This is a genomic window from Vreelandella sp. EE27, assembly GCF_968206495.1.
On record NZ_OZ309109.1, the window covers coordinates 901,618 to 1,122,655 of the forward strand.

The following is a 221,038-nucleotide window of genomic DNA, read 5'->3' on the forward strand; positions in this document are numbered from 1 at the left end:
AGAGCGCGCGAGATACTCAAAAACACAAGCTTTGTTGCTAAAACAAAGCATACCTTAACCAGCGCGCAGCAGGTTCTTGATGAGCTGCCTGCTATTCGCCAGGAAGGAATTGCCGAAGATCGCGAGGAAGCCGAGCTTGGAGTACGCTGCTTGTCCGTGCCGGTATTCGATCGATTTGGCCAAGCGGCGGCGGCTATGAGCCTGTCGTTCCCCGTGGTGCGCTATGATGAGCACAAACGCGAAGAGTATCTAAAGCTACTCTTCAAGGCGGGACAGCGTGTTTCATCTGGATTGGGATTCCATGATTACCCATTTAACTCGGCTTGATATGACCATTATCAAGCACAATCAGTAACAAAAAAGGCGCCAATCTTCAAAATTGGTGCCTTTTAAAAGAGATGAACAATAGCGTTTCTTAGCGAGCTAGCCAGCCCCCATCCACTGCCAGGGTGTGCCCCTGTACGTAATTAGACGCGTCTGAAGCGAGAAATATCGCCGCCCCAGCGAGGTCTTCGGGTTTACCCCATTGCCCTGTGGGGATTCGACCAAGAATCTCCTGGCTGCGCTCCGGGTCATTACGCAGAGCTTCGGTATTGTTGGTAGCCATATAACCCGGCGCGATGGCATTGACATTGATGCCCTGAGCAGCCCACTCATTCGCCATTAGCCGTGTCAGACCCAGAACACCGCTTTTAGAGGCGGTATAGGAAGGGACCCGGATGCCGCCCTGAAAGGAAAGCATGGAGGCAATATTGATAATTTTGCCGCGGCGCTGCTGATCGATGCATGAGCGTGCAAAAGCCTGAGATAAAAAGAACACGCTCTTGAGGTTAACGTCGAGGACTTCGTCCCAGTCTTTTTCGGTAAACTCTAATGCATTAGCCCGTCGAATAGTGCCGGCGTTGTTGATAAGGATGTCGGCTTTGCCGAAACGCTGCTCTGTCTGCTGGATTATATTCGCTATAGGGTCGGTGCTGTCCAGCTCTGCCTGGATCGACAAGAACTCTACGCCCAGCGCTTCGACTTGTTGCTGTGTTTCATCCGGCGATCGCCGATTAACGCCAACAATATTACAACCCGCGCTCGCTAGTCCTAAAGCCATACCCTGACCCAGGCCGGTATTGCAGCCGGTTATAATGGCTGTTTTACCATTTAAATCGAATAAGGTGTCGCCCATGATACCTCCCAACTTTTAGCGTAAATCATCCATCGCGATATGATCCATATCGGAAAAAGTTTGATTTTCACCCGCCATTGCCCAGATAAAGGTATAGCTGCCAGTGCCTACGCCTGAGTGCAATGACCAGCTAGGAGAAAGAGCGACTTGACGGTTGCGTACAATGAGGTGACGTGTTTCCTGGGGTTCGCCCATCATATGAAATACAACGCTGTCATCCGCCATATCGAAATAAAAGTACGCTTCCATGCGGCGTTCATGCGTATGACACGGCATGGTGTTCCACAGGCTGCCTTCCTCAAGGCGTGTCATGCCCATTAATAGCTGGCAAGTAGGGAGCACGTCAGGTACAAAATATTTGTAAATGGTGCGCTCGTTGCTGTTGGCCGGGTTGCCTAGCGTTTGTGGAGAGGCGTCTGCCAAAGTGACTTTGCGAGTAGGGTACTGCTGGTGGGCGGGTGTACAGCAAATATAAAAAGCTGCCGGATTAGATGTATCGTCACTCTCAAATTGTACGTCACGGCTCTCTTTGCCGATATAAAGCCCTTCGTGTGTATTGATACTATGTTGGGTACCGTCAACAGTAATTGTACCGGGTCCCCCGACATTGATAGTGCCTAACTCACGACGCTCGAGAAAGTAATCCGTTCCAGTATGTTGGCACATGGATGCAGTAATCGGTACGGCTTTGTCGGTGGGCAGTGCGCCACCAACAATTAACCTGTCTAAATGGCTATATACTAAAGTAAGCTCGTTTTTATTGAATAGCTCTTCTATCAAAAATTGGTCACGGAGCCCTTGAGTGTCTAACTGCTTGGCATGTTCACTATGGATAGCTTGACGAGATTCCATGTTATCTCCGGATCGATGTTGTTAGAAAATAGAAACGCTGGTTCAATATATCAGGTATGGTGTTTTTTTCAACGCTGATGGCCGAGATCACCATGGCCTGGCTCAAGGGCCGCGGCATCGTCACCATTCCGTCCTCCACCAAGGCGCGTAATATCGAAAGCAACATCAAGGCCTTCGAGCTCACCTTGACCGAGGCCGAAATGGCGGATATCGCGACCCTCGACCGCGGCGAACGCATTGCCAACCCGGACATGGCGCCGGCCTGGGATGAGTAAACGCTCGCTTGGGGCATTCAGTGGGGTGGGCCACAAGGCCTCCCCCGCAATGCAGGAGCGCCACTTTTAGACGCTCACTGGTAGCCCGCCGCCTGTAACTGGAAAAGCTGTGCGTAGCGGCCTTCGAGCTCCATGAGCGATTCGTGGCTACCTTGCTCGATAATACACCCCTGGTCGATCACAAGAATCAATCCGGCGCTTCGCACGGTAGAGAAACGGTGCGAGATCAAAATCGTCATCTTGTCGCGGCTGTGTTGGCGAAAGCGCGCGAATACATCGGCTTCGGCGGCGGCGTCCATGGCGGCGGTGGGCTCGTCGAGCACTAGAATATCCGCGTCCTTGCGCATGTAGGCCCGCGAAAGCGCGATTTTTTGCCACTGGCCGCCGGAAAGCTCCTGGCCATCCTTGAACCAGCGGCCAAGCTGGGTGTGATACCCCTTGGGCATGCGCTCGATGAAGTGGTCGGCGAGGCCGAAGTGCGCCGCCTGCTGCCAGCGCGCCTGATCCTCGAAGGCGTGGATATCGCCCACGCCGAGGTTCTCGCCTACCGGGAGCTGGTAGCGCACGAAGTCCTGAAAAATGACGCCCACGCGTTTGCGCAGCGTATCCGCGTCCCAATCCCGCAGGTCGCTGCCATCCAGCAAAATGCGCCCTTCGCTGGGTTGGTAAAGCCGGGTCAGCAGTTTGATGAGCGTCGTCTTGCCCGAACCGTTTTCGCCTACCAGCGCCAGGCTCTGCCCGGGTAGCAAATGCAACGAGATATCCACGAGCGCCTGGCCACCGCCTGGGTAGGCGAAGCTCACGTTCTCGAAGCGAAGCCCGTCGCCGGGTGTTGCGCCCACGGTCAGCGTGCCGCCTTCCTGTTCGGTGGGGTGCTCCAGGTAGTCGTAAAGATTGGAGAGATACAGGTTATCTTCATACATGCCGCTAATCGCGGTCAAAATGGCGGAAAGCGACGACTGGCCTTGCTTGAAGACCATTAGATACATGGTCATCTGGCCCAGAGTGATCGCGCCGACGATCGTCTCGAGCACCACCCAGCCGTAGGCGATATAAAACGTGAGCGTGCCCAGTAGGCCGAGCACGAACCCCCAGCCCTCGCGCTTAAGTGTCAGCAGGCGATCCTCGGCGAAGAGACGATCGAAAATGGCCCGGTAGCGACGTAAAAAGAGCGGCTCGAGACCAAAGAGTTTGACCTCCTTGATGCTGTCTTCGCGCGCCAGCACGGTTTCCAGGTAGCTCTGCATACGCGTTTGTGGCGAGCGGCGGCGGAAAAGCCGAAAGGCGTCGCCGGAAAACTTCGCCTCGGAGATGAACACCGGCACCGCCCCGACGGCCAAAATCAACAGCGCCCAGGGGGAGAACTGAATGAGCAGTACGCTGAAGCTACCCAGCGAAATCGCGTTTTGAATGAACCCAAAGGTTTTGGTGACCAGCGCCAGCGGCCGGGTAGAGGCCTCGCGCCGGGCGCGGGTCAGCTTGTCGTAAAGCTCGGAGTCCTCGAATTGGCCCAGCGAAAGCGTGCCGGCTTTCTCGAGAATCAACACGTTGACCTTTTGGCCCAGCATCGCGCGTAAAAGCGACTGTTGGGCGGCCAGCCCGCGCTGGGCCAGCGCAATCAGCGCGATGATCAGCGCCTCGAGCGCCACCAACTGCAGCACCGGCGCGATGATGATCAAAAGCACCGGCTCTTCGGCGGCCTCGAAGGTATTCATGGCGCTGACCACGCCATCGACGATCAGTTGACCCACCCAGGCCGCCAGCGCGGGCAAAACACCAGCCACCAGCGTGCAAAGGGCAAGGCCCAGCATCATCCAGCGGGAGGTGCCCCAAACCAGCGCCAGCGCGCGCCGGCTGTAGCGGAACACGCTGAAAAAGCCGGTAATCGAAGAGGAGGGGCTCAACAAGGCCATAAAGCGCAGGGCACCTTTATTAACGTATCAAAAACGCCATGATGCAACGCTTTGGCCGTTACTACCAGGTGAACGCTCGTAATCAGTGTCGGGCGCAAGCGCCCGGGCCACGATAAGGTCATCAGCCGAGCAGCGTGGCCCCGTAAATGAGCGCGCCAATGACCACGAAGGCCGGGTGTATCTTCCACCACACCAGCGCCGCGGTGGCGAAAGCGCCAATGATCAATGTATGGATGAGGCCGGCGCTTTCCATGCCTTCCAGCAAAAAGCCGAGCGTTAGCCACGCCATCATGACCGCAATAACCGGGCGTACCCACTGACTCATGCGCTTGACCTGAGGGGATTCGCGGTGGCGATAGAGAAGGCCCAGCGCGCAGAGCATGAGTAAAAGCGAGGGAACGACGGTAGCCAACACGGCGATAGTCGCACCGGCAATGCCGGCAACCTCGTAGCCGATGTAGCCGGCCATTTTGGTGGCGATCGGGCTTGGCAGGGCATTACCCAGCGCCAGCGTTTCCGCAAACCCTTGAGAGGTCATCCAGCCGTAGCGGCCAACGACCTCTGCTTCGAGCAGCGGAATGATCGCCGGGCCGCCGCCATAGCCGATGATATTGGGAATGAAAAAGGCCAGAAACAGCTCCCAGTAAATCATGGCGAGGTCTCCACGGGCTTTTTAGGTTTGGGCTTCAAGAGGGCGGCCGCCAGAATGGCGCCGATGATGATGCCCGGGTGAACGCCGAGCCAGTAGATCAGCGCACCGGCCGCCAGCGCGATCACGCTACTAACGAGCCAGCCAAGCGACGCTTTGGATTTCTCCAGAAAGTCCCAGGTCAGTTGCCCCATCATCACCATGACCACCGGAATGACCGCCTGGCCCATGCCACTGATCCAGGCGACATCGCGATAGCGGCTGAATACACCCAGCATGATGATCATGGCGACGATCATGGGGCCGGTAACGGCCAAAACCGCCGTGATGCAACCGAGAGTGCCACCGACCCGATAGCCGATATACCCCGGCATTTTGGTGGCAATGGGCCCGGGCAGGGTGTTGCCAATGGCCAGAATGTCGGCAAACTCTTCATCGGTAAGCCACGCGTAGCGTTTGACCACTTCGGCGTGTACCAACGGGATCATCGAAGGCCCGCCGCCAAAACCGAAGATGCCGACCCGAAAGAAAGCCCAGAACAGTGCGGTATGTTTCATTGGAGTATTGCTCGCTAAGATGGCTTCATCGCGATTACCGCGGCGTGGTAAAGTCGTCGGTAAAATCGTTTATTTTTTTAAAATCGATTATTAATGACGCTGAATATAATGTAGCGGCTTGTGCAGCGTCAACAGCGCACCTTCAACCATTACGTGTGACGGGCAGTTTGCTGCTCTACGCCACAAGGAAGCCATGATGAATACGCCATGCCCGCCGGCCAATGCTACGGCCTCCAGCCGGATCTACGAAATTCTTCGCAGGGACCTCGTCGATGGCCGCTTTGCCGCGGGTGAGAAGTTGGCCATCAATGCCTTGAAAGAGCGCTATCAGGTGGGGTTGAGCCCGCTACGCGAGGCCTTGAACAAGCTGGCGGCCTATGGCCTGTTGATTCAGGAGAATCAGCGCGGGTTTCGCGTGCCAACCCTGACACGTACCGAGCTGGACGATATTGCCAAAACGCGCCTGGCGCTGGAGGGGATGGCGTTCGAACAAGCCATTGCCCATGGTGATGCCGCCTGGGAGGCAGAGCTGCTGGCCGCCGAGCATCGCTTGAAGTGCGCGGATATGACCCCCGAGAAGGAGGATGAGTGGGAGCGCCTGCACACCCGGTTTCATCGCACCCTGGTCGCTCCCTGCGGCTCTGTCTGGCTACTGCGCTTCATCGAGCAACTTCATGACCAGTTCGACCGCTACCGCCGTCAGGGCCCCGAAATGCCGGCGGTTCGCCAGCAACTCGATCAGGAACACCACCAGCTCGTGGTGCTGGCGCTTGAGCGTAACGCCCAGGCGGCACGCAAGCTGCTCGATGAGCACATCACCAGGTCCTACGACGCGGCGCTACAGTGTTTCCAGGCTCAGAACGCCAACACCGTCTGGGCGGACGCATAATTGTTGCGCGCACTGGTGTAAACTGGCGCGCACCGACATGCGAAGATGGGCGTAAAGCGTAATGCAATATTCAGACGAGGTAGTCGCCGGGCAAACGTTGAGCTGGGTGCGCAATTTTATCGTGGCACAGAATATATGCCCTTTTGCCCAGCGTGAGCTGGAGCGCGCGGCCATCCGCGTCGCCGTGGTGCGCTCGAAGAAAGTCGAAGTAGCGCTGGAAGAGCTGATGAACGAAGTCGCGTGGCTGGATGAGCATCCGGACACCGAGACCACGTTGCTGGTCTTCCCGACGCTGTTCAAGCATTTCGAACACTATCTGGACTACGTCGAACTGGCCGAAAGCATTCTTGTTGATCAGGGCTACGAAGGGGTTTACCAGTTAGCGACCTTCCACCCGGACTACTGCTTCGATGGTGTGGCACCCGACGAGGCCTCGAATTACACCAACCGTTCACCCTACGCCATGGTGCACCTGCTGCGCGAGGCAAGCGTCGAGAAAGCCATTGCGTTTTATGGCGATACCCAGGCCATTCCCGAACGCAACATCGAACACCTCACCGCCATGGGGAGCGGCCAGGCCGAACGCTATTTGCAGGATGCCCTGGCCGAGCAGACCCCCGGCTAATCCTTCGGCGCGCGAATGACGAGCGGATTTTGACTGAGGCGTTTTAAGCGCCGTGGGCAGAACCCGCGGTCTTTGAAGAGTGGCGCTCAACGCGTGTTCGACCGCCGTGAAGAAAGGACCGGGCAGCCAAGGCTGCCCGGTGACTTATCGCAGGATTAAAACGCCTCCCATTCGGGTTCTGCGCTAGGGGATTTGGCGGGGGCGGGCTTGCGTGAAGGGAGTGAAGGGGCCGGCTTTTGCGCAGGCGCCAGGGTGCGCGTTGCTGCTTGGCCACCGCTTGGCAGTTTAAAGGTCTCCACGATCGATGCCAGGCGCGTGGCTTCATCTTCAAGCGAAGCGGACGCCGTACTGGTCGCTTCTACCAACGAGACGTTTTCCTGGGTGGCGGAGTCCATCTGCGCAATGGCCGTACTGATCTGCGCGATGCCCGACTCCTGCTCCTTGGCCGCCAGGGCCAGCTCCTGCATCATGTCGGTCACGTGGCGAACGGCCTTGTTGACCTCGCCCATGCTCTGGCCGTTGTGGATCGCCTGATTGGCGCCCTCGGCGATACGCTGGGCGATATCCTCGATCATCGTGCGGATCTCTTTCGATGAGTTCGACGTCTTGGTCGCCAGCGAGCGTACTTCGCTCGCCACCACCGCAAAGCCACGACCGTGCTCGCCGGCGCGGGCGGCTTCCACCGAGGCGTTAAGCGCAAGAATGTTGGTCTGGAAGGCGATCGAGTCGATGACCTGAACGATGTCGTGAACCTTCTGGGAGTCCTTCTCGAGATCGCGCATCCATTCGCCGGAGCGCTCGGCCTCGGTTTGCCCCTGTTGGGCTTTTTGCGCGGCGCTGACCGTTAGTTTTTCGGCCTGACCCGCCGTGTCGGCGTTTTGGCGAACGATCGAGGAGATCTCGTCCATGCTGGCCGCCGTTTGCTGAATGGCCGCGGCCTGCTGCTCGGTACGCGAGGCAAGGTCCTGGCTGCCGCCGGCGATCTCGCGGGAGTTGGCGGCCACGATACGGCTGCTTTTCCCAAGCGTCGTCATCATTTGCTGTAGCTGCGTTTGCATATCGCCCATGGCGCTGTAAAGCCGCCCGATCTCGTTGCGCCCGCGCGCCTCGACGCTCTGGGTTAGATCCCCCTGGGCGATACGTTCGCAAAGTTTGACGGCGCCTTGTAACGGTGTCACGACCAGTCGGTTGATACCTACCTGCACCACGACATACGCGATTAACGCAAGCGCAATCAAGACCCCAAAAATAAAGGTGTCGCGGTTACGCGACGCCACGGCGTCGGCGGTGGTGGTTTGAGCAAAGTTGCGCGTGTATTCGTTAAAGTCGCGTACGCTTTGGGTGAACGTATCGAACTGCTCGTTGAGCCGGCTACGTTGGACCATCAGGGCGTCATAGTCCCCCTGGGTCATGGCGCTGAGCAGTGCCGGGCTTACCAGCCGTGCGTACTCACTGGTCAACGCGTCGATCAGTGACGCGCGGGGCGAGTCCGCCGGCACCTGGATGGCGCTGAATTCGGCGAAGCGTTCCTCGGCCCGAGTAAGGGCGGCTTGGGCACGCTCCAGTGCCAAGTCGGCCAACGCGGTATTACCGCCCTCGGCATACTCCTGGTAACGCTCCAGGCGTACTCTAAGTTCCATCAGGTTGACTTCGGCGCGGTTGATATACGCCGTTTGACGGGCAGCGACTTCATCGAGGGCAGCAAGGTTATTGACGGCGCTATTCTCGGCGCGTATTCCCAGCGCGGCCACGATCAATAACATGACCACCAGCAATCCCAATGCCCCGGCCAAGGCATATTTTACGGATAGATTCTTCATGTACTTTAGGATCTCACTCAAGCAGAGCAATAGCAGGAAAAGCCAGCGTCGCGATCCGATGAGGCGTTACGCTGGTAGCAGAGAAAGCCAACGCAGCAATCCATTGGGTTCACTGCGTTAGTATCGTTATCGGCACAAGGGGCGGGAAATTTAGCGGTAAATGCGCGTTATAGAAATTTATGCATGACGTAGGTATCCACCAGCCCTTGGGCGGGGTGGCGAAACGCGCCGGGCACGGTGCCGGCAATGCTGAACCCAAGCTTTTGCCAGAGCGCCACGGCGATTTCGTTGGTGCTGACCACGGCGTTGAACTGCATGGCGAGAAAGCCGTGCTCTTTGGCAAGCGTCTGCGAGTGCTCGCACAGGCTGCGTGCAAGCCCGCGGCCACGCGCAGCGGGCGCCACCATGTAGCCGCAGTTGCACACGTGTTGGCCGGGACCCGCCGCGTTGGCTTTTAGATAGTACGAACCCAACACCGCGCCCTGGCGATCCTTGGCCACCAGCGTGGCCGCGGGCGCCTCGCACCAGAGCGCGTAGGCGGCGTCAAACGAGATATCCGGCGCGATGGCGTAGGTCTCCTGGGCCGCTACAATGGCGCTAAAGGTTGGCCAAAAAGCCCGGAAGTCGTCCTTCGTCATCGGCGCGATCGTCATATCGGTCATGGGCTATCCGCTAAACGTTAAAAGGTAAAACACGGTGTCTCGAGGGCGTTAGCGCGCGACCTCGGCGACGATCTCGTAACTTTTCAGCCGGTCTTCCTGATTGAAGAAGTCGCTATTGATCATCAGCTCGTCGGCGCCGGTTTGCGCCTGGAACGCCTCGAGTCCTTCCTTGACCGTCTGTGGGCCGCCAATGATCGCGGCGCCCAAAAACTGGCTGACCTGGGCCTGCTCCATGGGCGTCCAGTCGAGCTGCTCGACCGGCGGCCTTGACTGGGTGGGCTTGCCGCGGATCAGGTTGAGAAACTTCTGCTGTGCGGTGGTGGCCAGGTAACGCGCCATTTCGTCGCTTTCGGCGGCCATCACGGGAAGCCCTACCATGGCGTGCGGTTTGGAAAGCACCTCGGAGGGGCGGAAATTATCGCGATAGAGCCGTAGCGCCTCGAACAGGTACCCCGGGGCGAACTGGGCGGCAAACGCGAACGGCAGGCCAAGGCGCGCGGCAAGCTGCGCGCTGTAGCCGCTGGAGCCCAAAAGCCAGGTAGGTACGTGAGTTCCCTGGCCGGGAACGGCCTTGACCTGCTGGCCCGGCGCTTCATCGCTTAAGTAGCGGGTCAGCTCGTCGAGCTGGGCGGGGAAGTCGTCGACGCCAGCCTGGGCGCTTCGCCGCATGGCGCGCATGGTCGCGCCGTCCGAGCCCGGCGCCCGGCCGAGCCCCAGGTCGATACGCCCAGGATAGAGCGTTTCCAGCGTGCCGAACTGCTCGGCGATCACCAGCGGCGCATGATTGGGCAACATGATGCCACCGCTACCCACGCGTATGCGTGAGGTATGCCCGGCGACATGGCCGATCAAGACGGACGTGGCGGCGCTGGCGATACCCGCAATATTGTGGTGCTCGGCCAGCCAAAAACGGGTGTAGCCCAGCTGCTCGGCGCGCTGGGCGAGCTCTACACTGTTGGCGAAGGTTTCAGCGGCGCTGCCGCCCTCGCGGATGGGGGCTAGATCCAGCACCGATAAGGCGGTTTCGGCGAGTTGGCTCATGGTTCACCTGCGCATTGGGAGTGTGGCGGCCAATGACGATTCCGAGGAAGTCATTAGCACGCTTGTTAATACTATGTAATGCGGGCGGGATGGCGATAAAACAAGGCCACGCCCTGATGCTCACGGTTCAAAAGCATCAGGGCCGAAGCGGGGGAGGGCTAAAGGCGCTATTCACGGGGCGGCGTGGGCCGAATCAGTATCTCGTTGACGTCGACGTGAGGAGGCTGATTCAGCGCGTAGATCACCGCATTGGCGATATCCTTGTCTTCCAGCGCATGCTCCGGGGGTTCATCGAAAAAGGGCGTATCGACCATGCCAGGCTCGATCAAGGTGACGCGAACGCCAGTACCGCGAAGCTCTTCGCGCAGATTATAGCCCATGCCGGTCACCGCCCATTTAGTGGCGCTGTACATCGAGCCGGGGATGGTTGCCCGGCCCGCCGCAGAGCCTGTGAGCAGCACGTGGCCGGCGCTGCGCTTGAGCGCTGGCAGGCAGGCCTGCAGCGTCAGCCCCACGCCGTACACGTTGGTGAGAATCATCTCGCGCCAGGTCTCGTGGTCGGCGCCGCTAAACCCGCCTGGTGAGCCGCCCCGTCCGGCGTTGGCAAAAACGCCGTCAATGCGGCCAAAGGTTTCCATTGCCTGCTCTACCATGGCGTGCTGTTGTGCCATATCGGTCACATCCAGCTCGACGGTGAGCAGGTTTTCCTGGCCAAGCTCTTGGGCGAGGGCTTCGAGCTTGTCCGTCGAGCGTGCGGCAAGTACCAGTTTATAGCCCTCACGCGCGGCGGCCCGGGCAGTAGCCGCGCCGATGCCGCTCGAGGCGCCGGTGATGAGTAATACACGGTCTTGCATGGGATGCGCTCCTTGCCATTATTAATAGGGGAACCCTCAGAATGGCTAATGGGGCGGGATGTTGCAAACCTCCCGTAGCGGCAAAGAGCGCCGTTCAGAGCGCTTTACGTTCCAAGTGGCCCCCTCTTTTAGACGGGCGCTCACTCATGTAGACGGGTCACTCATTCATGTAGACGGTGTCGATGTCCAGGGTCGAGCGCTCGCCCAGCGCCTCGAAGTTCTCCTGAAGCCAGCGTTCGGCGGCGGCGCGGCCCAGCTCGAACAGGTGACACAAAAACGGCCATTCGGCGTTCATTTTGCTCGATACCGACAGGCTCTCCAGCGCGTGTTCGCCGCTGATGCGGTGAAAGAGCGTCTGCTGGTAGCAGTTCTCGATCCCCTGTTCGTCAAGCGCGTGCTTGAGCAGGGCGATCATTCGGATCTCCTTGATCAACGCGGCATTGAAGGTGATTTCGTTTAGGCGGTTCATGATCGCCGAGGCGCTGGTGGGCAGGGTGTCGCGGCTGATGGGGTTGATTTGCACCAGCAATATGTCCCGGGCGCTGCACTCCTCCATAAGCGGGAAGAGCGCCGGGTTGCCCATATAGCCGCCGTCCCAGTAGGCTTCGCCGTCGATCTCCACGGCCTGAAACACGAAAGGTAAGCAGGCCGAGGCCATGACCGCATCCAGGCTCATTTCTTCGCGGCGGAACACCCGCTGCTTACCGGTGCGCACGTTGGTGGCGGCGACGAATAGCTTTAGCCGGTCACAGCGGCGCACCCGCTCGAAATCGATGTGCTCGTCCACGATGCTGCGCAGCGGGTTGATGTTCAAAGGGTTGAGCTGGTAAGGGGAGACGAGCCGGCTCATCAGGTCCATGGCGATGTAGCCGGGCGACTGATCGAGGCTCCAGTTGCCGGTGAGCACGTCAAGCGGCGAGCGGCGAATGGGGCTTGCCATACCGGCTCGGCTAACCGCCTGCCAGAAGCCACGCAGTGCCTCGCGGGCGGTCTCTTTATCGCCGCGGGTCAACGCGTCGGCCATCACGACCCCGTTCATGGCGCCGGCGCTGGTCCCGCTGATGCCTTCGATTTCGATGCGCTCATCTTCGAGCAGGCGGTCGATCACGCCCCAGGTGTAGCCGCCGTGGGCACCACCGCCCTGCAGGGCCAGGTCCAGCGTTTTTACCTTTGCCATGCCAACTTCCTCACTTCAAGTAGGAAAGCCTAAGCATGGCATAAAACCCGGGTCGCGAAAGCAAGGGCTTCAACGAAGCTTGCCTGTTAGAGAGGCGGCGGTGGTGTCGCTTTAGTAGGCGGCGGCCGCGAGTTGGTAAATACCGCCTTCGGAGCAGCGCAAAAACGCCGAATTCGCCATCCACTCCGCATCCGGGTAGTAGGCGAAAACGTACTGGCTCTCTTTCAAGCTGTCGATCAAGGGATAAGTGATCTCTTCGCGAACCGCCGGGCAGCCGTGGCTGCGACCCAGCCGGCCAGTCTGGGTGATAAAGTCGTCGCTGACGTAATGGGCGCCGTGAATGACGATCGCGCGATCGAAGGCCTGGTCGTTGACGTTCGCCTCCAGCCCGTCGAGGCGCAGCGAGTAGCCGTTTCGCCCGTAGTAGCTGTTCATGGTGCGAAAAAGTCCGATGCTCGACTGATAGCTTTCCGGGGTGTTGGAGAACACCTCGGCGTTGGCGTCCCCGGAGCCGCGCCCGTGGGAGACCAGCTCTTTGAACAGCAGCCGGTTTTGGTGAAGATCGAACACCCACAGGCGCTGCTCGGTCGACGGCAGCGAGTAGTCGATCACCGCAAGACGCTCGGCGCCGGGGTCGGCGCAGCTAAGCGCCAGGGCGGCGAGCTGTAGCGCTTTAGGGGTCGCGGAAGGGGCGAGCAACTGAAGCTGCTGGTGAAGCGGTGAGACGCCGGCTGGCGGCGAGGCCGCCATCTGGGAAAAAAAGGGTGCGGGTGGGGCGGCCTGAAGGGGGGCGCTTGCCAGCAGTGTCGGGAGAAAGAAAAATTTGCTAAAAAAGCTTAATCCGAGCCGCATAGTGTAAGACCTACTATAATTAGTGGTACGCAAAGCGATAACGTCATGACAAGCGTGCGCATGTTTTATCTTTATTGGGTTGGCATGCGACACCGCATAGTAACCCATGGAGGGGTTATGAACGAGAAACCGCCAATTCAGAAATGGGCCTTGGGTGCCGTGTTGACCGCCGCCCTGCTACCCCTTCCGTATGCTATCCATCATGCCCATGCCGACGCCCCGGCTCAACCGGCATTGGCTCAGCAGTTAAACGCCTACGCAAGCGATCTACCCGTGGCCGCGTTCTACCAGGCCCGCGAAGATCAGCTGGTCTGGCAAGACGCCGAGCGTGTCGAGTCGCTGGCCGACGCTTTAGCGCGTCTCGACCAGGATGGCTTAACCCCCAGTGACTATCAGGGAAGCCGGCTGCTCGATGATTTCCGCATGAGCCAACAGGGCGATGCAAGCGCTCAGGCGCGTTTCGACCTCAAGGCCACGCAAACCCTGCTGCTGGCGCTGGATCACCTCTCGCGGGGCAAGGTGGACCCCAAAGCGCTGAATACACAGTGGAGCGGCGAGCGCCCGGCGCGGGGATACAGCATGGTTCAGGTGCGTCAGGCCCTCGCCCAGGGCGACGTCGAGGCGGCTTTCGAGGTCGCCAGGCCCCAGTCGAATGCCTACCGCGAACTTCGTCAGATGCTGAGCGATTACCGTGCCCTCGAGCGCCGAGGCAGTGCCAGCGTGGCGTACTTGAACGGGCGGGATGAGGCGCTGCGCCTTGGCGATACCGACGATGACGTTATCACGCTGCGTAAGCGGCTGGCGCTTTGGGGCGAAAGTGGCCTGGTGGCGGCCGACGATGGCGCCTACCCGATGATCGGGGCCGTTACCCGCGACGACGACCAGCGCCGCTTCGACACCACCGTTGAGCGCGCCGTCCAGCGTTTCCAGCGCCGCCACCAGCTCCAGGCGGACGGCGTGGTCGGCGACAAAACGCGGCGGGCACTCAATACGCCGCTGTCCCGTCGGATCGATCAGCTGCGCATCAACCTCGAGCGGGCACGCTGGCTCGAACACTTCGAAAGCGAGCCTTCCCGCGTATGGGTCGATGTGGCCGGTTACAAGCTTCACTACGTACGCCCCAATGGCGAGCAGTGGGATGCCCGGGTCGTGGTCGGTTCGCCCCAGCGGGCCACGCCGATGATCCATTCGGCGATCAGCCACCTCACCATCAACCCGAGCTGGACGATTCCCCCCACCATCATGCGCGAAGACGTGCTGCCCAGGGTGCGTAGTAATACAGGCTATCTCTCCGCGCGTAATATCCAGGTGCTAAGCCCCGCCGGCGAGCAGCTGGATCCGGAAAGCGTCGACTGGCAACGCCCCGGTGGCGTCATGCTTCGACAAACGGCGGGCAGCGGCAACCCGCTAGGGCGAATCGTGGTTCGTTTTCCCAACGACGACATGATTTATCTGCACGACACACCCGCCCAGGGCGCGTTCGGTCGTACACAGCGCGCGCTCAGCTCCGGCTGTATCCGCGTGGAAGGCATTAGCGAACTTGCCCAGATGCTTCTGCGCGACAGCGGCAGCCAGCACCGGGTCAATACGCTTATTGGCCGAGGCAGCAGCGATCAAAACGTGAATTTGCCGCAGCGCATTCCGGTTATGTTGCACTACCTGACCGCCTGGCCCAACGCCGAGGGCGAGATCGAGTTCCGCGACGATATCTACCGTCACGACGATGCGCTGCTCGATGCGCTAAGCCGCCCGGTTTGATGGGGCGTGTGGTCTAAAGACGCAAAAAAGCCGCCCGATTGGGCGGCTTTTTTTAGCGCAAGTGAGCAGGCTCTTTATTCGTCGCGCTGGTAGTTGGCTACATTGATCGTACCGGTCTCGCCGCTGTTGAGGGCAGCAAGCATCGGTTCGGCCTGGTTCTTGAACGCGATCAACGTATCGCCGGTCAGGCTCGAGGACTCGGGAAGCTCTACGGTCATGGCGTTAACCGGTGAGTTATTGACGATGACTTCGTAATGCAGGTGCGGGCCAGTGCTGCGCCCGGTATTGCCGGAAAGCGCGATGCGATCACCCATGGTCACGCGATCGCCGGCGCTGACCAGCGGTTTGGACAGGTGCAGATAGCGCGTGCGGTAGCCGTTATCGTGGCGAATCACGATGTAGCGGCCGGCCGCTGCGTGATTGGTCACCCGCTCGACCCGGCCGTCTGCTGGCGCGGTAACGGGGGTGCCGATCGGCATGGCAAAGTCGGTGCCGTTATGCGGGCTGATACGGCCGGTTACCGGGTGCTTGCGGTTCGGATTGAAGTTAGAGCTCAAGCGATAGCTGCCTTCGAAGGGATGACGCGCAAAGCCCGGCTCCAGGCCACTGCCTTCCGGCGTATAGAAGTTGTCATCCGCCGCGTTACGCACCATCGTCAAATCCATGCGCTCGCCGTCGTACTCGACCGCCAGTACGCGCGAATCCAGTGTCTCGCCGTCGATCATGTCGGACTCGACCAGCACGTTGAAACTATCGCCGCGACGGCTATCCCGCCTAAAGTCGAGCTTTTTCTCGAGCAGGCGTGTCAGCTCGGTCACCGAGCTGCTTGAAAGCCCCGTTGCCTGGGCCGAGCGCGCAAAACTACCGCTAACGGTCCCGGCGAACAGACGCTGAACCGGCTCGCCCTGACGTTCGATGACGGTTGCCGCGAACGAGGTGTCTTCATTGCGCTCGAGCAGCACGCCGTCGCGGATGTCTTTCATCATGCGCAGCGCGAGCAAGTTGCCGTTTTCGTCCAGCTGGTAATCGAAGCTGTTACCGGCGCGCCAGTTGGTAAAAATGCGCGGGTTGGGCATGTCGTCCAAAAGGGCCAGCACTTCGCTGTAGCCAAGACCCAGCTCGTTTTGCGCCAGCACGGCAAAGGTTTCACCCGGCTCTACGATATGGGTGGCCCACTCGGGAACGAAGGGCTCTTCAGCGGCCAGTTCGAGCTCGAGAAAGGAGATATCGTCGAATAGCTCGATGCCGTAATCCTCGTAAGAGGTAGCGCTATCCACGGAAGTAGCATCGGCAATCTCGACCGGCCCCGGAGTGCCCGGTTCGTCGATATTGAGCATGCCACTGGTTAGGGTGCCAAACACCACCGCCATGTGAATGGCGCCGTCATCCAGTACGGGCTTTGCATCTATTTCGCTGGCGATTGATGCCTCGGCGGTGGCGATGACATCGAGATCGATGATCTCGGTCGCGGCGAGATCACTTAGCGGGATCTGCTCGCGGGTGGCGTCGATGGCGCGGGAGGCGCGGTCGATCGCTTTGGCGACCGGGCGGCGCTCCTGGTGCAAGGAGGGCACGGTGGTAAAAGAGTCGCTGGGCAGCGGTACGAGCACGCTCTCCAGTGAAGTATGGGGTTTATTGAGATCCTGATACGTCGTTATAAGCTTTTGTGTGCCCAGCACGGTGACCATTGTAGCCACGGGTAAAAGTAATAATTTATGTGCGCGGGGCAGCGAATGAAGGATTCGCAACATGGGTAAATTGACCGCCGAGTTCGAAGTGAAAATGAACGTAAAAGTGAACAAGCACGGGAACAATACCCCATGGGGGTAGGGGTGAATAGACTGTATTTACATACAGAGAGGCGGGTTTCGCGTTAACGAAAAAACCGGACAGCAAGCGACTTATTAAGAAACAGTGTTTGCTAATGGCGTTGGCTATACGAAACCTAAACTTTCAAACCTGCCAATAGCTTGTACACCTAAATGTAGTTGTATCGGTTAAGGCGTATCAATATAGCCAATAGTGGTTCTTTGTAAAGCCTTCCCGATAGCAAGGATCAATGGTTTATCGCGCTGAGTACCGCTGATCATCAAGAAACGTTTCCCAAAACGCTTTTTCCACGCTGTTTTGAGCGGCTATTAGCGTCATGCTTTTGTACAAGGATTGGTTTGGCCCGAAGAAGGCGCCTTTGAAAAAAACCGGCGTTTCAGTGAATTGTTAGTCCGCTAGTTATTTCAGTGATTGTAAAGAGTACTTTAGTGTCTGCGTCTTTGTGTTTTTTTGTAACTAAAGAGCGATGACTCAATTGTCTTATAGCAAAGTAGAAGCAGAGCCGATGTTATACAATATTTTCAAAAAGTTCCCTGTTTTTTAGTGTTTTCGTTGAAACAGCATGAGTCGCCGCACAAGTTAGCTATTCGTCGTCGCCAGCATTCTGTTAAAGTTTTTTCGAAGACCAAGCGCACTAATACGCTTTTAGCGTCGAGGAAATCGAAATGTCTCGGGTAACACTTGCTCAGTGGCACATGCTCGCCGCCGTTGTAGATTACGGTGGCTTTGCACGCGCCGCGCAGGCTATTCATAAAAGCCCTTCTACGCTCAATCATGCGGTGCACAAGCTGGAGGAGCAGCTTGGCGTTCAGGTGCTCGAGCCGGTCGGTCGTCAGGTCCGCCTGACCGAGGCCGGTGAGCTATTGCTGCGCCGGGCGCGTCAGCTCATCGAGAGCGCCGCCTCGATAGAGGACATTGCTACACGCCTTGCCGAAGGGCTCGAAACGGAAGTGGCGGTCGCCATCGATCAGGTGTTTCCCGCGGATGCCCAGGCCAAAGCGCTCGAGCGCTTCTCCGAGGCCTACCCGCAGGTTCGGGTCCAGCTTTATGAAAGCGTACTCAACGGCGGTGTAGAGATGCTGTTCGATGGGCGGGCGGATCTGGTGATTTCCGGCATGGAAGTGCCTGGTTTTCTGGGCGAGCCGTTAGCCAACGTGCGCTTTATCGCGGTGGCGCATCCCGACCACCCGCTTCACGGCCTGGGGCGTGAACTCGATTTGCGCGACCTGGCGCAATATCGCCAGCTGGTCGTGCGTGACTCGGCCAATCGTCAGTCTGCCAATGCGGGGTGGCTCAAGGCCGAGCAGCGCTGGACGGTCAGCCACCTCAATACATCGCTTGATATGATAAAGCGCGGCCTGGGCTTTGCCTGGATGCCGGTCACCCGGATCGCCGACGAGCTCGAGCGTGGTGACCTGAAGCCGCTGCCCCTGACTGCCGGGGGGATTCGCGAAGCGCCTTTTCAACTGATTTTCAAGGATCGCGACCATGCAGGCCCGGCCACCCACGCCATGGCCCAGGTGCTGCGCGAGGCGGTGATCGAGCAATGCCCGGAAGATTCAATTTACTCGAATGAAACAGGGTAAAACATCCGCTTGAGTGCATCGTAAAGCGCGCTATGCTCTAAAAACATAAGCAGAGACGCAAATTACAGGAGGCGCCCGATGGGACTATTAGTAGAAGGCGAGTGGGTCGATCAGTGGTATGACACCAAAAAGCATGGCGGTGAGTTCGTACGCGAGTCGGCCCAGTTACGCGACTGGGTAGAAGGAAGTGGTCAGCAGCAGGGGCAAAGTTTTCCCGCCGAAAAGGACCGTTATCACCTTTACGTATCCCTGGCCTGTCCCTGGGCGCATCGGGCGCTGATCATGCGCAAGCTCAAGGGGTTGGAGCCGTTGATTGGCGTCTCCCACGTTAGTCCCTTGATGCTCGATAAGGGCTGGACCTATAACGAAGAGGAAGGCTCGAGTGGCGACCCCATCAACCGGGTGAATTACCATTACGAGCTCTATACCATGACCGACCCGGCCTATACCGGGCGCGTCACGGTGCCGGTACTTTGGGACAAAACGCGCAGCGCCATCGTCAATAACGAGTCCGCCGATCTGCTGCGCATGCTCAACGGTGCCTTCGATGAGCTGACCGGCAACGATCTCGACTTCTACCCTGAGGATCTGCGTGAAACCATCGATGAAGTGAACGACGATGTGTACGACAACGTGAACAACGGTGTCTACAAGTCGGGCTTTGCCACCGAACAGGATGTTTACGAGAAGCACGTCAAGGCGCTATTCGACGCGCTCGACCGGCTGGAAGCGCGTTTGGCAGAAAACCGCTACCTGGCAGGGGGGTGGCTGACCGAAGCCGATATTCGCTTGTTTACCACCCTGGTGCGTTTCGACGCGGTCTATTTCGGCCACTTCAAGTGCAACTATAAGCGTATCGAGGATTACCCCAACCTCTCGAACTATCTGCGTGAGCTGTACCAGTGGCCAGGTGTTGCCGAGACGGTGAATATGGATCACATCAAACGCCACTACTATTACAGCCACGAAACGATCAATCCGACCCGGATCGTCCCGGCCGGTCCGCTACTCGATTTCGAGCGCCCCCATGATCGTGAGCGGTTAGAGGGCAAAGGCATTCGTAGGCGTCAAAAGTAACGAAAAAGTAACGGCAAAAAGTAACCGCAAACCGTCGAGGCCCTCTTTTAAAAGGCACCTGAAAAAAGGGCACTTGAAAAAAAGCCACCTGACAAAACGAAAGGCCGCCCGATGGGCGGCCTTTTTTTACGCGCGATTAAACGAGCCGTTTACTGCTGGGGCTGGTTCTCGTCGTCATTGAACGCTTCGCGGGTCGATTGCCAGGCGCTCTGGGCGCCGTCGCGAGTGGTCTGCCAGGCGTTACGCGCGTTGTTTTGAGTCTGCTCCCACCAGTCGCGGTTGTAGGCGGGGAAGCTTTCCACTTCTTCGGGAGTAGCGGTCAACATAATGCGGTGTTCGGTGTCGCCATCGCCTTCGGTGCTGGTTTCAAGCGTGAAGTAGTCGGTGCCGACCACGATTTCACGGCCACCAAGGCCCAAAACGGCGCCGCTTTCGATCACCAGGCCAGTGATGCGCATGTCATCGTCGAACAAAATGTCATCGACATCGCCGACTTCTTCCCCGGAGCCGTTGGAGAAATAAACCTCGGCATCCAGTATGTCTTCGGCGGAGTAGACGCCTTGAGGCTCCTGGGACGCCTGCGCGTTGAAAGCCATACCGGCCAGCAGGGTGGTGCTCATTGCAGCCAATAGCAGTGATTTACGCATCGCGTTACTCCTTTAACTTCCTGTGGCGTTACGCGCGGCTTTCTAAAAGCCGCGCGTAACGCCGTTGACGTGTCCACTACGTTTTAACTGTTGGCTTTTTTACAGGCTGTCCGCCCAGTCATCGGCGCGCTTTTCGGCTTCTTCGCGCTCCAGACCGTATTTCTGCTGAAGCTTACCGACGAGCTGATCCTTTTTGCCGCCGATCTGGTCGAGTTCATCATCGGTGAACTCACCCCAGCTCGAACGCGCCTTGCCTTTGACTTCGGTCCATTTGCCTTCGATTTGATCCCAATTCATCGTCTCTCTCCTTGACTGCCTAAAGCGTTATTGCGATTAAAATTTTAGACCATATGTCGACAAGCGCAAGGACGCCTGTTCAAGTAGGGTAAAGCAAAAAAGCTAGCCAGATAATTTTTAAAGTGCTAGTATTCGCGCTCCTCGCATGTGTTGACCCCTCCATCACGACGGTAAGCGTTAGACTGCGTAGCACTCATTACGTAGTGGCGCTTGCGGGAACATCCCTTTGAGATGTTCATTGCTGTGAAGATGGCGCGTCTTTAGCATTTCACCAACCGGGTGAAATCGACGCAGAAGGTCGCCACAACGGTTGGCGCGTTATTCATGTTTCTGCCAACTGGATGCCAGGTGCGACCGGCGTCTTTGACTCCTTTATCAAGCGATCCGCCAAGCGGCGTTTGTGTTCAGCGCGAGTACGCTGACCAACGTGTCGAAGACGCTTACGATGTTTTTTGCCGGCCACGCCGGTCTACCAAGGTGTGATTAATGACCTCGACTTCTGTCGCCTCGCCGAGCTTCGGCGATCTTGCTCTGTTGCCTGCCGTTCTTTCTGCTGTTGAAGCACAGGGCTACCAGACCCCTTCGCCCATTCAGGCGAAAACCATTCCCGCGCTGCTGGAAGGCCGTGACATGTTGGGCCAGGCCCAAACAGGTACCGGTAAAACCGCGGCGTTTGCACTACCGTTACTCTCGCGTATCGATCTCGACCGCCATGCGCCTCAGGTGCTGGTGATGGCGCCGACGCGCGAACTGGCCCAACAGGTAGCGGTTTCGTTTACCAAGTACGGTCAGAATCTTAAAGGCCTGGAAGTGGCCACGCTGTGCGGCGGTCAGGAGTATCGCGAGCAGCTGGGCGCGCTCAAGCGCGGCGCTCAGGTCGTCGTCGGTACCCCGGGTCGTATTATCGACCACCTGGACCGCGGCAGCTTGAAGCTCGGCGACCTTCAGGCGCTGGTGCTGGACGAAGCCGACGAAATGCTGCGCATGGGCTTTATCGACGACGTAAAACGCGTGGTCGCCGATACCCCGAAAGATGCTCAGCGTGTCTTCTTCTCCGCGACCCTGCCTGCCGAAATCGAGCGTATCGTCAATCGCTACCTCGTCGACCCGGTGAAAGTGGCGATCGAATCGAAAACCACTACCGGCGAAAACATCGAGCAGCGCATCGTGCGCGTCGATGGTGGCGCCAAGCTCGAAGCGCTGTCGCGTATTCTCGAAGTCGAGCCCGTCGATGCGGCTATCGTGTTCGTGCGCACCCGTGCCGCGTGCACCACCCTGGTCGAGCAACTGACCGCCCGCGGTGTCAACGCTGCTGGCCTGTCGGGCGATCTCGATCAGAGTCTGCGTGAGCGCACCATCACGCGCTTGAAGCGCAGCAAGGTCGATGTGCTGATCGCCACCGACGTCGCCGCACGCGGTCTGGACGTTTCGCGTATCACCCACGTCATCAACTATGACCTGCCCCAGGACGCCGAAGCCTATACTCACCGTATCGGCCGTACCGGCCGTGCCGGGCGTAGCGGTATCGCGATCACCTTCGCCGGTTTCCGCGAAGGTCGTAAAGTGGGCTGGATGGAACAGGCAACCGGTCAGAAAATGACCGAGATGCCGCTGCCCGACGAAAGCGCCATCCGCACTCACCGGGACGAGGTGTTCCATCACCGCGTCGTGGCTGCGCTGACCAAGGGCGCTGAAGAGCAGCGTGCGCTGGTCGAGCGTCTGGTCGAAGAGGGTCACGACCCGGTCGAGCTGGCCTGCGCCTTTGCCGCCATGGCCCGCGCCGACGAAGCACCCATCGGCCGCTTGCAGGCCCCGCGCAAAGAGCGTGCCCCGCGCGAAGGCGGCAAGGACAGCGGCAAGCCCGCTAACCGCCGTGAGCGTTCGAGCGCACCCAGCGAAGGCATGACTCGCTACCGCGTTTCCGTGGGTCACAAGGATGGCGTCAAGCCTGGCCAGCTGGTCGGCGCATTGGCCAATGAAGGCGGTATCGAAGGCGCGCGTATCGGGCGTATCGATATTCGCAACGCCTTCTCGGTGGTCGAGCTGCCCAGCAACCTGCCGTCTACCATTCTGACCAAGATGGCGCGCGCCCGTGTGGCCGGTCGGCCGCTTGAGATCAGCGAAGACAGCAGCACCCCGGAACGCGCCCCGCGTCGCCGTCGTGACGAAGGCGGCGATGCGCCGGTCCGTCGCCGCGAACGCGCTTAATCGCGAGCCAGGCCAAGCAAAACCCCGCTTTCGAGCGGGGTTTTTTATTGGCTGCTCGATGCTCTACGCTTAACGTTTCAAAAGGAGAAAACTGCCATGGATGCGCCGTTACACGATTGGAATCTCGAGCCCAAAGACGCGATTGCGCTGCAAACCGAGCTTGCCGGGCGGCTGGAGCTTAGTGATCGCCTCGACGAGGTGAAGCTCATCGCCGGGGTGGATATCGGTTTCGAAGACGAGGGCGAAACCACCCGCGCCGCGGTCGTGCTATTGAAGTGGGACCCGCAGAAGGCGCCTTATCTCGAGCAGGTCGAACAGGTCGTTCACCGTGAGCCAACGCGTATGCCCTACGTGCCGGGGCTTTTATCGTTTCGTGAGATACCCGCCGCGCTCGGTGCCTTTGCCAGGCTCTCCCAAATGCCTCAGTTGGTGATGGTCGACGGCCAGGGCATTGCCCACCCGCGCAAGCTGGGGGTGGCGGCGCATCTGGGGCTCTGGCTCGACCTGCCGACGATCGGGATTGCCAAATCGCGCCTTTATGGGCGCTTTGAAGAGGTCGGCGGTGAGCGCGGCGACTGGAGCCCGCTCACCGCCAAAGGGGAAACCCTGGGCGCGGTGCTGCGTTCGCGAGTGAACGTGAAACCCGTGTTCGTATCCCCGGGCCACCGTATATCGCTGGCAACGTCGCTTCAGTGGGTCATGCAGTGCCTTGGGCGTACCAAGCTGCCCGAGCCGACGCGGCTGGCCGACCGGCTCGCCTCCCGGCGCGTCGAAAAGCGCGCCGCCAAAGCCGCGGCCAAAAAGGCTACAAAAGGCGAATGAAGCGCTCGAGCAGGCTGGTCGCCTGGGGCGTTTCCTTGATGCGGTTGATCAGCGTGCCGACGTCTTCGCCCTGTTCGATCAGCGCAGGTTCCACGCGTTCGATATAGGCGCGCAGGATGTCGGCGTTGAACTCCGGGTGAAACTGTACGCTCCACTGGCGGGTGCCGTAGCGAACCGCCTGGTGGCTGTCGTGGTCGTTGAACGCGAGGATGAGCGCATCGTCTGGCGCTTCGAGCACCGTCTGGCCGTGGGTCAGGTGCGCCATGAAACGCGTGGGCAGCTGGCTAAAGAGCGGGTCGCTATGGGAGGCGTCGGTGCGTTCGATCTCGAAGGTACCCGCCTCGCGGCCGTTTGGGTGATTGCCTGCCTGGCCGCCAAAGGCTTCGGCCATCAGCTGGTGCCCGTAGCAGACGCCCAGCATGGCAATGTCGCGCTCACGCGCCGCGTTGAGCCAGGGCTTCAATGCCTCGCTCCAGGGCTCGGCGTCGCTCACCATGCTGTTGGAGCCGGTAATCACGATCGCATCCAGCGCGTCCAGTGAGGGGGCAGCGGGCTCTGCGCGCGGATCCCATACGTTAATCGTCGTGTTGGGGACCACCCGCTTCATGGGCTCCTCGAACAGCGCATCGAAATCGCCGTGCTGGTCGGTCACTTCGGGAAAAGCGTCGCCGGTTTTTACGATCAGTACTAAGGGCATGGCATACTCGTGGCGGTGCATACGGGGCGCTGTCGCCGACAGGCCTCGAGGTGTATTCAAACGGCGCGGTTTGGAGTTAGGGTAGGTCTCGGCGAATGCCGGATTTGCCTAATCACTGCGCGTCTACCTATAACATGGGACTACTATTCTATGCAGCAAATTACCCGAGGCGGTACCCCGATGGACGTTGACGGCGTCATACCGAAAGTGGGCGAGAAAGCCCCCGGCCTTACGCTGACCAACCGGGAGCTAAGCGACGTCACTCTCGACGACTACGCCGGTAAGCGCAAGGTGCTCAATATCATTCCCAGTGTCGATACGCCGACCTGCGCCACGTCGACCCGGCGCTTCAATGAGCTGGCTTCCAACTTGCCGGATACGGTGGTGATGGTGGTGTCGGCGGATTTGCCGTTCGCGGCGGTGCGCTTTTGCGGTGCCGAGGGCTTGGATAACGTCGAAACGCTCTCTACCTTTCGCCATCAGGCGTTTCTCAAGGAGTGGGGCGTGGCGCTGACCAATAGCGCCATGGAAGGCCTCTGCGCCCGTGCGGTGGTCGTGCTCGATCGTGACGACACCGTGCTACACAGCGAACTGGTCAGCGAGCTTAAAGACGAGCCCGACTACGACGCCGCGCTGGCCGTACTGGGCGCTTAACGCTCGGAAGACTCGGCGCTACGGCGCTTTTTCGCCGCCTTCACCAGCGCGCTAATCAAACGCTGCTGAGGGCGGTTGAAAATCAGCCACTCCGGGTGCCACTGAACGCCGATCACGAAGTCGTGATGTTGCGACTCGATACCCTGCACCAGCCCATCCCGGTCGCGGGCGACGATCTTGATACCGTTGCCGGCCTCGTGCACCGCTTGGTGGTGCAGGCTATTCACACGACACCAGCTCACGTCGAGCAGGCTGTGGAGTTTACTCCCGGTGACGATATCCACGGTTTTGCGCGGCAGTACCGTGCGGCGGCGTTTCAAGCCTTCGTGGGTGGTATAGATGTCCGGGTCCAGGGTGCCGCCCAGATGTACGTTGATCAGCTGGGCGCCGCGGCAAATACCCAGCACCGGCGTGTGGCCGGGAATGAAGCGTCCCAGTAATTCGAGTTCGAGCTCGTCCCGGGCCGGGTCGAGACGCACGTCGAGCTGCACTTCGCCACCGTACAGGTGCGCCTGAATATCGTCGCCGCCGCCGACGATCAAGCCGTCCAGGGTGTCGGGCAGCGGGCGCGAGGGCGAAAGGCGCAGCGGCTTTCCGCCATGGCGCCAAACGGCGAACCAGTCGAACCACCAGGCCAGGTGGCTCTTGTAATCGGACGTCGTGATACCGATGAGCGGGCGGGTCATAAAACGAAGTCTCTCAAAAATTTCAGCGACGCTTGAACGAACGCAGCAGTTTGTTTTTCAAGCGGGTCGTCCAGGCCTGGGTGTTGTAGGCGATGTACTCATCGCACCGGGCATTCAAGGCCTCATGGTTAGCGGCGAGTTTTTCGACCTCGACCCAGCGGTTCCACTCCACCGCCGAGCCCCAACCCGGCTGGGAGAGCTGCGCGTTGGGCAGCCGGTAGTGAAAAGTAGGGCGCGGCTTGGTGAGCTGGCTGTGCAAAAGCGCGTGGGGATGATCCGGGCGCAGATGGGCAAACAGCGGTAAAAGGTCCAGCTCGCGGTTACGCGTCGGGTTATAATGAAGGTAGTCGTCGATCAATTGATCGAGCGACGGGGCGTAGCGCCGGTCCAGTACCTTCAGCGCGTACTCCTTGGGAAATGGATTGGCGTGGGGGAGCACTTCGCGAGTGATATCGACCTTGATTTCATCGCGCAGCCACTGGGCCAAGAGCATGTAAGCGCGCAGCATCGCCAAAAGGGACTCGGCATCCATCGCCCCGGCTTCCGGGTTGAGGTGCAGGCCGAACCCATAGAGCAGGCTGGCATCGGTGCCTTTGGCGCCTTTTTCGCGCAGCGCCTTGAACAGCGTGTCCAGTTCGTCCAGTTCCTCCCAGGGCACCGGCGGACAGACGATTTCGGTGGGCACCAGGCCGGTGACCATATCGCCGATCAGTTCTCGGGTTTTACGGTGAAACTCCACGCGGCGAAGATGCTGCTGGCGCGCCCATTCGCTGTCGTCGTCGCGCTGGTCGTCCAGCAGCGTCTGGTCCGGGTGGGCATACTGAGTATCGAGCTCGATACCAAAGGTACCCCAGCGGGTATGATGTACCAGTAGCCTGTGTGGGCTTACCACGTTAAGCTCGCCCCCGAAGAGTTCGCTCACCAGTTGGGCGGTGTCGTGGGGGGGAAGCCCTGCAAATTCGATCTCCACGCCGACGCGTCGCGTTTGGCCGTGATGGTTCAAACGATGGGGGGGCGCCTGGAGCGTCATCTCTAGATCCTTGAGGTGAACGTTTAGGCCTTCACCCTATCATAGTCAGGCGGTAGGCTAAGCGATATTCGTCGTGGCCTGGTTATTTTGCCTCGTTACCCACCACCGTTATTGGGTCGTTCATCAATGAGACCGATACGCATCGGTCGAGCCTGGAGGAGCATGTGCGACAGCACTGGTTGATCACTGTCTTTTTGAGTGTCGCGCTATGGGCAATGGTGGGCGCGGCGTCTTTGGCGCAGGCACAAAGCGTGGGGCTGCCCAGCCTTACCAGCAGCGACGATACGGCCGAAGAGGAGTCGGTGAGTAGCAGTGAGTTTCAAAGCTCGCTGTCCGACGTCATTACATTGTTGGAAAACGATGAGCAGCGCCGGGCCCTTCTCAACTCGCTGCGCGAGCTGCAGACCACCAGCGAAGCCGCAGAAGAGGAGGGCGTGGCCCGCCAGGGGCTTCTGGGCGCGCTTGCCGATACGCTGAGCGACCTGGGGGACCAGGCGCAGTCGGGTAATTCCCCGGTCGACGAGTGGTCCCGTCAGCTTTTGCAAGGCGCCCAGGATCTGCGCGCGCTCAATGAAGACACCAACCAGGGCGAGGCGATCCGCGAGGTCGTGGACGGCGCCATTCTGGCCGCGATATGGGTGTCGCTATTGATCGCGCTGATCGCCTTTGGGCGGCTGATTGCTACCCGGCGCGAGTGGCCGCTCGATCTGCCGCGGGATCCCAAGGCCTGGCTTTTGGTCGCCCACTTCTTCCGCCGCATGCTGCCCTGGACGCTCTCGTTTGCGGTCATTTTAGGGATTGGCCAGCTTCTGCCCTACAGCGCCGGGCGCACGCTGATACTGGTGATTGCCTACGTTTGCCTGTGTGGGCGGGCGCTGTCGGTGGTGTTCGAGACGGTCATTGCGTTTTTCAGCCGCGGCCACCGCTTTACCGCGGTACAGTTGATGCAAAACCAGGCGCTGCGCGGGCTGTTCGTGATCGGCGCGTTGATCGCCCTGGGCGATGCGGTGAACTCCACCCGGCTGGTCGATCTGCTGGGCGCCGAGCTTGCAAGCCTTACCTCGGTGCTGGCCAATATGCTGGCGGCGGTGCTGGCGGCGCGGTTTATCTTCAAGTTCAAGCGCCCGGTGCGCCACCTGATCTGCAACCGGCCTTATAAACAGCGCCGGGATGCCAGCGCGGCGGTCGAAATGGTGCGTACGCTGGGCGGTCTTTGGCACATTCCAGCGCTTTTAATGGTGGGCGGCTCGCTACTGGCGATCTTCATTACCGTGGGCGACGTGGCCACCGCACTTGCCCGTTCGATCATCTCCGCAAGCCTTTTGGTGCTGACGCTGGTGGTCACAGGGCTTCTGCGCCGCCAGGCCGAGCGGCTCACCAAGCGCCGTCACCGCCGCCGCCATAGCCAGTACCGCAAGCGGCTGGAGCGCTTTGGTTTCGTGCTGGCGCACCTGTGCGCCTGGATGGTGTTTGCCGAGCTCTCCATGCAGGTATGGGGCGGCTCGTTGTTCGGTTTGGGCCAGCAGGCCGTGGCAAGCGCGCGGATTGGCCAGGCGCTGGTGAGCCTGGGCGCGACTGTCTTGCTGGCCTGGCTTGTGTGGATCTTTGCCGATACCGCCATCCAGCGGGCGCTGACCTCGTCGGCACGCTCGCGCGGGCGCCGGGTCAACCAGGCCCGGGCGCAAACCATCACGCCCATGATCCGCAACGTGATTTTCGTCGCTATTTTGATCATCGCGGTGATCGTCGGGCTTGCCAATATCGGGGTCAACGTGACACCGCTGCTGGCCGGTGCCGGTGTCATCGGTCTGGCGATCGGTTTTGGTGCGCAAACCCTGGTGCAGGATTTGATCACCGGTATTTTCATTTTGATCGAAGACTCGCTGGCCGTGGACGACTTCGTCCAGATCAACAGCCATATGGGCACCGTCGAGGGGCTGACCCTGCGCACGGTGAAGCTGCGCGATTTGGACGGCGTGGTACACATCATCACCTTCAGCCGCATCGAGTCGATTCATAACATGTCGCGCCAATTCGGTATCGCCCTGATGCGTATTCGAATTCCGTTTGATATGCACATCGACGACGCTATCACGCTGATGCAGGAGACCGCCCAGGAGCTGCGTAAGGACCCGATGATGCGCCACTACATCTGGTCGCCTCTCGAGATGCAGGGGGTTCAGGGCTTCGAAGATGGCTGCCCGGTGCTGCGGATGCGCTTTCGTACCGCCCCGGAGATGCAGTGGGACGTCTCCCGGGCGTTCAACCTGCTGCTCAAGCAGCGCATGGAAGCGCAAAACATCGACCTGGGCGTGCCGCGGCTTAGCGTCAGCATGGAGCCTCGGTCCCAGTCAGAGGTGGAGGAGAGCGCGGGAACCGATTTCTTTATCGAAACCAGCGGTGACGACCCCGAGGGGCCGCGTCAGCGGCCTGCACCGCCCAAACCCGCGCCGCGGCCTACGAACGCCGAAACGCGCAAGGACGAGCGCGAGCGTCAGTCAGACCGCCCCCACCCCAAACCGAACGAGCAGGGCGAGCCCCAAAGCGAGGCCTACGCTAGCACCAACGGCGAACACGGCGACGAGTAGCCAGCCGCCGCGAAAGCGCTTCCAGCGGTCGTAAAACGTCACCGCTTCGCCAAGGCGCTGGGAAAGTTCATCCAGCCGGGGCGCGGTGTTGTCCGGCGGCATCGAGAAGTCGTTGGCGGCATCGCCTTGCCAGTGCGGGGCGTGACTTAACCCAAGCCCGGCGCGCAGGCGGCCGATATCGCTCAGCGTATGGTGCATCGCATCGTACTGGGCGCGGTGGCGAGCCTCGGCCAGGGTTGCCTCGGCGTCCTCGCGCAGTGCGCTGTTGGCGCACTTTTCCAGCGCGGTATTGAGCGCCTGCTCGTCCACCTCGGGGGGCAGTGCCAGCCGTTTGTAGAGATCGCGCATGTCAGAACCCTTCGTTAAAGCGTCGCTTTGATCAGATAGTCGTAGGCATTTTTTATACGCTGGAACCGTTGAGAGGCCAGCGCTATGTGGTGCTCGCTTTTGGTATAGAAGCGGTCCGGGTGGTGCAACTGCGCCATGCGCCGGTAAGCGCGGCGAATCTCCGCGCGACTGGCCCCGGGGGAGAGCTCCAGCACCGCCAGTGCCCGGCGGGTCTGGTACCCCCCGGCGGGCTCGACGCGGGTATGCTGCTCGCGGCGCTGTTCGTGCTGGGCGTTTTCGCGCCGTGCCCGTTCGCGGCGATCACTTTCCTGGCGCGCCCGCTCCCGGCGCGTTTTTTCTTCGCGGGCGCGCTGTTGTTCGGCGCGGGCGCGTTCGGCCTGTTCCTGGCGCGCCTTTTCCCGTTCGGCGTGTTCGCGGCGTGCCTTTTCACGCTCGGCCTGTTCGCGTTCGGCTTGCGCCTGGGCTTCCTGGGCCTGGCGGGCTTTCTCTTCGCGGTAGGCAGCGTCGTGGTGCAGCCAATAGCCGCGGCGGCTGATATCCTCGGGTAGCTCTAGCGCGCTGCCGGTGAGTTCTTGAAAAAGCGTGACCAGGGTCGCCGGCGCGATGGTGAGCACGTCGGCCAGAAAGCGCAGCACGTAATGGTTGGCGGGGGAGAGCTTACCGTCGTCGGTGGCAAGCGCAATGGCCTGGTGCATGATGGCCAGGCGGCGCGGCTCGTCGCACTCGCTGCGCACTACCTCGGCGGCCAGCTGTAGTGCCTTGACGTCCTGCTGGCGGGCAATATCGAACATCACGCCCTGCGCGTGGCCGTGACGAAACTGCGCGGTGACCTGCGCCAAGCGGCGGCGGCGCTGGCCTTCGGAAATATGCTGGCGCTTGGTCAGTACCCAGGCCAGCAAAAGAAGCACCGCCGTATCCACTTGGCTGCGGCTTTTAACAAGCACACGCTCAAAGGTAGAAAAATGGGCGGTGGGCATCCCCTGGCTCCAAAAGCGATGAAAGATTAGCGGGCAATACTCGCCCGCGTACTGCACGATAGCAAGCCCATCCTGGGCTACGCTTGGGGAGAGTCTTCGAAACCGGCGTGTTCGAGCAGGGCCCAAAGGCACATGATGAAACATTTTACCTTAAGGAGATAGCAGGCAGGTGATTAACGTCGAGCGTAAAAACAGCTTTCAGCTAAGGCTTACCCGGCGGCTGAAAGAGGAGACGTCGCACACGCTGGATGTTTACTTGTTTGTTCCCGGTGAGCTGGGGCTTAGCACGCAGCTGGTCACCGAAGAGGCCTTCTTCCATAGCGCCGTTCAGGTATCGCGCACCTACTACAGTGACCAGTACCACCTGCCGTTGGTGCATAGCCGCCTGGCGAGCCGCAACCGGCTGGGCAGCGAGTCCTACCGGCTTGGCTTGAGCCTTTACGCCTACCAATACGTTATTGCTTTGGAACAGGCTACTCAGTCGGTACTCACCGATGCCCGAGCGCTGCGCGTCGAGAAAAAAGAGGAGCTTTCCGAGGCCGAGCGCGAAAGCCAGCAGGCGCTGCTGGATAAGGTCGATGAAATGAATGACCTGAGCGAGGGCATCCTTAGACGCCTGCGGCGTAACGAGCCAAGCGACGAGGCGCTTTACAAGTATTTCGCCAATATCGACAACTATCTTTCCTGGTTCACCGAGCAGCAGCGCCTGACGCTAGTGGCGCACCTGCCGCGGGGCGGGGTGTTCAACCCGGTGCGTAAACAGCTGATCGACCTGTGCGAGGTGGAAAACGGCTACCGTCGGGAGCGGCAGTACAACGCCGAACGGGTCATGGCCGACCCCACCCGCATGTCCAATAAAATGCGCCTTATGCGCCGCTTGATCGAGCACCCGATTACCCTCAAACAGGCTTCGCTCGAGCTGGGTCATGGCGAGCAGCGGGCGGTGAAGGCGCTGGCAACGGCGGTGGTCATGTCGTTTGTGACGCTGGGGGTTTTGCAGGCGCGTGATGTAGTCGGGGACATTACCGCGCTGTTCGTGCTGGTGATGGCGATCCTGTACGCCATGCGCGAGGTGTTCAAGGATGACCTGCGCAATACGCTGTGGCGGCTTCTGCGCAAGGGGCGGCCCAAGTGGCGCCGCCGGTATCTGGACCCGACGCGCAACGTGCTGGTCGGCAAGCAGCTCGAATGGTTCAACTACAAGCGCTTTTCATCACTGAACGAAGAGATACAAAAACTTCGCCACCGAAGCGTTGCCCAGCGCGAGGAGATGGTGCTGCATTATCGCTCGCGTTCGCGGATGTCCCCCACGCGCTTTTTGAGTGGCTATGAGCACACCCGGGAAACGCTGACGCTGGATATTTCGCTCCTCACCCGGCTAATGAACAAGGGCAAGCACCATATCTACCGGCTGAAAGAGGGCCAGGCGGTGCGCGAAAGCGTCGAGCGCCGCCACCTGTTCAACCTGGTGATTCGCGAAACCGGCAGTGAAGACACGCCGCAGCTGGTGCGATGGAAGGTCGTGGTCAGCCGCTCAGGGATCGTCGATGTCGAGCGGGTCGAGCAGAAAAGCGCATCCCGGTAACGTAAAGCGCCCCAAAGGGCGCTTTGACGATTGACCGCTTATCTCTCACCCACTCTACTTACCGATTCACGATTCACGATTCACGATTCACGATTCACGATTCACGATTCACGATTCACGATTCACCGCTTCGATCGCCTTTTCCAGCTGATCGACGCTGCGCTGGGTATGGTGAAGCTTGTCCAGCCCGAAAAGGCCGATACGAAAGGTCTGGAAGTGATCGCCTTCGTCACACATCAACGGCACACCACCGGCGACCTGCACCCCCGCCTGGCCTAGCTTGCCGACCAGTGCGGCATCGCTTGTGTAGCTCACGACCACGCCCGGCGCCTCGAAGCCCTCGGCGGCCACGCTTTTGAAGCCCTGGCGTGTCAGCATATCGCGCACCGCGCGGCCCAGTTCGATCTGCTCTTGCTTCACCTTGGCGAAGCCGTACTCGCGGGTCTCCTGCATGATGGCACAAAGCGCGCGCAGGGCGTCGGTGGGCATGGTGGCGTGGTAGGCGTGACCACCGTTTTCATACGCCTGCATGACGGCATGCCACTTGCCCAAATCGCAGGCGAAGCTGTTGCTCTGGGTGTTTTCCAGGCGCTTGACGGCGCGGCTGGACAGCATGACCATGGCGCAGCAGGGCTGGCCGCTCCAGCCTTTTTGCGGCGCGCTGACCACCACGTCGATACCCAGGTCCTGCATATCCACCCAGAGCGTACCCGCGGCGATCGCGTCGAGTACGAACAGCGCGTCCACTTCCCGGGCCGCTGCGGCCACTTCGCGAATATAGTCGTCCGGCAGCAAAATACCCGCCGAGGTTTCCACCTGAGGGGCAAAAACGACCGCCGGCTTTTCGGCGCGAATGCGGTCGGCGACCTCGCTTGCGGGCATCGGCGCGAAAGGCGCCTGGGGGTCGTTTTCATCCACCCGACGCGCCTTGAGCGCGGTGTGATCCTCGGTCAAACGGCCCATCTCGATGATCTGGGTCCAGCGGTAGCTGAACCAGCCGTTGCGAATCACCAGCACCTTCTCGTCCTTCGCGAACTGGCGGGCCACGGCCTCCATGCCAAAGGTGCCGCTACCCGGCACGATAACGCTGGCCTGGGCGTTATAGACCTCCTTGAGCGTGGCGGAAATGTCGCGCATCACGTGCTGGAAACGCGCGGACATGTGGTTGAGCGAACGGTCGGTGTAGACCACCGAATATTCGAGCAAACCGTTCGGGTCGACGTCGGGCAAAAGGGCCGCCATGGGCTTCTCCTGGAGTTAAGGACGCGCGGGCAACTGCTCGGGGCCGAAGGCATCGGGCAGCAGCGTCTCGATGGTGTAGGTCTTGAGCCGTTCGCCGGCGCGAGAGACCACGTGGATCTCGGTGCCGGGGGCGGCGAACTCGCGAATGCGCTGGCGGCAGTCACCGCAGGGCGTACACAGGTGCTCGCCCGGGCCCATCACGTACACTTTCGAAAGCGTATGGTGACCGGCGGTGACCATGGCCGAAATCGCCGAGCCCTCGGCGCAGATGCCCTTGTAATGGGCCACCTCGACGTTGCAGCCAACGAACTGCTGGCCCTCCGGCGTCTCCATGATGGCGGCGACCGGGTGGGCGGAGTAGGGCACGTAGGCGTTAGCCAGGGCGCCGGTAAGGCGCTCTACCAGCGCAGGATCTACCTGATTCATCGCAATCTCCGGTTCAGGCGGTGACGCCCTTGTCGCGCAGTACGGCGTCGAGGGCGATGGTCATCATGTCGTTGAAGGTGGTTTGGCGCTCGGCACTCGAGAGCGAATCGCCTTTCAGGATATGGTCCGACACGGTGCAGATCGTCAGCGCCCGGGCGCCGAACTCGGCGGCCACGCCGTAAAGCCCGGCCGCTTCCATCTCGACGCCGACGATGTTGAAGCGCTTCATCAACTCCGCCATCTGCTCCTGAGGGTTGTAGAACAGGTCTGCGGAGAAGATGTTGCCCACTTTCACCGGCACGCTGTGCGCCCTGGCGGCGGCCACGGCGTGGCTCGCCCACTCGAAATCCGCAATGGCGGCGAAATCGTGGTCGTTGAAACGCATGCGATTGACCTTGGAGTCGGTGCTCGCGCCCAGGCCGATGACCACATCGCGCAGGTTGACGTCGTCGCGCACCGCCCCACAGGAGCCCACGCGAATGATCGACTTCACCCCAAACTCGGTGATCAGCTCCTTGGCATAGATGGAAACCGAGGGGATCCCCATGCCGTGGCCCATCACCGAGACCTCGACACCCTGGTAGGTGCCGGTAAAGCCGAGCATGCCGCGCACGTCGTTTACCTGGCGCACGTTCTCGAGGAAGGTGTCGGCAATGTACTGAGCGCGCAGCGGGTCGCCGGGCATTAAAACGGTATCGGCGAAGTCGCCAGATTCTGCGTTGATGTGGGGCGTTGCCATAAATGCTCCTTAAACGATCAAACCTTGAGCGGTCAAAAACGAATCAGACGAAGGCGGGCAGAAAGCTTTCGCCGTCGTCCATTGCGCGTAGCACGAAGAAGTCGGCAAGCGTCTGGCCGATATCGGCGAAGGTGTCGCGTTTGCCAAGCGGCCCTGGGGTAAAGCTTGCGCCGCTCACCAGAATCGGCACGTACTCGCGGGTGTGCTCGGTGCCTTCCCAGCTCGGGTCGCAGCCGTGGTCCGCGGTCAGTATCACCAGGTCGTCCTTGTCGAGCGCGCCCATCAGCTCCGGCAGGCGGGCGTCGAAATCCTCAAGCGCACTGGCGTAGCCGGGCACGTCGCGACGGTGGCCGTAAAGCGAGTCGAAATCGACGAAGTTGGCCATGATGAACGTCGGCTTCTCGCGGGCCTCGGTGCGCGCGATTTCCCCCAGGGTGGCGTCCATGAGCGCGTCGTGGCCGCTGGCTTTCACCTTATGGGTAATGCCGCAGTGGGCGTAGATGTCGGCGATCTTGCCAATCGAGACCACGTCGCCACCGGCTTCCGCGAGCTTTTGTAGCACCGTGGGCGTCGGCGGCTCGATGCTGTAGTCGCGGCGGTTGCCGGTACGCGTGAAGCTTGCGGCGTCATCGCCGACGAACGGGCGGGCGATGACCCGGCCGATGTTATAGGGCTCGAGCAGCTCGCGCACGGTTTCGCACAGCGCGTAGAGGCGCTCGAGGCCGAAATGCTCTTCGTGGGCAGCGATCTGAAAAACCGAGTCCGCCGAGGTGTAAACGATCGGCTTGCCGGTTTCGACGTGCTCCTCGCCCAGCCGCGCGATGATCTCGGTGCCCGAGGCGTGGCAGTCGCCAAGCGTCCCGGGAAGCCCGGCCTGCTCGACGATCTTGTCCAAAAGGGCCGGCGGAAAGCTGCCCTCTTTATCCGAGAAGTAGCCCCAGTCGAAACGCACCGGAACCCCGGCGATTTCCCAGTGGCCGGACGGCGTGTCCTTGCCGCTGGAAATTTCCTGGGCGTGGGCGTAGGCGCCCTTGAGTTCTTCGGGGAGCTCGACGCCTTCGGCCACTTGGCCGGTGGCATCCCGGTGGGCGTGAAAAAGCCCGAGCTTGGCCATATTGGGCAGCTTCAAGGGCCCACTGCGAAATTCGGTGTCGGCCTCGCCGCGGGCGCAGGCGGCGGCGATATGGCCCAGGGTGTCGGCGCCTTCATCGCCGAAGGCCGCGGCGTCCGGCGCCGAGCCAATACCAAACGAATCCAGTACTACTACGATCGCGCGGCGCATTAGGCTTCTCCTCTAAAGGTGTCCTGTATCAGCGTATCGGCGTTGACGGCGGCTTGGCCCAGGGTGATGGCGGCCTTGAGCTGCTCGGCGGCGCGGTTGGCGGCCTCTTCGCTCTGGGCGTGAACCATGGCCAGCGGCTTTTCGCCATCGACCCGGTCACCGATTTCGGCGATCTCGCTAAAGCCAACGCTGTGGTCGACGGCGGCGTCGTTGCGCAGGCGCCCGCCGCCAAGCTCGACTACGCTCATGCCGACCGCCCGGGTGTCGATACGGCTGACGATACCGGACTCGGACGCGTAGACCGGCTTCACTACCGCCGCCTTGGGCAGGTAGCTGTCCGATTTCTCCATGAAGTCGCTCGGCCCGCCAAGCTCCGACACCATACGGGCGAAGACTTCGGCGGCCGCGCCGGACGTCAGCGCTTTGTCGAGCTTCGCAAGGGCCTCCTCGCGATTAGCGGCCAGCTTGCCGGCCATCAGCATCTCGACGGCCAGCTCCCGGGTGACCTGCATCACGCGGCTTTGCGGGCGCTCGCCGCGCAGCAGGGCCAGGGTGTCGACGATTTCGACCGCGTTACCGGCACTGGGGGCCAGCGGCTGGCTCATGTCGGTCAATAGCGCGGTGGTCGGGGTGCCTGCCTGGGTTGCCACGTTGGCAATGCTTTCGGCAAGCTCCCGGGATTTTTCCGGCGTGGGCATGAAGGCGCCGCTGCCGACTTTGACATCCATGACCAGCGCGTCGAGCCCGGAGGCGAGCTTCTTGCCAAGGATAGAGGCGGTAATCAGCGGGATCGACTCCACGGTGGCGGTAATGTCGCGCACGCCGTAGATGCGCTTGTCCGCCGGCGCCAGGTTGCCGGTCTGGCCGATGATCGCCACGCCCGAGGATTTCACCACCTGGCCGAAGCGTTCCGGGGCGGGGTAGGGGTCGTAGCCGGGGATCGACTCGAGCTTATCCAGCGTGCCGCCGGTATGGCCAAGCCCGCGCCCGGAAATCATCGGCACGTATGCGCCGCAGGCGGCGACCCAGGGACCGAGCACCAGCGACACCAGATCACCCACGCCGCCGGTGGAATGCTTGTCGACGATGGGGCCGGGCAGGTTCATCGAGCCCCACTCCATGACGTGGCCGGAGTCACGGGTGGCGGTGGTCAGCGCCACGACTTCTTCGCGGCTCATGCCGTTCAAATAGACCGCCATGGTGAAAGCACCGATCTGGGCATCGCTGATGCGGTCATCGGCCACGCCTTGAACGAAGTGCTTGATCTCCTCGAGCGGCAGCGCCTGGCCGTCGCGCTTGAGGCGGATGAATTCCTGGGGGAGCAGGGCGTGCTGGGAAGACATTAGTATTCTCCTTCTTCCGGCGCGGTGTCGGTGGCGTTCAAGGTCATGAGGACGTTACCCAAAAGGCTCGAGGCGCCAAAACGAAAATGCTGGGGCGTGACCCAGTGTGGGCCCATGATGCTGGCGGCGAGTTTCATGTACTCGATCGCCTCTTCGACGGTGCGTACGCCGCCGGAGGCTTTGAAGCCCACCTCCTGGCCGCTTGCCTTGATCGCGTTGAGCATCACTTCGGCAGCTTCTAAGGTGGCGTTGGTTTCGACCTTGCCCGTCGAGGTTTTGATGAAGTCGGCGCCGCCTTCGATGGCAAGCTCGCTCGCCCGCTTGATCAGGGCGGGGGTTTTCAGCTCGCCGGTCTCCAGGATCACTTTCAAAAGTGCTTGGCCACCGCAGGCGGCCTTACACATTTCGACCAGTTCCCGGCCGGTTTCTTCATCGCCGGCCATCAGCGCGCGATAGGGGAAGACCACGTCGACTTCGTCGGCGCCGGAGGCAACGGCTTCGCGGGTGGCCCGGGCCGCGCCCATGATGTCCTCGCCCCCTTCGGGGAAGTTGGTCACCGAGGCGATTTTCACCTGGCCTGCCAGGTTGTGGGCGCTCAGGGCGCGCTGAGCGGTCACGATGAACTGCGGATAGATGCAGACTGCGGCGGGCGTGCCGACCGGGGTTTTGACCATCTGGCATAGCGACTCGATGCGCGCGTCGGTGTCGTCGTCGTTGAGGCTGGTGACGTCCATCAGGGCGAGCGCTTGTTTAGCGGCTTGAATGAGGTCGGGTGAGGCAGTCATGGCATTCTCGCGTTGGTATCGATATTTTCAGTGTAAAAAACAAACGGGCATCGCGCGTGGCGTGCCCGTTTTTTGGCGCATTTAAAAAAAGGGCTACGCCGCGACGCTTCCCAACGCGATGAAAAAGCCTGCGATCGAGGCCGACATCAAGTTGGACAGCGTGCCGGCCAGTACGGCTTTGACCCCGTACCGGGCGATTTCATTGCGCCGAGTCGGCGCGATACTGCCAAGCCCGCCCAGCAAGATCGCAATGGAGGACAGGTTGGCAAAGCCACACAGTGCAAAGGACAGAATCGCTGCGGTATGCGGCGTCATCATCTGACCCGTCGCGGCCACGACCTGTTCCCCATCGATGTAAGGGGCGAGGTTGATGAAGGCGACGAACTCGTTGACAACGATCTTTTGGCCGATGAACGAACCGGCCAGGGTCGCTTCCGACCAGGGCACACCGAGCAAAAACGCCAGCGGCGCGAAGAGCCAGCCAAGGATCATTTCCAGGCTCAACGTCTCGAAGCCGAACCAGCCGCCGACGCCGCCCAAAATGCCGTTGATCAGCGCGATCAAGCCGATGAACGCCAGCAGCATGGCGCCCACGTTGGCGGCCAGCATCATCCCGGAGGTCGCGCCGGAGGCCGCGGCGTCCAGCACGTTGACCGGCTTGTCGTCCTGCTCCTTGAGCTCTTCGTCCACTTTGGAAATGCTATCGCTATCCGCGTTGTCCTGGGTTTCCGGCATGATCAGCTTGGCGAACAGCAGCCCGCCCGGGGCGGCCATGAACGAGGCGGCCACCAGATACTCCATGGGAATACCCAGCTGCGCGTAGCCGGCCAGCACCGAGCCCGCCACCGAGGCCAGGCCGCCACACATTACGGCGAAAAGCTGCGACGGGGTCATGCGTGCGATGAACGGACGCACCACCAGCGGCGCCTCGGTTTGACCCACGAAAATGTTCGCCGTGGCCGAAAGCGATTCGGTGCGCGAGGTGCCTAGCGCCTTTTGAAGCGCGCCACCCAAAATGCGGATGACCCACTGCATGATGCCCAGGTAGTAAAGCACGGCAATCAAGGAGGAGAAGAAGATGATGACCGGTAGAACCCGAACCGCAAAAACGAAGCCGATGCTTTCGACATCCGCCAGGCCACCAAACAGGAATTCGATACCGTCGTTGGCAAACACCAGTACTTGGCTCACACCGGCCGAAATCGTGCCCAGAAAGACCTGACCGAAGGGGATGTAAAGCACGAACGCGCCGATACCCGCCTGAATGGCGAAGGCGCCCAGTACGGTGCGCAGGCGTATGGCCTTACGGTCGTAGGAGAACAGCAGCGCAATGGCGACTAGCGTCGCCATGCCGACCAGGCTCATAAGGAGTGTCATAGGGAGATCCTTTGAGTTCGCGAGGCTCGCCTCGGTTTATAAGAAGTTGAGCTTGACCGAGTAGATCATCGCGTTTTGGTACTGATTCGGTGCGCCTAGCTTGTTATCCGAGTAGCGATACTGAACGCCGGTGGTGATCAAATCCGCCGGGTGCCACCAAAGACCGATCGCCCCGTTGGTGCCGGTACGGCTAGCCGTGCCACCCACGTAGTTCTGTTCGATGTAGTCGCTGTCGCGATCAAAGGTTTGCTCGTGCCAGTTGGTCACGCTAAAGCCCTGATTGAAGGCCGTGAATTCGTAACCCGCGACCCAGCCGGCCATATAGCCGTTCATGCCCGTGTAGCCGTCACTCTGTACCCGCGCCGGACCGATGAAGGGCTTGAACCACAGGCCGTTATCGAAGGTGGTGCGGTAGCCAAGGCCCAGGATCTGATCCTGTTCGCGGCCGTCGAAGCCGTAGTCGCGAAAATCATAGACGTGGGCGTAGAGCGAGAAAGGCGTATCGCCCAGATAGATGTGCGAGGTGACCTTGCCCGCGGTACGAAAGTTATCCTGGCCGTTGCTAGATTCGTCGAACTGATCGTTGGTCGGGTTTTCGAAGTCGAAGAAGCCGTAGAACTCGCCCCAGCTAAAGCCAACGCCGCCTTCGAGCTCCACGTAGGTGAAGTCGCTTTTGGCTGCGTTGTTGGCGGTGCGGCGTTCGGTACCGCTGGACCAGTCCAGGTAGTTGACCGAGACATTGGCAAATGACCAGAGCCGGTCGAGGGTTTGCGGCTCGGGTTCGTTGGCCAATGCCTGGGGCGTGAGTAGCGCGCCTACCAGCAAGGCGCCCGCCCCGCAGAAAATGGATGCGTGCGGAAGTCGGTTAATAGGTAGAACAGTCATAAGGCCTCAAGGTTAACGTGGCACGGCCGCCATCTGGTATTGTTAGTAGGGCGGTTCAAGTAGTGCGCCGGGGTACGTGGACGCGGGCTGGCATGGCTTTAGATTATAACATTTAGTTTTATTTGTTTAATACCGCTTTGCCCGCCCTCTTCGAGGCGTTCAAAAAAGCGCCGCGTGGGTTTGATCGGGCGAAAAGCGAACTTTACCGGTCAATGTGCGCAAATGGGTGTTGCTCGACCAGCCTATTTTGCTACTCTTGGCAGCCTCGATGCGGTGGTCTCCGATGACGGGCAGATTTCAAAGCGATTTGAGAGACGCTCGAACCGTGAGCCGAGCATCGCAGTGACTTGGCCGAAAGGCGGTATTCATGGGTTTTGAACGGGCAGGGTGCGGCAATGCGTCGCTTTCTGCGCGCGCGTAATCAATAGAAAATACCTCCGCCTTTATTCGTGCGTTAAACGCACGCCAGGTTCGCTACCAACCCCATGCGGTAGCGCATATTTTTCCCGGTGTTATGAGGCCCGCGCCTGGTGCGCCAGGAAAAGTATGGGGTGCTAGTTGGTCTGCTATATGGCATATCGTTTGGCTTGCTGTCTGGCGGCTAGTTTTGAAACGCAACTCTGACGAGATCGCACCATGCAACAACCCTCCAAATGGCGCAGGCGTGGCACTTTCTTCGTGCTCCTCGCGCTGTGCTTGCTCCTTGCAGGCTGTAGCTCGGCCCTGATGGACCCCAAGGGCGATATTGGTGAAGCACAGCGTTCGCTGATTCTCAGTGCCTTTGGCTTGATGATGATCGTGGTGATCCCGGTCATCGTGCTTACGATCGCTTTCGGTTGGCACTATCGGCGCAACAACACCGTCGCGCAGTACCTGCCGGACTGGGCGCACTCCAACGTGATCGAAGGTATCGTGTGGCTGGTGCCCGTTGTCATCGTCGGTATTCTGGCGGTGATTACCTGGCGCTCTTCTCACGAGCTCGACCCGCACCGCCCCCTTGAGAGCGACGAGCCGACGCTTGAAATCCAGGCGGTCTCGCTGGACTGGAAATGGCTGTTCATTTATCCCGAACAGGGCATCGCCACGATCAACGAAGTCGCCATGCCGGTCAATACACCGGTGCGCTTTCGGGTGAGCTCCGGCTCGGTCATGAACTCGCTGTTCATTCCGCGTCTGGGCACACAGATCTACGCAATGGCGGGCATGGACAACGACGTCCATCTCATGGGTAACGAAATCGGTACCTACTGGGGGCGCTCCACCAACTATAGCGGTGCAGGCTTCGCCGGTATGGTCTTCGACGCTCACGTGACATCGCAAGAGAACTTCGATGAGTGGGTCGCAGAAGTCGCCGCGTCGCCCAACACCCTGACTTACCCGGAAGGTTACTCCGAACTTGCCGAGCGTTCTTCGTTCGTCCCGGTCGAGTACTTCTCTGACGTAACGCCGGAACTCTACGAGCGGCTAGTAAGCAGTTTCCATTCGGGAACAGACCCTGAGACGGAAACGCAGGACGCAGACCGTGCACCGGCCGTTGATACGAATGAAGCCTATCAAACGACCGAAAACCAAGAGGGTGAGGGGTCTGACGACGACCAGCTCATCAGCAACGAGGCGGGAGGGTAAGCCGTGTTCGGTAAACTAAGCTTAGAAGCAATCCCCTTACACGATCCGATTATCGTGATCGTGGGTATTGGGATGATTGTCGGTGCCATCGCCCTGTTGGGCGCGATTACTTACTTCCGTAAGTGGGGCTGGCTATGGAATGAGTGGTTCACTTCGGTCGACCACAAAAAACTCGGTATCATGTACTTCGCGGTGGCGCTTGTCATGCTGCTGCGCGGTTTCGCCGACGCCATCATGATGCGTAGTCAGCAGGCCCTGGCCGCTGGCGGCTCGATGGGCTTTTTGCCACCGGATCACTACGACCAGATCTTTACCGCCCACGGCGTTATCATGATCTTCTTCGTAGCGATGCCGATGGTTATCGGCCTGATGAACCTGGTGGTGCCGCTACAGATCGGTGCGCGCGACGTCGCCTTCCCGTTCTTGAACAACCTGAGCTTTTGGCTGTTCGCAGTTTCCGCTGTGCTGATCAACGTATCGCTGGTACTGGGTGAGTTCGCCAAGACCGGCTGGCTCGCTTATGCGCCACTGTCGGGGATAGAGTACAGTCCCGGGGTCGGGGTGGATTACTGGATATGGGCGCTGCAAATATCCGGTATCGGTACGACGCTAACGGGTATCAACTTCTTCGTCACTATTTTGAAGATGCGTACCAAAGGCATGACGATGTTCCGCATGCCGATCTTCACCTGGACGTCCTTGTGCGCCAACGTGCTGATCATCGCCTCGTTCCCGATTCTGACGGCGACCGTTGCACTGCTTACGCTTGACCGCTACTTCGGTATGAACTTCTTTACCAACGAGCTTGGCGGCAACGTAATGATGTACGTCAACTTGATCTGGGCCTGGGGCCATCCGGAGGTGTATATCCTGGTGCTGCCGGCGTTCGGTGTCTTCTCGGAAGTCATTGCAACGTTCGCTCGCAAGCGTTTGTTCGGTTACCACACCATGGTATGGGCAACCGTTGCCATCACCGTGCTTTCGTTCATCGTTTGGCTGCACCACTTCTTCACCATGGGGGCCGGTGCCAACGTCAACGCCTTCTTCGGCATCATGACGATGATCATCGCTATCCCGACCGGGGTTAAGGTCTTCAACTGGATCTTCACCATCTTCCGTGGTCGCCTGGAAATGACCTCGCCGGTACTGTGGACCCTTGGCTTCATCATCACCTTTACGATCGGTGGTATGACCGGTGTCATGCTGGCGCTGCCGGCGGCGAACTTCGTGCTGCACAACAGCCTGTTCGTTATCGCGCACTTCCATAACGTCATCATTGGCGGCGTCGTATTCGCCATGCTGGCGGGTCTGACCTACTGGTTCCCGAAAGCGTTCGGCTTCACGCTAAGCGAGAAGTGGGGCAAGCGTTCGTTCTGGTTCTGGATCACCGGTTTCTACACCGCGTTCATGCCGCTTTACGTGCTGAGCTTCTACGGTGCGGCGCGCCGCATGCAGTCCTACCCCAACGCTGAATGGCAGCCCTGGATGATCGTTGCCTGGGTAGGCTCGGTACTGATCGCGTTGGGTATCGCCTGTACGCTGATCCAGTTCTACGTGAGTATCCGCGATCGTAAGCAGAATCAGGACGTCACCGGCGACCCGTGGGATGCCCGTACGCTCGAGTGGTCCACTTCTTCGCCCGCGCCGTTCTATAACTTCGCGCACGAGCCGGAAGTCGGCGATATCGATAGCTTCTGGACTCAGAAACAGCGCGGTATCGAGCAGGCGGAAGAGAAGACCTACCAGGATATTCACATGCCCAGAAACACCGCGGCGGGCCCGATTATCAGCTTGTTTGCGATGATCTTTGGCTTCGCGATGATCTGGCATATCTGGTGGCTGGCGATCGTTGGCGCAGTGGGTACGCTGGTGAGCTTTTTGGCGCGCGTCTTTAACGACGACATCGACTACTATGTCCCGGCCGCCGAGGTTGAGCGGATCGAGCGGGCTCATCAAAAGCGTTTGGAGGCACAAGGGTAATGGCGACAGATACAACGCACCACGGCGCCCATGCTGACGAGCATCACGACCACGATCACCACGATGTAGAAGGCACCAAAGTCTTCGGCTTCTGGGTCTACCTGATGAGTGACCTGGTGATCTTCGGTACGCTGTTTGCCACCTACGCCGTGCTCATGAGGGGCACGGCGGGCGGCCCAACCGGCGCCGATATTTTCGAACTGCCGCTGATTCTTTTTGGCACCTTTGCCCTTTTGATCAGTAGTTTCACCTTCGGCATGGGCGTGTTGGCAATGAACGCCAACCGCGTCGGCCAGGTGAAAATGTGGCTCGGCGTGACTTTCGTTCTGGGTCTGATGTTTTTGGGGATGGAAGTTTACGAATTCCAACACCTGATTCACGAAGGGTTCGGGCCTGATCGTAGCGCGTTCCTGTCATCGTTCTTTACGCTGGTAGGTACCCACGGTCTGCACGTCACCTTCGGTATGATCTGGATTCTGGTCATGCTGGTTCAGCTGTCCACCAAGGGGATCAACGCCCAAACGCGTCCGCGCATGCTGTGCCTTAGCTTGTTCTGGCACTTCCTGGATATCGTCTGGATCTGCGTGTTCTCCTTCGTTTACCTGATGGGAGTGCTTTGAGATGAGTCATTCTTCTAGCCAACCGTCCGCCCACGGCTCGACGAAATCCTACGTACTGGGGCTGGTACTCTCGCTGGTACTGACGATCATTCCATTTGGCGCGGTCATGATGGGCTTGTTCAGCACGCCCGTGACGGTCTGGATTATCGTGATTACCGCGGTGCTGCAGATGCTTGTTCAGCTTGTGATGTTCATGCACCTGAATACCAAGGCCGACGAAGGTTGGAACATGATGTCCTTCGTGTTCACCGTCTCGATTCTCGCCCTCGTGGTAGGAGGCTCTTTGTGGATCATGCATCATCTGCACCTCAACATGATGATCGGCTAACCACGATGCCCAGCCGGCGGCAGGACCTTCTCGAACTGACTAAACCCGGTATCATCGGCGGCAATCTGATTGCCGCCATCGGCGGCTATTTTTTGGCCGCCCAGGGGCAGTTCGATGGCATCACCTTCGCCGCCGTCTTACTGGGCATTGCGCTGATTATCGGTTCAGCCTGTGCCTGCAATAACGTCATCGACCGCGATATCGATGCATTGATGGCGCGCACGCGCCATCGCCCGCTGGTACGCGGTAGCGTCTCGATCACCATGGCGCTGGGCCTTTCAGCGCTGCTGGGGGTTTGCGGCGTGGTATGCCTGGCGCTGGGCACCAACGGCTTGACCGTGGCGCTCGCGGTGATCGGCTGGGGCGTTTATGTGGGCATCTATAGCCTTTACATGAAGCGCAGCTCCGAATACGGCACGCTGGTAGGCAGCCTTTCCGGTGCGATGCCGCCGGTCGTTGGCTACTGCGCGGTCACCGGCACGTTCGACAGCGGTGCGATCGCGCTGCTGGTGATTTTCTGCCTGTGGCAGATGCCGCACTCTTATGCCATCGCGATCTTTCGCTACGCGGACTATCAGCGCGCCTCCATTCCGGTTCTACCGGTGGTGCGTGGCATCAAGACTGCCAAGCATCACATTCTGGGCTATATCGTGGCGTTCATTCCCGCCTCGCTTGCGCTGGTATTGGCGAGCAAAGCCGGGATTGGCTATTTGTGCGTGGCACTGGTGATGGGCTTTTACTGGCTCTACCTGGCGCTGCGCGGCTATCGCCTGGAAGACGACGTGCGCTGGGCGCGGCAGGTATTCGGTGTATCGATTCTCACCATTACCGCGCTGAGTATCATCATGGTGCTGGAAGCCGTGGTACCGCTCGCCTAAAGAGGTGATCGCGGTAAGTAAATGAAAACGCCCCGAGGGTCACCTCGGGGCGTTTTTCGTTTATGGCCACGTACCAAAAAAAACAACGCTAGCGCTGGCTGGCCTGAATCGCCGTGAGCGCGATGGTGTAGACGATGTCGTCGACCAGCGCCCCGCGGGAAAGGTCGTTCACCGGTTTGTTCAAACCCTGCAGCATTGGGCCCACGCTGACCACCCGAGCGCTACGCTGTACTGCCTTGTAGGTCGTGTTGCCGGTATTCAAATCCGGGAAAACGAACACCGTGGCTTTGCCGGCCACGGGGGAGTCCGGTGCTTTCTGCTTGCCGACACTTTCGATGGCCGCGGCGTCGTACTGAAGCGGGCCGTCGATCGCCAGGTGGGGGGCGCGCTCTTTAGCGATACGCGTAGCTTCGCGCACCTTGTCGACATCCACGCCGGTGCCGGAGTCGCCGGTAGAGTAGCTGATCATGGCGACCCGCGGTTCGATCCCGAAGGCCTCGGCGGAGCGGGCGCTTTGCAGCGCGATCTCGGCCAGGGTTTCGGCGTCCGGGTCCGGGTTCACCGCGCAGTCACCGTAGACGACGACCTGCTCCGGCAGCAGCATGAAAAAGATCGACGATACCTGACTGTACGCCGGTGCCGTCTTGATCAACTGAAATGCCGGGCGCACGGTATTGGCAGTGGTATGAATAGCGCCGGAGACCAGGCCGTCCACTTCATCGAGGGCGAGCATCATGGTGCCGAGCACGACGTTGTCCTGAAGCTGGGCTTCGGCGGTCAATTCGTTGAGCTTGCCACGGCGGCGCTCGACCATCGGAGCGATGTAGTGAGCGCGAGTGCTCTCCGGGTCGATGATGGTCAGCGCCTCGGGCACGGTCAGCCCGCGGTGGCGGGCCACGCTTTCGATCTCCTCGCGCTGGCCCAAAAGCACGCAGTCGGCAATGCCGCGGCGCTGGCAAATAATGGCCGCCTCCACGGTGCGGGGTTCGTTGCCCTCCGGCAACACGATACGCTTTTTGACCGATTGGGCCTGTTTGACCAGCTGGTAGCGAAACGCCGAGGGCGACAAGCGCCGGGTATAGCCACGGCTCAGGTTGGCTTTTAGCCATTCCAGGTCCATGTGCGCGGCCACGTAGCGGGCCACCTGCTCGGCACGCTCGAAGTCGTCCATGGGGATTTCGCGGCTGACCATGGTCAGGTTCTGGGCGGTGGTCAGGCTGTCGGTTTCGACCGCCAGTACCGGCAGGCCTGTTTTCAGCGCCGGGCGGCACATTTCGATCATGTTGTCGTTGGGCATGAAGCCGTTGGTGAGCAACACCCCGGCAAGCTGGGTACCGTTCATGGTGGCCAGCGCCGAGGCGAGCACCACGTCGTCCCGGTCGCCGGAGGCCACGACCAGGCTGCCCGGTGTAAATATGTGCAGAGCGTTGGCGGCGCTTCGCGCGCACAGGCTGGTAGAGAGCACCCGGCGCGAGGCGGCGTCGCCTTCGTTGAGCACGGTGGCGTTCAGCGCCCGGGCGACATCCAGCGTACGGGGGGCGTTGAGTGTTTTACTTTGCGGCACGATGCCGATCAGGTGGAAGCTTTCGGTGGCCAAAAAGGGCGAGTAGCGACGCAGCTCCGCCAGGACCGGTTCTTCCAGCTGAGGTTTGACCGTACCCGGTGCGGCGGAGAGCTCATCTTCGTGACCGCCGTAGGGCAGGTTCTTCATGCGCATCAAAATGCCGCCTAGGGTGCGCTTGGACCCTACGCCGCCGAAGCTTCGCGCGTGCATGTCGAGCTCTTCGGCCAGCCGCTGGGGCTCGTTCAAATCGCCGGTGCCGACCAAAATGATCCGCGCGTTCAGCGCATGGGCAAGCTGGGCGTTGGTCTGCGTGGCGTAGGTGGTGTACTGAGTGGGGACGACGCCTTCGACGACCACTAAATCCAGCGCCGTGTCGTCGCGCTTGGCTTGCTGGAGCACCTGATCGAAGAGCTCGACGGCATCTTCCATCAACTCATCGGTATGATCATCGCGCAAGAGCCGCTCCAGCCGCGCCTGGGAGATGGGCGAGGGTGGGCGCAGGTTCAGCGTACGCGAGACAAGCGCTGTCGAGCGGTCGAGGCCCGGGCCGTTGAGCTCGTTTTGCATGAACGGCTTCAAAAAGCCCGCTTTTAGGCCGATGGTATCCAGCGCCTGAATAAGACCCAAACAGGCCGAGGTCAGGCCCGCACCCGCGCTGGTAGGCACCAGCAAAATGGCCTGGGGTTGGTCGTCCGGTGTGCTCATATCAAGGTCTCCAGGCACTGGCGAGTTTCCAGGGCGATACGCCCCTCTTCATCGGTGGGGATGACCCAGACTTCCGGGCCGTGGTCGGGTTGACTGATAAGGCCCTCCTGGCCACGGATAGTGGCCTCGTTCACCGTATCGCTGAGCGTAAAACCGAAGTGGGGCATCAGGGCGAGCACCCGCGCGCGTACGATCGGCGAGTTTTCACCGATACCGCCGGTGAAAATGACGCCGTCCAAAGAGGGCAGTGCGCAGGAGAGCGCGGCCAGAGACTTGGCGATTCGGTAGCAAAAAACTTCCAGCGCAAGCGATGCCTTGGGGTGGCCGGCAAGCGCTTGCTCTTCGATTTCGCGCATATCGTTAGTCAAGCCGGAAAGCCCTAAAAGCCCGCTTTGCTTGTTGAGCACCTCGTCGATTTTATCCAGTGACCAGCCCAACTGGCGGTGCAGGTGGGCGTGAAGGCCCGGGTCGACATCCCCGCTGCGCGACCCCATGACCAGCCCTTCGAGCGGCGTCAACCCCATGCTGGTATCCACGCTTTGGCCGTGCCACACCGCCGCGGTGGAGCAGCCATTGCCCAGGTGCGCGGTCAGCCAGCCACCTTCGCCTCGGGCGCTGAGTTCGGCGGCGCGGCGGCTTACGAAGGCGTGACTGGTGCCGTGAAAACCATAGCGGCGGATGCCGTGCTGGGTGTAAAGCGCCTCGGGCAGCGCGTAGCGGTAGGCGCGCTCGGGCAGGGTCTGGTGAAAGGCAGTATCGAACACCGCGACCTGGGGCAGCGCCGCGAACACGCTGCGGGTAGCGGTGATGCCGGCCAGGTTCGCCGGGTTATGAAGCGGCGCCAAAGCGGCGGTGGTTTCAATGGCGGCAATGACGTCATCGGTAATCAGCGCGGCCTGGGTGAAGTGCTCGCCGCCATGAACGATGCGGTGACCGACCGCTACGGGCAGGCGGCCCTCCAGGCGATCCAGTATGGCGTTGAGCGCCTGAGCGTGGTCGGCGTGGGGAAGCGCCTGGGTAAAACGTTCCCCCGCGCTGGTTTTCCCCTTCAAGCAGGCCTCGGCGCTGCCCAGCCGCTCGGCAAGCCCTGAAAGACGTGGTGTATCCGGGGTCGAATCGATCAGCGCGTACTTGATGGAGGAGGAGCCACAGTTGATCACCAGCACCGGTGCATTCATACAAGCCTTCTCTTGGGTGGGGTTAAGTTAAAGCGGGGAATAGACTTTAGTGTAGCATGACGGCTCTGACGCAATCAGCGCTGAAGCGCGCGGGCCATCCATGTAATATGGCTAGTTCTTGCCCCTTATTTATCCAATATGAGCCGATCTGTCGCTATGTCAGCTTTATCCACTTCGCCGCTTCCGCGCCATTTAGCCATCATGTTGCTGGTAACGGTGGCCAGTATGTTCGCGGCCAATCACGTCTCGGCACGGCTGGCCTTCGATAATGGGACCGGCTTACTGCTGGCTATCTTAACCCGCTCCGGCGTTGCCTGTTTGATCCTGATCACGCTGGTGTGGGTACAAAGGAAAAGCCTTTGGCTGCCCAGGGGCACCTGGCCTTGGCAACTGGCGGTGGGGCTTTTGATCACCGTTCAAAGCCTAAGCCTCTACTCCGCGGTGGCGCGGCTTCCCGTCGTCGTGGCGCTTTTATTGGTCAACACCTTTCCCATTCAGCTGGCACTGCTGAGCTGGGCGCTTGGTGGGCCGCGGCCGACACTTCGCCAGTGCCTGATAATGGGCACTATTTTGATCGGCCTGCTGGTCGTGCTGGATATTCCCTCCTGGCTTGCAACGCCGCAAAGCATGGGCCCCGAATGGATGGCGGGTATCGGCTTTGGTTTGCTCGCCGGGTTCGTCTTTGCCAACGCGCTATGGATTACCGAACACCGCCTGGCCAGTGTAGGCAGTACCTTGCGCACCCTCTTGACCATGCAAACCGTCTTTTTTGCCATGGTAATAGGGGCGGTTACCGGCGCGGTGCCCGGCGGCATGGACCTGCCCGACAACGGCGCCGGCTGGACCGGGCTTGTGCTGCTGGCACTGTTATACGGTACCGGGTTTTCGACGCTGTTTATTTTTGTGCCGCGCCTGGATATGACACGCAATGCCCCGGTCATGAATCTCGAGCCCGTGGCCTCGTTGGTATTTGGATATTTCGTTTTAGGTCAGATGCTTGGCCCGGTTCAACTGCTGGGCGGGGCGGTCGTGGTCGGCGGGATCGTGGTGCTGAGTCTTTCGAAGGTACGCTGAGGAGTTGCGTTGAGCGCCATTCTGGGGCAAACTTAAAAAACGTAAGGAAACACTGTTTTTTAACTGAGGTACCTCCTATGAAGATGACCGTATTATCACTCACCTCTGCCGCTGTCGTTCTCGGCGCAAGTGCTTTCGCGGCATCGGCCCAGGCGCAGCAATCCTTTGGCTACCCGGAAGGTTATATCGGTGGCGATGCCATGTTCTGGAGCCTGGACCCGGACCGCGGCTCCTCGCGCGATGACGTAGGCCTGCGCCTGCGCGGCGGCGCTCAGTTCAACGACTACTTCGCCGTGGAAGGCCACCTGGGTACCGGCGGCTCCGACGGTGGCGCCAAGCTGGATTACCTGGCCGGTGTCTACGCCAAGGGTATCGCCCCGATCGCCCCCAACGTTCGCCTTTACGGCCTGGCGGGTATGACGGAAGTTGATTTCGATCTCGACCGTGAAAGCGGCTTCTCCTACGGCGGCGGCGCCGAGTTCGATATCGCCCCGAACATTGCGATCAACGCCGACTACATGCGCTACCTCGATAAATCGGCCTACGATTTCGACGCGGCCAGTGTCGGTCTACGCTACCGCTTCTAAAGCGAGCTCGTAGCAGCGTTTCAAAACCCCACCCCCGCGGTGGGGTTTTTTGTGGGTATGTGGTGTCTTAAAAGGGGTTATATTGTTAGCTTGCTAATTATTTGATAGACTAACGTATTAATTTGAATCGACCTGGGCCCCTGCCAGGGTTTGAAAGAGTAAATACGATGTCCCCCGATCAGCGCTTTACCCGATGGGTAAGGGTGGCTTTGGCTGCCTTTGCCCTTTTGTTTGTCTACTTTCTGATAGCCGACAGCTTCATGCCGCTTACCCCCGAGGCGCGCATCATGCGCCCGGTCACTCGTATAGCGCCGCAGTTGAGTGCGCCGGTCAGTGAGGTGGTGGTACGCGATCATCAGCAAGTGGCCAAGGGCGATGTACTGTTTCGCCTTGACCCCGAGCCTTACGAGATCGCGCTTGCCAAGGCGGAATTGGATGTCGAGCAGGCCGCCCAGGAGAACGAGCGCTTGCAGGCCGACTTGGCCGCGGCGCGCGCCTCGTTGAGCGCCGCCCGGGCGACCGCAACCGAGCTCAGCGGCGAACGCCAGCGGGCGGAGTCGCTGGTGGGGCGTCAGAGCATCTCCCGCCAGCAGTACGAACAGCGGGTCGCGGCGGCGAATACCGCCAATTCCGACGTGCGCGCGGCCGAGGCGCAAATCAAAAGCCTCGAGGCGCAGTTGGGTGAAGAAGGCGATACCAATCTTCGGCTGCGCCAGGCCCGCAATGCGCTGGCCAATGCGCAGCTCGATCTGGACCGTACCGAGGTGCGCGCCAAAGAAGCGGGGCAGGTGACCAACCTGCAACTTCAACCCGGCGATTACGTGCAGGCGGGCCAGCCGGTGCTGGCGCTGGTAGCCAGCGGCGTGGATATCGTGGCGGACTTTCGCGAGAAGAGCCTGCGCCACGTGCACGTCGGCGACGAAGCGAAAGTGATACTGGATGCGCTGCCCGGGCATATCTTCGAAGGCCGCGTGACGGCACTGGACGCCGGCGTGAGCGAAGGCCAGATCAGCGCCAACGGCCAACTGGCCGATATTCCCACTTCGAACCGGTGGGTGCGCGATGCCCAGCGCCTGCGCTTGCACGTTACATTAGAAAACCCGCTCGCGGCGATGCCGCCCAGCGGCGCCCGGGCGAGCGTTCAACTGCTGCCCGGCGAGCATGCGCTGGCGCACCCGTTCGCGTGGCTACAGGCGCATTTGATCAGCTGGCTACATTATGTCTACTAAGATCCGGTCTACTAACACAGGGTCGATTCAACACCGGTTGACTCACGCCAGACCCATCAAGGCGTTCATGACCTACGTGTTTGGCGGCCCGGCGCGCGAGAAGATACTGGACGAAAACGGCCTGCGCCAGTGCCTGCGCGTGGCCGGGGGCGCGACGATCGGGTTCGTCATCAGCAAGATAATGGGCTGGAACTACGGTGTATTCTTCACTGTATTTCCCATGTTTTTGTTGGGCATGGTGCCTTTACTGAATGCCAGCATCGTTCGCCAGTTTCTGGGCAACGCCACCTTCAACGTGGTGGAGGTCAGCCTGATCATCGGCCTGTTACAGCATATGCCGGTGGTAATGACGCTGGTGGTGCTCGGCATTTTTCTTTTCCGCTTCAATCTGATGGCGAAAGGTCCGCTTTTTTTATACGCCGCCAACGGCGTGGTGACCCTGAGTGTTTTGCTGCACTTCGCAAGCTACCCCGGGGTGGACCTGGGCGAGCTTTTAACCGCCAACATGCTGGCGAGTTTCCTGGCGGTGCTGATTGCCATGCTCATGCACACGCTGTTCCCCGATGTCACGCCCCGCCAGCCGCCCCCGCGGGCAGAGAAGCCGGCCGCGCAAATCCGCCACGAGACGTTGATCGGCGGAATTACCGCCACCCTCTCTTTCGTGGTGTTTCAAACCTTTGATTTGCGCGATTCGCTCTCGGCTCAGATGGCGACGGTGCTGGTGCTGTTCGCCATGGGCTACGCCGGCGCCCAGGCTTCGTCCATCCGGCGGATCATCGGTACGCTTTTAGGGTGCAACATGGCGCTGGTGATGCAGATGCTGCTTTATACCCAGAGCAATCACTTCTTGCTGGCGATCATGATTTACTGGCTGGGTTTGATGCTTTTTGCCCGCGAACACGTTCGCGAGGCGGGGGGCTCCGGCGTCGGGTTTGGCGGTATGACCACGCTAGGCATTCTGTTTGGCCAGTCGCTTGGGCCAAGCCAGGACCTTGTTTACAGTGCGCTTTACCGGTTTTCATCGATGTTCGTGGCGCTGTCGATCACGCTGATGGTCATGGCCTGCCTGCACTGGCTGCTCAATAAGTGGAAGGCCACAGCATTGCCCGAAAGAAATTAACGCAACTTTTTCAGCACCGGCTACTCTAATAGATACCTGTAAAGCGAAAGACAGTGATTGTCTCCTTGCAGGATGCACGTTCCCTACTAACGGATTAGAGGTATATGACTATGTCTGGTGCAAAAGAAGATAAAGCAAACGGTAACGCCAACAAAGCTGCGGGCAAAGTGAAAGAAGCCGCTGGCAAAGTAACCGGTAGCGACAAGACCGAAGCCAAGGGCAAAGCCCAGCAAGCCAAAGGCGAAGTGCAAAAAGGTAAGGGCGATCTAAAAGACGCCGCCAAAAAGTAATTCAGTTTTAGAATAGTGAGCAGGGGCCTTCGGGCCCCTGTTTTGTTTTTGAGAGCAGATCGTTTGTTTTTGAGAGCAGATTGTCGTTCAGCGTAGCGCCCGGACGACGCTACGCTGACGCGTGGTCATGCCTACTCTTCGGCCATCTCGACCGAGAAGCCCATCTCCAGGCCCGCGTCGCCAACCGTGACCCACCACTCCATCTGATCGTAGATGTCCCCGTAGTGGCGGAACACCTCGATATCGGCCTTGGAGAAGTCGTCACCGGGGGACTGCGCGGCGACGTTTGCCATCGCATGAAAGAAGTCGCCGGCCATGAACCCGTGCATCAGCAGGTTCTCATCGGCGGACGAGGCCTTAAGTTCATCCTGCAGTGACGAGGGGTCGTCGCTGCCAAGGCCCAGTGCCAGAGCGGACTCGGACATGGCGGCGTAAAGCTCGGGCGCGTTCGGGGGCAGCAGAATACTCTCGACGCGCTGGGCGTCGCCGCCCGGCGTCAGCCTTAGCTCTCCAAACCCCGGCAGGAAGTTGCTGGCGCTCTGGAGCAGTGTCATGGGGTTGGGGGAGGCCAGTGTCAAAAGCCCGGTGCCCGCAGGCATGCCGTTTTCGACGTAGAAACTGTCGACTCGGGTGTACAGACCCGAAAGCGATGGCCCAACCATCATCATGAGCGGATGGCTCAACGTTTTGTTGGCATCGTCCCAGACGCTGTTCAGCTCCTGAAGCTCGGCGCAGCCGAAGGGGTTCTCGCGTAGTTGGCGCGAGTAGGTCTGCACGGTTTCAAGTAGCACCGGCAGGCTCAGGCCCATGCCAAAGCTTGTCAGCCCTTCTTTACTTCCCAGGCCCGGCACATCGGTAACGAGGCGGCGCAGGTCGCTGACGATCGCGTCGTCGGTTTCCACGATCAGGTTCATCTCCGAGCGGCCGTTCAGGTCCTGCTCCCGCGAGCCCATCGCGATGCCGGGGAAGCGGTCCGTGATACGGTCGAGATCCGCCTGGCAGGCGGAAAAGTCCAGCGGCTCTTCGCCGGCCGAAGCCAACAGGGCTTCGGTGCCTGCGTGGTCGGGCGAGCTCAACTCATCCAGTACGCGGGCGGTGCGAATCTGGCCCGCCCCGTAGGGGGTGAAGCCGTAGCGGCTTTCGAGATCGGCGAGGGCGCCGGTGTCATCGAGGCTCTCTTCCGGCAGATTCTTGCCCAGCACCTCGGCCAGCAAGGAATCGCTGGCATCATCGGGCACCAGCGACAGCAGCGCCTGTCCGTCGACGAGGGCCAGGGTGATCTCGACATCGTCTTCCGGGGTCAGCACCCAGTAGTCGGTGCCGTCCGTAGTGCCCGTGCGCGGCGTTATATCGGCATTGGCCAGCACGCGCTCGAGGGTTTCACGGAACGCCGCGCTATCTTCCAGCTCAAAGCGCAGCACCGGCAGGATGCCCAAGCCGTAAAAAGCGGCCTGGGGCGCGGCCTTGATACCTCGCTCATGCAGGTCGTCCAGGGTCTCTACGCTTTTGACCTCTTCTCCGAGAGCGAGGATCAGCGAGATGAACGCCTGGGATTGCGCATCGGTTTCATGGCGCTGGAGCTCGCGCAGCTCCTCCATGTCCTGTTCGAGGCCTTCATCGAAGAGCATCGTGCGTTTGTAGAAATCGAATACCTCCTGCTCCGGCATCGTCTCCCGGGTGGCCATGAAGTACGGGGAGTCCGCCGGGATGTAGCGCAGCATCGACGTATCGGCGGTCGAGTCGCTGTCGTCGCCGCAGCCGCTGAGTACGCTACCGCCCAACAGAGCAAGGGAGGCCGCCAGGTAGGTTTTTTTATTCATCGTCGGGTCGCTCTCTGAAAGGAAACCCAAAGAATACATAACTGGGGTTAACAACTCTATTGTCCCCTGACGCTGAATCGGGTTTTTTCGATCGACATCGCGCACCTTCGAAAAAACGGCCTCGATGGCCCGCTCATATCAAGCGCGGGCCATCGAGGCCATGGCAGCGAAGCGACAACGTATTGGCGCGTTACACCTTCTGGTAAAGCTCGCCGCCTTCCTCGCGGAATTTATCCGCCTGTTCCTGCATGCCCCGCGCCGCGTCACTTCCCGAGGCGGTGTCGCGGTAGGTATCGCGCACTTCCTGGCTTATTTTCATCGAGCAGAACTTCGGCCCGCACATGGAGCAAAAATGCGCCACCTTGGCGGAGTCCTTGGGCAGGGTTTCGTCGTGATAGCTGCGCGCGGTATCCGGGTCCAGCCCCAGGTTGAACTGGTCTTCCCAGCGGAACTCGAAGCGCGCTTTGGAGAGCGCGTTGTCGCGACGTTGGGAGGCCGGGTGGCCCTTGGCCAGGTCCGCTGCGTGGGCGGCAATCTTGTAGGTGATGATGCCGGTTTTGACATCCTCCTTGTTGGGCAGCCCCAGGTGCTCCTTGGGCGTCACGTAGCAGAGCATCGCGCAGCCGAACCAGCCGATCATGGCAGCGCCGATGCCGGAGGTAATGTGGTCGTACCCTGGCGCGATATCCGTCACCAACGGGCCCAGGGTATAAAAGGGCGCCTCGTCGCAGTACTCGAGTTGCTTGTCCATGTTCTCCTTCACCAGGTGCATGGGCACGTGGCCGGGGCCCTCGATCATCACCTGCACGTCGTGCTGCCAGGCAATGTGGGTCAGCTCGCCCAGGGTTTTCAGCTCCGCCATTTGGGCGTCGTCGTTGGCATCGGCAATCGAGCCCGGGCGCAGGCCGTCGCCGAGAGAGAACGCCACGTCGTACTGCTTGCAGATCTCGCAGATCTCCTCGAAGTGGGTATACAGGAAGCTCTCCTGATGGTGATACAAACACCACTTCGCCATGATGGAGCCGCCCCGGGAGACGATCCCGGTGACGCGGTTGGCGGTCAGCGGCACGTAGCGCAGTAATACGCCTGCGTGAATGGTGAAGTAGTCCACGCCCTGTTCCGCCTGCTCAATCAGCGTGTCGCGAAACACCTCCCAGGTGAGGTTCTCCGCTACGCCGTTCACCTTTTCCAGCGCCTGGTAGATCGGCACCGTGCCGATGGGCACCGGCGAGTTGCGCAGTATCCACTCGCGGGTCTCGTGAATGTTCTGCCCGGTGGAGAGATCCATGATGGTATCCGCGCCCCAGCGGATGCCCCAGGTCATCTTGTCGACTTCCTCCTCGATGGACGAGGTCACCGCCGAGTTGCCCAGGTTGCCGTTGATCTTCACCAGGAAGTTGCGCCCGATGATCATCGGCTCGCTTTCCGGGTGGTTGATGTTGTTGGGAATGATCGCCCGGCCGCGGGCCACCTCAGAACGCACGAATTCCGGGGTGACCTCCTCGGGGATGCTGGCGCCGAAGTTTTGGCCACGGTGCTGGTGGCCTAAAATACGCTCGACCTCGGCATCGCCCAACGCTTGGCGGCGCTGGTTTTCGCGGATGGCGATAAACTCCATCTCCGGGGTGACGATGCCAAGGCGGGCGTAGTGCAGTTGGGTCACGTTTTTGCCGGCTTTCGCCCGGCGCGGCGTGCGCTTTAAATCAAACCGAAGCTGGGCAAGGGTGGGGTCGTTGGCGCGGCGGTTGCCGTACTCCGAGGTCAATCCTTCCAGAAACTCGGTGTCGTCGCGCTCCTCGATCCACGCCCGGCGCAATTCTGGCAGGCCTTGGCGTAAATCGATTTGGGCTTCGGGGTCGGTGTAAGGGCCGGAGGTGTCGTAGACCAGCAGTGGCGGGTTTTGCTCATCTACCCCGCTGGTGGTAGTCGGCGACAGGGTAATTTCGCGAAACGGCACGCGAATGTCCGGCCGCGAGCCTTCTATATAGCGCTTGGTGGAGGCGGGCAGCGGCGCGATGGCGGCGGCATCGACTTGGGCGGTTTCGGCCAGGAAGTGTTGGGTGCGGCTCATGGTCGTGGTCTCTTTTTTGTGGTTGTAGTGGCGGTTAGTCGGTCAGGTCCAGCCCCATCTGCCAAAAGTCGATCTCCAGGCGCGTGGCATCGCGGAAGATTTTAGACAGTTCTTCAAAGCGCGCGGGCGTGACCTCGGCCAATCGGGCGTTCAGCCATTCAAGCTCCGCGTGCATCGCGGTTTGAAACTCCTCGCCTTCGTACATGGCGATCCAGGCGTCATACGCGTTATCGCCACCGCGCACCGTAGTGCCCTGGGCGTTCAGCCAGTTGGCGATCTCGCCGTAACCGACCAGGCACGGCGCGAGGGCCACGTGCAGATCCAAAAGATCGCCGCGGCTGCCGGTATCCAGCACGTAGCGGGTGTAGGCCATGGTTGCGCGGGCTTCGGGTAGCTCGGCCAAGTCGGCCTCGGAAATATCCCACTCACGGCAAAAGCCGATATGCAGGTCGAGCTCTACATCGACGATAGCCTTCATGCCCTCATGGGCCTGACGCAGGTCGGCAAGCGTGGGGCTCTTGTAGGCGGCCAGCGCGTAGGCGCGGGCGAAGTGGATCAAAAACAGGTAATCCTGCTTCAGGTAGTGGCGAAAGGATGCTTCAGGGAGCTTGGCGTTGCCCAATTGGCGCACGAAGTCGTGCTCGATGTAAGCGCGCCAGTCGTTTTGGCAGGCGGTGGTGAGATCGTTAAAGCAGTAGCCCATGTTTCCTCCGGGGGTAGAGATCCGAAGGGCAGGCGAGAAGATCGAGGAAATGGCGGGGAAGGGGAGAGAGAAATTGCACCGGCGCCATCGCTTGATCCCTACGCCGGTACCCGCGCTTTTCCAAGAAAGCGCATTAGCCGGATCAGGTTCAGCGGGACCAGCGCTTGGAAGCTTTAAGCTCGCCCTGCGCCATCTCAGCCGGATATCACCGGCACCCCGTCAAGCAGTTGTCTTGGCGAGTCTAGGGCTGGGCGGGGGGAGATGCAAGTGAGGCTATGGTCGAATTTCTTTGCCCCATCGAGAATCACTGGGGTAAATTTACTTGAGTAGCGGCATCAACTTTAGTGAACCTGCCAAGCTGTTCATCGAAATTGAAAAGACGGCCGTATAAACAATTTTAAGCACCCATTAAGCCAAGGAATCGCTTTGGATATACGCATTGATGATTTAAAGAGCCCGGAAGTGATCAGCTTGATAAGCGAACACCTTGCCTCAATGGCACCGACGGCGCCCCCCGAGAGCCGCCATGCACTCGATCTTGATGGGTTGCGAAGCCCCAACATTACATTCTGGACGATATGGGACGGCTCGCAACTTGCAGGTATCGGCGCACTAAAACGCCTTTCTCAAGAGCATGGAGAGATTAAATCCATGCGGACGGCCCAACGCTACCTGGGCCAAGGCGTTGCGTCCCGGTTGCTTTCGCACATTGTCGATGAAGCCAAAAAGAACGGGTACGTTCGGCTGAGCCTGGAAACCGGTTCGATGGATTATTTTGAGCCAGCGAGGAAGCTATACGCCTCGTTTGACTTCACGCCATGCCCACCTTTCGAAGATTACGTAGACGATCCGAACAGTGTATTTATGACCAAATATATCGCCTGAATCAGGTTCAACGGGAATAACGCTTGGTATCCTAAAAGACATGCTCTGCGTCATCTCTGGCGGATATCCTCGACACCTCGACAAGTAGTTTAGGGCGGTGGAGGAAGGCCCAAGAGGGTAGTCAACGGTGCTACGGGTTAATTTAATCGATGGGGGTATCAACACTCATCATCACAGCATGTTGCGATCTGGAAGCATCGATATTGGACTACGATAACAAAACAGGCTGGGAAACCTTCTACCGCGCCAATCAAACGCGAGCCGCGTCACCGCTGTTAAGGCGCGGCTTGGGTAATGAATGTTTACCCAAAGGCAACGATCATGCTATCGATTTAGGCTGCGGAGGCGGCATTGAAACCGCGCTACTTCTTAAGGCGAGTTGGAAGGTGTTGGCGATCGACAAGGAGCCCAACGCCATTGCGCGAATCGAAGCACTGAAAGCTGAATTACCCGGTATTGATCTGGAAGTTGTGGCTTCGCGTTTCGAGGAATTGAAAGGCCTGCCATCGTCAGCACTGATCCATGCCGGACTAAGCTTGCCGTTCTGCGAGCCAACGTACTTTTCTACATTGTGGGGCGTGATCTTTTCAGCATTAGAGCCGGGCGGCTTGTTTGTCGGGCATCTCTTCGGTGACAGGCATGATTGGGCCAGCTATTCAGAAATGAGCTTTCATTCGAAGCCAGAAGTAGAAGCCCTTTGCAACGGTTTGGAGGTTGAGCTTTTTCGTGAATGTGAAGGTGAGGGCGGACTGGTAACGCATCAATGGCACCGGTTTGATCTGATTTTGTGCAAGCCAATGGTTTGATTGAATCGCCTTGTTGAACGTAGCGACTGGCAAGTGCCATGAGCGCTTGATACTTCAAGCATTACCTCGCTTCAGCGCTTGTCCTCGAGGCAGGGAGACCCGTTCCATGAAAACGAATGAAGAAGCGAATCCAGTAGCAATACGTTTTTTCAGTGCGAAGGCTATAGCGCTTCACCCGCAAGGTAGCCCGGACTCTATCCATTAGTTTCATGGGGTATCTTTTTAGTTTAATTTTATATGTATTTATATACAGTGTTGTTGAGAATGGCAAATCATGGCAGCACGCAAATTTTGGATAGGCAGCCAAAATTTTCTTTGCTAGCAATAGAATCAATAAGGTAGGTTGGATCAGAGCGGCTAGATAACCCCAATGAACGCGCCGGCACGTTTATTGAGTTTATGTAGCCGGCTATATAATTACTGTTAACTACCTACAGAGGGAATAGATGAACTGGAGTCCTTTATCAGATTGTACCGAGCAAAGATTTGGAAGAGGAACAGTCTTCAAATTTCCTGCAAAATACCCTTTTGAAGATAGCGTTGAGTTCATGGTGATTGAGGATTTGGATGCACCAATCAGATTCAAACTGATCTGTTCCACAGGCTATCATGCTGGGCAAACCGAGCTAGTTTTTCCCAAGGAGTCTGGGCATGAGACGGGAGGATTGTCTGTTTATTGGGTACAAACGAACTGGAAAAGTGGATTTATGCTGAGTGCAATATGAATGAAGTTCAGTTTATCGAAAACTACCACTCAATACCGAGTAGTTAACAAGCAAATTAGAATGTGTGCGCTAGGGGCGCACACTGGGACAAAAATACTGTACTGCTAAAATATTAGCACAGTATTTTTGCCCTTTATTTGGAAGTTATAAGTTCAAGGAGTATGGAAGCAATGATTGATAAATTTACGGTAAATCAGGATGTGGAAGCTATTGATATCCAAACTATGGAAAGCCTTTCTATAGATCAATATCGTGAGTATATTCAAAGTGAAGGACTATTTATGGTCGACCATCATGATATTTTAAGATCTTCGGGTGCAGGCTACCCTATAGCTTTATCAAAGGAGCAGCTAGAGGTTTATATCGCTGAGCTACAAGCAATAAAAAACAAACTTCGGTAAAGTGAAGTTATAAAGAGTTGCTTAAAAGGACAAAAAACAGCTGGCTTTTGCTCGTACCTCGCTAATTTTGGTCAGCTATTTTATTGCCGCTTAGCAAAGCATTAGCTGAACGAGGATCAACTGTGCAACTTGGAAAACTTGATCAGTGGCTTAATGGTCTTCTAAAAGAAGATGACCTCCTTGTTGGCGAGTTGAAAGTGCCCTTCTTGCGACAGAAAGAGCCAATTGAGATCTGCTTTGTTGGCCAAGAGCGAATGGTTACGGAGAGTCAGCTGGATACGTTGCGAGGCTATCTTGAACGGCTCGATGCGGTTCATCAGCAAACTCTTGAGCGTATCTTTACCGACTACCAAGCGGGCGCAGATTCCTATCGAAAAGCATTTCAAGAGTGGGGTGAAGACCCTGACGAAAATGTCCCGCTCGTCCGATCAGTCGAAGGCTTGGCTCCTTTGCTACTGTATCAGAGCCTATTTATCCCCTCTTGGAGGGAAATCGGTACCTTCGGTATGGGCTTTTGGGCAAAGTGGGAGGTCGAACATGGTGTCGGGATCAAGTTTGAGAGATGGCAACTATACGAAGCGGGAGAAAACGCTATTCATTTTCAGTTCGAGTGAACCAGCAGCTAACAATCGCAGGCACAGGGACAAAGCTTCCGCTGCGCTCCAACTTTGCCCGTGCTGCGGGCGTTGAGGCTGTAGAAAAACCCCGCTGATGGCCAGGTTTTGGTAGGATCGAGGAAACAGACGAGGAGTGGTCAGCATGCCGCGCTTCAAGGCTTATAACTACGATCAGAACGCCATGGTGGTGATCAACTACCAGGATCAGCTCCAGCCAGGTACTTTTGAACACGCCGTGCACTACCTGATCGAGCACAAGCTCGACCTATCCGTTTTCCATCCCAGGTACCGCAACGATGCGACCGGTCGGCTGGCCTATGATCCGGCTATCCTGCTCAAGATTATCCTGTTTGCTTACTCAAAAGGCATCACCTCCAGTCGTGAAATGCAATGGTGCTGCGAGACCAACATCATTTTCAAAGCCCTTTCCTGCGATACCGTTCCCCACTTCACCACATTGGCCAGCTTCGTCAGCCGCCATGCTGATGAGATTGAAGCGCTGTTCGAACAAGTGCTGCTGGTGTGCCACGAACAAGGCTTGTTGGGTAACGAACTCTTTGCCATTGACGGCTGCAAGATGTCCTTCTATGCCTCTAAGGAGTGGTCGGGCACGTTTAAAGAATTGGGCGAGAAGCGTGAGAAACTGAGAGGCCTGATTCGACATCACCTACTGGAGCACTACGCGCGCGATGAGGCCGAGACGGAAGCCGATCTGGACCGGGATATCCGACGGGCCAGGACGATTCTCTCGCTAGATGCCGCCATGAACAAAGTGGATCGTTTCCTAAAGACGAGCAGCCCAAGGATGGGCCGGGGGAAGCGAATCAAGGAAGTGAAGAGCAATCTGACCGATAACGAAAGTGCCAAAATGACCACCAGCACGGGCACGATTCAGGGCTATAACGGCGACGCCACGGTGGATAAAAAGCACCAGATCGTCATTGACGCTCAGGCCTTTGACGAAGGCCAGGAACATCACACCTTGCAGCCCGTACTGGAAACGGTCGCAGCCCGTTTTAAGAAGCTCGGGATTGCGGACAACATCTACCAGAAAGGCACCGTCGTTACCGCGGATACAGGCTTTGCCAACGAAGCCAATATGAAGTATCTGCACGAACAGCAGATCAACGGCTACATCCCCGATAACCAGTTCCGCAGCCGAGGCCCGAAGTTCGCCGACCAGAAAGACAAATACGGCAAGCGCCACCAGAACCTGCCGGACCAAGGCTGGCGAGAGACGACGCCCGCCAGCGCGTTTCAGTTTGATCCAGTAGCGCTAACGTGTTTCTGCCCAACCGGCGCAAAGCTGTCCTATCGCGGGCAACGAGAAACGGACACTGGCAAGATCCGGGTACACTTTGAAGGGCGTTTGTTGCAATGTCGGCACTGCCCCAGGAAAGTCCGATGCATGCAGAACCCGAGCTCTGCCGACCATCGCAACGGCGCAGGGCGACAAGTGTCTTTTATTGTAGAGAACAACCGCTTACCCAATTACACTGACTGGATGAAGCACCGAGTTGATAGCCCGAAGGGCAAAGAGATTTACAGCCATCGCATGTCAGTTGTAGAGCCGGTGTTCGGCAATATTGGCACAACGAAAAGACTGAACCGCTTCAGCCTTCGAGGTAAGAAAAAGGTGCAAGGCCAGTGGCAGCTCTACTGCCTGGTGCACAATATTGAGAAGTTAGCGAATTATGGCCACTTGATTGCGTAATGAAGGGCTATGAGCAGTATAAGTTGCGTTTAAGAGCAAAAGGCCGTCTTCAGCAAGCTTTAGCTGGCCGCTCAAGTGGTTAAATGCCGATATTAAGATTACTCAGCCATATACCCGGCTGGGTAAATGAATAAGGATAAAAGGCGGTAGAGACGGCTCAAAATCGGGTTTTTCTACAGCCTCGTTAAGAACACTAGAGTATTGGGAGAATGCATGAGTGACGAAAAGGCGGAAAGCGTAGTTCAAGATAACTTGCAAAGTAACGTATCTGCTTTTGAAGCCATCTATGAAAAGTCGTGGGACAAGAGAGAAGACCTGGCTAAGTTACTCATAACACTATCATCAACATTCATTGTTGCTGTTGCTTCAATTATGAAGCTGTTCTATCCGGGTAATGTGATTCCTGGCCAATTTATGTTGTTTCTCGTTCTCCTGATAATTCCAGCGTTCCTTGGGTGCTTATCCCTCTGGTATCTTGCTGAGCTTAGGGCTTTGAAAGTGTCAGCGTTTGAGAAGCGGCATAAATTGAAGGAAGTTTTTGATGCTTGTTTTGTCGGCGAGGAGCCCACTATCAAGCCATTTACCGAATTGGTCTTCGAGGTTCTTGAGCCAGCGCGGGATATGCATCGACATCTAGGGAGGATCCTTGCTTCTGGCTACCTGACGTTTTTCGTGACTTTGTCAACTCTCGGAATAGGCTTACTTCTGGACGCATTCTGTTCCTAACAATCGACTGCACAGCGACCGTTTTTCCGCCGCTTCGCGGCTCCAAACCGGCGCGTGAGCCGGGCGTTATACGGAGCGTTCGTCTTGACGTACGTACTTTAAAGCGTACACTTTCCAAGAGGTAACATATAAGAGGTGCGTCATGACCGCCATTACCGCCACTGAGGCGCGCAGTAATCTCTATCGGTTGATCGACGAGACCGCCGAGTCCCACCAGCCCATCGCGATTACGGGTAAGCGAAACAATGCCGTGCTGGTATCGGAAGAGGATTGGTCGGCCATTCAGGAAACACTGTACCTGCTCTCCGTGCCGGGTATGCGGGAGTCGATTCGTGAGGGGATGGACACTCCGGTGGATGAATGCGATGAGGAACTGAACTGGTGACATGGAGGTTGGTTTACACCAAGCAGGCGCAGAAGGATGCCAAAAAGCTGGCTTCTAGCGGCCTCAAGCCTAAAGCCCAGGAACTTCTAGCATTGATAGCGGAAGATCCCTACCGCAAACCGCCCCCATTCGAGAAACTCATTGGTGATCTTGCTGGGGCATATTCACGCCGCATCAACATTCAGCATCGTTTGGTCTACCAGGTTCTCGAGGACGAGCGAGTGGTAAAAGTGCTCAGGCTTTGGAGTCACTATGAATAATCAGCTGATGTTGCCGAATATTTTCTCCAACGCTTCGCGGCTTTTACAGATTATATCCTGCTCCAGGCGCTTGATTAACAAACGCCTGGAGTAGGGTTTACCCTTCGTGCTGGCGCTGCCCCAACCGCCCCAACGCCATTAGAACGGCAAATTGCACCACCAGCCCCACGACCAGTAATACCCATACTGACTCCACTACCATCGAGGCCACATAAAGCAGCCCGCTAATACTGGCAGGCACCAGCGCGTAGGGAATTTGCGTGCGCACGTGGGCGATATGATCAGAGCCGGCAAAAATCGAGGCCATCACTGTGGTGTCGGAGATAGGCGAGCAGTGGTCGCCGAAGATCGATCCAGAGAAGATTGCGCCGATAGCCATGCTGACCAGCGCCATATCGCCGCCGGAAAGCTCGAATGCCAGGGGCACGGCAATCGGCGTGAGAATCGCCATGGCGCCCCAGGAGCTACCGGTCGCGAACGAGATCACCATGGCGATCAAGAAAATCAATAGCGGCAGCAGCGCGGGGGAAAGCCAGTCGCGAGTGGCATTAATAACGTGCTCGCCGGTACCCAGCGCACCCGTCACGGTGCCGATGCTCCAGGCCAGTACCATGATCACCAGCGCCGGCAGCATGGTACGAAACCCGGCCAGCAGCGTCTCTTCGCAATCTTTCAACGTCTGGCGCTGAAGAAGCGCCATGACCATGCCGGTGCCCACCATGGCGAACGCCGCCCAGGAGAGCGCCACGCTCACGTCGGTCTCCTCCAGCGCGTCCATGATCGTCGCCCCTTCGGCGCCGCCGCCGGTGTACCAGAGCCCCCAGCAAGCCACGCTAATCAGCACCACCAGCGGCAGCAGAAAGTGCCAGAGTCGCCCGCGGCCTTCGGGCACCTCGCCCAGGTCCGCATCCACGTTGGAAAGCGGCGTATCGCCGGGGGCGACCAGCTCACCGGTCTCCTCGGCGCGGCGCTGGGCTTTCGCCATGGGGCCGAAATCCCCGGCCAGCAGAATCATCGGCACGGAGGCCAGGCAGAGCAGGGCGTAGAAATTCCAGGGAATCGACAGCAGAAAGAGGCGGTAGGGCTCCGCCGAAGCGAAGCTTAGCCCCACCAAGGCGCCGGCAATCAGCGAGACCTGGTAGCCGATCCAGTCCGACACCGGGCCCAGGGTCGCCATGGGCGCAGAGGTCGCGTCCATCACCCAGGCGAGCTTCTCGCGGGACTGGCGCTGGCGCGCGGTCAGATCCCGGGTGGCGTTACCCACGATCACCGAGTTCACGTAATCATTGAAAAAGATCACCACGCCCAGCGCCCAGGTCAGCAGCAGGGAGGCGCGGCCGGAGTGAATGCGCTTGGCCAGCGCCCGAGCCAGCGCCTGGGAGCCGCCGGTGCGGTGCATGAAAGCAGCACCGGCACCCAGCAGGGCGACCAGCACCAAAAAGCGGGCGTTCCATTCGTCGGTCATCACCGCGGCGAACCAGTCGAAGGTCTGGCCCACGGCGGCGATAGGGTTGCCCGCCACCAGCCAGCCGCCCAGCCAGATACTGACGAACAGCGAAACGTTGACCCTGCGGGTGGCGAGTGCCAAGGCCACGGCGGCGATGGGCGGGAGTAGCGAAATGAGGGCGTCCATGCGATAGCGTCCTGTCGTTGTACTTCTTTTTATTGTTAGCACGCAAAGCATGATGTTTGCAAAGCTGAAGGTGGCCGCACAAAAGCGGGAATCTCGATCGCTATTTATTGGTTGAGTGTCGAGTGCAGTTTGGTCGGTATGCCAGAAGCTTTGCTTCGCACCGGTTTTGCCTCCAGTGTTAACATACTTAATAGAAATAAGCATGACGGAAAAATGGTGCAACTTGGGCCGATCATGAGGAAAATAACTGCTTCAGAAAAGCTGGTATTGCGACACTTTGGCCCCGAAGATATCGCTTCGATTTTCGCAAGCTATACGGGTGATCTCGGATCAGCAAAATATCTTGCGAGGCTCCCCCATGCTAGTCTCGAGCAAACCGAACAAATGCTGCAGCGGCTTTCAACCCCGCAGAGCCTGACGTTGACAGGTAAATGTATTTGGGTGATCAAAGCGGTCGAAGAAGAAAAGCCGATAGGGTTGTTAACGGCCATACAGCGTGGTGAGAGTATGGAGCTTCACTTCGGTATCGGCACCCCGTTCAGAGGCAAGGGATATGCAACAGAGACGCTGTCACTCGCCGCTCGCTACTTTCTCATGACCGGGCAGGCAAAAAGCATTACTTCTTTTACGGACGTGGAAAATGCTGCCGCACAACGCGCTTTGGTCAACGCCGGGTTCGTGTTTACTGAAAGCGCCGAGAACGTTTATAAGGCGCCGCAGTTGGCTGGGGAATACAGGGATGTTTACCGTTACCGATTCATGATTGGGCAGAGACAATAAAGCTAACGTGTGCACCCAACGGCGGCTGTCGGCTTCAACGACAAGCTCGATGAGGTGCCGCGCCACGCTCCCTGCATCTCTTCATGGCTTGCCCCAGGCTATTGAAGCGTCCGCCGAGGAATTCAGGCAAGCCACCGCCGGTCCAAGCACTCTTTAGTAGCGTTGCGCCTGAAACACGAGATTCTCGGCATTACTTGAAATAAAAATCACCCGGCACGCGAGCACAGAATAGGCTGCCAATGTTTTCTTTGCGCGCTGATGAATTCCTGGGGTAGGTTTATTTTAGGTGGCTTTATAACCTCGATGGTAAAGCTTGTACGTTCATTAGGGGGTGTGTCCATAATCATCACCCTGGCTTTCGTTATGCGTCGCTCAGTATAGAAATGCGCTTGTGTAGTATGGTTTTGGAGGGAGTGTGGAAGTACAGGCAGAAATACTCAAGCTATCGGACGCCCGTGAGTTGCTGGAATTCGAGCTGGAGAATAGAGCGTGGTTTGAGCAGTTCATCGCACCCCGAGAAAACGAGTTCTATTCATTATCGGGGGTGCAGTCTCAAATAAAAGAGTTTTTGATCAAGTATCAAAGTGACACCATGGTTCCCATGTTGCTCAAAACACCCGACGGTCGAATATGTGGCCGCGTGAATCTGCGTATTGATGATGATGAACCCGAAACAGGGTTTATTGGGTATAGGGTAGGAAAAGCGTTTACTCGTCGGGTTGTGGCGACCCAGGCTATCAAAATAATGGAGCAGTACGTGTCCTCGAATAAAGCTATAACGTCATTAAAAGCAATCGTTTTAATGGTCAACCCAGGTTCGGCGAAAGCGCTCGAAAATAATTCATTTCGTCCTGTTTTATATCTCGATAATTATACTGTTCTCAATGGCAAACAGGAGGATGCGCGAGAGTATCGTTGGGAAAATGAATGAAAAGGAATATCGTTTTTAATTTTGTATTCGTTTAAAAATACCCACTATTGTACCGGAGTTTGCAGGCGATGAGCCATAACGATGGTTTACCAAGTGGCGATATTGTTGGAACGCAGTAGAGAAGGTAGAGCCTGGGCTACGAAATACGTGACCCGCATGCTGAACGGCGTTATACAGGCGAATAACGCATACGAGAATGCATTGACGCATCAAAACACCGCCGCATTAAAGAATCACTACCGCTGAAGTGAGCGGCCCAGGCCCCGCCGACGATTATCCCAAAATCTGCGGATTCAACTGCCAGGTACTCCAGGTCAAGGCGCAGGCGAGCCCCACCCAAGCCAGATAAGGCACCAGCAACACCCCGGCCAGTGGCTGAAGGCGCCAGAACATCACCAGCGTGATCAAAATCAGTAACCACAGCGCCACGACGCCAATAAACGCGACCATGCCCAACTGCCACACGAAGTAGAGCCAGGTCCAAAGGGCGTTGAGCGCCAGTTGTACCAGGAACATCGTTAGGGCCGGACGGTGGCGGGGTTCGCGCCAGGCAAGCCACGCGGCGATGCCCATCAGGCCGTAAAGCGTCGTCCACATCGGCCCGAATAGCCAGGCCGGCGGCGCCCAGGCGGGTTGTTGGAGCGACTCGTAAAAGTCGGCCGCATTGATAGAAGCCGCAGCGGCGATGCCGGCGGCGAGGTACGCCAATAGCAGCCAGCCGATGAAGCCCTTGATCTGTTGGCTGCGGGAAAGTGCGCGCATGTAAGCTCCTGCCAAGTGTCGCGAAAATTGCCTCAATGGTAATGTAGAGTGAAAGGTTCGGCCATCGCTGTCGATGCCGCGTCAGGAGGTACCCGTTTGGACGACGCAGAATCACTGAGCCGCGCGATTCACGAGCCCATTACGCTCTGCGCCTATAAAGCGAGCTGGCCTTCGATGTTCGAAGAAGAGCGAAGCCGCCTCTTTCGCGTGTTCCCTGATGATTTTCTGGCGATCGAGCACATTGGCAGTACTGCGGTGCCCGGTCTTTCGGCCAAGCCGGTTATCGATATTCTGGCGGGCGTCGATTCGATGGTCTGCGCGGATATTCTGATGGAGCCGCTATGCCATGCAGGGTACGCAACTTCGATGGCGTACAACGCGTCCTTGTCTGACCGTCGCTGGCTTATGCGGTATGCGCAAGGGCGCCGGACCCATCACTTACACCTGGTGGTGTTCGAAAGCACCCTCTGGCAACAGCGTTTGGCGTTTCGAGACATACTGCGTGCCAATGGTGAATTAGCGACGCGCTACGCTCACGATAAGCTTAAGTGGTCGAAAGAATTCAGAGCGGATAGAGAAGCCTATACGGCAGCGAAAAGTAATTTTATTGGGCGCGTTTTGAGCGGTACCTGGTAGTCCTTCAAGGTACGCAAGTGCTTTGAGGGCGTTAATCCATTCGAGTTAGAGAATGTGCCGGTCGATGATGGCATTCACCATGAATTGGATCGTTAACGTCGACACTTGAAACAACGTGCCCTGATGTCTAATACGTAATACTGCCATACTCACCCTGTGGCTCATTCCATGGACGAAAGGAAAAGCATCATGACACCAGGCCCTATTTTTACTCGCACATTATTGGCAAGCGCTATTGGCGCCGCGCTGGCCATCGCCACGATAGGCAGCGCCGCCGCCGAGGACGCACCGACATTCGACGGCGAGCTCTCCGGTTTCGAATACGCCTACCCGGTCGAGCGGTTCGAGTTCGAATCCCAGGGCCAGGCGTTGCAAATGGCCTACCTCGATGTTCAGCCTGAAGAGGGCACCGCCAACGGTCGCACCATGGTACTCATGCACGGCAAGAACTTCTGCGCGGGCACTTGGGAGGCCACCATCGAAGCGCTGGTGGACGAAGGGTATCGGGTCATCGCCCCGGACCAGGTCGGCTTTTGCAAATCGACCAAGCCCGAACACTACCAGTTCAGCTTTCATCAGCTAGCGGCCAATACCCATGCACTGCTTGAAGAGCTGGGCGTAGAAAAAGCCACCGCCATGGGGCACTCCATGGGCGGCATGCTGGCGACGCGCTTTGCGCTGATGTATCCGGATCAAACCGAGCAGCTGGTGCTGGTCAACCCGATTGGCCTGGAAGACTGGAAAGCCCTCGGCGTGCCGTATCAAAGCATCGATGACGGGTATGAAAGCGAGCTCGAAACCACTGCGGTGGGTATTCGTGAGTATCAGCAAAGCACCTACTACGTGGATACCTGGGAGCCGGAATACGACCGCTGGGTCGAGATGCTGGCGGGCATGTACGAAGGCGAAGACGGCGAATTGGTCGCCTGGAACCAGGCACTGACCTCGGACATGGTCTTCACCCAGCCGGTCGTGCACGAATTTGGCGAACTCGAGGTGCCCACGCTTTTGCTGATCGGCGAGCAGGACAACACCGCTATCGGAAAAGGCCGCGCTACTGAAGAAGTTCAGGAAACACTGGGCCACTACGACGTACTGGGCGAGCAGGCGCGCGATGTGATCCCGCAGGCAACCCTGGTCGAATTCCCCGAGCTTGGCCACTCGCCACAGATTCAGGCCCCCGAGCGTTTTCATGAAGCGTTGCTCGAAGGGTTGAATAACGAGTAATACAAAAAAGGCACGGCCCTGTGGCCGTGCCTTTTTTATGGGGCGAGTATTAGTTGCTGGCGTCTTCAGCCTCGAGCTCCATGGCATTACGCAGCGTGAAGAACAGATCGGTTTGATCCGTTAGTCCGGTCACGTTGGCAGCTTGCGGGCCGAAGGCAGCAATACGCAGCTGCGCGCCGGTGTGGCCCTGGGAGTCGAGTTCGGAGTTGCCGTAGCTGACGGCCATTACCGCGTCATCTGCGGTCATCATCGCTTGGGTGAGGCCGGGGGCTTCGGCGTCCGGGTAGACGATCTGGCTGGAGTGGGCGTGGTCGGCAGTGACCACGACTAGGGTGTTGCCGTCTTCGCGGGCAAAGGCCAGCGCTTGTTGCACGGCTTCGTCGAGATCCACGGTTTCACCGATCTGGCCGCAAGGGTTGGCCGCATGCGCCTCTTTGTCGATCGACGCGCCTTCCACCTGCAGGAAAAAGCCTTCGTCGTTCTCCTTGAGCAGATCAATGGCCGTGGCGGTCATGTTCGCAAGTGTCGGGATCGTGTCGTTACGCTCCGGGTTGACCTCGCAGGTCACCGCCGGGTTGTCGAGGTTGCCGTGGTAGCTCGCTTGGGGGCCATTCCAGCGCACAGGCATATTGCCCGGGGCGAACAGGCCCAGCAGCGGCTGATCCTGGTTGGCGGCGCTGACGGCGGAAAGCTCCTCCATGTTACTGACCATTTGGTAGCCGCGGGCCTGGGCCTGCTCGCGCAGGGTTTGTCCTTCCCACTCGCCGGCGCCGGCCACTTCGTCGAAGGTTTCCGCACCGCCGCCCAGGGTTACGTCCGGGCGGGTGTCGAGTAGCTGCTCGGTGATCGACCCCGAGCCGCCATTTTCCAGGGCGTTATCGGGGCACTCTTCCAGGGTGCGGACCGGGCCATAGCATTTGCGCGCGCTCACATGGGCGAAGAGTACCGCCGGCGTGGCATCCTGTATTTCGGCGCTCGAGACATCGCCGGTGGCCTTGCCCGCACGTTTGGCAAGTTCCAGCAGCGTGGTCTGCGGGTTGCCGTCGATATCGACACTGATCGCGCCGTTATAGGTTTTGGTGCCGGTCGCCCAAGCGCTGCCGGAGGCCGCCGAGTCGGTTACGTAGTCCGGCTTGCCGGTGTCTCTATCCAGCGCGTAGTGGGTGTACTGGCCGGTGAAGGGCAGGGCGTCGATGCCCTCGAAAAAGCCGCCGGCGCCGAGCGCGTAGTTACGCGCGACGGTGATTTCGGAATCGCCCATGCCGTCGCCAATTAGCAGAATGACATTCTTGGCCGTACCGCCAGCAATCGCGTCGCGCAGCTCGTCGGTGATATCGCCGCTTAGGCGGCGAGCGCCGCCGTGCTGGTTCAGCTCACCCTGCGCCTGACGCTGCATCAGCGCGGAAGCCTCCGCTGGTGAATCCGAAACCTGGGCGAAACCCGCGTTGGAAAGGAGAAGCGTGGCACTGGCGACAGCAAGGCGTAAAGGAGTCGTGGACATGGCAAGGGCCTCTATATGTAAGGGTTTTATGATATAAGGTTCAATAAGAGTGCCCCGCCAATGTGACGATTGAATGACGAGCGAGTTTGGGGTGTGTGGGTTGTCGCCATGGAAGGGCAAAGAGCAAAACAGGAGAAAAAGCGAACGCATAGAAGGCGGGTTATCGTTAGATGGCCCACTGGCTTGGGTCGTTGAAATCGAGGCGCTGGGCACTGTTGTATTACCGCCGCGCGTTGCCGACGAAGTTATCAGCCTCCCACGCCTTACTGGGAGCGACTTTTACTCATGCTCTACTTCTGGATACCGACCCCTTTATCTTGCTGAAATAACATCATGTAAAGGGTCGGAACTAAAAGGTCACAAGGGTAATAGATCTATGAACGTGCCCTCATGAATTGGATTTTTCAGCTAAAAGGTATACGTTTGCAGCGTGGTAACGGCTTGTTTTAATTCATTGTCGATGATTTTCTTTAGTTTGTAATAAACAAGTCAAAGTGGAGTCGTCTGGTAAATCGAGAGGTAATCAAAATGACAGCAACGTTTCAAAGTGACCTGTTAAAAGGCCGCGTCGCCGTGGTGACCGGTGCCACCACCAACGAAGGACTGGGCGCCGCATCCGCCTTCTACCTGGCGAACCTGGGCGCGAAGGTGTACGCGCTGGGACTGGAGGCCGACAAGCTCGAGGTGCCCGCCGGGCTGGATGTTTCCGCCTTTGAAATGGATGTGACCGATGAAGAGAAAGTAGAAAGCTTCTTCGCCGGGCTGGATCAGCTGGATATCCTGTTCAATGCGGCGGGTATTTGCCCGCCCGAGCAGTACGACTATTCGCTGTACAAGAAGATCATGGATATCAACGTCAACTCGGCGTTTCATCTCAGCACGCTGGCCCACCCGCTTTTGAAGGCCTCTGATCTGGGGTGCATCGTCAATACCTCCTCCATGTATGCGATTTTCGGCTCGGATGCGTTCCCTGCCTACAGCGCCAGTAAAGGCGCCGTGGATCAGGTCACCAAGTCGCTGGCGGCGAAATACGCTCAGGACGGCATTCGCGTCAACGCGGTTGCGCCGGGGTGGGTGGCAACCTCGCTAATGAACGCGCTACCCGAAGAAGCGCAGAAATCGACGAAAGCACGTACGCCGATGCATCGCTTTGGTGAGCCCGAAGAGATTGCGCAAGTGGTAGCCTTTTTGTGCTCGCCCGCCGCCTCTTTTGTATCAGGCGCCATCATTCCGGTCGATGGCGGTTATTCGATTGTATAATTTCTGAGCATGACCCATTCAAGCCACCTTGATGGGCTGCAGTAACGCTCACAAATCCGTAAACGCAAAAGCCCTCTTGATGGACAAAGAGGGCTTTTGTCTTCCTGAAACGCCTTGTTCATCCGGGGGCACTCCATGATCACACCGCTTTATCTCGATACTCGGGACGGCCGCCACTTCGATGAGGCGGCGCGGGATGCGATCGAACAAACCTGTGCTGACGTGGAGCCGCAGGTGCGTGAGCACTTACCCATGCTGCCCGGTGACATGGAGCTTACCTGCCAAACCGGCAAGATGGTGATCCCCGAAACCGGCGAGATGGGCCTGGCGGTCTCCGCCACTCGCGTGGGCTGGACGGTGGATGCCTCGCAAGGACAAAGCGTTGCCCATATCGCCCGCGAGCAGCTTCGCTATACGCTGTTTCATGAGCTTCATCACCTGGCCCGGGGCTGGGTGATCCATCGTGACGAGCCGCGCACGACGTTCATGGAGGGCGTGGTCAGCGAAGGGCTGGCCACCGTGTTCGAGCGTGACGTAGGCGGGCGGCGCACGCCCTGGGGCGATTACCCGGCTAACGTCGACGTGTGGGTCGAGGAACTGCTGGCACTGCCCGTGACCGCGCCCTATTTCCAGTGGATGATTCAACACGATGACGGCCGGCGCTGGATAGGCTATCGCGCGGGCACCTGGATTGCCGAACGTGCCATTCGCGCCAGCGGTAGATCCGCGGCTGCACTGGTGAACGTACCCACCAGTGAGATTTTAGCGATGGCCGACGTCGGGCGGTAACCTCTCCAAGCCCCTATTCATTCGCTCATTACTGGAGTGCCAAGCCGACGTGTAGCGTATTCTTGGACAGTATCCTATTGATCTGGATATTTATTTATAGGAGTTCTGGTTTTTAAGGTGCTTGATCGTTAAGGTTTAATTCGACTGCCCAAATGATTACCAGGAGAGATCGATGTATCGGTTACTGATCGTGCTATGTATTTTTTTAGCGGGTTGCACCACAAAGCTATGGGAAGAAAAGCCCGAGAGGCTCGTCAGCATTAATGGCTTTTACGTGAACACAGAAACAAACGATTTAGTCGTCACGACGCGTCGAGAAGCCTATTTATTCCGCAGTCAGCAACAACTTGGTCAAGCGCTGATACTCAGCCGAGAGGTGGAATTCCAGCCCGAGTTCAAACATTTCTCGCTCTCCAGTTCGAATGTGGTGACCGGCGTTATAACGCTTAAACTACGTGAAGAGACTCCCTCTGCTGAACTTACCAATCGATTAGCTGCGCTTGGCTTTATACAAAACACCACCACTGACCGCTACCAATTGATACGCGAGGTGAGAGGCGAGCGATATACCATCGAAGGTGATCTACCGCTTCAAAAGCTCGAAAACGAGTATCAAGTGCTTATGAGCATGCCCAGGGGGCCTCTTGATACCGCAGGTCGGGTTATTGCAACACCTGTGACCGTTACATTCGATGCGGCTACGGCAGCGGTTTTCGTGCCTCTTTACGCTCTCTTAATGTTAAGTCAGGGCATATTCGGTCCATAAACGCGTCAGCATTCAAAAAGGGGCGGCAAGCCCTTCTGGCACTGGGTTGTGTTCAAGCGTGAAGAGGGTCAAGCCGTGGTGCTGGATTCCGCCAGCTATCTGCCCGCCAATGTACGCACCGACTTCGAGGCCATGCACCCGGCATGGTTTATCGAGGTAACGCCGCCGCAAGCAACAAGCCGTTAATCGAGAAAACCGATGAAGATAGAAAAAGCCGATAAAGCCCACTACTCGGCGCTGATTGCCGTGTGGGAAGCCTCCGTGCGCGCCACCCACGATTTTCTCGCCGAAGACGATCTGTTGATGCTCAAGCCGCTCATTTTCGAGCAATTTTTCGATGCGGTAACGCTGCGAATGACACGTGCGCCCGGCGGCGAGATCCTGGGATTCAGCGGTGTAAGCGATGGCAAGCTCGAAATGCTGTTCATCGCCCCCGACGCGCGAGGCCAGGGCATCGGCAAAGCGCTGGTCGAGCACGCCGTTCAAGAGCAGGGCGTCGGCAAGGTCGATGTGAACGAGCAGAACGTGCAGGCGCTGGGGTTTTACCAGCGGCTGGGCTTCAAGGTGGTGGGGCGCTCACCGGTGGATGGGCTGGGCAAACCTTACCCGCTACTACACATGGTGCTTGGCTAGCGGGCGGTGGGGCATCCTGTCTTCGAGCGTTATCTTAAGAGAGCTTGATTATGCGATTTTTCGAGAGGATCAGAAAAAAGAGGGCCATTGAATCCTATATTCAGCGATTACCGACGACCCTGGCCAATGATTATGGGCGTCAGCCGTACTATACCCATCTCCAGGTACAGCGCAGTATCGAGCGGTCAGGGCTTAATAATCATTACCAGCAGTATGCCATGGCGATGTATACCCGCGAGCCAGAGTTTATGGCTTTTCGAGACCACGACCGGGGGGACGCAAGTTACGAAACCCTGCGGGCGGAGGTAGGGAACGATTACTTATCCGGTAGCACGGATTTCAACTGCTTGAGCATTATTGCTGCCAGCGCAAGCTTTAGCGGTGGCGCGATGGGCGACGTCGGTTCATTCGGCAGTGGCGACGGAGGAGGCGGTGGTGCGGACGGCGGCAGCGGCAATTAAGCCTGGCGCAAGCCGCCAGTCCAACGCTCGGCGGGCTTAATCAGCGCTGGGTCCATCGTGTCGGGTTTATCGACAAAGGGATGGACGGGGTAATGGAATTGGGAAGCGCAGCCCGGCCAGTGGGCCAGTGCGTTCTAATGTGGTCCTCACGGCAGCAACTTGGCCTAGCGCTGGAGCGCATTGAAGGAGACGCTACGAATGAGTGCCGTCACCGTCATGCCTTTTTTCAAATCGAGCGCCTCGAAGGCGTGGCGGGTGAGCCGGGCGCGCAGGCCAAAGCGGCCAACCCGCAAGAGAAGTTCGACCGAGTGGGGCGTCTCGGGTAGCGTCGCGGTGTCCTCGATGATGGCTGGCAGCTGGTTGCGAAAGCTGGTGTCGGCCGGCGGCGTCAGGGCCAGGGCGATGTCGCGGGCGGGTATACGTACCCGCAAGCGGCTACCCACCGGGGCGGCGTCGCCGGGCAGCATCAAGCGGTGCTGCTCGTCCAGCGCCAGGCAGGTCAAACCGTAAGCATGATCGACGGATTCGACGCTACCTTCCAGCAGCGAGGCCGCATCGAAGCCGCCGAGTAGTGAGGTCAAATCGAAGCGCTGCAGCAGCGTGTCCAGCGTGTCGCTTGCCACCACGCGCCCGGCGTTCATGACCACCAGGTGGTCGGCAATGGCGGCGATCTCATCGGCGTCGTGGCTCACGTACACCACCGGAATGTCGACCTGGCGGGTGAGCCTGGCGATATAGCGAAGAAGCTCGTCCTTGCGCGCGCCGTCGAGCCCGGTCAGCGGCTCGTCCATCAACAGAAGCTGCGGCTCGCTCAGAAGCGCCCGGCCGATGGCAACCCGGCGGGCCTCGCCGCCGGAGAGCGTGCCGGGCATGCGCTCCAACAGCGCCTCGATGCCCAGAAGCTCGACGACTTCATCGAAGCGCTCTGGCGCCGAGCGGGGCATGGCGTAGGTGAGGTTGCCCCGCACCCGGTAGTGGGGGAAAAGCCGCGCTTCCTGAAACACCACGCCGATACGCCGGCGGTGAACGGGCGTACAGCGGCGTTGCCGGGTATCCAGCAGTGTCTGCTCGCCCAGGGTGATCGTTCCCGACCTGGGGCGGTCCAGCCCCGCAATCAGGCGTAGCAGGCTGGTTTTGCCGCTGCCCGAGGGGCCAAAAATGCCGCTCACCCCGTTGGCGGGTAAGTCCAGGGTGGCGTCGAGCTCGAATTCGCCCAGCGTCTTGGCGACGCTGAGCCTTAGCCGCTTGGCGGGGTTCGTGGACATCGGATTAGCCATCACGTTGTTGCAAGCGTTGTCGGGTGCGCCGGGCCAGCCACTCCGAGGCGATCAATGAGGCCAGGGCGATCACGATCGAGATCAGGCAGAGCCGCGCCGCGGCCCCCTCCTGGCCGGCGGATTGAATCAGCGTATAGAGCGCCAGCGGCAAGGTGCGCGTTTCGCCGGGAATGTTCGAGGCGAAGGTGATCGTGGCGCCGAACTCGGAAAGCGCCCGAGCGAAGGCCAGCACCGTACCGGTCAGAAGCCCGGGCACGGCCAGCGGCAGCGTAATGGTGCTGAAAACCCGCAGGCGGCTGGCGCCCAGCGTGCTGGCGGCGGCCTCGAGCTTGGGGTCTACCGCCTCGAGGGAGAGCCTGAGCGCACGGACCAGCAGGGGAAACGCCATGACGCCGCTGGCCACGGCGGCTCCTTGCCAGGTGAACGGCAGCGACACCCCCAGCGTGGCATATAACCACGCGCCGACCACCCCCTGGCGGCCCAGCGTGACCAGCAGCAGGTAACCCACTACCACGGGGGGCAGCACCAGGGGGAGGTGAATGAGGCCATCCACTAACGCCTTGCCGCGGAACTCGAAGCGGGCCAGCCACCAGGCCACGGCGATACCCGGCGGCAAAATCCACGCCACCGCCGCCCCGCCGATCAAAAGGCTAAGCCGTATCGCTTCCCACTCGGCGGGCGTCAGGCTCATGGCGTGTCGGTGTCGGTCGCGAAACCGTATTCGCCAAAGATGGCCAGCGCCTCGTCGCTTTCGAGCCAGGTCCGTAGCGTTTGCGCGGCGGTCGCGTCTTTCGAGGCATCGTCGGCGCCGATGAGCGCGACGGGGTAGGTGATGGGCTCATGGGTATCGGCGGGAAACAGTCCCAGGGTATGTACCCGGGGGCTTGCCAGCGCATCCGTCTGGTACACCACGCCCACCGGCGCCTCCTGGCGCTCCACCAGAGCAAGCGCGGCGCGTACGTCGCTTCCCCGCGCCAGCCGGGGCGCCAGCGCTTCCCATTCGCCCAGCGCTTCGAGGGCCTGCCGGGTATAGATGCCCGCGGGTACGTGATCCGGGTCGCCGACGGATAACCGCTCGTTGTCCGCCAGCAGGGTATCGATGGTGCCATCCTCGCCGGGCGTGAAGGCAGCCTGGTTCTCGTTGCCGGTCACCAGCGCCAAACGGTTGTGCAGCAGGTCCCGGCGCTCGGTGAGGCCGACGCCTTGCTCCTCCAGCCAGTCCATCCAGTCGACGTTGGCGGAGAGAAACACCTGGGCGGGGCTGCCGTTGGCGATCTGGCGCGCTAGCGTCGACGATGAAGCGTAGACCGGGGTGACGGTGATGTCGTGGTCGGCCTCGAAGGCGGCGATGGCCTCATCCATGGCATCGGTGAGCGAAGCCGCGGCAGCCACATGAACGTTTTCCGCCGCCTCGGCCGACAGCGCAAACAAGAGAAGCAGCGGTGCGGCCAGCGGCGGGCGTGCAAGAAGAGGTTTCATCGTGATCGGTTCCCGCTATTTCCATTTGGATATAGCGGAGAGTAGCGGCAATAACGGTCAGGATCAAGCCAGTCCGTTCGATCGAGAGCACGCTCTATAGGTTAGCCCTCCTCACCGGTAGGGGCTAGAAGTGCCAGCAATGCCTGGGCATCTTCGCAGTGCTCGGTGGCCCGCTCCAGTGCGCGGTAGTGGCGAATCACCAGCGCGCCGAGCTCGGTGAGTTGGGCACCCCCACGCTCGCTACCGCCGGCGTGGGTGGCCACCAAAGGGCCGGTAAAATGCGCGTTCATGGTATCGATCAACTGCCACGCTTTTTTATAGCTCATATCGAGTTCGCGCCCGGCGGCGGAGATCGACCCCGTTTGGTCGACGGCCTCCAGAAGGCTCACCTTGCCGGGCCCGATGATGACATCGCGGTGCAGCGCCAGGCGCAGTTGAAAGGTGGGGGCGGGGTGGTGGGTACGGGTCACAGTCGGCTCCGGAAAAACGCAACCTCGCCAGTGTAGCAGCCGCCCGGGCCGGGGTAGAGTGGGCTTGCCAACAAGGCGGCCTAGTGGCGCGGCTGCCTATAAAGCCACCAGGTGTCGTACCCGAAGGAGTAGGCGGAGGCGATCAACGCGCTGAGCGCCAGAAGGCTCGCCGTCACGTGGGAGGTGAGCGGCGTAAGCGCGAGTAACAGCGCCAGGACCTGCCAAACGCATACCGCTTTACGCCGAAAGCTCGCAAAAAGCGGCGCCTTGAGCCACTCGAATCCCCGGCCTGCCAGCACGAACAGATAGCGTATACCGCCAATGAGCAGCACCCAAGCGCCGAGGGATTCGAGCTGCAAAAGGCCGATGCACAGCAGCAAAATCATAAGCGCATCGAGCTCCATGTCAAAGCGGGCGCCAAAGTGCGAGTGGCTGTCGGTTTTGCGGGCCACGAACCCATCGACACCGTCGAGCATCAACGAGGCCACGGCCACCGCAAGCCACAGCCAGATAGCCTCGATAAAGGCGTCACCCGCCAGCGCGCCGGCAATGATCGCCACTAAAACACCCCGCACCAGCGTGACCCGATTGGCCCAGCCAAGCGGCCCGCAGCGCCAGAAATACAGGGTCAAACCGGTGATTACGCTATATATCGCCGCGGTCAGCCCCCAGGTCGCTAGCGACGGCAACAAAAGGGGGAAGCACGTACCGATCACGACGAGAAGTAATGCCCCCAGGGCCAGTTCGAACGCGCTGTAAAGGCGTTTGAATAGCCCTGCTGCGAGGGTATCGGTCAAAAGTGGCATGGCAACTCACAAAGCGGGCAAGGCCGCATCTATGTTCTATGTTCTATGTTCTATGTTGTGTTCTGGGTCGTGTTCTATGTTGTATGTTTATATTTTGAAAATATGATCTTTGTATAAGTTTTTGGCTTTGTCTATACCTGTATAAAGGGTATGTTGATGAAAGACCGGCTGGGTTTATCCGGCTTATCGTCATCTAAACTAAGCCAGGCTAAGGTTAATGAAAAGAACTCATGACGTTGAAAACGGATGAAAACCTGGCAATGCTTAAGCGTTGGACGATAAAACGCATTATTCACAGGGAATCGAATCTATGGCGCTGATGGAAACGGCGGATGCCTTTTGGATCAAGCGCCCCGGCGTGGGCGAAATTCAGTCTGAACACCTCGCCCCCTTGAGCGAAGACCAGGTTCAGGTGCGCACGCTTTATAGCGGCGTAAGCCGGGGAACGGAGTCGTTGGTCTTCAACGCGCGGGTGCCCGAGAGCGAGTACGCCCGGATGCGCGCGCCCTTTCAATCCGGGGATTTTCCAACGCCGGTCAAGTATGGCTATTGCAACATCGGCGTGGTCGAAAAGGGCCCCGAGTCGTTGCTGGACCAAACCGTCTTTTGCCTTTACCCGCACCAAACCCGTTTTGTCGTGCCTTCAAAGGCGGTCCTGCCCCTGCCCGACGCCATCCCGCCCTCGCGCGCGGTCCTCACCTCCAATATGGAAACCGCCATCAACGGGGTGTGGGATGCCAACCCCCGGCTGGGCGAGAAACTTTGCGTCGTGGGCGCAGGGGTAGTGGGGGCGTTGGTGGCTTATCTGTGCGCGCAGATCCCGGGTGTGACGGTGCACCTTATCGACATCAACCCGGAGCGCCGCGTACTTGCAAAGGCGCTAGGGGTCGATTTTTGCACCCCGGAAAGCGCGCCGACCGACCAGGACTGCGTGATTCATGCCAGCGGGCACGGCGAAGGGTTGCGCCTGGGGCTTGGCCTTTTGGGTAGCGAAGGGCGCTTGATCGAAATGAGTTGGTTTGGCGAAGGCGAGACATCGCTTGCCCTCGGCGGCGCCTTTCACTCCCAGCGGCTTTCCATCAAGGCAAGCCAGGTAGGTCAGCTACCCGCCGCGCTCAAACCGCGCTGGGATTATCGCCGGCGGCTAACGCTTGCGCTTTCCCTGCTCGCGGACGCCCGGCTTGACCACCTGATCAGCGGTGAATGCTCGTTCAACGAGTTTCCCGCTTTGGCGCCCACACTTTTCGGGCCCGAAAGCCGAGCGCTTTGCCACCGTATTAACTATACCTAATCGGTTGATCGCCTTACGCGTTCAATCCCTGGCCCGCACATTTTAGAAAAGGAACTTTCATGTACCGTTTATGCGTTCGCGACCATTTCATGATTGCCCATAGCTTCAAGGGCGAGATTTTCGGCCCGGCCCAGCGCACCCACGGGGCTACCTACGTGGTCGATGTCGCCTTCAAGCGCCCGGAGCTTGATAGCGACGGGTTGGTGATCGATATCGGCCTGGCAAGCGACACCGTGAAAGAGGTGCTGGCCGCTTACAACATGCAAAACCTCGATGAAGTCCCCGAGTTCAAGGGCAAAAATACCACCACCGAATTCATGGCCGGGGTGATTTTCAATGCGCTGGCCAAAAGCATCAAAGAGGGCAAGATGGGCACTACCGCCCAAGGTATTACCCATATGGAGGTGACGCTTCACGAATCCCATGTGGCCTGGGCAAGCTACGAAGGCGCCTTATGAGCAAGCGCTTTACCCTGGTCGTGGCGGGCTCGCTCGATCAGCGTACCGGGGGCTATGTGTACGATGCCCGCATGGTAGCTGCGCTTCGCGAGCAGGGCTTCGAGGTAAACGTGGCCGAGCTTGCCGGGCGCTTCCCGGACGCCTGCGACGAGGCCGCGGGCGAACTCGCCCAAACGCTGAGTGCATTGGGCGATGGCGAGCGGGTGATTATCGACGGCCTGGCGATGGGTAGCCTTCCAGATATCGTGGCAAGCCACGGTGCGCGGTTGGATATCACCGCCCTTGTGCACCACCCGCTGGGCGATGAGCAGGGCCTGGACGACGCGGCGCAAAGGCGGCTACACGCGAGCGAGCTTCAGGGCCTGCAAAGCGTGGCCCGTATTATCGTCACCAGCCGCTTTACAAAGCGCCGTCTCGAAACGCTGGCGGATGAATACGATGTGCCCTTGCGCGCCCCCGTTACCGCCGTCGAGCCCGGGGTGGAGCCCGCTCCCGTTAGCCCGGCGCCTGCAAGCGGCGAGCCGCTACGCCTTTTATGCGTGGCCACTCTGACCCCACGCAAAGGCCAGGACGTACTGGTCAAGGCGCTGGCCGGGGTCAGCGCTACCCAATGGCAGTGCGACCTTTATGGCGGCAAGCGCGACTCGGCTTTCACCGCCGAGGTCGAGGCGCTGATCGAGCGCCACGGATTGAATCAGATCACCCTGCACGGCGAGTGCGACGCCGCCACCCTCGAGGCCGCCTACCAGCACGCCCATGCCCTGGTGCTGCCCTCCTGGTACGAAGGCTACGGCATGGTGGTCACCGAGGCCCTGGCCCACGGCCTGCCCGTGCTGACCACGACCGGCGGGGCGCTGGCCGACACCTTGCCCGCCAATGCGGGTATGAGCGTAGAACCTGGCAATGTCGCAGCGCTTAATGAAGCGCTCGAGGGCTTTTTAAGCGATGAAGAGCTGCGCGCGCGCCTGCGCGAAGGGGCACTCGCCGCGCGGGATGCGCTTGGCGACTGGCAAGCGGCGGGGCAGGCCTTTGCAAACGCGCTTGGCCGCCCGGCTGCGCTTTCGGCGGGCAGCGAATTTGGTGCCGATTGGCTCACGCTTCGGGAAAGCGCGGATTTCAAGGCGCGCAGCGCCGAGCTTGCCAACAAGGCGGGTCGGTGGCTTCAAAAGCAGCCCGGCGAGCCGGTGATTGCCGATCTGGGGTGTGGGCGCGGCAGCAGCATGCAGTTTCTGGCGCCACGGCTTCCCGGGGCGCAAAGCTGGCAATTACTGGATCACGACGAGCGCCTGTTAAGAGAGGCCCAACGTCGGGCCGAGGCGCTAACGAGCGCTAGCGGCGAAGCCGTCAAAGCGCGTATTCACTGTGCCTCGCTCAGTGACCTGGACCACGAAGCGCTGGCGGCGGCAAAACTCGTCACCGCCTCGGCGCTTTTGGATTTGGTCTCCAAAGAGTGGATCGAGGCGCTGACCAAGCAGTGCGCGGCGCAAAAGCAGGCGCTTTTAGTGGCGCTTAGTGTCACCGGTCAGTGGTGTTTCGTCGACCCGGCCGGCGAGATGCTCGAAAACGATGAGGATCGCTGGGCGCTGGCGCTGTTCAACGCTCATCAGCTTCGCGACAAGGGCCTTGGCAGCGCGCTGGGCGGCGCCGCCCAAGCCGAACTCGTCGAGGCCTTGAACGCCCATGGCTTCCACGTAGAGCAGGCCGCTACCCCTTGGCAGCTTAGGGCCGGGGACCCTGAATTCGTTCCCATGATGTGTTCGCTGCTCGAGGGCTGGGCCGAGGCGATGACCGAGCAGGCCCCCGTAGAAGCAAGCCGTATCGCGCAGTGGCGCGACGCGCGCCTGGCCATGGTCAGAGCCGGTGAGCTGGGCATCTGGGTCGGGCACCAGGATGTGCTCGCCTTACCGCCCGTAAAGGCGTAACGCATGGGCGTAGTGGCGTGGCTTAAAACCCCTTGGGTGCAGCGCGGGCTCATCAGCGCGGCACTACTGGGCGCGGTAGCGCTTTGGGTAAACCCGGGCGAGGTAGCCCGGGAGGTCCAGCGGTTATCACCGATGTGGATGGCGCTGGCGCTGGCGATTAGCGTTTTGCAGGTCATGCTAAGCGCCTGGCGCTGGAAGTTCACCGCGGATCTGGTGGGAGTACCGCTGCGCTATGGTTACGCGCTGCGTGAGTACTACCTGGCGCTTTTGGTCAATCAGCTGCTGCCGGGGGGCGTGCTGGGCGACGCCGGGCGTGCCCACCGCCACGCGACCCAGTCTGCCTCCAAAGGCGGCGCCTGGCGCGCGGTGCTGCTCGAGCGCGCCTCGGGCCAGGGCGCCGTGGCGCTTTTGGTCATACTGGCGCTGTGTGCTTCGCCGCTTTGGCATCGCGCGCTAGGGCCCACCGGGTTTTTGCTGTTGGCGGGGGGCGTGATCACGATGACGCTTGGTGGAGGGGCGTTCGCGTTTTGGCTGAGCCAAACCCGCACCTTCGAGCTGCCCGCCTGGTGCGCTACCTTCGGGCGCGATATTCGCCGCAGTTTGCTCAAACGAGGCGTTTGGTACTGGCAGCTGGCGTCATCCCTTGCCATTGTTATGAGCTACGGTTTGGTCATGGTGTGCGCTGCACGCGCGATCGGTATCGAGCAGAGCACCTGGAGCATTTTGGCCCTGACGCCGCCGCTGCTACTTGCCATGCTGGTGCCGCTCTCCATCGCCGGCTGGGGGCTTCGCGAGGGAACGGCGGCGGCGGTGTGGCTTTGGGTCGGGCTGCCTTCGGCCCAGGGCGTGGCTATTTCGCTGGCCTACGGGGTGCTGGTCATGCTTGCGAGCCTGCCAGGCATTTGGGTGGCCCTTGGTCAGCGCGGCCAGGCGACGCCGTCAGGTGGCGCTGTTGGCCAGGCAGATGTCAAAGAGCGTGTCGTCCCCGCAGGGGAAGGTGCGCATACGCGGGCGCAGCGCGCTCTCCAGCGTGTCGATCGGCGTCATTTGAAGACCCGGCCGGCCCGAGCCAATCAGCAGGGGAGCCACCAAAAGATGCAAATAGCCAATCGTGCCGGCTTCGATGAACCTGGAAATCGTGATGCCACCGCCTTCGACCAGAATGCGACGATAGCCCAGCCCCTGCAGCAGTGCCACGACATCCGAGGGATCGAACTGGCCGTTCGCGTTCAAGGGCAGCTCGCACTGGGTAGCACGGCTTGGGCGCCGCTCGCCCCCGGCGCCGATGATGTGCAGTGTGGGAGGCGCTTCGCTTTGCAGAAGACCCAGCGTCGCGGGCACGCGTCCGCGCGGGTCGATGATCACGCGTACCGGGTGCGCGCCGCTCACGTGGCGCACGGTGAGCTGGGGGTTATCGGCGGTGGCGGTGCCCGCGCCCACGACCACGGCGTCCGCCAGCGCCCGAAGCCGGTGCAGGTGAACCAGGCTTTCGAAGCCATTGATATAGTGCGAATGACCGCTTTCGGTGGCGATGCGCCCATCCAGGCTTTGTCCCAGCTGGGCCAGCGTCCATGTCTTTTGCCCGGCCAGCGGCGTCAGGCAGGTCAGAAGCGTTTCGGCCTCGGCGGTGACGCGAACGCCGTCCGGGCAGTGCCACCCGCCTTCGCCGGAAAGCATGATGGGGATGTCACTAGCGGCGTCGTTACGCGTGGCGAGCAGCCACTGCCAGGCGTTATCGACGTCGATAACGGGGCCAGCCGGCGCAAGGCCTATCAAACCATCGGAGTCGGGCATGACGCCTCCCAGGGAAAATCAACATTGAATCATGCCGGGGCCACGCGCCCAACGCAAGCGTACCTTGCTCGCATTACCAGGCTACCAGGAGGCCTACATGTATCACATTGAACGCGCTATTTTCGACATTCGCCGCGGCTTGCCCGTGGTGTTGAAGACCGGTGGTCAACGCTTGCTGGTGCAGGCACTGGAGGGCAGCGTTTCAGTCGATACGTTATCCACGCTTTCCGGCTCGCGGCCGGCCATGATATTGACGCGCCACCGCCTCGAAGCCATGGGCATGTCGCTCAAGGCCGAGGCGGCGTGTCTGCCGCTTGCCGAGCAGGTGAGCGAAAGGGATCTCCATCGCCTTGCCGTGGCCAAGGGCGAGGAGAGCGCTTCAAGTCTGTTGACCGGATTAAAGCCGGCCGGGGTGGGCGAGCGCGCCGCGGTCAACCTGATGCGCCGGGCGCTGCTCATCCCCGCCGCGCTCTGCGCCGAGGTGAGCGACGCTCAGGCCAGCGCCATCGACGAGCAGCTCGTGCAAGGCAAGCTTTTGGAGGTCGACGCCGAGGAAGCCGAACAGTGCCTGGCCGGCGCCCCGGGCATGCTCAAGCGGATAAGTGAAGCGCGCATTCCTCTGGAGGACGCGGTGGAGACCCGTTTCGTGCTGTTTCGCGAGCCGGACGGTCTGCGCGAGCACGTAGCTGTCGTGATTGGTGATCTCGAAAAAATCGAAGGCGCGGTGCCACTTCGCCTGCACTCAGCCTGCCTGACCGGCGACCTGTTCGGCAGCCTGCGCTGCGATTGCGGCGAGCAGCTCAGAAATGCCGTGGCGGGTATCGAGGCGATGGGCGGCGGAGTGCTCTTGTACCTGGCCCAAGAAGGGCGTGGTATCGGCCTTGCCAACAAACTGCGCGCCTACACCTTGCAGGATGGCGGGCTCGACACCGTCGATGCCGACCAGGTGCTCGGCTTTGGCGATGACGAGCGCCAATACGCCGTGGCGGTGGATATGCTCCGCGCGCTCTCGATCGACAAGGTACAGCTTCTGACCAACAACCCGCTTAAAATCCAGGCGTTGACGGACGGCGGGGTCGAAGTCGTCTCGCGCCAGGCCCTTTACGGCAGCGTGACGGATCAAAACCACCGCTACCTGAGCGCCAAGGCCAACCGCGCGGGGCATTTGCTCGACGACGTGCTCGAAGGCCGCGGCCGCTAACGAAAGTAAGCGCTTGCACCGGCCGCCAGTAAGTGCCGCTGGCGGCTTTTTAATGCGCCTTTTGAAAAGCGGGAAGCGTGGCGGTTTCTTCGACTACCTGGGCGAGTTGGGCCGCGTAGTGCTCCACCAGGCGCTGACCCAGTGCCGCCTCGGCGCCGGTAGCATCGCCGGCTACGCCGTGCTCGCTCAAATCCTCCCCCAGCCAGGCAAACGCCGCTGCCCCCTCGGGGCCGAGCAAATGCTCGGGCTCTTTAGGCTGCGCTGGCGGGGCGGGCGCGTAGTCTTCTAGATGTACGAGCGACGGCGCCAGGTAAAGCATCATGGCCGTCTCCAGCAGGCCGCCGTGCAAGCCGTAGCGCAGCTCGTCAGGGTCGATGGCGGCCTCCAGCGGCGGAAGGCGCGTATAGGTGGCTTTCACCACGCGCATCGCAAAGCGCTTGCGCAGCGTCAGCGCCGCCAGGTCCATGACCGCCTTGTTACCGCCGTGGCTATTGATCCAGACCATTTTCTTGATCCCCGCGCGTGCGACGCTTTCCCCGTAGGCTTCCAGGGTGGCGATTGCCGTCGTGTGGGGCAGGCTCAGCGTGCCGGCAAAGTGGCTATGCTCGTCGCTGGCGCCCACGGCGATCGGCGGCAGGCAAATGACGTCTACGGCCGAATCCAGCACGTCCAGCATGGCGCTTTGAAGTCCCTCGCCAATGATCAGGTCGGTAGCCAGCGGCAGGTGCGTGCCGTGCTGCTCGATAGCGCCCAGGGTCAAAACCGCCACCGGATCACGGGCGGCGATCTCTTTGAGCTTTGGCGCGGTAAGCGCCTGCCAGTGAACAATCATGCCGCTCCTTGTGCGTTGTTAGACGTTTGAGGTCATCAATGGGTGGTCCGCTCGGCAGGCGTATAGATCGCCAGAGGCGAGCCCGTCGGCGCCTTCGTCGAGCCATTGGCGCAGCGCCGCGGCGGTTTGCCACTCGTCAAAGCGAAAATCGCGCTGCTCGCCGGCCACTGCGTTGAAGCGGTAGTCACCCAGGCGCTCGATCTCCCCGACGCAGGCGAGGCTGACCTTAAGTACACCGGCCACGAATTCCACCGAAAGCGCCGCCACCGGGTGGTTGAGCCCCTTGAGTACCTCGGCTTCGAAGCCTTCGACATCGATCTTGATAAAGCAGGGCAGCCCAAAACGCGCGATGAGCTGGTCCATCGTGGTCACCTCGACGCGCAGCGTCTGCTCCCAGGCGATGCGCTGAAAGCCCGGGTTATGCGTGCCTATTTGGCTGCGCCACTCATGGGCCAGGGTAGAGAGCGTGGGGTTAGCGGCGCTGATCGCGATATCCGCGTGGCCCGCCTCGGGGCCGGCGGCCAGCGACAGCAAGGTGATATCGTCATGTTTGAGTACGCGTCGAAACCACTTGGCCAGTGCTGGCTGAGGCTCGAGGGCCACGACCCTGGCGCCCAGCGCCCGAAACGCCGCGCTGCGATCTCCCAGGTGCGCGCCGATATCAAACGCCACCTCGCCTGGCGTTATGAACGGGCGATAGAGGCGCCTTAGCCCTTTTTGACGGCCAGGGCGCCAGTAGACGATTAGTGAACGCGCCACGCCGCCGGTGCTTTTGAGCCTTTGCAGCAGCGAGTGCGCCATCAATGGGGCTCTTTGGCCGAGGCGTCGACGATTGGCTGCTTGTCGAATCGGCGAAACGACTGGCGGGGCATATCCCCCAAAAGCTCGCCAGGCAGGGGGTACGTGGCGCCCTCGAGCGGCGCCTCTTGGGCGTACTCATCGCCGCTTCGCGCGCCCAGGGCGGCGAAGTCGTTCAAAAGCGCGGGCTTGAAGGTAATGCTGGGGGTTTTCAAAAGGCCCAAGCGGTGGCTGATGACCCCGCCCCAGGTACCGCTGCTTGAATACTTGACGATCGGCGCGGCGGCGATCAAGCCAAACCAGGCCGGGGCCAGCCAGGCAAACGCATGAGGCGAGAAGAGATACATCACTCCGGCCCAGGCGACACCGCATACCGTCATCCAACCGGTATGCCACCAGGCTTCGCCCCAGGCAAGTGAGCGCTCACCCCGATGCTGGGTTTGCCAGTCGACGGAGCGGCCCAGCAGTACATTGAAGATGAAAAGACTGTGCCAGGCCATCATCAGCGGTGCGATGAGGGCGGCGAAGAGCAGTTCGACCAGCACGCTGACGACGAGCTTGAAGCGCCCACCAAAGGCCCTGGGAGACTGCACGAGGGTTAGCAGCAACCCCAAAAGCTTGGGAGCGAGCAGCATGAAAAGCGTGACCGATAAAAGCCCGAGCGAGAGGGGTGTGGGCAGGGCATGGCCCGGGGTGGCGGTCATGGCCTGAACGCATACCAAAAGACTGGTGCACACCAAAAGCCCCAACCACACCACCGAGGAGAGATAGGCGAAGGCGCCGAATAGAAAATGCAGGCGGCTGATCGGGTGAAAGCCGGCGCCGGTCAACAGGCGAAGGTGCTGCAAATTGCCCTGGAGCCAACGTCGGTCGCGTTTGGCAAAGTCTAAAAGGTTACTGGGCATCGCCTCGAAGCTGTTGTGATTGGCACCAGTAGGCGGCGCCTGGGACGAGACGGCGGTGGTCGCGCCGGTATCCAGCAGTACTTTCCAGCCGCCGCGCTTCAAAAGCGCGGCTTCCACGAAATCGTGGCTCAATAGCTCGCCCCCCAGGGGCGCCTTGCCCGGCAGGGCCGGCAGCCCCGCATGCGCCATGAAGGCGCGGGTGCGAATGATGGCGTTATGCCCCCAGTAGTTGGCCGCGTCTCCTTGCCAAAAGCTTTGTCCGGCGGCCAGCATCGGGCTGTAAAGGGCCGAGGCCAGCTGTAAACATCGGCCAAACAGCGTGTGCTGGCCAACGGGAATGGGAACCGTCTGAATGAGCCCGACATTGGGCTCACGCTGCATGCGGTGCACCATGTGCAAAAGCGTGGCGCCACTCATCAGGCTGTCGGCATCGAGCACCACCATGAAGTCATAGCGTCGCCCCCAGCGCCGGCAGAACTCGGCGATGTTGCCCGCCTTGCGCCCTTCATTGTTTTCGCGGCGGCGGTAGTAGACGTTGATTTGACCGGCCAGGCGTTGCTGTAACGCCGCAACGTGGGCCGCTTCTTCCTCGGCCTGGGACGCATCTCGCGTATCGCTTAAAATGAAGACGTCGAAGTGTGGATGAAGCTTGTTTTCGCCGCTTTCATCAGGTGTTGCGTCCTGGGCGTTGGCTTGACCCAAAAGCGAGCGACAGGTGGCCTCGAGACCGGCAATGGTCGGAATCGGCGGCTCGGCGTAGATCGGCATCACCAGGGCGGTTTTACTGACCAGACGATAGGCGTTCGGCGGGGCCGGGCGCTGGCGTCGAAGTGTCAACGGGTCCAGGCGAAGCGCGCAGATGACGAAGCCACACACCGCTCCCCAAAAGGCCATGGCGATCCAGCCAAAGGTAAGCACGAACAGGGTCAGCAGCGCGATTTGCCAGCCCAGGGCTAAATCGGCGACGACTCGTGCCATCGCTAAAAAACCTAGCGCACTAGAAGCAAGCACCGCGAAGGCGTAAAAGGCGCGGCGGCTTCCAAGCCAGGGGATACGAACATCGGTATTGAGTTGTTCAGACATCGGGGTACCACACGTAATTCCAGGTTTCGCTAATCGGTTCGCCGTTCAATTCAAGCCGTAAACGGATGTCGGTGGCGGCATCGGTCGGGATACGGAAGCTGGCGCGCCACCGGTTAGCGGGCAGTGCCAATACGTGCGATTCGCGCACATCACCAGTGCTGGTCTCGATAAACAGTTCGATATCCGCGTCTTGGCTTAAGCCATCGAGCTCGCCGCCTTCGAAATCCACGATGAACTGGCGCTCCTCGCGCACGGCGCTCGCTTTCGTAATACCCACCTGCCCCTGGCGGGTGCGAAAAACCCGGGCCTGGGTGTTGGCTTCAAGCGCCTCGTCGAGGGTGTAGGTGCGGTAGTGCAGCGTGCGCGACTCACCGGCGTTCAATGGCGCGTCTGCCACCCAGTACGCGACGATATTGTCGTGGGTTTCGTCCGGGGTCGAGATTTCGATCAGTTCCACATGGCCCGAGCCCCAGGCTTGCAGCGGCTCCACCCATTGGCTCGGCCGGCGATGATATTGCGCTTCCATATCCAGGTAGCGGTCGAAGTCGCGTTCGCGCTGCATCAGACCAAACCCCGCCGGACCCTCGTCACTGAACTGGGAAAGGCGTAGCGTGTCCGGATTGCTGAGCGGGCGCCATATCCACTCGTCGCCGCCGGTATGCAGTAAAAGGCCGTCGGAGTCGTGGACCTGGGGGCGAAAGTCGTCGGGCGGGTTCGATGTGACGTCGCCGAAGGCGAACATGCTGGTGAGCGGTGCGACGCCGAGTTTATCGATATCGTCGCGGGCGAAAAGCTCGGCCTCGACTTCCAGGCCGGTTTGCTCGCCCGGGGTGAGCGTAAAGCGATAGGCGCCGCTTAGCGAAGGGCTATCCATCAGCGCTAAAAAGGTCAGAGTGGTGTCGCCTTCATCGGGTTTGAAGAACCAGAATTCGCGAAACTCGGGAAACTCCTCCTGCTCACCGGCGGCGGTATCGATGGCAAGCCCCCGCGCCGAGAGCCCGTAGGCCTGGTCGCGTCCTGCCAGGCGAAAATAGCTGGCGCCCAAAAAGACCGCGACCTCGTCGTGATACGCTTCGCTATTGAGCGGGTAATGCAGGCGAAACCCCGCGTGGTCGCTACCGGACAGGTCGTCCTTTAACAGGGCCTGAGCCTCACCTTCGTAGATATAATCGTCGCTGGTAAAGCGCAGCCGCTCGACGTTGTCACCGTCGATGACGTTGAGTTTCACCGGGTGTAAAAACAAAAATCCGCTATGAAAAAGCTGCAGTGAAAACGAGTCGTTTCCGCGCCAGTAGGCGCGCTCGGGATCGAAGCGAATCTGGCGGTAGGCGTCGTAGCTTAAGTTCTGCAAGGCACTGGAGAGGCGCGGCTTCGGCGGCTCGTAAGGCGCTGCGGCCAGGGTTTCAGCGCGTGCGATCACGTCGTCGAACGGGGCGTCGTTTGCTTGAACAAGCGGGGCGTTAGCCACGCCCAACGCCACGATCCATTTCGCGCCAAGGCGACCTTTCATGAATGAGTTCCCTTCTTATAAAGGCCATGATTAATCGAAAACCAGGCTTTAAATGTATTTTATTGCTGCAGGAGGGCCTGGTGTTTTGACTATCGCTATTTTGCCAGGCGCAGTTCCGTTATCCTTGAATTTCAGACCACTATATTAGGTTGGCGATTAAAGTCCGTCCGGTCAACGCAGCGTTAACTATACGGTGTTGCGGCCTTTCTCGCCTAAAAGGTTTTTTCAGGGTGTCGACCTATTCATGCTCCGCTTTTTAATCGCAGCGCTAGCGCTTAATTTTCTGCTCGTCGCACCCCTGTGGTGGCGTTTCGAGGCTCCCGGCGTAATGCTCATTGCCCTGGAAGCGTGGGTTCTGGCCCCGCTACTGATGCTGATGCCGGTAGGGCGCGTGCGCCGCTTGCTCATGGTGCTCATCGTCGCGTGGGCGGGGCTTGTCAGCGCTGCCAACCTGGGCGGCGTCGCTACCCATACGGCGTTTGGCCGCTCGCTCAACCTGTATCTCGATGTTCCGCTGCTGCGCTCTATTTATCATCTGCTAGTAGGTAATGTAGGCCAGTTGGCCGGAGTTTTCATAATGTTGCTGGGCGGGTTCGTCTTTTTGGGCGTGCTCGTTTTGGTGGGCTGGCTGCTCTCACCCAGGCGTTCGCTTGCGTCACGGCGCCTGCCGAGGCTTCTCGCAATGGGGATTGCGGCAGGCGCGCTCGTGCTCGGCGTATTGGCGTATAACGGTCACCGGGTGCTGGCGAATTCAGCGCTGCCGATGGTCGATGTCACGCGTTTTCAGGCCGAGCAGATAGCCGCCACGCATCGGGCGCGGCAGGCCTTCGAAGACCAGCTCGAGCAGACGCCGCTCGAGGCGCAGCCACTGCCGGGTCTTTCCGGGCGTAACGTGCTGCTAACGTTCATCGAATCCTACGGGGTGACGGCGCTCGACGACCCGCGCTATGGCGTGCTCATTCAAGCAACGCTCGAGGAAATGGAGGAGCGCTTGCAGGCGCGCGATATCGGCGTGGTCTCCGGTCTTTTAGAGGCGCCGATCCGTGGCGGCCAGTCCTGGCTTGCTCACGCCAGCGTATTGAGCGGGCGGTGGATCGATAACCAGCTCTGGTACCGGCTCATGCTGGATAGCGGCCACTCCACCCTGGTGGATGATTTCCACGCGACCGGCCAGCGCTCGCTCACCGTCATGCCGGCCATTACGCTTGCCTGGCCCGAGGGCGTCGCCTACGGGTTCGAAGAGATCAAAACCGCGCGCAATATTCCCTACGCCGGGCCGATGCTCAACTGGGTGACCATGCCCGATCAGTTCACCCTGGATTACGTCGCCCGCACCCAGCTCGACGATGTCCCGCTTTTCGCCCAAATCACGCTCATTTCGAGCCATGCCCCTTGGACACCGATACTGCCCGTGCTTGAGAACTGGTCGATGATTGGTGACGGTGGAATTTTCACCCCTTGGGAAAACGCCGCCGACCCGCCCGAGGTGCTCTGGCAGGATCTGGAGCGTATTCGCGACCACTACGGCTGGTCGGTGGATTATTCGGTCAAAACCACCGGGCGCTTTGCCGAGCGCGTGGTGGACGACGACACGCTCTTGATCGTTCTCGGTGACCACCAGCCGGCGCCGCTGATCACTGGCGAAGAGGCAAGTGCGGCGGTGCCGGTGCACGTTTTCAGCAAGGATCCGGCGCTGCTGGACGCCTTCCGTGCCCGCGGCTTTATCGATGGCACGCTTCCGCCACTTGACGATCCCTATAACGCACCGCGAATGAGCGAGCTGCGTCACTGGTTGCAGGAAGATTTCGGCGCGCCGGCGCCTTGAGCAGGGTTAGCGGGTGTGGCGGGTATCAGTAAAGACGATATTGCTTGACGTTTTTAAGGCCCTGGGCCTCTTCGACGACCTTGCGATAGCGCTTGTACTCCCACTGATACTGCTCCGGGGCGAGCGCAATCGAGGCTTCGACACTTGCGTTGACGCCGGTGGCCGACGTGACGTCCTCTTCACTGTAGACGCGCTCGTCGGCATCCAAAAAATGGATCACGAAGCCCTTGCCCGGCACGCGAAGCGCCACGCCGGTGACGACGCGCGCCTGGGTGCGGGCAACGAGCTTGGGTAGCAGGGTCGCGGTGTAGGCCGGCCGCCCGAAAAACGGCGCGAAAACGCCGCTGCCCCAGTTGGGTTCCTGGTCGGGCAGGATACCGATCGCCTCGCTGCGTTTGAGCGCCTTCAAAAGGGCCGCCACGCCGCGCGGGTTAGTGGGTACCAGGCTTGCGCCCATGCGCTCGCGGCCGGGGCGAATGATCGGCTCCAGATCGGTGATCTTGGGGGGCTCGTACATGGCGGTGAAGGGAAAGTTGCTGGAGAGCCAGAAGTTGAGCACTTCCCAGTTGCCAAAGTGGGGGGCGAGTACGATTACGCCACGCCCCTCGGCTCGGGCGCTGTCCAGCTTGTCGCGGCCGTGCACCGCGACGATCGACGCGGCGACTCTTTCCGGCGCGGCCATCCACGCGAAGCCAAGCTCCAGCATGGTGGCCGTGGAGTGCTTGAGACTCTGCTTGGCGAGGTGCTTTTGCTCGTTGGCCGTAGCCGAAGGGTAGACCTCGTTGAGGTTGAGCTCGGTAACGCGGCGCTCACGCTTGCTGAAACGGTAAACCTGAGGGCCGAGCAGCGACGCCACGCGCCAGAGCGTCGTCAAGCGCCGCCGGGAAAGAGTCTTCCATAGCCAAGCGATGACGCGCGCCTGTAGCGCCCCGCGCCGCGTACCGCGATCCTCGTCCTGCATGGATCAGATGAGCCAGGTATCGACATTGGAAGGCGCGCGTCCTTCCTGCAGCGCCTTGAAACCGACGACAATGCGGACGATCATCCAGACCGCGAGTAGTACTAACATGAGTATGCCGATGACAAACAAGAACAAGAATAATGAGATGACACTGTAAACCATGCCGATCCAGAAGGTACGGATTTGATAGCGGTAGTGTTCATCGAGCCATTCGGGGCCTTTGCCGCGATAGACATAAGCGATGATCAGCCCTACCAGCATCGTAAAACCACCGGTGACGTAACCGGCGAGATAAAGGGCATAGTTCACCATGACAAAGGTGGTGTCGGGCTTCTTGGCGACGCTGCCTGTCTGTGCTTCGCTGCCTACGACATCGCCGTTCAGTGGGGTGTTGTCATCTTGCATGGGTACTCCTGTTGTTACAAATGTCGTTACAAACAATGGTGTCCAGCATCTCGGCGATGCGGGTGAAGGCGCTATAATAGCGCGGATGACAACCGGTATCATCGGTGGAGAGTAACTTTTTCTTAGCCTCCCCGGTTCAACGTCCCAGCGGGCGGCAGATTTCCAGCAGGTTGCCGTCCGGGTCGCGCAGGTACACCGACTCGATCGTGCTACTCGCTCCCTGGCGCTGTACCGGGCCAAGTTCTATCTCGACGGAAAGCGCCTCGAGGTGGTCGATGAACTCCTCCAGCGGCAGTTGGCAGCGCAGGCACAAGTCCAGGCTGCCCGGCGTGGGCGTAGCGGAAATCGGCGCGATATCCGTATCGGTTTGATGCAGGCGCAGCGCGGTATCGCCCAGCATCAGGTCCACCCGCTGGGCGTCGCGATAGCGCACGTCGAGCCCGAGCACGCGGGAGTAGAAATCCACGGCGCGGCCCATGTCGGTTACGGTTACTACTAAATGGTCCAGGCCTGTGAGCATGTCACCTTCCTTAATACGTTCCTGAAAAGATTATCGTGATCCGGGGCTTTCTTGATCAGTACCAGGATGATACGCCAGCCCGGTCGTTGAGTGTCAGTTAATCATTGGCCGGCAAGCCAGGTAGTACTTGCACCCTGGTAATATTACCGTAAACGCCGCGTCGGGTTGGATAAAGGACGGGCTCTCTCAGCCGATAGTTAACATACGATATAAAAAGCGTTGACTTTAAAGCGCCGAGCGCAATAATTGCGCGCCCGTTTTCTTGCCCTGTGTGTGTACCGGCAAAGAAGCGGCCGGTACGGTACTCAATACCATTATGGCAAGGCAAGGTGAGGTGGGCATGTCGCGGCAACTGTTGGCTATGGCGCTTGCGCCGTTATTGGGGCTTTTCATTCTGGGGATCGGCAACGGCTTTTTGGCCACGCTGATCACCCTTCGCCTGGACGCGGCGGGCGAATCCGCGACGCTGATCGGTGTCGTGTCGTCGGCCTACTTCATCGGCCTGGCGTTTGGCGCCATGTTCAACGACCGGCTGCTGGTGCGTATTGGCCATATTCGCGCTTATGGCAGCTTCGCCTCGCTGGTCGCCGTGACCGTTTTGCTGCAAGGGCTTTTCTTCGACCCCTGGGCGTGGTTCGTGCTGCGTTTGATCGGCGGCTGGGCCACGGTGGGCGTCTACCTGGTCATCGAAAGCTGGCTTTTGACCGCTGGCGATCAAAAGGTGCGCGGCCGGCTGCTCGCCCTTTACATGATTTCGCTCTACGCCGCCGGGGTGGTGGGCCAGCTTCTGTTAGGCGTGACCAACGCCATGGGCGTGACCGCGCCCTTCATGGTGATCGGTATGCTGGCGTCGCTTTCGGTGTTGCCCATGGCGATGATTCCCCGCGTCTCCCCCTTGATCGAACACGCTGAACCGCTGCCGCCGCACCGGCTGATCACCATGACCCCCACGGGCGTGATGGGCAGCCTTGGCTCGGGCATGGTAGTGGCCGCCGCCTACTCGCTTTTACCGCTTTATCTGCAACGCATCGGCATGAGTGTGGGCCAGGTCGGCCAAATGATGGCCGTGTTGATCCTCGGGGCGATGCTGCTTCAATATCCCATTGGCCGCTGGTCCGACCGCCACGACCGGCAAATGGTGCTGATCGGTATCAGCGCGTTCTGTATCGTGATTTCCGGTGCGATGCTCTGGCTGACGCTTTCGACCCCTGTGCTGGCCGTATTGTTGTTTTTGCTCGGTGGTGGTGTGTTCGCCTTCTACCCGGTGGCCGTGAGCCACGCCGCCGACCGGGCGCCCGCCGGCGCTTTGGTGCGTATGAGCCAAGGGCTTTTGCTGATCAACTCCATCGGCGCAACCTTGAGCCCGCTACTGATTTCCCCGGTGATGACGTCTGTTGGCGACGCCGGGCTTTTCTGGGCGTTCGGCGCCATGAGCCTGTTCTTTTTGCTGTTCTTTGGCTGGCGGCGCAGCGTGCGCCCGGCACCGCTACCGGTGGCGCCGTTTACCGCAACAGCGCCGATGTCCAGCGCCGGCGCCGAACTGATCGTCACCGAGGAGCTGGTTCAAGGGGCGCTGGAGCACGAACACCTGGAGGATCTCTCCCAGGTCGTTCCCGAGGTGGACGTGGCGGAGCCGATGGTGGGCCCGCCGGCCGAGGACGAAGTGCACATTACCTACTACGACGATGTCGAGGGCGTTCATCGCCCCCAGGCGCCGACCCTTTAAGCCAGTAAAGGCCCCCGGTGAATCCAAAGGGTGTGATACCTTGGGTGAATAGTGTGCAAACGCTCGTTTGACTACCATGCTGTAGTTAACGATTACGCGTTTTCAAACGTCACTTCACCTGGGTTGAGGGGTTGCCATGAAGGATTATGTCGCGCCGGTTCGCGATCTGCGCTTTGTACTCGAAGAGATGCTGGCGCATCGTTCGCTGGCGCTGCCCGGCTTTGAGGAGGCCACGCCGGATCTGGTCGAAGCCGTGCTCGAAGAGGCCGCTAAACTGGCCGGCGATGTTTGGGGCCCACTGAATCGCGTGGGTGACCAGCAGGGCGCCACGCGCCACCCGGACGGCAGTGTCACCACACCAGAAGGCTTTGCCAGCGCCTACCAGGCTTTTGTGGAAGGCGGCTGGAACGGTATTGGCGTGCGTGAAGCGCTGGGCGGTCAGAACCTGCCCGAAGTCGTGGCCAGTGCGGTGCAGGAGATGCTTCACGGCGCCAATATGGCGCTGGGTCTGTGCCCCATGCTCACCGCCGGCGCGATCGAGGCACTGGCCCATCATGGAAGCGACGCGCTCAAAGCGACTTACCTGCCCCAACTGGTCGAAGGGCGCTGGACCGGCACGATGAACCTGACCGAGTCTCAGGCCGGGTCGGATCTTTCCAAGGTGCGCACCAAAGCCGTTCCCGAAGGCGATCACTACCGCATCAGCGGCCAGAAAATCTACATCACCTGGGGCGAGCACGACGCCGCGGAAAACATCATTCACCTGGTGCTGGCCCGCAAACCCGATGCGCCGGAAGGCAACAAGGGCATTTCACTGTTTTTGGTGCCCAAATTTCTCGTCAATGACGATGGCTCGCTCGGTGAGCGTAATGACGTCACCTGCGCCTCCATCGAACACAAGCTCGGCATTCACGGCTCGCCGACCTGCACGCTCAGCTTCGGCGAGCAGGGCGGGGCGATTGGCTACCTGGTGGGTGAAGAGGGACGCGGGCTCAATCACATGTTCACCATGATGAACGAAGCGCGCCACAAGGTCGGCATTCAGGGCATTGGCGTGGCCGAGCGTGCCTGCCAGCACGCTGCGGATTACGCCCAGGAACGCGTTCAGGGGCGTCTTTCCAGCGCCCGCGGCGGTAAGGAGTCCACGATTAGCGAGCACCTGGACGTCAAGCGCATGCTGCTCTCCATGCGCGCGCGTACCGATGCGCTCCGGGCGTTGGCTCTTTACTGCGCCGGCCAGCTCGATATTGCACGCCGCAGCGATACGCCCGCCGAGCGCGAGGCCGCCCAGGCGCTGATCGACGTTTTGATTCCCATCGTCAAAAGCTTCTCGACCGACCAGGCGGTGGATATCGCCTCCCTGGGCATTCAGGTGCACGGCGGCATGGGCTACGTGGAGGAAACCGGGGCGGCCCAGCTTCTGCGCGACGTGCGCATCGCGCCCATTTACGAAGGCACCAACGGTATTCAGGCGCTGGACCTGGCCGGGCGCAAGCTCCAGCGCGATGACGGCGCAGCGCTTACGCGCCTGATCGAGCGCGTCGAGCAAACCGCCAGCGCCCTGGGCGATGACGCGGGCCTGGCGCATCTGGGGGAAGCGCTCGGCCAGGGCGCCCAGGATCTGCGCGCGGCGATGGCCATCGTGCTCGAGCAGGGCAAGGATTTGGATCGCGGTGTCGATGCGGTTCAGGCCTACGCCACGCCGTTTCTGAACCTGGCCGGGCACGTCTTCTGCGCCTGGCAGATGGGCGAGGCGGCGCTTGCTGCTACCCGTGCGCAAAGTAGCGATGCGTTCTACAAGGCCAAGCTTGCCAGCGCGCATTTCGTCATTACCCAATGGCTGCCGGTCGGTCGGGCCCAGCGCGCGGTGATCGAAGCGGGCTATGAGTGCCTGATGGATGTCGATGGCGACCCATCCTGATCCCTAATAAAAAAGGAGCCAACATGAGCGAACAGGTAATCGAGAAAAACGACAACGACGGCGTCGTAACGCTGACGATCAACCGGCCCAAGGCGCTGAACGCGCTCAATGGCGAGGTGCTCGAAGCGCTTGCAACGCACCTTGACGCCCTCGAGCGCCAGACCAACCTTCGCCTGGTGCTGTTCACCGGGGCCGGGGAGAAGTCCTTCGTAGCCGGGGCGGATATTACCGAGATGCGCGACAAGGACCCTGAGCAGGCGCGCGCGTTCGCCAAACAGGCGCTGGGGACCATCAAGCGCCTTGAAACGCTGCCGGTACCGGTCGTGGCGCTGGTCAACGGGTTCTGTCTGGGCGGCGGCTGTGAACTGGCGCTGGCCTGCGACTGGGCGGTGGCAAGCGATAACGCCGTGTTCGGCCAGCCCGAGGTATTACTGGGCGTGATTCCAGGCTTTGGCGGCACCCAGCGCCTGCCGCGTCGGGTCGGCCCCGCCCTGGCGATGGACCTGGTCACCACCGGGCGCAAGATCGACGCCCAGGAAGCGCTGCGTATCGGCCTGGTCAATCGCGTCATGCCCCAGGCGGAGCTTGCAAACTACGTCGAAGAGCTCACCCAACAGCTCAAGGGCAACGGCCGCCAGGCGGTGCGCGCCGCCAAACAGGCGGTGCACGACGGCATGGACCAGGACCTGGACAGCGCCCTGGCGCTGGAAACCAGCCTGTTCGCCCTCTGCTTTGCCGGGGCCGAGCAACAAGAAGGCATGAGCGCCTTCGTCGAAAAACGCTCCGCGAAGTTCTAATGACATTGTTCTAATCTCACTGCTTTCATTTCATTAACGCTCGCACCGTTATTAAGGGGTGGCCCAAGGGTCACCCCTCTTTTATGCTCGAAGGCTCTCTCATTAAATGCGTGGTGCTGCGATGTACGATCTTCATATCGCCAATAAAAACTACTCCTCCTGGTCGCTTCGTCCTTGGGTGTTAATGACGGCCCTGAACATCCCCTTTAACGAACACGTTACGCCGTTTGAAGGCGGTGCGGGGGAGAGCCACGACAGTTTCATTCGCTTCTCGCCCTCGGCAATGGTGCCTTGCCTGGTGGCCGCTGATGACGAGGCGGGCCCGGTGTGGGACTCGCTGGCGATTATCGAGTATTTGGCCGAGGTTCATCCTGGCGTGTGGCCGGAAAACCGCGCCGCCCGCGCCTGGGCACGCTCGGCAAGCGCTGAAATGCACAGCGGCTTTGGTGCGCTGCGCGGCGAGTGCCCGATGAACTGTGGGGTGCGCGTTAAGCCAAACGCTTTTTCAGCGGCGCTGGAAAAGGATCTGACGCGCCTGGATGCGCTGTGGCAAGAGGGACTCGAGCGTTTTGGTGGCCCCTTTTTAGCCAGTGAGCAGTTTAGCGGTGTCGATGCTTTCTTCGCCCCGGTCGCGTTTCGCGTACAGACATTCGGATTACCGCTAAGCGAGCGCTCGCGCGGATACGTCGATCGCTTGCTGGCGCTTCCCGCCATGCGGGCCTGGTATGAAGGGGCGTTAGCGGAAGCTTGGCGCGAGCCTAATCATGAGAAAGACACACTTGCGAACGCCACTTTATTAAACGATGAGCGTAGCAAGGCATAATGAAGAGGCGGGCAGCGGCCCGCCTCTGGTAGGCAAACGGTTTTAAAACAACAGGAAAATCAGGTAGGCGAGAATAAAGCCGACCAGCGATTCAAGCGCTTGCTGGACTGTCCAGGTCTTGAGCGTGGTTTTGACATCCATGCCCAGCAGTCGACCGACCAGCCAGAAGCCCGAGTCGTTGACGTGGCCGGCAAATACCGAGCCCGCCGCGGTGGCGATGGTGATGGCGACGACCTGCATATCCGTGAAGCCTCCTCCGATGACGGCGGGGGCCATCAGACCCGCCGCGGTGACCAGTGCGACCGTGGCCGAGCCCTGCGCCAAGCGCATGATGACGGCGATCACGTAGGCCGCCACGATCACCGGCAGCCCCAGGTCACTGAGCGAGCCGGAGAGCGCATCGCCAATGCCCGAGGCGCGCAGAACGCCGCCGAACATGCCGCCAGCCCCGGTGATGAGCACCACCGAGCAGATCGGCCCCAGCGACGAATCCAGCACTTTTTCGAGCGCATTGCCCTCCACGCCGCGGCGGTGCCCCAGTACCAGCATGGCGACCAGCGTCGAGATCAAAAGCGCCACCGGCGTGCTGCCCAGGGCGCGTAACAGCTGAAACCACGCCTGGCCGCTGTCGACCGCGCCGAGTGAGCGCAGGAAGTCGAGGCCGGTATTCATGAAGATCAGCACTAACGGCAGCAGCAGCATGAAGAGGATCGTGCCTACCGCCGGCGGGTTGGTGATCTCTTCATCCTTGACGTCCCCAAACAGCGCCTTGCCTAGCGGGAAAGGATGCCTTTTGGCAACGATTTTGCCCCACATATAGCCGGACACCCACCAAAGCGGCAAGGCGATGACCACCCCGGTAAGCATCAAAAGCCCCAGATTGGCGTCGTAGTACTCGGCGGCGCTGACCGGGCCCGGGTGCGGGGGAAGGAACACGTGCATGACCGAAAACGCCGCGGCGGCGGGCATGGCGTAAAGTAGAATTGGACCACCCAGTTTACGCGCTACGGCGAAGATGATCGGCAGCATGACGATCAAGCCGGCATCGAAGAAAATCGGAAAACCCATCAGCAGCGATGCGACGCCCAGCGCCAGGGGAGCGCGCTGCTCGCCGAACAGCTCGATCATCTTGTCGGCCAGCACGCGCGCCCCGCCAGAGTGCTCCACCAGCTTGCCAAGCATGGCGCCAAGGCCCACCAGCAGCGCCACGGCGCCAAGCGTTCCCCCGAAGCTGTCGACCAGGGTGGGCACGATGGCATCAAAAGGGATGTTGGTCGCAAGCGCGGTGAGAAAGCTGATCACGATCAAGGCCAAAAAGGCGTGTACCTTGAATCTGATGATCAGCAGCAGAAGCAGCAAAACGGCTACTGCGGCAATTCCCAGCAAGGGGCCCGCCGACATCGTTTGCGTCCATCCATCCATGAGCGTGCTCCAGGGTCAGTAGTGTTGGGTCATCGGCAGCTAAATGTTATCGGTAACATCGTGGTGTTTGCATGGTAGAGCATGACCCCGGACGTTAAACACTCGACCTTGGTTTAATACTGCTTCGTACAAAGTGAGCCATCGTTCGGGCGCGCCGCGCCTGGAAGCGGCGCGAGGGCAGCGCAAATCCGTTACACTAACGGCCACATTAAATCGGACGACCTCAATGGCTTTAAGCGCGACCCCCTATAAAGTGGATCTGAACCTGACCGACCTGGACCGCAACGTATTCGAAACGCTGCGTTTCACCGTGGCCCGGCATCCTTCCGAAACCGAAGAGCGCCTGTGCGCGCGCCTTTTGGCCTTTGTTCTCTGGTATAGCGAAGCGCTCGGTTTTGGCCGTGGGCTTTCCGACGTAGACGAACCGGCGCTTTGGGAGAAAAGCCTGGATGGCCGCGTGCTTCACTGGATCGAGGTAGGCCAGCCCGACGCCGAGCGCCTGACCTGGTGCTCGCGCCGCGCCGAGCGCGTTTCGCTGCTCGCCTACGGGCGAACGGACCAGTGGGAGGCAAAGGTCCTGCCAGGCGTTGCCTCGCTCAAGAATCTACACGTGGCGACCCTGCCCGAGTCGGCCCTTTCGGCCGTGGCCGCCGACCTGCCCCGGGCGATCAACTGGGCTATAATGATCAGTGATGGCTCACTATTTGTGACCAACGATGCCGGGCAGCACGAAGTCACCCCGAACTGGCTGATTCGCGAGCGCTAAGACGCCGCTTGTATCGCTATCATGCTCAATGGATTGACGCGGGCCTGGAAACATCGAAGGGAAAAGTACGCCCACTAAATAAATTTTTAGTAGCATACAGCCAAAAATGTATATAAGCGTCTACGCTTACCGGGTCCCCGAACGCCTCAAGGAACGAAACATGAACGTATCTTCTGCCAAACGGCGGAACGCCTTTGCTATTGCCGCTTCTTTTTTGCTGTTATCACCGCTCGCCGCAGCCAGCGACAGCGCCTTAACGCTCAAGATCGAAAACGACGGCCTCGCCAGTAGCGACGACAACCATTTTACCAGCGGTTTCGAGCTCAACTACGGTTACGCCCCGGGCAACGAAAGCTGGACTCAGCGCATGGCCACCGCCTTGCCCGATGCCGTCATCGGCCAGGCCGACCAGGTGGCGTTTCGGCTGGTGCATCAGATTTACACCCCGGAACTGATCGAGGTGCCTACGCTGATCGAGGAGGACCGGCCGTATGCCGGTCTGGTGTTTGCCGGCATGTCGTTTTACGAAGACACGCCCATTACCCAGAACATTACTCGGGCTACGGACCTGCACCTGGACGTAGGCCTGGTCGGGCCGTCCTCCCAGGCCGATAGCATTCAGCGCGAAGTGCACCGCATCACCGATAGCGACCGGCCGCGGGGTTGGGACAACCAGCTAAGCGATGAGCCGATCGCCAACGCGACCCTGCGCCGCCAGTGGTGGATCGACATGCCGCTGGCCGGCAAGCAGTTCGCCCACGGCCCGAGCCTGGGCGCGGCGCTGGGTAACCTTTATACCTACGCAAGTGCGGGCTACGGCGTGCGCTGGGGCGATGACGCCAGCGGCGTGCCCACGATTACGCCCAACCCCGGCAATCGCGGGCAGTTTGAAAGCACCCACGGCTGGCAGTGGTATCTGTTCGCCAACGTGGACGGCTACTACATGGCGCATAATCTGACCCTAGACGGCAACGTTTTCTCGTCGAGCCACTCGGTCGACAGCAAGGAGTGGGTAGCCGACGCCTCCGCCGGACTGGCGCTGGCCTACGACGACTGGCAGGTCAACTACACCGCGCTCAAGCGTACCAAGGAGTTCGACGGTCAGGAGAGCCACGACACCATTGGTTCGATCACGCTGACCAAGCGTTTCTAGGTCGTTGAAGCGTCGCCAACGCCGTATCTGACGAGGGCCGTTGTATGCCAAAAGCGCCGTTTCCTCATACCCCGGATGGCCGCTACTTCGTGGCCAAAAACCGGCTTTGGCGCTGTACCGACCCGCGCCTGGACGAGGACGAAGAGCAAAAGCACGTCAACGCCTTGATGAAGGCGCGTCGCGCGGTCAAAACCGCCAAGGACCAGGACGACGAGCAGGCGTTGAAAAAAGCCCGGGCCGACGTGCAAAGCGCCAAAGAGGCGCTGGGCGAACGCGGCCCGGTCTGGTGGGACGACGGTGCGCCGGACGAGAACGAGTGCGCCCCTAAAAACAGCTCCTACGCCGAGTGGTGGAGTGAGTACCAAAAGCGCCAGGCCGACCCACAATGAGTCCGAAGTAATCCCCACTGACGGTCCTGGATCGAGTGACTACACTCAACGTCCATGAATCGAAAACGGCGGCGTATTACGTATGGACATGATGTTTTTTAGCGGTTGGGAAAGCCTGGTGCGCACGCTGGTGGTCGGTGTACTGGCTTACTTCGTGCTGATCGTCTTTTTGCGGATTTCGGGTAATCGTACGCTCTCCAAGATGAACGCCTTCGACATGATCGTGACGGTCGCGCTGGGTTCGACCCTTGCCACGGTGCTGCTCTCCAAGGACGTGGCACTGGCCGAAGGCACGCTGGCCCTGGCCTTGCTGATTGCGCTTCAGTATCTGATTACCTGGCTCAGCGTGCGGGTGGGCTGGGTCAAGCGAGCGGTGACCGGCGAGCCGCTGATGCTGCTCTATCAAGGCGAGCTTTTGGTAGACGCGCTCTACAAGGCCCGGGTGACCGCCGACGAAGTACGCTCGGCGGTGCGCGCAAGCGGGCTTGCCCACATGAACGAGGCCGCGGCGGTCGTGCTGGAAACCGATGGTTCGCTCTCGGTGGTGACTAGCCAAAGCCCCGGCGAGCGCACGAGCCTTCAAGACGTTCGCGGTCCGCACTAAAGGCGCTAACATTTTGGTGGGTTATCAACGCAAAACGGCCCTCTCGAGGGCCGTTTTGCTGTGCGATGGGTAAGCGGTCGACCCTTACACTTTATCCTGGGTCTTGTACTCGAAGTCGCTGGCGTCGTGGCGCTCGTGAAGCTGCTCGCTCTCATCGCCCCAGGTCTTGTTGACCATGCGGCCACGCTTGACCGCCGGGCGCTCGTCGAGCTCCTCGGCCCAGCGAACCACGTTTTTGTAAGTGTGCGCCTGGAGGAATTCCGCCGCTTCGTAGACCCGGTTTTTCACCAGTGCCCCGTACCAGGGGTAAATCGCCATGTCGGCGATGGTGTACTCGTCACCGGCCATGTAGCGGTTGTCCGCCAGGTGGCGGTCGAGTACGTCGAGCTGGCGCTTCACTTCCATGGTGTAGCGGTCGATCGGGTACTGATAGCTTTCCGGCGCGTAGGCGTAGAAGTGGCCGAAGCCCCCGCCTAGAAGCGGCGCGCTGCCCATCTGCCAGAAAAGCCAGGAGAGTGTTTCGGTACGCTTGGCCGGGTCAGTCGGCAAAAAGGCGTCGAATTTCTCGGCCAGGTACAGCAAAATCGAGCCCGACTCGAATACCCGCTGGGGCGGGGTAACGCTGTGATCCATCATCGCCGGAATCTTGGAGTTCGGATTCACCTCCACGAAACCGCTGCCGAACTGATCGCCCTCGCCAATCTGAATGAGGTGGGCGTCATAATCGGCTTCCTTGATGCCCTTTTCTAGAAGCTCCTCGAGAAGAATGGTCACCTTGACGCCGTTGGGCGTGGCCAACGAATAAAGCTGAAGCGCATGCTTGCCAACCGGCAGCGGTTTTTCCTCCCGAGCGCCCGCCGTCGGGCGGTTGATATTCGCGAATTTGCCCCCGTTACCGGGTTCCCACTCCCAAACACGTGGCGGTGTGTAGCTATCGCTCATCAAAACGGCTCCTGGTCTTAACAATCGTCTTTAGCGCCACCGCTTCAATCAATGGCGCTCTCGAATATTAACATGCTCTAAACGTAGTCTCTCACCCCTCATCAAGCTAGTGAAAACCCGCTATAGGACGTATATGCTTAATTAATTTGCAGCCAAACGATCCAATTCAACAGGTTCAATTCAACAGGTTCAATTCAACAGGTTCATTTCAACAGCGGGAGAGGCGATATGCGAACGATCGGTGTGCTGGGCGGCATGAGCTGGGAATCCACCCAAAGCTATTACAAAGCGCTGAATGAGGGGGTCAACGAGGCGCTCGGGGGCTTACACTCCGCCTCGATCGCCATGGTGAGCGTCGACTTTGCCGAGATCGAGGCGCTTCAGTGCGCAGGCGATTGGGACGGTGCCGGCCAGCACCTGGCCGAGGCGGCCAAACGGGTAGAGGGGGCCGGTGCAGGCTGTTTGCTGCTGGCTACCAACACAATGCACAAAGTCGCGCCGGCTATCGAACAGGCGATTCGAATTCCGCTTCTACACATAGCGGACGCCACCGGCGAGCGGTGTCAAAAGGACGGCATCAGCCGCGTCGGGCTTTTGGGCACGCGCTTTACCATGGAGCAGGATTTTTATAAAGCGCGCCTCAAACAGCGCTACGGTATCGACGTGGTGATTCCCGATGAAGCTCAGCGCGAAAGCGTCCACCGGGTGATTTTCGAAGAGCTTTGTCGGGGCAAAATCTTTGATGCGTCCCGCCAGCGCTATCTCGAAATCATCGATGCTTTAAAGGCGCAGGGTGCCGAGGCCGTGGTGCTGGGCTGTACCGAGATTGCGCTGCTGGTCGACCAGACGCATAGCCCCGTGCCGCTGTTGGATACGACCGCCCTGCACGCGCAAAAAGCGGTGGCCTGGGCGCTCGAAGCGTAAATCGCGGCAACTAAACAAGTCCTGGACGTTAGTCGCAAGCGGCCTTTATTGCTTTGACACCGCGGAACCGGGCCGATAGCCTTTCCGAAAACCGATGTTACCGGTAACAGTTATTGCTAACAGTCGTTATCGCTACACCGAACCCGCGATTCATTAATCCGCTATTCCTCCGGCTTTTAAGCGGCAGGGCTTTAAAGCACGGGGTGCGCCTCTGGAGAGAAACCAATGCCCGCTACTTCGTATCGTATCCTGGTCATGGGGGCCTCCGGGTGTGGCAAGTCCCTGGTCGGCCAGCAGGTAGCCGCCTCGTTAGGCGCGCCGTTCATCGACGGCGACGACTATCATCCGCCCGCCAATGTGGCCAAGATGTCCAGCGGCACGCCCCTCGATGACAGCGACCGCCAGGGGTGGCTGACAACGCTTTCAAAGCTATTCGCCCAGTATCGCCAGCAAGATGAAAGCGTGGTCATCGCCTGCTCCGGTCTCAAAAAGCGCTACCGGGATCTTTTACGCGAGGGCGACCCGGGGCTCAATATTCTGTTTTTGGAAGGCAGCCAGGCGCTTTTGCGCGAGCGTCTGGAAACCCGCGAGGGCCACTTCTTCAAGGGCGACAACATGCTGGCAAGCCAGCTGGCCGATTTGGAAGCGCCGGGGGAGGATGAAGCCGTCACCCTGTCGATTGCGCTGGCGCCGGGGGCGATCGTCGAGGGGTTCATCAGCCGTTTGGCCGAACCGGCCTGATATTGGCGGTTTTCACACGCGGGGTGGCGTCGTATGCTGGATCGATGAACGCGCCAGACCAACGCTTACAAGGCCCGCCAGTGTGAAGAAAAAACGCCCTACGTTACAGGACATCGCCGAGCGCGTTGGCGCCACGAAAATGACCGTCAGCCGCTGCCTGCGCAATCCGCAAACCGTGTCCGAGGGGCTTCGCGAACGTATTTTTCATGCCGCGGAGCAGGTGGGCTATATACCCAACCGCGCCCCGGAGCTTTTATCCCGCGCCAGGAGCCACTCGATCGGCGTACTGGTGCCTTCGCTTACCAACCAGGTGTTTGCCGACGTCATCGTGGGGATCGAGGCGTGCGCCGAGCCGGCGGGTTTTCACCTGATGCTGTCGCACTACGGCTACAGCCCGGCGCTCGAGGAGCAAAGCCTGGCGTCGCTGCTCTCCTATAACGTGGACGGCGTGATTCTTTCCGACCACGAGCACACCCCCAGAAGCCTGCGTATGCTGGAAACCGCGGGCATCCCCATCGTCGAAATCATGGATACCTACCGCACTCCTTTGGAGCTGGCGGTAGGCTACGACAACGTGCAGGCCGCCGATGATATGGTCAGCGAGATGATTCGTCGGGGCCGGCGTCGGGTCATCTACCTGGCGGTTCGCCTCGATGAGCGCACTCGCCAGCGCGAGCAGGGCTATACCAACGCCATGACCCGCCACGGCCTGGCGCCGGTGACGCTGCAAAGTACCACGCGCTCCTCTTACAGCGTGGGCGCCGAGCTAATGCGCGATATCATCGCGCAACACCCCGACGCCGACGGCATTTTTTGCACCAACGACGATGTAGCGGTAGGCGCTTACTTCGAGTGTCTGCGCCAGGGGCTTCGCGTGCCCGAGGCGCTGGCGATCGCGGGCTTTCACGGTCACGATGTCGGCCAAGCGATGACGCCCCGGCTCGCCAGCGTAATCACACCGCGCCAGGCGATTGGCGAGACGGCGGCGAAGGCGCTGATCGCGCGTATTCAGGGGCAAGAAGAGTCCGCCGCCAGCGTTATCGACCTGGGATACACCATCGAGACGGGGCAAACGCTTTAAAGCGTGGTGGTAAACTCTTGAGTTCGCTAAAGTAGACAGCCACCATTCAGGAAAAAGCGGGGCTCTTTTTGAAGATTACAAAATTAACCGTCTACCCGGTAAAGTCGTTCAAAGGCATCGACCTGGAGCAGGCAACGCTCACCCGCCAGGGGCTGGCCTGGGACCGGCACTGGATGCTGGTCAATGAGCAGCAATCATTTGTCACCCAGCGCGAGATCCCGGCGCTTGCCTTGATTTCGGTGGCGTTGACCGAGCACGCGCTGGTGCTTTCCCATCCCGAAGCGGGCTCGATCGAAATTTCGCTCGAAAGGCCCCAAACCCCGCTGCGTGTGGTCACGGTGTGGGGAGACGCCTGCAAGGCCTTGCCCGAAAGTGAAGACGTGACGCGCTGGCTGGTACGCGCGGTAGGGGAACAGGCGGCCGGGGTTCGGCTGGTGCGCTTTGCGACCGAGTTCGAGCGCCCGGCTCGCTCCATCGACGGTGCAACGGCGCCCACGTACTTTGCGGATGGCTATCCGCTGACCATTGGGACCACCGGCTCGCTTGACGCGCTTAACGAGGCGCTGCGTGAGAACCAGCAGACGCCGGTGCCCATGGAGCGCTTTCGGCCCAATATCGTGATCGACTGCCCCACGCCCTGGGCGGAAAATGCCTGGCGCAGGATCAGTACCGCTAATGATGCGATTCATCTTTCGCCGTGCAAGCCCTGCCAGCGGTGTAAAATCGTCACCACCGACCAGCAAACGGGGCAAATCCCTGAGCCTGGCGAGCCGTTGGCGACGCTGGTCAAGCTTAAAACGCAACCTGCGCTCAAGGGGGCCTATTTTTGCCAAAACGTCACGATTGCCAGGGGGCTCGGGGCGACACTGGCCGTGGGCGATGAGGTTCGGGTCATCGATGAGCACTAGCGGGGCGTTAAGGCGCTCGGCACGGTTTTAAAAATGAGCTACGCTTGTGGGTGTGGCATCGGGAGGTCTCTTCCGAGCCCTTTGAGTAACCAGGCAAATGATTGCAACAGGAGTATTCCATGGATAGTAAAGCGAATGCACATTGGGAAGGCGGCTTAAAAGACGGCAAGGGCAAAATCGCCACGGAAAGCGGTGTGCTGGACGCCGGCTACTCCTTCAAGCAGCGTTTTGAAGGCGAGAAGGGCACCAACCCGGAAGAGCTGATCGGCGCCGCTCACGCCAGCTGTTTTTCAATGGCGCTTTCAATGGTCCTGGGCGATAAAGGCTATACCGCCGATGCGATCGACACTCAGGCAACGGTAACGCTTTCGCAAGGCAGCGGTGGATTCGATATCTCCAAAATCCATCTTGAAGTCGAAGCAACCGTTAGCGGTGCCGACGAAGCGACTTTCAAAGAAGCTGCAGAAACCGCCAAGGCCAACTGCCCGGTATCCAAGGTATTGAAAGCCGAAATCACCATGTCGGCGAAGCTCAAGGGCTAGTTCTTTTACCCGGCCTCAACGGTCGGTCTGATCGAATAGTTTGATTAAAGCGCTGTCTTCGACAGCGCTTTTTTATTGGGATCCATTAAAGTAGCAGCGGCCATCGATGTTAATTGGTAGATGTCGCTTGGTAAAGACAGAGGAGTAGGAGTAGGAGTAGGAGTAGGAGTAGGAGTAGGAGTAGGAGTAAGAGGAAAGCGTTAACAAGAAGGTATTAGGAAAAGCGATAGTGAAACAAGAGGGGAGGAGGTGACTAACACTACCTGTTTGAACTGCGTGCCCGTTTGAATAAATTAGATGCCATGGAGTTTAAACGCTCAAACGATAGCCAAAAAAAAGCCCTGGTAAAAACCAGGGCCCTTGATCACACTAATACCTAACTATTAGGTGTCCAGATCGTTATCCGTATCGGTGTCACGATCCATATCGCCGTTCGTGTTGGTATCGTTATTCATACCATCGTTGTTCATATCGTCGTTACGGTTAGCGTCGCGGTCATACTCTTCGGCTTCTTCGAGCGCTTCTTGAGTAGCGTTTACGCGAATCACGTAATCTTCGCCGTCGTCTTCACGCGTCAGGTCAAGAGAGTCCCACTCGATGGCGACGTCTTTCTCGCCCATACCCAGGAAACCGCCAACACCTACTACGACCGCTTGGATCTGTCCGTCCTGATCAATGATCAGATCGTTGATGGTGCCGATTTCATCGTCGTCCTCAACGGTGCTGTGTACCGAATTGCCGGTCAGCGAGTCAGCATGAAAGGTACCCTGCGGTGCGGCTGTCATGTAAGTAGCGTCCAAGTCGTTCGACTGCGCGTTAGCGCTGGCTGCGAACATGAAAGCCGGTACCATCAGCGTGCCTAGAAAAGCGGGTTTGATCATTTTCATTGCTATTGCTCCTTGCGTTCGTAGTAAGGTATCGAGCATTAATGCTTGTACCTAAACTTTGAATAGTTAACGTTAAATAAAGATGCTAACTATTTTCCTGGTGGCCAAAGCCACGTCTTGCTCGTTTCTTTTCGCATCTGCCAAAAGGCATGAGCGAACTTTTACTGCGTCAGGCTAAAACTACGGGGGTAGTAAGTTAACCTTGCCTTGCGCTAAATGCGCCGGACACTTCTTAAGGTAGACGCTGTGAGTAGCTTTGCAACATTTGTAAGCAATCGATTTTTAAAAAAAGCGTTCATCAAGGTTAAATGCACCGAAATAAAGCATTTTAATTAACACAGGTTATCTTTCAGGGTCGAGCACTCCGCCCATGGATGCGTTTCGACGAAACCAGCCCGCAATGCTGCTTCGGGAACGGTGGGTGGTCAGCACCTCGTGGGGGATCGTGTCGGAGAGAAAGCAGGCAAAGGTGCCGGCCTGGGGAGTGACCCTGGCCACCTCGCGCTCTGGATCCTCGGGGGCGTAAATGACCATTTCACCACCACCGTCGATGGGCCAGTCCGGGCTTAGGTAGCCTACCGTTGAAATGACCCGATTGGCACGGCCGCGAAAGCTGTCCAGGTGGCGCTTATAAAAAGCGCCCGCCGGGTAGTACGCGAAGTGCGCCTCGTACTCGAAAAGCCCCAAAAAAAGCGTTTGGTTGAGCGCTACCTGCAAGCGCTGCATGGCTTGAAGGTAGTGGCGCTGCGCTTCGCTTTCCTGGTTGAGCCAGTGAATGGCATCGCCGCGTATGTCCTTGCGCAGTAGGTGCTGCTGACCGCGACCTATACCGGCCTCTTCGAGCGCCTCCGCGTCTCTCAGGCGGGCCAGTTCGGCGGCCAGGGCCTCGCAAAGCGATGGGTCGATCACGTCCTTGCCCACGTACCAGCCCTGTTCGACCAGTGCATCGATTAGCTCGGCCTGGGCGCTTTGCGCAAACGCCTCGCCCCAGGACGTGCTGGAAACACTCATCGCTTACTCCGTTTCGCGGCGGGGGCGGCGCTGATATCGCCTTTTTTGGCCGCCCGATTGCTACGCTCGGGGTGGTGTTTGAGCGAGCCTGACGGACGCTTATAAAGGTCGATCGGCATGCCAAAGCCCTTGGCCAAAAGCTCGACGAGCATCATCGCGGAAAGCCCCCAAATCACGTGGCCATCGACATGGTAGCTCGGCACGTAGTGGGCCACGCCGTCTACGGTAATCACATCGGTGTAGGTCCGCTTGTCGTTTAGAAAGTGGCTCAAGGGCACCTCGAAAATGGTGTCGATCTCGCCGGGGTCGGCTTTCAAGGCCAAGCGGGGCGCGATGATGCCCACCCAGGGCGTCACGCAAAGCCCGTGTAGTGAGACCACGTCGGAAAGCTGGCCGATGCACTCGACCTCACCCGGGGGCAGGGCGATCTCTTCCTCGGCTTCGCGCAGGGCGGTGTGGTAAAGGTCGCGGTCGTCGGGTTCGCGCTTGCCACCCGGAAAGGCTACCTGGCCGCTATGGGTCGATAGATGACTGGCCCGCCGGGTAAAGAGCAGCGTGGGCTCGGGATGCGCGACGATGGGCAACAACACCGCCGCCTGTAAAAGTTTGGCGCGGCCCAACTCTTTTGGCCGATAGTGTTGCAGCTCTTTGCGCAGTTTCTCTAACATGGAGGTTCCATCAGGTTTACTCCCTTTTACAAAGCGTGACAACCGGCGTCAAGCCAAGCGCCCCACCTTATCAGCTGTTGAGATACCATCATGAATTTTTGTAGCCAGTGCGGTGAAAAAGTCCGCTTTGCCGTTCCCGAAGGCGACGACCGCCCGCGCTACCTGTGCGACGGCTGCGGGGCGATTCATTACCAGAATCCGCGCATCGTGGCCGGTACGCTGCCGGTTCTTGATGACAAGATCTTGCTGTGTAAACGCGCGATTTCTCCGCGCAAGGGGTACTGGACGCTGCCCGCCGGCTACATGGAAAACGGCGAAACCACCCGTGATGCCGGGCTTCGTGAAACCCGCGAAGAGGCCATGGCGAGCGTCGAGATTCAAAGCCTTTATACGCTGATCGACCTGCCGCATATCAACCAGGTCTACATGATCTTTTTGGCGGATCTCAACGGCGGGTTCGCCGCGGGCCCGGAAAGCCTCGAGGTCGCGCTATTCGCGGAAGACGATATCCCCTGGGACACCCTCGCTTTTCCCACTATCGAGCGCACCCTCAAGCACTTTTTCGAGGACCGCAAAAGTGACCGCTTCCCGCTGCACATGAGCACCGTCACGTTAGAAGACCGCGAACGCTATTTCGGCAGCGCTTAGGACCGGCGAAGAGGTCGGCGGGTAGCGTTCAGGCAAAGCCCGGGGGCGCCGGCGCTTTAAGGTCGGCAAGCTCCCATACCGCATAGGCGACCTCCTCGTAAGGGTGGGCCAACTGAAGCGCCGCCACGGCGGCGTGAATACACTCTTCGTCGCACACCATCTCCACCTTGTACTCCTCTACGGTGGTGAGTTCGCCCACCTCGCCGATATGCGGGTGGGCGCCTTCCATGGGGCGGAACTGGCCGGTACCCGGCGTCTGAAAGCAGCACGCCTCGTAATGGCCAATGCGGCCGGCGCCGGTTTCGAACACCGCTTCCTTGACGCTCTCGGCGTCCTCGATGGGTACATAAAACGTCAGTTTGTACATGATGTTGCCTCTTTCAAGCAGGGTGTCATAGTCATCTTAGCGGATAGGCGGCTATGGGGCGCGGGCCAGGCTTTGTATGATGGTATTTCACGACCAGCAATCCCTAGGGTCTGTCTGAAAAGTCGACGAGCGAAGACAAGACAAGGCAAAAATTGGCGAAAAAACGGAGTTTACATGTGTAAATGAGTATTTTGAGCCAATTTTTAACGCCGTATTGTCGAGCGCAGGCACTTTTCAGACAGAGCCTAACGTCTCATTCATAAGGATCAACGAGCCGGACCATGGATAAATTCGAGGTAAAACTGGACCAGGCGGCCCGGGCGGCGTGGCTCTCCTACGTGGGAGGGCTCACCCAGGATGAAATCGCAAGCCAGTTGGGCGTTTCGCGCCCAGGCGTGCAGCGCCTTTTGGCCCTGGCCCGGCAGGCGGGGCTGATCAAGGTGCACATCGACCATCCGATCTCGTCGTGCATGACGCTGGGGCGTGAGCTTGCCGAGCGTTTTGGCCTGAACTACTGCGATGTAGTGCCGGCGGATATGAATGCGCCGGACAGCGCCGCCTACTACCTGGCCGTGGCGGGCGCCAAACGGATGGCGCACTTGGTGGAGCACAGCGAGCCGCTGACGCTGTCGCTGGGGGCCGGGCGCTCGGTGCGTGCGGCGGTCGAGGCGCTGGATCGCATCGAACGCCCCCAGCACCGTTTCGTCTCGTTGATCGGTAACGTTGCCCGGGACGGCTCGGCCAACCGCTTCGATGCGGTGATGGCGCTGGCGGATAAAACCGGCGGCGAGCGCTTTTTGCTGCCCGCGCCGGTGGTCGCGGAGTCCATCGAGGAAAAAGAGGCCATGCTAAACCAGCGGCTGTTCCAGGCGATTGCCGAGGTGGCGGCGGCCTCGAAGGCGGCATTCATTGGGGTCGGGCGCATCGACCGGCAGGCGACGCTCTATCAGGATCACTTCATCAGCCAAGCCGAGCTCGATGAGCTGCTCCGGTTAGAGGCTGTCGGCGAGCTTTTGGGCTGGCCGCTCAATCAGCAGGGTGAGCTGATCGAGTGCTCGATTACCCAGCGGGTCACGAGTCTTGCGCTCGATCAGTTCGGCCAGCAGACCATGGTGGCCATCGCCGGTGGCCAGGACAAGGCGCCGGCCATTTTGGCGGCGCTGCGAAGCGGCTGGCTCAAGGGGCTGATTACCGATGAAGTGGCCGCGCGCCACATTTTGAGCGCGCTATAAAGCCTGTAAAAACGCGGTGGCAGGCCCGCAACCGCGTCAGCCAATGGGGGTGTTAGCGTAAAGTAGTAGCGCCAGGGCTTTGCTTTTTTTTGTCTCGCGTACGATCATTTGTTCGATTGATGATCAAAATAATCAGCGCCATAACAAGTCCAAATTCGCTCAAAGGAGTGCCGTATGCGTTTTGCACATCACTTGCCGCTCAGCGCGCTGGCCGCCGGTATCGCGCTGGCGGGCCATGCTCAGGCCCAGACCCAAATCACCGTGGCCACCGTCAATAACAACGACATGGTCATCATGCAGAGCTTGACCGACGAGTTCGAAAGCGCTCACCCGGAGATCTCGCTCGACTGGGTGGTGCTCGAAGAGAACGTGTTGCGCCAGCGCATGACCACGGATATCGCCACCGGCGGCGGCCAGTTCGATGTCATGACCATCGGCGCTTACGAGGCCCCCATCTGGGCCGAGCGCGAGTGGCTCACCCCGCTCGATGACCTGGCCGACGACTACGATGTCGACGACCTGCTGACCTCGGTGCGCGACGGCTTGAGCCTGGACGGCACGCCTTACGCGCTACCGTTTTACGCAGAAAGCTCGATGATGTACTTCCGCAAGGACCTGTTCGAGCAGGCGGGTATCGAGATGCCCGACCAACCCACCTGGGACCAGGTGCGCGACTGGGCCGAGCAGCTTCACGGCAGCGAAGAGGGACTGGCGGGGATTTGTTTGCGCGGCAAGCCCGGCTGGGGCGAGAACATGGCCTTCGTCACGACCCTTGTAAACACCTACGGTGGCCGCTGGTTCGACGAAGAGTGGAACCCGGAGCTCGACTCCGACGCTTGGCAAAACGCGATCAGCTTCTACGTCGACCTGCTGGGTAACTATGGCCCGCCCGGGGCGAGCTCCAACGGCTTCAACGAGAACCTGGCGCTTTTTGCCCGCGGCAACTGCGCCATGTGGGTAGACGCCACCTCCGCCGCCGGCACGCTTTATGATGGTGATGAATCGAGCGTGGCCGATAACCTCGGTTTTGCCCCGGCGCCGGTCGCCGAAACGCCCAAGGGCTCGCACTGGCTCTGGACCTGGGCGCTGGCGATCCCCGCCTCCTCGGAAAACAAGGACGCCGCCAAGGAGTTCATCAGCTGGGCCACGTCGAAAGAGTACATCGAGCTGGTCGGCGAGACCCAGGGCTGGACCAACGTGCCGCCGGGTACACGCGAATCCACCTACGCCAACGAGCAATACCAGCAAGCCGCGCCGTTTGCCGAGTTCGTGTTAAACGCCATTCAGGAGGCCGACCCCACCGACTCGACCCTGGAGCCCAACCCCTATACCGGCGTGCAGATCGTCAATATCCCTGAGTTCCAGGCGATCGGTACCCAGGTAGGCCAGACCATTGCCGCGGCCCTGACCGGCGACAGCACGGTGGAACAAGCCCTGGATAGCGCCCAGCGCGCTACCGAGCGCACCATGCAGCGAGCCGGTTACAACGACTGACCCGGCAGGCGCCCGCCGACGGCGGGCGCCTTCGCTGTCATTGCACGCCTTTAGCCAAGACTGCTTTCGCGGGTATTTTCATGACTAGAACACGCGCATCCGGCCGTACGGTCGGTGGGTTAAGAGCGCTTTCGCTACAGGCGCCCGCCGTTACGCTACTGCTTTTATGGATGCTGATACCGCTGGGGATGACCGTCTGGTTCTCCTTCCAGCGCTACAACCTGCTGATGCCCGGCATGACCGGGTTTGCCGGGGTTGAGAACTACGAGTACCTGCTGACCGACCCCGCGCTTTGGTCCGCCATGGGCACGACGCTGCTACTGGTGGGCTGGGTGCTGGCCATTACCGTGGTGGGCGGCACGCTCCTGGCCGTGCTGTTCCAGCAGGAGTTTTTTGGCCGGGGTATCGCGCGGGTGCTGGCCATTTCGCCTTTTTTCGTCATGCCCACGGTCAGCGCGCTGATCTGGAAAAACATGATGATGCACCCCTCCAGCGGGGTGCTGGCCTGGCTTGCCCAGTCGCTTGGCTTGCCCGCCGTCGACTGGTTTTCGTCGCTGCCGCTGACCTCGATCATCATCATCGTCTCCTGGCAGTGGCTGCCCTTTGCGCTGTTGATTTTGCTCACCGCGATGCAGTCGCTGGACGAAGACCAGGTCGAAGCCGCGCGGATGGACGGCGCGGGGCCGCTCGCGATCTTCTTTTTCATTACGCTGCCGCACCTAAAACGGGCAATCAGCGTGGTGATCATGATCGAGATGATCTTTCTGCTGACGATTTTCGCCGAAATCTTCGTCACCACCTCCGGCGGCCCCGGGCTTGCTACCACTAACCTGGCGTACTTGATCTACATTCGGGCGCTGTTGGATTTCGATGTGGGCGTGGCCTCGGCGGGCGGCGTGATCGCCATCATTCTGGCCAATATCGTAGCGATCTTTCTGGTCCGTATGGTCGCCAAAAACCTGGAAGATTAGGCCTGTTAACCCCAAAAGCGTGATCCCGGGCGTTTGAGGAGCACGACACACATGAGTACGCCGCTATGACTACGCCACGTCAACACGCAGCGCCGGCGCGCGCCTTCCCGATCAAGCAGCTCTTGTTGACCCTGCTGGCCTGGTCGGTCGCGCTGGTGATCTTTTTCCCCATTCTCTGGATGGTGCTGACCGGCTTTAAAACCGAAACCGCCGCCATTGCCGACCCAAGCTTCCTCTTTACACCGACGCTTGAAAGCTACGAGGCCGTGCAGGCGCGCTCGGGTTATGCCCGCTTTGCGCTCAACAGCGTAGCGGTCGCTTTCGGCTCTACGCTGTTGGCGCTATTGATCGCGATCCCCTCGGCCTACGCCATGGCGTTTTTGCCCACCAAACGCACCAAGGGCACCCTGTTATGGATGCTTTCGACCAAGATGCTACCGCCGGTGGGCGTGCTGGTGCCGATCTATCTCATCTTTCGCGATGTTGGCCTTTTGGATACGCGCACCGGGCTGATCATCGTCTACACCCTGATGAACCTGCCCATCGTGGTCTGGATGCTCTACACCTTCTTCAAGGACATGCCCAAGGACATCCTCGAAGCCGGACGGATGGACGGCGCCTCCACGCTTCAGGAGGTCGTCTACCTATTGCTGCCGCTGACGCTTCCCGGCATCGCCTCTACCGGGTTGTTGTCCGTCATTTTGAGCTGGAACGAAGCGTTCTGGAGTCTCAACCTGACCTCCTCGAAAGCGGCGCCGCTGACCGCCTACATTGCGTCCTTCTCGAGCCCGGAAGGGCTCTTTTGGGCCAAACTCTCGGCGGCCTCCACCATGGCGATCGCCCCCATCCTGATCCTCGGCTGGATGACCCAAAAACAAATGGTCCGTGGTTTGACCTTCGGCGCCGTCAAGTAAGGAGCCCTTTTATGGCCACTTTGCAGCTTCACAACATTGTCAAACGCTTTGCCGACACCGAGGTCATCAAGGGCGTCAGTTTGGACGTCGAGGATCGTGAGTTCGTGGTCTTCGTTGGGCCCTCGGGGTGCGGTAAATCGACCCTGATGCGCATGATCGCGGGGCTTGAGAGCGCATCGAGCGGCGATATCCTGATCGACGGCCAGCGCATGAACGATGTAGGCCCGGCGGACCGGGGGCTGGCGATGGTGTTTCAAAGCTACGCGCTCTACCCGCACATGAGCGTCGAAGCCAATATGGGCTTTTCCATGCGGCTGGCCGGGGTGCCCAAGGCGAAAAGGCGCGAGAAAGTGCTGGCGGCAGCAAAAATTTTGCAGCTCGAGCCGCTTTTGGACCGCAAACCCAAGGCGCTCTCCGGCGGGCAGCGCCAGCGCGTGGCCATTGGCCGGGCCATCGTGCGTAATCCCAGTATCTTTTTGTTCGACGAGCCGCTATCGAATCTGGACGCCGCGCTCAGAGTACAGATGCGCATCGAGCTCGCCAGGCTCCACGAGGAGCTCAACGCCACCATGATCTACGTCACCCACGACCAGATCGAGGCGATGACCATGGCCGACAAGATCGTCGTGCTCCAGGACGGCATCGTGGAGCAGGTAGGCTCGCCCATGGCGCTCTATCATCATCCACGTAACCGCTTCGTGGCAGGCTTTATCGGCTCGCCGAAAATGAATTTTTTCGAAGTAGGCGTCGTGTCCAGCGAGGCAAGTGGGGTGAGTGTCGCGCTGCCCGGCGGCGGGCAGTGCCGCGTGCCGGTCGATGGCAAAGCCACCGAGCCGGGCGAAACGCTCGAGCTCGGCATTCGCCCGGAGCACTTAAAGCTTAATGAGGCGGGCGAGCTAAGCGGCACCATTCAAGTACTCGAACGGCTGGGCGGCCAAACCTCGCTGTACGTCAAGATGAACGACCAGCTCATTACCCTCATGACGGATGGCGATGTGGCCTATCGGGTGCACGACACCGTGCGTTTTGGCTTCGACGCCGAGCGCGCGCATCTTTTCGACCAGCACGGCCTGGCCCTTGAAAGTCTGGCCTTGCACCCGCTGGCGAACCTGACCCGCCAGGATAACCGTGGCTTGCCGACGGATGCGCCGGGCCACACCGAGACAGCGTCATGAGCGCGGTAATATTCGACTGCGATGGCGTACTGGTGGATAGCGAAGTCCTCGCCGAAGATACGCTGGAGGCGCATCTCAAAGCGTGGCTGCCGGATGTCGACGTGGCACGCGAGCTTGGCCAGGCGCTGGGTATGACCACCTCCAACATTTTGCGTCACCTGCAAACCCTGAGCCGCCATACGCTGCCCGACGACGCCGTTGCGCAGGTCGATACGGCCATCGAAGCGCGCCTTGCCCGGGAGCTTCGTGCCATCGACGGGGCGTTTGAGGCGATCAGCGCGATCCCCTTTGCCATGGCCGTGGTGTCCAACAGCAATCGGCGCCGGATCGAGGCGTCGCTCGATTCGACGGGGTTGGCCGTGGCGCTTAAAAACGCCCCGATACTGAGTGCCGACCAGGTACCCGCCCCCAAGCCCGACCCGGCGATTTACCGGCTGGCGGCCCAAACCCTGGGCGTTTCGCCCCATCACTGCCTGGCGGTCGAAGATAGCGTGGCGGGCGTGCGTTCGGCAGTGGCCGCCGGGCTTACCGTGGTGGGCTTTGTGGGGGCCAGCCACATTGGTGAGGATCAGGCCGACCGGCTGGTCGAGGCGGGCGCCTGGCAGGTGGCGTTTCATATGCGTGAGCTGGGTGTGCTGATCGACACCTGGCACACTCGCACGCCCAACGACGCGACCACGCCCTCTTTCTAACCGCATCGCCAATCCCGGGATTACCCACTGCCAGGAGAGCCCTCATGACCCAACTCAGCAATCAAACGCTCACCACGCTCGACCCGGGGGTCAAGCTACCCACCTACGACCGGCGCGCCGTCAAGGCGGGCATCGTGCATATCGGCGTGGGCGGTTTTCACCGCGCCCACCAGGCCATGTATCTCGATGGGTTGATGAACGAAGGCCAGGCGCTGGACTGGGGCATCATCGGCGTCGGCGTGATGCCCGGGGACAAGCGCATGAAAGAGGTACTGGCAGGCCAGGACCATCTCTACACTTTGGTGGTCAAGCACCCGGACGGCGAGTACGCCCCCAGGGTGATCGGGAGTATGGTCGATTACCTGTTCGCCCCGGAAGAGACCCAGGCGGTCATCGAAGCCATGGCCGACCCGGCCATCAAAATCGTCTCGCTGACCGTGACCGAGGGCGGCTATAACGTGCACCCGGTCAGCGGGGCGTTCAATCTCGATAATCCGCTGATCCAGCGCGATTTGGCCGAGCCGACCGCGCCTGCTTCGAGTTTCGGCCTGGTGGTCGAGGCGCTGGTGCGCCGCCGCGAACGGGGCGTGGCGCCGTTCACCGTCATGTCCTGCGATAACATCCAGGGCAACGGCGATGTTGCCCGGCGCATGTTTGGCGCTTTTGCCAGCGCCCGGGATGAGGCGCTCGGCGAGTGGCTGACCCGCGAAGTCGCCTTTCCCAACGCCATGGTGGACCGCATTACACCGGTCACCACGCAAAACGATATCGACGAGCTTAAAAGCCGCTTTGGCCTGGAGGACGACTGGCCGGTGGTGTGCGAACCCTTCACCCAGTGGGTGCTGGAGGACCACTTTCCGCTGGGCCGCCCGGCGCTTGAGAACGTGGGCGTACAGCTGGTCGAGGACGTCGAACCCTTCGAGCTGATGAAACTTCGCCTTTTGAACGCCAGCCACCAGGCATTGACCTATTTCGGGTATCTCGCGGGTTATCGCTACGCCCACCAGGTGTGCCAGGACCCGCTGTTCGTTGAGTTTTTGCTGCGCTACATGAAAGAGGAGGGCGCCCCCACGCTGCCGCCGGTGCCGGACATTGATCTAGGCGCTTATCAGCACACGCTGATCGAACGCTTTGCGAACCCGCAAATCCGGGACACGTTGGCCAGGCTGTGCGCCGAAAGCTCGGACCGTATCCCGAAGTGGCTGGTGCCGGTGGTTCGCCATCAGCTCGAACACGGCGGCCAGGTAGCGCTCAGCGCCAGCGTTATCGCCAGCTGGGCGCGCTACGCCGAAGGCGTGGATGAGCAGGGCGAGCCCATCGAGGTGGTCGATGCCCTGCGTGAGCAGCTTACCGAGATTGCCCGGCAAAACCGCACGCGCCCCGAGGCATTCGTCGAAAACCGCGAGCTGTTTGGCGATCTCGCGGACGACCCGCGCTTCATGCAGGCGTACCTGGCCGCCCTGGGCCTGCTGCACGAACGCGGCGCCCGCGCTACGCTTGAAGCTCTGGTGGCCTTTGAGGAAAGTTCGTGATGTATATCGGGATCGATTGCGGAACGCAAAGTACCAAGGTAGTGGTGGTGGATGTCGAAAAGGGGGTGATCCTGGGCGAGGCCAGCCGGTCTCATCGGTTGGATGAAGGCGAGCAGGGCCGCCGCGAGCAGGCCCCGGCCCAGTGGCTGGCGGCGCTCAAGGGGGCCTTCGGTGAGGCTATCCAGCGCGCGGGGATTACCGCGCGCCAGGTGCGCGCCATCGGCGTGTCCGGCCAGCAGCACGGTATGGTGGCACTGGACGCCGACGGCGTGCCGGTCTACCCGGCCAAGCTCTGGTGCGATACCGAAACCAGTGCCGAAAACAGCGCCCTGGTCGAGCGCCTGGGTGGCGAGGCGGGCTGTCTCGACAAGCTCGGTTTGGTGCTGCAAACCGGTTATACCGCCTCCAAAATCGCTTGGCTTCGCGAGCACCACCCGGACGCCTACCGGCGCATCGCGACGATTTTGCTCCCCCATGATTACATCAACTTCTGGCTGACCGGCGAGCGGGTGACCGAAGCCGGCGACGCCTCCGGCACCGGCTATTTCGATACCCGCACCCGCGACTGGCAGCTCGAGGTGTTTCACCAGATCGCCCCGGAGCTCGACCCTGCCCAGGTGCTGCCAAGGCTCATCGAACCCGACGCCCCGGCGGGCGTCGTGCGGGCGCAGGTCGCCTCTGAGCTGGGCCTTGCGGATAACGTCGTCGTCTCCTCTGGCGGCGGCGATAACATGCTTGGCGCTATCGGCACCGGCAATATCACCCGCGGGCTGATTACCCTGAGCCTGGGCACCTCCGGCACGGTGTGCGCCTACTCCCCCCAACCGGTCGCCACCGACAACGCCATGGTGGCCAACTTCTGCGCTAGCCACGGCGGCTGGCTGCCGCTCATTTGCACCATGAACGTCACCTCGGCCACTACCCGCGTGCGCGAGCTTTTCGGCCTCGATTTAAACGCCTTCGCCGAGCGCGTGGCCAGCGCCCCGATCGGCGCCGAGGGGATAACCTGCTTGCCTTTCTTCAACGGCGAGCGGGTGCCGATGCTGCCCGCCGCCACCGGCGATTTTCTGGGGCTGACCAGCCTCAACATGAGCCAGGCCAATGTGTGCCGAGCGGTGATGGAAGGGGCCACTTTCGGGCTTCGCTACGGGTTGGATCTTTTAGGCGATCTCACCGCCGGTGCCAGCCAGATTCGGCTAAGCGGTGGTGGGGCGAAAAGCCCGGTATGGCGCCAAATGGTGGCCGATATCACCGGTATCGATGTCATCTGCCCCGAAGTGACCGACGCCGCCGCCCTCGGCGCGGCGCTGCAGGCGGCCTGGTGCGAGCAAAAGCCCCAGGGCACCACGTTGGAGGCCTTGTGCAAGCGGCTGGTGCATCTGGATGCGGGCTCGCGGGCCGAGCCGGACCCGGCGCGGGTCGACGCCTATCAACAGGTGTACCAGCGCTATCGTCAGGCGCTCGAGGGGCGCCACGGCATTGCCTAACGCCTGCGCCTCCCTGTAGCGTTATCGCTATAATGGGGTAATGACGCTGGGGGAGGGGAATACCGTGAACACCGAGCTACAGGATATTCTAAGCGTGCTGGCGCTCGAGCCGCGGGGCTCGCTCACTCCGCTCAGCGGGGGCGATATCGCCGCCGTGTTCGAGCTCGATACGGCCCACGGCACGGTCGTTATCAAGCAGGACGATCCGGCAAGGCTGCGCGGCGAGGCGGAAGGGCTTCGCGCGCTGAAAGGGGCGGGCTCTTCACTGGTGATTCCCGAGGTGCTCGGCCAATCCGGGCAGTGGCTGGTGATCGAGGCGCTGCACACCGTGCCCGAAACCGCCCGGGCCAGTGTCGAGCTTGGCGAAGGGCTTCGTGAACTGCACAGCGTGATCGGCAGCCAGCACGGCTGGGTGCACGACAACGCCTGCGGCCGTACCCCCCAGCCCAACGCCCCGCTAAACGACGGCCGCGCTTTCCAGCGCGAGCGGCGTTTGCGGGCGCTAAGCCAGGCCTGCCTCGAGCAAGCCTTGATCAGCCCCGCACTGGGCGAGCGTATCGACGCCCAGGCCCGGGCCCTGGAGCAGTGGCTGCCGGATGCCTCGCCTAGCCTGGTGCATGGCGATTTATGGTCGGGTAACGTGCTCTACACCGCCCGCGGCCCCGCGCTGATCGACCCCGCCGTTTACCGCCACTACCCGGAAGTCGATCTGGCCATGCTGACGCTTTTCGGCAGCCCCGATGAACGCTTTTTCGACGCCTACTGGAACGGCTACGCCCCCAACGACTGGCCCCGGCGCGAAGCGCTTTTTCAACTCTACCCACTGCTCAATCACGTGCTGCTATTTGGCGGCATGTACTTAAGCGGGGTCGAGCGCTGCGTGAACCGGCTGGAGCAGTACGCCGCGTAAGACGCAAGCGGTTGAAGCGGGCCTCGAGGGCGGTATCCCTCGATAAAAAAAGGCCGATGTTAGAAGTACACGCTTTTCACCCTTTTGACTAAAGTAAGGTGCGCTAGTCTTGACGTTTGGCGAGACACAGATTTTCTAGAACTTCAAGGCTAGCATACATACATGAATGTAACTATAATGCCACCCTTTCACACTCCCACTGTGTGGCGCACCATCCCACGTTGACACCTAGAGGCACTCCCATGCGACTGGCAAACTGGGCAGTCAATGCCCCCTTACGCCCTTTATTGTTAGCCGTGCTGACAAGCTCCTTCGTACTGCCCGCCCAAGCGGCGGACCTGATTACCATCACCCGCGATGCGCTCAACAACAACGCCGAGCTTGCCTCCGCGCGTTCCGAATTTTCCGGTGTAGAAGCCGCGCGAGACGTGGTGGGCGGGGAACTGCTTCCCCAGGTCAACGCCTCGGGCAACGTGGTACATAACCGCCAATACGAAAGTCAGTCGGCGGGTCGAGTCGAGCCGACCAACCCGACCGGCGGCGCCGGGGGTGGGGGCACACCCGCCACCGGCGCTCCGGCGAGTGAAGACAGCTACAACAATGTCTCGCTCTCGCTAGAAGCGACCCAGGCACTGTTCAACGCGGCGACCGCTCGCCAGGTCGACCAGGCCGAGCGCCAAATCGACCAGCAGGTGTATGTGCTGGCGGCGACCGAGCAGCAGCTGTTGATCGACGTGGTGTCGGCGTACTTCGATATTCTGCGCGCCTATGAAGTGCTCGAAGCGCGCCGCGCCCAGGAACGTGCGATCGGCCGTCAGTTGGAGCAGTCCAGCGAGCAGTTCGAGGTGGGTCTGATCGCGATTACCGAGGTAGAGGAGGCGCGTTCGAGCTTCGATCAGTCCCGCGCCGAACGCATCACGGCCGAGAGCAACCTACAGGTGGCGTTCGAGCGGCTGGAGCAGTTGACCGGCCGCCGCTACGCCAACATCGAGTCCCTCGGCGATATGCCGGTCGGCCTGCCTGCGCCCAGCGAGCGCGACTATTGGGTCGAGCAGGCGCTCGAGCGCAACCCGCAGGTGCTGGCTCAGCGCGCCGGTATCGAAGTCTCCCGCGCCGGCGTCGAAGTCGCCCGGGCCGGGCGCTTGCCGTCTCTGCAGGCGTTCGCCAACTATCAGTATTCGGACTCCGACATCGACTATCTCGACGGCCACAATGCCTCGAGCCAGCTCGGGGTATCGGCAAGTGTTCCTCTCTATACCGGCGGCAGCACCAGCGCCAACATTCGCCAGAACACCTACCAGCTCGAGAGCAGCCAGTACGATTTCGAGTCCCAGCGGCGCACCACCATTCAGCAGGTTCGCTCGCTGTACACCCAAGTCAGCAACAACGTGGAAACCGTCGATGCCCGCCAGCAGGCGATCGTCTCGACGCGAAGCGCCCTGGAGGCGACCCAGGCCGGTTACGAAGTCGGCACGCGTAATATCGTCGACGTGCTCAACGCCGAGCAGAACCTGTATAACGCGATCGCCAACTACGCCGAGTCGCGCTACGACTACGTGATCAATCTACTGTCACTGCGTCAACAGTCCGGGCTTTTGGACGTCGCCGCGCTCGAGGAAGTCAACGGTTGGCTGACCGGCGAGGACGTCAATTTCACGCTTCCCGAAACCAACGAGGGCGACGACTACCAGCGCGCGCTGGATATCGGCGCGCCGCCCCGGCCGGAATCCTCGCCGTCGACCAGTTATTCCTCAGAAGAGTACGCCCCCGCCCGCCGTCAGTCCGGTGGTTATCCTGCCGGCGGCCAGCAGGGCGGCGCCCCCTACGGCGGTGGCCAGCAAGGCGGCTATCCGGCAGGGGGTAGCCAATCCGGCGCTTACTCTCCCGGCGGCAGCCCAGGCAGCGGCCAATCGGGCACCTATTGATACCAGGGGCTGTGGACGCAGCCCCGTGTAGCTATCCGTCAAAATACAGAAATGAATGGGAATACCACGTATGAGCAGAGTGATTCACTCAACGAGAGCGAGTCTGGTGACGTTGATAGCTGCACTGGCGCTAAGTGCCTGTGGCGGGGATGAAGAGCCCCAACAGCAGCAACAATCCGCGCAAGAGCAGCCGCCGCATGCAGTCGAGGTGGCCGAGGTCAAGCGCCAGGATTTACCGATCAACAAATCCTACCCCTCGATGCTTAGAAGCGACAACGAAGTCGTGCTGATCGCGCGGGTCGACGGCGCTTTGGAAGAGCGCCACTTTCAACCAGGCCAGATGGTCGAGCAGGGCGATTCGCTCTACACCATCGAGCCGGACCGCTACGAAGCCACGACCAACCAGCGCCAGGCGGACCTGGAAAGCGCTCGCGCCCAGGCCTCGCGCGCTCAGCGCGACGCCGAGCGTTTCGAGCAGCTTTTAAGTCAGAACTCGGTGAGCCGTCAGCAGTACGACCAGGCCGTATCCGATCAGCGCGTCGCCCAAGCCAACGTTACTCAGGCCCAGGCCGCGCTCTCCAGTGCCAATCTGGATCTCGACTACTCCAACGTCACCGCGCCTGTCAGCGGTTTGATCAGTTTGAGCCAGATCAACCTGGGCAACGTGGTCACTTCGGGAACCGAGCTTGCCACGATTACGCCGCTCGACCCGCTGGAAGTTCGTTTTCAACTGCCCCAGCGCGATGCCTTCGAGCTGCGCCGTCAGATGAACGACGACGACACCAACTCGACCATCGTCGCTCGGCTGAGCGTGCCCGGCCTTAGCGGCAGCGCCGACGCCGAGCTCGAAGGCGAGCTCGATTTCCTGGGGTCCCGGGTGGATGGGGGCACCAGCACCGTGCAGGCCTCGGCGACCTTCGCCAACCCGGACGGCGCGGTGCTGCCGGGCCAGTTCGTGCGTGTGCGCCTGGATGGCCTCAAGCGCTTCAACGTCATCGCCATACCGGAAATCGCGGCTACTCAGGGCCTGATGGGCCCGCGCGTCTTCGTATTGGACGACGAGAACAAGGCGCGCGAGCGTACCGTGCAACTCGGCGACATCGCCGGCCCCTGGCAGATCATTCTGGACGGGCTCGAAGAGGGCGAACGCGTGATCGTGGGTGACCCCGCCGGCATCGAGCCGGGCATGGCCATCGACCCCCAGCCCTTCGACGGCGACGCCGACGATATCGTCGAAGACGTGGAAGAGGCCGAAGCCGAAGAGGAACGCGAGCAAGCCGAGGAAGCTTCCGAAATGGCGGGCGGCGGTATGCCGGCCGGTGAAGGGGAAGAGGGTGCGCAATAATGAACTTCTCTAACTTCTTCATCAGCCGACCGATTTTCGCCACGGTACTGGCGATCATCCTGACGCTGGTAGGGGTCATGGCGATGCGGGTGCTGCCGATCGAGCAGTACCCCAGCGTGGTGCCGCCGACCGTCTCGGTTCAGGCCCAGTTCCCCGGGGCCGACGCGGAAACCGTGGCGCAAACCGTGGCAGCCCCCTTGGCCGAAGCCATCAACGGCGTCGAGGACATGCTCTACATGACCTCGAACAGCGCCGATAACGGCATCATGAGCCTGAGTGTGGCGTTCAACATCGGCACCGATGGCGACATCAACACCATCAACGTCAACAACCGCGTGCAAGGGGCGCTCTCCCAGCTCCCCGAAGAGGTGCAGTCTCAAGGGGTGACGGTCGAGCTGCGCTCGGACTCCATTCTAATGCTGATCGCGTTGACGTCGCCTAACGACGACTACAACAACGTCTACATGCAGAACTACGCCACGCTCAACATTCTCGACGAGCTGCGCCAGGTACCTGGCGTGGGTAACGCCGAGGTGTTGGGTGGCGGCGAGTTCGCCATGCGGATCTGGATGGACCCGGACAAGCTGGCACAGTACGACCTGACCCCCAGCGAGGTGGCCAGTGCCATTCGTTCGCAAAATACCGAGGTGCCCGCGGGTAATCTCGCCTCCGCGCCCCAGGGCGAGCCCCGCGCGTACACCTATACGTTGACCGCGGGCGGGCGTCTCAACGACCCGGACGACTTCCGCGATATCTACCTGCGCACCAACCCGGACGGCTCGTCGCTGCGCCTCGAGGACGTCGCGCGGATCGAACTGGGCGCTTCCTTCTACGGCATCAGCGCGCGGCTGAACGGCTCGACGATGACGCCGATCATCATCAACCAGCAGCCCGGCGCCAACGCGCTCTCCACCGCCGAGGCGGTGCGCGACGCCATGGACGAGGTTGCCGGACGCTTTCCGCCGGGGCTCGAATACGTCACGCCCTACGACACCACGCTATTCATCGACGCCTCGGTGGAAACGGTCTTCCACACCTTCATCGAAGCCTTCCTGATCGTCATCGTCATTCTGTTCATCTTTTTGCAGAATTGGCGCTTTACGGTCATCGCCATGTCGGTGGTGCCGGTCTCGGTCATCGGTACCTTCGCCGGCTTCTACATGTTCGATTTCTCGATCAACCTGCTGACCCTGTTCGCGATGGTGCTGTCGATCGGGATCGTGGTGGATGACGCCATCCTGGTGGTGGAGAACGTCGAGCGCGTGCTCAGCGAAGACGAAGATATCACCGTGCGCGATGCCACCGCCCAGGCAATGCGTGAGGTCGGTGGCCCGGTCATCGCGACGTCCTTGATCATGGCGGCGGTGTTCGTGCCCGTCGCGTTTTTGGGCGGGTTCACCGGCCAGATCTACCAGCAGTTCGCCATCACCGTGGCGATCTCGGTAGCGCTCTCCGCCATCATGGCGCTGACCTTCACCCCGGCGCTGTCGGCGATCTTCATCAAGCACAACCTGAACCACGACCGGCCGTCGAAGTTCCGCCGCGCGATCTCCACGCCGCTACGCCTGTTCGATCGGATGTTCGCCGGTATTACCGCCGTCTACATGTGGTTCGTGAAGAAGCTGGTGCGCTTCTGGCTGCTGGCGCTGGCGCTTACTCTGGCGGTGGGTGCAGGCTCCTATTGGCTCTTCGTCACCTCGCCCTCGAGTCTGGTGCCGGAAACCGACCAGGGGGTCGCGCTGGTCAGCGTATCGCTGCCCGACGCCGCCTCGCTCGACCGTACTGAGAACTACATGTCGAAGCTGAGCGCGGCGATCGAAGAGATCGACGGCGTACAGTACTCCTCGTCGGTGGCGGGCTACGATCTGCTGGCGGGCTCGGTGAACACCGCCCGCGGGGTCATCTTCGTCAACATGCTGCCCTGGGGTGATCGCGACCTGTCCGTCGAAGGACTGGTGGGGCAGATCATGCAGTTGGGCGCGGGGATCGATGGCGGTACCGCCATGGCCTTCAACGTGCCACCGATTCTCGGACTCTCGACCACGGGCGGCTTTACCGGCTACCTGCAGTCCTTCGAGGGCGCCTCGCCCCGGGAGATCTACGAAGCTTCGCTGCAAGTGATGGGCGCGGCCAACGAGCACCCGGCGCTCAATCAGGTATTCTCGACGTTCAACGTCAACGTGCCGTCTTATCGTGCCGAGATCGACCAGCAGAAGGCGCTCAGTTACGGCGTGCCGTTGGAGAACATCAACTCGGCGCTCTCCAATACCTTCGGTAACGGGTTCGTCAACTTCTTCAGCTATCAAAACCGTAACTTCCAGGTCTACCTGCAAAATGAGGACGAGTTCCGCAAGACGCCGGACGACATCAACAATGTCTTCGTGCGCGGCGGCAGTGGCGAGCGCATTCCGCTCTCCGAGTTCGTGACCCTCGAGCGTCAGGTCGGGGCCTCGGTGATTTCCCGCTTCGGCGTGTACACCGGTGCCCAGTTCCAGGGCGGCCCCGCCGAGGGCTACAGCTCCAGCGAGGCCATCGAGGCGATGGACCAGGTGGTGCAAGAAACCCTCGGCTCCAACTGGGGCATGGGCTGGACCGGCACGGCGTATCAGGAAGCCAACATGGGCAATGCCGCAAGCCTTGCGATCATCTTCGGTATCCTGATGGTCTTCTTGATCCTGGCGGCGCAGTACGAAAGCTGGGCGCTACCGCTGGCGGTACTCACCGCGACACCGTTTGCTTTCCTTGGTGGTATCGGCGGCATCGCGCTGCGTGGTCTGGACACCAGTGTCTATGTGCAGATCGGCATGCTGGTGGTGGTTGGTCTCGCGGCCAAGAACGCCATCCTGATCGTCGAGTTCGCCGAGTTGCAGCGCAAGGAGGAGGGCAAGAGCATTCGCGAGGCCGCGATTACCGCCGCGGAGCTTCGCTTTAGGCCGATCGTGATGACATCGCTTGCCTTCATCTTCGGTACGCTGCCCTTGGCACTGGCGACCGGCGCAAGTGACGTGAGCAGCCACCATATCGGCACCACGGTGGCGATGGGCATGCTCTCGGTGGCGATTCTAGGCAGCCTCTTCGTGCCAAGCTTCTACGCCATGATCGCCTATAGCGCTGACTGGCTACAGCGCAAGCGTAAAGGCAACAAGCACGATGAGCGCTTGGAGCACCAGAGCGAATAACGTATTCAGTCGTTTTAGATACGCTATTCACGTAAAGCGGGCCCTTCGGGGCCCGCTTTTTTATGGCCCCCTTGATCGCCGTCAAAGTGCACTTGGGCAAAAGCGCGTAATTTGACCTAAACTTGCTTATGAAACGTTTAGGCTTGTACCAAAAACCACAACAACAGGCCAAAACCGGCCAGGCAACCACCTGGAGGAGGACACGCCATGCAACCGATTCTCTCGGCCGCTTTATTATTTCCTACTATCGTCTTTACGTTCGTGCTCGGCTTGTTAGCGCTTTACTGGCTGCTGGTGTTGGTCAGAATCGCCCCGCTCGAGCTGTTCGAACACGACAGCCTGCGCGATGACCACATGGCCAGCACGCTGGTATCGCTTGGGTTTACCGGTGTGCCGGCGACGCTTGCGCTGACCATACTGATGCTACTGGCCGGTGGCATGACACTTACGCTGGAACTTTTGGTACTGCGCTGGCTGGAGCTTGGCATGCTGCGCGTGCCCCTCGGCGTGGTGATCGTTTGGGGGTCGCTGGCCATTGCCTCGCCCTTGGCCGCCGCTATTTGCCAGGGCCTGGCACGGGGGCTTAACCGCTTTGCGCCTTTCAAGCGCCGTAGCCTTTTGGGGGTCACCGTCGAGGTGACGACCCTCGAAGGTGCCGAGCTTGCCCAGGCGGTGGTAGCGCACAGGCCGCGCTGTGGTGTGAAGCTTCACTGCAAGGAGGACGACGCGTTCAACGTTGGCGAGCGCCGGGTACTGGTCAAGTATCTCGAGGACGAAGGCGCCTACCGCAGCGTAGAGGAGCAAACCTACATGGACACCCGCCAGCGTTTGAACACGCTGCGTCTGCGCCATAAACATCAGGGCGCCGCCGCGCACTCCCAGTCTTTATGAGAAGCAAAAGCCCGCCTTGTAGGCGGGCTTTTTACAGGCAAGTTCCTGGCAGCGTTTTATGTAGAGTAACGCGGGCAGAGTCAGGGATGTTCAGCGGTTTTGATGGCGTATCAGCTTGATGAGCGTCTCGATGATTTCCGCCCCGCGCTCGCTCAGCGAGTAGCTTTCCGGGGCTCTGAGCCAGTCGTGAAAAAGCCCGCCCAGGGTGGCCTGCACCAGGCGCGTGGCAACTTCCGGCGTTACGCCTTCGCGCAGCTGCTGTTGTTGGCTGGCCATTTTGAACAGGCAGAGCATTTCATTGAAACACTCTTCGTTGATCTCATTTTGCATCTCGAGCGGGTTGATGTCGCTAAAAAACTCGCAGCGGTGCAGCAAGATGGAAAGGATGCGCCGGTGCGAGGGTTGCTCCAAACGCCGCATGCCGGCCAGGCACGCCAACTGTATGGCGTCCACGGGCGAGACGTTGGGGTCGACATTTTTGACCTCTTCGACCAGCGATTGAAACGGCATGCGCACGCGCTCGACCAGCCCCATGAACAAATCGCCCTTGTTCTTGAAGTGCCAGTAAACCGCGCCGCGGGTTACCCCGGCGTGGCGGGCCACTTGCTCGAGCGAGGTGCGGGCAACGCCTTTATCGAAAAACACCTCTTCAGCTGCGTTGAGCAGAGCTTCACGCGTCGCTGCCGCTTCTGCCTTGGTTTTTCTAGCCATAACGCAACCCTGATAACTACCTCGAAAGAGAGACATTTTATCTGAAATGCCGCCTTTTTACATTCAAAACTGTATGGTTAGCTGACCAATGTCATCATCGATGACAATTAACGTTTAATCTGGTGTAAAAGAGTGACTCATTCGGGGCACCCGCGCCGCTTTAGGCCGCGCTTTCATCACATCGACAGGAACCGTCATGGCACAAGCACCGTTCAAGATAGCAGGCCACACTCTTCAGCCCGGCCAGCGGCTGCAAATCGATGTGCCGGTCGCACGCCTTTACACCCACACGCCGCTGCATATCTCTATCGAGGTCGTTCACGGGCGCAGGCCCGGGCCTGTCATGATGGTGTGCGGCGGTATTCACGGCGACGAGATCAACGGTGTGGAAATCGTGCGGCGCCTGTTGCGCTCGCGCTCGATCAAAAGCCTGCGCGGCACCTTGATCGCCGTTCCCGTGGTCAACGTGTTCGGCTTTCTCCAGCAGACTCGTTACCTTCCGGACCGGCGCGATTTGAACCGCTGCTTTCCCGGCAGTGAAAAGGGCTCGCTTGGCGGGCGCATCGCCGCACTGTTGCGCGAAGAGATCGTCGATCACGCCACGCACATCATCGACCTGCACACCGGCGCTATTCACCGCACCAACCTGCCGCAAATTCGCGCGCAGCTCGAACCCGACAGCGAAACCGCCCGCATGGCGGACGCCTTCGGCGCCCCGGTCATCTTGAACGCCGAACTGCGCGAGGGCAGCCTTCGCCACTATGCCCAGAACCGGGGGATTCCGGTGCTTACCTACGAAGCCGGCGAGGCGCTGCGCTTCGACGAGTGGGCGATTGCGCCGGGGGTGCGCGGTATTCTACGCGTTATGCGCCGGCTCAAGATGCTTTCCGGCGAGCAGCGCCGCCGCCTGCCGGCCCCAGCGGAGCTTGCCAACGGTTCCAGCTGGGCGCGCGCGCCGATCGACGGCATCCTGCGGCCCAAGGTGCGCCTGGGGGCCCGGGTCTCCAAGGGTGAGGTGCTGGGTAAGGTCGCCGACCCCTTCGGTAACGATGAGGGGGACGTGCTGGCCATGGCCGACGGAATCGTGATCGGCATGAGCCGCTTGCCGTTGGCCAACGAAGGCGAGGCGCTCTACCACATTGCCCGCTTCGACGAGATCGAAGAGGCGGAAACCGCGATCGAAAGCTTCCAGTCGAGCCTCGAGCCCGTCTCCGACCCCATGTATTGAAGATGTATTGAACATGTATTGAAAAAAGTGCTTTTGAACGCCGTGCGCATTCGCCGGTTTTCATGTCCTCCGGCTTTGATGTCCGCCGTTTTAACGTCATAGCTTAAAGCGTTGAAGTAGCGGGTAGGTGATCGTTTATCGCTATGGGTGCTATAGCAAGCCGTTGGCCCGAGTACATGGCATGATAGGTCCATCTTGGCTATAACTGATGGACACATACACGCCAGCATCAATCAATGGGCGACTTGCCAAAGCCCAAAACGAAGGTGGCCCTTTAGAGGCCCCGGATCGTGACATGGAGGAAGGTATGACGAACGGTAAATCCAATAACACCACCACCGACGCCGGTATTCCGGTAGCCAGCGACGAGCATTCGCTCTCCGTAGGCCCGGACGGCCCGATCGTACTGCACGATCACTATTTGATGGAGCAAATGGCGGCCTTCAACCGGGAAATGATTCCGGACCGCCAACCCCACGCCAAAGGCGGCGGTGCTTTTGGGCATTTCGAGGTGACGCACGACGTCAGCCAGTACACCCGGGCGAAGTTCTTGCAGCCGGGTAAGAGAACCGAAATGCTCGCGCGCTTCTCCACGGTGGCCGGCGAAGGCGGAAGCCCGGATACCTGGCGCGACCCGCGGGGCTTCTCGCTGAAGTTCTACACCGAAGACGGCAACTTCGACATGGTGGGCAACAACACCCCCGTGTTCTTCGTGCGCGACCCGCTCAAGTTCCAGCACTTCATCCACTCGCAAAAGCGCCGCGCCGACAACGGCCTGCGCGATCACGACATGCAGTGGGACTTCTGGTCGCTTTCACCGGAATCCGCCCACCAGGTCACCTGGTTGATGGGCGACCGCGGCGTGCCGGCTAGCTGGCGCCACATGAACGGCTATTCCAGCCATACCTATATGTGGGTCAACGACAAGAGCGAGCGTTTCTGGGTCAAGTACCACTTCAAGACCGACCAGGGCATCAAGTGCATGACCCAGGAGCAGGCCGACGAAATGGCGGGTACCGACGCGGACTACCACCGTCGCGATCTGTTCGACGCCATCAAGCGCGGCGAACACCCGACCTGGACGCTACAAGTCCAGATCATGCCCTTCGAGGATGCCAAGACCTACCACATCAACCCGTTCGACCTGACCAAGGTGTGGCCGCACGACGACTACCCGCTGCAGGAAGTGGGCAGGATGACCCTCGACCGTAACCCGACCGATTTCCACACCGAAATCGAGCAGGCGGCGTTCCAGCCCAGCAACTCCGTGCCGGGTACCGGCTTCTCGCCGGACAAGATGCTGCTGGCGCGGGTCATCTCCTACGCCGATGCCCACCGTGCCCGCTTGGGTATCAATTACCAGCAGATCCCGGTCAACGCCCCGAAAGCCGAGGTGAACAGCTACGCCAAGGGCGGCCGGATGCGTGTTGCCAACACGTCTGACCCGGTCTACGCGCCCAACAGCAAGGGCGGCGCCCACGCCGACCCGAACGCCTTCCCGGAAGACGCAGTATGGGAAGCCGATGGCGAGCTGGTACGCGCCGCCTACACGCTGCGCCCGGGCGATGGCGACTTCAACCAGGCCAACGACCTGGTCAACAAGGTAATGGACGACGCGGCCCGTGACCGTTTGGTGAGCAACATCGTCGGCCACGTTTCCAGCGGCGTTGAAGAGCCGGTTCTGTCCCGCGTGTTCGAGTACTGGAAAAACGTCGACCAGACCATCGGCGAGCGTGTCGAGCAGGGCGTCATGGAAAATCGCCGGAAAGAAGGCAAGTAACGCCCCAGGGCGTTCGCTAAAACGAACCCGCCACGGCTGACCGTGGCGGGTTTTTTTATGCGCTGGTTTCGGGCTCGCGGACCAGGCTTAGCGCTTCATCGAACAAGCGCAGGCCCGCGCCTTCTTTATGGGCGTTTTCAGAAAGGTGGCGGCGAAAACGCCGCCCGCCGGAACACCCCTGAAAGAGCCCCAACAGGTGGCGGGTAATATGGTTGAGCTTGGCGCCCTCATCCAACCGCATTTGAATATACGGCTTGAACGCCTGAGCCGCCTCCAGGCGCGTGGCCGCCGGGCCCGGCTCACCGAAGATCGCCTGATCCACCCCGGCCAGCAGCCACGGGTTCTGGTACGCTTCGCGGCCCACCATGACGCTGTCCACGTGCTCGAGCTGGGCCTGGCATTCATCGAGGGTTTTAATACCGCCGTTGATGCCGATATGAAGCGCCGGGTTCGCCGCCTTCAAGCGGTGTACGCGCGGGTAGTTCAGCGGCGGCACGTCCCGGTTCTGCTTGGGCGACAAGCCCTGTAGCCAGGCCTTGCGCGCGTGCACGCTAAACGTGGTGCAGCCAGCATCCGCGACCATGTCGATAAACCGCGCCAGGTCCGCGTCTTCGTCCTGGTCGTCGATACCGATCCGGCACTTAACGGTCACCGGAATAGTGACCGCCGCCTGCATGGCCTTCACCGCCGCCGCCACTTTCTCTGGGTAGCCCATCAAACACGCCCCGATCAGGTTGTTCTGCACCCGGTCGCTGGGGCAACCCACGTTCAGGTTCACCTCGTCGTAGCCCCACTCTTGGGCAATCGCCGCGCACTCGGCCAGCTCCCCCGCGTCGCTGCCGCCCAACTGCAGCGCAATCGGATGCTCGACCTCGTTGTAACCTAAAAACCGCTCCCGCGGCGAGCCATGCAAAATCGCCCCGGTGGTGACCATCTCGGTGTAGAGCAGGGTGCGCTTGGTCAGGGTACGCGCGAACGCTCTGTAGTCTCTCGTAGTCCAGTCCATCATGGGCGCGACGGAGAAAGTTCTATCCAGCTCGGGGCGGGCGGTGCCAGACTTCATGCGGGTTTGCTGGGTTGTGATATCATTCATAACTGTTCATATTTACAGTGGTTATGCGACGTTTTACACGGTTCGTTGGTACATATTTGGTACGTGAGCCACTTTTGATTTGGTACATCCGAGAGGCAATTATGGCAACGATTCGCAAGCGCCGGAAAAAGGACGGCAGTTTCTCATATATGGCCCAGATCCGCATTGCCCGGCGTGGCCAGCCCGATCATTCGGAGACAAAAACATTCCCCAAAAAGGCAATGGCGGAGGAGTGGGCAAAACGGCGTGAGCTAGAGCTAGCGGCGCCCGGTGGCATACTTACCGCCAAGTGGAAAGGGGTAACCTTACACGATGCCATCGAACGCTACCTGCATGAGTTTGCCGATGGAGCAGGGCGCAGCAAGCGTGCAACTATCGAGCAGCTTCGGCGTTTTCCGATCGCTCGCGTAAAAATCACTGACCTAAGCAGTGAGCAAATTATAGATCATGCTCAAATGCGGCGGCGTAGTGGCATTAAGGCTTCTACCACCGCGCAGGATATCACTTGGCTGGGCATCATCTTGAAAACGGCCGTGGCGGCATGGCGTATGCCGGTGGATCTCAATGAGTTTGAATCGGCGAAGCTCTTGTTACGCAGTAAAAGCTTAATCAGCCGCCCAGGGTCTCGCGACCGGCGGCCGACGATGGAAGAGATCGAGCAGGTTCGCGCTTATTTCCAGCGGTCACAGAAGATCCGGCCGAGCGCGATTATTCCCATGGAGGACATCATGGACTTTGCTATCGCTTCGGCGCGTCGGCAGGAGGAGATTACTAGGCTCACGTGGGAAGACCTGGATGAAGTCTCTATGACCTGCTGGGTACGCGATGCCAAACATCCCCGCCAGAAGCTGGGCAACCATAAGCGCTTCAAACTCACCCATGAAGCAATGGCCATCATCCAGCGGCAGCCACGTATAAAAGATGAGCCGCGGATATTTCCTTATAGCGCTAAATCAATTGGTACCCGCTGGCGAGCTGCTACAGCCGCCAAGGGCATCGAGGATCTTCGCTTTCATGACCTGCGCCATGAGGCAACATCGCGGCTATTCGAAGCGGGGTATGAAATTGTGGAGGTGCAGCAGTTTTCGCTGCACGAGAGCTGGGACGTTTTGAAGCGGTATACCCATTTGAGGCCAGAAACATTGAAGCTTAGATAACTGAGTTTTAAGAGCAAACTGATAAATCGGGTATTTTAGCTCCTGTTAGTGTGAAAAGAATGCATATCATTGCAATTATTGAAATTGCTAAAGTAATTGTGACGTTTGTCTTATTGGATTTAAAATTATCTTTCCCTATTTTGTATTTGACGAATATGATGAAGGGGAGAAGTGTTAAGCTAAAAAAGTATAAGAACGCAATAAGTGAAATGGGTAAAAGTTTAAGAAGGATCGGGTTGTAAGAAAATCCAAACTCATAGAGATAATAAAAAGTGCTCAAGCTCATCGCTGAGCTCACAAGCAGTACTGCCAACTCGGATGAAAGATAGTAATATTCATTAGCAGTTTTTCTTAAGCAGCTGAAAAAAATGCTAAGAGCATGCAGGCTTAAAGAAATTGTGGCCATAACAAACATCAAATTTGGTGACATGATATTTTCTATTGCCGTACATAGGACTTCACCACTCGATAAGTAGTATAAACTTATTAATAGAAATGAGATGATAAAACCAAATGTAGCTCTTCCAATTAAAAGCTTAATATATGATTCATTGCTGCTTTTTTTGTTTAAGTGTTCCATGTGGATTAAATTCAACTATTTCGTTAAAAACGGGAAGATACATCAATAATTACTCATTTACCATTTTCCACTGCTCTCTAGCTTCAGCACGCTTCTGATCCAGGTATTGCGCCAAATCCACCGCACTCACCAGCCAAGGGCTTTTTTGCGATTCCCCCGCACGGTACGCCGGTACCGGTAGAGCCTGAGCACCTGCGCGAAAGCTGGCGGTGCGGGGGCTGATGCCAAAGAAGCGCGGCGCAACTTCGTCTAGCGGGAGCTCGCCGCGGCCGTCGAATTCAGCGAGTAATCCGAAGTAGGTGTTCATTGTGATGGACTCCCTTGTTGAGCTCGCCACTGGTTGAAGCGGTTGCGAATGCGGCGGAACGTTTGGCGCGCCTGGTGGTTGCTATCCAGCTCGGCGCGGCTTTGAATTTTGCAGGCGGCGACGAGCCAGTCGCGGGCGTCTTCGGCGTTATGTGTGCCGTCGGGCAGTGCGCTTTCAGCGATGCCGAACTTGGCGCGACGGCGGCGATCCAGATAAAGCTGGAAGGCTTGGTCCTGACACAGCATGGCTGCTTGTCTGGCTGTGGTGCCGCCTTTGAGCCTGTTTTGCATCACACTGGCCTCTCGGTCTTATTCGCGATCTGCTTCTCTTCAGCTATTCGGTTGGCGTTTTTTGCGCAGCCGCCACAGATAGCCACATTGCCCCCATCGCCTGGGCGCTTTGCAGCAATCAGGGCCTCTTCCTGATGCTCGCTCTTACCGCAGAAATCACAGCAAATCATCGCGTGCCCCCTTGTCTTATTTTCAGTTCGCGAATGCCTTGGCACTCAATGCAGGTAGTCGCCCAGGGCGCCGCTTTCCGGCGCGGCGCCGGGATCTCGTAGCCGCAGTCGATACATTCATCGTGCGGCGCTGGCTGGGCTAGCCGGGTGCGGTTGGCCAGCGTGGTTTCCAGGGCGCGCTGGGTAACTTCCGCGGCGCGGTCGATGTTGTCGGCCATGATGGTTCCTTCTCTCAACACAGTTCGGGCGGGAAGTACTCGTCTTCCTCGCGTTGGGCGTATTTGGGTACCGGCGCAAAGAGTTTTCGCGCCGCTTCTTTGGCTTCCTGGCCTTCGCGGTAGGCGTCTTCCGCTTCGGCTCGGTAAATTTCTGAGCGCTTCCACTCTTCGAGACGTTCGCGCTGGGCTTTTTTCTCTTCCGGTGATGGCTCTCGGGGTTCGATGTCGACCCCCTGCGTACAGTTAGTGACACGAGTCCAAGGGGACTCGGCTGCGCCTCCTCCCTGACCCCCTTGGGGGCTGCGCGACTTGCTGCGTACTTCCCAGCGGTAGAAGCGGGTCAGGTATTCGTGTTCGTTGCCCCGGCCGTCGGAGACGACGATGCCGAAGGTGCCGGGCGTGCCTTCGCCGTGGCGGCCTTTGGCCTCGATGCCCTCGGCTAGCTCGCCGGTGCCGTGGCTGAACTGTGCTTGCTCGTCCTTTAAACGGCTGAGATCCACGCGGGGCATCGTCCAGGGTTTGATGGGGCGCTGTTTGCGGGGCATGTTGGGGCCGCCCATGAGGCGCAAGAACTGATCCCACTGGCCGGCGTTGGCGGCCTGGCGGATCTGTTCAAAGCGGCTGGCGATGCGTTGATCCGGCCGGGTCGCGGCTTCCCAGTTCTCCAGCTCGTCGGCGTGCTTTTCGTTGAGCCGGCGGATCTCGCGCCACACCGTCACGCTGGGCAAGCCCACGAACTGGAACTGGCGAATGCCCCACACGGCCGCCCAGGATTCGATGCGCGGGGCCACGCTGTTAAGGTCATGGCCGTAGGTGTCTTTGTCGTCGTTGGCGATGCCGTCACGCGCGAACTGCTCGCCGTTGATGTTCTTGCTGATGTACTTGGCCACGTACCCGGCGGCGGTGCCTTTGGCGTAGTTGATGCGCTCGACCTTGAACCGCGCGGTGGTCTTGCGGCCGCGGCGATCAAACAGCTCCTGGGGGGTATCGGCCTCAGCGTGGTCGCGCACAATGTGGTTCACACGGTTGGCGTCTTCGCGCTTCATCCAGATCAACAAGTGCCAGTGCGGGGTGCCGTCGTGATGGGGCTCTACGACGCGAATGCCGTAGATGCCCAAATTCTCGCGGGCCAGCGCCGCGCGGGTGCGCGCCCACACCTTTTGCAAATAGGCTTGTGCTTCACGCGGCGTGCTGCCGTCGTACTTGGGGTTGCGCACGCTGTTCTCAGAAACGACCGGATGAAAGCGGCTGGGCGCGGTGATGGTGTAGAACATGCCGACATGGCCCAGGCGGCGGGATTCCGCTTCGGTATCGCTGATGCGCAGCATGAGTTCGGCGCGGCGGTGGTTGGGGTTCGACAAGCCCAGCTCGGCGAGCTCGGCCAGGGTGTAAACCTGCCCCTCTTGATTGATCGCCTCGAGCGCTTCGAGCAACGCGGTATTACGGTTCTTCTGGGCACGGCGGCGGTTCAGCGTGGCGTGGCTGCAGTAGATGCCCGCGCGCTTATGCACGCGGTGGGCTTCGCGCTGGATCTGCTCGAGCCGGCGCCCGGCCAGCGTGCGCAGCTGACGCCGCCACCAGTTTGCATCCGTGAGTTTGGCGAGCTGAACGCTGGCTTTAAGCTTAAGGCCCGGCGGGTTGATGCCGTGCGAGCGTGCCCGGTAGCGGGCCTTGTCGAGCGCCATTACATTGACGACGCGCAGGCTCATGACCGGGGCGCGGTACCAGCGGAACACCGCCATCAATGGAATGACGCCCAGCGGGGGCGAAAGGGGGTTGCGCGACTGCGCGATCTGCAGCGCGACTTCGCGCGCCTGGCCGGAGAGCGTGCGGGCCTTCGGCGTTTTGAGGTTCAGCGGTGGCGGCAGCAGGCCGAGGCGCAGGCGGCGGTTATGCTCGGCAATGCCGCCGATCAGCTTGCTCCGCTCACGCTCGATCGCGGTGGCCTGGGCTTCGGCGTGGTTCTGGACCGCTTCATCGTCGTGGGTCGCGTTGAGCCCGCGCAGCATCAAGCGCTCGGCGACGCTGGCCAGCCACTCGCAGCCCGCTTTCAAGCCGTCGATGGTCGTTGTGGCGCGCTTGACCAGCGCCTCGAAGCCGCGCGAGAGGTCCGTCTTGATCGCTTCGAAGCGGCGATAAACATCGGTGGGCTCGATCAGGTCTTGCGCGTTATGGCGTAACCAACGGTTAGCAGCAGCGTGGCCGTGCTGCTTCGAGACGTGCACATAACCAACGGCGAGCCGATCCGCGAGCGAGGGCAGGCGCTCGAAGTGACTGCGCAGGAAATACCCGCAATCGGGCGTACCTGAACTATGAGCGAAGGCGAGATCCAGCGCGCTCACCGTTTCACCTTCTGCGTGAACGTCTGAGACTTGCCCGGGGCTGCCATGTCTATACCCAGAAAGCGACGCGGGTTAGCGGCGGCGGCGATGTCGAGCTTGTAATCATCCAGTACGCCATCCAGCGTGATCGCCCGTTCGCGCAGCAAGCCCACTTCGCGCTCTACCTCGTCGGCGGCCATGCGGTGGCCTGCTAGGTGGAGCTTTGACGCCAGCTCAGAAAGCTCTTGCGTTATCTCGTAGAGAGGGAACGTGCGATCCGTGTTCATGCGACCCCCTTTTCGATCAGCGCGAGCCAATGCAGCGCGGCCTTGGTGTTGCCCTCGGCGAGTGCCTGGCGGGCGTGGGCGGCCAGCTCGGCGCTGGGGTGGGCGGTGCGGTTGCGTAGCTGATCGCGTAGGCCGGTGGCGTAGTCGCTCATGCGGTGAATGGCAGCGCGGATCGCGTCGCGGGCGGGTTTGGCGAACTCGCTGATTTGCTGGGTCGCGTCTTCCTTGAGGCCCGCGCTTTTGAGCACCAGGCGGCGCTCGGCGTGGGGCAGGTGCGCCCACACGTCGACCAAGTCTTGATCCGCTGCGCGGCCGTGGAGCTCGGCGCGGAGTTCGCCAAAGCCCGCGCGGTCGGGCTGGACGCGGGCGGGTAGGGGGAGGGTGGCTACGTTACTCATCGGTGGATTTCTCCTCGTAGGGGTCATCGTTCGCCGCGGGTATATCGAGCTTCATCTGGCTGAGTACCCAGGGCGAGGTGAACAGCTTCACGTCGGGGTTCGGGCAGCGGCTGGGGGCCAGGTTATGGATGAACTCGAGGTGGGCCTTGGCACGAAACCCGCAGTCGAATTCGTTGGTGCAGTGCAAGTAGAGCTCCCGCAACAGCGACATATCGCTTTTGGAGGTGCGCACCTTCATGTGGCCGCCGCAGTGGGGGCAGTCGATCCGCAATCGGCTGAACTCGGCGTGTTGGGTATCGGTGCTACTCACTGCGTTCTCCTGCGACGGGGTAAAGGGCGCGGCCCCGGCCCGTGAGCCCTTGGGTGCCTTTGCGTAAGCGGCGCCGGGTCAGCCACTCGGCGGCTTCTTCAATGGTGCTTAGGCCTTCCTGTTTGCGTACCGCCTCTAGCTGGCGTTCTAGTTCGTCGTCCAGCACTAGGTGGTTCTGGGGCATTTCAAGTGCTCCTTGAGGACCTTTTTCGTGCCTGTCTTTACGAGGCACGCTGGCCCACACTGGTGTTCACGAAGTCGCCAACGCCCAGGGTGTCGAGCGCTTCTTTCAGCACTAACTGGCGCAGCAGGGTGGCCCTGGACATGCCGGTGTAGTCGACGAGGGCGTCGATGAGCTTGGCTTCGTACTCATCGAGGTTGATGGCGGCGTAGCGGTGGCGAATGCGGCGAGTATCTTGGTGCATGGCAGTGTTCCTTATGCAGCAGCACGCAGGGTTATTGGGCGGACAGGGTTTCTTCGTCGTACTGGGCGATACCGCGCAGCATGAGCATGCGGACCGTGGCGGACATCGAACGCACTTCCAGCTGTTGAATACGCTCGAGGTCGGCGCGCTCGGTTTCGCTGAGGTAGGTCATGACGGGGTTATCGCACCCTTTGGGGGCATAAACCGGCTTCTGGGGAATGGTGTTGGTCGCGGTCATGGGTTAGGCTTCCTTAGTAAAGTAAAAGACTTTGAAAGAGACGTTCGGGCGGCGGGGTTAGCGCTCGTACAGACGAACGAACTTGCGCTGCAGGAAGTGTTCGTCGAGATGCACGCGCAGTTCTGCGAGAGCGTCTTCGATATCCACGGCGGCGGCGCCGTTGGCCAACAAGGTGGCAGCCAGTTGGCCGGTGGCTTCCGCCGTGACGCGCTCTTCGAGGGTTTCAAGATCCGCGAGCGGATTGGCCGCGCCGATCTCGGCGGTGATGGCTTGGCGGGTGGCGGGCGAGCAGCGGTTCAGCTCGACGTCGATACCGCGAAAGAGCAGAACTTGGTTTAAGGCAGGTGTGGCCATGGCAGTGGTTCCCAATGTTTTTATCGATAGCCCGAGGGGGGCGTGAGGATGTCGGATAAAGGGCGTGTGAATCCGGAAATGAATCCCGAGCTGGCAGCTCAAGAGATCACGATGGAATTAATCAGGGCCGGTGCATTCACGATAACCAACCCCGGTTCTAGTCCTGCGTATGGTCGTGGGGTCGCTCAAGCTGTAACTAATGCTCACAGCATGTTTCTTAGTTACTACAAGGGTTTGGAAGGGGATGATTGAATTGTTCCAGGCCAGCCATTAACGAATTCGCCAAGCTGAGAGCACACTCGTTGAGGTATTCGCCGTTATTGCCCTGCTTCGCTAAGGCGCCGACCACATCAACCAGCACGCGCTCGCACATGGCTTGCTGGCGGGCGTTGAGTTGAAAGGGCTGGGCTTGCGGGGCGGCATCTTCCGACGCAGTGGTGTCGGGCTTTACCGCTGAGATCGACCACGTTCGATTAGGCACTTTGTCGTCGAGCTGGAAAGTGGCGGTGGTATCGGAGGCGCCCAGGTCGCTGACGATGCGCATGACATCCAGCAGTTCGGGAAAAGTTATGGTATGCGGGCATTTAGCGTTGAAGCCCTTGATACCGTTACGCGCAATGTCGAGCGTAAACGGCTCTTCGGCCCGATCAACGACGAGTTTTTGCACCGTGATGCGCGGTAAGGATTCAGCAGGTGTGGCCATGGCAGTGGCTCCCTTGCAAAGTGAAATGAAGTAAAAGACATCGATAGAATGGTGGAGATAATACACCGTGTCAATTGGTTCGGTAGAAAATATACCCCAAAGGTTGAGAGACGAATTGACTCGCCTTGGGCTGTCGCAAGCGGAAGCGTCTCGTCGCTCGGGCGAAAGTTCGCCCCAGCGCCTTAAAGACGTGCTTGCAGGAAGACAGAGATGTCCAGCTGACTTGGTTGCTCGCTTAGCGACAATAGGGGTGGATTATTCCTACGTTCTGACTGGTGAAGCTTTGGGAGCTCCTGACGCTCAACCCTTGGGATTGCCAGTCGCAGATACCGGGCCAGATCTAGTGCCAGTCAGCATGTATGACATTGAGGCCGCCGCCGGTGCCGGGCGTAGCTTCGAAGGCGAGCCGATCAAGACCACGTTGCAGTTTCCGCGCAGCGAGCTGACCGCCCAGGGGCTCGACCCGGCGCAGATCGTAGGCGTGCAGGTGCGGGGCGACTCGATGGACGGCACCTTGGCGGATGGTGACTGGGTGTTGGTGAACCGGGCGAACCGCGACCCGAAGCAGGAAGGGGTGTTCCTGCTATTGCTGAGTGGGGAGCGGCGTATCAAGCGGGTGCAGCGGTTGGCCGGGGGCGCGCTGTATTTGATCAGCGATAACGAGCTGTATCAGCCGGAGATGATCAAGCCGCAGGATATGGGTAACTTAGAGATTCTGGGACGGTGTGAGATTCGTATAGGCAGAGTTGTATAACTGTGAAACTCTAATTCCGAAAGGTGGCTTTGAGACCGCCAGGGCAGTGGGGGACGAGGGATGAACTACATCAAAAGAGCGAAACAGCTCTTAAGGTCAGCGCTGCTACTCAGCTTAGTGCTTTCGTGGCCTGCCATAGCTGATATCAGGATCGGCAGTTGGAACATTCAGAATTTTGGATGGGGCGAACAGAAGAGCGTAGCTGCCGTTGCTCAAGTAGCAAACCAGTTCGATATTCTTGCGATTCAGGAAGTGATGAATGTCGAAGCTATAAGTTTTCTCCATGCTTTACTTGAAGGATCGACAGGAGAGTCTTGGAGTTTCATGCACTCCCACCTGATGGGGAGTTCACCCCGATATCAGGAGATGTACGTCTTTCTTTGGCGTGACTCAACCGTGACCTATGAAGATGGGGCAGTGGTTTATATCGATGATCGCAATGCATTCGCGCGTGAGCCTTATTCTGCCAGATTCAGATCGTTAGAAAGCGACACTGATTTCGTGTTGGCTACTGTCCATATCACCTATGGTAAGAGTATCAGCGATCGTACTCCTGAGATCCATGCATTACGTTCTTATTGGGACTGGCTGGAAGAGGTCTACCCAGAATCAGCTAACCGACGCATGCTGGTTGGTGATTTCAACTTGCGCCCCAGCCATGAAGCGTGGTCAGAGTTATTTGAAGTCGCTCAGCCTCTTATTATTACTGGCGCGACTACGTTATCCAGCAATGACCGGCAATATGCCAATCTTTACGACAACATCATCGTATCCCTTGGACATGACTTACCTATCAGCGAAGTAGGAATATTCACATTTCCCGAACTGCTAAGTAAAAATAGTGAATATTGGTCACATGAAGCTGCACGGCGCCATGTGTCTGATCATGCCCCTGTCTTTGCCACATTTGGTGATACTCCTCTTCATGACTCTGCCGATCTTATTGTGGAGATCCCTGAGCAGCCAGTAGAGCAAGAACGAGATTCTAACGAAAACTGTATCGATTTGAACACAGCTTCTAGAGAGGAGCTGGTAGGAATCATCCATATTGGTGAAGTTCGCGTTGATGATTTGATAGGGCAACGACCATTGGAATCGGCCAATCAGCTTACGCGTATTCATGGTATTGGGCCTGCCAGAATTGCTGATATAAAAGCTCAAAACTTAATTTGTAACTAAATCTATTTTCAAATATTAGTTTAAAGGCGCTAGGTTTTAAAATGATACTTTACAAATATCTTTCAACAGAAAGAATAGATGTCCTACGTAATAATTCTATAAGGTTTACGCAGCCAGGGGATTTGAATGATCCTTTTGAGTTTGAGCCATATATTTATGAAACAGTAAGTAACGATAATATAAATAAAATAGTTATGAGTAAGCTTCATCAAGATTATATCACTCATAACGCATGGGCTAAAAACATGCCCTTAGATTTTTTTATTCTCATGAATTATAAAAATTATAAGGAAATGGTTCTCAACATGTGGGGGCTAAGTGAGCCATTAGCACTTAAGAGAATGACCTTTTTTATTAAACATTTTTTCTTGGTTCTTTCTTTGTCAAGAGAGTATGACCATGAGCTTATGTGGTCCCATTATGCAGAAAATGGTAAGGGTTTCGCTATAGGGTTTGATGCCACACATAAATTTTTTACTAATCAAGATAAAGATGAATTGAATAACACTAGAACTATCGAAAAAGGCGATGTTGAATATTCTGATGATCGACCAAACGTTACTTTAGAAGCTCTTGAAGCTTCTCACCTCTTTTTTACAAAAAGCCGGCGCTGGGAGCATGAAAAAGAGTACAGGTACATTAAAGCAATCGAACCTGATGTAAATGAGGCAGAAGATTATTATCCAGTAAAGTTGTTTGAATTCCCCGTTAGTTGTGTTAAAGAGATTTATTTTGGGGCTCGCGTATCATCGATATTTATTGATCATGTGTTGGAGTTGCTTAGAGATAACGGATACCAAGTTAACGTTTATAAGATGTCAGCTAGCAGGACCGAATTTAAATTGAAGAGAGAGGTTTTGGATTAAAATAAGGATTTTTTTGATGTTTTAACTACTCCCTAATCCGTATACGCTCGCATCAACTCATCCCAATTCGTTGTATAACGCGGGCTGCGATGAGCACACCGCAAATGCCACGGCGCATTCGTCTCCGGTAGCCCCATTCGTACCGTGCCTTTCCCCATCTTCTCGTTCAGCGCGTCCATGGTGGCCATGAGCTGCTGACTACGCTGGCGTTCCTCTTCCGTTTGCGGGGTGTCCATCAGGCTGAGCTGTTGGCGGTGCTGGTCGGTGAGGTCGAGCATCATCACGCCGGTTTTCTTGTAGGCGTACTTGGGGCGGTAGATCTTGCTTAGGCCCGCGCTGGCGGCACTCAGAATCTCGCGGGTGTCCTGAGTCGGACGTTCGAGTTCGACCACCACGCTGGGGGAGTACTGGGGCTGGTCCGGCCGGAATCTATCCGTTTTGAGGAACACCAGCAAGGCGCGGGCGAGGCTTTTTTGGGAACGCAATTTCTCGGCACCGCGCTGGGCGTGGTGGCGGATCGCGCCTTGTAGGTCGCTGAGTTGGCCGGTGCTGCGCCCAAACGAGCGGCTGGTCATGATGCGCTGCTTGGGTTCGGCTAGGTCGTTCATTTCCAGGCAGTTGACCCCGCGCAGCTCGAGCACCGTGCGTTCCATGTTTACGCTGAATTTGCGGCGCAGGTGCTTGGTGTCGGCTTCGCGCAGATCCCAGGCGGTTTTGATGCCCATTACCTGTAGCCGCTCGTTCAGGCGGCGGCCCACGCCCCATACGTCGCCCACGTCGATCTGCTGCAGCAGGTGCCGGGCCTCGTCGCTGTCCGCGTGCAGGATGCATACGCCGGGGTAACCGGGGTGCTTCTTGGCGATGCGGTTGGCCAGCTTCGCCAGGGTGTGGGTGGCGGCCACCCCGACGCAGACGGGAATCCCGGTATAGCGGCCGATTTTCCAGCGCACGCTGCGCGCGTGGTGGAGCAGGGCGTCCGGATCGAAGCCGTCCATGCGCACGAACATTTCGTCGATGCTGTAAGGCTCGACCCCAGCGGTTTCCTGCTCGAGGATGCTTTGCACCCGGTGGGACATATCGCCGTAGAGCTCGTAGTTGGACGAGTGCAGGATGATTTCGCCGCGCTCGACCCGGTCGCGCACCAAGTGGGACGGGGTGCCCATCTCGACCCCTAAGGCTTTCAGCTCGTTCGAACGAGCGATGATACAGCCGTCGTTGTTGGACATGATGCCCACCGGCTTGCGCTTGAGCTTGGGGTTGAAAACGCGCTCGCAGCTGACGTAGAAATTATTGCAGTCGACCAGACCAATCATTCTTTGCTCTCCCTATTGTACAATACTGTTGTTTTATACAGTATTAGACCCTGGGAACGCGAGAGGCAAATGCCAATGCCTGTCATTAACATGGGATAACAAAGGTCAGTAGCATGCGAGTGAATTACCTGGGGCCCGCCGTGGTGGGCGTGGAGCACCCGGCGGTGGCGGAAATGGACCGGCGCAAATTTTCACCAAGCTGCTTTCTGGTCGAGGTGGGCGAAGATGCCGCTGACAATGGCCACTGGATGGAGGGCGATGTGCTGGTGGTGGATGAGGCGCGCTCGTATGGCCATGCGGATCTAGTCGTCGCGGAAGTGGGCGGCGAGTATCGGTTATTCAAGACGCATCGGGTGGGCGAGCGCTGCCGGTTGTTGCCCGCTGCCGGGGGCGAGGGGTGTTTTATCAATGCCGAGCAGTTTCGGGGGGTGGTGGTGAGGCAGGCGCGGTGTTGGGTCGTGTAGGTAATGTCCTACGCTACCTGGCGTTGATCGCTTATGGCAAAGTGGGCTTTGGTTTGCCAGGCTGTGAGTGTCGCCTTGAAGCACGCGGTTTACCGCCGGAAGATTGCGGCATTACCTTGACCAGGGAGGGCTGAGCCAAACGGACCTGGCTTATCTGTAGGGATTTGGATACTAAAACCCCGGCTACTGGATGGCCGGGGTTATTTTTGTGAAAGAGCTAAGTCGATATGGGGCCAGCATCCACTTACTGCGTTTCCATCCGAATACTGCACGTATAGCCACGGTCGTTCAGGTCGTGGCGCACCTCATCAATGATCCAGGGCGTGGCGTCGATCTGTTCCTTGAATCCTACGGTGGTCACCGGGGTTTCGGGATAGATATCGGCGCGGCCTTCGGCGAGATCCAGCGTTAGCTCGGCGTGTTTGCGCTGCAGGCGCGTGAGCTCGGCGTTGGCTTCTTCCAGCGCTTCGCCTTCACTGGCGTAGGTGTGGCGTAGGCGTTTTGCGTTGTCGCTGCTGCCCACCAGCACTTCCTTGCGTTCCGCTTCGTCGAGATCCGACCAGTAGGCGATGACGCCGGTGAATTCTTCCCTATCTGCAATCAAATACCGGTGGGTATCGCCGACGCCGCGCTTGAGGGTGAGCATGGGGATCGGCGTGCCGCCAGCGGTGACGCCGCCGTTCATAGGCATGAACAGCAGGTTGCCGTTTTTGGCCTGGCAGAGTGCATCAAACCGTTCGGCCAGGCGGTAGAGGAAGTGCAAGTCTGATTCGTCGGTCTGGTCGATGTGCTCGATGAATATGCCCGCCAGCGGGGCGGCGATGTTGGGGGCGAGGCCCAGCCGGCCGGCGGCGGTGGCGACGATCTCTTCGAGCGTTTTTTCGTGGTAGCTTTCGCAGCGTTTTGCCGGATTATCTTTGCGCAGGTCCGCGCTGCGGGCGCGGATGGTGAGTACATCCGGCGCGCCTGAGTGTTCGACCTCGTCGACGGTGAACGAGCCGCGGTCGACCAGCGCTTCGCCTTCCCAGCCCAGCGCCACGGTCAGGATCTTGCCACGCGGCGGGATCGCCAGGCGACCATCGTGGTCCTCGAGCGTGAGGGTGAGTTCGTCGGTGGTCGTGCCGCGCTTGTCGGTAATCGTTAGGCTTTGCAGGCGGCCGGTAGCGGCCATGCCGCCGATGTTATACGCAGGGCGCCGGGCGGGAATCATTACACCAACCTCGGCACGGCGCGCATGGCCATACCGGCGAGCGGGCCGAGCATGGCGAGCAGGTTGCCGTTATCGTCTTCTACCCGGTGCAGCACCATATCGAAGTCGATTTGTTGGGCGGCGCCGTCCCGCATGAGGGCCACCTTGCGTTCCTTGAGGCTTTCGAGCACGTAGTAGCCGTAGTTTTTTCCGGTGCCTTCGATCAGCGGCCAGGCGTTGCCCTCAGCGGCCATGTCGCGCAGTTGATCAAGATGCGGCTGGCCGCCGGTGAATTGCGGGTGCAGGGTGCCGGTGAGTGTGATGGTGTCTTCACCCGGGCCGAGGAACTGCCGGGCGGGCAGTAGGCCGACGCGGCCCTGGGCTTCCTGCCGCCAGCGTGTCTGTCGTTCGAGTTCCTGGTAGGCGGCGGTGTCGAGGGAGAACACGAACATGCCGTAAATCATCATCATCTTCTGGTACCTCAATCAATGTCATGAAAGGCGCTGCGTCGCGAGGCCTGGGCGCGGCGCTCGGCGTCGCGTAGGGCGCGCTGGACTTCGGCGTTGACCAGACGCGCCAGATCCTGTTCGTTCATGCCCGGGGCGGCGTGGATCTCGATGTTGATGCCGCCGTTGATGACCAGGCCCCCGGCGCTGGGCTCATTGGTGTGGCTTTGCAGCGGTGGGCGGGCGTCGATCTGTACGCCGCTAGTGTCGATGCGCAGCGGGTCGAATTGGGGGAGCTCGGGCCATTCAAAGGCCAAAGCGTCGAGGCTTGGTAGTTCGGGTCTCTGGATTTCAAGCGCGCCCAGCGTGGGCAGCGTTGGCCGCTCGATGTACAGCGCATCCAACGTGGGCGTTTGAGGCGTGGCCACCTCGCTATAGAGCCGGGGCAGTTCGGGACGCTGGACCTCGAGCGCGCCCAGCTCGGGTAGCGTGGGTCGCTCGATTTGCAGCGCGTCCAGCGTGGGCGTTTGGGGCGTGGCCACTTCGCTGTAGAGGCGGGGCATTTCCGGCACCGGGGGCGGCGCTACGTCCAGTGCAATCGCTGGTGATGCAATTCCGGCGCTGAGCATCAAGCCGGTGGCGGCGTTTTTGAGTCGGTCTGTCAGGCTGCGTACTTGCTCGAGCGGGCCATCGGCATTGGCGGCGATACCGTCGCGTAGGCCGCCCGCGACGTCCAGGCCGATGCTTTTGAACACGCGGCTGGGAGAGTGGGTATCCAGGTTGTCGCGGGCTTCGTCTTCCGTGCTGCCGGTCAGCCAACCGACGGCGTCCTTGACGGCGTTGGTGCCGCTGCGAATGCCGTCGGCCATTCCGTGTGCGACGTCGCGGCCCGTATTCAGGGCGGCGTTGCCTGCGTTGCGTGCGGCGGTTCCCACGGCCCGGGCACCGTCGGTAATGCCGTCGCCGATGCTGCTCGCGATCTCTCGGCCCGTACTCAGGGCATCACCCACTACGTCGGCCATCCATCCGGCGATATTGCTGGCCAGCCCCATGACGTGATCGCGCAGCGCGCCCGCCATGTTGCTGATACCGCCGATGATCCCCTCGACGATGTTGGCACCGAATCCGGCAAACACGCGGCTGGGCGAGTGAATGCCGAGCACGCCCTTGAACCAGTCCATGACATTGTTGGCGATGCTGGTGATCCGTTCGCGTAGGGCCGAGAGCTTGCCGGTGATGCCGCCGATCAGGCCATCGACGATAAAACCGCCGAGGCTGCGGAATCCTTCGGGAATCTCGATGCCGAGGAAATCCAGCGTCGAGACGAACGCGGTATGCAGCAGGCCCAGCGGTGACCAGTCGAGTAATAGCCGGGTGACGCCGCCGATGCCCTCGCCAAACGCGTCTTGCAGGCGTTGGCTGATACCGCCAACGGCGTTTTTGACGCTCGACCACGCGGTCGTAATGCCTTGGGCGTAGGCGCCCATGATCTTGCTACCCAGTTCGGAGAGAGAGCCGGGCAGCTCGATGCCCAGCAGGCTGAGTGCTGAGGTCATGCCGCTGTAGAGCAGCCCGAACGGTGACCAGTCCAGCAAGAGACGCGAGACGCCACCGATGCCGTCGCCGAAGGCGTCTTTTACGCGCTGCCAAAGGCCGCCGAAAAACGCCTTGATGGGCTCCCAGTATTTGTAGATGAGAAACGCGGCCCCGGCGATTGCCATGATGGCCCAGCCAATGGGATTTGTGACCAGAAAGGCGGCGGTGGCCTTGAGGGCGCCGAGCAGCCCGACCGTGAGCGCGCGGCCGACGGTGAACAGCGCCGCGCTGGCGGTTTTAAGGATGGGCGCGAGGGCACCGGCTTTGATGCCCAGGGTGGCCAGCGCGAAGCGGGTAAAGAGCAGCGGGCTCAAGATGCTGGCGAACGTCATGGTGATAGCGCCGCCGATAGTAGCCAATGCGATCAGGCCACCGACAACCTTCGCAATCGTGCCAGCCAGCTCGGGGTTGGCTTTGATCCAGTCGCCGACGCCGCGGGTGATGGCGGTAATGCTTTGGATGAGCTCGCGTAGCGGGCCATCATTTGTGTCGGTGATGCTGATGCCGACTTCTTCCCAGGCACTGCGTAGCTCTTTCAAATCCCCGCCGACGTTGTCTGTCATCGTGGCGGCCATGCGGGCGTTTTCGCCCATGTTGTCGCCCAGGGCGTTGAGGATCTCATCGAGCTGGCCACCGCCCATTGCGTCGACCAGTTCCGCCATGCCGGAGCCCGCTTCTACGCCGAATATGTCCTGCATGATGGCTTTGCGTTCGACGTTGCCCAAGTCGGCCGTGGCTTGGCTGATATCGCGCAGGATATCGGGCATCGCGCGCATGTTGCCGTTCGCGTCGGACACCTGAAGCCCGATGTTTTCGATGGCGGCAGCGCCTTTGGCGGCCGGGTTGGTGAGCCGGTTCATCATGGCGCGCATGGTGGTACCGGCCTGGCTGCCTTGAACGCCGATGTTGCCGAGGATGCCCGACATGGCCGCGGCTTGTTCCATGGTGAGCTTGAGGTCTTCGGCGCCGCCGAGGTACTTCATCGTCTCGCCGAGCATTTCCAGATTGACGTTCGCGCGGCTTGCGGTACCGGAGAGAATGTCCGCTACCCGGGCCATCGAGCCATCGGCTTCCATATCGACCTTGAAGGCTCCGGCGATGTTGGATGCGATATCCGCCGCTCGGCCGAGCTCGGTGTTGTTGGCCAGAGCAAGGTCGAGCACGTCGCGCATCGAGGCGCGGATCGCGTCGCTACTCATGCCCGCGCGTAAAAGAAACTCCTGGCCGCTGCCGACTTCCGTGGCACTAAACGCTGTGCTGCCGCCTAAATCCCGTGATTGTTGGCGTAACGCCTGGTAGCGTTCATCGTCGGCATCGAAGCGGCCGACGGCCTGGAGGGTGCTCATTTGCTCGCCCCAAGCCACGCCGGGCGCTAATAGGCGTGAGGCGGCGTAGCCTTGAGCCATGCCGGTGCCAAACATGCCCATACCCACGCCCTGGGCGCGGGCGACTTTCGCCATGCCGTTCTGGTAGCGGTCGCGGGCTTCCGTTAAGCGGCGCTGGCGTTGCGCGACCTCAGTTAGATGCCGCTTTTGTTCCTGCAGGGCGGTGTTTAGCCGCTCTTCTTTTGTGCGTAGCTCTCGCGAACTTCGGCCGAGGTTGTCGGTGCTGATGCCTGCGTCATCCAGTCGGGTTTTTAGGCCCCGGATGCGTTCGGTTTGTGTCGCGTGGTTGCGAGTGAGTTTCTTGACTTCGTCGTCGGCCCTGCGCGTTCGGTTGGTGTAGTCGCGCATCGTGCGAGCAGAGCGATCAAACTCGGTTTGCTGGTTCTGTAGGCGTACCCGGGCGCGCTCGAGGGATTGCGAGAGCTGGTCGTTGGGCTTTTTGGTATCGAGTAATTGTTTAGCCAGCCGGTCGTATTCGCGGCGGTTGACGGTGAGACGCGATTTGATCGCGACGTGGGCTTCGCGCTGCTTGTCGAGCGCCTGGGTGTATTGCTGGTTACGCGAGCGGGCGTCGCGCATTGCGCGGGTGTTTTGCCGCTGGGCGGCGTTTGCTTTGCGGTAGCTGGAGAGGTCGCCTTGCTGCCGCTGGAGTTCTTTCAGCGAGGTTTGGGTCTCGCGCATTTCGCGGGCGGTTTTGCCCGCGCCTTCGCGCATTTTCTTTAACGGGCCGGTGACACGGTCCACGGCGTTGAGCATCACTTGCAGTCGTAGATTCCGTGCCATCGGTGTTCCTATTTCCCGTTTTGCTTACCTTTGGGCTTGCTGCCTTCGTGGCGTTTGCGGGCGCGTTCGCGCCATTCCATGAGCTCCTCGAGTTCCATGCCGTCCATCGCGCCGGGTTCCCAATGAAAGACCATCGCCAAGTCGGCCATCGCGTCTTCGACGAACTCGGGTAGGCTTAGGCCTCGACGTCTTTGTACTTCTTGGGGGTTAAAAAACCGTTCAGCGCCGTGCCCAGTTGCACCAGGTCGACGATATCCATGGTTTTCAGCTCCGCTTCGGTGAGCGCGGGGGTGGTGATGCGCGGCATGACCTTTGTGAGGGCGGCAACGTCCAGGTTCATGATGTCGACGAGCGAGACGCCGCGCATGCCACCGCTCATGGGTTTGCGCACGGTGATCTCGGTTACCTGGTTCTTGCCGCGCTGTAGCGGGGTTTCTAGCTCGACCACTTCGGTGGGCACGCCCGGCGCGGTAGCGGTTTGCGCGGCGGCGGCTTCGATCTGGTTTTCTGTCTGCTGGGTCATGATGATGTCCTATTCGAGAAAAAGGGTAAGGCCGCTGGGGCGGCCGTTAGGTGGGGGCTATACGCCCAGGGCGGCGCGGCGCTCTGCCAAGCGATCCGTGCCACGAACCTTGAAGATGAAGCCCGGCACATCGCGCTCGATGACATCTTCGCCATCGACGATGAGCTTGAAGTACGAAAGGCTTGTGGTGACGCTGATCTGGTTGTTGTCGCCCTTCGATGCGTCACCCATGCTGATGGTCTTGTGGCGGCCGCGCATGACGATTTCCACCGGGATGATGTCGCCGTCTTCGTCCGACTCATACGAGCCGGTCATGCGCAGCATGGCCGCGTCGTGAATGGGGCTGCCGTAGCTGTCGTAGATGTCGACGATCATGCCGCCGGCGGTCCACTCGAACTCCTGCAGCTCGTTGCCTTGGTCGACTTCGATGGGGCCTTCCATGCCGCCGCCTTCGTACTCCACCATTCTGCGCGCGAGTTCCGGCAGGGTGAGTTCGGGAATCTGGCCTTGCCAGTTGTTGCCGTCACCGAACAAATTGAAATCTTTGAGAATGTGAGGAAGTGCCATATTGGCTTGCTCCAGTTATTGCGCTCGGGGGCGGCGGTTAAGCGTTGATGCGGTCGGCAAAATCGACGAGATACTGGTCTGTAATGCGCTGTTGCAACATGAGATTTTCGAGCGGCGGCACGGGGGTGTAGTCGTAGTCGATGTAGAGCTTGCCGCTTTTCAGCACTTCCTTGCTGTTCAGCTCCGGATCGAACCAGGCTTCGCCGCCGAGCAGGTAGCCCTTGCGGGTGAGTTCGCGAAACTTGGCGTTGATGCCTTCGATGATGTCGCGCACCAGGCTGGGGTGCATCGGCTTATCGACGGCCCAGAGATGGGCTTCGGCGATGGTGTCCGCGAGTACTTGGGCGGTGCGGGTGTAGGACTCGAATGCAAACAGCGGGTCTTCGGTGCAGGTGCGGGAGCCCCAGAAGCGGAACCCTGATTTATTGATGAGCGTGGTCACGTCGGCGGCGTTTAAATAGCCCGCGTCGGTCGCTGGGTCTTGTAGATCCCAAAACACGTCGTGGGTAATGCCGGTGACGCTGTTCACGGGCATGTTGGAAAGCGTTTTATGCCAGCCGATGTCGTTATCAAGTTTTGCGCGATGGCCAAGGGCTTTGGCAACGGCGGAGAGCGGGCGGCTTTCTTGCGCGTTGACGTCGAAGTTCTGGAAGTCGGGCCAGATCACCATGGCTTCCCGGGCGCCAAAGTTTTCGCGGTACATCACCGCTTCTTCTTTCGTCTCGCAGCCGTGACCGGCGACGTAGGCGAAGGCGCGCAGCTGCTGCGCGGCGCTGATCAGGGCGCTGGCGACGTTTTCGTTGTCGAGTTCGGGCACGCCGAGAATGCGCGGTTTAACGCCGAATTGCTGTTCGGCGGCGAGTAATGCCTGGATGCCGGTTTTACGGCCGTTGGTGACCGTACCAATGAGGTTGGCGGTGGTCGCGCCCTCGTCTTCACCTTCGGCGACGCGAACCACGACGCAGACGGCGCGGGCTTCTTCGACGATGGCTCGCAGCGAACGGGCGAGGGTGCCGCTGGTACCGGCGTCGCTGATCGCGCTGTAGATGTCGGTGATCAGCACCGGGGTGTCGAGCGGGAATTTAGCGGTGTCGGCGTCCGGGGCGGTGGCCACCAGCCCGATCACGGCGGTAGATACCGTTCGGATCGGGCGGGTGCCTTCGTTGATTTCGACGACGCGAACGCCGTGATGATAATCCTGGGCCATGTGCTTGGCTCCTGCGCAGGTTCAAGCGTGGAAGTGGTAAAGCGTCATGGTGGGCGGGGTTCGCGCGGGAGGGTAGCGGTGGGCGTTGTGCGGGGGAGGGGGGACAAGGCAAAATATAAATACAAAACTGAGAGAGAAATATGACTAAGAATACTAAAGAAAGAAGCAAACAGGTTTGGCCAGGATGGCTTTATCACAAAATAACTAATGATTGGATTTTCGGAGAAGCCATTCTAATCTCTTCGGGCTTTATTTTGGCCTATGCCGTAAATTTTCACGGGCACAGTCTTTCTTCTAAGACGAGTGATTGGGCAGATTTTGCAACTTACCTTTCAGGCACGGTTGGTGTCACTGCGATAGTTGCTACCCTAATCGTTTTAATTAGAACTCTAGGTCAGCAAGAGAAGTTAATTAAAAGCCAAGATAAAATGCTTAAAAAGCAAGAAAAGCAAATAAAGGTTTCTAAGGAGCAGCTCAAGCAAGAGAAAAAAAGGCGCGATATAGAGCTTGCTCATAACAGTGCTGTAAAGATTTTTCCTACGCTAATTGAACGTTTTAAATCTGAGTTGAACAGCTATTTAACGATATATGAAGATGAGTTCGATGTTTACCAAGAGATTGAAGAAAGTATAGATAGGTTTGATGGAAAGGTTGATGATTTCTTTTTTAACTCAATGGAGCTCTACGATGTTTTTGATATGCATGATCCCAAAATCGCTTCAGACATAGTGAATCGTATGTTTTCAAGTGTGGGGATGGTTTATTTCTTTGCTGTTAGTCATCTAAAAGTAACTCAAGATCTAACAGAGTTTTTTTATGTCTATATGCATGAAGATATTACGGCCATAAGTAAGTGTTATGAGTATCTTACTTGCTATCATGCGTTTTTATTGGGTAAGGGTGAAAAGCGTTTAGCTAACCTAGGTACTAAATATTTAGGCTTTCCTGTTTCTTATGAAGATAGCGCTATTTATTATTCAAATTGGTTCAGAATAGGGGAGTTAGTCAGTAATTATGATGATTAGAATAAGGCCCGCTATTAGCGGGCCTTATTTGTTTTAGCTATACGATTGAGTTTTCTATGGCCGATACTGGTTGAGATTAGTGATCGCTTCATTTCCCGCTTCTTCTGCGGCCTCGATCGTCTCCGCGCGTTGCACCTTCGCTTTGCCGCCCAGGCGTAGGTTGCGGATCTCGCGGAGGGCGGTTTCCCATTGCTCTGCGGTTGCGATGATTGACTTGGCGGCGGCTTCGGCCTTCACCTCGAACATGGTGATGTGATCCTGCACGCTCGAGGGAATCGCTTTTGCGTCTTTGCCGTTGGCTAGCCAGTTGGCGGCTTCGGTTTTAGCGAGTTGGTATTCTTGGTCGATGTAGGCGCCTGGCGAGACAAAGGCTTCACGTGCGAGACCTGCAGCCTTGTCAATATTGGCGCCTAGTTGATCGTGCGCAGCGCTCAATAATTTATTCAGCGGAATGGTGGTGGTGTCTGTGTCGACCCCATATACGACGCTATCCCCAATGGTTGCGCTATTGATCAGCATTACTGTCTCCTTACGAGAATTCGATGTTGGCTAGAATGTTCGCGCCATTGTTATAAACAGGTACCAAGGTCGGCCAGGTCAGGTCGCCTTTTAACGTGACGTTGTTGCATGAAAGCCGTAGCGTCGATGTTGAGCCATTACGGTCTCTCATCAGTCGGGCGTTGGAACCCGGCTTACGCTCTACTACTGTATTGTTCATCGATATATCGCGCTGACTATAGCCCGCCCAATTCGATGTGAAAGACGAGCTATCAAGTTCAACTGTGCAGTCGTTCATAAAGATCTGGATAGCCGCATCACCGAAAATCATTGCAGAATAAAACGAATTGACAGTTTGAGAGCCGCCTGGATTAAAAGCTGCGTCCCCCGTAATAATCGATACGCCCCCGAACGTGACATAGGGCCCCACATCGACAAATCCTTGCATTACTTTTTGAGTAGTGTCCTGGTTAAAATCAGCACCCGATGGGTGTAGCCTGGCTTTACCCAGTTCCTGATGGTTCCAACCGACGGCTCTTACGGCGCAGCGCTGATTAAAACGCACAAAGTGATCTTGCCCTCCCTTGAAATACAGTTCGACCAACGCGCCCGGAATGGCGCGTCTAGCCGCTTCTCTGGCCGTTTGAATGGGATCGCTGGGTGATCCATCTGCGCTGTCATTACCGTTGATCGCATCTATGTGGTAACGCTTACCGGATAAGTCGCGGATCGTATCTGGTACGGAGCCAACGGCTTTATCGACCTTTTCATCAATCCCTCGCATCTTGTTTGCGACTTCGCTGGTCAGTTTATTAGCGGCGCTGACAAGTGCCGCGACTTGGCTTTCCAGGCTCATGGGGCCTCCTGAGTACTGTTTTGAATAGTGGCGGCGCCCTGGGTAAAGGCGTCGGTTAAAGCGGTGAGTGATTCACCGAGCTGGTTTTCCAACTCCGTGACGCGGGTTTTCGTGGCTTTCTTGGCCAGCTCTTCGGCGATGGTGGTGGCAAAATTTGGATTATTGCCGAGCGCTTCGGCGATCTCGGCGAGGGTGTCGAGGGTTTCCGGGGCGCTGCCGATTAGCACTTGAATGCGCTGGTCGATCTGCTCGATGGTGAGCACGTCGGTTTTATTCGCCTTGTTGCGCAACTTGCCGTCGATCACGCCGAGCGTGTGGGTGACCGCTTGGCGCAGCGCGATGAGGTTTTCATCAAAGCTCATTTTGTGGCGTCCTCTTGGGCGTTGATCATGCCGCCGTGGTAGCTGATGGCGTCTGTAAGTGCGGCCAGCACGCTGTCGATCTGGTGGGTGGCTTTGCTGGCCTCTGCGACCTGGGCGAGAGTCTCAGCCGATAGCGTGCCGGGCGGGCCTTGGGTACCGTGGCTGATGATCTGGAAGCGCGGCGTCGCGGGCAGGTGAATCGTGACCGAGCGCGCGGGCATTTGAACGGTGAGGCGAGTAGCGTTAGCCATGAATCACCCCCGGCTGCAATTGAAAGTGGCCGCGCAGCAGGCTGAATACGTCACCACTTGGGAACGTGATGCGCAGCTCGTACCGTGCACCGGACCAAACCGGGGAGACGGCACCGGCCGTTTGCCCGGGACGGATATGCACGTTGATGCCGCCGCGCTCTGGTTCCAGCTCGATGCCGTTGCCGGTTTCACACGTCAGTAGCGGCGCGCCCTGGGTGGTGGCCACCACGAACACGGCTTCGCAGCCGGTGAGGTCAATCGGCGTGGCGGCCGGGTCTTCGCTGGCCCATGCCGCGCTGAACCGGTACGTGGTACCAGCCACCAGGCTGATCGTGGGGGCCTGGGTGCTCATGCGCGGTTCTCGAGCTCTTGCACGCGAAACAGTAGATCGACCTGGCGGGCCATGTTGTCGACGATGGCCGCCGCGTTGGCGGTGTACTGTTCGCCCCAGGCCGCTAGCGACAGGTTCGCACCGGTGCCTTCCACGGTGACGGATTGAGCGGGCAACGCATCCAGGCGCAGGTCGAACGCCAGCAGCAGCGGTACGGCGTTGGAGATATAAGCCAATGGGTTGGCATCGGACCAGACCGCTAACAGCGTGCCGTCTTCAAGAAAGAACCCGACTTCGTGCACCCAGAATTCTGGGCCCTCGCCATCCACCACGCCGGTGAGGTGAATCTGGTGGTCGCTGACCCGCTCGCCGTCGGCAATGCTGACGCGCCGGCGTTCGTTGACCAGCTTGAATTCGTTTTTGCCGGGGGTGCGGGCGTTGTCGCCGATGGCGATGTGGGTGATCCGAGCGGCCAGGCCGTCGTTTTCGGCATTGAACACGGCGGCGAGGCCCGCGGTGGTGATGACGGGTACAAGAGCGGTCATGTGGTGCTCTCCATTGTGTGATGAGTAATGGCAAAGCCCCGGCAGGTCGCGGCGATCGGCAGCGCTACCGCCGGTAGATGTGCTTGAGCCACTGACTCGGGGAGGACGATGCCGGGGGCGTTGGCCATGAGCCGCCGGGTCACGGCCAAGCCGTGATAGGCGCCGACCAGGGCGAGCCGGGCCGGTGACAGCGTGGCGTCCGTCGTGGGCTGTGCTGGGCGGCGGGTCAGCGCAGCGGCGTGGTGGCTTGCCGTAACGGTCAGGCCGGTGACCAACGCCAGCGGTGGTTGAACGGGGTGCGTCTGCGCCCGGGAGAAGGACGCGGGTTGCAGGTGGCTCGCGGTGGCCATTCCCGCCGCCAGTTCGAGCGGCGGCTGGGTGGGCCGGGCGTCGTTGCGGGCGAGCCCGGCGGCGCGCTGGGCGCTGGCTACACCAACGGGGGTGGGGCCGAACTGGGCGGACAGCGAAAAATCGTAATGGCTGCGCAGGTTCTTGGCGCTTTGAATGGCGTGGTGGATCTGCGTGTAAAACGCGCTGCTTAGCTGATCCGCTATCGCACGGTTGTCGTTCAGGTGCATACGCGCGCTGAACGTGCCGGGCCGAGTCGTGGGCTGCTGCTCGAACCACTCGGTGAGCGTGACAGTGATGCCCATGGCGGCCAGCGCTTTCTCTACTGCCAACCGAGTGCCCTTGATGCGGTGGACGGCAAAACTCTCAGCGATGACGGCGCGCTTGGTGGCGTCGGGCCAGTCGGCTTCCCACACATCCACCGAAAACGCCCACGCGAGAAACGGCAGTAGTTCCGCCGGGCAGGTGGCCGGGTTCCACAGGGTGCGCAGCGGTACCGGCAGGGCCAGCGGGTGCGAGGCGGCGGTGCGGGCCTCTAACTGGCTACGGTTGGGCGGTAACAGGTGCGTGGTCATGGCAGCCGCTCCGTAGCGAGGTGGATACCGGTGCAGCGGGGCGCCTGACTGGGCTGGCTGCGCAGATCCTGCCAGTTGTGCAGCGTGACGTTTTCCACGCCTTGCACAGTGAGCGCGGCGCTGATGCCGGAACGGGTGACCCAGGTGCCGAGCTTGTAGCGGGCATCGGTATAGATGTTCAGCTCCCGGCGCGCCTCTTCGATCACCAGCTCGGCATCGGGGCCGGGGCGTAGTGTGAGCGTGGCGTTGATGGTGTAGTCCGTGCGCTCGGCAGGTTGCAGGGTGAGCCGGTCGGTCAGTGGGCGGTAGGGTTCGAGATAATCGCGCACGATGTTGAGTAGTTCGGGTGTGGCGATGCCGCCGTTCTGGCGTGATAACACGGTGAGCACGACATCGACCGGCGCGGGGCTTTCGACTGCCACGTCGCGCACATCGGGATGCGCGGCGGCGGCGTGGAACTGGTAAGCGCCCACTGGCCCGGCCACTGATAGCCCTTCAAAGGCGAGCTGGATACGCGCGCGAAAGTCGCGGTCGTGTTCATAGGTAGGCGGCACCGGCGGCACGGCGTTGGGGTCGCCGGGGTCGAGCATCAAGCGGGTAACCTGGAAATTGGCACCCATCTGGTCGAGGTCGCCACCGGCGGCATAGGCGAGCATCACGGCGCGGGCAGCGTCGTTGATGCGCTCGCGCAGTAGCAGTTCGCGGTAGGCGTTCTCTTGGAGCAGCTTGGTCAGCGGCTCGCTTTCCAGCGCGAGCGTGGCGGCGAGGTCGTCGCGTTCATCAATGGGCGTGAGCTCAAGCAGCCGCGCCTTGCGCTCGCTGAGCAACGCTTCAAAGTCTAGCGGCTCGATGACGTCCGGCGGGGTGATCTGGGAGAGGTCGATGGGCGTGCTCATACGATGGGCACCTCGACGTGGACGCGCTGGCCATCGTGGGTCTGTGCGTCGATACCCAGCAGCGCGCGGCCGTGTTGGGCAGTGTCGACTTGGCGGTTCACGCGCAGTACACGCACGCGGGGTTCCCAGCGCGTGATGGCCATGATGCTGGCCGAGTAGGCCTGCAGTAGCGTGACGTCGTTCAGCGGCTGGTCGATCAGCTCGGGCAGCAGCGAGCCGTATTCGCGGCGCATCACGCGGGTGCCGATGGGGGTCGTGAGAATGTCGCGGATGCTTTGCTGGATATGAGCCAGCCCGGTGACGCGCTGGCCGTTATTGGTTCGCATGCCTGCCACGGTTAACCCCCTACAAACACGTTGGTCGAGCCGGTGGCGACCAGCGAGCCACACGCGACAGGGTCGCCGACGCGGCCTTTGGGGCGACCGTTGACGAAGACGGTTTTGGAGCCCGCGGCGAGTACCGATTCATGCGAGCAGTGCCGCGCCCAGGCATCGCTAACGCGGTGGCTGGCGATGCCGTTCACGAATACATCCGGCGAGCCGGATACTGATGGGCGCGGTGAGCATGAGCTGTGGCCGGTGCACATATCGCCGATTCGGGTAGCTGCGGGCATGGTGGTCTCCTAGAGCGGTGTGGGGGCCGCCATTTCCTGGCGCACGTTGTCGATCTGGCCGCTTTGCTTGAGCGCGTTGATCATCGCGGCGCGGCTTAGACCGCCGTCGCCCTTCGTGATCGGGCGGGTGTAGATCCCCAGCGATTCCTGGCTTGCCCGGCGCTCGAGATTGCCCAGGGTGTTGGCGAGGGCGTGCTGGCTGGTGGCCAGCGAATCGCCGTTACCGGCATAAAGCGCTTCGCGCATGAGCTTGAGTTCGTCGCGGATCTCTTCGCCGACGGCGATCATTCGGTCGAAGTGCCCGCTGTAGTCGATTGCGCTTTGAGTGGCATCCATGTGGGCCCCCTAGTTCTCGTAGATGTTGCGACCTTTGAGGTGCATATCGCCGCTGGCCGTGATGCGGATATCGCCGGTGGCGTTGATCGTGATATCGCCGGGAATGTCGACCGTTAAGTGATGCTCTACGTGGTGGTAATCGATCACCGCGCCGTCAGGCATCTCCGCGTGGAAGTGGTCGCCGTGGTCGCTGGGTGCGCGATAAAGGTTTCGGAACAGGCCGCCCAACACCACGGCGGCGTTCAGGTCGCCGCCGGGCGCGAATACGATCACCTGCTCGCCCACATTGGGTGGGCACCATGTACGGGTGGTGCCTGCGCGGCTTTCGATCCATCGGAGCCAATTGGTTTCGAGCTCACCGATTTCGACCCGCACGCGCGGCGGTTTGGGCGGCTCGGCGGCGGGGTCTCCGTAATCCACGTCAGTGACGATACCCACGCGGATCAGGTTGTTTATCAGGCGGCGTAATTCAGCGACGTTTTCCATGGCGTTCATGCTGCGCGGCTTTCGCGTGGGTGGGTAGCGGCGGGCGTTGTGCCACGCGTTCATGACAATAGGTGGCTATGAGCCGGGCGGCGTGAGGTGGTTGAGGACGCTATCGGCGATGCGGTTACGGTCAGTAGCGGTGATGCCGACGAGCTCCCGGCGGGCGTATTGGTGCACGGGGCCGCCTTTTTCGACGCGGTCGCGCAGGCCGTAGTGATGCACGCGCGCAATTTTGGCGACGCGGCCGGTGAACTGGACGGCGGCCTCGTCGGCGCTGGTTTTGATGCGCAGGTGCTTGGCGGTGCGCAATTTCGTGAACATCGCTTTGCGGCGGACCTGGCCGCGCCGGCCGCGTAGCTGGGTGCGGGGCTCGAACGGGGTGCCGTCGGGGTTGGTTTGGGCTTTGATACGTTCGCGGTTAGCGATGCGCAGGTCGCGGGCGACGTTGCGGGCGAGGACGCGGCGCTCTTTGGGGCTTAGCTTGTCGATCAGGGGCGTTAGCCAAGCGTCGAGCTGCTGCAGGTCGTCGCTCATGCGGGGCTACCCCATTCGCTTTTGAGAACGTGTGCTGCGTCGGTTGGCCCTTTGACGTAGAGCTTCCAGCTTTTTGCGGGGCAGGCATCGACCGGGTACTCGGGCATACGGTGCTCGGACTCGATGCGACCGCTCTCGCAATCCACTTTCGAGACGACGCGCTCTGTCAGGCGCACGGTCAGGGCGAGATCCCAGCTGTGGTTGTTCAGGATCTCGGCTTCGAGCTGGACGGCTTCGTCGGGATCGAGGTCTGGCTGGTAGGTGTTGAGCCATTGAAGTAGCGGGATCATGACGGTATCGAGGCTGCCGCTGTAGTCGGTGATGAGGATCTGGGCATCGACTGAATACTGGTGGCTGAGATTTTGGCCGCGGGCGAACTTGATCTTGCCGTCATGGATGAAGGTATGAAGCTGTTCGGGGTTTCTAGCCAGTTCTGGTATGGCGTTGAGCAGGTGAGTGCGTAGGGATTGGAGTTTGATCATTGGAGTGCCTCGACGAGCCCATTGTGGCGGGTTGCGCATCGGTGATACTCGGCGGCCCATTCGCTCATGGTGAGTGCGACGTCTTCGCCGGTGCCTGTCGTGAGTAGGGGGAGCACGCTAGGGCAGCGCTGCATCAAGTTCCGTTGCGTCGGGTCGGGTGCCGGCGGCGGCGTTGTTGAGCAGGCGGATAGCGTCAGGCTCAAGGCACACGCGCTGATAAATCGGTTTTTGGATTTCACGGATGATTCCTCGGTCGATGATCCGCTCGTTTGCGCTCAGCTCGGCCAAGCGCGTTTCGACCTTTGCGGCGATCTCCGACTCACGCGCGAGCCCTGCGTCGATGGCTTGCTGGGCGGCGCGCTCGGCGGTGAGCTGGTGGCTTTCGTGTTGCCAGTTCGAGACTTGCCAGCCGGCGGTGAAGGTAATGGCCAGCGCGGCGGCGCTGGCCAAGATAACGAGCTTACTCATGCGGCTAGCCTCATGCCTTGGTCGTGACGGCGGTAGGCGGCGGCCAGCTTGGTGTCGTAGTCGTTCGCGGCGTAGTTGGGGCCGTTGTAACGGCGGGCGAAGTCGGCCCAATCGTGGCGGCGCAGCGCGGCATGAATCGCGCGGTCGGCTTCAATAAAGCGGACGAAGGCATCGAGCTGACTGGGTTCGTCGGTGGCCATGCTCGCGGCGTAGTGCGCGGCGGATGCGTAGCCGAGGTTTTTCCAGTGGAAGCCCATGATCTGGAACAGGCCCCAACTTGCGGACTCGATCGCGGCGGCATAGTGGATCCCTGCCGCGCGTTCGCGGCGGTCGTGTTCGCGGTGGCCACCGATATAGCCGCCGGGGCTCGCGTTGACAATGTCGGGCTGGGCTCGCTGGTAGGGCACCGGGTTAATGCCGTGGTGTTGCAGCTGCCGGCGCATGATGTGGCGTTCGAACAGGATGACCGGCTGGCCGTTACGGGGGCCACCCATGTGGAGCCCCTTACCACGACTTTCGACTTCGTTTACCGCCATGACGGCGGCGAGCTCGACGCCCAGCCGTTCGGCGGCGTTGACCAGGTCGATCTGGCGGAGTACGCGACTATCACGTTGGCCTTGGAGCGCGCTGCGGGTTTTGGGGCCGGCGATGCCGTCGGCGACCAGGCCTTGGGTTCGCTGGTAATTGCGCACCGCTTCTTCGGTTTTCGGGCCGAAGTGACCGTCGACGCTGATCGCGTAGCCCGCTTTATTGAGTTCACGCTGTAGCGCGGTGACGCTTGGGCCAATAGAACCTTGTCGTAACAGCATTAATGTCTCCAAAGTGGGCGGATAAGGTGGGCGACGTTGCCGCCGGTGCGGAGCAGGCCTACTGCCAGAGCGACCAGGCCTGCCGCTATGAGCCAGCGAGCCGCGTCACCGGGCGCTGGGCCGAAAATGGCGACGCAGGTAGTGGCCACGACGATGAGCCACGCCGCTAAAGCGACGCCGGGGCGGTAGCGGCCATCGCGCCGGCGGAATGTGAGCAGCCGGGCGACGATGACGAGCGCGGCAGCAATGGTGATGGCGTAAGCGAGATTCACTTGCGTCCCCCTAGCCAGGTTTTGAGGTCGAGCGTTTTTACCCCCTCGATGGCTCTTAGCCCGGCGGTAACGGATACGGCGGATGCGATGAATGCGGCGACGGCAGAATGCTCGAGCATGCCGCCGAGGGTGGCGGGGCCGCCGAGGTACCCCACGCAAAAGCTGATGAACAGATACGCCAAGCGCTCGAGTAACCCGAGCTCCTTGGCACTAATTACGAACAGCGTGGCGCCGCAAAAAGCGCCGACGACGGCGTTGGCGTCGATGCCGGGTAGCAGGCCGATCACCACGGCGGCGAGGCTTGCGGTTCCGGCGGCTGCCATGGTGGATGGTTCGGCCATGTGATCCCCTTGGACTCGGTTTTCCTCAGCTCCAGAGCTGTATTTTTGGTTTGACGGTTTCGCGGGTGTCCGGTGGCGGCGGTAGCGTGACCGGGGTTCCTTCTTTGAGCACCGGCCCTTGTTCGGCCAGATGCGGGTTGAGCTGTAGCGTCTGCTCAGTGATCGCGGCGGTTTTGCCGTAGACGCGGTAGAGCAGGGCGTCGAGTGTCTCGCCCTGGTGGGCGTGGGCTACTCGGTTCATATCAGCTCGACGGTGGTGTGTGATCGACCGACTATTTCGGCTATCGCCCAGCGACTGTCGGCGCGATAGTCGTCGGCTGCGGTTTCAATCGTTTCTGAGCGCAGCCTTGATTCACCCGTCGCCGAGTAGTCGCGGTAGCGTTCGTGAAGATCCGCTTGGGCTTGGGCGTAAACGGCTCGGGTATAGAGCAATTCGAGATCGCCAGGGGATTGCCAAGGCGCCGGTGGTATTGCGTCCCAAGCCATCCGGCCGGCGTGCTGGTGTTCGTGCTGGTAGTCGGCGAGCTGCCGGTTGATGTCGGCTATCGCGGCGCGGAGCGACTGGCGGATGCGAACATCGGTGACACTCGTGACCCGCTCTTCGTCACGGAACGCGTTGGGGTCGATGTCTGGCCAGAATCCGTTATTGATGATGATGGCCAGCGTTGCGCTGGGCGGGTTGGTGCTGTGGCCAAGCATGATGGCGGCCTCTTAAAGAAGGGGGTGGACCGCTTTGCTACGGCTGAAAGCCTCGCTCGGCGGTGCCCCCTTGCCGTCGGGGTGCGACTCGGTTGGCGGTCAGGCGTTGGCCTGGTCGCCCTGTTTTTTGAGCTCTCGCTCGATCTGCTGGATGTCTTGCTTGACGCCGATTCGTTCATTCAGCGCGAGGGCTTCTTTCAGCTGCGCGAGCGCGCCTTCGGGATCGTCGGCGGCGCGAAGGGCGTAGCCGTAGGATTTGTGAAGCTTCGCCTTGATCTGATCGTGCATGTCGTGGTCGCCGACGGTAGCCACGGTGCGGGCCATGACGTTTGCGAGGGCGTCGGCATCGGCGCCTTCTTTCTCGAGCTGCGCCTTGACGCCTTCGGCGATCTCTTCAGAAAGGATGCTGACAGTATCTCGGTCGTACTGGTCGGGCGTGTCGAGGTCGTGCTTCACGGCGTAGGTTCCGATTTCAAGGGCTTTGTCGAACTCGCCGACGTCGATGCACCAGATCATGAGCGTCATGAGCACGTCGTCTTTAGCGCCATTACCTTCGGCGAGCACGCCGTCGACGTAGGGCAGATAGTCCGGCAGAAGCTCGCGCTTTTTCTCGATCTTGTTCTGAACGGACTTGATACCTTTGAGCGTGCGGCGGGCTTCCCAGAGGGCGGCGGCGTGGAGTTCGAATTGCTGTCCGCGCTGTTGCTCACCGGGGGTGGCGGCCCCCGCCGCGTTTGCGGCGGAGACTCGTTCGAAGTGCTTGCGGGCGGGGCTTTTCATTACTCGCCCCCTTGCCCGGCTTCTTCGATGCCTTCGACCAAACAGCCGAAGCCGTAGTCCTCAACGACGTAATCGTCGTTGCTGGATTCGTAGTTCTCGATACGGTTGCGGCGCGGGTTGTCGAGTACGTAGCGGCGGCGGCTACCGAGCTGCCAGTAGAGCGACAGGTTGGCCAGCGAAGTGATCATAACGGCGCCATCGGGCACGAACGGGGCGCGTACTGCTTGGAGGCCGCCGACGCGTTTCTGGCTGATGATCAGATCCATCGCGCGGGCTTCGGTCGGGGTTTCGGCGTGCGCTTGAATCAGTGGGAAATACTTATCGGCCAGCATCTTGCGGCCCATGATCGCTACGAGGTCAGTGTCCTCGCGGTACCATGGGTCGATCATTTCGTTGACGGCGTCGAACACCAGGGCATCGAGGTTTGCGTAGTCGCCGCCGGCGCCAACTTTTACGCCTTTGAGTACACGCTTAACGGCGTGCTCGCGGTACTTCTGCAACCAGCCCTTATTGACGTCCTCAAGCATCGGGTTGGCGGCGCGGTCGGTTTCGATTGCCGCTTTTTCACCGTTGAAGCCGATCATGATGCGGTCGAGCGCTTGGCGTTTCAGAATGGCGTTGCGTAGGCGGGCTTGGAAATCAGGGAAGCGTGCCCAGGCGTCGAGCTGTGCCCAGCGAATGTGGGTGTCGAACTCGGTGCTCACGCATTCGTAGCTCTCAGCCGTCAGCTCGGCCACATCGCGAGTCTGACGGTCTTTCTGCTCAACGTTGGTACGCCCGGCGATGGGGCCGGAGACGCCGAGGCCGACTTTCTGGCCCTTAATCTCGTCAACGCCGACCATATTGATCCGGCTCAGAAACTCGCTGGACTCCTGCATGCGGGTTTCGAGTGTCTGCTGGACGCCGGGTGTGACGTTGAACTGTTCGCTGGTGTTCTCGACGCCGTTCAGCTGGGCGAGCTGGCTCTTAAAGGCGTTGAAGGCTTTACGTGTATCGTTGCGCATTGATGTTCCCTTGAGTATTTGACGGTGGCAGCTAAGTGGCGGCCGGCGTTAGCAGTCGGTGAGCTCGGCGGTGCCACCGGTCGCGGGCGTGCGCGGCGGGGTGTCCGGCGTGGTGTCGAGCTGGGTGTAGAGCTCGTCGAAGCGCTTGCTCAGGTCGGCGTGATCGGCCTGCAGCTGATTGAACGCTTCGGCGGTGGGGCGGGTTTCGAGCTCGTCGGCCAGGGCGTTGTAGTGCTCGGCGACGACCTCGAGCGTGCCTTCCAGCTCGGTGCGGAATGTTTCGAAACCCTGGGTAGTCTTGGTGTCGTGACGCTTGAACAGGCCGGCGATCTTTGCCTTGAGGCCGTCGGCGACCGGGGGCTTTTCTTCGGTGAAGTCGAGCTCGACTTCTACGGCTTCGGTGAACAGGTTCTCGGCGTGCTGTTTGCGGCTGGCCAGTGGGGAGGCGGCACCGGCGTCGCGGCTGAACTTAATCATCTCTGTGCCGAGCGATGCCGGGGAGTCGGTAACCGCCAGGCCTTCGAGGTAGGCTTCGCCGGTATCGCCGAATTTGGGGTTGATCTCTATCGAGCTGTATACCTTCTGGCGACGCTTGTTCATCGCCTTGAGCTCGTCGGTAGGGTCGATCTCGGCGAAGAGAGCCAGCTTGCCATCTTCCACGTCGCGCGATTCGACCGAGAGCACGTCGCCCAAGGCGTTGAAGGCGCTATCCGCCGTCATGCCGCGAATGTGTTCCATCCAGATGCGGGCGCCGTATTTCTTGGGGTCGTAGTTCGCGGCCATTTGGGTGATCCAGTCGCGTTGGATCTCGCGGCCGTCGGTGGTTGCGCCTTCGGTGGCGACGCGGAAAAACTTGGGCATGTTGGGCTTCCTGAGCGGTTGGCGGTTCAATGCGCTCAGGTTCCGCGTGTAAGTGATTTGGCTCAACGGGCAGGCGTTGTGCGGGCGTGACATGACAAGAAAGGGCCACCGCGCCCGACGCGCGCGGCGGGTACGCTGGCGGCATGACGACAACCGCCCCCGACCCGATACCGAGCGCCGACGAATCGCCGCGCATGACCGCCCGCCACCTGTATTGGCAGGGGTGGAGAGTTGCGCGTATTGCCGAGGTGATCGGCGAGAAGCCCGCGACCGTTCATAGCTGGAAAGCGCGGGACCGCTGGGAAGATGCCACGCCCACCGAGCGCGTCGAGCACTCGCTCGAGGCGAGGATGGTGCAGCTCATCGCGCTGCCCGAAAAGGAAGGCAAGCACTTCAAGGAGATCGATTTGCTGGGCCGGCAGATCGAGCGGCTGGCCAGGGTGCGCAAGTACCAGGAAACCGGTAGCGAGTCGGATCTCAACCCGAACATCGAAGCGCGCAACGCAGGGCCGAAGAAAAAGCCACGGCGCAATGCCTTGGACGAAGAGTTGATGGAGGCGCTGGAAGTCGCGTTTCTCGACTCTCTATTCGAGTATCAAAGGGTTTGGTTTGAGGCGGGGCAGAAGCACCGCATCCGCAACATCCTCAAAAGCCGCCAGATCGGTGCCACTTGGTATTTCGCACGCGAAGCTATCGTCGACGCGTTCAAAAATGGGCGGAACAAGATCTTCCTTTCCGCCTCGCGCGCCCAGGCGCACATCTTCCGGAACTACATCATTCAGTTCGTCAAAGAGGTGTGCGACGTCGAGCTCAAGGGCGACCCTATCGTTCTGGATAACGGCGCCGAGCTCCACTTCCTGGGTACCAACTCTAAAACCGCTCAGGGCTACCACGGCGACGTTTATCTCGATGAGTACTTCTGGATTCACCGCTTTGCCGAGTTCCGTAAGGTCACCTCGGGCATGGCCATGCACAAGAAGTGGCGGCAGACGTATTTTTCGACACCGTCGAGCGTTGGTCATGAAGGCTATCCGTTCTGGAATGGCGACCTGTTTAACAAGCGGCGCAAGAAGAGCGAGCGGGCCGAGTTCGATGTCAGCCATGAGGCACTGAAAGACGGAAAGCTGTGCCCGGATGGGCACTGGCGGCAGATCGTTACGGTGCTGGATGCTATGGAGGGCGGGTGTGATCTGTTCGACCTCGAGCAGCTGCGCTTGGAGTACTCGCCGGAGGAATTCGACAATCTGCTGATGTGCGGGTTTGTCGATGACAGTCAAAGCGCGTTCCCACTGGCCACGATGAAAGCGTGCATGGTCGATAGCTGGGAGGTGTGGGACGACTACCGGCCCTACGCGCCGCGGCCGGTGGGTGATCGCGAGGTGTGGATCGGGTACGACCCGACCGGGCAGGGCGAGGACGGCGACGGCGCTGGGCTAGTGGTATTGCTGCCTGCGCGCTCGAGCGAGGAAAAACACCGGGTGCTCGAGCGGCACCGGCTCAAGGGGCAGGACTACGAGGCCCAAGCGATGTTCATCGAGTCGTTCACCGAGCAATACAACATTGCCCATATCGGTATCGATACCACCGGTATCGGCGGGGCGGTGGCTGAGTACGTCGAGAAGTGGTTCCCCACCGTCGTTCGGTACCGCTACGACGTCTCCCTCAAAACCAGCATGGTGCTGCAGGCCCAACAGATCATGCGCAAAGACCGGCTCGAGTTCGACGCGGGTTGGTCGGATCTGGCCGCGTCGTTTATGGCCATCAAAAAAGAGCTGACCGGTTCCGGTCGGCAATTCACCTATGTTTCCGGGCGCAGCCAGGCGACCGGCCACGCCGACTTGGCATGGGCCACGATGCACGCCCTTCACTTCGAACCTATTGACGGCCCCGCCACCGAGGGCGCCGGTAAATCTATCATGGAGTTTTCCGACGATGACGACTGAGACCGCTGCGAAGCCCCGCCACCGGGTATATGCCTACGAGCCGGAGTCGACCGCCCCGGCGGTGGCCTCAGGTAAAGGGCGAATGGAGGCGTTTACTTTCGGCGAGCCAGAGCCGGTCACGTCGATGCGCGACGTGTGGTATGAGGGCGTATGGCTGACGCCCGACGAGTGGTACGAGCCGCCGATCCCGCTAAGCGTTCTGGCCAAAAGTTACCGGGCGACCCCGCACCACGGCAGCGCGATGCAGGTGAAGCGGAACATCTTGCTGAAAACATTCATCCCGCACCCGTTGCTAAGCCGGCGCACATTCGCCGCGCTGGCCCTCGACTATCTGGTTTTCGGCAACGGGTACCTCGAAGAGGTGCGGGGGCGGCTGGGTCGCACGCTGGGCCTACAGCACCGTAGTGCTAAATATATGCGCCGGGGCGATAACGGCCGCTACTGGTGGCACCCCAACTACATGGAGCGGACGGAGCTCCCGGCCGGGCGCACGATCCACCTACTCGAGCCGGATATCGACCAAAGCATCTACGGGGTGCCGGATTACTTGGGCAGCCTGCAAAGCGCGTGGCTCAACGAATCCGCTACCTTGTTCCGTCGGCGGTACTACCTGAACGGCAGCCACGCCGGGTTCATCATGTACGTAAACGATCCGGCCCACGATCAGAAAGACATCGACGACATGCGCAAGGCGCTAAAGCAGAGCAAGGGACCCGGAAATTTCCGCAACCTGTTTCTCTATTCGCCCCGGGGAAAGAAGGACGGCGTGCAGATCATCCCGGTATCGGAGGTGGCGGCGAAGGACGAGTTCTACAACATCAAAAACATTACGCGCGACGATCAGCTGGCCGGGCACAGGATACCGCCGCAGTTGATGGGGATCGTGCCGCAGAATGCCGCTGGCTTTGGTGATGCAGAAAAAGCGGCGAGAGTTTATGTCGCTAACGAGCTGGAGCCAGTTCAGGAAATCTTCAAAGAGATCAATGAGCATGTAGGCGATGAGGTAGTCAGGTTCGATCCTTATCGTCTCTATGATCCTGACGCCGCTTAGCCCAACTCGGTAATGAAGCCGCCCAGTCGGGCGGTTTTTTTGTGTCTGGCACAACGCCAAGTCAGCCGCCGATGACCCGCGCCGCGCCATCGTCACCCCGCCCCGCCCGCGCGCTAAATGTAGTGGTTTTTATGCAGTATTGCGGCAGGGGCTCAGGCCGCGCAGTTGCTGGGCGGAAAGGTAGTTATAAAGGGGCGTATTTTTATGCGTTTTCATGCGCAATTATGCAGAAACCGCTATACATCGTCATAGGTGTTTTCAGGATCTTTAATTGAAGAGATTATCTCAGTAAGGCTGCCTGAAAATGTTCTGCCCTTAGTCCCTTTCCACTTAGCAAAGTTGCCCTTCACACCATCTGAAAGGTGAAACTGACCAGGCAGGCTAGGTAATTCGATCGGTATTTGAAGCTTATTAAGCATGACTACTTTTTCTGCATCCTCTTCGGAAATATGCAAAATAATATCGCTTCCAGGACCATGCTCAGGATCGAAGAACTTAACCGCCACTACCTTTGAGCCCATAAAGCCGTTGCCTCACTGTTCATATACGATTGTGTAAGGACTATAAACCATAGAGAAATGAGTAATACAACGCGGCAACATGAGAAGGTGATAGGAGAAAAGAAGAAAAGTAGTGGTGCAAATTTGGTACTTAAATCTAATAAATGCGGTAATGGCGGTCTTTAGTTCCAATCCATCATAGGGGCCACTGAAAATCGGCGGCCTCGGTCTGCGCTATTTTCGATAGTTAAATCAGTCATTTAGATAATTTCTTTAGCTGTATAAAAATACAGCTATAATGGTGTTGGGTGCTTGAAAATGCACCCCGAGTGTACCCGGCGGCGAGACATTCAAAATCCATAAGCCAATTGGTACACAGCAGGTGCTTTTCAGGTACGTAAAGAGGTTTGGCGGCTATTGTAAGGAAGAAAAGGGAGCGCTCCCAGAGCCAGCGCCGAGCAGTTGCGTTTAGTAAGCGTCTTCAAGCCGCGATGGGTTTGTCTAAGCGCATAATTGAGACCAAAGATCAGTGCTAATGCGATGGTGCGTAAGGTTTTGGTGGGTTAAGCTCGCTTAATCAGTATGCAGAGTCGACTGGATAGTGACTCGACCTGGCGAGGAATAGGTCACCTTGGCGGATGGCGATTGGGTGTTGGTGAACCGCGCCACCCGCGATCCGAAGCAGGAAGGGGGGGGCTTGCTGCTGGTCAGTGGGAAGCGGCGGATCAAGCGTGTGCAACGTTTAGCCGCTGGGGTGCTGTATTTGATTAGTGGTAACGAGTTGTATCAGCCAGAGATGATCAAACCGCAGGATATGGGAGATCTGGAGATTATGGGTCGGTGTGAGATTCGGATTGGACGGGTGGTATAAGCCATAAAGGTTAGTAATGTTTAAATTAATAACTAAAGTTATTAGGGAGAAAAATGGCAACACATACTATTAGTCTATATAGCATATCGGCTTTAAATTATCGGAATTTTCAAGCAGAAGAAGGGCGCCTTGCAAAGCTGGATAGAGCCAATGGTTTTGATATCGTAGACATTTTTAAAAGTTTTTTAGAATCTCATAAGTTTGACTATTTGCGTCGTGATGAGAAACAGCAGTCAGTGTTCGCTGTTGAGTCATACAAAGTATGCAGTTTTGGCCGTTGTATATTTGGCGTAATAAATGCTGGCAAATACGGAGTGCCCAGTAAAATTCGGGATTCGATGACTGGTAGCCATAAATTTGATAAAGGGGTTACAGACGCAGAAGTAACAGATAGATTTTTTATATTTTTTGCTCCTTCTGAAAAAGATGAAGCCATCTTGGCATTACATAATGTCCAAGGGCATGGCGTTAAAACGGTTTTATCGAGCGGTTTGCGAGATGCTTATCGAACGCTTACTGGTTTGACACTTAGATTTCAAGGGTTGAGCTACGAAAGTGCTGCGCAAAAATGGCTTGATGCTCAAGTTAAAGAAATAGTAGCTACTCAATATAAAATTCCAACTGATCTTTCAGAGGAGTTTTCCAATCTTGGTCATCAACATTCTGATTTAGTATTAAAACCCAAAAGAAAGAAAACGTTTGGTTCTCTGCGTTCTTATAAAGATAATAAGCCAAAAGCAATATCGCTATTGGAAGAGCAAAGTGATAAAATAAAAGCTGTAGTAGAAGTGAATGGAAATACCAGAACTTTTCAGATTTCGGGTAATGCAGGTGTTCCTGTTATGAAATTAGAACTTGATAACAACCTTTTTAATCTTGATGGTTCTCTTGATTTTGAAAAGGTTAGAATGTGGGCTGTTCAAGTTATCAATGAACTATGCCAATCTGTGTATAATGACGAAAATGGGCAATTTATATGTCTAGAAAATTAAACGTTTTACAGATTGTTAAAGCACATATAGGCACGCTTAAAAACAACGCTACTGGTAAGGCATCGACTGTTGATGCCTTTGTGTTTTTATTAATGCCTTTTGTACTAGCTGTTTTAGCAGCTTATTTTGTTCCTGTGCTCAAGAATGATCAGCTTTCTTTAGCTGTAAATTTTGGTGCAATTATTACTGCGTTATTGATGAGTGTTTTAGTTTTAGTTTATGACCAAGAAACTAAGATCAAGAATGTTATAGATGATTCCTCTAAAAATGTTGATCATTCAAAAAAACAGCATCTCAATATTAGAATAAGGTTAATGCAAGAGCTTTATCAAAATATATGTTTCTCAATAGTGTCTGCACTTTTTTTAGTTATTTGTTCATTTGCTCAGATTTTTATAAAAGATATAGTTTCTGAATGTCTAGGGCATTGGTTGCTTATGTTTTTTACTGGATGTATCGTTTTCTTTTTTATGAATATCGTTCTTACCATCCTTATGGTTATAAAACGCTTTCATGCGTTGTTGACTAATTAAGTATTTTTCTAATTTAAAGATGCTTTTTTATTTCTTTTAGCGCTTCTTCTTCTGCCCAGTCATAATTAATTTTCACTTCTCTTATTGCGTTGTTTTCAAAATGTTTTTGATATTTTACTTCAAGGGTAGTTAAAGGGTTTTCTATTTCCTGCATGCCTAAATGTTGGAGGATAAAAGAAAGTCTCTTTTTGTTTCTTTCAATTTCTTCTTCGAGTCTTATTATTTCAATTTTAATGTGCTCTTTTGTTGTTTCGTATATAAACGCAAAATGTGAATTTGTCTCATTGTCTGCGATATATGCCGCGACTGTCTCGCCATCATACACATCATAATAAATATTTTCATGAAACTGGGTTTCTAATCTTCTTTTAAATCGAAATAGTTTTTCTATTTTAGATCTTTTATATGCATTCGAGTAAAGATGTTCGATAATCTTCCATGCTACTAAGTCTCTTGCTATTAATATTAAAGGCTTAAGTATTGTAGCAATAGCTATAGTTCCACCCGCTGCTAGTATCGAAATAAAAATTGTTTTAATACTTAGTGAAAGCGCAATTTCTCTTGTGACTTCTTCCATGCTAACTCCATGCTCTTAAGGTTTAGTCAATAGTAACTTGGTCTTGATCCAATTAAAATTAACGGGCATGAGCTACCATCAACTCATCCCAATTTGTCGTATAGCGCGGGCTGCTGCTCGCACACCGCAAATGCCACGGCGCGTTCTTCTCCGGTAACCCTAAACGCACTGTGCCCTTGCCCATTTTCTCGCCCAGCGCGTCCATGGTAGCCATGAGCTACTGGCTGCGCTGGCGTTCTTCTTCCGTTTGCGGGGTGTCCAGCAGGCTGAGCTGTTGGCGGTGCTGCTCGGTGAGGTCGAACATCATCACGCTGGCTTTTTTGTAGGCGTGCTTAGGTTAGCGCCGGTCGCAGTGAAAATTTCCCAAGCGAGGCTCTTTTGCGCCACGCCAAAAGATTCACGGTGGATGAGCACTTGCCAAGGAGAACCGGCCTACAAGACGTAACCTCCGCGCACGCGGGCTTTTTCGTTGAAAGCTTGCCGATGAACTCAGCCCGTTTGCCGCGCCCGGGCCAGCTCGGCCATGGCGACGCGGGAGAGAAACCCTGAACGAGACTTGTCGCCAGGATGACGGGCCACGAAGTCGTCGATCTGTTTGAGCAGTAAGTCGGGCAGGGTGACGTTGATCTTGTGGCTCTTGCCCAGGTACGGGGCGATGTCGATCTCGACCACGGCCCAGATCCAGCCGGCGAAGTCGGGGTTGTCCATGTGGTGTTCGATGGATGTGGCTTCGGGAATGGGGTCGCCCACTTCGACGGCCACTTCCAGCCAGCCTTCGATGGCTTCCCGGGCGTTGGTCAGGGCATCTTCAAAGGTGTCACCGGCCGAATGGCAACCGGGGAGGTCGGGCACCACGACGCAATAGGCGTGCTGTTCGTCGCCGCGTTCGACGGCAATTGGAAATAACATGGCTCTTCTCTCTCTGTAATGCTCAGTGGGCAGCAGTGGTGAGCCTCATTCGAGGCCAGCGCTTATCCTGATTGCTTTGACCAGGCCCGTTTGTAGATCCTTTTTAGGATGCGGCACGGTGATCGTGCCGGGCTTGGTCGGGTGTCGGAAGTGGTGGTGGCTGCCCTTGATTCTGACGAGCTCCCAGCCCTCCGCTTCCAACTCCTTGATCAGTGCTCTGCTGTTCACCTCCGGCCCCTTTACCCATCGTTATAGGGTTACTATAACCCCGTAAAAATAAAAGAGTCAAAAAAGCGCACGGCTCCACATTCGTAAAGGTTGACCGGATTCCGATGGCAAGCCCCTGAGCATTAGTGACGCACCCACGTCTTTAATGGTATAGCGTAGAGGGTCACGTTCGGTGAGAGGAGAGGGTATGCGCAAAGCACGTGGTGTTATCGCCGGAGCGGTGGTGGGCCTTTTACTGCTGGCTGGCTGCAACGAGCAGATGGAGGAGGCGCCCACGGCCGATGAGGTGCCCAACAATGCCGTGCAAAGCGAAGGCGAAGAGCGCGTTGAGACACCCTCGCTCGAGGTGAGCTTTTCGCTTCACGCCCAACTGCGCTCCGACCGGCGCTTGATGGTGGAAGGCGAGACCAACCTGCCGGACGGCGCGCGCGTGCAGGTCATCGTCGAGCGCGAGCTAAGCCGCGTGCGCTGGCAGTCGCGTACCCTGGTCAGCGGTGGCACCTTTACTGCAGGCCCCTTCGGCTCGGGCAGCGGGCTGCCGGATGGCGGTTATCTCGTGCGCGTACAGTCGAGCGAAGCCAGTGTTCAGCCACGCGCCGTGCAGGAGATCATTGGGCCTCGGGGGGATTACTTGAGCGGCGAGCTCGTTACACAAACTCGCCACGGGTTGGGGCAGGTGGCCACCTACTCACGGCGCTTTTTGGTGGGGAGTGAGCCAAGACGCACGCGTGACCAGGTGGAAATTATCGAAGAATGACGTAAAGGGTGCTTTAGGCAGGACACCAGTGAGCGAGTACGACGGCGTGGATCTCTTCATCGCTGGGCGCTTTCGAGAAGTGCTCGAGCGTGAATCGATCCTCGCGTTTGACCAGGTAATGCCCGGCTTTATGAAAGACGTGGGTCGGGCCAAGTAACAGAAGATCACCCGGGGAGGCGGGAGCGAAATCCGTGTTGGCCCCAGGCGTCGTCATGACACAGGGCGCTTTCCAGTCGATTTTTAGCGGCAGATGCGGGGGCGGCGTCAGCGTGGTGGCTTGCACTTGCTCCCAGGGAAGGGGGCCCTGGTGAGTCAGCGTCAGCAAGGGAGGCGCGCTATCGCCTTCCAGTAAGGTCGCCAGCGAGCAATCCAGCGCGTCGGCCAGCGCCACCAGGCGCTCATGACCGATTTGCTTGATCGCGCCCGACTCCCAATACGAAATAGTCACATCCGACACGCCAACTTTTCGAGCAAGCGCAGCTTTATTAAGCTTTACCCGCTGTCGAAGCTGTTTGATACGTGAGCCTAGCGATTCCATTGTAGTTTCCCATTGATGAGCCAAACAAACTCGTTTGAATTACTTCCATTGTCGCCAATGGCGTACTTTACACGCTGAAAAACAGGGTTTTTTCAGCATGGTCGTGCATCATAGGTATTGCGCTAGAAATAGCAAAGATACCTGGGCCTTGGTCGCTATATCCTTAGCAACTTTTGTTAGGACGCTTTTTGGCCGAAGATGTTCCCCGGCCAGGCTGTTGGATACGCAATCGGCGCGTATAATGGCGCCACTTAGCTGTTAAAAAGGATACCTGCATGACCGTACGTACGCGCATCGCGCCTTCACCCACCGGCGACCCCCACGTCGGCACGGCCTATATCGCGCTTTTCAATCTGTGCTTTGCGCGCAAGCTAGGCGGCGAATTCATTTTGCGTATCGAAGATACCGACCGCGTGCGCTCCACGGCGGAATCCGAGCAAATGATTCTGGATTCGCTTCGCTGGCTGGGTATCGAGTGGGACGAAGGCCCGGATGTAGGCGGCCCCCACGGCCCTTACCGGCAAAGCGAGCGCGGCGATATCTACGCGCGCCACGCCGAAAAGCTCATCGCGGCCGGTCACGCGTTCAAATGCTACCGCACCAGTGAAGAGTTGGACGAGCTGCGCGAGGCGCGTAAGGAAGCCGGTCTTCACCTGGCGCTCAAGCCCGCTGACCTGGCCCTCGATGAAGAGGAGCACAGCCGCCGTGAAGCCGAGAACTGGCCGTTTGTGGTGCGCATGAATGTACCCAGTGACGGCGTTTGCGTGGTGGATGACATGCTGCGCGGGCGTATCGAGGTCGAATGGGCCCAGGTGGATGCGCAGATCCTGATGAAGTCCGACGGGATGCCGACCTACCACTTGGCCAACGTGGTGGACGATCACCTAATGGGGATCACCCACGTGCTGCGCGGCGAAGAGTGGATCAACTCGGCACCCAAGCATCAGCTGCTTTATGAGTACTTTGGCTGGGACATGCCCACGCTTTGCCACATGCCGCTGCTGCGCAACCCGGACAAATCGAAGCTCTCCAAACGCAAGAACCCCACCTCGATCAACTACTACCGCCGCATGGGCTTTTTGCCCCAGGCCGTGACCAACTACCTGGGCCGCATGGGCTGGTCGATGCCCGACGAACGCGAAAAGTTCAGCCTGACCGAAATGGTCGAGTCCTTCGATATTCAGCGGGTGTCGCTGGGCGGGCCGGTGTTCGATCTGGAGAAGCTCACCTGGCTCAACGGCGTCTATATTCGCGAAGACCTGGACGACGATGCGCTTTTAAGGGCACTGCGCGAATGGGCGTTCAACGAAGAGTACGTGAAGCAGATCCTGCCCCAGGTACGCACAAGGGTGGAAACGCTCTCCCAGGTGGCGCCGTTGGCCGGCCACTTTTTCTCCGGGTTGCCCAACCTGAAAGAGGAAGACTTCGAAAGTGTGAAGCTCGAGCGCGAAGAGCTGGTGAAGCTTTTGCAGTTTTTGGTCTGGCGTTTCGAGGGCGTAGCCGCCTGGAACAAGGAAGCGCTGCTGGCCGAGGTGCAAATGCTGGCCGGTGCGTTCGAGCTCAAGATGAAGGCGTTTCTGGCGCCGGTGTTCATCGCGATTACCGGCACCAGTGCCAGTACCTCGGTCATGGACGCGATGGCGATTCTTGGCTCTGACGTGACGCGGGCACGGCTTCGTCACGCCATCGAGGTGCTGGGCGGTGTTTCGAAAAAGCAGGCGAAGCGCTTTGAAAAAGAGTTTCGCGCGCTGTAGTCAAGCCTGAGTCATTCGGTAATAGCAAAAGAGCAGAAACGGCCAGGTAGGGAAGGGCGCCGGTATCTACAGGTAGAAATCGGCGCTTTTCTGGTTGACGAAGGCGAGTCTAATCAGTACTATACGCAGCGTCTTCACGACACGTGGGGCCTTAGCTCAGCTGGGAGAGCGCGACACTGGCAGTGTCGAGGTCAGCGGTTCGATCCCGCTAGGCTCCACCAATTTAAAGCGCATGCTTGTGATGTTTTTGTCCCATTCGTCTAGTGGTCCAGGACACCGCCCTTTCACGGCGGTAACAGGGGTTCGAACCCCCTATGGGACGCCACATCATCCTCTGAAGTACCTTCCCGCTTAATGTCTTTTATATCGTAACCCTATGATGGTTTGGCGAGAATTTTCGACGTCTGAATCCCGCTTTCAGGGCCAATTTTTTGCTTTTTTATGCTTGACTTGTCCACTTTTGCATTGGCGGAGGTGGGGTTGTGCACAAGGCATCGCTAATTGCCCAAAAAATCAGCGCTTTAACTTTTAACTATATAAATCAGTAACTTACGTTAGATCAAAAAATAACCAATTTAAAGAAAAGCCAGTGTTCATGGCGATTCCGGGACGTTTTATGGTGGTTGTAAACAGGGTTATCCACAGATAGTGTGGAAAACGCGATTCCCTTCCCACCGGGGTAAATTGTCAAGGTCAAAATGGTCGCAGCAGAGCGTTTTTTTGCCTATAAAAGCCACCTGCTTATAGCGTTTTATGCAGCGCAAGCGAAGCGGGCGGTAACCGCATCGGGAAAGCATTCAAAGAGCAAGCCTTATGGGTGAAGCGCGGCCCTGAGAGGGCGAAAAAGGGGGTTGGTCGACTGTGTACTGCCCAACGTAAAAAGGCCGCCCTGGGGCGGCCTTTTGGCGTTGCGACGGCGCGTTACTTCTTGCTGGGGTAGTCGCGCTTCTCGTGGCCGGTATAAAGCTGACGCGGACGGCCGATCTTGTAGCTTTCGCTGAGCATTTCGTTCCAGTGCGAGATCCAGCCGATGGTGCGCGAAACGGCAAAGATCACGGTGAACATGTTGGTGGGTATGCCCATCGCTTTCAAGATGATGCCCGAGTAGAAATCGACGTTCGGGTAAAGCTTACGCTCGATGAAGTACTCGTCTTCCAGCGCGATCTGCTCGAGGCGCTTGGCGATCTTGAGCTGCGGGTCGTCGGCCATGCCGAGCTCCGCCAGCACTTCGTCGCAGCTCTCTTTCATGACCTTGGCGCGCGGGTCGAAGTTGCGATAGACGCGGTGGCCAAAGCCCATCAGCTTGAACGGGTCTTCCTTGTCTTTCGCCTTGTCGACGAAACGCTGGATGTTCTCTTCGGAGTCGTCGCCGATCTCGTCGAGCATGGCCAGTACGGCTTCGTTCGCGCCGCCGTGAGCCGGGCCCCAGAGTGCGGCGATGCCTGCGCTGATACACGCAAACGGGTTGGCGCCGGTAGAGCCTGCCAGGCGGACCGTCGAGGTCGAGGCGTTCTGCTCATGATCGGCGTGAAGCATGAAGATCCGGTCCATGGCCTTGGCGTAAACCGGGTTGATCTTGTACTCCTCGCACGGGTTGCTGAACATCATGTAGAGGAAGTTCTCTGCATAGCTCAGGTCGTTACGCGGGTAGTTGAACGGCTGACCGACGTTGTACTTGTGCGACATTGCCGCCAGCGTCGGCATTTTCGCGATCAGGCGGATAGCGCTGATGTGGCGGTCTTCTTCCTGGGTGATGTCCATGTGGTCGTGGTAGAACGCCGCAAGGCCGCCTACTACACCGCAAAGAATCGACATCGGGTGCGCGTCGCGGCGGAAACCCTTGAAGAAGTTGTTGATCTGGTCGTGAACCATGGTGTGGTTACGAATACGCGTTTCGAACTCCGCGTACTGCTCGTCGGTCGGCAGTTCGCCGAACAGCAGGGTATAGCAAACTTCTACGAAGTTGGACTCTTTGGCTAGCTGGTCGATAGGGTAGCCACGGTGGAGCAGCATGCCCTGGCCGCCATCGATATAGGTGATGGCCGATTGGCAAGAGGAGGTGGCCATAAAGCCAGGGTCGTAGGTGAAAAGGCCTTCGGCACCCAGGCCGCGTACGTCGATAACGTCGGGGCCTAGTGTGCCGGAATACATGGGTAGCTCGATCGGTTTATCGAGACCGTCTACCGTCAAGGTCGCTTTCCTGTCAGCCATGAAGGCCTCCTTTCGAATTCGGTTTGGGACGTTAAGTCGTTATTTCGCATACCGCGCCGGCGAAAAGGCTCGCCTACTATAGAAGGGTGCGACTTTTTGTCAATTAGCCTTAATAGGGGCAAATGTTATACAAAATTTATTATCTGATAGTTATTTTGTCTAATATTTTTAATAGGGAGAAGAAATTAGTGTGAACACGTACTAGAATGAAACCGTTAACAGGCTTATTAAGCCTGCTGCCTTTCAAACACTATAACCATGCTGCAACGCAAAATCGACTCCACCCAAGGGCAATTTTTTTGCTCCATAGTAGAGTTAGGCCTGTGTTCGGTTTGTAAGCGGGGGCGAAGGTTCTTATAATTCACCGCGCGCGACCGGCACATAGGTGGTCGTGCCCGACTTGGCAACGGCCGAGCCCCTTCCAGCAACCACTGCCCGCTCGGGGTAAGCCCGAACCTCCACAGAGTGGGCCAAAAGAGTGTGTATAAAGCCGTGAATAGCAAACGACCCGTAAATTTAGACCTTTCGACGATACATTTCCCACTGCCGGCACTGACCTCGATTACTCACCGTATTACGGGTGTTATCCTGTTCGTCGGCCTGATTTTCGCCTTCTGGGCGTTGGGAAAATCCCTCTCCTCACCGGCTGGCTTCGATGCCGTTCGCGACGCATTAGCCACCAATATTCTGGCCAAGTTCATCGCCTGGGGTCTGTTGTCAGCGTTGGCCTTCCATTTCGTAGCCGGTGTTAAACATTTGCTCATGGATGCCGATATTGGTGTCACTTTGGAAGGTAGCGTGCAAAAAGCACAGATCACCGTAGTAGTGAGCGCCGTTCTGATCATCTTGGCAGGAGTCTGGGTATGGTAACCAACATCACGAGTTTCGGCCGTAGCGGCTTGTCCGACTGGCTAATGCAGCGCGTCTCCGCCGTCATTCTGGCCATTTATACGCTGTTCATCGTTGGCTACCTGCTGTTCAACCCGGGCCTCGATTACTACACCTGGAGCGGGCTTTTTAACCAGATCTGGATGCGGATCTTCTCGCTTTTGGCCTTTATCTCTATCGCCGCACACGCCTGGATTGGCCTTTGGACAGTCACGACCGACTACCTCAAGTCCACTCGTGTGCGTGTCGGTGCCCAGGCCGTTATCATTTTGGCCATCTTTGTCTACCTGGTCTGGGGCATTCAAATTCTGTGGGGAGCTTAATCCATGTCTAACCTTCGTAGCCTGACGTTTGACGCCATTATCATTGGTGGCGGTGGCTCTGGCCTGCGCGCTGCTCTGGAACTTGCCAAATCCGGTAAGAAGACAGCGGTTCTTTCGAAAGTGTTCCCGACTCGCTCGCACACCGTGTCCGCCCAAGGCGGCATTACCTGCGCGATCGCCTCTTCCGACCCGGATGACGATTGGCGCTGGCACATGTACGACACCGTCAAGGGGGGCGACTATATCGCCGACCAGGACGCCGCCGAGTACATGTGTTCCGAAGGCCCGAAAGCAGTGTTCGAACTCGAACACATGGGGCTTCCGTTCTCGCGTACTGATCAAGGCCGTATCTATCAGCGTCCGTTCGGCGGCCAGTCGAAGAACTTCGGCGAAGGCGGTCAGGCGGCACGTACCTGCGCTGCGGCCGACCGTACCGGCCACGCGCTGCTGCACACGCTTTATCAGAACAACCTCAAGAACAACACGACGTTCTTGAACGAGTGGTACGCGGTCGATCTGGTCAAGAACGCCGAAGGCGACGTCGTGGGCTGTATCGCCATGTGCATCGAAACCGGCGAAGTCGTTCACGTTAAATCCAAGGCCACGGTACTTGCGACCGGCGGCGCGGGTCGTATCTACGCCTCGACCACCAACGCCTTGATCAATACCGGCGACGGTATCGGCATGGCGCTGCGTGCGGGCTTCCCCATGCAGGACATGGAGATGTGGCAGTTCCACCCCACCGGTATCTACGGAGCGGGTACGCTGGTCACCGAAGGGTGTCGTGGCGAAGGTGGTTACCTGGTCAACAAGGACGGCGAGCGCTTCATGGAGCGTTACGCGCCCAACGCGAAAGACCTGGCGGGTCGCGATGTCGTTGCACGTTCCATGGTCATGGAAATCCTCGAAGGCCGCGGTTGTGGCGATAAAGAAGACCACGTCTTCCTGAAGCTCGACCACCTGGGCGAAGAAGTACTGGGCAAGCGCCTCCCGGGTATCGTGGAGCTTTCCAAGACCTTCGCACACGTCGACCCGGCCAAGGACCCGATCCCGGTCGTGCCGACCTGCCACTACATGATGGGCGGTATCCCCACCAACGTTCACGGCCAGGCGATCACCCAGGACGAAAACGGCAAAGACCATATCGTCAACGGCCTGTTTGCCTGTGGCGAAGCGGCCTGCGTATCGGTTCACGGCGCTAACCGTTTGGGCGGCAACTCCTTGCTCGACCTGGTGGTCTTCGGCCGCGCGGCGGGTATGTTCATCGAAGGCGCGCTGAACGAAGGTATCGAGTACCTGGACGCTACCGAGTCCGACATCGAAACCGCCATGAAGCGTATTACGCGCTGGAACGAATCCGAAGGCGGCGAGAGCATTCCGGAGCTTAAAGCCGAGCTTCAGGACATCATGCAGAACTCCTTCGGCGTGTTCCGTAAAGAAGACAATATGCAGGAAGGTGTTCAGAGGCTTTCTGAACTGCGCAAGCGTATTGCCAACGCGCACCTGCCGGACAAGTCCAACGCGTTCAACACGGCGCGTGTCGAAGCGCTCGAGCTCGACAACCTGATGGAAGTGGCTGAAGCAACGGCGATTGCTGCCCTCGAGCGTAAAGAGAGCCGTGGTGCCCACTCGCGCTATGATTATCCAGACCGTGATGATGTCAACTGGCTGAAGCACTCGCTCTACTTCCCGCTCACCAAAGAGCTCAAGCAGCGCGACGTCAATTTCAAGCCGAAAACCGTTGATACGTTCGAGCCGAAGGTTCGTACTTACTAATTTTGCGCTGAACCAGTCTTCGCACTGACGAGGGAGTCACTATGTCCAATCTTCAGGTATCGATATACCGTTACAACCCGGAAACCGACTCCGCGCCGTACATGCAGGAGTTTCAGGTCGACACGAAAGACCGTGACCTGATGGTCCTCGACGTTCTGCACATCATGAAAGAGCAGGACAGCGGCCTGGCGTTTCGCCGCAGCTGCCGTGAAGGCGTATGCGGTTCCGACGGCATGAACATGAACGGCAAAAACGGTCTTGCGTGCATTACGCCGCTTTCCGATGTGGTCAAAAACGGTAAGCTGACTCTGCGTCCGCTGCCGGGCCTGCCGGTTATCCGCGACATGGTCGTGGATATGGGTATCTTCTATAAGCAGTACGAGCGCATCGAGCCGTACCTGCAAAACGATACCACGCCGCCCGCCATCGAGCGTTTGCAGTCGCCGGAAGACCGCGACAAGCTCGACGGCCTGTACGAGTGCATTCTGTGTGCGTGCTGCTCGACCTCGTGCCCGTCGTTTTGGTGGAATCCGGACAAGTTCGTTGGCCCGGCAGGACTGTTGCAGTCCTACCGCTTTTTGGCGGATACCCGTGATACCGCGACCCGCGAGCGCCTGACGGACCTGGAAGACCCGTTCTCCGTGTTCCGCTGCCGTGGCATCATGAACTGCGTGGCGGTGTGCCCCAAAGGGCTCAACCCGACCCGCGCGATCGGTAAAATTCGTGAAATGTTGCTGGCTGACGCCACGTAACCGTTTAATCTTTTAGAAAAAAGCAAGTGAAGTGCCGGTTGTCGTACAAAGCTACTTAAATCCCGGCGCTTCGCTTGTTATCATGGTATATATCATGTGGTGCGACGCCGCGTCGCAGTATCAATCAGCCACGTTTAAAAGCCGGTGCCCTTGTACCGGCTTTTGAGCATGAACTGAAAGCGAATTGCTAGATATCGAACCACGTGAAGGTTCCCGGCCTGTGCCGGTGCCGCCGGCTAACGTTTCGCCCCGCCGGCAGGGCAACAGCGATGTCGCTGCATTTTGCAGTGATGCCGATACCACCCCATCAGTGTAGGGTGACCGAGAGATGCAACAAGGCATAATGGAGTTGATGTGGCGTTCCTCTCACGTTAGTGGCGGCAATGTTCACTACGTGGAAGCGCTTTACGAGCAGTACCTCGACGATCCCGATTCTGTCACCGACGAATGGCGCCGTTATTTTGACGAGCTGCGTAAGTCCGATGACAGTGCCTCCCAGGATGTTCCACTTAGCCCCATCCGTGATCAGTTCTACCAGCTAGGGCGCGAAAACCGCCCGGCCCAGGGCGCTGCCCAGGCAAGCGGTGGTGAGAACAAAAAGCAGGTCAAAGTCCTGCAGTTGATCAACGCGTACCGCTTTCGTGGCCATCAAAAGGCGAATATCGACCCGCTGGGTCTGCGTAATCCTACCCCCATTCCGGATCTTGATCTGTCCTTTCACCAGCTTTCAAAAGCGGATCTCGATACCGAATTTCAAACCGGCTCTTTCTTTCTGGGCATCGACAAGGCCCCGCTTCGGGATATCGTCGAAGCGCTGGAGCAGACCTACTGTCGCTCCATCGGCTGCGAGATCATGCACATTGTCGATACCGAAGAGAAACGCTGGTTGCAGCGTCGTTTCGAGTCGGTAAGAAGCGCGCCCAAGTTCAGTGACGACGTGCGCAAGCACGTGCTCGAACGCCTGACCGCGGCGGAAGGCCTGGAGAACTACCTGGCCTCCAAGTACCCGGGCACCAAGCGTTTCGGCCTGGAAGGCGGCGAAACCTTCGTACCCATGATGGACGAGCTGATCCAGCGCGCCGGTGGTTACGGTACCAAGGAAGTCGTCATCGGTATGGCCCACCGCGGGCGCTTGAACCTGCTGGTCAATATTCTGGGTAAAAACCCGGCGGATTTGATCGACGAGTTCGATGGCAAGAAAGTCATCGAGCGCGGCTCCGGCGACGTCAAATACCACCAGGGCTTTAGCTCGAACGTCATGTCCCCCGGCGGTGAAGTCCACCTGGCCATGTCGTTCAACCCGTCGCACCTGGAAATCGTAGCACCGGTGGTCGAAGGGTCGGTTCGCGCACGCCAGGACCGCCGCCAGGATGAAGACGGCAGCAAAGTACTGCCGATCAACGTACACGGCGACGCGGCCTTTGCAGGTCAGGGTGTGGTGATGGAGACATTCCAGATGTCTCAAACCCGCGCCTACAAGACCGGCGGCACGGTCCATATCGTGATCAATAACCAGGTGGGTTTCACGACCTCTCACCCGGAAGACGCCCGCTCGACCGAATACTGTACCGATATCGCCAAGATGGTTCAGGCGCCGATTTTCCACGTCAACGGCGACGACCCGGACGCGGTGATTCACGCAACGCAAGTGGCGCTGGACTATCGTCAGCAGTTCAAGAAAGACGTCGTGATCGACCTGGTGTGCTACCGCCGCCGCGGCCACAACGAAGCGGACGAGCCCTCCGGCACCCAGCCGATGATGTACGCCAAGATCAAGGATCACGCCTCCTCGCGCACGCTCTACGCGCAGCGCCTGGTCGAGCAGAGCGTACTCTCGGAAGACGATGCCAAGGCAATGGTCGAAACCTACCGCGACGATCTGGTCGCCGGTAACCACGTTGCCAACGCGCTGGTGCAGGAGCCCAACAAGTCGCTGTTCGTCGACTGGGCGCCGTATCTGGGCCACGAGTGGTCCGGCGACACGGATACCTCCATCGACATGAAGCGCCTTCAGCAGCTGGCGGCCAAGATGTGCGAGATTCCGGACGGGATCGACGTGCAGCGCCAGGTCGGCAAGATCTACGAAGACCGACGCAAAATGCAGGCGGGCGGTATGGGCGTGAATTGGGGCTTTGCCGAGACGCTGGCCTACGCAACGCTGGTGGATCAGAACCATCCGATCCGTATTACCGGCCAGGACGTGGGCCGCGGCACCTTCTCGCACCGTCACGCCGTGATTCACAACCAGAAAGACGGCAGCACCTACGTGCCGCTGCAAAATATCAAGGACGGTCAGCCGCGCTTCACCATTCACGACTCGATCCTCTCGGAAGAAGCCGTGTTGGCTTTCGAGTACGGCTACTCGACCACCGCGCCCAACGATTTGGTCATTTGGGAAGCCCAGTTCGGCGACTTCTTCAACGGCGCTCAGGTGGTGGTGGATCAGTTCATCTCCTCTGGCGAGACCAAATGGGGAAGGCTTTGTGGTCTGACCATGCTGCTTCCCCACGGCTACGAAGGTCAGGGGCCCGAGCACTCCTCGGCGCGTCTGGAGCGGTTTTTGCAAATGTGCGCCGAGCACAACATGCAGGTGTGCGTACCGACCACGCCGGCGCAGATTTTCCATCTGCTGCGCCGTCAGGTCATTCGCCCGCTACGCAAGCCGTTGATCGTCATGACGCCCAAGTCGCTACTGCGCCATAAAGAGGCGGTATCGAGCCTTGAAGATCTGGCCGAAGGCAAGTTCCACATGGTGCTGCCGGACCAGGCGGATCGCCCGGCGGAGGAGGTGACGCGGGTCATCATGTGTGCCGGCAAGGTCTATTACGATCTCGCCAACTGGCGTGCTGAAAACGAGCGCAACGATACGGCGATCATCCGTCTGGAACAGCTCTACCCGTTCCCGAAGGACGAGCTTCTGGAAGTGCTCGAGACGTATCCCAATCTGGAAGACATCGTCTGGTGCCAGGAAGAGCCGATGAACCAGGGCGCCTGGTACCCCAGCCAGCACCACATGCGGATTGCGGCGGATACGCTCAAAAACGGCTTTGGCCGCGAATTGAAATTTGCAGGACGTCCGGCCTCTGCGGCTCCCGCGGCAGGCTACATGTCCGTTCATACAGAACAGCAGCGCCAGCTGGTGGAAGACGCTTTTAATTTATAAGCGCCACCGGGTTTAGAGAACCTATTAAGGGAAATGACATGGCTACTGATATCAAAGCGCCAACCTTTCCGGAATCCGTTGCCGAAGGCACGGTAGCCGCGTGGCACAAAAAGCCGGGTGACAGCGTTGAGCGCGACGAGCTAATTGTTGAGATCGAAACCGACAAGGTGGTGCTCGAGGTCGTGGCACCAGAAGCCGGTACGCTCTCCGAGGTAATGGCCGAAGAGGGCGACACCGTCGAGTCCGAGCAGGTACTGGGCAAGATCGGCGAAGCAAGCGGCGGCGGCAAGACTGAAGAGAAAGCCGAAAAGTCCGAGAAAGAGGACGGCGGCGACGCTAAAGACGACGGCGCCAAGCAAGACAAGCAAGACGACAAGAAAGAAGAGAAGAAAGCCGGCGGCGGTAAGCAGCACGATGTTAAAGCGCCGAGCTTCCCGGAATCCGTTCAGGAAGGCACCGTGGCCACCTGGCACAAGAAAGTCGGCGAAGCGGTCAAGCGCGATGAAGTGCTGGCCGACATCGAAACCGACAAGGTCGTGCTGGAAGTCGTGGCACCCGCCGATGGCGCGCTTGCCGAAATCAAGGCCGAAGAGGGCAGCCAGGTCGAGTCCGAAGCCGTACTGGCGATCTTCTCCGAAGGCGGCGGTAGCGACAGCGGCGCAAGCGAAAGCAAAGGCGATGACAGCGCCGATAGCACCAGCGACGATGAAGGCGCCGACGAGAAAGTAGGCGACAAGATCGTGGCCCCGGCGGCGCGCAAGATGATCGCCGAAAACGACCTGGACGTTGCCAAGATCGAAGGCACCGGCAAGGGCGGCCGCGTTCTGAAAGAAGACGTTCAGAAGGCCGTGAAAGACGGCAGCGCCAAGAAAACCGCCAAGTCCTCCGCGCCGGCAGCGAAGAAAGCCGCTGCGGCCCCGGCCGCCGCCGAAGGCGAGCGCGCCGAGAAGCGCGTACCGATGACGCGCCTGCGCAAGACCATCGCCAAGCGTCTGGTCGAAGCGCAGCAAACCGCCGCCATGCTGACCACCTACAACGAGGTGGACATGGGCGCGGTCATGAACCTGCGCGCGCAGTACAAGGACACCTTCCAAAAGGCTCACGACGTCAAGCTCGGCTTCATGGGCTTCTTCGTCAAGGCCGCCGCCGAGGCGCTCAAGCGCTTCCCGGATGTCAACGCCTCGATTGACGGTGACGAGATCGTCTACCACGGTTACCAGGATATCGGCGTTGCCGTGTCCACCGACCGCGGTCTGGTCGTACCGGTACTGCGTGACACCGACGCCATGAAGATCGCCGATGTCGAGAAAGGCATCGTCGACTTCGGCAAGCGGGCCCGCGATGGCAAGCTCGGCATCGACGAAATGCAGGGCGGTACCTTCACCATCACCAACGGCGGTATTTTCGGCTCGCTACTTTCCACGCCGATCATCAACCCGCCGCAAACGGCCATTCTGGGTATGCACAAGATCCAGGAGCGCCCGATGGCGGTCAACGGCAAGGTCGAGGTTCGCCCGATGATGTACCTGGCGCTCTCCTACGATCACCGCATGATCGACGGTAAGGACGCGGTTCAGTTTTTGGTCACCATCAAGGAACTGCTGGAAGACCCGGCGCGCCTACTGCTGGACGTGTAACGATGCCCGCGGCCAGGGGCTGACCCTGGCCGCGTGATCGGGTGAGAGAACCTTGAGTTCGAGCGTTTTTATGTTATCGCACACGGCCCTTTGTCCATGATTTGATCGACGCGTATGCATTGATCCAGACAAAGCGTCACCAAGCGGAAGGAGCCAACATGGCTGACAAGTTTGATGTAATCGTTATCGGTGCCGGCCCCGGCGGCTACGTCGCTGCCATTCGCGCGGCCCAGCTCGGGCTGAACGTTGCCTGTGTCGAGAAGTGGATTGGCAAGGAAGGCAACGTGGTACACGGCGGCACCTGCCTGAACGTGGGTTGTATCCCGTCCAAGGCGCTGCTGGAAGCCTCGCACAAGTATGTCGAAGCCAAGCACGACTTCGACGACCTGGGTATCCAGGCAAGCGATGTCAGCATGGACATCACCAAGATGATGTCGCGTAAAGACACCATCGTTAAGAACCTGACCGGCGGCATCTCAGGCCTTTTCAAGGCCAACGGCGTCACCGCGATCGACGGTACCGGTAAAGTCGTAGGTAACAAGCAGGTCGAAGTCACCGATCTCGACGGTAACGCGACCAAGTACGAAGCCGAGAACATCGTGATCGCGGCGGGCTCGGTGCCGGTCGAAATTCCGCCCACGCCGCTGACCGAAGACCTGGTCGTCGACTCTACCGGCGCGCTTGAATTCAAGGAAGCGCCGAAGCGTTTGGGCGTGATTGGCGCCGGCGTTATCGGTCTCGAGCTGGGTAGCGTTTGGAACCGCCTGGGGTCTGAAGTCACCGTGCTCGAAGCGATGGACGATTTCTTGCCGATGGTCGATACGACCGTTGCCAAGGACACCCAGAAGCTTCTCAAAAAGCAGGGCCTGGACATCAAACTCGGCGCCCGCGTGACCGGTTCCGAAGTGAAAGACAATGAAGTCGTCGTCAAGTACACCGACGGCGAAGGCGAGCAGGAAATCACCTTCGACAAGCTGATCGTTTGCGTTGGCCGTCGCCCGTACACCAAGGGTGTGATCGCCGACGACGTCAGCATCGAGCTCGACGAGCGTGGCTTCATCTTCGTCGACGACCAGTGCCGCACCAACGTGCCGGGCGTTTACGCGATCGGCGACTGTGTACGCGGTCAGATGCTGGCGCACAAGGCCTCGGAAGAGGGCATCATGGTGGCGGATATCATCGCCGGCCACAAAGCCGAGATGAACTATGACGCCATTCCCTGCGTGATCTACACTGCCCCGGAAGTGGCCTGGGTCGGTATGACCGAGCAGGATGCCAAGGCCAAGGGCATCGAAGTCAAAACCGGTACTTTCCCGTTTGCCGCCAGCGGCCGCGCCATGGCGAACAACGCCACCGAAGGTAGCGCGAAAGTCATCGCCGATGCAGAAACCGATCGCATCCTGGGTGTTCACATCGTTGGCCAGCATGCCGGCGAGCTGATCGCTCAGGCCGTGATCGCGATGGAGTTCGGCTCCAGCGCCGAAGATCTGGCGCTGACCTGCTATGCCCACCCCACCATGTCCGAGGCGGTTCACGAAGCCGCACTGGCCGTGGACGGGCACGCCATCCACATGGCGAACCGTAAAAAACGCAAGTAATTCTAGTAACGACCAGGCGCCACCTTCCGGTGGCGCAACGCTATCAGCCCGGCTTGCCGAGCTGATAGCACGGGGACAGCCGGTGCTCGGCACCGGTTGTCGTTCGAGTCACATGCAACCAATGGCATGAATCGATGAACCTTCACGAGTATCAAGGCAAGCAGCTGTTTGCTGATTATGGTCTGCCGGTGTCCAAGGGCTTTGCCGTGGACACGCCAGAAGAAGCGGTAGAAGCGTGCAAAAAAATCGGCGGCGAGATGTGGGTAGTCAAAGCCCAGGTCCACGCGGGCGGCCGCGGTAAAGCGGGCGGCGTGAAGCTGATCAAGGACCCCCAGGAAGCGAAGGCCTTCGCCGAGCAGTGGCTGGGCAAGAACCTGGTCACCTACCAGACTGACGAAAAAGGTCAGCCGGTTGCCAAGATTCTGGTCGAGAACTGCACCGATATCGCCGATGAGCTTTATCTGGGCGCTGTCGTCGACCGTACCAGCCGTCGCGTGGTCTTCATGGCCTCGACCGAAGGTGGTGTAGACATCGAAACGGTCGCCGAAGAGACACCGGAAAAGATCCTGAAAGCCGAGATCGACCCGCTGGTCGGCGCACAGCCCTACCAGGCACGCGAACTCGCTTTCAAACTGGGCCTTAAAGGCGACCAGATCAAGCAGTTCACCAAGATCTTCCTGGGGCTTTCCAAGCTGTTCCACGACAAGGATCTGGCGCTTCTGGAAATCAACCCGCTGGTCATCACCGATGAAGGCAACCTGCACTGCCTCGACGCCAAACTGGGCCTCGACAGCAATGCGTTGTACCGTCATCCGGACCTGCAGGCGATGCGTGATCCGAGCCAGGAAGACCAGCGCGAAGCCGACGCGGCCAAGTGGGAGCTCAACTACGTAGCCCTCGACGGCAACATCGGCTGCATGGTCAACGGCGCGGGCCTGGCCATGGGCACCATGGACATCGTCAACCTGTCTGGCGGTAAGCCGGCCAACTTCCTGGACGTAGGCGGCGGCGCGACCAAAGAGCGCGTGGCAGAAGCGTTCAAGATCATTTTGTCCGACGACAACGTGAAGGCCGTGCTGGTCAACATCTTCGGCGGTATCGTGCGCTGCGACATGATCGCCGAAGGCATCATTGGTGCCGTCGAGCAGGTCGGTGTCAACGTGCCGGTCGTTGTGCGTCTGGAAGGTAACAACGCCGAGCTGGGTGCCGAGAAACTGGCGTCCAGCGGTCTGAACATCATCGCTGCCACCAGCCTGAGCGACGCGGCTCAGCAGGTTGTCAAAGCAGCGGAGGGCAAGTAATGAGTATCCTGATCGATAAGAACACCAAGGTCATCTGCCAAGGGTTCACCGGTGGCCAGGGCACGTTCCACTCCGAGCAGGCGATTGCCTACGGCACGCAAATGGTCGGCGGTGTAACGCCGGGCAAAGGCGGCCAGACGCACCTGGGCCTGCCGGTGTTCAACACCGTCGCGGAAGCAGTCGAGCAAACCGGCGCCGAAGCCAGCGTAATCTACGTACCGGCCGCGTTTTGTAAAGACTCCATCCTTGAAGCCGCCAACGCCGGCATCAAGCTGATCGTCTGCATCACCGAAGGTATCGCCACACTCGACATGCTCGACGCGAAAGTAAAATGCGACGAGCTCGGCGTTCGCCTGATCGGCCCGAACTGCCCCGGCGTCATCACGCCTGGCGAAACCAAGATCGGCATCATGCCGGGCCATATCCACCAGCCGGGCCGTGTCGGCATCGTATCCCGTTCGGGTACGTTGACCTATGAAGCGGTCAAGCAGACCACCGACCACGGCTTCGGCCAGTCGACCTGTGTCGGCATCGGTGGTGACCCGATCCCGGGCTCCAACTTCATCGACATCCTCGAGATGTTCGAGAAGGACCCGAAGACCGAAGCGATCGTCATGATCGGCGAGATCGGCGGCACCGCGGAAGAAGAAGCGGCGGCGTACATCAAGGACAACGTCTCCAAGCCGGTCGTTGCCTACATCGCAGGCGTTACCGCCCCTCCTGGCAAGCGTATGGGCCACGCGGGTGCGATCATCTCCGGCGGTAAAGGCACGGCGGACGACAAGTTCGGCGCTCTCGAAGCGGCGGGTGTCAAAACCGTACGTTCGCTGGCCGAAATCGGCGACGCGCTGAAAGAAGCCACCGGCTGGTAAGTCAGGCCGGTCGAGGTAGGCGCTTGTCGGTAGGAAAGCGCAAAAAGGGCACCTTCGGGTGCCCTTTTTTGTATCTGTGTTTTGTAAAACTTAGCCGCGGCGTTGCAGGCAGCGTGAGCCGAGCACGACGAACACCGGGGCCCCCACGGCCAAATAAAGGTGGTAGCTCACCAGCCGCCAGACCAGTACCGCCGCGGCGACCTGCTCCGGCGCCATCAGCGGCAGTAAAAGCGTGCCCACGCCAAGCTCCGCCGCCCCGGCACCGCCGGGCAGAAAGCTCAGCTGGCTGGCCGCCATGGCCAGCATCTGCACCAGAAATGTCCAGAGCCACTCCGCTTGGCCGCCCACACCCAGCACCGCCATGTACAAAAGGCTATAACGCAGTACCCAGTGCAGCGCGGTGAGCAGCAGTATCGCAGCAAGCGTTCGCCCGGGCAGGTGTAGTGTGACCCGCAGCGCGTGACGACAGCGCAGCAGCCGCCGAATGAGCCAGCGCCTTTTAACGGCGTTGGGCCGCGCCGCCGGGCGCAGGCGTAAAAGCCTGGGCAGATAAACGATGGCCAGCGCCACGCTCACCAGTAACGCGCCAAGGGCGAGCAGGGCGGCCTGAATAAGCCCCTGGTGGGGCCAGTCGACGATACCGGTCAGCGTGGCGGCCACCGCCACACCCAGCATGGTCAGAAAGAAAAGCGAGTCGCACCCCTGGTCGATCAGAAACATCGCCGTGCCCCTGGCCGGGGGCACACCGCGCTTTGCCAGAAGCGCCAGCATCGTGACCGGGCCGCCGCTGCCGCCCGGGGTGGCGCACAGCGCGAACTTGGCGGCAAGCTCGATACCCAGCGCGCCCGCCTGATTAGGCGCGCCTGGGTGAGCGCCGAGCATCAGCCGAAGCCTGAGCGCGTTCAGGTTCCAGCAGACAGCGGCCGTTGCCACCATGAGCGCCAAAAGCCCCAGCGGGAACGCCTGTACATGGCCAAGCGCGGCCCGCCCGCCGGCAAGCGATGTCAGCAGTAGCGGTGTGATGAGTGCGATGAGCAGCAGCACCGCGTGCAACGGACGCGGTCGCCATCGGGATTTACCTTGTATGAATGCGGGGGCGGGCATGGGCCGGCTCGCTTTGATGTAGCGCTCGATAGTGCTCGTATAGTTGGTGGATCACTACATCCCAGCCGAAGCGACGCTCGACGTAGTGGCGCGCGTAGCGCCCGCTGGCGGCGATGTCGTTATCGAACAGCGCGCTGCAGGCCTGAGCCATGGCGGTGGGGTCGAGCGGCGGGCACAGCACGCCGCCGCCCAGGGGCACGTTCTCGATCAAGGCGCCTGCGCGGGCGCCGATGACCGGCAGGCCACTGGCCATCGCCTCCTGGGCAATCAACCCAAAGGTTTCCCGCGTACCGGCGTGGAGCAGGGCGTCGCTGCTGGCAAGTGCGGCGGCCACCTCGTGCACGCCGCAACAGCGGCTGACTGCGGTGACGTTGTCCGGCACGCGGGTGGGCATCCCGGGGCCCATCAGCAGCAGGTGGTAGTCCGGCCCCAGGCGTTTCATGGTGGCCAGCAGCACGTCGATGTTCTTCTCCCGGGAGTAGCGGCCGACGAAAATGAGCAGGCGCTTGTTCTCATTGATGCCCAGGCGGCGGCGAAGGTGCGGGTCGAAGTGGTCGGGATGAAACCGCTCGAGATCCACCCCCAATGGCTGCACGCGCACGTTCTCTACACCCCACTGCGTGAGGCGGTCGGCCATGGCCTGGCAAGGGGCGAGCACGCTGTCAAAGCGGCGGTAGAGATCGGCCACGTAGCGGATCAAGCGGCGCTCGACACGCCGCCCGAAGCGGTCGCCCATCAGTCGCGGCAAATCCGAGTGGTAAAACCCGACCACCGGCACGCCCAAACGCTGACCAGCGCCCAGCGCGGCCCAGGCGGTCACGTAGGGGTCGCCGGCCTCGATGATGTCCGGCGCTAGTTCGATCAGCGCATCCCGCCAGGGCGCGCCGCGTAGCGGAAACCGGTAACCCTGACCCAGCGGAAGGCGCAGGGCAGGCAGCGTATGGTGCTCGCCCAGGCTATCGCGCTCGGCGCCGGGTACCAGCAGGCTACAGCGGGCACCGGCTTTTTGTAGTACGCGGTGTTTGGCTTGCAGGTAGGTGCGCACGCCGCCGCTGGCCGGGGCGTGAAACATGGTGATATCGGCAATATGCAAGGTCGTCTCCGCGCCACACAAGGGTCATTCATCACCATAGCCAACGAATAAGTCAGTTATGCGACAGGGCGGCTATGCTTTGGGCGCCGCAAACTCTGTCGCTTGCGAAAAACCTTGCTTAAACCCCAATACCACCTAATATGACATCCATGTGGATGGTATATGGAATCCATAGGGATTGAAAATAGCTTCTCACCCGATAGGAGCGCTCATGAGCGTACATGAACTGCGCCGCAAGCCCGGCGACACCAACGAGAAAATCACCATCAACCTGGGCGTCGTCGATCTGGGCCAAATCGACCTGCTGGTGCAGGAGGGCTTTTACTCCAACCGAACCGATCTGATCCGTACCGCCATTCGCAACCAGCTGGCAAGCCACGCCGACGTCGTCAAGGAGACCGTCTCGCGCAAGGCGTTCGTGCTGGGGCTTGAACACTACAGCCGCGCGGATCTCGAAGCGCTAAAGGCCAATGGCGAAACCCTGCAAATCCAGGTGCTGGGACTTGCCACCATTGCCGACGATGTAACGCCGGAACTTGCCGCCGCGACGATCGAATCCGTCGTCGTGCTCGGCGCCCTGCATGCAAGCAAAGCGGTCAAGGCCGCTCTGGCAGGTCGCATCCACTGATGTATTGACGAGGGCTTTGACCATGATCGATGCCACCATGACCCAACGCATGCAAGAAGCGACGCGGCTGACCCGCGCCGGCAGGCTTTCCGAGGCCATGCAGCTGTTGCAAGGCCAGGACCCGATGCCCGAGCGCCAGGCGACACCGGCGGCCGCTCAAGAGGGCAATGTGTTCGAAAGTACCTGCGAGACGATCGGCGAAAAGACGTTTACGGCGTTCACATCGGCCTCGCCGGGGTCGGGGCACAAGCGCCAGGGCTTTCGCTTTCGCGATCAGTGGGCGGGCTTTCAAGCCGGCACCGGGCCGCAGGCACCGGCCGCGCACGAAACGCCCAGCCCCGGTGCCTTCACCGCGGGGCGCTTTGAAAACCGCGCCGGTACCCGGGACTATAAACTCTATATGCCCAGCGGCTACCACGGCCAGGCGCTGCCCCTGGTCGTCATGCTCCACGGCTGCACCCAAAACCCGGACGACTTCGCCGCCGGCACCCAAATGAACGCGCTGGCCGAGGCGCAAACCTTCTGCGTGCTCTACCCGGCTCAGCCGCAAAGCGCCAATACCTCGAAGTGCTGGAACTGGTTCAAGGCCGGCGACCAGCGCCGCGAAGGCGGCGAGCCTGAAGTGCTGGCGGGGATGACCCGGGAGATCGTCAATACCCACGGGCTCGACGCCGCCCGGGTGTACGTGGCCGGGCTCTCCGCCGGCGGCGCCATGGCGACTACGCTTGCCATGACCTACCCGGAGCTCTTCGCCGCGGTGGGCGTGCACTCGGGGTTGCCTCATGGCGTGGCCAAGAGCCTGCCGGATGCGCTGGCGGCCATGCAGGGCGGAAGACCGGCACCGGGCGGGGCGAGTGAAGGCTTTGCCTCGAACGTGCCGGCGATCATCTTCCACGGGGACCGTGACAGTACCGTGCACCTGAACAACGCCGAGCGCGTGGCGAACCAATATGTCGCCAGCAAAGCCACACCCGGCGATGCAAAGGCAGGGCAGGTGGCTGGCGGCCACGGCTATACGCGCACGGTCCACCGCGACGCCCAGGGCGAAACGCGCCTGGAGCAGTGGCGCATTCACGGCGCGGGCCACGCCTGGGCGGGGGGTAGCGCTCGGGGAAGCTACACCGACCCCAAAGGGCCGGATGCCTCGAAGGAGATGCTGCGCTTTTTCTTTGAGCATCAGCTGAATGGTGAGTCGTAAATGGTGAGTCGTGAGTCGTGAGTCGTGAATGGTGAGTCGGGTGGGGCGCCGGGGGGTGGCGTATAAAAAAGCAGCGGCGCCTTTGGCGCCGCTGCTCTATGCGGAGACCGGTACGGGGTTACTCGGCGGGCTTGGCCACCAGCGAGCGGGTCTCTTCGCGGGCCTCGGTGAGCTGCACGCGCAGGCTGTCGCCGAGCTTGTAACGCTCTTCACCCTCGATCTGGATGCGGCCTTCCTTGTCGTCGATCACCACCTTGCTGCGGTCGCTATGCATCAAGGGAGCCGGGACGAAGGCCGTGGCGCCGTTTTCGACCAGGCGAACGCGCATGCCGCCGCGGTTGATCGCGATGATTTCCGCGTCGAAGCCATCCTGGTTCTGGGCGGCGCTGGTCAAAAAGCGCACGTAGAGCCAGTCTTTCACGTCACGCTCGGCCATGCGGTTCAGGCGACGGCGCTCGGTGAGCTGCTCGGTGAGCGCCTGGCTCGCCTCGGCCGGGGCCTGCTCGCCTTTCAGCACGCGCTTGATCAAGCGGTGGTTGACCATATCGCCGTACTTACGAATCGGCGAGGTCCAGGTGGCGTAGGCGGCCAGGCCTAAGCCAAAGTGCGGCCCGGGCTGGGCGGACATGCTGGTAAAGCCCTGGAAGCGGCGCAGGCGGGCATCGAGCCAGGCGTCGTCGCGGCTTTCCAGTGCGCGCTTAAGATCCTTGTAGTGGTCCAAGTCGGTCAGCGCCTCGAGGGCTACTTCGATCTCCTGGCCGGCCAAAAACTCCTGGGCGGCTTCGGCTTTGTCCGGCTCGAACGCGCGGTGCACGTTGAAGATACCGTGACCGATGTTGGTGGCGAGGAAGTCCGCGCAGCAGGCGTTGGCGGCGATCATCGACTCTTCGATCATGCGGTTGGCGATGCGGCGATCTTCGGTGTTGATCGCCAGCACGTTACCGGCTTCGTCGAGCTCGAACACGTAGTCCGGGCGGTCCTTGAAGACCAGCGCGTGCTCGTTACGCCAGGCGGTGCGCGCCTCGGTCAGCGCCTGAAGCGCTTTGAGCTGCTCGGCGATGTTGTCCGCCGGCGCCCAGTCGCCTTCACCGTCGATCCAATCCGACACCCGGTCGTAAACGAGCTTGGCATGGGACTGGACGTCGGCGGCGAAGAAGCGGTAGTCGCCCAGCTGGCCGTCAGCGTGGATGGTCAGCGTACAGGCCAGCGCCGGGCGGCTCTTGCCTTCCCACAACGAGCAGAGATCGTCGGCTAGCTGCTCGGGCAGCATGGTGACGTTCTGGCCCGGCAGGTAAACGGTGAACGCACGTACGCGCGCTTCCAGGTCCGCCGCGTGCGCTTCGTCGACATAAGCGGTCGGGTCGGCGATCGCTACCGACAAATCCCAGCCGCCGTCGTCGCGGGTGGTGATGCGCAGCGCATCGTCCATGTCCTTGGTCTTTTCACCGTCGATGGTGAAGAAGGGCTCGGCGGTAAGATCTTCCCGGGTCAGGCCTTCATCGCGCAGCGGCCAGTCGTTGCCGGCCTCCGGGCTTGCCTGCTCCAGGGCGTGGCGGGCCAGGGTCACGCGCCACGGCACCGCCGGGTTGTCGGACTTGGCCACCAGCTCGTCGATCTGGGCGAAAAAGCCGCGGTCGTTCTCTTTCATCGGGTGGCGCACCAGCCGCGCGACGACCCAGTCGCCGTCAGCGATGGTCGATTCATCGAGGCTGTTCTTGATGCGCGACTTGATGACGTTGCGAATCGAGGGATGATCCGGCACCACGGCCAGGCGGTCTTCGCGCTTTTGAACGCGAGCCACGAAGCGGTCGAGCCCGGCTTCGAGCAGTTTTTCCGGCTCGACGGATTTCTTGTCGCCGTTTTCGTGAATCACCGCCTCGACGCGGTCGCCGTGAATCACCTGCTTCATGGCGGGGGGCGGCACGAAATAGGACTCGCCCCCTTCGGTTTCGAGAAAGCCGAAACCTTTTTCGGTGGCCTTGATCACGCCTTCGACGCGGGGCGTGGTATCACGAATCTGTTGCTTGAGCTGGGCAAGCGCGGAGTTATTTTGCAGCATGTGTTCAATCAGTTGGCGAGAGTAGCCTGCCACTATACGGATTCCCGCTCACCGCGCCAATTACCCGCCGCGATGAAGTCGCCGCGCGGGCGTAAGGTCAATGACTTACCCGCGCTTTGTATAATCGGTTAAGCTGAAAGACCCTTATAAACCCCCAAGAGCGACCACTTGAGAGGAGCGTGCGATGACCCCCCGGCTGATTGTTTCCGATTTGGATGGAACGCTTTTAGGAAGCGATCACGTTTTGCACGAGAGCACCAAGGAGGTGCTGCGCGCCCTGGTCGAGCAGGGCCACCATCTGACCCTGGCCTCCGGCCGCCACTACCTGGACATGCGGGTGTTTCGCGATGAGCTCAATGTGCCCATGCACCTGATCAGCAGCAACGGGGCCTACACCCACGCGCCCGACGATACGCTGCTGAGCGCCCACCACGTGAAGCCTGAAAAGGCCCGCGCCTTGATCGATCTACCGCGCCCGACGGATGTCCGGTTGAGCCTTTATGTGGACGACGCCTGGTACATCGATGCCGCCTCGCCTGGGCACCTGGCCATGCACGCCGCCACGGGCTTCGTCTATCAGGTCGTTTCGCCGGCCAACATGCCCGCCGAGGGCATCGGCAAGGTACTTTACGGCGGCAAGCCCAAGGCGCTTGCAAAGATCGAGGCAACGGTGCGCGACATTAGCGACGGCGAGTTGCACGTCACTTACTCGACCCCGGAGTCGCTCGAGATCATGGCGGGTAACGTCAACAAGGGCGTCGCCTTGAAAGCGCTGCTCGAACGTTTGGGCGTCGAGGCCGAGCAGTGCCTGGCCTTTGGCGATAACTTGAACGACATCGAAATGCTGAGCCTGGCAGGCGAGGCGCACTTCATGGCCAACGCCCACCCGGAAATGGCCGGGCGCTTGGGGCGTGGCCGTCAAATAGGCCACCACGGCGAAGCCGGGGTCGCCGCGCTTTTGCGCGAGCGCTTTGGGCTTTGAGCCAACGGCTGTGATCGGGTTACCACCTTAGTCGATAGCCGCTTGTGGTCGGCAGGGCTCTCCACCATTATCTAGCGCGAAAAAGATAATAACGACGATAATAAAAGAGAGGGAGCCCGCTACTATGACCCACGTGCCTGATTGCGTCATGATCGTCGACGACGACCCGGAAATTTGCGAGCTGCTGGCGGATTACCTGGGCCGCCACGGCTACCAGGTGCTGACCGCCGACAATGCCCAGTCGCTCTACGCCACACTGGACGAGCAAACGCCGAGTCTGGTGCTGGTGGATGTGATGATGCCCGGCGACGACGGCTTCGCCGTTTGTCGGGCGCTTCGCCGCCAGGGCGATATGCCGATCATCATGCTCACCGCAAGCAGTGATGAAACCGACCGGATTCTCGGCCTGGAGCTGGGCGCCGACGACTATATGGCCAAGCCCTTCAACCCCCGGGAGCTTTTAGCGCGCATCAAAGCGGTGCTGCGGCGCACTCGCGCCGGCTCCGAGCCACCCAGCCCCGGCCACGCCCGCTGGGTGCGCTTTGGCCCCTGGCAGCTCGATCGCACCACCCGCGAGCTGGTGGACCAGGGCGGGGCGCATACGTCGCTCTCCGGGGCGGACTTTCAATTGCTGCAGGTGTTTCTCGAGCGCCCAGCCACGGTGATCACTCGGGACGACCTTTATACGCTGTCACGCGGGCGCCACGCGCCGCCGCTGGATCGCTCCATCGACGTTCACGTTTGCAGGCTGCGCCAGCGCCTGGGTGAGGACGCCCAGCACTCGCAGCTGATTCGCACCGTGCGCGGCGCGGGCTACGTGCTCACCGCCCAGGTCGAAGCCGTCGTGTGAGCACGCTCAGAGGCGTCTTGAAACGCTGTCTGCCGAGTACGCTGCGCGGGCGCTTCGTGATCATCATGATTGCCGGGGTGCTGGCGGCCCAGGCGGCGAGCTACGCGCTCTGGAGCTCCCAGGTGCGCGCTAGCCAGCTCGAACAGCTCGACGAGCTTTCCAACAACATGGCGCTGAGCATCGCCTCCACCATGAAGTTTTTCCGTTCGCTGCCGGTGGACTACCGCCATATCGTGCTCGACCAGTTACGCAACATGGGCGGAACGCGCTTTTTCGTCAGCGTCAACGAGCGGCGTATTCCGGTGACCGATATCGGCAGCGGCGCCGAAAAAGCGCTGGTGGTGGGTAACGTGCATCGTATTTTGACCCAGGAACTGGCCATCGACGACGTCGTGGTCGAGTTCTCGCGGCCGGAAACCCTGCGCGTTTTCAACAACGAAGTGCTGCTTCACGATTTACCGCCGCGCTGGGGTCAGCACAGCCTGCTGATGGAGCCGCTGTCGCCGCCGATTCTGGTGGTACAGCTCGAGCTTGCCCCGGGCATGTGGCTTTACGTGGCCACGCTACTGGGCGTGCCGGATATCTTTAACGGCTACCGCTGGCTTTCCGAAGAGCGCCTGCTGGTGGGCTTGCTGGTTTTGATGAGCGTGCTGGCGCTCTCCTTTTGGGGCATTACCAGCGTGACTCGGCCGCTGGCGCGACTCTCCAGCGCCGCCCGCCAGCTCGGCGATGACCTGGACCGCCCGCCGCTCAAGGAGAGCGGCCCCAAAGAGGTCGCCGCCACCGCGGTGGCGTTCAACCGTATGCAGCGGCGCATACGCGAGCAGCTCGACGAGCGCGAGCGGCTCTTCTCGGCGATTTCCCACGACCTTAAAACGCCGATCACCCGGATGCGCCTGCGCGCCGAAATGCTCGACGACCCACTTCAGCGCGAGCGTTTTTGCGCCTCGCTCGATGAGCTGGGCGAGCTCGTCAAAGGCGCGCTTGCCTCGGTAAAGGGGCTCGATCTGCACGAAGACCCCGCCGCGGTGGATATCACCGCCCTGGCCGCAACGCTTGCCGACGAGCTTGGCTTGCAGGGTGGCGAGGTCCGGGTGACAGGCCAGGCCGCGCCGCTTACGGCCAAGCCGCTGGCGCTCAAGCGCTGCCTGGCCAATCTCCTGGAAAACGCGGTGTTCTACGGCAAGCGCGCGACGGTGCACATAAGCGATACGCCCGAGCAAATCACGCTACGTATTCACGACGCCGGCCCCGGTATTGCTCAAGACCAACGGGCGCGGGTTTTTTCACCGTTCGTGCGCCTGGAAGCCTCGCGTAGCCGCAACACCGGCGGCAGTGGCCTTGGGTTGGGCATCGCCCGGCATATCGCCCGCGCCCACGGCGGCGATATCACCTTGGCCAATCATCCACAAGGCGGGCTCGTCGCCACCCTGGTGCTGTTGCGCCACGCGCCTATTACAGGTTTGTAAGAAAACCCCAGGACTATGTAGTAAAGGGTAACTCCCGTTTGCAGGTATTGCGGCGTACTCTGCAGTAAGCGCTACGTGTAACCATTCCCTCGAACGATTCAGACAAACGATTCAAACGAGTGTTTCACTCAAACGGTTCGCACAAGCGATCTATAAAAAAACGATCCGACAATAACAACGCCAGGAGTCATCATGTCGACATTGCGTTTACCCTCCATGCGCCAGTCCGCCCTCAGCCTCGCGCTTGCGCTGGCCGCGACTACTTCTGCCCAGGCAAGCGACGTCGAGGTCCTCCACTGGTGGACCTCCGGCGGCGAAGCGCGCGCGGCCAACGTGCTCAAGGAGCTTCTTGAAGCCGAAGGCTACGGCTGGGAAGACTTCGCCGTGGCCGGCGGCGGCGGCGAAACCGCCATGACGGTGCTCAAATCCCGCGCCATGTCCGGCAACCCGCCGTCGGCGGCGCAAATCAAGGGCCCGGAAATTCAGGAGTGGGGCGAGCTTGGCCTGCTGGGCGATCTGGACGACGTGGCCGAGCAGGAGGGCTGGGACGACCTGCTCCCCGAGGTGGTCGCCGATATCATGCGCTATGACGGCCAATACGTGGCCGTACCCGCCAACGTGCATCGGGTGAACTGGCTGTGGGCGAACCCGGAGGTGCTGGACGCCGCCGGTGTCGAGATGCCGACGACCCTGGACGAGCTCTTCACCGCCGGTGAGGCGATCCGCGAGGCGGGCTTCGTGCCGCTGGCCCACGGCGGCCAGGACTGGCAGGACGCCACCGTGTTCGAGAGCGTGGTGATTGGAAGCCAGGGCGTGGATTTTTATCGCCAGTCGCTGGTGGAGCTCGACCCTGAGGCGCTGGGTAGCGATGAAATGATCAGCGCACTGGAGACCTTCAAGCGCCTGCGCGAGCTGATGGACGACGGCATGCCCGGACGCGATTGGAACATCGCCACCAATATGGTGATCGAGGGGGACGCGGGCTTTCAGCTGATGGGGGATTGGGCCAAGGGTGAATTCACCGCCGCCGGGCTCACCGCCGGCGAGGACTACCTTTGCGCCGCGGCACCGGGAAGCGCGGACGCTTTCTCGTTCAATATCGACAGCCTCGCCATGTTCCGCGTCAGCGACGATGACGAGCGCGAAGCCCAGCAGGCGCTGGCGCGGCTGGTGCTCGAGCCTACCTTCCAGGAAGCCTTCAACCTGGCCAAGGGCTCGATTCCCGCGCGCCCGGACCTGGACATGAGCGAATTCGACAGCTGTGCCGAGCAGTCCCTGGCCGATTTCCAGCGCACCGCCGAAGAGGGCGGCCTGGTGCCCAGCATGTCCCACGGCATGGCCGTGCGCGCCGATATCCAGGGGGCGATCTTCGATGTCGTCACCAACTACTTCAACGACGCCGACATGCCCGCCGAGCAAGCCGCCGAGCGCCTGGTGAGTGCCGCGCAGGCTGCTTCCTTCTAAAAGCCTTTTGATCAAGGTGCGCCGCCGCCCGGCGGCGCCACGCTGACAGGCAAACTCCCTATGAGCGACACAACTTTGCCCAAGGCCCATCGGCCGACGGTTTCCGGCTGGCTACAAGGCTGGCTTCCGCGGCTGGTGTTGGCCCCCTCCATTGCCATTACGCTGTTTTTCGTTTACGGCTTCATGCTCTGGACCTTCGTGCTCTCGCTGACCAGCTCGCGGATGCTCCCAAGCTACGACTTCGTTGGCTTTGGCCAGTACGCGCGGCTCATGGCCAACGACCGCTGGTGGGTGGCCTCGACCAACCTGATGATCTTTGGCGTCTTGTTCGTCGCGGTGTGCCTGGTGCTCGGGGCCGTGCTGGCGATTTTGCTGGATCAAAAAATCCGCCAGGAGGGGGCGCTTCGCACGATCTATCTTTACCCGATGGCGCTTTCGTTCATCGTCACCGGCGTGGTCTGGAAGTGGCTTCTGAATCCGCAGCTGGGGATCCAGGCCATGGTGCGCAGCTGGGGGTTCGAGTCGTTTCGTTTTGATTGGATCGTCGACCCGAACATGGCCATCTTCACCTTAGTGATCGCCGCGGTCTGGCAGGCCTCGGGCTTCGTGATGGCGCTGTTTCTGGCGGGGCTTCGCGGTATCGACGACAGCATCATCAAGGCCGCCCAGCTCGACGGGGCGAGCCTGCCGCGCATCTATTGGCGCGTGGTCATGCCGTGCCTGCGCCCGGTGGTGTTCAGCGCGGTGATGATTCTTTCGCACATCGCCATCAAGAGCTTCGACCTGGTGGTGGCGCTGACCGGCGGCGGGCCCGGCTACGCCACGGACCTGCCCGCGACCTTCATGTACACCCACGCCTTCAATCGCGCCCAGATCGGGCTGGGCTCCGCCAGCGCCATGCTGATGCTCGGCGGCGTGCTGGCGATATTGATTCCGTATCTCTACTCCGAACTAAGGAGCCGAAAGCATGGCTAACGTGATTCGCCGCCAGTCCCCCGCGGCGCGCCTGTGGCGGGGGGCGCTTTACCTGGTGCTGATCATCGCCGCGCTTTTCTACGTGCTGCCGCTGATCGTGATGCTGATGACCTCCTTCAAACCGCTGTCCGAGATCACCGCCGGCTCGCTTTTGTCGCTGCCGCAAAACCCAACCCTGGCGCCCTGGACCAAGGCCTGGGGCGAGGCGTGCACCGGCATGCGCTGCGAAGGGGTGGGGGGCTACTTCTGGAACTCCTTCGCCATCGTGATTCCGGCGGTGTTGATTTCGACCACGGTGGGCGCACTCAACGGCTACGCCTTGACCAAGTGGCGCTTCAAGGGCTCGGAGCTGGTATTCGCGCTGATGCTCTTTGGCTGCTTCATCCCGTTCCAGGTGGTGTTGTTGCCGATGGCGCAAACCCTTGGCTGGCTCGGGCTTTCGAGCTCACGGGCGGGCCTGGTACTGGTCCACGTGGTGTTCGGTATCGCGTTTACCACGCTTTTTTTCCGTAACTTCTATGTGGGCATTCCCGACGAGCTGGTCTCGGCGGCCAAGCTCGACGGCGCCGGGTTCTTTCGCATTTTCTGGCGCATCCTGGTGCCGGTCTCGGCGCCGATCATCGTGGTGTCGATCATCTGGCAGTTCACCCAGATCTGGAACGACTTTTTGTTCGGCGTCGCGTTTTCCGGGCACAACACCCAGCCGGTGACCGTTGCACTCAACAACCTGGTGAATACCTCGACCGGGGTGAGCGAGTACAACGTCAATATGGCCGCGGCGATGATCGCCGCGCTTCCGACCCTCATCGTCTACGTGCTGGCGGGTAAATACTTCGTGCGCGGGTTAACGGCCGGGTCGGTGAAGGGCTAATTCGTCGGTCGATTACTCACAATAGAGCGTCACAACAGGAACGATATTTATGGCAGCGCTTGAAATTGATCAGGTACGCAAGGAGTTCGGTCGCGAGCGAGTGCTCAAGGATGTCAGTCTCTCCATCGAGTCCGGGCAGTTTCTGATTCTGGTGGGGCCGTCGGGCTGCGGCAAGTCGACGTTGATGAACGCCATCGCCGGGCTGGAGCCGGTCACCAGCGGCCATATCCGCATCGATGGCGAGGACGTGACCACGCGCACCCCCGCCGAGCGTGATATCGCCATGGTGTTTCAATCCTACGCCCTCTACCCCAGCATGACGGTGCGCCAGAACATAAGTTTCGGCCTCGAGATGCGCAAGGTGCCCAAGGCCGAGCGGGCACAAGCGGTGGAGCGAGTGGCGGATCTTCTGCAGATATCGCACCTTCTGGAGCGCAAGCCTGCTCAGCTCTCCGGCGGGCAGCGCCAGCGGGTGGCGATGGGCCGGGCGCTGGCCCGCGAACCCAAGGTGTATTTGTTCGACGAGCCGCTGTCGAACCTGGACGCCAAGCTGCGCGTGGACATGCGCACCGAGATCAAAAAGCTCCACCAGCGCCTGGGCACCACCATCGTGTACGTGACCCACGACCAGGTCGAGGCGATGACCCTGGCAGATCGTATCGCGGTGATGCGCGACGGGCACATTTTGCAGCTGGGCTCGCCGGACGAGGTCTACAACGACCCGGTGGACATGTTCGTGGCCGGCTTCATGGGGTCACCGTCGATGAACTTCATCCAGGCAACGCTCGAAAGCGAAAACGGTGGCTATCAGCTGCGTATCGCCACGCCTCAAGAAGAGGACCTGGTACTCCCCTGGCCCCAGGAGCGCTACGCGGATGAGCTTGCCGAGCGGGTAGGCCAGACGGTGATTCTGGGCCTGCGCCCCGAGCACTTCAGCGAAGAGGACGAGCGGCTGACCGCCCAGGCCGAGGGCACGCTGCTGACGGCGAACGTGGCGGTGGTCGAGCCGACCGGCGCGGATATCCTGCTGCGCCTGCCGCTGGGCGAGCAGGAAGTCACCGCCCGTGTCGGGCCCAAGTGTACGGTGGCGGCGGGGCAGCGCCTGGCGCTGCGCGTCGATATGGGCCGGGCGATTTTATTCGATGCGCAAACCGAGCACCGTATCGCTTAGGAAGAGGGCTCTTTATCCGCGCGCTTGAGCTGGCGCCATAGTGCCTGGCGCAGGTCGGCAAGTTTGGGCTGCTCTTCGACGGTGAACGCAAGCGGGCGGCAAAGGCGCTGAGCGCGAAGCCCCAGGCGTGCGCTTAAAAGGCCGGTGGCCAGCCCCTGGCCCGCCCGGGTCGAAAGCCGGGCGGTCAAATCCAGCGACAGCATGTCCATGCTGACGTCAGTGGCGAGCTCGCTGGCGCCGGCGAAGGCCATATTGTGCAAGACGTTTCGAAAAAGGCGCAGGCGGCTGGCGTAGCCAAGCTCCAGCCCGTAAAGCCGACAGAGCCGGTCGACCATGGCCAGGCTTCGCCAGGCGACCAGCGCCATATCCACCAGGGTCAGCGGGCTGATCGCCACCATCAGCGCCGTCTCCCCGGACATCCGCGTAATCAGCTGCTGCGCCTTGCGATCCCGCGGCGCCAGCAGGTGATAGCACAAAAGCGTCTGGATCTCTTCGCCGCTGTGGTGCGGCTGGCACGCCTTCGTGAACGCCTGCCAGTGGGGGTCGTCGTCGCTGAGCTTGAGCTGCACTCTCAGCTTTTCGGCAAGCGACTCGGCCTTTTCGAAAGAGCAGTGGGGAAGTGTGGCGAGCTCTTCGCGCAGTTTATCGTGGCGCTTGAGCCGTTTGAGGCGGCCAAGCTCCTTGACCAGCGATACGCCGCCCAGGGTAATCAGGCCCAGTCCAAAGGCCTGCCAGGCGACATTGAGCCACGCCGAGCCTTCGATCGCCTCGGGGATGCCGGTGGCGAACTCCGCCGCCCCCAGCCCCGCAAAGCCGACCAGCGCGAACATCAGCCCCCAGCGGCGCTTGCGCGGTGCGCCCAGGGTGGCCTCGGGTAGCGCCTGCGCTTCGCTTTCGGCAAGCGGCGCATCGCCCTGTGCCGGGTCGAAGCGCTGGTGGGCGCGAAGCGTTTCATCGAAGGGCTCATCGAGCGCTTCATCAACGCGTTTATCAGCCGCTGGCGGTATGTCGTCAAGCGCGAAGTGGCGGCGCGGCTCGGTGGGTGTCATTGCAGTTTGTCTCCAATCAGCCAGTCAAGCGCGGCGTCCATCCGAATGTGGTCGAGGGCGTCGCCGTCGCGGCTCGCGGGGCGAAAACTCGGGTAGTCGAACCCCTGGCGCTGCCAGAATTCCGCCGTGGGCAGGCGGCTTGGCACATCGCCCGGGTAGAGCAGCACCTCCTCGCCATCCAGGGTCGTGCCGCGCAGCGCCGGGGTACGCTTGCCGTTCTCCTGCACCTCGCGGGCCTGGGTGGCGCGAATCGCGGCCAGCGACAACGCCTTCACCGGCACGTTGGCGTAGCGCAGATCCTTGATCGGCTCCGCCAGCAGGCTCTCCAACAACGTGACCACGTTGGCGTGCTGGTTCGGGGTGACGTGGTCGGCCTTGGTCGCAGCGATGGCCAGGCGGTCGATTTTGGGGGCGAACATCCGCGTGAGCAGGCTGCGCTTGCCGTAGTTGAAGCTCTGCATCAGCTGGCCCAGGGCGCTGGAGAGATCCTCGAAACGCTCAGGGCCGGCGTTGAGCGCGCCGAGCACGTCGACCAGTACGATCTGGCGATCGAAACGGCGGAAGTGGTCGCGGTAGAAGGGCCGCACCACCTGCTGCTGGTAGTAGCGAAAGCGCGCGGCCAGCGTCGCGTAAAGGCTCTGTTCCGGCAGCGCTTCGAGCATTTCCTGGGGCTGCGCCAAGTCCGGCAGGGGGAAGAACTGCAACACCGGTGCGTCCTCGAGCTCGCCGGGCAGCAAAAACCGCCCGGGCTGAAGATCCGAAAAGCCCGCTTGCTTGGCGCGCTTTAGCCCTTCGGCGTAGGCCTGGGACAGGCTTGCCAGTGTGCTCTCGTCGACCTCGGCGGCGGGGTCGAGCTGTTCGACCGCCTCGAGCCATTCGGTAAATAGCGCCCGGCGATGCGGGCCCTGGTGGTGTGACTGCGCCTGACACCAGCTGTAAAAGTCGTGCTGCAAAAGCGGCAGATCCAAAAGCCACTCGCCGGGGTAGTCGAAAAGATCCAGCGTGAGCCTGGCGGTTTCCGGCGTGAACCAGCCACTTTGCGCCGGTTTGAAGCGAAGCTCCAGGCGAAGTTCGCTAATGCCGCGGGTCGGCGCGGGCCAGCGCGGCGGTGTCTCGGAAAGCGCCGCCATGCCCGGGTCATAAGGAAAGCGGGGTACGCCCAGATCCGGCTGGTTGAGCCGCATGGCGCCTAAAAGCCGCCCTTCGCGGGCGGCAGGTAGTAAATCGAGGCGGGCATCGAGCCCGGCATGGCGCAGTTGGTTGACCAGCGAGGTTAAAAACGCCGTCTTGCCCGCCTGGGAAAGCCCGGTCACGGCAAGCCTTAGCTGCCGGTCGCGACCGCGTTCGAGTAAATTATTGAGCTCCCGACTTAACGGCTGGGGCATGCTGGGCATTCCTTGGGCAAAGGGTTCGGCGGGTAGCGCTACAGCATAGCAAAGCGTTCATTAACCAGCGATTAACCGCGGCTGATCGTCGTGCCGAGCAGGTGCTGGGCGCCGGGAACCAGCCACACCGGGTCGAGCCGGGTGTTGGCGGCTTCGACACACACGAAGCGGTAGGCGGCTTTTGCCGGGGTGTCGGCGGGTAGCACATCGCCTGGGTGCCACACCACGGTGGAGTCGCTGGACTGTTTGGCAACGCGCAGGGTGCGCTCGCCATCACTGAGGGTTACCGCTTCGTTGGTGTGATAGATACGGTCGACCGCGCCTTGAACGGCCAGCACGCCCTGTTGTTCGGCTTCGGCGAAATCCTTGAGCTTGTCCAGATAGCGGGCCCCGGCCAGGCCTTCCAGGCGACACTGGTGGGTGTTCGCCACGCCCAGATACGTATGCAGCGCACCGCTGATTTTCACCGGCGTTTCGCCGATGTTCTCGCTGATGAGCTCCACGTTCAGACGCTGGGCGTTGGCTTGAACGACCACGCGGGCGGTCAGCAGACCGTGCAGACGCTCGGCCGGGGAGAGGTGGACCTCGATACCTTCGGCGTGCTCGTCCACGGCGTCCAGTCGCCACTGGGCCTGGCGGGCCAGGCCATGGAACGGGCCATCGTGATTAGGGCTTTCATCGGCGTAGCGCTCGTCGGCAAACCAGGGCCAGCAAAGCGGTATGCCGCCGCGAATGGTGGCGGGCAGCGGCGCGGGGGTGGGCGTCACCCAAAGCCAGGGCGTGTCGTTATGGGGCTTGAAATGCAGCACTTGGCCACCCTGCAGGCTGATGACCATTTCCCCCCACGCCATGTTGAAAATGACCACCTCGCGGCCTTGCCAGGTGGTCTGTGCCTGATCGGCCACATTGGAGATAAGGGCGTTGAGCGAGTCTGGGATCATGGGGTTTCCTCAATTGGGTCAGCGTATCGCGTTGGCGGGGGCGCTTATGGGGTGGTGACGGCGCACATAAACCAGGCAGAACCTTAGCGCTGTGTGCTATGTTAGGACAAGCGCGCACGGTAGGTAAAACCTGCGTATAAGTGAAAAAACCAAGGAGGAATTATGGGCTTTTTAGCATGGCTTATTATCGGTGGTCTGGCTGGCTGGATCGCTGGCAACATTATGCGCGGCGGCGGCTTCGGCATTATCGCCAATATCGGGGTCGGTATCGTGGGTGCGGTGATCGGCGGTTTCCTGTTTAGCCTTCTGGGCCTGTCCGCCGGGGGCTTCATTGGCTCGCTGGTGACGGCGACCGTCGGTGCCGTGGTGCTTTTGTGGATCATCAGCAAGGTGCGAAGCGCCTAAACGCTGGCTGCCTAAGCATTAAAGGCAAACGGTTTACCCACTAAGCCGGCACTACGTTTTTAAACACCGCCCCGGAGTCCTCTTCGGGGCGGTGTTTTTGGTTAATTGCCAAGCGCGCTATCGGCCTTGCCGGGAGTTTCCGTTACACTAGGGCGCTTTTTCTGGCGCGTTGCCGAGTGTCGTTTTCGAGGTGTCTTTTGGCCGAAGCATTAACTTCCTGGTGGTCCCAACAGCTTGTGCTGTGCGATTGGGCGTTCCTGTCACACCCTTTAGCGATGGATAGCGCAAACGCCGAACAGCGCCTGCAGGCATTGGGCATTACCCATCGGGGGGAGCTGGTCGAAAAGTTTTTGCATGGGCTGGGGGCGTTCGATGCGCACCCGCACCAGCTGCTGGGTGCGCTCGAGTGGAGCGCGCTCGCCGGCGCCGCCGGCTGGGTCTCGTCTGAACAGGCGGTGAGCTGGGCACACCACGTGATGCGCCGCATCGCCGCGAAGTATCGTGACCTGCGCAGCTGGCTGCGCGACCTGCGCCAGGCCGTGGGCGAAAGTGCGCCCGCCGAGGTTCAAGAGCGCTTTTTGGAAGCGTGCCAAACCCTGACCCAATGGGAGAGCGAGGCCAGCGCTGTGAGCTGGCCCACCTTCGAGCGGGCACTTGCCGAGACACCGCCGCCGACCCCCCTTTGGCCGGATACCCCCAACGCCCGGCCCTGGCGGCTGGGCGCGCTGTTTCATCCGGTCATGTGCTACCCGGCAACGCCGGGGGACTGGCCCGAGGCGCGCCAGTGGCTTGCGCAAATCTGGCAGGTCAACGACCGCGACCAGCTTCTGGGCGTGGCGTTGTGGCTCAGCGCCCAGGGCGACCGCCAGCGTTGGGATATCGAGGCGCGGGAGCTGCCGGGCATGGACGCCGCCCAGCGGCTGGAGTGGCAGCGTGGCGCCCAGGACGAGTTTGCCTACGCACCGGTGCTCGATCGGTTCGTTAGTCAAAACGAGCCGCTCGAGTGGGCCGCCTGGGACTGGCTGCGTATGGTCGAGCTTGCCTGGGCGGGGGCGTGCAGCGGGCTTTTGAGTCAGCAGGAAGCCGATGATATTGCCGCCCACGGTGCTGATCTGATCACCCAGCGCTACGCCGACTGGTCGGCGCTTTTGGCCGCCTACCGCCGTGGGCAGAGCCTGTTCGAAGGCATCGACCGGCGCGCGATGACGCCCAGTGCCCAGCATACGCTGCTGCTGGAGGCCTCTTGTAGCCCCTGGGACATGAAGCCCGGCGCGCTTTTGGACCCGGCGGTGCTGTCAGGTTCGCGGGCGCGTATCAAGGCGTGGCGCTCGACCGACCACCACTGGCTGCTGGCGCTTGCAAGCGTTCGCGAACCCGATGCGATGCTGCGCCAGTTCGACCCCGGCGCCTTTATGGGCGAAAAGCGCCGCGCCGATGCGGCGGTCTATTTGCAGGACGCGCTCGGTCTTCACGCCGACGAAGGGGCGGGGGCGCTGGCCCGTTACTGGCTGCCGGCCCAGGCGCATCACCTCAATCAGCTGGCCGCCGACGCGGTACACGGTGTGATGCCGCCCAAACGCACCCCCTTTGGCCAGCCCGGCGCCGATGAGGTCCGCCAATTGCAAAGCCTCAAGGGCGTGAGCCGCCACGCCGCCACGGTTCACATGGCCGAAAAGTTCGCCTTTTATCTGCACATGGCGTTTGATAGCCGCTTGTTCGAGCAGTCAGCGCTTTTGAACTACGCCAGCGCCTTGAAAAGCTGCCTGTGTCGCTTTTATACCTCCCCGCGGCGCTTGCTGGAGGCCTGGTTTGCCTGGGAGAGCTGCCTGCCCGAGCCCGAACACGACTCGTTGATCGGCGAAATCGCCTGGCACCTGGAAGACCCGGGCAGCCTCTTCTACTGGCTTGACTGGCAGCCCGGCGCTTGGCAGGAGCCCGGCGAGCGGCCCAGCATCAGCCACTTTACCGCCATGGCGCTGGTCGGTCCGCTCAATAGCGCCGTGTGGAGCGACCCCCAGCCCGAAAGCGAGCGCGAACAGGCCTCGATTCGCGAGTGGGTGGACAGTCACTACCACTTGGCCAGCGCCGCCGACATGCAGGATTTTCTGAACTTCATGCTCGAATCCGGCGACCGTCAGGAGTATCAGATCAACTACGCCCCCTACACGCTCAACCCCGGGCGGCTGGCCAGCGAAATCGCCATTCTGGAGTCCGGCGACTGCGTGGAGGAAGAGCGCCACCATCTGCTTCGCCTTCGCCGGGTGCGTGACAACGAGGATGGCTGCAACGATGTGGACATGGCGGCCTGGGACATCGCCCAGTTGATGGACCTGGCGATTGCCGCGCGCCAGCTTGGCTGGCTGGAGCGGGAGGCGTTCAACCGCGTGCTGGACCGCGCCTACCAACTGGCCGACGCACACTATGCCGGTTGGCAGGAGTACGCGGCGGGCATGTACGCCGGATTTTCCTTTTTCATGGGCGAAACGCCCGAGCGCGAGGAGTTTCTGGCCGGCTTCCGCCAGGCCCTAACCGCCTGGCTGAGCGGCGCACCGATTCTGGCCGGCCCCTGGACGAGCCTGGACTTCCCCGGCACCAAACCGCGCCACTTCGCCCCGCTGCATATCGACACCCTACCCGGGGATCAACGGATACTGCATTGAGGCGTAAAAAGCGCCGCCGCTTTTCACGGGCTCATGCTCATCGTCTTTTTTGGAGAATACCCATATCGATGAGGGTGTCGATTTCCTGGCATATTTCATCGTAAAAGGCGGCCGAGACGGTGCTGAGCGGGCGTCGCTTGGATTTGAGTAGCGCTATTTCCCACTCGATACTGGGGGTGATCGGCTTTGAAACAATGTTGGTGCCTGCCAGTAGAAGCTCCGCTATCGGGTCCACAACCGCCAGCCCTACGTTGCGGTCGACCAGCGCGCACACGCCCCGCATGGGGCGGATTTCCGCCGCAATATCTCTTTTTATATCGATCGTCTGCATGATGTAGTCGACCCGCGAGCGCAGCGGGCTATCCGGCATCAGCTCCACAAAGGTCTGGTTGCGTAGTTTGGCAATGGGCACTTCGTCCAGCGCCGTTAGCGGATGTTGTCGGTGCATGATGCAGCGTGCCGAGCAGCGCGCCAGGCTGGTAACGCTGGCGCCATAGGTATCCGCTTCCAGGGTAATACCCAGCGCTATATCGCAGGTGTTGTTGTCGATCATCTTGAGCAACTCCTGCATCCCAACGTCGACTAGACGCACTCCTACCTTGGGATGGCGCTTTTTGAAGCGCTTGATGACATCGAGCAAAAAGGTGTCGCAAAAAATCGGCTGGGCGGCGATTACCACGTTGCCCACCTGGTTGTTGGCGATCGCCTCGGCGTCCTTTTGTGTGTCGCGTATGCTCGAGATCAATCGCCGCGCCGAGGCGTGAAAGGCGAACGCTTCTGGCGTGGGTTCTATCTGGTTACGCGTTCGCTTGAAAAGCGTAAAGCCTACTTCCTCCTCGAGCCCCGTCAGTAGCCTGCTCACCATGGATTGGCTGATTGCCAGTGCTTCGGCGGCAGCCTTTGTCGTGCCGTGCTTCATGAAAGCATCGAACGCTTCTATCTCTTTGATTTTCATATCTCGTGCCGTATCTGTCGAGCGCAGCGCTAGTCACTGCACCCGGTGTTTAGCGGTTCAGAATCACTTTGACCGGCACCTTTGGCGCCGTTTGGGCATGCAATTATGCTGTATGAGTAGTACATATTTGCATACTGAATGAGTTTTTTGTAATTATTTTCATAGAGGCCTATACTTTTAGCGTCGTGGTGGCGTAGGCAAGCGCTACGTCAATAAATATAAGCAATAACAACGTTGGAGACAGGAATGAAACGTATCTTGACCCTCACCGCGCTGAGCCTGGCGGTAACGTGTACGGCCCATGCCCAAAGCTACCCGTCGGAAGCGGTCACCCTGGTCGTCCCCTATGGCCCCGGTGGCGCCTCGGATCTCGCTGGGCGTGCCTTTGCTGAAGCCGCTCGGCCGTTTCTTGGCGAGCCCATCACCGTGACCAACCAGTCCGGGGCCGGCGGCATGACCGGCGCGCGTAACGTGACGCAGGCGGACCCGGATGGCTACACGCTGTTGCTGGCACGGGTCGGTATGGCGCTATCGCCGGCGGTCAACGCCAATAGCAGCGTCGACTGGGATGAATACACCTTTTTAAGCCAACTCGAAGCCACGCCAATGATTTTGGCGGTGGCCGAAGACTCGCCCTACGAGAGTGTCGATGAGCTACTTGAGGGTATCGAGAGCGATCCGGGCGCAATGGCTTATGCCGCCTCGGGAGCGACGGCAATCGACGGTTTCACCGTTCAGGCACTGCTTGCCGACGCAGGGATGGACCCGCTAACCGCTGCCACCCTGGTGCCTTTCCGGGGCGGCGGTGCGCTTGCTACCGCGCTTTTGGGCGGGCACGTGGACTTTCTTGCGATTGCCGCCGGCTCCTTGATGCCGCACATCGAAAGCGGCGACATGCGTCCCTTGATGGTTTACTCGCCCGAGCGTATGGAAGCACTGCCCGATGTGCCCACCGCTCAAGAGCTTGGCTACGAGCGGGCGGGGCAGGTCATTGGTTGGAGCGCGTTGTATGGCCCGCCTGACCTGCCGGATGAGGTGATAACGACCTGGGAAGAGGTGCTCGAGGGCGTAGCTGAAAGCGAGAGCTGGCTGAGTCGTGCCGAAGACCGTGGTTCGATCTCCACGATTGGTAGCGCCGACATGGCGACTTACGCCGAAGAGCAGTACGAATTTTATCGCGGCCTTGCTCAGGAATTTGGCTACCTGGACTGATCGGTATTCGATGCCGTTCACCGGGTCCATGAAACTGTCAGTAGGGGGAGGGGGTATGGGTATTGCGCGTGGTGTAGCGATTACAGCGCTGTTTGCAGTCGTGGTATTGGTCTTGATACCGGCCTACGTACCCCGTCCCAATTTCATACCCGGGTTTGCACCGCCGCCGGATATGTGGCCGCGAACGGTCGCGACCCTGGGCGCTATTTTTGGGTTGCTGTTACTGGGGTTTTCGCTCTCGCGTAAAACCGAGGCGATAGCCGACCCAGACCCGGAGGGGGCCAGCGAGATTCGCCAGGGCGCGCCGCTTGGCACGCTTTTGCTGCGTTTCGCCTGTGTACTGGTGGCTTTTACGCTCTTCGTTCTCGCCGTTGGGCTGGTGGGCTTTTTGATCGCCAGTATTTTATTGTTGGCGGCGATGCTCGTTTTGACCGGCTACTGGCGGCGCGCCTGGATCTCGCTTGGCGTTGCCGTGGTGCTGCCACTGCTGCTTTATCTGTTTTTCTCCAGCGCGCTCAACACGCGCTTTCCTGCTGGCTCTCTGCTCAGATCGCTCGGCTTGTGAGCACCGCGCATTAGGGGACCCTGGTATGCTTAATGACCTGCTGATTGCTTTCCAGGCAGTTGCAACGCTCGAGAATTTTCTGATCATGGCCGCCGGTATCTGGGGCGGCGTCATCATCGGCGCGATTCCGGGAATGACCGGGACGATGGCAGTAACGCTGGCGCTACCCTTCACGTTTTATATGCAGCCCATTCCCAGCATTTTACTGCTGGTAGCGCTTTACAAGGGCTCGACCTATGGCGGGTCGGTGTCGGCGATTCTGATTAAAACCCCGGGAACGGCCTCCGCCGCCTGCACGACGCTGGATGGCTATCCGCTGGCGCGCCAAGGGAAGGCGGGTAAAGCGCTTAACATGGCGCTCTACTCATCCTGCGTGGGCGATTTTATCTCAAATATTTCGCTGATTTTCATTGCCGCGCCGTTGGCTTTGCTGGCGCTGCGCATCGGCCCGCCCGAGTACGCCATGCTAATGGTGTTTGCCCTGACCACCGTGGCCGGAGTGTCGGGGCGCTCGCTGCTGCTTGGGCTCGTTTCGGCTTGTTTGGGGCTTTTGCTCGCCACCGTAGGCGAAGATATGTACGGCTCCTTTCGTTTTGCAATGACCGTCGATATGCAGGGCGGTTTGGCCGTCGCGCCGGTGCTTATCGGGCTGTTTGCGATTCCGGAGCTTTTGAAGCTGGTGGTGTTTCGTAATACCGAAACGCACAAGCCGATGCAGCTGGGCGATAACCGAGTAACGCGGGCCGAGCTTCGCCGTTCACTCAAGGCCATGCTAAAGGGCAGCATGATTGGCGTCGTGATGGGGGCAATTCCCGGTATTGGACCTTCCGCGGCGGCGTTCTCATCCTACGGGGAGGCCCAGCGTAGCTCTAAAAACCGGGAAAACTTTGGCAAGGGCGAAGTCGAAGGTATCGCCGCCTCGGAATCTGCCAATAACGGCTGCTGCGGCTCGACGATGATTCCGCTGCTGGCCCTCGGTGTACCCGGCGATGTCATTACTGGCGTCATGTTGGGGGCGTTCATGATCCACGGTATGACACCTGGGCCGATGCTGTTCGAGAACAATCTCAACGAAGTCTACATGCTGTTCATTGGTATGCTGTTCTCGTCGTTTTTGCTGTTTGGCGCGGGTAAGGCGACCATGCGCTTTTTCTCGCATATCTCGCGTATCCCGCCGGGCTTGATGACGCCGATCGTTTTGACACTTTGCCTGTTCGGGATCTTCTCGATCTCCAATAATATGTACGATGTCATCGTGCTGCTGGCCATGGGTATTTTCGGCTTCTTCATGTATCTGCTGGCCATCCCTGCCGCACCGTTTCTCATCGCCTTTATTCTGGGGCCGATGCTTGAGGAGAACTTGCGCCGCGCCCTTGCAATCTCCCGTGGTGCCCCGAGCGTGCTGTTGTCGTCGCCCATCACTTGGCTGTTCGCGGCGCTATCGGTTTTCGTCGTCGTGATCACGATCCGTCAGCAGTTCAAAAAAGCCAGGACTTAATCGTGGCCTCTATCAACCATCAAGGATTCGGTGCTATGTCTGCCTGTGACCAGCGTCAGAACCATCCAGGCCTTGCCTGCGCTATCGGTCATCTCGAGGACCTGATTGGCTTTGACACGACCAGTGCCCACTCCAATCTCGCCATCATTGAGCACATGAAGCGCTATTTCGACGAGTTGGGCCTGGATACCACGGTGTTGCATGCCGCAAGCTGCGAAAAAGCGAACCTGGTCGCCTCGATCGGCCCCAGGGACGTGCCGGGCATCGTGCTTTCCGGCCACACCGATGTCGTACCCGCCGCAGCCGAGCGCTGGACGAGCGCGCCGTTTAACCTGGAGCAGCGCGGCGATCGCCTTTATGGGCGTGGCAGCTGCGACATGAAAGGCTTTGCGGCCTGCGTGATGGCCGCCGCTTCCACGCTTTTGAAAGGACCGCTCACACGACCTTTTTACTTCTGTTTCTCCTACGACGAGGAGGTGGGCTGTCTAGGCGCGCCGGCGATTGCCAAACACCTGGCCGCGCTAGAGGTTCCGCCGGGCCTGGCGATTATTGGCGAGCCCAGTGAAATGCGACTGATCAACGGGCAGAAAGGCAAGATTGCCATGCAGGTCACTGTGCGCGGGGAGGGCGGTCACTCCTCCTTCGCGCCGCAGCATGTCAACGCCGTGGAAGTTGCTGCGCGCATTATCGCCATGATCGGCGAGCGCTCGCGGCGCTACGAGCGTGAAGGCCCGTTCGATCATGACTTTAGTGTCCCCCACGCCACGACCCTGGCTACCCTGGTAAGCGGCGGCGTGGCCACGAACGTAACACCGGATACCTGCGAGTTCGTTTTCGAACTGCGCAGTATCGACCAGCAAGCAGCTTGGAGTGATCTACAGGCGCTAATCGACGACGTGGAAAGCACGCTGCTTCCCGACATGCACCGTATTGCGCCTTCGGCCACTATCGAGTGGCAGGAGCGGTTCTCGTACCCGGCCATGGGGGACGCCACCGAAAGCGAGCTCTTCAAGAGACTGGAGGCGATTTTGCCGCCGCGCGGTGGCAAGGTGTCCTACGGCTCCGAAGGCGGTGTATTCGAAATCGACGGCGGTATTCCTTCGGTCATTATCGGTCCGGGCTCCATTCAACAGGCCCACAAGCCCGACGAGTACGTCGAGATCAGTCAGCTAAGCGAGTGTCTGTACTTTTTCGATGCGCTGGGCGCGTGGATGGCGGATGAAAAAGGAGCCGTATGAGCATCAACGCAGATCGTCTTTGGCACAACCTCGAAAGCTTATCGACGATCACCGACCCGGCCCGCCCCTGGACCCGACGCGCCTTTACCAGCCGTTACCAAGCCGGGCGCGAGTGGCTCGACGCCAGGATGCGCGACGCCGGGCTTATAACGCGGCTGGACGAAGCGGGTAACCTGATCGGTCGACTGGCCGGACGCGACCCGTCGCTCGCCCCGCTAGTGATTGGAAGTCATACCGATACGGTACCGGGCGGGGGGCGTTATGATGGCATCCTGGGCGTTCTGGCGGGGCTCGAGGCGATGCAGAGCCTGACCGAGGCCGGCACTCGGCTACGCCGCGATGTCGAGGTCATCGACTTTCTCTCCGAAGAGCCGAGCGAATACGGTATCTC

The 221,038-nt window shown here is 59.8% G+C and carries 228 protein-coding genes, 2 tRNA genes, 1 pseudogene and 1 riboswitch (2 of these 232 running past the window's edge); of the genes and pseudogenes, 116 read left to right on the plus strand and 115 right to left on the minus strand.

The annotated features are described in order from the left end of the window. Positions 1–327, plus strand: the 3' end of a protein-coding gene (gene kdgR / locus ACWHVV_RS04275) for a DNA-binding transcriptional regulator KdgR (RefSeq protein ID WP_447928243.1). 471 nt of this gene lie to the left of the window's left edge; only the last 327 of its 798 coding nucleotides appear in the window; its start codon lies beyond the left edge, outside the window; its stop codon occupies positions 325–327. Between the two features lie 88 nt (positions 328–415). Here the strand turns inward: kdgR and kduD are convergent, their stop codons facing one another. Continuing rightward, positions 416–1,177 carry a 2-dehydro-3-deoxy-D-gluconate 5-dehydrogenase KduD gene (gene kduD, locus ACWHVV_RS04280; RefSeq protein ID WP_447928244.1) on the minus strand — a complete coding sequence of 254 codons (762 nt, stop codon included), beginning with the start codon at positions 1,175–1,177 and terminating at the stop codon, positions 416–418. A gap of 15 nt (positions 1,178–1,192) precedes the next feature. Further along, on the minus strand, positions 1,193–2,029 hold the full coding sequence (gene kduI / locus ACWHVV_RS04285) for a 5-dehydro-4-deoxy-D-glucuronate isomerase (protein ID WP_447928245.1): 837 nt from the start codon (positions 2,027–2,029) through the stop codon (positions 1,193–1,195). Between the two features lie 56 nt (positions 2,030–2,085). Here kduI and ACWHVV_RS04290 point away from each other — a divergent pair, with 56 nt between their 5' ends. Next, positions 2,086–2,304, plus strand: a complete 219-nt coding sequence (locus tag ACWHVV_RS04290; RefSeq protein ID WP_447928246.1) for an aldo/keto reductase — start codon at positions 2,086–2,088, stop codon at positions 2,302–2,304. Positions 2,305–2,378: 74 nt separating this feature from the next. On the opposite strand, the gene ACWHVV_RS04295 is transcribed toward ACWHVV_RS04290, so the two are convergent. From ACWHVV_RS04295 to ACWHVV_RS04305, 3 genes are all read right to left on the minus strand, one after another. Then, a complete protein-coding gene (locus tag ACWHVV_RS04295; RefSeq protein WP_447928247.1) occupies positions 2,379–4,217 on the minus strand; it encodes an ABC transporter ATP-binding protein in 1,839 nt (612 codons plus the stop codon). Between the two features lie 121 nt (positions 4,218–4,338). Then, on the minus strand, positions 4,339–4,869 hold the full coding sequence (locus tag ACWHVV_RS04300) for a chromate transporter (RefSeq protein WP_447928248.1): 531 nt from the start codon (positions 4,867–4,869) through the stop codon (positions 4,339–4,341). Beyond that, a complete protein-coding gene (locus ACWHVV_RS04305) occupies positions 4,866–5,423 on the minus strand; it encodes a chromate transporter (RefSeq protein ID WP_447928249.1) in 558 nt (185 codons plus the stop codon). The genes ACWHVV_RS04300 and ACWHVV_RS04305 overlap by 4 nt, the downstream gene beginning before the upstream one ends. 196 nt (positions 5,424–5,619) lie before the next feature. Here ACWHVV_RS04305 and ACWHVV_RS04310 point away from each other — a divergent pair, with 196 nt between their 5' ends. Both ACWHVV_RS04310 and ACWHVV_RS04315 read left to right on the plus strand, forming a co-directional pair. Next, entirely contained in the window at positions 5,620–6,312 is a 693-nt protein-coding gene (locus ACWHVV_RS04310; protein WP_447929117.1) for a GntR family transcriptional regulator, read from the plus strand. A gap of 61 nt (positions 6,313–6,373) precedes the next feature. Next, positions 6,374–6,937: a DUF1415 domain-containing protein gene (locus ACWHVV_RS04315; RefSeq protein ID WP_447928250.1), complete on the plus strand. Its 564-nt coding sequence runs from the start codon at positions 6,374–6,376 to the stop codon at positions 6,935–6,937. Between the two features lie 155 nt (positions 6,938–7,092). Here ACWHVV_RS04315 and ACWHVV_RS04320 read toward each other — a convergent pair whose 3' ends face one another. The 6 genes from ACWHVV_RS04320 to ACWHVV_RS04345 all read right to left on the minus strand — a co-directional run bounded on the left by ACWHVV_RS04320 (position 7,093) and on the right by ACWHVV_RS04345 (position 13,343). Continuing rightward, the gene (locus ACWHVV_RS04320) at positions 7,093–8,757 is read right to left on the minus strand and encodes a methyl-accepting chemotaxis protein (protein ID WP_447928251.1); all 1,665 of its coding nucleotides are present in this window, start codon (positions 8,755–8,757) and stop codon (positions 7,093–7,095) included. Positions 8,758–8,924: 167 nt separating this feature from the next. Next, positions 8,925–9,419, minus strand: a complete 495-nt coding sequence (locus tag ACWHVV_RS04325) for an N-acetyltransferase family protein (RefSeq protein WP_447928252.1) — start codon at positions 9,417–9,419, stop codon at positions 8,925–8,927. 48 nt (positions 9,420–9,467) lie between these two features. Further along, positions 9,468–10,460, minus strand: a complete 993-nt coding sequence (locus ACWHVV_RS04330) for an LLM class flavin-dependent oxidoreductase (RefSeq protein WP_447928253.1) — start codon at positions 10,458–10,460, stop codon at positions 9,468–9,470. Between the two features lie 167 nt (positions 10,461–10,627). Beyond that, the gene (locus ACWHVV_RS04335; RefSeq protein ID WP_447928254.1) at positions 10,628–11,314 is read right to left on the minus strand and encodes an SDR family oxidoreductase; all 687 of its coding nucleotides are present in this window, start codon (positions 11,312–11,314) and stop codon (positions 10,628–10,630) included. A gap of 157 nt (positions 11,315–11,471) precedes the next feature. After that, positions 11,472–12,491, minus strand: coding sequence for a patatin-like phospholipase family protein (locus ACWHVV_RS04340; protein WP_447928255.1), 1,020 nt, complete (start codon positions 12,489–12,491; stop codon positions 11,472–11,474). Positions 12,492–12,602: 111 nt separating this feature from the next. After that, positions 12,603–13,343, minus strand: a complete 741-nt coding sequence (locus tag ACWHVV_RS04345; protein WP_447928256.1) for a murein L,D-transpeptidase catalytic domain family protein — start codon at positions 13,341–13,343, stop codon at positions 12,603–12,605. Positions 13,344–13,460: 117 nt separating this feature from the next. Between ACWHVV_RS04345 and ACWHVV_RS04350 the strand changes: the two genes are divergently transcribed. Beyond that, positions 13,461–15,101 (plus strand): L,D-transpeptidase family protein, encoded by a 1,641-nt coding sequence (locus ACWHVV_RS04350; RefSeq protein WP_447928257.1) that lies wholly within the window; start codon positions 13,461–13,463, stop codon positions 15,099–15,101. Between the two features lie 74 nt (positions 15,102–15,175). On the opposite strand, the gene ACWHVV_RS04355 is transcribed toward ACWHVV_RS04350, so the two are convergent. Continuing rightward, the gene (locus ACWHVV_RS04355; protein ID WP_447928258.1) at positions 15,176–16,852 is read right to left on the minus strand and encodes a peptidoglycan DD-metalloendopeptidase family protein; all 1,677 of its coding nucleotides are present in this window, start codon (positions 16,850–16,852) and stop codon (positions 15,176–15,178) included. 744 nt (positions 16,853–17,596) lie between these two features. Between ACWHVV_RS04355 and ACWHVV_RS04360 the strand changes: the two genes are divergently transcribed. Both ACWHVV_RS04360 and ACWHVV_RS04365 read left to right on the plus strand, forming a co-directional pair. Next, on the plus strand, positions 17,597–18,517 hold the full coding sequence (locus ACWHVV_RS04360) for a LysR family transcriptional regulator (protein WP_447928259.1): 921 nt from the start codon (positions 17,597–17,599) through the stop codon (positions 18,515–18,517). Positions 18,518–18,595: 78 nt separating this feature from the next. Continuing rightward, positions 18,596–19,594 (plus strand): glutathione S-transferase family protein, encoded by a 999-nt coding sequence (locus ACWHVV_RS04365; RefSeq protein WP_447928260.1) that lies wholly within the window; start codon positions 18,596–18,598, stop codon positions 19,592–19,594. Between the two features lie 149 nt (positions 19,595–19,743). On the opposite strand, the gene ACWHVV_RS04370 is transcribed toward ACWHVV_RS04365, so the two are convergent. Beyond that, positions 19,744–20,241, minus strand: a complete 498-nt coding sequence (locus ACWHVV_RS04370) for a PRC-barrel domain-containing protein (protein WP_447928261.1) — start codon at positions 20,239–20,241, stop codon at positions 19,744–19,746. Between the two features lie 99 nt (positions 20,242–20,340). Further along, on the minus strand, positions 20,341–20,538 hold the full coding sequence (locus ACWHVV_RS04375; protein WP_447928262.1) for a CsbD family protein: 198 nt from the start codon (positions 20,536–20,538) through the stop codon (positions 20,341–20,343). Between the two features lie 486 nt (positions 20,539–21,024). On the opposite strand from ACWHVV_RS04375, the gene ACWHVV_RS04380 reads away from it, so the two are divergent. Next, complete coding sequence (locus ACWHVV_RS04380) at positions 21,025–22,746, plus strand: DEAD/DEAH box helicase (RefSeq protein WP_447928263.1); 1,722 nt, start codon at positions 21,025–21,027, stop codon at positions 22,744–22,746. A gap of 96 nt (positions 22,747–22,842) precedes the next feature. Beyond that, positions 22,843–23,568, plus strand: coding sequence for a deoxyribonuclease V (nfi, locus tag ACWHVV_RS04385; protein WP_447928264.1), 726 nt, complete (start codon positions 22,843–22,845; stop codon positions 23,566–23,568). Here the strand turns inward: nfi and ACWHVV_RS04390 are convergent. After that, positions 23,552–24,265, minus strand: coding sequence for a glutamine amidotransferase (locus tag ACWHVV_RS04390; protein WP_447928265.1), 714 nt, complete (start codon positions 24,263–24,265; stop codon positions 23,552–23,554). The genes nfi and ACWHVV_RS04390 overlap by 17 nt on opposite strands. A gap of 150 nt (positions 24,266–24,415) precedes the next feature. Here ACWHVV_RS04390 and tpx point away from each other — a divergent pair, with 150 nt between their 5' ends. Continuing rightward, positions 24,416–24,919: a thiol peroxidase gene (tpx, locus tag ACWHVV_RS04395; protein WP_447928266.1), complete on the plus strand. Its 504-nt coding sequence runs from the start codon at positions 24,416–24,418 to the stop codon at positions 24,917–24,919. Here tpx and ACWHVV_RS04400 read toward each other — a convergent pair. Together ACWHVV_RS04400 and ACWHVV_RS04405 are read right to left on the minus strand one after the other, a co-directional pair. Continuing rightward, a complete protein-coding gene (locus tag ACWHVV_RS04400; RefSeq protein ID WP_447928267.1) occupies positions 24,916–25,605 on the minus strand; it encodes a gamma-glutamyl-gamma-aminobutyrate hydrolase family protein in 690 nt (229 codons plus the stop codon). The two genes, tpx and ACWHVV_RS04400, sit on opposite strands and share 4 nt — an antisense overlap. A 22-nt stretch (positions 25,606–25,627) precedes the next feature. Next, positions 25,628–26,635, minus strand: a complete 1,008-nt coding sequence (locus ACWHVV_RS04405; RefSeq protein ID WP_447928268.1) for an amidoligase family protein — start codon at positions 26,633–26,635, stop codon at positions 25,628–25,630. Between the two features lie 164 nt (positions 26,636–26,799). On the opposite strand from ACWHVV_RS04405, the gene ACWHVV_RS04410 reads away from it, so the two are divergent. Next, on the plus strand, positions 26,800–29,223 hold the full coding sequence (locus ACWHVV_RS04410; RefSeq protein WP_447928269.1) for a mechanosensitive ion channel family protein: 2,424 nt from the start codon (positions 26,800–26,802) through the stop codon (positions 29,221–29,223). Here ACWHVV_RS04410 and ACWHVV_RS04415 read toward each other — a convergent pair. After that, positions 29,134–29,571: a hypothetical protein gene (locus ACWHVV_RS04415; protein WP_447928270.1), complete on the minus strand. Its 438-nt coding sequence runs from the start codon at positions 29,569–29,571 to the stop codon at positions 29,134–29,136. The two genes, ACWHVV_RS04410 and ACWHVV_RS04415, sit on opposite strands and share 90 nt — an antisense overlap. 14 nt (positions 29,572–29,585) lie before the next feature. Continuing rightward, positions 29,586–30,548, minus strand: coding sequence for a DnaJ domain-containing protein (locus tag ACWHVV_RS04420; RefSeq protein ID WP_447928271.1), 963 nt, complete (start codon positions 30,546–30,548; stop codon positions 29,586–29,588). Between the two features lie 169 nt (positions 30,549–30,717). On the opposite strand from ACWHVV_RS04420, the gene ACWHVV_RS04425 reads away from it, so the two are divergent. After that, positions 30,718–32,133, plus strand: coding sequence for a hypothetical protein (locus ACWHVV_RS04425; protein ID WP_447928272.1), 1,416 nt, complete (start codon positions 30,718–30,720; stop codon positions 32,131–32,133). 108 nt (positions 32,134–32,241) lie between these two features. Here ACWHVV_RS04425 and ACWHVV_RS04430 read toward each other — a convergent pair whose 3' ends face one another. From ACWHVV_RS04430 to ACWHVV_RS04465, 8 genes are all read right to left on the minus strand, one after another. Beyond that, positions 32,242–33,375, minus strand: a complete 1,134-nt coding sequence (locus tag ACWHVV_RS04430; protein WP_447928273.1) for an aminotransferase class V-fold PLP-dependent enzyme — start codon at positions 33,373–33,375, stop codon at positions 32,242–32,244. 15 nt (positions 33,376–33,390) lie between these two features. Further along, complete coding sequence (gene cdd / locus ACWHVV_RS04435) at positions 33,391–33,801, minus strand: cytidine deaminase (protein ID WP_447928274.1); 411 nt, start codon at positions 33,799–33,801, stop codon at positions 33,391–33,393. Positions 33,802–33,814: 13 nt separating this feature from the next. Next, positions 33,815–34,540: a purine-nucleoside phosphorylase gene (gene deoD, locus ACWHVV_RS04440; RefSeq protein WP_447928275.1), complete on the minus strand. Its 726-nt coding sequence runs from the start codon at positions 34,538–34,540 to the stop codon at positions 33,815–33,817. Between the two features lie 43 nt (positions 34,541–34,583). Further along, complete coding sequence (locus ACWHVV_RS04445; RefSeq protein ID WP_447928276.1) at positions 34,584–35,822, minus strand: phosphopentomutase; 1,239 nt, start codon at positions 35,820–35,822, stop codon at positions 34,584–34,586. Continuing rightward, entirely contained in the window at positions 35,822–37,165 is a 1,344-nt protein-coding gene (gene deoA / locus ACWHVV_RS04450; RefSeq protein WP_447928277.1) for a thymidine phosphorylase, read from the minus strand. The genes ACWHVV_RS04445 and deoA overlap by 1 nt, the downstream gene beginning before the upstream one ends. Beyond that, complete coding sequence (gene deoC / locus ACWHVV_RS04455) at positions 37,165–37,950, minus strand: deoxyribose-phosphate aldolase (RefSeq protein ID WP_447928278.1); 786 nt, start codon at positions 37,948–37,950, stop codon at positions 37,165–37,167. The genes deoA and deoC overlap by 1 nt, the downstream gene beginning before the upstream one ends. A 93-nt stretch (positions 37,951–38,043) precedes the next feature. Beyond that, on the minus strand, positions 38,044–39,327 hold the full coding sequence (locus ACWHVV_RS04460) for a NupC/NupG family nucleoside CNT transporter (RefSeq protein WP_447928279.1): 1,284 nt from the start codon (positions 39,325–39,327) through the stop codon (positions 38,044–38,046). Between the two features lie 36 nt (positions 39,328–39,363). Continuing rightward, the gene (locus ACWHVV_RS04465; RefSeq protein ID WP_447928280.1) at positions 39,364–40,212 is read right to left on the minus strand and encodes an outer membrane protein OmpK; all 849 of its coding nucleotides are present in this window, start codon (positions 40,210–40,212) and stop codon (positions 39,364–39,366) included. Between the two features lie 636 nt (positions 40,213–40,848). Between ACWHVV_RS04465 and cyoA the strand changes: the two genes are divergently transcribed. From cyoA to cyoE, 5 genes are read left to right on the plus strand one after another with little or no spacing between them, the layout of a single operon-like run. Then, positions 40,849–41,838, plus strand: a complete 990-nt coding sequence (gene cyoA / locus ACWHVV_RS04470; protein WP_447928281.1) for a ubiquinol oxidase subunit II — start codon at positions 40,849–40,851, stop codon at positions 41,836–41,838. A gap of 3 nt (positions 41,839–41,841) precedes the next feature. Further along, positions 41,842–43,818 (plus strand): cytochrome o ubiquinol oxidase subunit I, encoded by a 1,977-nt coding sequence (cyoB, locus tag ACWHVV_RS04475; protein ID WP_447928282.1) that lies wholly within the window; start codon positions 41,842–41,844, stop codon positions 43,816–43,818. After that, positions 43,818–44,438, plus strand: a complete 621-nt coding sequence (cyoC, locus tag ACWHVV_RS04480) for a cytochrome o ubiquinol oxidase subunit III (RefSeq protein WP_447928283.1) — start codon at positions 43,818–43,820, stop codon at positions 44,436–44,438. Before cyoB ends, cyoC begins: the two co-directional genes overlap by 1 nt. A 1-nt stretch (position 44,439) precedes the next feature. Continuing rightward, positions 44,440–44,766: a cytochrome o ubiquinol oxidase subunit IV gene (cyoD, locus tag ACWHVV_RS04485; RefSeq protein ID WP_447528030.1), complete on the plus strand. Its 327-nt coding sequence runs from the start codon at positions 44,440–44,442 to the stop codon at positions 44,764–44,766. Beyond that, the gene (cyoE, locus tag ACWHVV_RS04490) at positions 44,724–45,644 is read left to right on the plus strand and encodes a heme o synthase (protein WP_447895369.1); all 921 of its coding nucleotides are present in this window, start codon (positions 44,724–44,726) and stop codon (positions 45,642–45,644) included. The genes cyoD and cyoE overlap by 43 nt, the downstream gene beginning before the upstream one ends. 88 nt (positions 45,645–45,732) lie before the next feature. Here the strand turns inward: cyoE and pta are convergent, their stop codons facing one another. Together pta and ACWHVV_RS04500 are read right to left on the minus strand one after the other, a co-directional pair. Then, positions 45,733–47,913 (minus strand): phosphate acetyltransferase, encoded by a 2,181-nt coding sequence (gene pta / locus ACWHVV_RS04495; protein WP_447528032.1) that lies wholly within the window; start codon positions 47,911–47,913, stop codon positions 45,733–45,735. Further along, entirely contained in the window at positions 47,910–49,091 is a 1,182-nt protein-coding gene (locus tag ACWHVV_RS04500) for an acetate/propionate family kinase (RefSeq protein ID WP_447928284.1), read from the minus strand. Before ACWHVV_RS04500 ends, pta begins: the two co-directional genes overlap by 4 nt. A 156-nt stretch (positions 49,092–49,247) precedes the next feature. Between ACWHVV_RS04500 and ACWHVV_RS04505 the strand changes: the two genes are divergently transcribed. The 5 genes from ACWHVV_RS04505 to ACWHVV_RS04525 all read left to right on the plus strand — a co-directional run bounded on the left by ACWHVV_RS04505 (position 49,248) and on the right by ACWHVV_RS04525 (position 53,391). Further along, the gene (locus tag ACWHVV_RS04505; protein ID WP_447928285.1) at positions 49,248–50,165 is read left to right on the plus strand and encodes an EamA family transporter; all 918 of its coding nucleotides are present in this window, start codon (positions 49,248–49,250) and stop codon (positions 50,163–50,165) included. 77 nt (positions 50,166–50,242) lie between these two features. Next, positions 50,243–50,752, plus strand: coding sequence for a porin family protein (locus tag ACWHVV_RS04510; RefSeq protein ID WP_447928286.1), 510 nt, complete (start codon positions 50,243–50,245; stop codon positions 50,750–50,752). Between the two features lie 167 nt (positions 50,753–50,919). After that, on the plus strand, positions 50,920–51,981 hold the full coding sequence (locus tag ACWHVV_RS04515; RefSeq protein ID WP_447928287.1) for an HlyD family secretion protein: 1,062 nt from the start codon (positions 50,920–50,922) through the stop codon (positions 51,979–51,981). A 67-nt stretch (positions 51,982–52,048) separates the two neighbouring features. Further along, positions 52,049–53,101 (plus strand): DUF2955 domain-containing protein, encoded by a 1,053-nt coding sequence (locus ACWHVV_RS04520; RefSeq protein WP_447928288.1) that lies wholly within the window; start codon positions 52,049–52,051, stop codon positions 53,099–53,101. Positions 53,102–53,211: 110 nt separating this feature from the next. Next, entirely contained in the window at positions 53,212–53,391 is a 180-nt protein-coding gene (locus tag ACWHVV_RS04525; RefSeq protein WP_447928289.1) for a CsbD family protein, read from the plus strand. A 131-nt stretch (positions 53,392–53,522) separates the two neighbouring features. Here ACWHVV_RS04525 and ACWHVV_RS04530 read toward each other — a convergent pair whose 3' ends face one another. From ACWHVV_RS04530 to tenA, 3 genes are all read right to left on the minus strand, one after another. Next, complete coding sequence (locus tag ACWHVV_RS04530; protein WP_447928290.1) at positions 53,523–55,211, minus strand: hypothetical protein; 1,689 nt, start codon at positions 55,209–55,211, stop codon at positions 53,523–53,525. Between the two features lie 190 nt (positions 55,212–55,401). Next, positions 55,402–57,282, minus strand: coding sequence for a phosphomethylpyrimidine synthase ThiC (thiC, locus tag ACWHVV_RS04535; RefSeq protein WP_447928291.1), 1,881 nt, complete (start codon positions 57,280–57,282; stop codon positions 55,402–55,404). Between the two features lie 34 nt (positions 57,283–57,316). Further along, positions 57,317–57,985, minus strand: a complete 669-nt coding sequence (gene tenA / locus ACWHVV_RS04540; protein WP_447928292.1) for a thiaminase II — start codon at positions 57,983–57,985, stop codon at positions 57,317–57,319. A 78-nt stretch (positions 57,986–58,063) separates the two neighbouring features. After that, positions 58,064–58,214, minus strand: a riboswitch (TPP riboswitch). A gap of 197 nt (positions 58,215–58,411) precedes the next feature. On the opposite strand from tenA, the gene ACWHVV_RS04545 reads away from it, so the two are divergent. Both ACWHVV_RS04545 and ACWHVV_RS04550 read left to right on the plus strand, forming a co-directional pair. Beyond that, positions 58,412–58,870, plus strand: a complete 459-nt coding sequence (locus ACWHVV_RS04545; protein ID WP_447928293.1) for a GNAT family N-acetyltransferase — start codon at positions 58,412–58,414, stop codon at positions 58,868–58,870. A 203-nt stretch (positions 58,871–59,073) separates the two neighbouring features. Next, entirely contained in the window at positions 59,074–59,676 is a 603-nt protein-coding gene (locus ACWHVV_RS04550) for a class I SAM-dependent methyltransferase (protein WP_447928294.1), read from the plus strand. 61 nt (positions 59,677–59,737) lie between these two features. Here the strand turns inward: ACWHVV_RS04550 and ACWHVV_RS04555 are convergent, their stop codons facing one another. Next, the gene (locus tag ACWHVV_RS04555) at positions 59,738–59,887 is read right to left on the minus strand and encodes a phage integrase N-terminal SAM-like domain-containing protein (protein ID WP_447928295.1); all 150 of its coding nucleotides are present in this window, start codon (positions 59,885–59,887) and stop codon (positions 59,738–59,740) included. A gap of 235 nt (positions 59,888–60,122) precedes the next feature. On the opposite strand from ACWHVV_RS04555, the gene imm45 reads away from it, so the two are divergent. The 7 genes from imm45 (at position 60,123) to ACWHVV_RS04590 (ending at position 64,504) form a co-directional block, all read left to right on the plus strand. Then, complete coding sequence (imm45, locus tag ACWHVV_RS04560) at positions 60,123–60,401, plus strand: Imm45 family immunity protein (protein ID WP_447928296.1); 279 nt, start codon at positions 60,123–60,125, stop codon at positions 60,399–60,401. Positions 60,402–60,562: 161 nt separating this feature from the next. Next, complete coding sequence (locus ACWHVV_RS04565; protein WP_447928297.1) at positions 60,563–60,802, plus strand: hypothetical protein; 240 nt, start codon at positions 60,563–60,565, stop codon at positions 60,800–60,802. A 122-nt stretch (positions 60,803–60,924) separates the two neighbouring features. Continuing rightward, on the plus strand, positions 60,925–61,416 hold the full coding sequence (locus ACWHVV_RS04570; protein WP_447928298.1) for a DUF6985 domain-containing protein: 492 nt from the start codon (positions 60,925–60,927) through the stop codon (positions 61,414–61,416). 145 nt (positions 61,417–61,561) lie between these two features. Then, complete coding sequence (locus tag ACWHVV_RS04575) at positions 61,562–63,133, plus strand: transposase (protein WP_447928299.1); 1,572 nt, start codon at positions 61,562–61,564, stop codon at positions 63,131–63,133. Positions 63,134–63,346: 213 nt separating this feature from the next. Beyond that, positions 63,347–63,859: a hypothetical protein gene (locus ACWHVV_RS04580; RefSeq protein ID WP_447928300.1), complete on the plus strand. Its 513-nt coding sequence runs from the start codon at positions 63,347–63,349 to the stop codon at positions 63,857–63,859. A gap of 142 nt (positions 63,860–64,001) precedes the next feature. Beyond that, entirely contained in the window at positions 64,002–64,244 is a 243-nt protein-coding gene (locus tag ACWHVV_RS04585) for a type II toxin-antitoxin system Phd/YefM family antitoxin (RefSeq protein ID WP_447555587.1), read from the plus strand. Further along, entirely contained in the window at positions 64,241–64,504 is a 264-nt protein-coding gene (locus ACWHVV_RS04590) for a Txe/YoeB family addiction module toxin (RefSeq protein WP_434050018.1), read from the plus strand. Before ACWHVV_RS04585 ends, ACWHVV_RS04590 begins: the two co-directional genes overlap by 4 nt. A gap of 97 nt (positions 64,505–64,601) precedes the next feature. Here the strand turns inward: ACWHVV_RS04590 and ACWHVV_RS04595 are convergent, their stop codons facing one another. Further along, complete coding sequence (locus ACWHVV_RS04595; protein ID WP_447928301.1) at positions 64,602–66,137, minus strand: Na+/H+ antiporter NhaC family protein; 1,536 nt, start codon at positions 66,135–66,137, stop codon at positions 64,602–64,604. Positions 66,138–66,275: 138 nt separating this feature from the next. On the opposite strand from ACWHVV_RS04595, the gene ACWHVV_RS04600 reads away from it, so the two are divergent. Beyond that, complete coding sequence (locus ACWHVV_RS04600) at positions 66,276–66,917, plus strand: GNAT family N-acetyltransferase (RefSeq protein ID WP_447928302.1); 642 nt, start codon at positions 66,276–66,278, stop codon at positions 66,915–66,917. Between the two features lie 415 nt (positions 66,918–67,332). Further along, on the plus strand, positions 67,333–67,848 hold the full coding sequence (locus ACWHVV_RS04605; protein WP_447928303.1) for a GNAT family N-acetyltransferase: 516 nt from the start codon (positions 67,333–67,335) through the stop codon (positions 67,846–67,848). A 273-nt stretch (positions 67,849–68,121) separates the two neighbouring features. Here ACWHVV_RS04605 and ACWHVV_RS04610 read toward each other — a convergent pair whose 3' ends face one another. Further along, entirely contained in the window at positions 68,122–68,610 is a 489-nt protein-coding gene (locus ACWHVV_RS04610; protein WP_447928304.1) for a TspO/MBR family protein, read from the minus strand. Between the two features lie 96 nt (positions 68,611–68,706). Here ACWHVV_RS04610 and ACWHVV_RS04615 point away from each other — a divergent pair, with 96 nt between their 5' ends. Beyond that, positions 68,707–69,246 carry a GrpB family protein gene (locus ACWHVV_RS04615; protein WP_447928305.1) on the plus strand — a complete coding sequence of 180 codons (540 nt, stop codon included), beginning with the start codon at positions 68,707–68,709 and terminating at the stop codon, positions 69,244–69,246. Positions 69,247–69,435: 189 nt separating this feature from the next. After that, the gene (locus ACWHVV_RS04620; RefSeq protein WP_447928306.1) at positions 69,436–70,473 is read left to right on the plus strand and encodes an alpha/beta fold hydrolase; all 1,038 of its coding nucleotides are present in this window, start codon (positions 69,436–69,438) and stop codon (positions 70,471–70,473) included. A gap of 49 nt (positions 70,474–70,522) precedes the next feature. On the opposite strand, the gene phoA is transcribed toward ACWHVV_RS04620, so the two are convergent. Further along, the gene (gene phoA / locus ACWHVV_RS04625; RefSeq protein WP_447928307.1) at positions 70,523–71,974 is read right to left on the minus strand and encodes an alkaline phosphatase; all 1,452 of its coding nucleotides are present in this window, start codon (positions 71,972–71,974) and stop codon (positions 70,523–70,525) included. A gap of 528 nt (positions 71,975–72,502) precedes the next feature. On the opposite strand from phoA, the gene ACWHVV_RS04630 reads away from it, so the two are divergent. From ACWHVV_RS04630 to ACWHVV_RS04655, 6 genes are all read left to right on the plus strand, one after another. Beyond that, the gene (locus ACWHVV_RS04630) at positions 72,503–73,234 is read left to right on the plus strand and encodes an SDR family NAD(P)-dependent oxidoreductase (protein WP_447928308.1); all 732 of its coding nucleotides are present in this window, start codon (positions 72,503–72,505) and stop codon (positions 73,232–73,234) included. A gap of 135 nt (positions 73,235–73,369) precedes the next feature. Continuing rightward, positions 73,370–74,023, plus strand: a complete 654-nt coding sequence (locus tag ACWHVV_RS04635) for a DUF2268 domain-containing putative Zn-dependent protease (protein WP_447928309.1) — start codon at positions 73,370–73,372, stop codon at positions 74,021–74,023. Positions 74,024–74,195: 172 nt separating this feature from the next. After that, on the plus strand, positions 74,196–74,789 hold the full coding sequence (locus ACWHVV_RS04640; protein WP_447928310.1) for a hypothetical protein: 594 nt from the start codon (positions 74,196–74,198) through the stop codon (positions 74,787–74,789). A 48-nt stretch (positions 74,790–74,837) separates the two neighbouring features. Continuing rightward, entirely contained in the window at positions 74,838–74,975 is a 138-nt protein-coding gene (locus ACWHVV_RS04645) for a hypothetical protein (RefSeq protein WP_447928311.1), read from the plus strand. A 12-nt stretch (positions 74,976–74,987) separates the two neighbouring features. After that, on the plus strand, positions 74,988–75,422 hold the full coding sequence (locus ACWHVV_RS04650; RefSeq protein WP_447928312.1) for an acetyltransferase: 435 nt from the start codon (positions 74,988–74,990) through the stop codon (positions 75,420–75,422). Positions 75,423–75,472: 50 nt separating this feature from the next. Beyond that, positions 75,473–75,883: a DUF6559 family protein gene (locus tag ACWHVV_RS04655; RefSeq protein ID WP_447928313.1), complete on the plus strand. Its 411-nt coding sequence runs from the start codon at positions 75,473–75,475 to the stop codon at positions 75,881–75,883. Positions 75,884–76,047: 164 nt separating this feature from the next. On the opposite strand, the gene modC is transcribed toward ACWHVV_RS04655, so the two are convergent. The 5 genes from modC to ACWHVV_RS04680 all read right to left on the minus strand — a co-directional run bounded on the left by modC (position 76,048) and on the right by ACWHVV_RS04680 (position 79,915). Next, the gene (gene modC / locus ACWHVV_RS04660) at positions 76,048–77,148 is read right to left on the minus strand and encodes a molybdenum ABC transporter ATP-binding protein (protein ID WP_447928314.1); all 1,101 of its coding nucleotides are present in this window, start codon (positions 77,146–77,148) and stop codon (positions 76,048–76,050) included. A gap of 4 nt (positions 77,149–77,152) precedes the next feature. Beyond that, on the minus strand, positions 77,153–77,851 hold the full coding sequence (gene modB, locus ACWHVV_RS04665) for a molybdate ABC transporter permease subunit (RefSeq protein WP_447895406.1): 699 nt from the start codon (positions 77,849–77,851) through the stop codon (positions 77,153–77,155). Beyond that, positions 77,848–78,639, minus strand: coding sequence for a molybdate ABC transporter substrate-binding protein (gene modA / locus ACWHVV_RS04670; protein WP_447928315.1), 792 nt, complete (start codon positions 78,637–78,639; stop codon positions 77,848–77,850). Before modA ends, modB begins: the two co-directional genes overlap by 4 nt. A 101-nt stretch (positions 78,640–78,740) precedes the next feature. Then, positions 78,741–79,109: a winged helix-turn-helix domain-containing protein gene (locus ACWHVV_RS04675; RefSeq protein WP_447928316.1), complete on the minus strand. Its 369-nt coding sequence runs from the start codon at positions 79,107–79,109 to the stop codon at positions 78,741–78,743. Positions 79,110–79,189: 80 nt separating this feature from the next. Beyond that, positions 79,190–79,915 (minus strand): CDP-alcohol phosphatidyltransferase family protein, encoded by a 726-nt coding sequence (locus tag ACWHVV_RS04680; RefSeq protein WP_447928317.1) that lies wholly within the window; start codon positions 79,913–79,915, stop codon positions 79,190–79,192. 310 nt (positions 79,916–80,225) lie between these two features. Here ACWHVV_RS04680 and ACWHVV_RS04685 point away from each other — a divergent pair, with 310 nt between their 5' ends. From ACWHVV_RS04685 to ACWHVV_RS04700, 4 genes and pseudogenes are all read left to right on the plus strand, one after another. Continuing rightward, a complete protein-coding gene (locus tag ACWHVV_RS04685; RefSeq protein WP_447928318.1) occupies positions 80,226–81,206 on the plus strand; it encodes a zinc-dependent alcohol dehydrogenase in 981 nt (326 codons plus the stop codon). 59 nt (positions 81,207–81,265) lie between these two features. Beyond that, entirely contained in the window at positions 81,266–81,664 is a 399-nt protein-coding gene (locus ACWHVV_RS04690) for a 6-pyruvoyl trahydropterin synthase family protein (RefSeq protein WP_447895411.1), read from the plus strand. Next, positions 81,661–83,586: a glycosyltransferase gene (locus ACWHVV_RS04695; protein ID WP_447928319.1), complete on the plus strand. Its 1,926-nt coding sequence runs from the start codon at positions 81,661–81,663 to the stop codon at positions 83,584–83,586. Before ACWHVV_RS04690 ends, ACWHVV_RS04695 begins: the two co-directional genes overlap by 4 nt. Positions 83,587–83,589: 3 nt before the next feature. Beyond that, positions 83,590–84,456, plus strand: a pseudogene (locus ACWHVV_RS04700) (lysylphosphatidylglycerol synthase transmembrane domain-containing protein); the annotation flags it as partial. Between the two features lie 69 nt (positions 84,457–84,525). Here ACWHVV_RS04700 and ACWHVV_RS04705 read toward each other — a convergent pair. Then, entirely contained in the window at positions 84,526–85,380 is an 855-nt protein-coding gene (locus ACWHVV_RS04705) for a RibD family protein (protein ID WP_447929118.1), read from the minus strand. Between the two features lie 97 nt (positions 85,381–85,477). Between ACWHVV_RS04705 and ribA the strand changes: the two genes are divergently transcribed. Continuing rightward, complete coding sequence (gene ribA / locus ACWHVV_RS04710; protein ID WP_447928320.1) at positions 85,478–86,581, plus strand: GTP cyclohydrolase II RibA; 1,104 nt, start codon at positions 85,478–85,480, stop codon at positions 86,579–86,581. Between the two features lie 49 nt (positions 86,582–86,630). Here ribA and ACWHVV_RS04715 read toward each other — a convergent pair whose 3' ends face one another. From ACWHVV_RS04715 to ACWHVV_RS04730, 4 genes are read right to left on the minus strand one after another with little or no spacing between them, the layout of a single operon-like run. Further along, on the minus strand, positions 86,631–87,413 hold the full coding sequence (locus ACWHVV_RS04715; protein ID WP_447928321.1) for a creatininase family protein: 783 nt from the start codon (positions 87,411–87,413) through the stop codon (positions 86,631–86,633). 18 nt (positions 87,414–87,431) lie between these two features. After that, on the minus strand, positions 87,432–88,214 hold the full coding sequence (locus ACWHVV_RS04720; protein ID WP_447928322.1) for an FkbM family methyltransferase: 783 nt from the start codon (positions 88,212–88,214) through the stop codon (positions 87,432–87,434). Further along, entirely contained in the window at positions 88,214–90,199 is a 1,986-nt protein-coding gene (mdoH, locus tag ACWHVV_RS04725) for a glucans biosynthesis glucosyltransferase MdoH (RefSeq protein ID WP_447928323.1), read from the minus strand. Before mdoH ends, ACWHVV_RS04720 begins: the two co-directional genes overlap by 1 nt. Next, complete coding sequence (locus tag ACWHVV_RS04730) at positions 90,192–91,709, minus strand: glucan biosynthesis protein (protein ID WP_447928324.1); 1,518 nt, start codon at positions 91,707–91,709, stop codon at positions 90,192–90,194. The genes mdoH and ACWHVV_RS04730 overlap by 8 nt, the downstream gene beginning before the upstream one ends. 244 nt (positions 91,710–91,953) lie before the next feature. On the opposite strand from ACWHVV_RS04730, the gene ACWHVV_RS04735 reads away from it, so the two are divergent. Then, the gene (locus ACWHVV_RS04735; protein ID WP_447928325.1) at positions 91,954–93,534 is read left to right on the plus strand and encodes an alkaline phosphatase; all 1,581 of its coding nucleotides are present in this window, start codon (positions 91,954–91,956) and stop codon (positions 93,532–93,534) included. 25 nt (positions 93,535–93,559) lie between these two features. On the opposite strand, the gene ACWHVV_RS04740 is transcribed toward ACWHVV_RS04735, so the two are convergent. The 3 genes from ACWHVV_RS04740 to ACWHVV_RS04750 all read right to left on the minus strand — a co-directional run bounded on the left by ACWHVV_RS04740 (position 93,560) and on the right by ACWHVV_RS04750 (position 95,420). After that, positions 93,560–94,495, minus strand: coding sequence for a lysophospholipid acyltransferase family protein (locus ACWHVV_RS04740; protein ID WP_447928326.1), 936 nt, complete (start codon positions 94,493–94,495; stop codon positions 93,560–93,562). Positions 94,496–94,498: 3 nt separating this feature from the next. Further along, positions 94,499–94,900, minus strand: coding sequence for a DUF4870 family protein (locus ACWHVV_RS04745; RefSeq protein WP_447528081.1), 402 nt, complete (start codon positions 94,898–94,900; stop codon positions 94,499–94,501). A gap of 136 nt (positions 94,901–95,036) precedes the next feature. Then, positions 95,037–95,420 (minus strand): VOC family protein, encoded by a 384-nt coding sequence (locus ACWHVV_RS04750; protein ID WP_447528082.1) that lies wholly within the window; start codon positions 95,418–95,420, stop codon positions 95,037–95,039. A gap of 340 nt (positions 95,421–95,760) precedes the next feature. Here ACWHVV_RS04750 and ACWHVV_RS04755 point away from each other — a divergent pair, with 340 nt between their 5' ends. From ACWHVV_RS04755 to ACWHVV_RS04770, 4 genes are all read left to right on the plus strand, one after another. Continuing rightward, positions 95,761–97,146: an MFS transporter gene (locus ACWHVV_RS04755; protein ID WP_447928327.1), complete on the plus strand. Its 1,386-nt coding sequence runs from the start codon at positions 95,761–95,763 to the stop codon at positions 97,144–97,146. A 136-nt stretch (positions 97,147–97,282) separates the two neighbouring features. Next, positions 97,283–99,067 (plus strand): acyl-CoA dehydrogenase, encoded by a 1,785-nt coding sequence (locus ACWHVV_RS04760; RefSeq protein WP_447928328.1) that lies wholly within the window; start codon positions 97,283–97,285, stop codon positions 99,065–99,067. Positions 99,068–99,090: 23 nt separating this feature from the next. Continuing rightward, the gene (locus tag ACWHVV_RS04765) at positions 99,091–99,864 is read left to right on the plus strand and encodes an enoyl-CoA hydratase/isomerase family protein (protein ID WP_447928329.1); all 774 of its coding nucleotides are present in this window, start codon (positions 99,091–99,093) and stop codon (positions 99,862–99,864) included. A 121-nt stretch (positions 99,865–99,985) separates the two neighbouring features. Further along, positions 99,986–100,687, plus strand: a complete 702-nt coding sequence (locus tag ACWHVV_RS04770) for a glutathione S-transferase family protein (RefSeq protein ID WP_447928330.1) — start codon at positions 99,986–99,988, stop codon at positions 100,685–100,687. Positions 100,688–100,729: 42 nt separating this feature from the next. On the opposite strand, the gene ACWHVV_RS04775 is transcribed toward ACWHVV_RS04770, so the two are convergent. Then, a complete protein-coding gene (locus ACWHVV_RS04775) occupies positions 100,730–102,109 on the minus strand; it encodes a GntP family permease (protein ID WP_447928331.1) in 1,380 nt (459 codons plus the stop codon). A 226-nt stretch (positions 102,110–102,335) separates the two neighbouring features. Here ACWHVV_RS04775 and ACWHVV_RS04780 point away from each other — a divergent pair, with 226 nt between their 5' ends. From ACWHVV_RS04780 to ACWHVV_RS04795, 4 genes are all read left to right on the plus strand, one after another. Beyond that, entirely contained in the window at positions 102,336–102,875 is a 540-nt protein-coding gene (locus ACWHVV_RS04780; RefSeq protein ID WP_447928332.1) for a YaeQ family protein, read from the plus strand. 160 nt (positions 102,876–103,035) lie between these two features. Continuing rightward, the gene (locus ACWHVV_RS04785; RefSeq protein WP_447928333.1) at positions 103,036–104,028 is read left to right on the plus strand and encodes a lipid A deacylase LpxR family protein; all 993 of its coding nucleotides are present in this window, start codon (positions 103,036–103,038) and stop codon (positions 104,026–104,028) included. Between the two features lie 44 nt (positions 104,029–104,072). Then, on the plus strand, positions 104,073–104,417 hold the full coding sequence (locus ACWHVV_RS04790) for a hypothetical protein (RefSeq protein ID WP_447895428.1): 345 nt from the start codon (positions 104,073–104,075) through the stop codon (positions 104,415–104,417). 82 nt (positions 104,418–104,499) lie between these two features. Then, positions 104,500–105,021: a DUF421 domain-containing protein gene (locus ACWHVV_RS04795; protein WP_447895429.1), complete on the plus strand. Its 522-nt coding sequence runs from the start codon at positions 104,500–104,502 to the stop codon at positions 105,019–105,021. 84 nt (positions 105,022–105,105) lie between these two features. Here ACWHVV_RS04795 and yghU read toward each other — a convergent pair whose 3' ends face one another. Beyond that, positions 105,106–105,963 carry a glutathione-dependent disulfide-bond oxidoreductase gene (gene yghU, locus ACWHVV_RS04800; protein ID WP_447928334.1) on the minus strand — a complete coding sequence of 286 codons (858 nt, stop codon included), beginning with the start codon at positions 105,961–105,963 and terminating at the stop codon, positions 105,106–105,108. 228 nt (positions 105,964–106,191) lie between these two features. On the opposite strand from yghU, the gene ACWHVV_RS04805 reads away from it, so the two are divergent. The 5 genes from ACWHVV_RS04805 (at position 106,192) to ACWHVV_RS04825 (ending at position 110,159) form a co-directional block, all read left to right on the plus strand. Next, entirely contained in the window at positions 106,192–106,887 is a 696-nt protein-coding gene (locus ACWHVV_RS04805) for an aspartate/glutamate racemase family protein (RefSeq protein ID WP_447928335.1), read from the plus strand. A 225-nt stretch (positions 106,888–107,112) separates the two neighbouring features. Next, positions 107,113–107,628 (plus strand): gluconokinase, encoded by a 516-nt coding sequence (locus tag ACWHVV_RS04810; RefSeq protein WP_447928336.1) that lies wholly within the window; start codon positions 107,113–107,115, stop codon positions 107,626–107,628. 82 nt (positions 107,629–107,710) lie between these two features. Continuing rightward, positions 107,711–108,709, plus strand: coding sequence for a substrate-binding domain-containing protein (locus ACWHVV_RS04815; RefSeq protein WP_447928337.1), 999 nt, complete (start codon positions 107,711–107,713; stop codon positions 108,707–108,709). A 68-nt stretch (positions 108,710–108,777) separates the two neighbouring features. After that, positions 108,778–109,617: an MOSC domain-containing protein gene (locus tag ACWHVV_RS04820; protein ID WP_447928338.1), complete on the plus strand. Its 840-nt coding sequence runs from the start codon at positions 108,778–108,780 to the stop codon at positions 109,615–109,617. Between the two features lie 119 nt (positions 109,618–109,736). After that, positions 109,737–110,159 (plus strand): OsmC family protein, encoded by a 423-nt coding sequence (locus ACWHVV_RS04825; RefSeq protein ID WP_447895435.1) that lies wholly within the window; start codon positions 109,737–109,739, stop codon positions 110,157–110,159. Between the two features lie 383 nt (positions 110,160–110,542). Here ACWHVV_RS04825 and ACWHVV_RS04830 read toward each other — a convergent pair whose 3' ends face one another. The 3 genes from ACWHVV_RS04830 to ACWHVV_RS04840 form a co-directional block, all read right to left on the minus strand. Further along, positions 110,543–111,046 carry a PRC-barrel domain-containing protein gene (locus tag ACWHVV_RS04830; protein WP_447928339.1) on the minus strand — a complete coding sequence of 168 codons (504 nt, stop codon included), beginning with the start codon at positions 111,044–111,046 and terminating at the stop codon, positions 110,543–110,545. A gap of 342 nt (positions 111,047–111,388) precedes the next feature. After that, entirely contained in the window at positions 111,389–112,057 is a 669-nt protein-coding gene (locus ACWHVV_RS04835) for a 2OG-Fe(II) oxygenase (protein ID WP_447928340.1), read from the minus strand. After that, positions 112,054–112,725, minus strand: a complete 672-nt coding sequence (locus ACWHVV_RS04840) for a CoA pyrophosphatase (protein WP_447928341.1) — start codon at positions 112,723–112,725, stop codon at positions 112,054–112,056. Before ACWHVV_RS04840 ends, ACWHVV_RS04835 begins: the two co-directional genes overlap by 4 nt. A gap of 90 nt (positions 112,726–112,815) precedes the next feature. Here ACWHVV_RS04840 and ACWHVV_RS04845 point away from each other — a divergent pair, with 90 nt between their 5' ends. After that, positions 112,816–113,373 (plus strand): NUDIX hydrolase, encoded by a 558-nt coding sequence (locus tag ACWHVV_RS04845; RefSeq protein ID WP_447928342.1) that lies wholly within the window; start codon positions 112,816–112,818, stop codon positions 113,371–113,373. A 28-nt stretch (positions 113,374–113,401) separates the two neighbouring features. Here ACWHVV_RS04845 and ACWHVV_RS04850 read toward each other — a convergent pair whose 3' ends face one another. Beyond that, positions 113,402–113,740 carry an NGG1p interacting factor NIF3 gene (locus tag ACWHVV_RS04850; RefSeq protein ID WP_447528102.1) on the minus strand — a complete coding sequence of 113 codons (339 nt, stop codon included), beginning with the start codon at positions 113,738–113,740 and terminating at the stop codon, positions 113,402–113,404. 281 nt (positions 113,741–114,021) lie between these two features. Here ACWHVV_RS04850 and ACWHVV_RS04855 point away from each other — a divergent pair, with 281 nt between their 5' ends. The 13 genes from ACWHVV_RS04855 (at position 114,022) to ACWHVV_RS04915 (ending at position 131,487) form a co-directional block, all read left to right on the plus strand. Further along, positions 114,022–114,972: a sugar-binding transcriptional regulator gene (locus ACWHVV_RS04855; protein WP_447928343.1), complete on the plus strand. Its 951-nt coding sequence runs from the start codon at positions 114,022–114,024 to the stop codon at positions 114,970–114,972. Between the two features lie 174 nt (positions 114,973–115,146). Next, on the plus strand, positions 115,147–116,466 hold the full coding sequence (locus tag ACWHVV_RS04860) for an ABC transporter substrate-binding protein (protein ID WP_447928344.1): 1,320 nt from the start codon (positions 115,147–115,149) through the stop codon (positions 116,464–116,466). 80 nt (positions 116,467–116,546) lie between these two features. After that, on the plus strand, positions 116,547–117,437 hold the full coding sequence (locus ACWHVV_RS04865) for a carbohydrate ABC transporter permease (protein ID WP_447928345.1): 891 nt from the start codon (positions 116,547–116,549) through the stop codon (positions 117,435–117,437). Between the two features lie 65 nt (positions 117,438–117,502). Next, complete coding sequence (locus ACWHVV_RS04870) at positions 117,503–118,351, plus strand: carbohydrate ABC transporter permease (RefSeq protein ID WP_447928346.1); 849 nt, start codon at positions 117,503–117,505, stop codon at positions 118,349–118,351. Between the two features lie 11 nt (positions 118,352–118,362). Next, positions 118,363–119,526: an ABC transporter ATP-binding protein gene (locus ACWHVV_RS04875; RefSeq protein ID WP_447928347.1), complete on the plus strand. Its 1,164-nt coding sequence runs from the start codon at positions 118,363–118,365 to the stop codon at positions 119,524–119,526. Further along, positions 119,523–120,218 (plus strand): HAD family hydrolase, encoded by a 696-nt coding sequence (locus ACWHVV_RS04880; RefSeq protein ID WP_447928348.1) that lies wholly within the window; start codon positions 119,523–119,525, stop codon positions 120,216–120,218. Before ACWHVV_RS04875 ends, ACWHVV_RS04880 begins: the two co-directional genes overlap by 4 nt. Before the next feature lie 44 nt (positions 120,219–120,262). Next, positions 120,263–121,750: a mannitol dehydrogenase family protein gene (locus tag ACWHVV_RS04885; RefSeq protein ID WP_447928349.1), complete on the plus strand. Its 1,488-nt coding sequence runs from the start codon at positions 120,263–120,265 to the stop codon at positions 121,748–121,750. Continuing rightward, positions 121,750–123,237 carry a xylulokinase gene (xylB, locus tag ACWHVV_RS04890; protein WP_447929119.1) on the plus strand — a complete coding sequence of 496 codons (1,488 nt, stop codon included), beginning with the start codon at positions 121,750–121,752 and terminating at the stop codon, positions 123,235–123,237. The genes ACWHVV_RS04885 and xylB overlap by 1 nt, the downstream gene beginning before the upstream one ends. 64 nt (positions 123,238–123,301) lie before the next feature. Beyond that, positions 123,302–124,147, plus strand: a complete 846-nt coding sequence (locus ACWHVV_RS04895; RefSeq protein WP_447928350.1) for a fructosamine kinase family protein — start codon at positions 123,302–123,304, stop codon at positions 124,145–124,147. A gap of 242 nt (positions 124,148–124,389) precedes the next feature. Continuing rightward, on the plus strand, positions 124,390–126,072 hold the full coding sequence (locus ACWHVV_RS04900) for a TolC family outer membrane protein (protein ID WP_447928351.1): 1,683 nt from the start codon (positions 124,390–124,392) through the stop codon (positions 126,070–126,072). Between the two features lie 70 nt (positions 126,073–126,142). Further along, complete coding sequence (locus tag ACWHVV_RS04905; RefSeq protein ID WP_447928352.1) at positions 126,143–127,417, plus strand: efflux RND transporter periplasmic adaptor subunit; 1,275 nt, start codon at positions 126,143–126,145, stop codon at positions 127,415–127,417. Then, positions 127,417–130,596: an efflux RND transporter permease subunit gene (locus ACWHVV_RS04910; protein ID WP_447928353.1), complete on the plus strand. Its 3,180-nt coding sequence runs from the start codon at positions 127,417–127,419 to the stop codon at positions 130,594–130,596. Before ACWHVV_RS04905 ends, ACWHVV_RS04910 begins: the two co-directional genes overlap by 1 nt. Before the next feature lie 207 nt (positions 130,597–130,803). Then, entirely contained in the window at positions 130,804–131,487 is a 684-nt protein-coding gene (locus tag ACWHVV_RS04915; RefSeq protein WP_447928354.1) for a hypothetical protein, read from the plus strand. Between the two features lie 90 nt (positions 131,488–131,577). Here the strand turns inward: ACWHVV_RS04915 and ACWHVV_RS04920 are convergent, their stop codons facing one another. Next, positions 131,578–132,198, minus strand: a complete 621-nt coding sequence (locus ACWHVV_RS04920; protein WP_447928355.1) for a TetR family transcriptional regulator — start codon at positions 132,196–132,198, stop codon at positions 131,578–131,580. 196 nt (positions 132,199–132,394) lie between these two features. Here ACWHVV_RS04920 and ACWHVV_RS04925 point away from each other — a divergent pair, with 196 nt between their 5' ends. Continuing rightward, positions 132,395–133,426: a succinylglutamate desuccinylase/aspartoacylase family protein gene (locus ACWHVV_RS04925; RefSeq protein ID WP_447928356.1), complete on the plus strand. Its 1,032-nt coding sequence runs from the start codon at positions 132,395–132,397 to the stop codon at positions 133,424–133,426. A gap of 307 nt (positions 133,427–133,733) precedes the next feature. Next, positions 133,734–135,206 (plus strand): catalase, encoded by a 1,473-nt coding sequence (locus ACWHVV_RS04930; protein WP_447928357.1) that lies wholly within the window; start codon positions 133,734–133,736, stop codon positions 135,204–135,206. 55 nt (positions 135,207–135,261) lie between these two features. On the opposite strand, the gene dusA is transcribed toward ACWHVV_RS04930, so the two are convergent. Then, the gene (dusA, locus tag ACWHVV_RS04935) at positions 135,262–136,299 is read right to left on the minus strand and encodes a tRNA dihydrouridine(20/20a) synthase DusA (protein ID WP_447928358.1); all 1,038 of its coding nucleotides are present in this window, start codon (positions 136,297–136,299) and stop codon (positions 135,262–135,264) included. A 101-nt stretch (positions 136,300–136,400) separates the two neighbouring features. Here dusA and ACWHVV_RS04940 point away from each other — a divergent pair, with 101 nt between their 5' ends. Beyond that, positions 136,401–137,456: a tyrosine-type recombinase/integrase gene (locus tag ACWHVV_RS04940; RefSeq protein ID WP_447928359.1), complete on the plus strand. Its 1,056-nt coding sequence runs from the start codon at positions 136,401–136,403 to the stop codon at positions 137,454–137,456. 629 nt (positions 137,457–138,085) lie between these two features. Here the strand turns inward: ACWHVV_RS04940 and ACWHVV_RS04945 are convergent. The 13 genes from ACWHVV_RS04945 to ACWHVV_RS05005 form a co-directional block, all read right to left on the minus strand. Next, the gene (locus ACWHVV_RS04945) at positions 138,086–138,343 is read right to left on the minus strand and encodes a pyocin activator PrtN family protein (protein ID WP_447928360.1); all 258 of its coding nucleotides are present in this window, start codon (positions 138,341–138,343) and stop codon (positions 138,086–138,088) included. Continuing rightward, on the minus strand, positions 138,340–138,633 hold the full coding sequence (locus ACWHVV_RS04950) for a hypothetical protein (RefSeq protein WP_447928361.1): 294 nt from the start codon (positions 138,631–138,633) through the stop codon (positions 138,340–138,342). Before ACWHVV_RS04950 ends, ACWHVV_RS04945 begins: the two co-directional genes overlap by 4 nt. Continuing rightward, positions 138,633–138,803, minus strand: coding sequence for a ClpX C4-type zinc finger protein (locus tag ACWHVV_RS04955; RefSeq protein WP_447928362.1), 171 nt, complete (start codon positions 138,801–138,803; stop codon positions 138,633–138,635). Before ACWHVV_RS04955 ends, ACWHVV_RS04950 begins: the two co-directional genes overlap by 1 nt. Next, positions 138,800–139,021 (minus strand): TraR/DksA C4-type zinc finger protein, encoded by a 222-nt coding sequence (locus ACWHVV_RS04960; protein ID WP_447928363.1) that lies wholly within the window; start codon positions 139,019–139,021, stop codon positions 138,800–138,802. The genes ACWHVV_RS04955 and ACWHVV_RS04960 overlap by 4 nt, the downstream gene beginning before the upstream one ends. 14 nt (positions 139,022–139,035) lie before the next feature. Continuing rightward, entirely contained in the window at positions 139,036–141,363 is a 2,328-nt protein-coding gene (locus tag ACWHVV_RS04965; RefSeq protein WP_447928364.1) for a replication endonuclease, read from the minus strand. Further along, entirely contained in the window at positions 141,360–141,629 is a 270-nt protein-coding gene (locus ACWHVV_RS04970) for a hypothetical protein (protein ID WP_447928365.1), read from the minus strand. The genes ACWHVV_RS04965 and ACWHVV_RS04970 overlap by 4 nt, the downstream gene beginning before the upstream one ends. After that, entirely contained in the window at positions 141,626–142,027 is a 402-nt protein-coding gene (locus ACWHVV_RS04975) for a hypothetical protein (protein ID WP_447928366.1), read from the minus strand. The genes ACWHVV_RS04970 and ACWHVV_RS04975 overlap by 4 nt, the downstream gene beginning before the upstream one ends. After that, a complete protein-coding gene (locus tag ACWHVV_RS04980; RefSeq protein ID WP_447928367.1) occupies positions 142,020–142,337 on the minus strand; it encodes an ogr/Delta-like zinc finger family protein in 318 nt (105 codons plus the stop codon). The genes ACWHVV_RS04975 and ACWHVV_RS04980 overlap by 8 nt, the downstream gene beginning before the upstream one ends. Continuing rightward, positions 142,330–142,521 carry a hypothetical protein gene (locus ACWHVV_RS04985; protein ID WP_447894260.1) on the minus strand — a complete coding sequence of 64 codons (192 nt, stop codon included), beginning with the start codon at positions 142,519–142,521 and terminating at the stop codon, positions 142,330–142,332. Before ACWHVV_RS04985 ends, ACWHVV_RS04980 begins: the two co-directional genes overlap by 8 nt. A gap of 37 nt (positions 142,522–142,558) precedes the next feature. After that, positions 142,559–142,762 (minus strand): hypothetical protein, encoded by a 204-nt coding sequence (locus ACWHVV_RS04990; RefSeq protein WP_447555669.1) that lies wholly within the window; start codon positions 142,760–142,762, stop codon positions 142,559–142,561. Positions 142,763–142,793: 31 nt separating this feature from the next. Continuing rightward, positions 142,794–143,000 carry a hypothetical protein gene (locus ACWHVV_RS04995; RefSeq protein WP_447928368.1) on the minus strand — a complete coding sequence of 69 codons (207 nt, stop codon included), beginning with the start codon at positions 142,998–143,000 and terminating at the stop codon, positions 142,794–142,796. 57 nt (positions 143,001–143,057) lie between these two features. Further along, complete coding sequence (locus tag ACWHVV_RS05000; protein WP_447928369.1) at positions 143,058–143,354, minus strand: hypothetical protein; 297 nt, start codon at positions 143,352–143,354, stop codon at positions 143,058–143,060. Positions 143,355–143,571: 217 nt separating this feature from the next. Further along, on the minus strand, positions 143,572–144,057 hold the full coding sequence (locus ACWHVV_RS05005) for a hypothetical protein (protein WP_447928370.1): 486 nt from the start codon (positions 144,055–144,057) through the stop codon (positions 143,572–143,574). A gap of 355 nt (positions 144,058–144,412) precedes the next feature. Between ACWHVV_RS05005 and ACWHVV_RS05010 the strand changes: the two genes are divergently transcribed. From ACWHVV_RS05010 to ACWHVV_RS05020, 3 genes are read left to right on the plus strand one after another with little or no spacing between them, the layout of a single operon-like run. Continuing rightward, complete coding sequence (locus ACWHVV_RS05010) at positions 144,413–144,811, plus strand: S24 family peptidase (protein ID WP_447928371.1); 399 nt, start codon at positions 144,413–144,415, stop codon at positions 144,809–144,811. Positions 144,812–144,871: 60 nt separating this feature from the next. Further along, positions 144,872–145,990, plus strand: a complete 1,119-nt coding sequence (locus ACWHVV_RS05015; RefSeq protein ID WP_447928372.1) for an endonuclease/exonuclease/phosphatase family protein — start codon at positions 144,872–144,874, stop codon at positions 145,988–145,990. Positions 145,991–146,031: 41 nt separating this feature from the next. Next, on the plus strand, positions 146,032–146,856 hold the full coding sequence (locus tag ACWHVV_RS05020) for a DUF2971 domain-containing protein (protein WP_447928373.1): 825 nt from the start codon (positions 146,032–146,034) through the stop codon (positions 146,854–146,856). A gap of 32 nt (positions 146,857–146,888) precedes the next feature. On the opposite strand, the gene ACWHVV_RS05025 is transcribed toward ACWHVV_RS05020, so the two are convergent. Beyond that, on the minus strand, positions 146,889–148,169 hold the full coding sequence (locus tag ACWHVV_RS05025) for a Y-family DNA polymerase (protein WP_447928374.1): 1,281 nt from the start codon (positions 148,167–148,169) through the stop codon (positions 146,889–146,891). 113 nt (positions 148,170–148,282) lie between these two features. Between ACWHVV_RS05025 and ACWHVV_RS05030 the strand changes: the two genes are divergently transcribed. Next, positions 148,283–148,633 carry a hypothetical protein gene (locus ACWHVV_RS05030; RefSeq protein WP_447928375.1) on the plus strand — a complete coding sequence of 117 codons (351 nt, stop codon included), beginning with the start codon at positions 148,283–148,285 and terminating at the stop codon, positions 148,631–148,633. Between the two features lie 244 nt (positions 148,634–148,877). Here ACWHVV_RS05030 and ACWHVV_RS05035 read toward each other — a convergent pair whose 3' ends face one another. From ACWHVV_RS05035 to ACWHVV_RS05065, 7 genes are read right to left on the minus strand one after another with little or no spacing between them, the layout of a single operon-like run. After that, positions 148,878–149,843, minus strand: coding sequence for a contractile injection system protein, VgrG/Pvc8 family (locus ACWHVV_RS05035; RefSeq protein WP_447928376.1), 966 nt, complete (start codon positions 149,841–149,843; stop codon positions 148,878–148,880). Continuing rightward, positions 149,843–150,292, minus strand: coding sequence for a phage tail protein (locus ACWHVV_RS05040; RefSeq protein WP_447928377.1), 450 nt, complete (start codon positions 150,290–150,292; stop codon positions 149,843–149,845). The genes ACWHVV_RS05035 and ACWHVV_RS05040 overlap by 1 nt, the downstream gene beginning before the upstream one ends. Before the next feature lie 11 nt (positions 150,293–150,303). Then, positions 150,304–154,032: a phage tail tape measure protein gene (locus ACWHVV_RS05045; protein WP_447928378.1), complete on the minus strand. Its 3,729-nt coding sequence runs from the start codon at positions 154,030–154,032 to the stop codon at positions 150,304–150,306. Positions 154,033–154,040: 8 nt separating this feature from the next. Further along, on the minus strand, positions 154,041–154,181 hold the full coding sequence (locus ACWHVV_RS05050) for a GpE family phage tail protein (protein WP_447928379.1): 141 nt from the start codon (positions 154,179–154,181) through the stop codon (positions 154,041–154,043). 26 nt (positions 154,182–154,207) lie between these two features. Beyond that, positions 154,208–154,555, minus strand: coding sequence for a phage tail assembly protein (locus ACWHVV_RS05055; protein ID WP_447928380.1), 348 nt, complete (start codon positions 154,553–154,555; stop codon positions 154,208–154,210). A gap of 57 nt (positions 154,556–154,612) precedes the next feature. Further along, on the minus strand, positions 154,613–155,122 hold the full coding sequence (locus tag ACWHVV_RS05060) for a phage major tail tube protein (protein WP_447928381.1): 510 nt from the start codon (positions 155,120–155,122) through the stop codon (positions 154,613–154,615). A 37-nt stretch (positions 155,123–155,159) separates the two neighbouring features. Then, on the minus strand, positions 155,160–156,329 hold the full coding sequence (locus ACWHVV_RS05065) for a phage tail sheath protein (protein ID WP_447928382.1): 1,170 nt from the start codon (positions 156,327–156,329) through the stop codon (positions 155,160–155,162). 140 nt (positions 156,330–156,469) lie between these two features. Here ACWHVV_RS05065 and ACWHVV_RS05070 point away from each other — a divergent pair, with 140 nt between their 5' ends. Next, positions 156,470–157,354 (plus strand): hypothetical protein, encoded by an 885-nt coding sequence (locus tag ACWHVV_RS05070; RefSeq protein ID WP_447928383.1) that lies wholly within the window; start codon positions 156,470–156,472, stop codon positions 157,352–157,354. Between the two features lie 54 nt (positions 157,355–157,408). Here ACWHVV_RS05070 and ACWHVV_RS05075 read toward each other — a convergent pair whose 3' ends face one another. From ACWHVV_RS05075 to ACWHVV_RS05185, 23 genes are all read right to left on the minus strand, one after another. Beyond that, the gene (locus ACWHVV_RS05075) at positions 157,409–157,873 is read right to left on the minus strand and encodes a hypothetical protein (protein WP_447928384.1); all 465 of its coding nucleotides are present in this window, start codon (positions 157,871–157,873) and stop codon (positions 157,409–157,411) included. Positions 157,874–157,883: 10 nt separating this feature from the next. Next, positions 157,884–158,708, minus strand: coding sequence for a hypothetical protein (locus ACWHVV_RS05080; RefSeq protein ID WP_447928385.1), 825 nt, complete (start codon positions 158,706–158,708; stop codon positions 157,884–157,886). After that, a complete protein-coding gene (locus tag ACWHVV_RS05085) occupies positions 158,705–159,070 on the minus strand; it encodes a hypothetical protein (RefSeq protein WP_447928386.1) in 366 nt (121 codons plus the stop codon). The genes ACWHVV_RS05080 and ACWHVV_RS05085 overlap by 4 nt, the downstream gene beginning before the upstream one ends. Continuing rightward, positions 159,067–159,321 carry a hypothetical protein gene (locus tag ACWHVV_RS05090; RefSeq protein WP_447928387.1) on the minus strand — a complete coding sequence of 85 codons (255 nt, stop codon included), beginning with the start codon at positions 159,319–159,321 and terminating at the stop codon, positions 159,067–159,069. Before ACWHVV_RS05090 ends, ACWHVV_RS05085 begins: the two co-directional genes overlap by 4 nt. Further along, the gene (locus ACWHVV_RS05095; protein WP_447928388.1) at positions 159,314–159,673 is read right to left on the minus strand and encodes a hypothetical protein; all 360 of its coding nucleotides are present in this window, start codon (positions 159,671–159,673) and stop codon (positions 159,314–159,316) included. Before ACWHVV_RS05095 ends, ACWHVV_RS05090 begins: the two co-directional genes overlap by 8 nt. Beyond that, the gene (locus tag ACWHVV_RS05100) at positions 159,670–160,197 is read right to left on the minus strand and encodes a phage tail-collar fiber domain-containing protein (RefSeq protein ID WP_447928389.1); all 528 of its coding nucleotides are present in this window, start codon (positions 160,195–160,197) and stop codon (positions 159,670–159,672) included. Before ACWHVV_RS05100 ends, ACWHVV_RS05095 begins: the two co-directional genes overlap by 4 nt. Then, positions 160,194–161,120 carry a phage tail protein I gene (locus ACWHVV_RS05105; protein WP_447928390.1) on the minus strand — a complete coding sequence of 309 codons (927 nt, stop codon included), beginning with the start codon at positions 161,118–161,120 and terminating at the stop codon, positions 160,194–160,196. The genes ACWHVV_RS05100 and ACWHVV_RS05105 overlap by 4 nt, the downstream gene beginning before the upstream one ends. Further along, a complete protein-coding gene (locus ACWHVV_RS05110) occupies positions 161,117–162,016 on the minus strand; it encodes a baseplate assembly protein (RefSeq protein ID WP_447928391.1) in 900 nt (299 codons plus the stop codon). The genes ACWHVV_RS05105 and ACWHVV_RS05110 overlap by 4 nt, the downstream gene beginning before the upstream one ends. After that, positions 162,013–162,342: a GPW/gp25 family protein gene (locus ACWHVV_RS05115; RefSeq protein WP_447928392.1), complete on the minus strand. Its 330-nt coding sequence runs from the start codon at positions 162,340–162,342 to the stop codon at positions 162,013–162,015. Before ACWHVV_RS05115 ends, ACWHVV_RS05110 begins: the two co-directional genes overlap by 4 nt. Positions 162,343–162,353: 11 nt before the next feature. Beyond that, entirely contained in the window at positions 162,354–162,629 is a 276-nt protein-coding gene (locus ACWHVV_RS05120; protein ID WP_447928393.1) for a PAAR domain-containing protein, read from the minus strand. 9 nt (positions 162,630–162,638) lie between these two features. Next, positions 162,639–162,965: a hypothetical protein gene (locus ACWHVV_RS05125; RefSeq protein WP_447928394.1), complete on the minus strand. Its 327-nt coding sequence runs from the start codon at positions 162,963–162,965 to the stop codon at positions 162,639–162,641. A 9-nt stretch (positions 162,966–162,974) separates the two neighbouring features. After that, positions 162,975–163,460 carry a phage baseplate assembly protein V gene (locus tag ACWHVV_RS05130; RefSeq protein ID WP_447928395.1) on the minus strand — a complete coding sequence of 162 codons (486 nt, stop codon included), beginning with the start codon at positions 163,458–163,460 and terminating at the stop codon, positions 162,975–162,977. Between the two features lie 66 nt (positions 163,461–163,526). After that, the gene (locus ACWHVV_RS05135) at positions 163,527–163,985 is read right to left on the minus strand and encodes a phage virion morphogenesis protein (protein WP_447928396.1); all 459 of its coding nucleotides are present in this window, start codon (positions 163,983–163,985) and stop codon (positions 163,527–163,529) included. Continuing rightward, positions 163,982–164,467, minus strand: a complete 486-nt coding sequence (locus tag ACWHVV_RS05140; RefSeq protein ID WP_447928397.1) for a phage tail protein — start codon at positions 164,465–164,467, stop codon at positions 163,982–163,984. The genes ACWHVV_RS05135 and ACWHVV_RS05140 overlap by 4 nt, the downstream gene beginning before the upstream one ends. 117 nt (positions 164,468–164,584) lie before the next feature. Then, the gene (locus ACWHVV_RS05145) at positions 164,585–164,935 is read right to left on the minus strand and encodes a hypothetical protein (RefSeq protein ID WP_447928398.1); all 351 of its coding nucleotides are present in this window, start codon (positions 164,933–164,935) and stop codon (positions 164,585–164,587) included. Continuing rightward, positions 164,932–165,744 (minus strand): N-acetylmuramidase domain-containing protein, encoded by an 813-nt coding sequence (locus ACWHVV_RS05150; protein ID WP_447928399.1) that lies wholly within the window; start codon positions 165,742–165,744, stop codon positions 164,932–164,934. Before ACWHVV_RS05150 ends, ACWHVV_RS05145 begins: the two co-directional genes overlap by 4 nt. Further along, the gene (locus ACWHVV_RS05155; RefSeq protein WP_447928400.1) at positions 165,744–166,016 is read right to left on the minus strand and encodes a phage holin family protein; all 273 of its coding nucleotides are present in this window, start codon (positions 166,014–166,016) and stop codon (positions 165,744–165,746) included. Before ACWHVV_RS05155 ends, ACWHVV_RS05150 begins: the two co-directional genes overlap by 1 nt. Then, complete coding sequence (locus ACWHVV_RS05160; protein ID WP_447529801.1) at positions 166,013–166,357, minus strand: putative holin; 345 nt, start codon at positions 166,355–166,357, stop codon at positions 166,013–166,015. Before ACWHVV_RS05160 ends, ACWHVV_RS05155 begins: the two co-directional genes overlap by 4 nt. Before the next feature lie 25 nt (positions 166,358–166,382). Beyond that, the gene (locus tag ACWHVV_RS05165) at positions 166,383–166,598 is read right to left on the minus strand and encodes a tail protein X (protein ID WP_447928401.1); all 216 of its coding nucleotides are present in this window, start codon (positions 166,596–166,598) and stop codon (positions 166,383–166,385) included. Further along, positions 166,595–167,056, minus strand: coding sequence for a head completion/stabilization protein (locus tag ACWHVV_RS05170; protein WP_447928402.1), 462 nt, complete (start codon positions 167,054–167,056; stop codon positions 166,595–166,597). Before ACWHVV_RS05170 ends, ACWHVV_RS05165 begins: the two co-directional genes overlap by 4 nt. A 99-nt stretch (positions 167,057–167,155) precedes the next feature. After that, a complete protein-coding gene (gpM, locus tag ACWHVV_RS05175; RefSeq protein WP_447928403.1) occupies positions 167,156–167,836 on the minus strand; it encodes a phage terminase small subunit in 681 nt (226 codons plus the stop codon). After that, the gene (locus ACWHVV_RS05180) at positions 167,836–168,840 is read right to left on the minus strand and encodes a phage major capsid protein, P2 family (RefSeq protein WP_447894221.1); all 1,005 of its coding nucleotides are present in this window, start codon (positions 168,838–168,840) and stop codon (positions 167,836–167,838) included. The genes gpM and ACWHVV_RS05180 overlap by 1 nt, the downstream gene beginning before the upstream one ends. A 48-nt stretch (positions 168,841–168,888) precedes the next feature. After that, positions 168,889–169,701 carry a GPO family capsid scaffolding protein gene (locus ACWHVV_RS05185; protein ID WP_447928404.1) on the minus strand — a complete coding sequence of 271 codons (813 nt, stop codon included), beginning with the start codon at positions 169,699–169,701 and terminating at the stop codon, positions 168,889–168,891. A 143-nt stretch (positions 169,702–169,844) separates the two neighbouring features. On the opposite strand from ACWHVV_RS05185, the gene ACWHVV_RS05190 reads away from it, so the two are divergent. After that, positions 169,845–171,644 carry a terminase large subunit domain-containing protein gene (locus ACWHVV_RS05190; protein ID WP_447928405.1) on the plus strand — a complete coding sequence of 600 codons (1,800 nt, stop codon included), beginning with the start codon at positions 169,845–169,847 and terminating at the stop codon, positions 171,642–171,644. Continuing rightward, positions 171,634–172,695: a phage portal protein gene (locus ACWHVV_RS05195; RefSeq protein ID WP_447928406.1), complete on the plus strand. Its 1,062-nt coding sequence runs from the start codon at positions 171,634–171,636 to the stop codon at positions 172,693–172,695. Before ACWHVV_RS05190 ends, ACWHVV_RS05195 begins: the two co-directional genes overlap by 11 nt. Positions 172,696–172,931: 236 nt before the next feature. Here ACWHVV_RS05195 and ACWHVV_RS05200 read toward each other — a convergent pair whose 3' ends face one another. Continuing rightward, positions 172,932–173,216, minus strand: coding sequence for a hypothetical protein (locus tag ACWHVV_RS05200; protein WP_447928407.1), 285 nt, complete (start codon positions 173,214–173,216; stop codon positions 172,932–172,934). Between the two features lie 610 nt (positions 173,217–173,826). Between ACWHVV_RS05200 and ACWHVV_RS05205 the strand changes: the two genes are divergently transcribed. From ACWHVV_RS05205 to ACWHVV_RS05215, 3 genes are read left to right on the plus strand one after another with little or no spacing between them, the layout of a single operon-like run. Next, positions 173,827–174,066, plus strand: a complete 240-nt coding sequence (locus ACWHVV_RS05205) for a S24 family peptidase (protein ID WP_447928408.1) — start codon at positions 173,827–173,829, stop codon at positions 174,064–174,066. Between the two features lie 53 nt (positions 174,067–174,119). Beyond that, entirely contained in the window at positions 174,120–175,058 is a 939-nt protein-coding gene (locus ACWHVV_RS05210) for a hypothetical protein (RefSeq protein WP_447928409.1), read from the plus strand. Further along, on the plus strand, positions 175,043–175,591 hold the full coding sequence (locus ACWHVV_RS05215; RefSeq protein ID WP_447928410.1) for a hypothetical protein: 549 nt from the start codon (positions 175,043–175,045) through the stop codon (positions 175,589–175,591). The genes ACWHVV_RS05210 and ACWHVV_RS05215 overlap by 16 nt, the downstream gene beginning before the upstream one ends. 13 nt (positions 175,592–175,604) lie before the next feature. Here ACWHVV_RS05215 and ACWHVV_RS05220 read toward each other — a convergent pair whose 3' ends face one another. The 4 genes from ACWHVV_RS05220 to ACWHVV_RS05235 form a co-directional block, all read right to left on the minus strand. After that, positions 175,605–176,168, minus strand: a complete 564-nt coding sequence (locus ACWHVV_RS05220) for a hypothetical protein (protein WP_447928411.1) — start codon at positions 176,166–176,168, stop codon at positions 175,605–175,607. A 58-nt stretch (positions 176,169–176,226) separates the two neighbouring features. Next, positions 176,227–176,382, minus strand: a complete 156-nt coding sequence (locus tag ACWHVV_RS05225) for a DUF4113 domain-containing protein (RefSeq protein ID WP_447928412.1) — start codon at positions 176,380–176,382, stop codon at positions 176,227–176,229. Between the two features lie 275 nt (positions 176,383–176,657). Continuing rightward, positions 176,658–177,077, minus strand: coding sequence for a type II toxin-antitoxin system HicB family antitoxin (locus ACWHVV_RS05230; protein WP_447928413.1), 420 nt, complete (start codon positions 177,075–177,077; stop codon positions 176,658–176,660). 45 nt (positions 177,078–177,122) lie between these two features. Further along, positions 177,123–177,305, minus strand: coding sequence for a type II toxin-antitoxin system HicA family toxin (locus tag ACWHVV_RS05235; protein WP_447928414.1), 183 nt, complete (start codon positions 177,303–177,305; stop codon positions 177,123–177,125). A 187-nt stretch (positions 177,306–177,492) separates the two neighbouring features. Here ACWHVV_RS05235 and ACWHVV_RS05240 point away from each other — a divergent pair, with 187 nt between their 5' ends. Continuing rightward, positions 177,493–178,062, plus strand: a complete 570-nt coding sequence (locus tag ACWHVV_RS05240) for a hypothetical protein (protein WP_447928415.1) — start codon at positions 177,493–177,495, stop codon at positions 178,060–178,062. Positions 178,063–178,075: 13 nt separating this feature from the next. Here ACWHVV_RS05240 and ACWHVV_RS05245 read toward each other — a convergent pair whose 3' ends face one another. Further along, entirely contained in the window at positions 178,076–178,600 is a 525-nt protein-coding gene (locus tag ACWHVV_RS05245; protein ID WP_447895464.1) for a helix-turn-helix domain-containing protein, read from the minus strand. A 275-nt stretch (positions 178,601–178,875) separates the two neighbouring features. On the opposite strand from ACWHVV_RS05245, the gene gltX reads away from it, so the two are divergent. From gltX to ACWHVV_RS05260, 3 genes are all read left to right on the plus strand, one after another. Next, positions 178,876–180,354, plus strand: a complete 1,479-nt coding sequence (gltX, locus tag ACWHVV_RS05250) for a glutamate--tRNA ligase (protein ID WP_447928416.1) — start codon at positions 178,876–178,878, stop codon at positions 180,352–180,354. A 145-nt stretch (positions 180,355–180,499) separates the two neighbouring features. Continuing rightward, positions 180,500–180,575, plus strand: a tRNA-Ala gene (locus tag ACWHVV_RS05255). Positions 180,576–180,603: 28 nt separating this feature from the next. Further along, positions 180,604–180,679, plus strand: a tRNA-Glu gene (locus ACWHVV_RS05260). 596 nt (positions 180,680–181,275) lie between these two features. Here ACWHVV_RS05260 and gltA read toward each other — a convergent pair. Then, on the minus strand, positions 181,276–182,565 hold the full coding sequence (gene gltA / locus ACWHVV_RS05265; protein ID WP_447928417.1) for a citrate synthase: 1,290 nt from the start codon (positions 182,563–182,565) through the stop codon (positions 181,276–181,278). A gap of 492 nt (positions 182,566–183,057) precedes the next feature. On the opposite strand from gltA, the gene sdhC reads away from it, so the two are divergent. The 9 genes from sdhC (at position 183,058) to sucD (ending at position 194,875) form a co-directional block, all read left to right on the plus strand. Then, positions 183,058–183,435: a succinate dehydrogenase, cytochrome b556 subunit gene (sdhC, locus tag ACWHVV_RS05270; protein WP_447928418.1), complete on the plus strand. Its 378-nt coding sequence runs from the start codon at positions 183,058–183,060 to the stop codon at positions 183,433–183,435. Further along, positions 183,429–183,776 (plus strand): succinate dehydrogenase, hydrophobic membrane anchor protein, encoded by a 348-nt coding sequence (sdhD, locus tag ACWHVV_RS05275; RefSeq protein ID WP_447928419.1) that lies wholly within the window; start codon positions 183,429–183,431, stop codon positions 183,774–183,776. The genes sdhC and sdhD overlap by 7 nt, the downstream gene beginning before the upstream one ends. Positions 183,777–183,779: 3 nt before the next feature. Then, positions 183,780–185,552: a succinate dehydrogenase flavoprotein subunit gene (gene sdhA / locus ACWHVV_RS05280; protein ID WP_447928420.1), complete on the plus strand. Its 1,773-nt coding sequence runs from the start codon at positions 183,780–183,782 to the stop codon at positions 185,550–185,552. Between the two features lie 41 nt (positions 185,553–185,593). Further along, positions 185,594–186,304, plus strand: coding sequence for a succinate dehydrogenase iron-sulfur subunit (locus ACWHVV_RS05285; protein WP_447528134.1), 711 nt, complete (start codon positions 185,594–185,596; stop codon positions 186,302–186,304). Between the two features lie 328 nt (positions 186,305–186,632). Next, the gene (locus ACWHVV_RS05290; RefSeq protein ID WP_447928421.1) at positions 186,633–189,467 is read left to right on the plus strand and encodes a 2-oxoglutarate dehydrogenase E1 component; all 2,835 of its coding nucleotides are present in this window, start codon (positions 186,633–186,635) and stop codon (positions 189,465–189,467) included. A gap of 38 nt (positions 189,468–189,505) precedes the next feature. Further along, positions 189,506–191,104, plus strand: a complete 1,599-nt coding sequence (odhB, locus tag ACWHVV_RS05295) for a 2-oxoglutarate dehydrogenase complex dihydrolipoyllysine-residue succinyltransferase (protein ID WP_447928422.1) — start codon at positions 189,506–189,508, stop codon at positions 191,102–191,104. A gap of 158 nt (positions 191,105–191,262) precedes the next feature. After that, positions 191,263–192,702, plus strand: a complete 1,440-nt coding sequence (gene lpdA / locus ACWHVV_RS05300) for a dihydrolipoyl dehydrogenase (RefSeq protein ID WP_447928423.1) — start codon at positions 191,263–191,265, stop codon at positions 192,700–192,702. Between the two features lie 134 nt (positions 192,703–192,836). Then, on the plus strand, positions 192,837–194,003 hold the full coding sequence (gene sucC / locus ACWHVV_RS05305) for an ADP-forming succinate--CoA ligase subunit beta (protein ID WP_447528138.1): 1,167 nt from the start codon (positions 192,837–192,839) through the stop codon (positions 194,001–194,003). Continuing rightward, positions 194,003–194,875 carry a succinate--CoA ligase subunit alpha gene (gene sucD / locus ACWHVV_RS05310; protein ID WP_447528139.1) on the plus strand — a complete coding sequence of 291 codons (873 nt, stop codon included), beginning with the start codon at positions 194,003–194,005 and terminating at the stop codon, positions 194,873–194,875. The genes sucC and sucD overlap by 1 nt, the downstream gene beginning before the upstream one ends. Before the next feature lie 90 nt (positions 194,876–194,965). Here sucD and ACWHVV_RS05315 read toward each other — a convergent pair whose 3' ends face one another. Together ACWHVV_RS05315 and ACWHVV_RS05320 are read right to left on the minus strand one after the other, a co-directional pair. Next, entirely contained in the window at positions 194,966–195,979 is a 1,014-nt protein-coding gene (locus ACWHVV_RS05315) for a lysylphosphatidylglycerol synthase transmembrane domain-containing protein (protein WP_447895471.1), read from the minus strand. After that, a complete protein-coding gene (locus ACWHVV_RS05320; protein ID WP_447928424.1) occupies positions 195,951–197,072 on the minus strand; it encodes a glycosyltransferase in 1,122 nt (373 codons plus the stop codon). Before ACWHVV_RS05320 ends, ACWHVV_RS05315 begins: the two co-directional genes overlap by 29 nt. A 211-nt stretch (positions 197,073–197,283) precedes the next feature. Between ACWHVV_RS05320 and ACWHVV_RS05325 the strand changes: the two genes are divergently transcribed. Beyond that, positions 197,284–197,700: a CopG family transcriptional regulator gene (locus tag ACWHVV_RS05325; RefSeq protein ID WP_447528142.1), complete on the plus strand. Its 417-nt coding sequence runs from the start codon at positions 197,284–197,286 to the stop codon at positions 197,698–197,700. Between the two features lie 22 nt (positions 197,701–197,722). After that, positions 197,723–198,898, plus strand: coding sequence for an extracellular catalytic domain type 1 short-chain-length polyhydroxyalkanoate depolymerase (locus tag ACWHVV_RS05330; protein WP_447928425.1), 1,176 nt, complete (start codon positions 197,723–197,725; stop codon positions 198,896–198,898). 118 nt (positions 198,899–199,016) lie between these two features. Here ACWHVV_RS05330 and ACWHVV_RS05335 read toward each other — a convergent pair whose 3' ends face one another. Beyond that, complete coding sequence (locus tag ACWHVV_RS05335; RefSeq protein WP_447928426.1) at positions 199,017–200,957, minus strand: exoribonuclease II; 1,941 nt, start codon at positions 200,955–200,957, stop codon at positions 199,017–199,019. A gap of 184 nt (positions 200,958–201,141) precedes the next feature. Here ACWHVV_RS05335 and ACWHVV_RS05340 point away from each other — a divergent pair, with 184 nt between their 5' ends. The 7 genes from ACWHVV_RS05340 to ACWHVV_RS05370 all read left to right on the plus strand — a co-directional run bounded on the left by ACWHVV_RS05340 (position 201,142) and on the right by ACWHVV_RS05370 (position 208,739). Next, a complete protein-coding gene (locus ACWHVV_RS05340) occupies positions 201,142–201,939 on the plus strand; it encodes an HAD family hydrolase (RefSeq protein ID WP_447928427.1) in 798 nt (265 codons plus the stop codon). 124 nt (positions 201,940–202,063) lie between these two features. Next, on the plus strand, positions 202,064–202,789 hold the full coding sequence (locus ACWHVV_RS05345) for a response regulator (RefSeq protein WP_447928428.1): 726 nt from the start codon (positions 202,064–202,066) through the stop codon (positions 202,787–202,789). A 65-nt stretch (positions 202,790–202,854) separates the two neighbouring features. Then, complete coding sequence (locus tag ACWHVV_RS05350; protein WP_447929120.1) at positions 202,855–204,258, plus strand: ATP-binding protein; 1,404 nt, start codon at positions 202,855–202,857, stop codon at positions 204,256–204,258. Positions 204,259–204,450: 192 nt separating this feature from the next. Further along, complete coding sequence (locus ACWHVV_RS05355; RefSeq protein WP_447928429.1) at positions 204,451–205,722, plus strand: ABC transporter substrate-binding protein; 1,272 nt, start codon at positions 204,451–204,453, stop codon at positions 205,720–205,722. A 60-nt stretch (positions 205,723–205,782) separates the two neighbouring features. Further along, complete coding sequence (locus tag ACWHVV_RS05360) at positions 205,783–206,697, plus strand: carbohydrate ABC transporter permease (protein ID WP_447928430.1); 915 nt, start codon at positions 205,783–205,785, stop codon at positions 206,695–206,697. Beyond that, complete coding sequence (locus ACWHVV_RS05365) at positions 206,690–207,568, plus strand: carbohydrate ABC transporter permease (protein ID WP_447928431.1); 879 nt, start codon at positions 206,690–206,692, stop codon at positions 207,566–207,568. The genes ACWHVV_RS05360 and ACWHVV_RS05365 overlap by 8 nt, the downstream gene beginning before the upstream one ends. Before the next feature lie 49 nt (positions 207,569–207,617). After that, the gene (locus tag ACWHVV_RS05370) at positions 207,618–208,739 is read left to right on the plus strand and encodes an ABC transporter ATP-binding protein (RefSeq protein ID WP_447928432.1); all 1,122 of its coding nucleotides are present in this window, start codon (positions 207,618–207,620) and stop codon (positions 208,737–208,739) included. Here ACWHVV_RS05370 and ACWHVV_RS05375 read toward each other — a convergent pair. The 3 genes from ACWHVV_RS05375 to ACWHVV_RS05385 form a co-directional block, all read right to left on the minus strand. Further along, positions 208,736–209,788, minus strand: a complete 1,053-nt coding sequence (locus ACWHVV_RS05375) for a YcjF family protein (protein WP_447928433.1) — start codon at positions 209,786–209,788, stop codon at positions 208,736–208,738. The genes ACWHVV_RS05370 and ACWHVV_RS05375 overlap by 4 nt on opposite strands. Further along, positions 209,785–211,173 (minus strand): YcjX family protein, encoded by a 1,389-nt coding sequence (locus ACWHVV_RS05380; RefSeq protein WP_447928434.1) that lies wholly within the window; start codon positions 211,171–211,173, stop codon positions 209,785–209,787. Before ACWHVV_RS05380 ends, ACWHVV_RS05375 begins: the two co-directional genes overlap by 4 nt. Positions 211,174–211,244: 71 nt before the next feature. Continuing rightward, positions 211,245–212,114 carry a D-hexose-6-phosphate mutarotase gene (locus ACWHVV_RS05385; RefSeq protein WP_447928435.1) on the minus strand — a complete coding sequence of 290 codons (870 nt, stop codon included), beginning with the start codon at positions 212,112–212,114 and terminating at the stop codon, positions 211,245–211,247. Between the two features lie 162 nt (positions 212,115–212,276). Between ACWHVV_RS05385 and ACWHVV_RS05390 the strand changes: the two genes are divergently transcribed. Together ACWHVV_RS05390 and ACWHVV_RS05395 are read left to right on the plus strand one after the other, a co-directional pair. Further along, positions 212,277–212,519 (plus strand): GlsB/YeaQ/YmgE family stress response membrane protein, encoded by a 243-nt coding sequence (locus ACWHVV_RS05390; RefSeq protein WP_227388245.1) that lies wholly within the window; start codon positions 212,277–212,279, stop codon positions 212,517–212,519. Between the two features lie 197 nt (positions 212,520–212,716). After that, complete coding sequence (locus tag ACWHVV_RS05395) at positions 212,717–215,179, plus strand: DUF1266 domain-containing protein (protein ID WP_447928436.1); 2,463 nt, start codon at positions 212,717–212,719, stop codon at positions 215,177–215,179. 37 nt (positions 215,180–215,216) lie between these two features. On the opposite strand, the gene ACWHVV_RS05400 is transcribed toward ACWHVV_RS05395, so the two are convergent. Then, the gene (locus tag ACWHVV_RS05400; protein ID WP_447928437.1) at positions 215,217–216,134 is read right to left on the minus strand and encodes a LysR family transcriptional regulator; all 918 of its coding nucleotides are present in this window, start codon (positions 216,132–216,134) and stop codon (positions 215,217–215,219) included. 246 nt (positions 216,135–216,380) lie between these two features. Here ACWHVV_RS05400 and ACWHVV_RS05405 point away from each other — a divergent pair, with 246 nt between their 5' ends. The 5 genes in view from ACWHVV_RS05405 to ACWHVV_RS05425 are tightly spaced (at most 55 nt apart) and all read left to right on the plus strand, a layout consistent with a single transcriptional unit that may run on beyond the window. Continuing rightward, positions 216,381–217,346 (plus strand): Bug family tripartite tricarboxylate transporter substrate binding protein, encoded by a 966-nt coding sequence (locus ACWHVV_RS05405; protein ID WP_447928438.1) that lies wholly within the window; start codon positions 216,381–216,383, stop codon positions 217,344–217,346. Positions 217,347–217,401: 55 nt separating this feature from the next. Further along, entirely contained in the window at positions 217,402–217,911 is a 510-nt protein-coding gene (locus tag ACWHVV_RS05410) for a tripartite tricarboxylate transporter TctB family protein (protein WP_447928439.1), read from the plus strand. A gap of 25 nt (positions 217,912–217,936) precedes the next feature. After that, a complete protein-coding gene (locus ACWHVV_RS05415; RefSeq protein ID WP_447928440.1) occupies positions 217,937–219,409 on the plus strand; it encodes a tripartite tricarboxylate transporter permease in 1,473 nt (490 codons plus the stop codon). A gap of 35 nt (positions 219,410–219,444) precedes the next feature. Further along, entirely contained in the window at positions 219,445–220,647 is a 1,203-nt protein-coding gene (argE, locus tag ACWHVV_RS05420) for an acetylornithine deacetylase (RefSeq protein WP_447928441.1), read from the plus strand. Then, positions 220,644–221,038, plus strand: the 5' end (the start) of a protein-coding gene (locus ACWHVV_RS05425) for a hydantoinase/carbamoylase family amidase (protein WP_447928442.1). It continues 850 nt past the right edge of the window; the window shows 395 of its 1,245 coding nt (coding positions 1–395); the start codon lies at positions 220,644–220,646; the stop codon falls past the right edge of the window. The genes argE and ACWHVV_RS05425 overlap by 4 nt, the downstream gene beginning before the upstream one ends.

Coding starts and splice junctions, on each gene's coding strand:
- kduD (WP_447928244.1), bottom strand. CDS start 1,177: ATGGGCGACACCTTATTCGATTTAAATGGTAAAACAGCCATTATAACC.
- kduI (WP_447928245.1), bottom strand. CDS start 2,029: ATGGAATCTCGTCAAGCTATCCATAGTGAACATGCCAAGCAGTTAGAC.
- ACWHVV_RS04290 (WP_447928246.1), top strand. CDS start 2,086: ATGGTGTTTTTTTCAACGCTGATGGCCGAGATCACCATGGCCTGGCTC.
- ACWHVV_RS04295 (WP_447928247.1), bottom strand. CDS start 4,217: ATGGCCTTGTTGAGCCCCTCCTCTTCGATTACCGGCTTTTTCAGCGTG.
- ACWHVV_RS04300 (WP_447928248.1), bottom strand. CDS start 4,869: ATGATTTACTGGGAGCTGTTTCTGGCCTTTTTCATTCCCAATATCATC.
- ACWHVV_RS04305 (WP_447928249.1), bottom strand. CDS start 5,423: ATGAAACATACCGCACTGTTCTGGGCTTTCTTTCGGGTCGGCATCTTC.
- ACWHVV_RS04310 (WP_447929117.1), top strand. CDS start 5,620: ATGAATACGCCATGCCCGCCGGCCAATGCTACGGCCTCCAGCCGGATC.
- ACWHVV_RS04315 (WP_447928250.1), top strand. CDS start 6,374: ATGCAATATTCAGACGAGGTAGTCGCCGGGCAAACGTTGAGCTGGGTG.
- ACWHVV_RS04320 (WP_447928251.1), bottom strand. CDS start 8,757: ATGAAGAATCTATCCGTAAAATATGCCTTGGCCGGGGCATTGGGATTG.
- ACWHVV_RS04325 (WP_447928252.1), bottom strand. CDS start 9,419: ATGACCGATATGACGATCGCGCCGATGACGAAGGACGACTTCCGGGCT.
- ACWHVV_RS04330 (WP_447928253.1), bottom strand. CDS start 10,460: ATGAGCCAACTCGCCGAAACCGCCTTATCGGTGCTGGATCTAGCCCCC.
- ACWHVV_RS04335 (WP_447928254.1), bottom strand. CDS start 11,314: ATGCAAGACCGTGTATTACTCATCACCGGCGCCTCGAGCGGCATCGGC.
- ACWHVV_RS04340 (WP_447928255.1), bottom strand. CDS start 12,491: ATGGCAAAGGTAAAAACGCTGGACCTGGCCCTGCAGGGCGGTGGTGCC.
- ACWHVV_RS04345 (WP_447928256.1), bottom strand. CDS start 13,343: ATGCGGCTCGGATTAAGCTTTTTTAGCAAATTTTTCTTTCTCCCGACA.
- ACWHVV_RS04350 (WP_447928257.1), top strand. CDS start 13,461: ATGAACGAGAAACCGCCAATTCAGAAATGGGCCTTGGGTGCCGTGTTG.
- ACWHVV_RS04355 (WP_447928258.1), bottom strand. CDS start 16,852: ATGTTGCGAATCCTTCATTCGCTGCCCCGCGCACATAAATTATTACTT.
- ACWHVV_RS04360 (WP_447928259.1), top strand. CDS start 17,597: ATGTCTCGGGTAACACTTGCTCAGTGGCACATGCTCGCCGCCGTTGTA.
- ACWHVV_RS04365 (WP_447928260.1), top strand. CDS start 18,596: ATGGGACTATTAGTAGAAGGCGAGTGGGTCGATCAGTGGTATGACACC.
- ACWHVV_RS04370 (WP_447928261.1), bottom strand. CDS start 20,241: ATGCGTAAATCACTGCTATTGGCTGCAATGAGCACCACCCTGCTGGCC.
- ACWHVV_RS04375 (WP_447928262.1), bottom strand. CDS start 20,538: ATGAATTGGGATCAAATCGAAGGCAAATGGACCGAAGTCAAAGGCAAG.
- ACWHVV_RS04380 (WP_447928263.1), top strand. CDS start 21,025: ATGACCTCGACTTCTGTCGCCTCGCCGAGCTTCGGCGATCTTGCTCTG.
- nfi (WP_447928264.1), top strand. CDS start 22,843: ATGGATGCGCCGTTACACGATTGGAATCTCGAGCCCAAAGACGCGATT.
- ACWHVV_RS04390 (WP_447928265.1), bottom strand. CDS start 24,265: ATGCCCTTAGTACTGATCGTAAAAACCGGCGACGCTTTTCCCGAAGTG.
- tpx (WP_447928266.1), top strand. CDS start 24,416: ATGCAGCAAATTACCCGAGGCGGTACCCCGATGGACGTTGACGGCGTC.
- ACWHVV_RS04400 (WP_447928267.1), bottom strand. CDS start 25,605: ATGACCCGCCCGCTCATCGGTATCACGACGTCCGATTACAAGAGCCAC.
- ACWHVV_RS04405 (WP_447928268.1), bottom strand. CDS start 26,635: ATGACGCTCCAGGCGCCCCCCCATCGTTTGAACCATCACGGCCAAACG.
- ACWHVV_RS04415 (WP_447928270.1), bottom strand. CDS start 29,571: ATGCGCGATCTCTACAAACGGCTGGCACTGCCCCCCGAGGTGGACGAG.
- ACWHVV_RS04420 (WP_447928271.1), bottom strand. CDS start 30,548: ATGCCCACCGCCCATTTTTCTACCTTTGAGCGTGTGCTTGTTAAAAGC.
- ACWHVV_RS04430 (WP_447928273.1), bottom strand. CDS start 33,375: ATGGCGGCCCTTTTGCCCGACGTCGACCCGAACGGTTTGCTCGAATAT.
- cdd (WP_447928274.1), bottom strand. CDS start 33,801: ATGAATCAGGTAGATCCTGCGCTGGTAGAGCGCCTTACCGGCGCCCTG.
- deoD (WP_447928275.1), bottom strand. CDS start 34,540: ATGGCAACGCCCCACATCAACGCAGAATCTGGCGACTTCGCCGATACC.
- ACWHVV_RS04445 (WP_447928276.1), bottom strand. CDS start 35,822: ATGCGCCGCGCGATCGTAGTAGTACTGGATTCGTTTGGTATTGGCTCG.
- deoA (WP_447928277.1), bottom strand. CDS start 37,165: ATGTCTTCCCAGCACGCCCTGCTCCCCCAGGAATTCATCCGCCTCAAG.
- deoC (WP_447928278.1), bottom strand. CDS start 37,950: ATGACTGCCTCACCCGACCTCATTCAAGCCGCTAAACAAGCGCTCGCC.
- ACWHVV_RS04460 (WP_447928279.1), bottom strand. CDS start 39,327: ATGACACTCCTTATGAGCCTGGTCGGCATGGCGACGCTAGTCGCCATT.
- ACWHVV_RS04465 (WP_447928280.1), bottom strand. CDS start 40,212: ATGACTGTTCTACCTATTAACCGACTTCCGCACGCATCCATTTTCTGC.
- cyoA (WP_447928281.1), top strand. CDS start 40,849: ATGCAACAACCCTCCAAATGGCGCAGGCGTGGCACTTTCTTCGTGCTC.
- cyoC (WP_447928283.1), top strand. CDS start 43,818: ATGGCGACAGATACAACGCACCACGGCGCCCATGCTGACGAGCATCAC.
- cyoD (WP_447528030.1), top strand. CDS start 44,440: ATGAGTCATTCTTCTAGCCAACCGTCCGCCCACGGCTCGACGAAATCC.
- pta (WP_447528032.1), bottom strand. CDS start 47,913: ATGAGCACACCGGACGACCAACCCCAGGCCATTTTGCTGGTGCCTACC.
- ACWHVV_RS04500 (WP_447928284.1), bottom strand. CDS start 49,091: ATGAATGCACCGGTGCTGGTGATCAACTGTGGCTCCTCCTCCATCAAG.
- ACWHVV_RS04505 (WP_447928285.1), top strand. CDS start 49,248: ATGTCAGCTTTATCCACTTCGCCGCTTCCGCGCCATTTAGCCATCATG.
- ACWHVV_RS04510 (WP_447928286.1), top strand. CDS start 50,243: ATGAAGATGACCGTATTATCACTCACCTCTGCCGCTGTCGTTCTCGGC.
- ACWHVV_RS04515 (WP_447928287.1), top strand. CDS start 50,920: ATGTCCCCCGATCAGCGCTTTACCCGATGGGTAAGGGTGGCTTTGGCT.
- ACWHVV_RS04520 (WP_447928288.1), top strand. CDS start 52,049: ATGACCTACGTGTTTGGCGGCCCGGCGCGCGAGAAGATACTGGACGAA.
- ACWHVV_RS04525 (WP_447928289.1), top strand. CDS start 53,212: ATGTCTGGTGCAAAAGAAGATAAAGCAAACGGTAACGCCAACAAAGCT.
- ACWHVV_RS04530 (WP_447928290.1), bottom strand. CDS start 55,211: ATGAATAAAAAAACCTACCTGGCGGCCTCCCTTGCTCTGTTGGGCGGT.
- thiC (WP_447928291.1), bottom strand. CDS start 57,282: ATGAGCCGCACCCAACACTTCCTGGCCGAAACCGCCCAAGTCGATGCC.
- tenA (WP_447928292.1), bottom strand. CDS start 57,985: ATGGGCTACTGCTTTAACGATCTCACCACCGCCTGCCAAAACGACTGG.
- ACWHVV_RS04555 (WP_447928295.1), bottom strand. CDS start 59,887: ATGAAACTAATGGATAGAGTCCGGGCTACCTTGCGGGTGAAGCGCTAT.
- imm45 (WP_447928296.1), top strand. CDS start 60,123: ATGAACTGGAGTCCTTTATCAGATTGTACCGAGCAAAGATTTGGAAGA.
- ACWHVV_RS04565 (WP_447928297.1), top strand. CDS start 60,563: ATGGAAGCAATGATTGATAAATTTACGGTAAATCAGGATGTGGAAGCT.
- ACWHVV_RS04575 (WP_447928299.1), top strand. CDS start 61,562: ATGCCGCGCTTCAAGGCTTATAACTACGATCAGAACGCCATGGTGGTG.
- ACWHVV_RS04580 (WP_447928300.1), top strand. CDS start 63,347: ATGAGTGACGAAAAGGCGGAAAGCGTAGTTCAAGATAACTTGCAAAGT.
- ACWHVV_RS04585 (WP_447555587.1), top strand. CDS start 64,002: ATGACCGCCATTACCGCCACTGAGGCGCGCAGTAATCTCTATCGGTTG.
- ACWHVV_RS04595 (WP_447928301.1), bottom strand. CDS start 66,137: ATGGACGCCCTCATTTCGCTACTCCCGCCCATCGCCGCCGTGGCCTTG.
- ACWHVV_RS04600 (WP_447928302.1), top strand. CDS start 66,276: ATGCCAGAAGCTTTGCTTCGCACCGGTTTTGCCTCCAGTGTTAACATA.
- ACWHVV_RS04610 (WP_447928304.1), bottom strand. CDS start 68,610: ATGCGCGCACTTTCCCGCAGCCAACAGATCAAGGGCTTCATCGGCTGG.
- ACWHVV_RS04620 (WP_447928306.1), top strand. CDS start 69,436: ATGACACCAGGCCCTATTTTTACTCGCACATTATTGGCAAGCGCTATT.
- phoA (WP_447928307.1), bottom strand. CDS start 71,974: ATGTCCACGACTCCTTTACGCCTTGCTGTCGCCAGTGCCACGCTTCTC.
- ACWHVV_RS04630 (WP_447928308.1), top strand. CDS start 72,503: ATGACAGCAACGTTTCAAAGTGACCTGTTAAAAGGCCGCGTCGCCGTG.
- ACWHVV_RS04635 (WP_447928309.1), top strand. CDS start 73,370: ATGATCACACCGCTTTATCTCGATACTCGGGACGGCCGCCACTTCGAT.
- ACWHVV_RS04640 (WP_447928310.1), top strand. CDS start 74,196: ATGTATCGGTTACTGATCGTGCTATGTATTTTTTTAGCGGGTTGCACC.
- ACWHVV_RS04650 (WP_447928312.1), top strand. CDS start 74,988: ATGAAGATAGAAAAAGCCGATAAAGCCCACTACTCGGCGCTGATTGCC.
- ACWHVV_RS04655 (WP_447928313.1), top strand. CDS start 75,473: ATGCGATTTTTCGAGAGGATCAGAAAAAAGAGGGCCATTGAATCCTAT.
- modC (WP_447928314.1), bottom strand. CDS start 77,148: ATGTCCACGAACCCCGCCAAGCGGCTAAGGCTCAGCGTCGCCAAGACG.
- modB (WP_447895406.1), bottom strand. CDS start 77,851: ATGAGCCTGACGCCCGCCGAGTGGGAAGCGATACGGCTTAGCCTTTTG.
- modA (WP_447928315.1), bottom strand. CDS start 78,639: ATGAAACCTCTTCTTGCACGCCCGCCGCTGGCCGCACCGCTGCTTCTC.
- ACWHVV_RS04680 (WP_447928317.1), bottom strand. CDS start 79,915: ATGCCACTTTTGACCGATACCCTCGCAGCAGGGCTATTCAAACGCCTT.
- ACWHVV_RS04685 (WP_447928318.1), top strand. CDS start 80,226: ATGGCGCTGATGGAAACGGCGGATGCCTTTTGGATCAAGCGCCCCGGC.
- ACWHVV_RS04690 (WP_447895411.1), top strand. CDS start 81,266: ATGTACCGTTTATGCGTTCGCGACCATTTCATGATTGCCCATAGCTTC.
- ACWHVV_RS04695 (WP_447928319.1), top strand. CDS start 81,661: ATGAGCAAGCGCTTTACCCTGGTCGTGGCGGGCTCGCTCGATCAGCGT.
- ACWHVV_RS04705 (WP_447929118.1), bottom strand. CDS start 85,380: ATGCCCGACTCCGATGGTTTGATAGGCCTTGCGCCGGCTGGCCCCGTT.
- ribA (WP_447928320.1), top strand. CDS start 85,478: ATGTATCACATTGAACGCGCTATTTTCGACATTCGCCGCGGCTTGCCC.
- ACWHVV_RS04715 (WP_447928321.1), bottom strand. CDS start 87,413: ATGATTGTTCACTGGCAGGCGCTTACCGCGCCAAAGCTCAAAGAGATC.
- ACWHVV_RS04720 (WP_447928322.1), bottom strand. CDS start 88,214: ATGGCGCACTCGCTGCTGCAAAGGCTCAAAAGCACCGGCGGCGTGGCG.
- mdoH (WP_447928323.1), bottom strand. CDS start 90,199: ATGTCTGAACAACTCAATACCGATGTTCGTATCCCCTGGCTTGGAAGC.
- ACWHVV_RS04730 (WP_447928324.1), bottom strand. CDS start 91,709: ATGAAAGGTCGCCTTGGCGCGAAATGGATCGTGGCGTTGGGCGTGGCT.
- ACWHVV_RS04735 (WP_447928325.1), top strand. CDS start 91,954: ATGCTCCGCTTTTTAATCGCAGCGCTAGCGCTTAATTTTCTGCTCGTC.
- ACWHVV_RS04740 (WP_447928326.1), bottom strand. CDS start 94,495: ATGCAGGACGAGGATCGCGGTACGCGGCGCGGGGCGCTACAGGCGCGC.
- ACWHVV_RS04745 (WP_447528081.1), bottom strand. CDS start 94,900: ATGCAAGATGACAACACCCCACTGAACGGCGATGTCGTAGGCAGCGAA.
- ACWHVV_RS04750 (WP_447528082.1), bottom strand. CDS start 95,420: ATGCTCACAGGCCTGGACCATTTAGTAGTAACCGTAACCGACATGGGC.
- ACWHVV_RS04755 (WP_447928327.1), top strand. CDS start 95,761: ATGTCGCGGCAACTGTTGGCTATGGCGCTTGCGCCGTTATTGGGGCTT.
- ACWHVV_RS04760 (WP_447928328.1), top strand. CDS start 97,283: ATGAAGGATTATGTCGCGCCGGTTCGCGATCTGCGCTTTGTACTCGAA.
- ACWHVV_RS04765 (WP_447928329.1), top strand. CDS start 99,091: ATGAGCGAACAGGTAATCGAGAAAAACGACAACGACGGCGTCGTAACG.
- ACWHVV_RS04770 (WP_447928330.1), top strand. CDS start 99,986: ATGTACGATCTTCATATCGCCAATAAAAACTACTCCTCCTGGTCGCTT.
- ACWHVV_RS04775 (WP_447928331.1), bottom strand. CDS start 102,109: ATGGATGGATGGACGCAAACGATGTCGGCGGGCCCCTTGCTGGGAATT.
- ACWHVV_RS04780 (WP_447928332.1), top strand. CDS start 102,336: ATGGCTTTAAGCGCGACCCCCTATAAAGTGGATCTGAACCTGACCGAC.
- ACWHVV_RS04785 (WP_447928333.1), top strand. CDS start 103,036: ATGAACGTATCTTCTGCCAAACGGCGGAACGCCTTTGCTATTGCCGCT.
- ACWHVV_RS04790 (WP_447895428.1), top strand. CDS start 104,073: ATGCCAAAAGCGCCGTTTCCTCATACCCCGGATGGCCGCTACTTCGTG.
- ACWHVV_RS04795 (WP_447895429.1), top strand. CDS start 104,500: ATGGACATGATGTTTTTTAGCGGTTGGGAAAGCCTGGTGCGCACGCTG.
- yghU (WP_447928334.1), bottom strand. CDS start 105,963: ATGAGCGATAGCTACACACCGCCACGTGTTTGGGAGTGGGAACCCGGT.
- ACWHVV_RS04805 (WP_447928335.1), top strand. CDS start 106,192: ATGCGAACGATCGGTGTGCTGGGCGGCATGAGCTGGGAATCCACCCAA.
- ACWHVV_RS04810 (WP_447928336.1), top strand. CDS start 107,113: ATGCCCGCTACTTCGTATCGTATCCTGGTCATGGGGGCCTCCGGGTGT.
- ACWHVV_RS04825 (WP_447895435.1), top strand. CDS start 109,737: ATGGATAGTAAAGCGAATGCACATTGGGAAGGCGGCTTAAAAGACGGC.
- ACWHVV_RS04830 (WP_447928339.1), bottom strand. CDS start 111,046: ATGAAAATGATCAAACCCGCTTTTCTAGGCACGCTGATGGTACCGGCT.
- ACWHVV_RS04835 (WP_447928340.1), bottom strand. CDS start 112,057: ATGAGTGTTTCCAGCACGTCCTGGGGCGAGGCGTTTGCGCAAAGCGCC.
- ACWHVV_RS04840 (WP_447928341.1), bottom strand. CDS start 112,725: ATGTTAGAGAAACTGCGCAAAGAGCTGCAACACTATCGGCCAAAAGAG.
- ACWHVV_RS04845 (WP_447928342.1), top strand. CDS start 112,816: ATGAATTTTTGTAGCCAGTGCGGTGAAAAAGTCCGCTTTGCCGTTCCC.
- ACWHVV_RS04850 (WP_447528102.1), bottom strand. CDS start 113,740: ATGTACAAACTGACGTTTTATGTACCCATCGAGGACGCCGAGAGCGTC.
- ACWHVV_RS04855 (WP_447928343.1), top strand. CDS start 114,022: ATGGATAAATTCGAGGTAAAACTGGACCAGGCGGCCCGGGCGGCGTGG.
- ACWHVV_RS04860 (WP_447928344.1), top strand. CDS start 115,147: ATGCGTTTTGCACATCACTTGCCGCTCAGCGCGCTGGCCGCCGGTATC.
- ACWHVV_RS04865 (WP_447928345.1), top strand. CDS start 116,547: ATGACTAGAACACGCGCATCCGGCCGTACGGTCGGTGGGTTAAGAGCG.
- ACWHVV_RS04870 (WP_447928346.1), top strand. CDS start 117,503: ATGACTACGCCACGTCAACACGCAGCGCCGGCGCGCGCCTTCCCGATC.
- ACWHVV_RS04875 (WP_447928347.1), top strand. CDS start 118,363: ATGGCCACTTTGCAGCTTCACAACATTGTCAAACGCTTTGCCGACACC.
- ACWHVV_RS04880 (WP_447928348.1), top strand. CDS start 119,523: ATGAGCGCGGTAATATTCGACTGCGATGGCGTACTGGTGGATAGCGAA.
- ACWHVV_RS04885 (WP_447928349.1), top strand. CDS start 120,263: ATGACCCAACTCAGCAATCAAACGCTCACCACGCTCGACCCGGGGGTC.
- xylB (WP_447929119.1), top strand. CDS start 121,750: ATGTATATCGGGATCGATTGCGGAACGCAAAGTACCAAGGTAGTGGTG.
- ACWHVV_RS04900 (WP_447928351.1), top strand. CDS start 124,390: ATGCGACTGGCAAACTGGGCAGTCAATGCCCCCTTACGCCCTTTATTG.
- ACWHVV_RS04905 (WP_447928352.1), top strand. CDS start 126,143: ATGAGCAGAGTGATTCACTCAACGAGAGCGAGTCTGGTGACGTTGATA.
- ACWHVV_RS04910 (WP_447928353.1), top strand. CDS start 127,417: ATGAACTTCTCTAACTTCTTCATCAGCCGACCGATTTTCGCCACGGTA.
- ACWHVV_RS04915 (WP_447928354.1), top strand. CDS start 130,804: ATGCAACCGATTCTCTCGGCCGCTTTATTATTTCCTACTATCGTCTTT.
- ACWHVV_RS04920 (WP_447928355.1), bottom strand. CDS start 132,198: ATGGCTAGAAAAACCAAGGCAGAAGCGGCAGCGACGCGTGAAGCTCTG.
- ACWHVV_RS04925 (WP_447928356.1), top strand. CDS start 132,395: ATGGCACAAGCACCGTTCAAGATAGCAGGCCACACTCTTCAGCCCGGC.
- ACWHVV_RS04930 (WP_447928357.1), top strand. CDS start 133,734: ATGACGAACGGTAAATCCAATAACACCACCACCGACGCCGGTATTCCG.
- dusA (WP_447928358.1), bottom strand. CDS start 136,299: ATGAATGATATCACAACCCAGCAAACCCGCATGAAGTCTGGCACCGCC.
- ACWHVV_RS04940 (WP_447928359.1), top strand. CDS start 136,401: ATGGCAACGATTCGCAAGCGCCGGAAAAAGGACGGCAGTTTCTCATAT.
- ACWHVV_RS04945 (WP_447928360.1), bottom strand. CDS start 138,343: ATGAACACCTACTTCGGATTACTCGCTGAATTCGACGGCCGCGGCGAG.
- ACWHVV_RS04950 (WP_447928361.1), bottom strand. CDS start 138,633: ATGCAAAACAGGCTCAAAGGCGGCACCACAGCCAGACAAGCAGCCATG.
- ACWHVV_RS04955 (WP_447928362.1), bottom strand. CDS start 138,803: ATGATTTGCTGTGATTTCTGCGGTAAGAGCGAGCATCAGGAAGAGGCC.
- ACWHVV_RS04960 (WP_447928363.1), bottom strand. CDS start 139,021: ATGGCCGACAACATCGACCGCGCCGCGGAAGTTACCCAGCGCGCCCTG.
- ACWHVV_RS04970 (WP_447928365.1), bottom strand. CDS start 141,629: ATGAACACGGATCGCACGTTCCCTCTCTACGAGATAACGCAAGAGCTT.
- ACWHVV_RS04975 (WP_447928366.1), bottom strand. CDS start 142,027: ATGAGTAACGTAGCCACCCTCCCCCTACCCGCCCGCGTCCAGCCCGAC.
- ACWHVV_RS04985 (WP_447894260.1), bottom strand. CDS start 142,521: ATGCCCCAGAACCACCTAGTGCTGGACGACGAACTAGAACGCCAGCTA.
- ACWHVV_RS04990 (WP_447555669.1), bottom strand. CDS start 142,762: ATGCACCAAGATACTCGCCGCATTCGCCACCGCTACGCCGCCATCAAC.
- ACWHVV_RS04995 (WP_447928368.1), bottom strand. CDS start 143,000: ATGACCGCGACCAACACCATTCCCCAGAAGCCGGTTTATGCCCCCAAA.
- ACWHVV_RS05000 (WP_447928369.1), bottom strand. CDS start 143,354: ATGGCCACACCTGCCTTAAACCAAGTTCTGCTCTTTCGCGGTATCGAC.
- ACWHVV_RS05005 (WP_447928370.1), bottom strand. CDS start 144,057: ATGGCCACACCTGCTGAATCCTTACCGCGCATCACGGTGCAAAAACTC.
- ACWHVV_RS05010 (WP_447928371.1), top strand. CDS start 144,413: ATGTATGACATTGAGGCCGCCGCCGGTGCCGGGCGTAGCTTCGAAGGC.
- ACWHVV_RS05015 (WP_447928372.1), top strand. CDS start 144,872: ATGAACTACATCAAAAGAGCGAAACAGCTCTTAAGGTCAGCGCTGCTA.
- ACWHVV_RS05020 (WP_447928373.1), top strand. CDS start 146,032: ATGATACTTTACAAATATCTTTCAACAGAAAGAATAGATGTCCTACGT.
- ACWHVV_RS05025 (WP_447928374.1), bottom strand. CDS start 148,169: ATGATTGGTCTGGTCGACTGCAATAATTTCTACGTCAGCTGCGAGCGC.
- ACWHVV_RS05030 (WP_447928375.1), top strand. CDS start 148,283: ATGCGAGTGAATTACCTGGGGCCCGCCGTGGTGGGCGTGGAGCACCCG.
- ACWHVV_RS05035 (WP_447928376.1), bottom strand. CDS start 149,843: ATGATTCCCGCCCGGCGCCCTGCGTATAACATCGGCGGCATGGCCGCT.
- ACWHVV_RS05040 (WP_447928377.1), bottom strand. CDS start 150,292: ATGATGATGATTTACGGCATGTTCGTGTTCTCCCTCGACACCGCCGCC.
- ACWHVV_RS05045 (WP_447928378.1), bottom strand. CDS start 154,032: ATGGCACGGAATCTACGACTGCAAGTGATGCTCAACGCCGTGGACCGT.
- ACWHVV_RS05050 (WP_447928379.1), bottom strand. CDS start 154,181: ATGGCCGACTTGGCGATGGTCTTTCATTGGGAACCCGGCGCGATGGAC.
- ACWHVV_RS05055 (WP_447928380.1), bottom strand. CDS start 154,555: ATGACCCAGCAGACAGAAAACCAGATCGAAGCCGCCGCCGCGCAAACC.
- ACWHVV_RS05060 (WP_447928381.1), bottom strand. CDS start 155,122: ATGGCACTTCCTCACATTCTCAAAGATTTCAATTTGTTCGGTGACGGC.
- ACWHVV_RS05065 (WP_447928382.1), bottom strand. CDS start 156,329: ATGGCCCAGGATTATCATCACGGCGTTCGCGTCGTCGAAATCAACGAA.
- ACWHVV_RS05070 (WP_447928383.1), top strand. CDS start 156,470: ATGACTAAGAATACTAAAGAAAGAAGCAAACAGGTTTGGCCAGGATGG.
- ACWHVV_RS05075 (WP_447928384.1), bottom strand. CDS start 157,873: ATGCTGATCAATAGCGCAACCATTGGGGATAGCGTCGTATATGGGGTC.
- ACWHVV_RS05080 (WP_447928385.1), bottom strand. CDS start 158,708: ATGAGCCTGGAAAGCCAAGTCGCGGCACTTGTCAGCGCCGCTAATAAA.
- ACWHVV_RS05085 (WP_447928386.1), bottom strand. CDS start 159,070: ATGAGCTTTGATGAAAACCTCATCGCGCTGCGCCAAGCGGTCACCCAC.
- ACWHVV_RS05090 (WP_447928387.1), bottom strand. CDS start 159,321: ATGGCTAACGCTACTCGCCTCACCGTTCAAATGCCCGCGCGCTCGGTC.
- ACWHVV_RS05095 (WP_447928388.1), bottom strand. CDS start 159,673: ATGAGCACCCAGGCCCCCACGATCAGCCTGGTGGCTGGTACCACGTAC.
- ACWHVV_RS05100 (WP_447928389.1), bottom strand. CDS start 160,197: ATGACCGCTCTTGTACCCGTCATCACCACCGCGGGCCTCGCCGCCGTG.
- ACWHVV_RS05105 (WP_447928390.1), bottom strand. CDS start 161,120: ATGACCACGCACCTGTTACCGCCCAACCGTAGCCAGTTAGAGGCCCGC.
- ACWHVV_RS05110 (WP_447928391.1), bottom strand. CDS start 162,016: ATGAGCACGCCCATCGACCTCTCCCAGATCACCCCGCCGGACGTCATC.
- ACWHVV_RS05115 (WP_447928392.1), bottom strand. CDS start 162,342: ATGCGAACCAATAACGGCCAGCGCGTCACCGGGCTGGCTCATATCCAG.
- ACWHVV_RS05120 (WP_447928393.1), bottom strand. CDS start 162,629: ATGCCCGCAGCTACCCGAATCGGCGATATGTGCACCGGCCACAGCTCA.
- ACWHVV_RS05125 (WP_447928394.1), bottom strand. CDS start 162,965: ATGGATGCCACTCAAAGCGCAATCGACTACAGCGGGCACTTCGACCGA.
- ACWHVV_RS05130 (WP_447928395.1), bottom strand. CDS start 163,460: ATGAACGCCATGGAAAACGTCGCTGAATTACGCCGCCTGATAAACAAC.
- ACWHVV_RS05135 (WP_447928396.1), bottom strand. CDS start 163,985: ATGAGCGACGACCTGCAGCAGCTCGACGCTTGGCTAACGCCCCTGATC.
- ACWHVV_RS05140 (WP_447928397.1), bottom strand. CDS start 164,467: ATGATCAAACTCCAATCCCTACGCACTCACCTGCTCAACGCCATACCA.
- ACWHVV_RS05145 (WP_447928398.1), bottom strand. CDS start 164,935: ATGAGTAAGCTCGTTATCTTGGCCAGCGCCGCCGCGCTGGCCATTACC.
- ACWHVV_RS05150 (WP_447928399.1), bottom strand. CDS start 165,744: ATGCTGTTACGACAAGGTTCTATTGGCCCAAGCGTCACCGCGCTACAG.
- ACWHVV_RS05160 (WP_447529801.1), bottom strand. CDS start 166,357: ATGGCCGAACCATCCACCATGGCAGCCGCCGGAACCGCAAGCCTCGCC.
- ACWHVV_RS05165 (WP_447928401.1), bottom strand. CDS start 166,598: ATGAACCGAGTAGCCCACGCCCACCAGGGCGAGACACTCGACGCCCTG.
- ACWHVV_RS05170 (WP_447928402.1), bottom strand. CDS start 167,056: ATGCTTGGCCACAGCACCAACCCGCCCAGCGCAACGCTGGCCATCATC.
- gpM (WP_447928403.1), bottom strand. CDS start 167,836: ATGAAAAGCCCCGCCCGCAAGCACTTCGAACGAGTCTCCGCCGCAAAC.
- ACWHVV_RS05180 (WP_447894221.1), bottom strand. CDS start 168,840: ATGCGCAACGATACACGTAAAGCCTTCAACGCCTTTAAGAGCCAGCTC.
- ACWHVV_RS05185 (WP_447928404.1), bottom strand. CDS start 169,701: ATGCCCAAGTTTTTCCGCGTCGCCACCGAAGGCGCAACCACCGACGGC.
- ACWHVV_RS05190 (WP_447928405.1), top strand. CDS start 169,845: ATGACGACAACCGCCCCCGACCCGATACCGAGCGCCGACGAATCGCCG.
- ACWHVV_RS05195 (WP_447928406.1), top strand. CDS start 171,634: ATGACGACTGAGACCGCTGCGAAGCCCCGCCACCGGGTATATGCCTAC.
- ACWHVV_RS05200 (WP_447928407.1), bottom strand. CDS start 173,216: ATGGGCTCAAAGGTAGTGGCGGTTAAGTTCTTCGATCCTGAGCATGGT.
- ACWHVV_RS05210 (WP_447928409.1), top strand. CDS start 174,120: ATGGCAACACATACTATTAGTCTATATAGCATATCGGCTTTAAATTAT.
- ACWHVV_RS05215 (WP_447928410.1), top strand. CDS start 175,043: ATGTCTAGAAAATTAAACGTTTTACAGATTGTTAAAGCACATATAGGC.
- ACWHVV_RS05220 (WP_447928411.1), bottom strand. CDS start 176,168: ATGGAAGAAGTCACAAGAGAAATTGCGCTTTCACTAAGTATTAAAACA.
- ACWHVV_RS05225 (WP_447928412.1), bottom strand. CDS start 176,382: ATGGCTACCATGGACGCGCTGGGCGAGAAAATGGGCAAGGGCACAGTG.
- ACWHVV_RS05230 (WP_447928413.1), bottom strand. CDS start 177,077: ATGTTATTTCCAATTGCCGTCGAACGCGGCGACGAACAGCACGCCTAT.
- ACWHVV_RS05240 (WP_447928415.1), top strand. CDS start 177,493: ATGCGCAAAGCACGTGGTGTTATCGCCGGAGCGGTGGTGGGCCTTTTA.
- ACWHVV_RS05245 (WP_447895464.1), bottom strand. CDS start 178,600: ATGGAATCGCTAGGCTCACGTATCAAACAGCTTCGACAGCGGGTAAAG.
- gltX (WP_447928416.1), top strand. CDS start 178,876: ATGACCGTACGTACGCGCATCGCGCCTTCACCCACCGGCGACCCCCAC.
- gltA (WP_447928417.1), bottom strand. CDS start 182,565: ATGGCTGACAGGAAAGCGACCTTGACGGTAGACGGTCTCGATAAACCG.
- sdhD (WP_447928419.1), top strand. CDS start 183,429: ATGGTAACCAACATCACGAGTTTCGGCCGTAGCGGCTTGTCCGACTGG.
- sdhA (WP_447928420.1), top strand. CDS start 183,780: ATGTCTAACCTTCGTAGCCTGACGTTTGACGCCATTATCATTGGTGGC.
- ACWHVV_RS05285 (WP_447528134.1), top strand. CDS start 185,594: ATGTCCAATCTTCAGGTATCGATATACCGTTACAACCCGGAAACCGAC.
- ACWHVV_RS05290 (WP_447928421.1), top strand. CDS start 186,633: ATGCAACAAGGCATAATGGAGTTGATGTGGCGTTCCTCTCACGTTAGT.
- odhB (WP_447928422.1), top strand. CDS start 189,506: ATGGCTACTGATATCAAAGCGCCAACCTTTCCGGAATCCGTTGCCGAA.
- lpdA (WP_447928423.1), top strand. CDS start 191,263: ATGGCTGACAAGTTTGATGTAATCGTTATCGGTGCCGGCCCCGGCGGC.
- sucC (WP_447528138.1), top strand. CDS start 192,837: ATGAACCTTCACGAGTATCAAGGCAAGCAGCTGTTTGCTGATTATGGT.
- sucD (WP_447528139.1), top strand. CDS start 194,003: ATGAGTATCCTGATCGATAAGAACACCAAGGTCATCTGCCAAGGGTTC.
- ACWHVV_RS05315 (WP_447895471.1), bottom strand. CDS start 195,979: ATGCCCGCCCCCGCATTCATACAAGGTAAATCCCGATGGCGACCGCGT.
- ACWHVV_RS05325 (WP_447528142.1), top strand. CDS start 197,284: ATGAGCGTACATGAACTGCGCCGCAAGCCCGGCGACACCAACGAGAAA.
- ACWHVV_RS05330 (WP_447928425.1), top strand. CDS start 197,723: ATGATCGATGCCACCATGACCCAACGCATGCAAGAAGCGACGCGGCTG.
- ACWHVV_RS05335 (WP_447928426.1), bottom strand. CDS start 200,957: ATGCTGCAAAATAACTCCGCGCTTGCCCAGCTCAAGCAACAGATTCGT.
- ACWHVV_RS05340 (WP_447928427.1), top strand. CDS start 201,142: ATGACCCCCCGGCTGATTGTTTCCGATTTGGATGGAACGCTTTTAGGA.
- ACWHVV_RS05345 (WP_447928428.1), top strand. CDS start 202,064: ATGACCCACGTGCCTGATTGCGTCATGATCGTCGACGACGACCCGGAA.
- ACWHVV_RS05350 (WP_447929120.1), top strand. CDS start 202,855: ATGATTGCCGGGGTGCTGGCGGCCCAGGCGGCGAGCTACGCGCTCTGG.
- ACWHVV_RS05355 (WP_447928429.1), top strand. CDS start 204,451: ATGTCGACATTGCGTTTACCCTCCATGCGCCAGTCCGCCCTCAGCCTC.
- ACWHVV_RS05360 (WP_447928430.1), top strand. CDS start 205,783: ATGAGCGACACAACTTTGCCCAAGGCCCATCGGCCGACGGTTTCCGGC.
- ACWHVV_RS05365 (WP_447928431.1), top strand. CDS start 206,690: ATGGCTAACGTGATTCGCCGCCAGTCCCCCGCGGCGCGCCTGTGGCGG.
- ACWHVV_RS05370 (WP_447928432.1), top strand. CDS start 207,618: ATGGCAGCGCTTGAAATTGATCAGGTACGCAAGGAGTTCGGTCGCGAG.
- ACWHVV_RS05375 (WP_447928433.1), bottom strand. CDS start 209,788: ATGACACCCACCGAGCCGCGCCGCCACTTCGCGCTTGACGACATACCG.
- ACWHVV_RS05380 (WP_447928434.1), bottom strand. CDS start 211,173: ATGCCCCAGCCGTTAAGTCGGGAGCTCAATAATTTACTCGAACGCGGT.
- ACWHVV_RS05385 (WP_447928435.1), bottom strand. CDS start 212,114: ATGATCCCAGACTCGCTCAACGCCCTTATCTCCAATGTGGCCGATCAG.
- ACWHVV_RS05390 (WP_227388245.1), top strand. CDS start 212,277: ATGGGCTTTTTAGCATGGCTTATTATCGGTGGTCTGGCTGGCTGGATC.
- ACWHVV_RS05400 (WP_447928437.1), bottom strand. CDS start 216,134: ATGAAAATCAAAGAGATAGAAGCGTTCGATGCTTTCATGAAGCACGGC.
- ACWHVV_RS05405 (WP_447928438.1), top strand. CDS start 216,381: ATGAAACGTATCTTGACCCTCACCGCGCTGAGCCTGGCGGTAACGTGT.
- ACWHVV_RS05410 (WP_447928439.1), top strand. CDS start 217,402: ATGGGTATTGCGCGTGGTGTAGCGATTACAGCGCTGTTTGCAGTCGTG.
- ACWHVV_RS05415 (WP_447928440.1), top strand. CDS start 217,937: ATGCTTAATGACCTGCTGATTGCTTTCCAGGCAGTTGCAACGCTCGAG.
- argE (WP_447928441.1), top strand. CDS start 219,445: ATGTCTGCCTGTGACCAGCGTCAGAACCATCCAGGCCTTGCCTGCGCT.